General features: G+C 51.0%; 194 protein-coding genes, 1 other RNA gene and 5 pseudogenes. 79 read left to right on the forward strand and 121 right to left on the reverse strand.

Going from position 1 to position 230,686, the window contains the following annotated elements; translation table 11 throughout:
- Positions 1-674 (reverse strand): IS1 family transposase (locus FJM74_RS02130; RefSeq protein WP_187260919.1); only part of this gene is annotated, 674 nt, incomplete at its 3' end.
- A 173-nt stretch (positions 675-847) separates the two neighbouring features.
- Here FJM74_RS02130 and FJM74_RS02135 point away from each other — a divergent pair.
- From FJM74_RS02135 to FJM74_RS02155, 5 genes are all read left to right on the forward strand, one after another.
- On the forward strand, positions 848-1,453 hold the full coding sequence (locus FJM74_RS02135) for a WbqC family protein (protein ID WP_317175524.1): 606 nt from the start codon (positions 848-850) through the stop codon (positions 1,451-1,453).
- 115 nt (positions 1,454-1,568) lie between these two features.
- On the forward strand, positions 1,569-4,157 hold the full coding sequence (locus tag FJM74_RS02140) for an ATP-dependent Clp protease ATP-binding subunit (protein WP_187260920.1): 2,589 nt from the start codon (positions 1,569-1,571) through the stop codon (positions 4,155-4,157).
- A gap of 324 nt (positions 4,158-4,481) precedes the next feature.
- Positions 4,482-6,041 carry an acyl-CoA carboxylase subunit beta gene (locus FJM74_RS02145; protein ID WP_187260921.1) on the forward strand — a complete coding sequence of 520 codons (1,560 nt, stop codon included), beginning with the start codon at positions 4,482-4,484 and terminating at the stop codon, positions 6,039-6,041.
- 108 nt (positions 6,042-6,149) lie between these two features.
- Positions 6,150-7,220, forward strand: coding sequence for a M42 family metallopeptidase (locus FJM74_RS02150; RefSeq protein WP_187260922.1), 1,071 nt, complete (start codon positions 6,150-6,152; stop codon positions 7,218-7,220).
- Positions 7,221-7,708: 488 nt separating this feature from the next.
- Entirely contained in the window at positions 7,709-8,518 is an 810-nt protein-coding gene (locus FJM74_RS02155) for an ABC transporter substrate-binding protein (RefSeq protein ID WP_241738909.1), read from the forward strand.
- Here FJM74_RS02155 and FJM74_RS02160 read toward each other — a convergent pair.
- The 4 genes from FJM74_RS02160 to FJM74_RS02175 all read right to left on the reverse strand — a co-directional run bounded on the left by FJM74_RS02160 (position 8,507) and on the right by FJM74_RS02175 (position 13,083).
- The gene (locus tag FJM74_RS02160; RefSeq protein WP_187260923.1) at positions 8,507-9,037 is read right to left on the reverse strand and encodes a hypothetical protein; all 531 of its coding nucleotides are present in this window, start codon (positions 9,035-9,037) and stop codon (positions 8,507-8,509) included. The genes FJM74_RS02155 and FJM74_RS02160 overlap by 12 nt on opposite strands.
- 257 nt (positions 9,038-9,294) lie before the next feature.
- Entirely contained in the window at positions 9,295-10,524 is a 1,230-nt protein-coding gene (locus FJM74_RS02165) for a 3-phosphoshikimate 1-carboxyvinyltransferase (RefSeq protein ID WP_187260924.1), read from the reverse strand.
- Positions 10,521-11,558 carry a 3-dehydroquinate synthase gene (gene aroB, locus FJM74_RS02170; RefSeq protein WP_187260925.1) on the reverse strand — a complete coding sequence of 346 codons (1,038 nt, stop codon included), beginning with the start codon at positions 11,556-11,558 and terminating at the stop codon, positions 10,521-10,523. The genes FJM74_RS02165 and aroB overlap by 4 nt, the downstream gene beginning before the upstream one ends.
- Positions 11,559-11,997: 439 nt before the next feature.
- Positions 11,998-13,083 (reverse strand): AI-2E family transporter, encoded by a 1,086-nt coding sequence (locus FJM74_RS02175; protein WP_187260926.1) that lies wholly within the window; start codon positions 13,081-13,083, stop codon positions 11,998-12,000.
- A 109-nt stretch (positions 13,084-13,192) separates the two neighbouring features.
- On the opposite strand from FJM74_RS02175, the gene FJM74_RS02180 reads away from it, so the two are divergent.
- Both FJM74_RS02180 and FJM74_RS02185 read left to right on the forward strand, forming a co-directional pair.
- Positions 13,193-14,509, forward strand: a complete 1,317-nt coding sequence (locus tag FJM74_RS02180) for a M20/M25/M40 family metallo-hydrolase (protein ID WP_187260927.1) — start codon at positions 13,193-13,195, stop codon at positions 14,507-14,509.
- A gap of 741 nt (positions 14,510-15,250) precedes the next feature.
- Entirely contained in the window at positions 15,251-16,711 is a 1,461-nt protein-coding gene (locus tag FJM74_RS02185) for a hypothetical protein (protein WP_187260928.1), read from the forward strand.
- A 149-nt stretch (positions 16,712-16,860) separates the two neighbouring features.
- Here the strand turns inward: FJM74_RS02185 and FJM74_RS02190 are convergent, their stop codons facing one another.
- The 9 genes from FJM74_RS02190 to FJM74_RS02230 form a co-directional block, all read right to left on the reverse strand.
- Complete coding sequence (locus FJM74_RS02190) at positions 16,861-17,583, reverse strand: DUF6503 family protein (RefSeq protein ID WP_187260929.1); 723 nt, start codon at positions 17,581-17,583, stop codon at positions 16,861-16,863.
- Positions 17,584-17,906: 323 nt separating this feature from the next.
- Positions 17,907-18,566, reverse strand: coding sequence for a YceI family protein (locus FJM74_RS02195; protein WP_187260930.1), 660 nt, complete (start codon positions 18,564-18,566; stop codon positions 17,907-17,909).
- Positions 18,567-18,787: 221 nt separating this feature from the next.
- Positions 18,788-19,459, reverse strand: a complete 672-nt coding sequence (locus FJM74_RS02200) for a YceI family protein (protein WP_187260931.1) — start codon at positions 19,457-19,459, stop codon at positions 18,788-18,790.
- Between the two features lie 37 nt (positions 19,460-19,496).
- A complete protein-coding gene (locus FJM74_RS02205) occupies positions 19,497-19,946 on the reverse strand; it encodes a MarR family winged helix-turn-helix transcriptional regulator (protein WP_187260932.1) in 450 nt (149 codons plus the stop codon).
- A gap of 233 nt (positions 19,947-20,179) precedes the next feature.
- The gene (locus tag FJM74_RS02210; protein WP_187260933.1) at positions 20,180-20,836 is read right to left on the reverse strand and encodes a YceI family protein; all 657 of its coding nucleotides are present in this window, start codon (positions 20,834-20,836) and stop codon (positions 20,180-20,182) included.
- A gap of 28 nt (positions 20,837-20,864) precedes the next feature.
- On the reverse strand, positions 20,865-21,314 hold the full coding sequence (locus FJM74_RS02215; RefSeq protein ID WP_187260934.1) for a MarR family winged helix-turn-helix transcriptional regulator: 450 nt from the start codon (positions 21,312-21,314) through the stop codon (positions 20,865-20,867).
- A gap of 215 nt (positions 21,315-21,529) precedes the next feature.
- Entirely contained in the window at positions 21,530-22,519 is a 990-nt protein-coding gene (locus FJM74_RS02220; protein ID WP_187260935.1) for a dipeptide epimerase, read from the reverse strand.
- 141 nt (positions 22,520-22,660) lie between these two features.
- Complete coding sequence (locus tag FJM74_RS02225) at positions 22,661-23,686, reverse strand: T9SS type A sorting domain-containing protein (RefSeq protein ID WP_187260936.1); 1,026 nt, start codon at positions 23,684-23,686, stop codon at positions 22,661-22,663.
- 602 nt (positions 23,687-24,288) lie between these two features.
- Positions 24,289-25,446 (reverse strand): trans-sulfuration enzyme family protein, encoded by a 1,158-nt coding sequence (locus FJM74_RS02230; protein WP_187260937.1) that lies wholly within the window; start codon positions 25,444-25,446, stop codon positions 24,289-24,291.
- Between the two features lie 241 nt (positions 25,447-25,687).
- Between FJM74_RS02230 and FJM74_RS02235 the strand changes: the two genes are divergently transcribed.
- Complete coding sequence (locus FJM74_RS02235; protein ID WP_187260938.1) at positions 25,688-26,716, forward strand: hypothetical protein; 1,029 nt, start codon at positions 25,688-25,690, stop codon at positions 26,714-26,716.
- A gap of 351 nt (positions 26,717-27,067) precedes the next feature.
- Here the strand turns inward: FJM74_RS02235 and FJM74_RS02240 are convergent, their stop codons facing one another.
- Together FJM74_RS02240 and FJM74_RS02245 are read right to left on the reverse strand one after the other, a co-directional pair.
- Positions 27,068-27,568 (reverse strand): hypothetical protein, encoded by a 501-nt coding sequence (locus tag FJM74_RS02240; RefSeq protein ID WP_187260939.1) that lies wholly within the window; start codon positions 27,566-27,568, stop codon positions 27,068-27,070.
- 23 nt (positions 27,569-27,591) lie between these two features.
- Entirely contained in the window at positions 27,592-28,068 is a 477-nt protein-coding gene (locus FJM74_RS02245) for a hypothetical protein (protein WP_187260940.1), read from the reverse strand.
- 273 nt (positions 28,069-28,341) lie between these two features.
- On the opposite strand from FJM74_RS02245, the gene FJM74_RS02250 reads away from it, so the two are divergent.
- Together FJM74_RS02250 and FJM74_RS02255 are read left to right on the forward strand one after the other, a co-directional pair.
- Positions 28,342-30,297 (forward strand): peptidylprolyl isomerase, encoded by a 1,956-nt coding sequence (locus tag FJM74_RS02250; protein WP_187260941.1) that lies wholly within the window; start codon positions 28,342-28,344, stop codon positions 30,295-30,297.
- 441 nt (positions 30,298-30,738) lie between these two features.
- The gene (locus FJM74_RS02255) at positions 30,739-31,704 is read left to right on the forward strand and encodes an NAD-dependent epimerase/dehydratase family protein (RefSeq protein WP_187260942.1); all 966 of its coding nucleotides are present in this window, start codon (positions 30,739-30,741) and stop codon (positions 31,702-31,704) included.
- Between the two features lie 98 nt (positions 31,705-31,802).
- Here FJM74_RS02255 and FJM74_RS02260 read toward each other — a convergent pair whose 3' ends face one another.
- Together FJM74_RS02260 and FJM74_RS02265 are read right to left on the reverse strand one after the other, a co-directional pair.
- Entirely contained in the window at positions 31,803-32,267 is a 465-nt protein-coding gene (locus FJM74_RS02260) for a COG2426 family protein (protein WP_187260943.1), read from the reverse strand.
- Between the two features lie 275 nt (positions 32,268-32,542).
- Positions 32,543-33,580, reverse strand: coding sequence for an AraC family transcriptional regulator (locus FJM74_RS02265; protein ID WP_187260944.1), 1,038 nt, complete (start codon positions 33,578-33,580; stop codon positions 32,543-32,545).
- 226 nt (positions 33,581-33,806) lie between these two features.
- Here FJM74_RS02265 and FJM74_RS02270 point away from each other — a divergent pair, with 226 nt between their 5' ends.
- The 3 genes from FJM74_RS02270 (at position 33,807) to lysS (ending at position 36,795) form a co-directional block, all read left to right on the forward strand.
- The gene (locus FJM74_RS02270) at positions 33,807-34,193 is read left to right on the forward strand and encodes a DUF6334 family protein (RefSeq protein ID WP_187260945.1); all 387 of its coding nucleotides are present in this window, start codon (positions 33,807-33,809) and stop codon (positions 34,191-34,193) included.
- A gap of 297 nt (positions 34,194-34,490) precedes the next feature.
- Complete coding sequence (locus FJM74_RS02275; RefSeq protein WP_187260946.1) at positions 34,491-35,054, forward strand: DUF6252 family protein; 564 nt, start codon at positions 34,491-34,493, stop codon at positions 35,052-35,054.
- Positions 35,055-35,268: 214 nt separating this feature from the next.
- The gene (gene lysS, locus FJM74_RS02280; RefSeq protein WP_187260947.1) at positions 35,269-36,795 is read left to right on the forward strand and encodes a lysine--tRNA ligase; all 1,527 of its coding nucleotides are present in this window, start codon (positions 35,269-35,271) and stop codon (positions 36,793-36,795) included.
- Between the two features lie 73 nt (positions 36,796-36,868).
- Here lysS and FJM74_RS02285 read toward each other — a convergent pair whose 3' ends face one another.
- The 3 genes from FJM74_RS02285 to FJM74_RS22625 form a co-directional block, all read right to left on the reverse strand.
- Positions 36,869-37,318, reverse strand: coding sequence for a YtxH domain-containing protein (locus FJM74_RS02285; protein ID WP_187260948.1), 450 nt, complete (start codon positions 37,316-37,318; stop codon positions 36,869-36,871).
- Between the two features lie 227 nt (positions 37,319-37,545).
- Positions 37,546-37,956 carry a YtxH domain-containing protein gene (locus tag FJM74_RS02290; RefSeq protein ID WP_187260949.1) on the reverse strand — a complete coding sequence of 137 codons (411 nt, stop codon included), beginning with the start codon at positions 37,954-37,956 and terminating at the stop codon, positions 37,546-37,548.
- Positions 37,957-38,124: 168 nt separating this feature from the next.
- Positions 38,125-38,514 carry a CsbD family protein gene (locus FJM74_RS22625; RefSeq protein WP_187260950.1) on the reverse strand — a complete coding sequence of 130 codons (390 nt, stop codon included), beginning with the start codon at positions 38,512-38,514 and terminating at the stop codon, positions 38,125-38,127.
- A gap of 240 nt (positions 38,515-38,754) precedes the next feature.
- Between FJM74_RS22625 and FJM74_RS02300 the strand changes: the two genes are divergently transcribed.
- A complete protein-coding gene (locus FJM74_RS02300) occupies positions 38,755-38,979 on the forward strand; it encodes a Kazal-type serine protease inhibitor domain-containing protein (protein WP_187260951.1) in 225 nt (74 codons plus the stop codon).
- Between the two features lie 482 nt (positions 38,980-39,461).
- On the opposite strand, the gene FJM74_RS02305 is transcribed toward FJM74_RS02300, so the two are convergent.
- From FJM74_RS02305 to FJM74_RS02340, 8 genes and pseudogenes are all read right to left on the reverse strand, one after another.
- Positions 39,462-40,274 (reverse strand): enoyl-ACP reductase FabI, encoded by an 813-nt coding sequence (locus FJM74_RS02305; RefSeq protein ID WP_187260952.1) that lies wholly within the window; start codon positions 40,272-40,274, stop codon positions 39,462-39,464.
- Positions 40,275-40,355: 81 nt separating this feature from the next.
- On the reverse strand, positions 40,356-42,035 hold the full coding sequence (gene recN / locus FJM74_RS02310) for a DNA repair protein RecN (protein WP_187260953.1): 1,680 nt from the start codon (positions 42,033-42,035) through the stop codon (positions 40,356-40,358).
- 3 nt (positions 42,036-42,038) lie between these two features.
- Positions 42,039-42,269: a hypothetical protein gene (locus tag FJM74_RS02315; protein ID WP_187260954.1), complete on the reverse strand. Its 231-nt coding sequence runs from the start codon at positions 42,267-42,269 to the stop codon at positions 42,039-42,041.
- A gap of 72 nt (positions 42,270-42,341) precedes the next feature.
- Positions 42,342-43,247, reverse strand: a complete 906-nt coding sequence (gene porD, locus FJM74_RS02320; protein ID WP_187260955.1) for a type IX secretion system protein PorD — start codon at positions 43,245-43,247, stop codon at positions 42,342-42,344.
- Positions 43,240-44,443: pseudogene (gene coaBC / locus FJM74_RS22720) on the reverse strand (bifunctional phosphopantothenoylcysteine decarboxylase/phosphopantothenate--cysteine ligase CoaBC). The gene porD and the pseudogene coaBC overlap by 8 nt, the downstream one beginning before the upstream one ends.
- 9 nt (positions 44,444-44,452) lie before the next feature.
- On the reverse strand, positions 44,453-44,779 hold the full coding sequence (locus FJM74_RS02330; protein ID WP_187260956.1) for a DNA-directed RNA polymerase subunit omega: 327 nt from the start codon (positions 44,777-44,779) through the stop codon (positions 44,453-44,455).
- A gap of 12 nt (positions 44,780-44,791) precedes the next feature.
- The gene (locus tag FJM74_RS02335; protein WP_187260957.1) at positions 44,792-45,622 is read right to left on the reverse strand and encodes an outer membrane protein assembly factor BamD; all 831 of its coding nucleotides are present in this window, start codon (positions 45,620-45,622) and stop codon (positions 44,792-44,794) included.
- Between the two features lie 247 nt (positions 45,623-45,869).
- Entirely contained in the window at positions 45,870-47,483 is a 1,614-nt protein-coding gene (locus FJM74_RS02340; protein ID WP_187260958.1) for an OstA-like protein, read from the reverse strand.
- A gap of 219 nt (positions 47,484-47,702) precedes the next feature.
- Between FJM74_RS02340 and tilS the strand changes: the two genes are divergently transcribed.
- Positions 47,703-49,028: a tRNA lysidine(34) synthetase TilS gene (gene tilS / locus FJM74_RS02345; RefSeq protein WP_187260959.1), complete on the forward strand. Its 1,326-nt coding sequence runs from the start codon at positions 47,703-47,705 to the stop codon at positions 49,026-49,028.
- A 560-nt stretch (positions 49,029-49,588) separates the two neighbouring features.
- Complete coding sequence (gene mdh / locus FJM74_RS02350) at positions 49,589-50,530, forward strand: malate dehydrogenase (RefSeq protein WP_187260960.1); 942 nt, start codon at positions 49,589-49,591, stop codon at positions 50,528-50,530.
- Positions 50,531-50,729: 199 nt separating this feature from the next.
- Here the strand turns inward: mdh and FJM74_RS02355 are convergent, their stop codons facing one another.
- From FJM74_RS02355 to mutL, 5 genes are all read right to left on the reverse strand, one after another.
- Positions 50,730-52,241: a malate:quinone oxidoreductase gene (locus tag FJM74_RS02355; RefSeq protein ID WP_187260961.1), complete on the reverse strand. Its 1,512-nt coding sequence runs from the start codon at positions 52,239-52,241 to the stop codon at positions 50,730-50,732.
- A 437-nt stretch (positions 52,242-52,678) separates the two neighbouring features.
- Entirely contained in the window at positions 52,679-53,173 is a 495-nt protein-coding gene (locus FJM74_RS02360) for a barstar family protein (protein WP_187260962.1), read from the reverse strand.
- A 171-nt stretch (positions 53,174-53,344) separates the two neighbouring features.
- Positions 53,345-54,253: a rhomboid family protein gene (locus FJM74_RS02365; protein WP_187260963.1), complete on the reverse strand. Its 909-nt coding sequence runs from the start codon at positions 54,251-54,253 to the stop codon at positions 53,345-53,347.
- A gap of 23 nt (positions 54,254-54,276) precedes the next feature.
- Positions 54,277-55,056 (reverse strand): rhomboid family intramembrane serine protease, encoded by a 780-nt coding sequence (locus FJM74_RS02370; RefSeq protein WP_187260964.1) that lies wholly within the window; start codon positions 55,054-55,056, stop codon positions 54,277-54,279.
- Between the two features lie 26 nt (positions 55,057-55,082).
- Positions 55,083-56,903, reverse strand: coding sequence for a DNA mismatch repair endonuclease MutL (gene mutL, locus FJM74_RS02375; RefSeq protein WP_187260965.1), 1,821 nt, complete (start codon positions 56,901-56,903; stop codon positions 55,083-55,085).
- Positions 56,904-57,355: 452 nt separating this feature from the next.
- Between mutL and FJM74_RS02380 the strand changes: the two genes are divergently transcribed.
- The 4 genes from FJM74_RS02380 (at position 57,356) to FJM74_RS02395 (ending at position 65,421) form a co-directional block, all read left to right on the forward strand.
- Positions 57,356-60,262, forward strand: a complete 2,907-nt coding sequence (locus tag FJM74_RS02380; RefSeq protein ID WP_187260966.1) for a glycoside hydrolase family 3 N-terminal domain-containing protein — start codon at positions 57,356-57,358, stop codon at positions 60,260-60,262.
- Positions 60,263-60,330: 68 nt separating this feature from the next.
- The gene (gene bshA / locus FJM74_RS02385) at positions 60,331-61,467 is read left to right on the forward strand and encodes an N-acetyl-alpha-D-glucosaminyl L-malate synthase BshA (protein WP_187260967.1); all 1,137 of its coding nucleotides are present in this window, start codon (positions 60,331-60,333) and stop codon (positions 61,465-61,467) included.
- A gap of 800 nt (positions 61,468-62,267) precedes the next feature.
- Entirely contained in the window at positions 62,268-64,160 is a 1,893-nt protein-coding gene (gene serA, locus FJM74_RS02390; protein WP_187260968.1) for a phosphoglycerate dehydrogenase, read from the forward strand.
- 172 nt (positions 64,161-64,332) lie between these two features.
- On the forward strand, positions 64,333-65,421 hold the full coding sequence (locus FJM74_RS02395) for an aminotransferase class V-fold PLP-dependent enzyme (protein ID WP_187260969.1): 1,089 nt from the start codon (positions 64,333-64,335) through the stop codon (positions 65,419-65,421).
- Positions 65,422-65,585: 164 nt separating this feature from the next.
- Here the strand turns inward: FJM74_RS02395 and FJM74_RS02400 are convergent, their stop codons facing one another.
- Positions 65,586-65,873, reverse strand: a complete 288-nt coding sequence (locus FJM74_RS02400; RefSeq protein ID WP_187260970.1) for a hypothetical protein — start codon at positions 65,871-65,873, stop codon at positions 65,586-65,588.
- A 151-nt stretch (positions 65,874-66,024) separates the two neighbouring features.
- A complete protein-coding gene (locus FJM74_RS02405) occupies positions 66,025-66,552 on the reverse strand; it encodes a DUF7935 family protein (protein WP_187260971.1) in 528 nt (175 codons plus the stop codon).
- Positions 66,553-66,734: 182 nt separating this feature from the next.
- On the opposite strand from FJM74_RS02405, the gene FJM74_RS02410 reads away from it, so the two are divergent.
- Positions 66,735-67,082 (forward strand): HesB/IscA family protein, encoded by a 348-nt coding sequence (locus tag FJM74_RS02410; RefSeq protein WP_187260972.1) that lies wholly within the window; start codon positions 66,735-66,737, stop codon positions 67,080-67,082.
- A gap of 196 nt (positions 67,083-67,278) precedes the next feature.
- Here FJM74_RS02410 and FJM74_RS02415 read toward each other — a convergent pair whose 3' ends face one another.
- Positions 67,279-68,166 (reverse strand): ChaN family lipoprotein, encoded by an 888-nt coding sequence (locus FJM74_RS02415; protein ID WP_241738910.1) that lies wholly within the window; start codon positions 68,164-68,166, stop codon positions 67,279-67,281.
- Between the two features lie 308 nt (positions 68,167-68,474).
- Positions 68,475-71,183, reverse strand: a complete 2,709-nt coding sequence (locus tag FJM74_RS02420; RefSeq protein ID WP_187260973.1) for a hypothetical protein — start codon at positions 71,181-71,183, stop codon at positions 68,475-68,477.
- Between the two features lie 592 nt (positions 71,184-71,775).
- Between FJM74_RS02420 and FJM74_RS02425 the strand changes: the two genes are divergently transcribed.
- Positions 71,776-72,660 (forward strand): universal stress protein, encoded by an 885-nt coding sequence (locus tag FJM74_RS02425; protein ID WP_187260974.1) that lies wholly within the window; start codon positions 71,776-71,778, stop codon positions 72,658-72,660.
- Positions 72,661-72,672: 12 nt separating this feature from the next.
- Here FJM74_RS02425 and FJM74_RS02430 read toward each other — a convergent pair whose 3' ends face one another.
- Positions 72,673-73,557, reverse strand: a complete 885-nt coding sequence (locus FJM74_RS02430) for an ATP-grasp domain-containing protein (protein ID WP_241738911.1) — start codon at positions 73,555-73,557, stop codon at positions 72,673-72,675.
- Between the two features lie 158 nt (positions 73,558-73,715).
- Between FJM74_RS02430 and FJM74_RS02435 the strand changes: the two genes are divergently transcribed.
- The 4 genes from FJM74_RS02435 to FJM74_RS02450 all read left to right on the forward strand — a co-directional run bounded on the left by FJM74_RS02435 (position 73,716) and on the right by FJM74_RS02450 (position 76,932).
- Positions 73,716-74,360, forward strand: a complete 645-nt coding sequence (locus FJM74_RS02435; RefSeq protein ID WP_187260975.1) for a hypothetical protein — start codon at positions 73,716-73,718, stop codon at positions 74,358-74,360.
- Between the two features lie 790 nt (positions 74,361-75,150).
- Positions 75,151-75,603 carry a D-aminoacyl-tRNA deacylase gene (gene dtd, locus FJM74_RS02440; RefSeq protein WP_187260976.1) on the forward strand — a complete coding sequence of 151 codons (453 nt, stop codon included), beginning with the start codon at positions 75,151-75,153 and terminating at the stop codon, positions 75,601-75,603.
- Between the two features lie 69 nt (positions 75,604-75,672).
- Positions 75,673-76,587, forward strand: a complete 915-nt coding sequence (locus FJM74_RS02445; protein ID WP_187260977.1) for a hypothetical protein — start codon at positions 75,673-75,675, stop codon at positions 76,585-76,587.
- A 12-nt stretch (positions 76,588-76,599) separates the two neighbouring features.
- A complete protein-coding gene (locus tag FJM74_RS02450) occupies positions 76,600-76,932 on the forward strand; it encodes a nucleotide pyrophosphohydrolase (protein WP_187260978.1) in 333 nt (110 codons plus the stop codon).
- A 336-nt stretch (positions 76,933-77,268) separates the two neighbouring features.
- Here the strand turns inward: FJM74_RS02450 and FJM74_RS02455 are convergent, their stop codons facing one another.
- The 3 genes from FJM74_RS02455 to FJM74_RS02465 form a co-directional block, all read right to left on the reverse strand.
- Positions 77,269-77,994 carry a 2-phosphosulfolactate phosphatase gene (locus FJM74_RS02455; RefSeq protein ID WP_187260979.1) on the reverse strand — a complete coding sequence of 242 codons (726 nt, stop codon included), beginning with the start codon at positions 77,992-77,994 and terminating at the stop codon, positions 77,269-77,271.
- An 82-nt stretch (positions 77,995-78,076) separates the two neighbouring features.
- Entirely contained in the window at positions 78,077-79,165 is a 1,089-nt protein-coding gene (gcvT, locus tag FJM74_RS02460) for a glycine cleavage system aminomethyltransferase GcvT (protein ID WP_187260980.1), read from the reverse strand.
- Positions 79,166-79,405: 240 nt separating this feature from the next.
- Positions 79,406-79,594 (reverse strand): hypothetical protein, encoded by a 189-nt coding sequence (locus FJM74_RS02465; protein WP_187260981.1) that lies wholly within the window; start codon positions 79,592-79,594, stop codon positions 79,406-79,408.
- Positions 79,595-79,615: 21 nt separating this feature from the next.
- Here FJM74_RS02465 and FJM74_RS02470 point away from each other — a divergent pair, with 21 nt between their 5' ends.
- Positions 79,616-81,085 carry a sensor histidine kinase gene (locus FJM74_RS02470; protein ID WP_187260982.1) on the forward strand — a complete coding sequence of 490 codons (1,470 nt, stop codon included), beginning with the start codon at positions 79,616-79,618 and terminating at the stop codon, positions 81,083-81,085.
- Between the two features lie 45 nt (positions 81,086-81,130).
- Positions 81,131-81,568 carry a response regulator gene (locus FJM74_RS02475; RefSeq protein ID WP_187260983.1) on the forward strand — a complete coding sequence of 146 codons (438 nt, stop codon included), beginning with the start codon at positions 81,131-81,133 and terminating at the stop codon, positions 81,566-81,568.
- Positions 81,569-81,594: 26 nt separating this feature from the next.
- On the opposite strand, the gene FJM74_RS02480 is transcribed toward FJM74_RS02475, so the two are convergent.
- Both FJM74_RS02480 and FJM74_RS02485 read right to left on the reverse strand, forming a co-directional pair.
- Complete coding sequence (locus FJM74_RS02480) at positions 81,595-82,182, reverse strand: ribonuclease HII (RefSeq protein ID WP_187260984.1); 588 nt, start codon at positions 82,180-82,182, stop codon at positions 81,595-81,597.
- A 301-nt stretch (positions 82,183-82,483) separates the two neighbouring features.
- Positions 82,484-82,759, reverse strand: a pseudogene (locus FJM74_RS02485) (peptide chain release factor-like protein); the annotation flags it as partial.
- Positions 82,760-82,939: 180 nt separating this feature from the next.
- On the opposite strand from FJM74_RS02485, the gene FJM74_RS02490 reads away from it, so the two are divergent.
- Together FJM74_RS02490 and FJM74_RS02495 are read left to right on the forward strand one after the other, a co-directional pair.
- The gene (locus FJM74_RS02490) at positions 82,940-83,506 is read left to right on the forward strand and encodes a hypothetical protein (protein ID WP_187260985.1); all 567 of its coding nucleotides are present in this window, start codon (positions 82,940-82,942) and stop codon (positions 83,504-83,506) included.
- Between the two features lie 10 nt (positions 83,507-83,516).
- Positions 83,517-83,960 (forward strand): hypothetical protein, encoded by a 444-nt coding sequence (locus tag FJM74_RS02495; protein ID WP_187260986.1) that lies wholly within the window; start codon positions 83,517-83,519, stop codon positions 83,958-83,960.
- Positions 83,961-84,020: 60 nt separating this feature from the next.
- Here FJM74_RS02495 and prfB read toward each other — a convergent pair.
- From prfB to FJM74_RS02600, 21 genes are all read right to left on the reverse strand, one after another.
- Positions 84,021-85,098, reverse strand: a protein-coding gene (prfB, locus tag FJM74_RS02500) for a peptide chain release factor 2 (protein WP_187260987.1) whose coding sequence is annotated in 2 segments (ribosomal slippage) — positions 84,021-85,037 and positions 85,039-85,098 — 1,077 coding nt in all. Because the reading frame shifts where the segments join, the coding sequence is not laid out codon by codon here.
- 93 nt (positions 85,099-85,191) lie between these two features.
- Positions 85,192-86,265: a branched-chain amino acid aminotransferase gene (locus FJM74_RS02505; RefSeq protein WP_187260988.1), complete on the reverse strand. Its 1,074-nt coding sequence runs from the start codon at positions 86,263-86,265 to the stop codon at positions 85,192-85,194.
- Positions 86,266-86,820: 555 nt separating this feature from the next.
- The gene (locus FJM74_RS02510; RefSeq protein WP_187260989.1) at positions 86,821-87,369 is read right to left on the reverse strand and encodes a cob(I)yrinic acid a,c-diamide adenosyltransferase; all 549 of its coding nucleotides are present in this window, start codon (positions 87,367-87,369) and stop codon (positions 86,821-86,823) included.
- Between the two features lie 3 nt (positions 87,370-87,372).
- Positions 87,373-88,095 (reverse strand): ABC transporter ATP-binding protein, encoded by a 723-nt coding sequence (locus FJM74_RS02515; RefSeq protein WP_194349937.1) that lies wholly within the window; start codon positions 88,093-88,095, stop codon positions 87,373-87,375.
- 10 nt (positions 88,096-88,105) lie between these two features.
- Positions 88,106-91,150 carry a tetratricopeptide repeat protein gene (locus FJM74_RS02520; protein ID WP_187260990.1) on the reverse strand — a complete coding sequence of 1,015 codons (3,045 nt, stop codon included), beginning with the start codon at positions 91,148-91,150 and terminating at the stop codon, positions 88,106-88,108.
- 14 nt (positions 91,151-91,164) lie between these two features.
- On the reverse strand, positions 91,165-91,452 hold the full coding sequence (gene gatC / locus FJM74_RS02525; RefSeq protein WP_187260991.1) for an Asp-tRNA(Asn)/Glu-tRNA(Gln) amidotransferase subunit GatC: 288 nt from the start codon (positions 91,450-91,452) through the stop codon (positions 91,165-91,167).
- The gene (locus FJM74_RS02530; protein ID WP_241738912.1) at positions 91,394-92,197 is read right to left on the reverse strand and encodes a lysophospholipid acyltransferase family protein; all 804 of its coding nucleotides are present in this window, start codon (positions 92,195-92,197) and stop codon (positions 91,394-91,396) included. Before FJM74_RS02530 ends, gatC begins: the two co-directional genes overlap by 59 nt.
- Before the next feature lie 221 nt (positions 92,198-92,418).
- Positions 92,419-92,976, reverse strand: coding sequence for an NUDIX domain-containing protein (locus tag FJM74_RS02535; RefSeq protein WP_187260992.1), 558 nt, complete (start codon positions 92,974-92,976; stop codon positions 92,419-92,421).
- A 355-nt stretch (positions 92,977-93,331) separates the two neighbouring features.
- Positions 93,332-94,036 (reverse strand): 3'-5' exonuclease, encoded by a 705-nt coding sequence (locus FJM74_RS02540; RefSeq protein ID WP_241738913.1) that lies wholly within the window; start codon positions 94,034-94,036, stop codon positions 93,332-93,334.
- Entirely contained in the window at positions 94,033-95,976 is a 1,944-nt protein-coding gene (locus tag FJM74_RS02545; RefSeq protein ID WP_187260993.1) for a DUF294 nucleotidyltransferase-like domain-containing protein, read from the reverse strand. Before FJM74_RS02545 ends, FJM74_RS02540 begins: the two co-directional genes overlap by 4 nt.
- A 25-nt stretch (positions 95,977-96,001) precedes the next feature.
- Positions 96,002-96,157 (reverse strand): hypothetical protein, encoded by a 156-nt coding sequence (locus FJM74_RS02550; protein WP_187260994.1) that lies wholly within the window; start codon positions 96,155-96,157, stop codon positions 96,002-96,004.
- Between the two features lie 324 nt (positions 96,158-96,481).
- The gene (locus FJM74_RS02555; protein WP_187260995.1) at positions 96,482-96,814 is read right to left on the reverse strand and encodes a hypothetical protein; all 333 of its coding nucleotides are present in this window, start codon (positions 96,812-96,814) and stop codon (positions 96,482-96,484) included.
- Between the two features lie 427 nt (positions 96,815-97,241).
- Positions 97,242-99,140, reverse strand: a complete 1,899-nt coding sequence (acs, locus tag FJM74_RS02560) for an acetate--CoA ligase (protein WP_187260996.1) — start codon at positions 99,138-99,140, stop codon at positions 97,242-97,244.
- Between the two features lie 91 nt (positions 99,141-99,231).
- Positions 99,232-99,624 (reverse strand): response regulator transcription factor, encoded by a 393-nt coding sequence (locus FJM74_RS02565; RefSeq protein WP_187260997.1) that lies wholly within the window; start codon positions 99,622-99,624, stop codon positions 99,232-99,234.
- A 171-nt stretch (positions 99,625-99,795) separates the two neighbouring features.
- Positions 99,796-102,558 carry a sensor histidine kinase gene (locus tag FJM74_RS02570; protein WP_187260998.1) on the reverse strand — a complete coding sequence of 921 codons (2,763 nt, stop codon included), beginning with the start codon at positions 102,556-102,558 and terminating at the stop codon, positions 99,796-99,798.
- Between the two features lie 3 nt (positions 102,559-102,561).
- Entirely contained in the window at positions 102,562-102,780 is a 219-nt protein-coding gene (locus FJM74_RS02575; RefSeq protein ID WP_187260999.1) for a hypothetical protein, read from the reverse strand.
- A 390-nt stretch (positions 102,781-103,170) separates the two neighbouring features.
- Positions 103,171-104,862 (reverse strand): sodium:solute symporter family protein, encoded by a 1,692-nt coding sequence (locus tag FJM74_RS02580; protein WP_187261000.1) that lies wholly within the window; start codon positions 104,860-104,862, stop codon positions 103,171-103,173.
- Between the two features lie 32 nt (positions 104,863-104,894).
- Positions 104,895-105,158, reverse strand: coding sequence for a DUF4212 domain-containing protein (locus FJM74_RS02585; protein WP_187261001.1), 264 nt, complete (start codon positions 105,156-105,158; stop codon positions 104,895-104,897).
- Positions 105,159-105,408: 250 nt separating this feature from the next.
- Positions 105,409-105,828: an IS1/IS1595 family N-terminal zinc-binding domain-containing protein gene (locus FJM74_RS02590; RefSeq protein WP_187261002.1), complete on the reverse strand. Its 420-nt coding sequence runs from the start codon at positions 105,826-105,828 to the stop codon at positions 105,409-105,411.
- A 243-nt stretch (positions 105,829-106,071) separates the two neighbouring features.
- Positions 106,072-106,800: an SDR family NAD(P)-dependent oxidoreductase gene (locus FJM74_RS02595; protein ID WP_187261003.1), complete on the reverse strand. Its 729-nt coding sequence runs from the start codon at positions 106,798-106,800 to the stop codon at positions 106,072-106,074.
- A gap of 184 nt (positions 106,801-106,984) precedes the next feature.
- Positions 106,985-107,227, reverse strand: a complete 243-nt coding sequence (locus FJM74_RS02600; protein WP_187261004.1) for a hypothetical protein — start codon at positions 107,225-107,227, stop codon at positions 106,985-106,987.
- Between the two features lie 227 nt (positions 107,228-107,454).
- Between FJM74_RS02600 and FJM74_RS02605 the strand changes: the two genes are divergently transcribed.
- Complete coding sequence (locus FJM74_RS02605) at positions 107,455-107,610, forward strand: hypothetical protein (RefSeq protein ID WP_187261005.1); 156 nt, start codon at positions 107,455-107,457, stop codon at positions 107,608-107,610.
- Positions 107,611-107,612: 2 nt separating this feature from the next.
- Here the strand turns inward: FJM74_RS02605 and hslU are convergent, their stop codons facing one another.
- The 3 genes from hslU to lon all read right to left on the reverse strand — a co-directional run bounded on the left by hslU (position 107,613) and on the right by lon (position 113,244).
- Entirely contained in the window at positions 107,613-109,010 is a 1,398-nt protein-coding gene (gene hslU, locus FJM74_RS02610; protein WP_187261006.1) for an ATP-dependent protease ATPase subunit HslU, read from the reverse strand.
- Between the two features lie 190 nt (positions 109,011-109,200).
- The gene (gene porQ / locus FJM74_RS02615) at positions 109,201-110,247 is read right to left on the reverse strand and encodes a type IX secretion system protein PorQ (RefSeq protein ID WP_187261007.1); all 1,047 of its coding nucleotides are present in this window, start codon (positions 110,245-110,247) and stop codon (positions 109,201-109,203) included.
- Positions 110,248-110,757: 510 nt separating this feature from the next.
- Complete coding sequence (gene lon, locus FJM74_RS02620; protein ID WP_187261008.1) at positions 110,758-113,244, reverse strand: endopeptidase La; 2,487 nt, start codon at positions 113,242-113,244, stop codon at positions 110,758-110,760.
- A gap of 419 nt (positions 113,245-113,663) precedes the next feature.
- Here lon and FJM74_RS02625 point away from each other — a divergent pair, with 419 nt between their 5' ends.
- Positions 113,664-115,445, forward strand: coding sequence for an OmpA family protein (locus FJM74_RS02625; protein WP_241738914.1), 1,782 nt, complete (start codon positions 113,664-113,666; stop codon positions 115,443-115,445).
- 567 nt (positions 115,446-116,012) lie between these two features.
- Here FJM74_RS02625 and surE read toward each other — a convergent pair.
- The gene (surE, locus tag FJM74_RS02630) at positions 116,013-116,741 is read right to left on the reverse strand and encodes a 5'/3'-nucleotidase SurE (protein WP_187261010.1); all 729 of its coding nucleotides are present in this window, start codon (positions 116,739-116,741) and stop codon (positions 116,013-116,015) included.
- Between the two features lie 96 nt (positions 116,742-116,837).
- Here surE and FJM74_RS02635 point away from each other — a divergent pair, with 96 nt between their 5' ends.
- Positions 116,838-117,728 (forward strand): diacylglycerol/lipid kinase family protein, encoded by an 891-nt coding sequence (locus FJM74_RS02635; protein ID WP_187261011.1) that lies wholly within the window; start codon positions 116,838-116,840, stop codon positions 117,726-117,728.
- A gap of 120 nt (positions 117,729-117,848) precedes the next feature.
- On the opposite strand, the gene FJM74_RS02640 is transcribed toward FJM74_RS02635, so the two are convergent.
- The 6 genes from FJM74_RS02640 to FJM74_RS02665 form a co-directional block, all read right to left on the reverse strand.
- Complete coding sequence (locus FJM74_RS02640; protein WP_241738915.1) at positions 117,849-118,346, reverse strand: DUF6702 family protein; 498 nt, start codon at positions 118,344-118,346, stop codon at positions 117,849-117,851.
- A 2-nt stretch (positions 118,347-118,348) separates the two neighbouring features.
- The gene (locus FJM74_RS02645; protein WP_187261012.1) at positions 118,349-119,458 is read right to left on the reverse strand and encodes a LysM peptidoglycan-binding domain-containing protein; all 1,110 of its coding nucleotides are present in this window, start codon (positions 119,456-119,458) and stop codon (positions 118,349-118,351) included.
- 13 nt (positions 119,459-119,471) lie between these two features.
- Positions 119,472-120,785, reverse strand: a complete 1,314-nt coding sequence (gene rseP, locus FJM74_RS02650) for an RIP metalloprotease RseP (protein WP_187261013.1) — start codon at positions 120,783-120,785, stop codon at positions 119,472-119,474.
- Between the two features lie 69 nt (positions 120,786-120,854).
- Positions 120,855-122,012 (reverse strand): 1-deoxy-D-xylulose-5-phosphate reductoisomerase, encoded by a 1,158-nt coding sequence (locus tag FJM74_RS02655; protein WP_194349938.1) that lies wholly within the window; start codon positions 122,010-122,012, stop codon positions 120,855-120,857.
- 357 nt (positions 122,013-122,369) lie between these two features.
- Positions 122,370-122,519 carry a hypothetical protein gene (locus FJM74_RS02660; protein WP_187261014.1) on the reverse strand — a complete coding sequence of 50 codons (150 nt, stop codon included), beginning with the start codon at positions 122,517-122,519 and terminating at the stop codon, positions 122,370-122,372.
- 78 nt (positions 122,520-122,597) lie between these two features.
- Positions 122,598-124,094 (reverse strand): GH3 auxin-responsive promoter family protein, encoded by a 1,497-nt coding sequence (locus FJM74_RS02665; protein ID WP_187261015.1) that lies wholly within the window; start codon positions 124,092-124,094, stop codon positions 122,598-122,600.
- A gap of 166 nt (positions 124,095-124,260) precedes the next feature.
- Here FJM74_RS02665 and FJM74_RS02670 point away from each other — a divergent pair, with 166 nt between their 5' ends.
- Together FJM74_RS02670 and FJM74_RS02675 are read left to right on the forward strand one after the other, a co-directional pair.
- The gene (locus tag FJM74_RS02670; RefSeq protein ID WP_187261016.1) at positions 124,261-124,695 is read left to right on the forward strand and encodes an OsmC family peroxiredoxin; all 435 of its coding nucleotides are present in this window, start codon (positions 124,261-124,263) and stop codon (positions 124,693-124,695) included.
- A gap of 60 nt (positions 124,696-124,755) precedes the next feature.
- Positions 124,756-125,262 (forward strand): hypothetical protein, encoded by a 507-nt coding sequence (locus FJM74_RS02675; RefSeq protein ID WP_187261017.1) that lies wholly within the window; start codon positions 124,756-124,758, stop codon positions 125,260-125,262.
- 504 nt (positions 125,263-125,766) lie between these two features.
- On the opposite strand, the gene dnaA is transcribed toward FJM74_RS02675, so the two are convergent.
- From dnaA to FJM74_RS02690, 3 genes are all read right to left on the reverse strand, one after another.
- Positions 125,767-127,191, reverse strand: coding sequence for a chromosomal replication initiator protein DnaA (gene dnaA, locus FJM74_RS02680; protein ID WP_187261018.1), 1,425 nt, complete (start codon positions 127,189-127,191; stop codon positions 125,767-125,769).
- Between the two features lie 107 nt (positions 127,192-127,298).
- Positions 127,299-128,234 carry a bifunctional metallophosphatase/5'-nucleotidase gene (locus FJM74_RS02685; protein WP_187261019.1) on the reverse strand — a complete coding sequence of 312 codons (936 nt, stop codon included), beginning with the start codon at positions 128,232-128,234 and terminating at the stop codon, positions 127,299-127,301.
- Positions 128,235-128,237: 3 nt separating this feature from the next.
- Entirely contained in the window at positions 128,238-129,002 is a 765-nt protein-coding gene (locus tag FJM74_RS02690; RefSeq protein WP_187261020.1) for a 5'-nucleotidase C-terminal domain-containing protein, read from the reverse strand.
- A gap of 155 nt (positions 129,003-129,157) precedes the next feature.
- Here FJM74_RS02690 and FJM74_RS02695 point away from each other — a divergent pair, with 155 nt between their 5' ends.
- The 7 genes from FJM74_RS02695 to FJM74_RS02725 all read left to right on the forward strand — a co-directional run bounded on the left by FJM74_RS02695 (position 129,158) and on the right by FJM74_RS02725 (position 137,941).
- Entirely contained in the window at positions 129,158-130,561 is a 1,404-nt protein-coding gene (locus FJM74_RS02695) for a T9SS type A sorting domain-containing protein (protein WP_187261021.1), read from the forward strand.
- A gap of 475 nt (positions 130,562-131,036) precedes the next feature.
- Positions 131,037-132,827 (forward strand): methylmalonyl-CoA mutase family protein, encoded by a 1,791-nt coding sequence (locus FJM74_RS02700; protein ID WP_241738916.1) that lies wholly within the window; start codon positions 131,037-131,039, stop codon positions 132,825-132,827.
- 57 nt (positions 132,828-132,884) lie between these two features.
- The gene (locus FJM74_RS02705) at positions 132,885-133,265 is read left to right on the forward strand and encodes a YybH family protein (protein ID WP_187261023.1); all 381 of its coding nucleotides are present in this window, start codon (positions 132,885-132,887) and stop codon (positions 133,263-133,265) included.
- Positions 133,266-133,308: 43 nt separating this feature from the next.
- Positions 133,309-135,444 (forward strand): methylmalonyl-CoA mutase, encoded by a 2,136-nt coding sequence (scpA, locus tag FJM74_RS02710; RefSeq protein ID WP_187261024.1) that lies wholly within the window; start codon positions 133,309-133,311, stop codon positions 135,442-135,444.
- Between the two features lie 333 nt (positions 135,445-135,777).
- The gene (locus FJM74_RS02715) at positions 135,778-137,010 is read left to right on the forward strand and encodes an NUMOD4 domain-containing protein (protein ID WP_187261025.1); all 1,233 of its coding nucleotides are present in this window, start codon (positions 135,778-135,780) and stop codon (positions 137,008-137,010) included.
- Between the two features lie 46 nt (positions 137,011-137,056).
- Positions 137,057-137,461: a hypothetical protein gene (locus tag FJM74_RS02720; protein ID WP_187261026.1), complete on the forward strand. Its 405-nt coding sequence runs from the start codon at positions 137,057-137,059 to the stop codon at positions 137,459-137,461.
- Positions 137,462-137,683: 222 nt separating this feature from the next.
- Positions 137,684-137,941, forward strand: a complete 258-nt coding sequence (locus FJM74_RS02725) for a hypothetical protein (RefSeq protein WP_187261027.1) — start codon at positions 137,684-137,686, stop codon at positions 137,939-137,941.
- Positions 137,942-138,090: 149 nt separating this feature from the next.
- Here the strand turns inward: FJM74_RS02725 and FJM74_RS02730 are convergent, their stop codons facing one another.
- The gene (locus FJM74_RS02730) at positions 138,091-139,485 is read right to left on the reverse strand and encodes a DUF5723 family protein (protein ID WP_187261028.1); all 1,395 of its coding nucleotides are present in this window, start codon (positions 139,483-139,485) and stop codon (positions 138,091-138,093) included.
- Positions 139,486-139,750: 265 nt separating this feature from the next.
- Between FJM74_RS02730 and FJM74_RS02735 the strand changes: the two genes are divergently transcribed.
- Positions 139,751-140,179 (forward strand): hypothetical protein, encoded by a 429-nt coding sequence (locus FJM74_RS02735; protein ID WP_187261029.1) that lies wholly within the window; start codon positions 139,751-139,753, stop codon positions 140,177-140,179.
- A gap of 373 nt (positions 140,180-140,552) precedes the next feature.
- Here the strand turns inward: FJM74_RS02735 and FJM74_RS02740 are convergent, their stop codons facing one another.
- A complete protein-coding gene (locus FJM74_RS02740; protein ID WP_187261030.1) occupies positions 140,553-142,406 on the reverse strand; it encodes a glycoside hydrolase family 10 protein in 1,854 nt (617 codons plus the stop codon).
- 516 nt (positions 142,407-142,922) lie between these two features.
- Between FJM74_RS02740 and meaB the strand changes: the two genes are divergently transcribed.
- Entirely contained in the window at positions 142,923-143,903 is a 981-nt protein-coding gene (meaB, locus tag FJM74_RS02745; protein ID WP_187261031.1) for a methylmalonyl Co-A mutase-associated GTPase MeaB, read from the forward strand.
- 396 nt (positions 143,904-144,299) lie between these two features.
- Here the strand turns inward: meaB and FJM74_RS02750 are convergent, their stop codons facing one another.
- The 7 genes from FJM74_RS02750 to FJM74_RS02780 all read right to left on the reverse strand — a co-directional run bounded on the left by FJM74_RS02750 (position 144,300) and on the right by FJM74_RS02780 (position 150,096).
- Positions 144,300-144,725 (reverse strand): DUF1801 domain-containing protein, encoded by a 426-nt coding sequence (locus FJM74_RS02750; RefSeq protein ID WP_187261032.1) that lies wholly within the window; start codon positions 144,723-144,725, stop codon positions 144,300-144,302.
- 80 nt (positions 144,726-144,805) lie between these two features.
- Positions 144,806-145,987, reverse strand: a complete 1,182-nt coding sequence (locus tag FJM74_RS02755) for a PQQ-dependent sugar dehydrogenase (protein ID WP_241738917.1) — start codon at positions 145,985-145,987, stop codon at positions 144,806-144,808.
- A gap of 390 nt (positions 145,988-146,377) precedes the next feature.
- Positions 146,378-147,196, reverse strand: a complete 819-nt coding sequence (locus FJM74_RS02760; RefSeq protein ID WP_187261033.1) for an alpha/beta fold hydrolase — start codon at positions 147,194-147,196, stop codon at positions 146,378-146,380.
- Between the two features lie 480 nt (positions 147,197-147,676).
- Entirely contained in the window at positions 147,677-148,219 is a 543-nt protein-coding gene (locus FJM74_RS02765) for a DUF502 domain-containing protein (protein ID WP_187261034.1), read from the reverse strand.
- A gap of 99 nt (positions 148,220-148,318) precedes the next feature.
- Positions 148,319-149,209, reverse strand: coding sequence for a 4-hydroxy-3-methylbut-2-enyl diphosphate reductase (locus FJM74_RS02770; protein WP_187261035.1), 891 nt, complete (start codon positions 149,207-149,209; stop codon positions 148,319-148,321).
- A gap of 18 nt (positions 149,210-149,227) precedes the next feature.
- The gene (gene cmk, locus FJM74_RS02775) at positions 149,228-149,923 is read right to left on the reverse strand and encodes a (d)CMP kinase (protein ID WP_187261036.1); all 696 of its coding nucleotides are present in this window, start codon (positions 149,921-149,923) and stop codon (positions 149,228-149,230) included.
- Positions 149,924-149,940: 17 nt separating this feature from the next.
- Positions 149,941-150,096 (reverse strand): hypothetical protein, encoded by a 156-nt coding sequence (locus FJM74_RS02780; protein WP_187261037.1) that lies wholly within the window; start codon positions 150,094-150,096, stop codon positions 149,941-149,943.
- Between the two features lie 89 nt (positions 150,097-150,185).
- Here FJM74_RS02780 and ade point away from each other — a divergent pair, with 89 nt between their 5' ends.
- Entirely contained in the window at positions 150,186-151,820 is a 1,635-nt protein-coding gene (gene ade, locus FJM74_RS02785) for an adenine deaminase (protein WP_187261038.1), read from the forward strand.
- A gap of 226 nt (positions 151,821-152,046) precedes the next feature.
- Entirely contained in the window at positions 152,047-152,892 is an 846-nt protein-coding gene (locus FJM74_RS02790; RefSeq protein ID WP_187261039.1) for a sulfite exporter TauE/SafE family protein, read from the forward strand.
- 117 nt (positions 152,893-153,009) lie between these two features.
- Here FJM74_RS02790 and FJM74_RS02795 read toward each other — a convergent pair whose 3' ends face one another.
- From FJM74_RS02795 to FJM74_RS02800, 3 genes and pseudogenes are all read right to left on the reverse strand, one after another.
- The gene (locus FJM74_RS02795; RefSeq protein WP_187261040.1) at positions 153,010-153,447 is read right to left on the reverse strand and encodes a response regulator; all 438 of its coding nucleotides are present in this window, start codon (positions 153,445-153,447) and stop codon (positions 153,010-153,012) included.
- A 42-nt stretch (positions 153,448-153,489) separates the two neighbouring features.
- Positions 153,490-153,630 (reverse strand): annotated as a pseudogene (locus FJM74_RS22725) (histidine kinase); the annotation flags it as partial.
- A 670-nt stretch (positions 153,631-154,300) separates the two neighbouring features.
- Positions 154,301-155,281: pseudogene (locus FJM74_RS02800) on the reverse strand (PLP-dependent cysteine synthase family protein); the annotation flags it as partial.
- Between the two features lie 411 nt (positions 155,282-155,692).
- Between FJM74_RS02800 and sucD the strand changes: the two are divergent.
- Entirely contained in the window at positions 155,693-156,583 is an 891-nt protein-coding gene (sucD, locus tag FJM74_RS02805; protein WP_187261042.1) for a succinate--CoA ligase subunit alpha, read from the forward strand.
- Between the two features lie 316 nt (positions 156,584-156,899).
- On the opposite strand, the gene FJM74_RS02810 is transcribed toward sucD, so the two are convergent.
- On the reverse strand, positions 156,900-157,838 hold the full coding sequence (locus FJM74_RS02810; protein WP_187261043.1) for a T9SS type A sorting domain-containing protein: 939 nt from the start codon (positions 157,836-157,838) through the stop codon (positions 156,900-156,902).
- A gap of 812 nt (positions 157,839-158,650) precedes the next feature.
- Between FJM74_RS02810 and FJM74_RS02815 the strand changes: the two genes are divergently transcribed.
- A complete protein-coding gene (locus tag FJM74_RS02815; protein WP_317175532.1) occupies positions 158,651-159,067 on the forward strand; it encodes a BrxA/BrxB family bacilliredoxin in 417 nt (138 codons plus the stop codon).
- Between the two features lie 153 nt (positions 159,068-159,220).
- Here the strand turns inward: FJM74_RS02815 and purD are convergent, their stop codons facing one another.
- Both purD and recQ read right to left on the reverse strand, forming a co-directional pair.
- Positions 159,221-160,516 (reverse strand): phosphoribosylamine--glycine ligase, encoded by a 1,296-nt coding sequence (gene purD, locus FJM74_RS02820; protein ID WP_187261045.1) that lies wholly within the window; start codon positions 160,514-160,516, stop codon positions 159,221-159,223.
- A 178-nt stretch (positions 160,517-160,694) separates the two neighbouring features.
- Positions 160,695-162,875 (reverse strand): DNA helicase RecQ, encoded by a 2,181-nt coding sequence (gene recQ / locus FJM74_RS02825; protein WP_187261046.1) that lies wholly within the window; start codon positions 162,873-162,875, stop codon positions 160,695-160,697.
- Positions 162,876-162,938: 63 nt separating this feature from the next.
- Here recQ and FJM74_RS02830 point away from each other — a divergent pair, with 63 nt between their 5' ends.
- Both FJM74_RS02830 and FJM74_RS02835 read left to right on the forward strand, forming a co-directional pair.
- On the forward strand, positions 162,939-163,910 hold the full coding sequence (locus FJM74_RS02830; RefSeq protein ID WP_187261047.1) for a KpsF/GutQ family sugar-phosphate isomerase: 972 nt from the start codon (positions 162,939-162,941) through the stop codon (positions 163,908-163,910).
- A gap of 2 nt (positions 163,911-163,912) precedes the next feature.
- Entirely contained in the window at positions 163,913-164,989 is a 1,077-nt protein-coding gene (locus tag FJM74_RS02835) for a mannose-1-phosphate guanylyltransferase (RefSeq protein ID WP_187261048.1), read from the forward strand.
- A gap of 327 nt (positions 164,990-165,316) precedes the next feature.
- Here the strand turns inward: FJM74_RS02835 and FJM74_RS02840 are convergent, their stop codons facing one another.
- From FJM74_RS02840 to FJM74_RS02875, 8 genes are all read right to left on the reverse strand, one after another.
- Positions 165,317-166,408, reverse strand: coding sequence for an AI-2E family transporter (locus FJM74_RS02840; protein WP_187261049.1), 1,092 nt, complete (start codon positions 166,406-166,408; stop codon positions 165,317-165,319).
- Between the two features lie 652 nt (positions 166,409-167,060).
- Positions 167,061-167,906: a 23S rRNA (guanosine(2251)-2'-O)-methyltransferase RlmB gene (gene rlmB, locus FJM74_RS02845; protein ID WP_187261050.1), complete on the reverse strand. Its 846-nt coding sequence runs from the start codon at positions 167,904-167,906 to the stop codon at positions 167,061-167,063.
- Entirely contained in the window at positions 167,876-169,135 is a 1,260-nt protein-coding gene (locus FJM74_RS02850; RefSeq protein WP_241738918.1) for a GWxTD domain-containing protein, read from the reverse strand. Before FJM74_RS02850 ends, rlmB begins: the two co-directional genes overlap by 31 nt.
- Before the next feature lie 88 nt (positions 169,136-169,223).
- Complete coding sequence (locus FJM74_RS02855) at positions 169,224-172,181, reverse strand: glycosyltransferase family 117 protein (RefSeq protein WP_187261051.1); 2,958 nt, start codon at positions 172,179-172,181, stop codon at positions 169,224-169,226.
- A 125-nt stretch (positions 172,182-172,306) separates the two neighbouring features.
- The gene (locus FJM74_RS02860) at positions 172,307-172,915 is read right to left on the reverse strand and encodes a T9SS type A sorting domain-containing protein (protein ID WP_187261052.1); all 609 of its coding nucleotides are present in this window, start codon (positions 172,913-172,915) and stop codon (positions 172,307-172,309) included.
- A 554-nt stretch (positions 172,916-173,469) separates the two neighbouring features.
- Positions 173,470-173,913, reverse strand: a complete 444-nt coding sequence (locus tag FJM74_RS02865; protein WP_187261053.1) for a hypothetical protein — start codon at positions 173,911-173,913, stop codon at positions 173,470-173,472.
- A gap of 81 nt (positions 173,914-173,994) precedes the next feature.
- Positions 173,995-174,594 carry a porin family protein gene (locus tag FJM74_RS02870; protein ID WP_187261054.1) on the reverse strand — a complete coding sequence of 200 codons (600 nt, stop codon included), beginning with the start codon at positions 174,592-174,594 and terminating at the stop codon, positions 173,995-173,997.
- Between the two features lie 126 nt (positions 174,595-174,720).
- On the reverse strand, positions 174,721-175,470 hold the full coding sequence (locus FJM74_RS02875; protein ID WP_187261055.1) for a biotin--[acetyl-CoA-carboxylase] ligase: 750 nt from the start codon (positions 175,468-175,470) through the stop codon (positions 174,721-174,723).
- Between the two features lie 49 nt (positions 175,471-175,519).
- Here FJM74_RS02875 and rsfS point away from each other — a divergent pair, with 49 nt between their 5' ends.
- The 5 genes from rsfS to FJM74_RS02900 all read left to right on the forward strand — a co-directional run bounded on the left by rsfS (position 175,520) and on the right by FJM74_RS02900 (position 180,360).
- Positions 175,520-175,894, forward strand: coding sequence for a ribosome silencing factor (rsfS, locus tag FJM74_RS02880; RefSeq protein WP_187261056.1), 375 nt, complete (start codon positions 175,520-175,522; stop codon positions 175,892-175,894).
- Positions 175,895-175,964: 70 nt separating this feature from the next.
- Positions 175,965-178,100, forward strand: coding sequence for an ATP-dependent zinc metalloprotease FtsH (gene ftsH / locus FJM74_RS02885; RefSeq protein WP_187261057.1), 2,136 nt, complete (start codon positions 175,965-175,967; stop codon positions 178,098-178,100).
- Between the two features lie 14 nt (positions 178,101-178,114).
- Positions 178,115-178,768 (forward strand): LutC/YkgG family protein, encoded by a 654-nt coding sequence (locus tag FJM74_RS02890; RefSeq protein ID WP_187261058.1) that lies wholly within the window; start codon positions 178,115-178,117, stop codon positions 178,766-178,768.
- Complete coding sequence (locus FJM74_RS02895; protein ID WP_187261059.1) at positions 178,752-179,522, forward strand: UDP-2,3-diacylglucosamine diphosphatase; 771 nt, start codon at positions 178,752-178,754, stop codon at positions 179,520-179,522. The genes FJM74_RS02890 and FJM74_RS02895 overlap by 17 nt, the downstream gene beginning before the upstream one ends.
- Positions 179,512-180,360 (forward strand): hypothetical protein, encoded by an 849-nt coding sequence (locus FJM74_RS02900; protein ID WP_241738919.1) that lies wholly within the window; start codon positions 179,512-179,514, stop codon positions 180,358-180,360. The genes FJM74_RS02895 and FJM74_RS02900 overlap by 11 nt, the downstream gene beginning before the upstream one ends.
- 61 nt (positions 180,361-180,421) lie before the next feature.
- Here FJM74_RS02900 and FJM74_RS02905 read toward each other — a convergent pair whose 3' ends face one another.
- Positions 180,422-180,751, reverse strand: coding sequence for a DMT family transporter (locus FJM74_RS02905; RefSeq protein ID WP_187261060.1), 330 nt, complete (start codon positions 180,749-180,751; stop codon positions 180,422-180,424).
- Between the two features lie 349 nt (positions 180,752-181,100).
- Between FJM74_RS02905 and FJM74_RS02910 the strand changes: the two genes are divergently transcribed.
- The gene (locus tag FJM74_RS02910) at positions 181,101-182,261 is read left to right on the forward strand and encodes a zinc-dependent alcohol dehydrogenase (protein ID WP_187261061.1); all 1,161 of its coding nucleotides are present in this window, start codon (positions 181,101-181,103) and stop codon (positions 182,259-182,261) included.
- 104 nt (positions 182,262-182,365) lie between these two features.
- Here FJM74_RS02910 and FJM74_RS02915 read toward each other — a convergent pair whose 3' ends face one another.
- On the reverse strand, positions 182,366-182,938 hold the full coding sequence (locus FJM74_RS02915) for a carboxylesterase family protein (protein WP_187261062.1): 573 nt from the start codon (positions 182,936-182,938) through the stop codon (positions 182,366-182,368).
- A gap of 572 nt (positions 182,939-183,510) precedes the next feature.
- On the opposite strand from FJM74_RS02915, the pseudogene FJM74_RS22730 reads away from it, so the two are divergent.
- The 4 genes and pseudogenes from FJM74_RS22730 (at position 183,511) to FJM74_RS22165 (ending at position 186,460) form a co-directional block, all read left to right on the forward strand.
- Positions 183,511-184,152: pseudogene (locus tag FJM74_RS22730) on the forward strand (sulfatase/phosphatase domain-containing protein).
- Positions 184,153-184,200: 48 nt separating this feature from the next.
- Entirely contained in the window at positions 184,201-185,340 is a 1,140-nt protein-coding gene (locus FJM74_RS02925) for a formylglycine-generating enzyme family protein (RefSeq protein ID WP_241738920.1), read from the forward strand.
- A gap of 465 nt (positions 185,341-185,805) precedes the next feature.
- Entirely contained in the window at positions 185,806-186,249 is a 444-nt protein-coding gene (locus tag FJM74_RS22160) for an exonuclease/endonuclease/phosphatase family protein (RefSeq protein WP_206683991.1), read from the forward strand.
- On the forward strand, positions 186,218-186,460 hold the full coding sequence (locus FJM74_RS22165) for an endonuclease/exonuclease/phosphatase family protein (RefSeq protein ID WP_206683992.1): 243 nt from the start codon (positions 186,218-186,220) through the stop codon (positions 186,458-186,460). The genes FJM74_RS22160 and FJM74_RS22165 overlap by 32 nt, the downstream gene beginning before the upstream one ends.
- 448 nt (positions 186,461-186,908) lie before the next feature.
- Here FJM74_RS22165 and FJM74_RS02935 read toward each other — a convergent pair whose 3' ends face one another.
- From FJM74_RS02935 to FJM74_RS02995, 13 genes are all read right to left on the reverse strand, one after another.
- Positions 186,909-187,778, reverse strand: coding sequence for a sugar phosphate isomerase/epimerase family protein (locus tag FJM74_RS02935; protein WP_187261063.1), 870 nt, complete (start codon positions 187,776-187,778; stop codon positions 186,909-186,911).
- Positions 187,779-187,872: 94 nt separating this feature from the next.
- Positions 187,873-188,730, reverse strand: a complete 858-nt coding sequence (locus tag FJM74_RS02940) for a hydroxypyruvate isomerase family protein (protein ID WP_241738921.1) — start codon at positions 188,728-188,730, stop codon at positions 187,873-187,875.
- A gap of 193 nt (positions 188,731-188,923) precedes the next feature.
- Entirely contained in the window at positions 188,924-190,177 is a 1,254-nt protein-coding gene (locus tag FJM74_RS02945) for a nucleoside permease (RefSeq protein ID WP_187261065.1), read from the reverse strand.
- Positions 190,178-190,223: 46 nt separating this feature from the next.
- On the reverse strand, positions 190,224-190,970 hold the full coding sequence (locus FJM74_RS02950) for a 3-keto-disaccharide hydrolase (protein WP_187261066.1): 747 nt from the start codon (positions 190,968-190,970) through the stop codon (positions 190,224-190,226).
- Between the two features lie 17 nt (positions 190,971-190,987).
- The gene (locus tag FJM74_RS02955) at positions 190,988-191,464 is read right to left on the reverse strand and encodes a c-type cytochrome (RefSeq protein WP_187261067.1); all 477 of its coding nucleotides are present in this window, start codon (positions 191,462-191,464) and stop codon (positions 190,988-190,990) included.
- Between the two features lie 263 nt (positions 191,465-191,727).
- Entirely contained in the window at positions 191,728-192,291 is a 564-nt protein-coding gene (locus tag FJM74_RS02960) for a gluconate 2-dehydrogenase subunit 3 family protein (protein WP_187261068.1), read from the reverse strand.
- Positions 192,292-192,314: 23 nt separating this feature from the next.
- Positions 192,315-193,994 carry a GMC oxidoreductase gene (locus FJM74_RS02965; RefSeq protein ID WP_187261069.1) on the reverse strand — a complete coding sequence of 560 codons (1,680 nt, stop codon included), beginning with the start codon at positions 193,992-193,994 and terminating at the stop codon, positions 192,315-192,317.
- A 416-nt stretch (positions 193,995-194,410) separates the two neighbouring features.
- Positions 194,411-196,753 carry a beta-glucosidase BglX gene (gene bglX / locus FJM74_RS02970; RefSeq protein ID WP_187261070.1) on the reverse strand — a complete coding sequence of 781 codons (2,343 nt, stop codon included), beginning with the start codon at positions 196,751-196,753 and terminating at the stop codon, positions 194,411-194,413.
- A gap of 4 nt (positions 196,754-196,757) precedes the next feature.
- Positions 196,758-197,441, reverse strand: coding sequence for a GDSL-type esterase/lipase family protein (locus tag FJM74_RS02975; protein ID WP_187261071.1), 684 nt, complete (start codon positions 197,439-197,441; stop codon positions 196,758-196,760).
- A 309-nt stretch (positions 197,442-197,750) separates the two neighbouring features.
- A complete protein-coding gene (locus FJM74_RS22170; RefSeq protein WP_206683993.1) occupies positions 197,751-198,182 on the reverse strand; it encodes a discoidin domain-containing protein in 432 nt (143 codons plus the stop codon).
- A 1,362-nt stretch (positions 198,183-199,544) separates the two neighbouring features.
- Complete coding sequence (locus FJM74_RS02985; protein WP_187261072.1) at positions 199,545-199,928, reverse strand: hypothetical protein; 384 nt, start codon at positions 199,926-199,928, stop codon at positions 199,545-199,547.
- Between the two features lie 720 nt (positions 199,929-200,648).
- On the reverse strand, positions 200,649-201,863 hold the full coding sequence (locus tag FJM74_RS02990; RefSeq protein ID WP_187261073.1) for an FISUMP domain-containing protein: 1,215 nt from the start codon (positions 201,861-201,863) through the stop codon (positions 200,649-200,651).
- Between the two features lie 931 nt (positions 201,864-202,794).
- The gene (locus tag FJM74_RS02995; RefSeq protein ID WP_187261074.1) at positions 202,795-203,556 is read right to left on the reverse strand and encodes an SDR family NAD(P)-dependent oxidoreductase; all 762 of its coding nucleotides are present in this window, start codon (positions 203,554-203,556) and stop codon (positions 202,795-202,797) included.
- Positions 203,557-204,246: 690 nt separating this feature from the next.
- Here FJM74_RS02995 and FJM74_RS03000 point away from each other — a divergent pair.
- Positions 204,247-205,038: an SDR family NAD(P)-dependent oxidoreductase gene (locus FJM74_RS03000; RefSeq protein ID WP_187261075.1), complete on the forward strand. Its 792-nt coding sequence runs from the start codon at positions 204,247-204,249 to the stop codon at positions 205,036-205,038.
- Between the two features lie 252 nt (positions 205,039-205,290).
- Here the strand turns inward: FJM74_RS03000 and ssrA are convergent.
- Positions 205,291-205,660, reverse strand: a transfer-messenger RNA (tmRNA) gene (ssrA, locus tag FJM74_RS03005).
- A gap of 291 nt (positions 205,661-205,951) precedes the next feature.
- On the opposite strand from ssrA, the gene FJM74_RS03010 reads away from it, so the two are divergent.
- The 10 genes from FJM74_RS03010 to FJM74_RS22640 all read left to right on the forward strand — a co-directional run bounded on the left by FJM74_RS03010 (position 205,952) and on the right by FJM74_RS22640 (position 217,547).
- Positions 205,952-207,307 (forward strand): GDSL-type esterase/lipase family protein, encoded by a 1,356-nt coding sequence (locus FJM74_RS03010; protein ID WP_187261076.1) that lies wholly within the window; start codon positions 205,952-205,954, stop codon positions 207,305-207,307.
- A 298-nt stretch (positions 207,308-207,605) separates the two neighbouring features.
- The gene (locus FJM74_RS03015) at positions 207,606-208,652 is read left to right on the forward strand and encodes an SGNH/GDSL hydrolase family protein (protein WP_187261077.1); all 1,047 of its coding nucleotides are present in this window, start codon (positions 207,606-207,608) and stop codon (positions 208,650-208,652) included.
- Positions 208,653-208,923: 271 nt separating this feature from the next.
- On the forward strand, positions 208,924-209,604 hold the full coding sequence (locus tag FJM74_RS03020) for a hypothetical protein (protein ID WP_187261078.1): 681 nt from the start codon (positions 208,924-208,926) through the stop codon (positions 209,602-209,604).
- A 254-nt stretch (positions 209,605-209,858) separates the two neighbouring features.
- Positions 209,859-210,542, forward strand: coding sequence for a deoxyribonuclease V (gene nfi / locus FJM74_RS03025; RefSeq protein WP_187261079.1), 684 nt, complete (start codon positions 209,859-209,861; stop codon positions 210,540-210,542).
- A gap of 563 nt (positions 210,543-211,105) precedes the next feature.
- Positions 211,106-211,699, forward strand: coding sequence for a YceI family protein (locus tag FJM74_RS03030; RefSeq protein WP_187261080.1), 594 nt, complete (start codon positions 211,106-211,108; stop codon positions 211,697-211,699).
- 46 nt (positions 211,700-211,745) lie between these two features.
- Complete coding sequence (locus tag FJM74_RS03035; protein ID WP_187261081.1) at positions 211,746-213,089, forward strand: hypothetical protein; 1,344 nt, start codon at positions 211,746-211,748, stop codon at positions 213,087-213,089.
- 11 nt (positions 213,090-213,100) lie between these two features.
- Positions 213,101-213,691, forward strand: a complete 591-nt coding sequence (locus FJM74_RS03040) for a hypothetical protein (RefSeq protein ID WP_187261082.1) — start codon at positions 213,101-213,103, stop codon at positions 213,689-213,691.
- A 420-nt stretch (positions 213,692-214,111) separates the two neighbouring features.
- A complete protein-coding gene (clpB, locus tag FJM74_RS03045) occupies positions 214,112-216,733 on the forward strand; it encodes an ATP-dependent chaperone ClpB (protein ID WP_187261083.1) in 2,622 nt (873 codons plus the stop codon).
- A gap of 266 nt (positions 216,734-216,999) precedes the next feature.
- The gene (locus tag FJM74_RS03050; protein ID WP_317175528.1) at positions 217,000-217,410 is read left to right on the forward strand and encodes a transposase; all 411 of its coding nucleotides are present in this window, start codon (positions 217,000-217,002) and stop codon (positions 217,408-217,410) included.
- Positions 217,407-217,547, forward strand: coding sequence for a hypothetical protein (locus tag FJM74_RS22640; RefSeq protein ID WP_317175529.1), 141 nt, complete (start codon positions 217,407-217,409; stop codon positions 217,545-217,547). Before FJM74_RS03050 ends, FJM74_RS22640 begins: the two co-directional genes overlap by 4 nt.
- Positions 217,548-217,702: 155 nt before the next feature.
- Here FJM74_RS22640 and FJM74_RS22300 read toward each other — a convergent pair whose 3' ends face one another.
- From FJM74_RS22300 to FJM74_RS03060, 3 genes are read right to left on the reverse strand one after another with little or no spacing between them, the layout of a single operon-like run.
- Positions 217,703-217,912, reverse strand: a complete 210-nt coding sequence (locus FJM74_RS22300; protein ID WP_317175530.1) for a SpoIIAA family protein — start codon at positions 217,910-217,912, stop codon at positions 217,703-217,705.
- Positions 217,913-217,915: 3 nt separating this feature from the next.
- The gene (locus FJM74_RS22305; protein WP_241738922.1) at positions 217,916-218,065 is read right to left on the reverse strand and encodes a hypothetical protein; all 150 of its coding nucleotides are present in this window, start codon (positions 218,063-218,065) and stop codon (positions 217,916-217,918) included.
- Positions 218,066-218,101: 36 nt separating this feature from the next.
- On the reverse strand, positions 218,102-219,331 hold the full coding sequence (locus FJM74_RS03060; RefSeq protein ID WP_187261084.1) for a lactonase family protein: 1,230 nt from the start codon (positions 219,329-219,331) through the stop codon (positions 218,102-218,104).
- 440 nt (positions 219,332-219,771) lie between these two features.
- Between FJM74_RS03060 and FJM74_RS03065 the strand changes: the two genes are divergently transcribed.
- The 3 genes from FJM74_RS03065 to FJM74_RS03075 all read left to right on the forward strand — a co-directional run bounded on the left by FJM74_RS03065 (position 219,772) and on the right by FJM74_RS03075 (position 224,411).
- Entirely contained in the window at positions 219,772-220,365 is a 594-nt protein-coding gene (locus FJM74_RS03065) for a HupE/UreJ family protein (RefSeq protein ID WP_187261085.1), read from the forward strand.
- A gap of 54 nt (positions 220,366-220,419) precedes the next feature.
- The gene (locus FJM74_RS03070) at positions 220,420-222,750 is read left to right on the forward strand and encodes a M1 family metallopeptidase (protein WP_187261086.1); all 2,331 of its coding nucleotides are present in this window, start codon (positions 220,420-220,422) and stop codon (positions 222,748-222,750) included.
- A gap of 683 nt (positions 222,751-223,433) precedes the next feature.
- A complete protein-coding gene (locus FJM74_RS03075) occupies positions 223,434-224,411 on the forward strand; it encodes an IS30 family transposase (RefSeq protein WP_187261207.1) in 978 nt (325 codons plus the stop codon).
- A gap of 24 nt (positions 224,412-224,435) precedes the next feature.
- On the opposite strand, the gene FJM74_RS03080 is transcribed toward FJM74_RS03075, so the two are convergent.
- Complete coding sequence (locus FJM74_RS03080) at positions 224,436-225,110, reverse strand: carboxypeptidase-like regulatory domain-containing protein (RefSeq protein WP_241738923.1); 675 nt, start codon at positions 225,108-225,110, stop codon at positions 224,436-224,438.
- Positions 225,111-225,235: 125 nt separating this feature from the next.
- Between FJM74_RS03080 and FJM74_RS03085 the strand changes: the two genes are divergently transcribed.
- The 5 genes from FJM74_RS03085 to FJM74_RS03105 all read left to right on the forward strand — a co-directional run bounded on the left by FJM74_RS03085 (position 225,236) and on the right by FJM74_RS03105 (position 230,641).
- Entirely contained in the window at positions 225,236-225,622 is a 387-nt protein-coding gene (locus tag FJM74_RS03085) for an ArsR/SmtB family transcription factor (protein WP_187261087.1), read from the forward strand.
- Between the two features lie 155 nt (positions 225,623-225,777).
- Positions 225,778-226,473, forward strand: coding sequence for a YjjG family noncanonical pyrimidine nucleotidase (locus FJM74_RS03090; RefSeq protein ID WP_187261088.1), 696 nt, complete (start codon positions 225,778-225,780; stop codon positions 226,471-226,473).
- A 170-nt stretch (positions 226,474-226,643) separates the two neighbouring features.
- Positions 226,644-228,278 (forward strand): L-glutamate gamma-semialdehyde dehydrogenase, encoded by a 1,635-nt coding sequence (gene pruA / locus FJM74_RS03095; protein WP_187261089.1) that lies wholly within the window; start codon positions 226,644-226,646, stop codon positions 228,276-228,278.
- 282 nt (positions 228,279-228,560) lie between these two features.
- Positions 228,561-229,976 carry a T9SS type A sorting domain-containing protein gene (locus tag FJM74_RS03100; RefSeq protein WP_187261090.1) on the forward strand — a complete coding sequence of 472 codons (1,416 nt, stop codon included), beginning with the start codon at positions 228,561-228,563 and terminating at the stop codon, positions 229,974-229,976.
- Positions 229,977-230,266: 290 nt separating this feature from the next.
- Positions 230,267-230,641 carry an NADH-quinone oxidoreductase subunit A gene (locus FJM74_RS03105; protein ID WP_187261091.1) on the forward strand — a complete coding sequence of 125 codons (375 nt, stop codon included), beginning with the start codon at positions 230,267-230,269 and terminating at the stop codon, positions 230,639-230,641.
- Positions 230,642-230,686 lie beyond the last annotated feature (45 nt).

Consider the following 230,686-nt stretch of genomic DNA (forward strand, 5'->3'; position numbering starts at 1 on the left):
AAATACCGGATTGCCAGACGGTGATTTTCCCAGGACCTGGAGAAGGATAAAGTCTTTCTCACCAGCCGTGCGCACCTTTGGCGCAGGGTGTTGTTTAGCCGCTCCATCCTGGTGGTCTCTTTCTTGCCTTCCGGCTGGTGCTGCCCCTTTTCGAAGACAGCGCCATAGGCTTCCAGCCCGTCCGTGAAAACCAGCGCCTTCTCCCGGATAGCAGGTGGGATGCTCAGCCACAAACCTTTAGCTCCTTCCGTGTTGCGCTCTCCCAGGTGGAAACCCACCACCAGCCCTGTAGCCCTTTCTACTGCCAGCCACAGCCACACAGGGCAGTCTTTGGCACCAACAAAGCTCCATTGCTCATCTGCCTCCACACAAAGCAGCTCCACCTCTGTATCTGCCAGATTCCCCAGTGGTAGCTGCTCAGCTACTTGCTGCCAGAGCGCCTTGACGCGCGGCACCAGCCAGCCCAGGCCCACCTTGAGGATGCGGGCTATGGCTCGTAGAGAGAGCCGCTCCAACAGCAACTCCTTTAACAACTCATCACGGCCATAGAGCTTCTCCGGCTCACGTGCTACTGCTTGTCTTCGGCAGTGGCGGCACTTATAGTTCTGCTTGCCGTAGTAGCTTTTACCGTTTTTGACTATATTTAAACTATGGCAGTGAGGACAGGTGGTCATATAAAATAAAGGTTTGGCGATCTCTATTTTATAACACCTGCCTCTCATTGCTAATTCCGAAAAATACCCATCCTTACTTTTAATATAGTACCGAAAAAGCCTCCGGAGGACCTTTTTCATTCAAATAATTCAAGAAACCGCAACTTTTAACTTTTAACTCTTAACTAAAAAGCGTGATTCTCCTGACCGAACTACACTACCACCCTCCCATCGAATATTTCCGGCAGGTGCTGCTTGCCGACAGCATACTGGTGGAGCAGCACGAGAACTATAGCAAGCAAAGCTACCGCAACCGCTGCCACGTGCTCACCGCGCATGGCGTGCAGCCCCTGACCGTGCCCGTGCTCCGGGGCAACAGCAAAGACAAAACCCGCATCACCGACATAGAGATAGATTACAGCCAGAAATGGCAGCAGGTGCACTGGCGCACCCTGCAGTCGGCCTACGGCAAAGCCCCCTATTTTGAGTTTTACCACGATGCCCTGGCAGAGGTGTACGCCGAGCAACCGCGAAAATTATTCACTTTAAATATTAATTTGTTGCGGCTTTACTTAAAATTTCTTAAAATTAGTAAACCACTGGAGCTCACTCATTCGTACTTGTCTGTAGTGCCCGATAACGTGCTGGATCTGCGAAACCGGATTCATCCCAAAATCAATCCTGACAATTTGCGCGTAAAACCTTATTACCAGGTTTTTGGCAACAATTTTGCACCAGAGCTTAGTATAATTGATTTGTTGTTTACACAAGGGCCGGCAGCCGCAGCTTACCTGCAATAAGACAGAACCGCAGGTGAACAATTCATCTGCACCGCTTGTTTCATCAGTAAGGCAACAGTTAGCGCCTCAAATTCAGTTATAATTTTGACTTTTTAGAATAATTTTTAGAGTATACATGGAAGCTAAATTCTCAAACAGAGTGAAAGAGGTAATATCACTCAGCCGTGAGGAAGCTATTCGTCTTGGACATGACTACATCGGAACGGAGCATTTGGTGTTGGGCATGATTCGGGAAGGAGAAGGTACCGCTATATCCCTGCTGAAAAAGCTAGGTGTTTCGATAGATGAATTAAAGTATGCCCTGGAACAGGCTACCCGCAATACAGCTACTCAGAACAGTAACATAACCGGCAGTATCCCGCTTACGAAGCAGACTGAGAAGGTCCTGAAAATAACCTACCTGGAGGCAAAAATCTTCAAAAGCGATGTTATCGGCACCGAACACCTCTTATTATCCATCCTCCGGGATGAGGACAATATTTCTTCACAAATTTTATCGAAATTTAACGTGAACTACGAAGCAATAAGAGATTCTCTGGATTATCACAGCAATAATCCGCTTGCATCGTCAGATACTGACGATTCGGATGATTCCGACAAATTATTTGGCAGCTCTTCCCGCTCTGGCAGCAGCACGAGTAAGAAAGCCGGCGAAAAATCGCGTACGCCCGTGCTCGATAACTTTGGCCGCGACTTAACCAAGCTGGCCGAAGACGACAAGCTCGACCCGATCGTAGGTCGTGAAAAAGAAATTGAGCGTGTGGCCCAGGTGCTGAGCCGCCGTAAAAAGAACAACCCGATCCTGATCGGTGAGCCTGGCGTGGGTAAAACCGCCATCGCTGAGGGCCTTGCCCTGCGCATTGTGCAGAAAAAGGTGAGCCGTGTGCTGTTCAACAAGCGCGTGGTTACCCTCGACCTTGCCTCGCTGGTGGCCGGCACCAAGTACCGTGGCCAGTTCGAAGAGCGGATGAAAGCCGTGATGAACGAGCTCGAGAAGTCTCCGGACGTGATCCTGTTCATTGACGAGCTGCACACGATTGTGGGTGCTGGCGGTGCCTCCGGCTCGCTGGATGCCTCCAACATGTTCAAGCCGGCCCTGGCCCGTGGCGAAATACAATGCATCGGCGCTACCACGCTCGATGAGTATCGTCAGTATATCGAGAAAGATGGTGCCCTGGCCCGTCGTTTCCAGATTGTGATGGTAGACCCTACCACGCCTGAGGAGACCATGGAGATCCTGCACAACATCAAGGACAAGTACCAGGACCACCACCACGTAAACTACACCGACAAAGCCATTGAGGCCTGCGTGAAGTTGAGTGACCGCTACATGAGCGACCGTTTCCTGCCAGACAAAGCCATTGATATTCTGGATGAGGCAGGCGCGCGTGTGCACATCAACAACATCATTGTACCGGAAGATATCCTGAAGCTCGAAGAGCAGATCGAGAATATTAAGGTAGAGAAGAACCGCGTGGTGAAGAGCCAGAAATACGAAGAGGCTGCCCAGTTGCGCGACAAGGAGAAAAAACTGATCGACCAGCTCGAACAGGCCAAAAAGAACTGGGAAGAAGAGACGAAAAAGAAACGCTATACCGTAAAAGAGGAAAATGTGGCAGAGGTTATTGCCATGATGACAGGTATTCCGGTAAAACGTATCGCTCAGAACGAAGGCGTGAAACTCCTGAACATGGGCGAAGAGCTCAAAGGCAAAGTAATCGGCCAGGACAAAGCCATCGGTCAGTTAGTAAAAGCTATCCAGCGGACACGCGTTGGCCTGAAAGATCCGAAAAAGCCCATTGGCTCCTTCGTGTTCCTCGGCCCGACCGGTGTAGGTAAAACAGAGCTTGCCAAAGTGCTGTCTACGTACCTCTTCGACAAAGAAGATTCGCTGGTGCGCATCGACATGAGTGAGTACATGGAGAAATTCAGTGTATCTCGCTTGGTGGGAGCGCCTCCGGGATACGTGGGTTACGAAGAAGGTGGCCAGTTGACAGAGAAAATCCGCCGCAAGCCATATTCTGTGGTGCTGCTCGACGAGATCGAGAAAGCGCACCCCGATGTGTACAACCTGTTGCTGCAGGTGCTCGACGATGGTATCCTGACAGACGGTTTAGGCCGCAAGGTTGACTTCCGCAACACGATTATCATCATGACATCGAACATCGGAGCCCGCGACCTGCAGGACTTTGGTGCCGGTATCGGTTTTATGTCCAAGACAAAACAGGAGAACGTGGATGATATCATGAAAGGCACGATTGCCAGTGCCCTGCGTAAAACCTTCTCGCCGGAGTTCCTGAACCGCCTGGACGACGTGATCGTGTTTAACTCGCTGAACCGGGAGCACATGCACAAGATCATCGAAATCTCGCTTAGCAAGCTGTTCAAGCGTGTGGAGACACTTGGGTACACCATCCAGCTCACCAACGAAGCCAAAGACTTTGTGGCTGAGAAGGGATACGATCCTAAATACGGTGCCCGTCCGCTAAACCGAGCTATTCAGAAATATATTGAAGATCCGATAGCAGAGGAAATTCTGAGAGCCGAAATAAGCCATGGCGACACGATTGTGGTGGAGTATAAAGAAGGCGAAGAAAAATTAACCTTCTCCTCTAAGAAGTCTGACGGCAAAGGTCCTCAGAGTGCCTCTGATGAAGCTCCAGAGCCATCTAAATCTTCCGGTTCAGATAAGGCAAACGAGTAACACATAATTGGATTATTTAAAAAAAGGCTGCCCACTGAGGCAGCCTTTTTTTGTCCGTAAAAATCTCATTTTAGCAAGAAGTATACTCTTTGAGTGCATTATATTGTAATTTTGTTAAATTGAAACCTGGAAAACCATTTTGGAAGTTAACAGCTACGCTTTTTTAGCAGAAAGGCCTAGTTTTACCAAAGCCTGATGTTAGCTGGCAGCAAGCTATAACCGTTGGCTGCCGGCAATACGCAAAACAAAGCAACTGCCCCCTAATCGGGAAAGCAACATCCAGAACAGGCATTTGCCTATACAAATTACTGTAAATCATATTACATGGCCCAAAAAACCAGACAAAGCCAGACAGAAACGCTGGAGCGCAAAAACGCAGAGGCGCTGCTCGGCGGTGGAGAAGACAGAATTAAAGCACAGCACGCCAAGGGCAAGTTAACGGCACGCGAACGCCTGCACCTGCTCATGGATGAAGACAGTTTTGAGGAGATAGGCAAATTTGTGATGCACCGCTCCAAGGACTTTGGCCTCGACAAGCAGTATTTTCTGGGCGATGGCGTGGTTACCGGCTATGGCACCATTAATGGCCGCCTGGTGTATGTTTTCTCACAGGATTTTACAGTACTGGGAGGGTCACTCTCTGAAACGCACGCCGAGAAGATTGTGAAGATCATGGAACTGGCCATGAAAAACGGAGCGCCCGTGATCGGCCTCAACGATTCCGGCGGTGCGCGCATCCAGGAAGGCGTAGTGTCGCTGGGCGGCTATGCCGATATTTTTTACCGCAACACGCTGGCCTCTGGGGTCATTCCGCAAATATCGGCCATCATGGGCCCTTGTGCCGGTGGCGCCGTGTACTCCCCTGCCATTACCGACTTTGTGATGATGGTAGAGAACACCTCCTACATGTTTGTGACAGGCCCTAACGTGGTGAAGACGGTTACCCATGAGAACGTGACCTCTGAAGAGTTGGGCGGTGCCAGCACCCACAGCACCAAGAGCGGCGTTACCCATTTCTCCTGCGCCAATGAGGTGGAGTGCATCAACTACATCAAGAAACTGCTCAGCTATATTCCCCAGAACTGCGAGGAACTCCCGCCAGCCGTGCCCTACACCAGCAGTGGCAACGAGAGCCGCGAAGTGCTCAACACCATTATACCGGAAAACCCAAACCAGCCTTACGATATACGGGAGGTGATTGAGGGCATTATAGATACCGATACCTTTTTTGAGGTCCACAAAAACTTTGGCGACAATATTGTGGTAGGCTTTGCACGCCTGGCCGGCCGCAGCATTGGCATTGTGGGCAACCAACCTGCCGTGCTGGCTGGCGTGCTCGACATAAACGCCAGCACCAAGGCCGCCCGGTTTGTCCGCTTCTGCGACTGCTTCAACATTCCGCTGCTGGTGCTCGAAGATGTGCCGGGCTTTCTGCCGGGTACTGACCAGGAGTGGCGCGGCATTATTACCAACGGTGCCAAGTTGCTGTTTGCCTTCTGCGAGGCCACAGTGCCGCGCATCACGGTTATCACGCGCAAAGCGTACGGAGGTGCCTACGATGTAATGAACTCCAAGCACATCGGGGCCGACATGAACTTTGCCTGGCCCACAGCCGAGATTGCAGTAATGGGTGCCCAGGGCGCGGCCGAAATCATCTTTAAGCGCGAAATAGCCGAGGCCGACGATCCGGAGATAAAGCTGGCGGAGAAGGTAGAGGAGTACAAAAATAAATTTGCTACGCCGTACCGGGCAGCACACCGTGGTTTTATAGATGAGGTCATCACGCCCTCAGAGACAAGGTCAAAACTCATCAAGGCATTTAAGATGCTCGAAAATAAAGCGGTGCAGTTACCCAGAAAAAAACACGGCAATATTCCTTTGTAATAAATAACACGTTTTTCTCTATTAGAATTTAGAAATCTAACGTATGTATGTACCTGAATCGATTTCTACCATCTTTCTGACAATCCCCAATTATAATTTAGCATAAGCATGCGACAAGAATCTTTTGATTTTCTACAGAAATACCTGAACAACGCTTCTCCTACCGGCTTCGAAGCAGAAGGCCAGAAACTTTGGCTTGAATACATTAAACCATACATAGACGAATATTTTGTAGACACCTATGGCACCGTAGTAGGTGTCATAAACCCGGAAGCCGCATACAAGGTGGTCATCGAGGCGCATGCCGATGAAATTTCCTGGTTTGTGAACTACATCACCAACGAAGGCTATATTTATTTGCGGCGCAACGGAGGCTCCGATGCTGTTATCGCTCCTTCCAAACGCGTAAATATCCACACCAGCAAAGGCACCGTAAAAGCGATCTTCGGATGGCCTGCCATACACGTGCGCAAGCTCGAAAACGAAAAAGCACCAACCGTAGAAACTGTGTTCCTGGACTGTGGCGCCAGCAACAAAGAAGAAGTAGAGGCCATGGGCATACACGTAGGCTCTGTGGTGACGTTTGAAGACGAGTTTACGATGATGAACGAGAAGTTCTATGTAGGCCGGGCCCTCGACAACCGCATTGGCGGCTTCATGATTGCAGAGGTGGCGCGTATGCTGAAAGAAAACAATCAAAAGCTTCCGTTTGGCCTTTACATTGTGAATGCGGTGCAGGAGGAAATCGGTTTACGTGGGGCTGAGATGATTGCCCACCGCATAAAGCCGGATGTGGCCATTATCACAGACGTGACGCACGACACGCAGTCGCCAATGTACGAAAAGAAAACCAGCGGCGACATACACTGCGGCAAAGGCCCGGTGATAGCCTATGGCCCTGCCGTGCAGAACAACGTGCGCGACCTGATCATTACCACAGCGCAGCAAAAAGAGATTCCGTTCCAAAGAGCAGCCGTTTCACGTGCCACCGGCACCGACACCGATGCCTTTGCTTATTCTAATGCAGGCGTGGCCTCGGCCCTTATCTCGCTCCCCCTCAAGTACATGCACACCACCGTAGAAACCGTGCACAAAGACGACGTGGATAACGTGACAAAGCTGATTTACGAAACACTGCTGAAAATAGAGGATAAGCAGGATTTCCGTTACCTGAAATAGGCTTGTCTTTACGAAATCAAAAGCTCACAGCGCCAGCCAGTGCTGTGAGCTTTTGATTTTAGGACCTATGGAAAGATAATGCTAAACTACAGTAAGGCTCGCCAGCTTATCTGAATGCAGCATAATTTACTAATATGTCTCACTCCCGCGAGCTTTCAGCTCGTGGGTATAAGACTATAAACATGGCTTCTCCACTATTTCGGAAAAACTAGATTATTCTTTTTCACTTATAGAAAATTATAAAGCCTTATTATCTGATTTTTAATTTGGAGCAGTGGTCCTCGCGAGTTGAAAACTCGCTACATTTAAAACCACGAGCTGAAAGCCCGCGGCAAAAATAGTATTTTTCAAATAAGCTAATAAATAATAGACAATCCTGTCAAGATGTTAAACGCTCCAATTATTTGAATGAAAAAACCCCTCCCGAGGCTCTGCTGCTGCTTCCGCTACTGCTGTTCCTGAATAAAAGACACTGATTGCTACCGCCTATGAACTACCCCTGCACTTTCACCGACCAAATGGGTCACCAGATCACGCTGCCGCACCTGCCGCGACGCATCATCTCGCTGGTGCCGTCGCAAACGGAGCTGCTCTTTGATCTGGGGCTCGACGATCGCATTGTCGGCATCACGAAATTTTGTATTCACCCAACAGACCAGGTAAAGCAAAAGCCCATTGTTGGCGGCACTAAAAACTTCCACTTCGAGACCATAGCCCAGCTCCGGCCCGACCTGATCATTGGCAACAAAGAGGAAAACTACAAGGAAGGGATAGAGCAACTGCAGCAGGACTACCCAGTCTGGATGAGCGATATCTATCAACTGGAAGAGGCGCTGCAGATGATGCAGCAACTAGGGGAGCTCACATCAACGGAGCCAAAAGCGGCCGAACTGGTCAGCACCATAAAGAACCGTTTTGCAGACTTTACACCCGCTACACCCGGCATCTCTACTGCTTACTTTATCTGGCGCAAGCCTTATATGGCTGTAGGGGAGAATAATATTATAGACCATATGTTGCAGCGCTGCGGCTTCTCCAACTGCTTTGCCCACCTGGCCCGCTACCCTGAAATAACTACGGACCAGCTACGACAGGCTAACCCACTGTTAATTTTGCTCTCCTCAGAGCCCTACCCTTTCCGGGAGAAGCATATAACCGAGTTTCAGGAGTTGTGCCCGCAGGCGCTGGTAAAGGTAGTGGATGGGGAAATGTTCAGCTGGTATGGGAGCAGGTTGCTGCAGGCGCCGGCCTACCTGGAGCAGGTGATAAAAGAAGTGCAGCAGGAGTTAAGCCGATAATTTCTCAAACAGCACAGCGGCCCTGGCTGCCACCTGCCTGAAATAAGCCGCATCCTCCTGCACTTCTTCCCTGCTCTTCCCTACAACCGGGCGCAGGTTTAGTAGGTCTGTTAACTTGGTGAGTGCTATGATTTGCAGCAACCTCTCTCTTTCATTTTTCGAAGGCAGCTTTTCCTGCAGTTCTTGTTCCAGTTTCTGGAGAAGCATGTCCCGGAACTCTTTGTGCTCCACTTCCTCCTCATTCAGCAGGCGCACCACGGCAGCCACCGCTTCATCCGGTTGCACCGAGTGCATGGCAATAGAGATCAACTCGTCTGTGGCAGGCGGCGGGAGCTTTATCAGCAGCAGGTACGCGCCACCCTGTGCACCTGCCACCGCATAATATTTCATCCAGAAACGGCCGGTGGCAGCATCCCGATAAATACTGGCCCAGCCTCCTTCAGATGTTTCGACGAGCTCCAGCTTTTTCAGGAACACCTCTATAAGCCCGGCATCACCAAAAAGTTTTCGCTCATTCATTAATTCTATTGTTAGGTTCTACTGCTTCGCCACCCTGATGCTTCGTCAAATTAAAGATAAGAAATTAGAAATTATGATGGCACCAACGACCCCTCGTAACTCTTAATCCTTGGGCTTTGCCCGGTTTGAAGCTCTTTTGCAGGGAGCACATAATTCAAAAGATATATTGGAAGAGCATTAAGTACTTAGAAATTCCCTCTCCTGAATAAAAGTACAAGCATGCACGTACCTCAATTTTTAATTCCTAATTATACCAATCACTCCTCAAACTTCAGCTCAAACCCTACTTTCTCCAGGTCTTCCCAGAAACGTGGGTACGACTTGCGCACCACACGGGGCTCCTGTATGGTAGTGGGCCGCAGCAAAGCCAGGGGGGCAAAAGCCATGGCCATGCGGTGGTCTTCGTAGGTGCGGAAGGTAAAGCTCTCGTTCTCGATAAGCCCCAGCTCCAGCCGGAATACGCCCTCGGTCACTTCCTGCAGCGAGCAGCCAAAGCTCAGCACCTCTAGTTGCAGCGCCTGTATGCGGTCGGTTTCTTTGATCCGCAGGCTCTCCAGCCCTGTTAGCTCCAGCGATATGCCTTTGGCCGCACACAAGGCCACAATGGTCTGAGCCAGATCCGGGCAGTCAGAAAAATCGAAGGAGAAGTGATGCTCGTGCTGGCGTTTAATTAGCTTTACGCCCTGCTCTGTAAACTCGGTATAAACTCCCAGGTGCTCCATAATGCCGACAATGGCACTGTCGCCCTGGAAGGAGTGTTTGCGCAGGCCCGGCAGTTCAATCTCCGCCTCCTGTGCCAGCGCCACCAGGCTGTACCAGTAGCTCGCCGCCGACCAGTCGGGCTCTATGCTGTAGCTGGCAGCCTTGTAGGGCTGGTGCGGCACTGTAATGGTATTGCCTGTAAAATTTGCCTCCACACCAAAGTGGCGCATCAGCGAGAGTGTCATCTCGATATAAGGCCGTGAGCCGATTTTTCCTTCCAGCTCTAGCACCAGCCCCTCCGGCAGCATAGGGCCAACCATCAGCAACGAAGAAATGTACTGGCTGCTGATGTCGCTGCGTACCTTCAGTTTGTTGTTGCCGTTGCCTTTAAACGCATCGATCTTCATAGGCGGATAACCTTCCTCGCCCAGGTACTCTATACTGGCTCCCAACTCACGCAGGGCATCTACCAAAACTTTAATAGGTCGCTGGCACATGCGCGGGGTGCCCGTCATCACTTTCTGCTGCCCCGTTACGGCGTAATAACCTGTCAGGAAGCGCATCACAGTGCCGGCATCTTCGGCATTTATTTCTACTGCATCGCTTTTGAGCAGGCGCTGCAGCAGTTGGGTATCGTTGGCTTCTGAAAGGTTGTCGAGTTCAGAAGCTTCTCCGGACAAGGCGGCAATAATCAGGGCGCGGTTTGCCTCGCTCTTGGAGGCGGGCAGTTTTATGGCTCCTTTCAGGATGCCTGAAGGATGCGTGAGGGTAACAGATTTGGTCATAGCAATTGGTAGTAACGTAACGACTCCTGGATTTCGGCAAGCGTAATTGGTTGGTCGTATACAGCCTCCCCTATCTTTTTAAGCAAGGTGCAGTTTATGGTTGATTTTGAATTCTTTTTATCCTGAAGCGCCAGCGCAGCGATGTCCGTCAGATCATCATTATGCAGCTTCACCTTCTCATACACCGTCATCAGAAAAGTCTCTATCTGCTCCAGCTCCTTTTGCGAGAGCAGCCCTTTCTTTACAGAAAGCCAGGTTTCGCACAGCATGCCTACAGCTATGGCTTCTCCATGGAGCAACTCCCGGCCGGGCTTTTCCATCAGGTAGCTTTCCACGGCGTGGCCCACGGTATGGCCAAAGTTGAGCACTTTGCGGTAGCCGCCCTCCAGCGGATCGGCTGCCACTACTTTTGCCTTTATAGCCACCGAGTGCGGAATCAGTGTCTCCCAATCGGCTGAGAACAGGCCTATGTTACGCTGCTCCTCAAACTTGTCGCCATCCTCTATCAGCCAGTGCTTCACAATTTCGGCATAGCCTGATTTTACCTGGCGGTCGGGCAGGGTCTGCAGAAAAGCAGGGTTTATGAAAACGGCGCGGGGTTCTTTAAACACGCCGATATGGTTTTTCAGGCCATGGAAATCGATGCCCAGTTTTCCGCCCACGCTGGCATCTACCTGCGAGAGCAAGGTGGTGGGAACTTGTACAAAGTAAATGCCGCGCTTGTACACGGCCGCACAAAAACCACCCATATCACCGATTACGCCGCCGCCCAGGTTCACGAGCACCGCCCACCGATCGAGGTTGAAACTGGTCATCTGTTGCCAGATGTGCTCGCATGTTTGCAGGGTTTTGTTTTCCTCACCGCTTTTTATCTGGATCAGTTGGTGCTCCGGCAGGTGCTTATTCAGCTCCGGATAGCAATGGAGCAGGGTGTTTTCATCTACCAGCACCACCACTTTAGAGAAAGCACGGTTCTGCAGCAGCACCTCCAACTGCTGCAGGGCATCTTGCCCAATATGGATATTTTCTGTCACGCTCAGGCTACATTAAGGCATTAAAATGGCAAGCTACTCAAAAAGCTGACAAATCTGAAAGTATTCTCGCGCCAAAATAGCAATCCTTAAATTTTTCACCCTTTTTGCTGCCTTTCCATTAATAAGAAATTTTGACGGAGTGAATGACAGGATGAGGGAATAAATAAATTTAGCTCTTCAATTTTAAACTTATAGACTTCGACTTTACTTTCCGGAATCGTAAGTTGCATCACCTTGAGAAAAACGACACACGTATTACGTATCATGATACACGACATTTTATTATATGCATAAAAGGTAAAACAAATTCTGATAAGTGGTGTCGCAGTCTATATAAAGTAGGGCATGTGTCTTACGTCCTGTGTCTTGTGTCCTTCCTAAGGGCAGCAGAAGCGGCAAAGGCTCCGGAGGGCCATTTTGATTGAAATAATTAGTTGGCTCAGGGGGTATCCTGATGGGCTCGTTTTTCAGGCTTCTTGTTTTTGGTTACACCGGTTCCGAGGAGCAGCGACACAGGTTTCATGCCCTCATATTTGTCGGCTATCAGTTTTAAGATTGCCAGGAAGGGCACGAACAGGATCATGCCTGAGGCCCCCCACAAAATACCGCCCGCTACAATGGCCAGCAGCGTAAACAGCATGTTTACCTGCAGCCGGTAACTCACAGCCCACGGAAAAATAAGGTTGGCCTCCAGGTACTGCACCGCCGCAAACACAATCACCACCCCTGCCGGGTACCACACCGAGTCGTAGGTAATCCAGGCTACGGTCATGGGCAGTATGGCTCCAATGGAAATACCCACATACGGGATAAAGGTGAGCACAGAAGCCACCACGCCAAAAAAGATGGCATGCGGAATACCCAGCAGGAACAACCCCAGGCTGTTGAGCACCCCCACGATCAGGTACACGAGGGCCATGCCTTTTATAAAATCATAATAAGTGGTGATGGTTTCGCGCAGAATGGTTCGAATATTCTGATGAGAATCTTTTGGAAATAGCGAGTAAAGCGCTTCTGCCAGTTGCTCCCGGTAATACAGCAGCAGGGCCACATAGATCGGGATTAGCAGCAGCAGCACCACCGACACCACCGAGGTATACAGCACATTCTGAAGCAGGTTAAACACGGTGGTTCCCGCATCAGACAACATGCTTTCCAGCCATTGCGTTTGCCGGGGGGCATCTATATCGAGCTGGTGCTCCAGGTACGCGCTCAGCTTATGCCAGGTCTTTTGCAGCTTTTCGTACAGCATCGGCCACTCTTTCCCAAAACGCACCACCTGGCGGATCAGCACCCAGGTAAGCCCGCCCATGAGCACCAGCAGGCTCAGCAAACAAACCGCAATGGCTCCCCACCGGGGCAGGCCGCGCAGTTCCAGCCACTTACAAACCGGGTACAGCAGAAAACTGATCAGCAGGGCAAAGCTGAAGGGCACAAACAAAGAGCGGCCAAAATAGAGCAACACGGCCAGCAGCACCGTATAGTTGAGCAACTTTAGCCAGTTAACCGTAATGCCTCTATCCATAATATGAGTATATTGAGGGATGATTGCCTACTATTGCTAACGCACACCAAGGGCCTGGCAGCCAATTAAAAGTATAAAATATATCAAAAAGGAAATAACCCATAAACAGATGATCCAAAGGAATCTCCTGGCGCTCGCTCTCCTGCTCTGCACCTGCGTTTCGCTGCTGGCTCAGAAAATGCCGGCTATCAGCCAGGAAGAGACAACCCGTCTCATCAGAACGCTGAGTGCCGACGAGATGCGGGGCCGTGCCTCCTTTACGCCAGGCATAGACAAGGCAGCAGATTTTATTCAGCAGGAATTCCGGCGCATCGGCCTGAAGCCTATGGCGAGCGGCCTCCCAGGCGAAAGCTCAAACTTTAAGCAGACCTTTCAGCTGTATCGCCTCACGCCCGGCACGCCACAAGGGCAGGCAGATGGCACAGTGCTTAACGCCGAAGACATGTTTATCAATACCAGCCACCAGCACCTCAACTGGACCACCGACACGCAGCGGCTGGTACTAACCATTGGCGACAACCAGGAATTCAGGGAAACTTTCTCAAAAATAAACAGTCTTACCAACGATGTGCTGGTACTGGTAAACCCTGTACATGAAGAGACGTTCAGGGCATACCAGCACCACTTCCGGGCGGTTGGGGCCAGGCAGGAACTGGACAAGGGCAGCAGCAAAGTTTTTGTTTTATCAGACAAAACCGACTTTGCAGGCTATGCCGTCTCGGTTACCAACCAGGTGGAGCAGTTGCCACTGGCTAACGTGGCAGGCATGCTGGAAGGAAAACGCAAAAACGAGATCGTGGTCTTCTCCGGCCATTACGACCACATCGGCATGGTGGCACCGGTTGCCGGCGACAGCATCGCCAACGGAGCCGACGACAACGCATCGGGTACCGCCGCCATGATCATGCTGGCCAGCTATTTCGCAAAACAGCCCCAACCGGAGCGTACGCTTATTTTTGTAGCCTTTACGGCAGAAGAAATAGGCGGCTTTGGCTCCAGGCACTTTTCGGAGCAGCTCAACCCCGACCAGATCGTGGCCATGCTGAACATCGAAATGGTAGGCAAGCCCTCTAAGTTTGGTCCGAATACAGCCTACCTGACCGGGTTCGATAAATCGGACCTGGGCGTTCTGCTTCAGAAGCGGCTCAAGGGCACTCCCTACCGTATCTTTCCGGACCCTTACCCGGAGCAGAACCTGTTCTACCGCTCCGACAACGCCACCCTGGCCCGCCTCGGCGTGCCCGCCCATACCATTTCTTCGGTGCAGATAGACAAGGACGACACTTACCACACTGTGCACGACGAGTTTGAGCTGCTGCACATGGAGCACCTGACCAGCATGATCAAGGCCATTGCACTGGCAGCCCGAGGCATAGTAAACGGCCAAAACACGCCCACCCGCATAGAAAAGGACCTACTACGATAATCAACAGCCACAGACGCAGCAAAACGCAAGATTTTCAGTGAAAAACATGGTCCCGGAAATCATACAGACATGTTTGTCTCTTCCGAATGAGCAACAGGCTAATTAATGTGCTTATTAATGTGCTGATGTGCTAATTATTCCATTTGAAGATGAATGAATAGAGCAGGCATTAAACACTCATAATTCTTGACTTATGAAAGAGCCCTGTGTCTTAGGTCCTTATTAAAGAGCAGCAGAAAAGGCTCCGGAGGGCCATTTTCATTAGAATAATTGGAGTGCCTTGCATATTAAGGAGTATCTATACAGCCATTACCAGTTCCACTGACCATTGTGCTGCATCAGCCTTGGCTATCGAGCAAATCTCAGTCCCTGGCTTGAGGCGCCGGGGAAGGGACTCGCTATTTAAGAAGCCCGGTGTCACGTTAGCGGCAGCCAGAGCGAGAGCGAGTCAGAATGGGGGCCCCTGCGCGAACACAGCGTAAGGGCATCGGATAAACCGGCAGCGAAGACAGATGGAACCAATAGGTATCAGAATATCGATACCCCAATCTATGTTACACACTCCAATAACTCGGGCAAGATGCTGCGCGGCCTGGAACCCTGAAGGCAAAGCTTATCTCAGCCCCGCTCCAGTTGTAACTGCATAACTTTTTTTCTCAACCAAAAAGAATGGCCTGCGTTTTGTGTCCTTTTACTTTTCAAGCCGTAGTACCATATACAAAAAATATATTGCCACCCGCTATGACACGATTAACCCTTTCCCTGTTCTTACTCTTCCTGGCCATAGTCCCGGTTGCCTTTGCGCAGGAGCCTGTATTTACCTGGGGCACTGCCATAGATCGGGAGCCGCGTGAGCTTCAGAACATGCATGTGGTGGGCATAAGCCAGGATAGCGGCTTTTTTGCCACTTACACCGAGGAAGAAAAAACAACGCTGGAGCGCTACAACAGGCACCATCAGCGGATCTGGGCCACCGTACTGCTACCCAGGACACCCGAAAACCAGGCCGCAGTTTACCATGATGCCATTGTGCTGCAACACAGAGTTTACATGATCTCGACCAGCCTGAAAAAAGGAACCACTACCGTATTTGCCCAGGAAATAACGGCCAATGGCAATTATGTTCCTCAGATACAACCCCTCCTGCAGGTAAAACATGCAGGCAGCCTGCACCTGGCTACCACCCGGCTAAACGATCTGCTGCTGGCCACCCTCTCCGACCAGGAAAAAAAAACAACCACCGTTGCCTTGCTGGAGGCTAACCTGAAGCCTCGCTGGGAAAGGTCCTTTTCTACCAGGGCTGTCGCCGTACAGACGCACCTGCTTGATAATGGCACTGCCTATGTGCTGGCAAAGTCGCCTCCTGCCGAAGCTGCCGCCAAAAGCTACCTGCTGTACCGCCTCAAAGACGGCTCTAAACCTGACGAAACCGCCATTGGGCAGGAAAAGCAGCGGCCACTGCAGGCCAAAATCACCACCACGGCCTCCCAGCAGGTAGTTGTAGCCGGTTACTACAGTTCTGCATCCGAACCAACAACAGAAAACCCCGTGCTTGCCGGCACTTTTTACTACAGGTTTAACCAGGAGCAGCCCCGGAAAAAGGTGACACGCTTTACCCCTTTCAGTGCAGAGGAACTGATGAAGCACAACCGCTACAGACAAGACCCAGACAGCACTAAGTGGCTCCGCCACCTGCAACTGCAGCAACTCTTGCCGGTGCCGTATGGCGGCGTACTTGTTTTAGGAGAAGTAACGTACACGGCAGCTACTCCTGCCTCTTTGGTGCAGCACCAGGAAGATATACTGGCCGTGATGCTGGAGGAAGACGGCAGCCCCTACTACACAACAAGCATTTACAAGAAACAAGTCAGCCCGAACAACAACGAGAATGTTGGCTCTTTTATGGCCACTACCTCCGGCAATTACCTGCAGTTGCTTTACCTCGACTTCGAGTACAACTTTACCGAAAACGACAAACTGGTGATTGCAGGAGAGAATGCCAGCAACAAGGAGCCCGTGCTGATTACTATTTTATCGAATGGGGAGCAGCAGGTAAAACCGTTGCACCGTAGCCAGACAGGGCGTGAACAGCCGCATTTCTACCTGCGCCCGTCATCTGCTTACCGTATTTCAGAGAAGGAGTTTATTATACTCGGCATCGGGCCTGGCTATTACAAATATGGCCGGGTAAGATTTCAGTAGCACGATGGCTCACCTGCCGAAGTGCCCTGCCTGGGGATAAACTGTGAGGGAGCTGCGCACGGTAGTACAAAGCCGGGCAACCAGAGGAGAGATTAAATTATTTAAATGAATCTGGGCCTCCGGAGGTTAATTGGCTGCTGCTGCCGGCATTACAACGATGGCAGGTCGCTTGCCTTTACTTCCTCCAGGGTTATTTCCTGCGGCTCGTTAAACCGGCCGAGCTCAAAGGTATTATCCAGCCGCTCCAGGGAAATACGGTGTGTGGTGGCGTATATATTATAATCCTGAAAGCGGATTCCGCCCACCATTCTGGGGTTTTTGGCCTCCCAAAACTGCACCGCACCTTCCTTTTCGGGCGCATAGGCTATATAATCAAGCATGTGGGTCCGCTCATGAAACCAGCCTACCAGTTCCATTTCTTCGCCTGCTCCGTTTTTCTCGGGAGGCATCCGGAACCTGATTTTATGGTACATCTCGCCCTTCAGCTCTGTATTTCCTTCATAATCTATTTCTGAGGCATTGTTGAGGTTAAAAGGCAGTAGCGCCAGAAAAATCTCTTTCGATACAGAAGAGGCGACTTCCTCCGTCATTTCCTGGCTCATCTTCACCTCCTGATCGTTTACCGTACGGGTGAAGCCACTGTTCTGCACCACGTCGTGCACCCGCTGCCCCGAGTGGCCCTTAAAAGTGCGGCCGTACACAAAAGCGTCTTCATGGCGCAGCACCCGATACTGCACCCCACCAGTCCGGAAGGAAATGACACCCTGCTGGTAGCCGGCATGCCCGTGCGCTTTCAGGGCGTTCTCCACCACCTGCTTCGGGTCAGGCTCGGTAGGGTCGCAGGAGAATAAAAACAGCAGCGCTGATAACATCAGCCTGGAACCGGAATTTAAGCACTTCTGAACAACTGACATATTTGAAGAATCTCTATAAGATACCAAAGATACAAAGAACCTTACAAAGAACAGGCACCCTGCAGTAGCAACTTACGAATTGCCTGGCCCTGGTGTTGGGCGCCGTGCACACATGATTTGCCCGGTTATCAGCCTTTCCAGAAGCTACTGCCCAGGCTAAAATAGAGATGGCTGCACCTGGCTTGCAGCCATAAGCCGGAGCAACAGCCCCAAACGCAAACCGCACCGGCCCCTTAGGAAGAGCCGGTGCGGTGAAGGAAGCGTGTCGTTATAAAAGTTGCCTACTTTATAGCGGCAATAGCAAGCGACAATGTAAAGTTATCGTCGATGGCCTTGTCTCCCAGGTTATCGAAGAAGCTTTTGGAGCCATAACGGATGTCGTATTTGGCACGGTTTACCACTATATCGGCTTTGGCAGAGGCAGCTCCGTTTTTCACGGTGATAGTAGCCGGGAACTCGATCGGGTGGGTGATGCCTTTAATGGTGAGGTCGCCTTTTACGGTATAATTTGGCTTACCGGCTGCCGCATTCTTGGCAGGCGTAAGGCTGGTAATTTTAAACGTGGAGGTCGGGAACTTGTCTACGCTGAAGAAGTCGTCGTTTTTGAGGTGGCCGATCAGTTTGCCATTATACTCTTTGTCGGCAATGTCGGAGCAGGTAATAGAGTTCATATCGATTACAAAAGAACCTCCGGTTGGCTTGTTGCCACTTACAAGTATTTGCCCTTCTTTCAGCTTAATGGCGCCCATATGCTCACCAGTTACTTTTTTGGCATGCCATTTCACTTCGCTTTTTGCTGCTTCTACTTTATAAGCAACAGCTTTAGCGGGCGCTGCAGTAGTGGCTGTGGCAGCAGCGTTAGTAGTAATAGCAGTAGTGCCTGTAAATGCCGAGAACATAAACATGGCGGCAAATGACGCTAGGATTGCTGTCTTTTTCATTTTTGGATTTGTTGATGACTATACTTAAAGTCTATTATTTTTGATTACGCTACAAATATATGTACATACATTTAATGTACATATATTTTATTAAAATTTATTTTCAGCTCCACCCTACTCCCACCTGCCTGGAGCCTTCGGCGCATTGCATTGGCGGGCACAAAAAACCCTGGCTCCAGTTCAGGAGCCAGGGCAACAAAAGAATAAAGGTATTATGCGTATTATTTGCTGGCAGTAACATCCAGCGACACCGTAAATTCATCGGAGATAGCCTTGTCGCCGAGGTTATCGAAGAAGCTGTTAGAGCCGTAGCGCACATCGTATTGGGCACGGTCTACTTTCACGTCGGCTTTTGCCTTGGCCACCCCATTGTCAACCGAAATGGTAGCAGGGAAAGAAACCTGGTTTGTTTTCTCTTTTATAGTCAGGTCGCCTTCTACGTTGTAGTTGGGCTGTCCGGCAGTTGCATTGGCAATCGGTGAAATGTTTCTGATCTCAAAAGTAGCTGTAGGATAAGTCTCTACGCCAAAGAAGTCATCTGACTTCAGGTGGCCCACCAGTTTGCCATTATCTTCGGCAGCCGTAATATCCGTGTTTTTGATGGAGGCCATGTCGATCACAAACTTTCCGCCTGTTACCTGGTTATCGGCTACGTTCAGTTCGCCATCTTTGATATCTATAGTGCCAAAATGCTCTCCGGCCACTTTAGTTCCGTGCCACTTGGCCTCGCTCTCCTCGGCAACTACCTTATAGGTTTCGCCTTCAGCGGTAGCAGCTGCCAGTTCGGTGGTGGTTCCCTGCGTTTCGGTGGTAGCTGTGGTGCTGGAAGTGTCGTTACAGGCGGTAAGTGCCAGTACGGCAGCAAAAGAGGCTAAAATTGCGGTTTTCTTCATTGTTAAAATTTAATTGTTGGTTAATGTTTAATGTTTATTATGATCTTATTTTATCTAAAATTCGGTTCAGTTCGCGGGCTTCCGTCTCGGTCAAGTTGGCGATGCCAGTTCCTTTGCCACCTTCGCACCCGTCCATGGCCTTCAAAAGTTTCAGGGCCTTCTCCGTTATCAGCACATCAACCGTCCGGCGGTCTTCAGAGCATTGCTTCCTGGTAACCAGTTTCTTCGCCTCCAGCCTGTCTACGATCCGGGAGGCGTTGGATGTCTTGTCCATCATCCGCTCTATCAGCAAAGTGATGGTGGCAGGCTTAGGGTGCTGACCGCGCAGGATGCGCAGAATATTGAACTGAGGCAGTGTAAGTCCGTATGGCTTAAACAAAGCTGCCTGCTTCACCTGTAGCCGCGAAGAAGTAAATACCAGGTTTATGTAGGCCTTCTGATATTCGTCAATAAACTGCTCTTGTTTTATCTCGTCCTCTATTCTCACAATCACCTATTTTCAAATGGCGTCACAAATATATGTATATACATTTAATGTACAAACAAATAACTACAATAGTTTCAAAATGAGAAAAGTAAGGCTGGGAATGGCGAGAAATTATAATGCAAGGTAAGGTTATTGCTGCTCCCGGCAGGCAAATTCACCAGAGCCTGGGCATAAAAAGCCCGTTCTGCACCTGGCTCAGGCACAGAACGGCGTTTGCGGTAATTACCCGAGGTTTAGATAGCCGCTTTCTGGGCGACCACATCCAGCGAGACAATGAACTCATCGTTAATTGCCTTGTTGCCCAGGTCCTCAAAAAAGTTGCTGGAGCGGTACTTAATATCAAATTTGGTTCGGTCTATCACTACATCGGCTTTGGTTGTAACCACCCCTTCTCTCACAGCAATTATGGCCGGAAACGTGATGGCGTTCGTTATACCTTTTATAGTCATGTTGCCAGTTACGTTATAGTTGAGTTGGCCGGCTACCGCATTCGCCAGCGGTTTTACACTGGTAATTTTAAAGGTGGCAGTCGGGTATTTGGGTACATCAAAAAAGTCGTCGTTGAGCAGGTGCGCTCCTACCTTGGCATTGTCGGTGCACACCAGGCTGGTCATGTCGATAACAAAAGTGCCGGCTGTTACTTTGCTTTTATCGGCAGTAAGCTCGCCACTTTTTAGCCGAAGTGTACCGTAATGCTCTCCCACTACCTTTGCGGCTTTCCACTTCAATTCACTTTTATCCAGTATAACCTGGTAGGTTTTGCCTTTGGCCGGGGGTACCACTTCCGTTGTATCAGCAGCTGCCATATTGCCCGTTTCGGATGGCATGGTTTTAAAGGACGCGAAAATAGCTATTGCAGCAACGGCAGCAAAAAGTGTGTTCTTTTTCATGGGAAAGGCTGTTGATGGTTCGTTAATATCAGTCTCTGATTTTGTCGAGCAGGCGATTCAGTTCACGGGCTTCGTCTTCGGAGAGGCTCCGGAAACCCGGTTTCCCACTTACCTCCAGGCCATCCATTTCTTTGAGCAGCGCAAGCCCTTTGTCGGTAATCAGCACATCTACGGTGCGGCGGTCGTGTTCACACTGGCTGCGGGTCACCAGTTGTTTGGCTTCCAGCTTATCCACAATGCGCGAGGCATTGGAGGTCTTATCCAGCATCCGCTCTATCAGCAGGCTGACAGTAGCCGGCTTTGGGTGCTGCCCCCGGAGTATGCGCAAAATATTGTACTGAGGAAGCGTGAGCCCGTAGCCTTTAAACACGCTGCTTTGCGCCAGCTGTAACCACCCAGCAGTGTACACCAGGTTGATATAGGCTTTATGATACTCATCCTGAAAAGTGTGTTGCTTGATCTCTTCCTCTATCCTCATACCAGATTAACTTGTTGGGGGCGAAATTTTGATGGCAGCCATCTCACTCTTGCCCCACCTCTAATATATAAAAATCTATATTACTGCAAATAACTGAAAACGAATGTAATATTGCAGCAGCCTGCCTCTATTAAATTTCCATGGTCTGGCATGCACCTGATGCAACTGGTCGTAAATTCAGCCCCGGCCTGTTTGCGCCTCTGTACCAGCCCTTCTTACTTTAGATACAACAGCCCGTCTTTCTCGTTTATAAGCCCAAAGGGCTCCTCCTCCAGAATCAGGTAGCCGTCCAGGTCGGCAAAATCGAAGGAGCCACTCATTTGCATGGCCGACCAAATGCCGAGCGTGGTTTCTACCATACAGCCGATCATGGTCATCAGACCGTGCCGGCGGGCCTCCTTCAGCAGCCGCACCGCATTCAGGTAGCCGCCAGCCTTCATCAGCTTAATGTTAATGCCATGAAACTGGCTCCTGATCAGCTCCATCTCCACCTGGTCTGTTACGGACTCATCTGCCACAATCGGCAGCGGGCTTCGGTCTTTTATGTGCGCATAGGCCGCCACATGCGAGGCCGGCATGGGCTGTTCCACGAACAGCACACGGCGGGTATCCAGCTGCTCCAGAAAAAGCATCAACCCATCGGGATCGTGCCAGCCTTCGTTGGCGTCTATCACCAGGGGGCGCTCCACCACGCGCAGCACCTCCTGCACCAGGTCGAGGCCTTGCTCCCGGTTCACTTTCAGCTTAAGGCTCTGGAAACGGTGCAGCTGGTTCTTCTGCACGAACTCCGCTACCTCGCCCACCTCCATAATAGGCAGCGAAAAGCAGGTAGCCTGCCGGTGCGGCGCCTCCTGCCCCAGCAGCACATGTACGGCAATGCCTTTGTGCTGACAGAAATAGTGCAGGTACGCCGACTCCACGGCAAAGCGCAGCGAGTTAACCGGCGTATGCTCGGTAAGCAGCTCCAGCAGCTCCTCCATAGACCGCACCTTGCTCAGCCCTGCCATGAGCAGCACCTGGTACTGCTTGAGCAGCAGTTCCGGTGTTTCGCCATACCGGATATTAGGCGCCGCCTCTCCAAAGCCGCTGAAAGTGCCGTCAGACACCTGCACCAGGAAATTGGTTTTCTCGTTACTGGCATTTCGGGATATCTTCCAGGTATACTTCAGTTTGAGGTGAAGGGCTTCGATGCGCCAGTTTAGCATAAGTGTGAGCTATTATAAGCAGTTCAGGTGCTCAAGTTGCGTTAAAATAATTTAATTACCTATAGGTTCTCCCTGCCTTACAGGCTGGTTTTCAGATGAAATTGTTTGTAGCAGGCAGTGCTGCTGTTGCGGCTTACCCCCTTACTGCTTCACGATTTTAGCCTGGTACGTAGTGTGGCCAGCTACCATCTTCACGATAAAGACACCGGCAGGCAAATCAGCAACTCCAGCCCTTAGCGATTGCTGCACCGCCTCCTGGCTTCCTGCCACACCAAGCAGCTGCTTTCCGTTTACAGACCAAACCGACAGCATTACCTTATCCAGCGCGGCCACCTGCGCCGGCAGCTCTATCGTAAGCGGTTGTTCCTTTAGGGGGTTAGGATAAACCCGGAAGCTTTGCTTTGCAGCAGTGCCGGGGCTACTGGTTGCAACTGCTGCTGGGGTAACGGAGGCCCAGGTGGTGCCTACTCTTATCTCATCCAAGTAGGCTTTCGGGGAGTTGGTGCTGTTGCGGAGGCTTATAAGTGTGACTGAGGCTGGCCTGGTGGTGCCGCTGCTGTTGCTTACACCTTCTTCCGACTCCTCGCCTCCTAACTCCAGAGGGCTTACCCATAATGTGGCCACGGCATTGCCCGCAGCACGCATATCGTACTTCACCACCACCAGGTACGTTGTTTCATAAGCCAGGTCCAGCGGAAACTCCGTCTGGCTTGTGCTTCCGCCCGGAGCATTTTGTATGGCCAGCCTGAAGTTGTTCCTGGAGTTTACGCCTTTAATTCCGAGGCGCGCCAGGTGGGTGGTGGCGCTGCTGCCCAGGTGCAAAAAATAATCGAAGGCGGCGGTGCTGAGCTGCGTCCGGTCCAGCACCTGCAGCAAAGCTGAGTAATAGATAACGGAGGTGCCTGCCGGGAAAGCCAAGGGTGCGCTCACATCACGTGGCACATTGGCATTATCGCCGGGGAGCAGCACCTTATTACCTGCAGGGGCCTGCAGGCCAGTATAACTCAGACTACCTTCTACTATCGGAATAACGCCTGCCTTGGTATTGCTGTGGCTCGTCCAGCCATTATTGGTGGTGCCTGCAGCTTCAGTAGCACCGCCTATGTCTCCTGCTCCTTCAAACGGGTCGTAAAAAACCTGGGCGCTTGCCTGCCCGGTCATTAACATGAAACAATAAACAAGTAAGGTAGAAGTTAACTTTTGCCAGCACTGCTCCATGTTTTTTGCTTTTGAAGGTTTTCAGTTCATTTCAGTAAGTTTTGCAGCACTTGTGGCTGCTTGTAGTTTTTTTGAGAATAGCCCCTCTGTTCAACTCGAACTATTGGAGTACATAACATATGTTGGGGGATGCATATTCTGATACATCTTGGTTCCACCTGTCTTAGCCGGTGCTTGACCCAGTGCCCTTATACTATCTTGTTGCATAGTGGAAGTCTTAGCGCTCACGGCTGGGGAAGGGGCCCTCTATAAGCGGGGCCTCGTCCCTGGCCATCGGCGCTGTGTTCGCTCCTGCCAGGGGTGCAGGTGCCCCTTTTAGACTCGCTCCCGCTCAGGCTGCCTGCGGCACCGGACCTCTCAAATAGAGGGGCCCTTCCCCCGGTGCCTCAAGCCAGGGACTGGGATCTGTGAGGTAGCCAGAGCATTTTTATAATTAGCAATAGCTATATAGATACCCCAAAATATGTTATGCATCCAAGTTATTAACACATTGGCCCATTAAACAAATTATTCCAATCAAAAAGCCCCTCCGGAGGATATTCCTGCTGCTCTTATATCTTCTCCAGCGCCTGCTCTATGTCCCGGATCAGGTATTCAGCATCTTCCAGGCCAATGTAGAAGCGCACCAGGTTAAAGGGCAATTTGGGCTTTAGCTTACCTGGCGCATAAGAGGCCGCCAACGGGAAAATGAGCGACTCATGGCCTCCCCACGAAGCAGCCATCAGGAAATGCTGCAGGCTGTTGCAGAAGAGCTCCACTTTACCGATATCATCTGTTTTGAGCAGAATCGAGAACTGCCCGGTGTTATTGCGGAGCTGTTTTTTTGCCAGTTCGTACTGCGGGTGCGAAGGCAGGAAAGGGAACAGCACCTGCTCCACCTTTGGCTGCCCTTCCAGCCAGGCCACCACCTGCCGGGTTGTTTCGGCTACACGGGCCATGCGCACAGGCAGGGTGCGCAGCCCCCGCAGGAGCAGCCAGGCATCGTGCGGCGAGAGCACGGCCCCAAGGGGCATAAACTCCGACACAAAAATCTTGTTCACTACCTCTCTGCGGCCACACACTATGCCACCCATGGTGTCGGAGTGGCCGCCAATGTACTTGGTAGCCGAATGCACCACTATATCAACTCCCATCGCAATCGGGTTCTGGTTAATGGGGCTGGCAAAGCTGTTGTCTATAATGGTTACCAGGCCGTGCTCCTTGGCTATAGCCACCACCGCCTCAATATCCTGAAGCTCGAAGGTGTAGGAATTGGGGCTCTCCAAGTACAGTATTTTGGTGTTGGGCCTAATGGCATTGCGGTAGTTGGCGGCAGCAGTGCCATCGACCATGGTTACGTCTACTCCAAAGCGCGGCAGAAACTTCTGCATCAGCGCATTGGTCCAGGAGTAGGGTTTCTGCACACTCACCACATGGTCCCCAGCCCCGAGCTGCGAAAGCACTGCTGCCGATACTGCTGCCATGCCGCTCCCAAAAGCAATGGCATGCTCGGCTCCCTCCAGCGCAGCTATTTTCATTTCGAGCATGGTCACGGTAGGGTTATTACCCCGTGTATAGAGCGTTGCCTCCGGCTCCTGCAGCATCTTTTGCCGCAGGTCCTCTACCGTGCGGCTGGCAAAGTTGCTGGTCTGTATGATAGGCGGCGCCACAGCATTAAAATAGTGCTCCCGCTCCTCCCCCAATTCATTAATGATGTACGAAATATCCATGCCTTATCTTGAAAAGTGCCATATCCTCCTACATACTTTCCTAGTCGGTTGCAGGTTTTGCGGATCGTGATATTCTTATGAAATCCTACCTGATAAAAAAGCAGAACAACTTACTTATAATACTAAAAATATTAGCAAAATGAGTGATAAACAGGTTGATTAACAGGTTTTTATTTGTATATTACTGCTAATTTTATTAGTTTTATTGCAACTAACGCACACTCTTTTTTGTTTTAATTTTATGAAAGAGACAGAAGAAAACAACATCATTTCCTTATTTCCGGAAGAGCAGAAACAGCTGGATAAGGAGTGGCAGAAATCTATTCCGGCGCAGGTGTTTCTCAACTACTTCTTCGCCATAAACTACCACATAAAGAATTTTGATGCCGGAGGGCTTGAGCAGCTTCCCTTTTTCAGGGAAGTGCCTGCTCCGCTTGCCGAACAGGATATAGAAGCGATTAAACACCTGCTCCTGAAGAGCTGGAACACGGAGTATGCCCTGCGGGCCACCGCTGAGCTAGGAGACGAAGCCTATATCAGAAACGCCCTGCACTGGACCTTTCCGCAGGCTTACTATGCTGTGTTTGCCGGCTTGCAGGCCTTTCTGTATACCCGTCAGGTAAAGTCGGGCAACGAAGGGCTCGTAATGCGCGAGGCGGGACGGCTGGTCGTAAAAAATGCTTACCCGAGGGCCATCGGCTTTTATGCGGCCGGCCATTACAACGACTTCAGCGTACGCAGGCTGCCGCTCGCGCACTACAAGCCGGGCCTGCACATGGCTGGCAGGGAGCTGGAAGCGCAGGCGCAGATAGGGCAGTTTTTGCGCACCACCCGCCGCATAAAAGCCAAAGTGGTGAGGCAGCAGGTACAGGCAAGCCCGGCCATGGCCATCAGGAGCAGCCGGACAGGCGAGGTTCTGCAGAAATTTGGCCCACAGCACTGGCAGCAGCTCACCTGGCGCATGGGCTACACCACTATTTTTGACCTGCTGTCGCGGTTGCGGATATCTTCTTCGCACCGGGAGATTGAGCGGTTCGTACAGTCGGGTATCGATTTTAAGCTGTTCCATGAGTCGCTGCTGGAAATTGTGAGTTACCTGAACGGTATTCATGAGTGCTATGTGGCGCAGGCAATGGGGCTGCAGCAGTATGAGGCCTTTGTGGCGCAGCTTCCGCTCTACCTGCAACACTCTTTTGTGACTGCCAGGCTTCAGGAAAAGGTACGGCCGCTTTTGCAGAACAGCAGCGCCGGCCTGAACATAGCAGCATAAAATTTGCGAAGGCTTTCTTATTGCCCTTGCTGGTTTTGCCGGCAAGGGCTTTTTTAGGCTATGTAAAGCATTAGCCTGAGGAGCGGGTTTATTACGGGTACTCTATACCTGACTAAGGATTCCTCACTTCTCAATTGTAAAATCCAAATATTTTGAATGAAACAGCCCCTCCAGAGGCGCATTATGCTGCTCAGAGCCGTTTGCCTCCTGTTTTACAGAAGAAATAAATGTTATGGCAACGAACAGGAAGGAAAAAGAAGAAGAAAACCTGGCTGGCCTAGTCTGAGAATTATTGATGCTGGAGCCTAAACATTGGCTACAACTGGTCACACTTGGGAGTTTGTAAAATTGTCAGGAAGGGGATGAAACAGCAAATTGGCCCATAGGCACACCATTTACGGTAATTCTTTTCTCCATGGCTGCCAACCGTATACTGGCTTGTATATGGTGCGCCACCTCCGCAGACTGAATTGCACCTGTACGCATGCTGAGCAGTTTCCCGTTTTTCATACAAAAAGCAACCCGATGGCGGGCAATCTGTACACTTGCCACCTCATCCCACCTTACGCATTGCTCACTCCCAAAAACAGAGAGCCGGTAGCGCATTTGTTCAGGGTTCATGGAGAAGTAGGCGTCGTTCAGCTTGATTTTATCTAATCCGGTACAGAGGCAGACACTACCGGCTATGATGAGAGCAGCCGCGGCCATAGTCCATTCAAACCTGACCTCCTCCCGTAGCCACACCTCATTAAAGAGGGCAAATGAGCCTCCGCCAATAAAAAAAAGTCCTAATTTGGTAAAGAACACCTTCGTACTGCGAAGCTGTTTGTGGGGATACAGGTTTATGTACATATAAAATACAGTGAAGCGACTAGCTAAACCACGACCAGAATATCTTTTTTCCGCGCAATTTTCTTTATCTTTCTCGTGGCCTGCTGTAAGACAGTCGGGTTCTGAATTTTGTCAAGCCTCACTTCATGGCGCTCATCATTTTTCAGCACAAACAGCAGCCTGTCCTGCTCAAAATGGATCGAGTCTACCTCTTCCCACTCAAATTCCTCTTCCTTTTGCAAATGCACCGTCCGGTAGCGTACGCCACCCGATGTTAGCGTAAAATGCAGCCGGTACTGTGGCCGGTACTGGTACCACAGGTAACGGCAAAAGTAAGCTGCAAAAAACAGGTTCGACAGAAAAATCAGAAATCCTACTAAAAAGCCATTGGTATAGGCAAGGTAAAGCAACAGAATCAGGTTAACGGCTATAGCAGCATAAATGGCACTGCTCAGCCGTTGCTGCGCTTTCGGCTCCAGGGTGTAGGTATTCTCAAACAACTTTAAGCTAAAGTTCGGCATACCTTATAGGGTTATGTAGAATTAAACTTACGTAGAAAAAAACAATTCTCAAAACGAACGTCTATACAATTTTAAGCGGCCATACCTGATTCTGCTTCCACAATTCCGCGTCCATTTATGCAAGATCAGCAGATTTAAAGCCGTTTACAGACGTTTACAGCTATCCGCACATCCTGCCTTGGCTCCTTAATGCCGTCTAAAAAAAACAAAAACTCACCAGCAAACCAGATCATTCCCTGTTTTTCATATATTGATGCTCTATAAGGCACGCTCATGAAATTTAGAAACTACTATATTATAATTATAGCAGGAGTATTTTTACTGGCCTCCTGCCGGCAACAGCCACAACAAGGCGACAGCCTGGCACCTGCCCTAAACAAATTTCATGATGCCAGCTTAGTAACTATTTATACGTTGCAGGATGAACGAAAGACGACCGATCTGCTGCCTTACCTGAGCCACCCAAAGCCGCAGTTCAGGAAGGAAGCCGCCCTGGCCTTTGCCTCTGTCCAGGACACGCTGGCGCTGCCACCCCTGCTGTTGATGCTCTCCGATACCGCCACGGCTGTACGCGAGGCCGCTGCTTTTGCCATTGGCCAGATAGGGCACCAGAAGGCGGAGGACGGGCTAATCCAGCACCTAACGCAGGAAACCCAGCCGGCTGTGCAGGCTGCGCTCCTGGAGGCCCTGGGCAAGCTGGCTACCATGGCCGGAGCAGACTACCTGGCCACTTATAATGCTACAAACGCGACGGCTAAGGCCGGGCAGGCATGGGGGCTCTACCGCACGGGGTTGCGGAAGCTCTCCAGCATTAAGGCAACAGAACTAGCCGTGCAGCTACTGGCACAGCAGCACCAACCGGAGGTCAGGCTCGCAGCGGCTCATTACCTGGCCCGCACGCCCAGGATCGATCTTACCCAGTTCCGGCAGCCAATCCTGAACGCCGCCACCTCCGACGAGGCTCCTGAAGTAAGAATGGCGCTGGCCCAGGCCCTTGCCAAGATCCGAACCCGCGACAAGGCTCCTATTTTAGCAGGCATAGCCCAAAGCGACCCCGATTACCGGGTGCGGATAAATGCCATTCGCGCCATGGCGGGCATAGAAGATTTTAAGGAGATAGAACAAGCCGTGCTGGCAGCGCTGCAGGACAAAAACAGACAGGTAGCCGTGGCCACTGCTGAGTTTCTGGAGGCCAATGCGCGTTTTGTAGATGCTGGTGCTTTGCAAAAACCGCTCAGCCAGCTAAAAGACGAACGCGTAAAAGCAGGCCTGATGTGGGTTACCCTGCGCAACAGCGTGGTTAAAAGCAGGCTCAGCAACCAATACAGGCAACTCTACAGCAGCACACAAAACCCCTACGCCAGGGCGCACCTGCTAAAAGCCCTCTCCGCCGACTACAGCAACTACCAGTTTATTGCCACAGAGACCTTTGCCGCACCGCAACCTGTGGTAGCCACTTATGGCATAGAGGCGCTTGCCGCCATGCGCCAGCAGCCGGACTTTCCGCAGGCGCTGGAGCAGGAATTCGCCGCCCTGTTCAAAAAGGCAGTTTCTTCCGGCGATGTGGCACTCACAGGCATTGCCGCAGGCGTGATCCGCGAACCAAAACTGAATTTCAGAGGAGTGTACCAGGACATCAGTTTTCTGAAACAGGCGCAGCAAAAGCTGCAGCTGCCCCGCGACATGGAGACAAACATGGAGCTGCAGAAAACGATCGATTTCCTGAACGGCAAAACTACATCGCAGCCACCTCAGAACCCCTACACACACCCCGTTAACTGGAAACTGGTAAAAAACATTCCTACAGACCAGCTGGTTACCATCAGAACCGGCAAAGGAGATATTCAACTGCAGCTTCTGGTGGAGGATGCCCCCGGCACGGTCGCCAACTTTGTGGAGCTGACACAGCAAGGCTTTTTCAACGGGCTCAGCTTCCATCGGGTGGTGCCGAACTTTGTAGTGCAGGGCGGCGATAAGCGCGGCGACGGCTGGGGCAGCTCCGACTACGCTATTCGCTCGGAGTTTACCCTGCTCAGGTTCCGTGAAGGCTCTGTAGGCATGGCTTCGGCAGGCAAAGACACCGAGAGCAACCAGTGGTTTATCACGCACTCCCCCACTCCGCACCTCGACGGCCGCTACACCATCTTCGCCAAAGTAGTGCAGGGCATGGAGGTAGTGCACCAGCTGGAAGTCGGCGATGCGATTCTGGGTGTGGAGCTGGCCGAATAGCGAAATGGCTGCCTCAAAGTCTGGCCCTCCGCCACCGGACATGCCCCAATTCAAAAAATCAGCAGCAGAGGCAAGGGCTCCGGAGGGGCATTTTCATTGAAATAATTGTTGATTGTTGGTTGCTGATAGTTATAAGCCTGGTTTTTTGATTTGAAGATGTGGAGATTGGGAGATCCTGATATGAGTGGCAAGGATAGACTGACAAAAGTGATCAACTCTTCACTCAGAACTCTTCATTGAATAAAGCCCGGTGTGCTGCATCGTGAATCGTGATCCTAAAGTCTTGCGTCTTGTGTCCTTTTCGGCAGAAGCAGCAGAAACCTCCGGAGGTGCTTATCAATTAGAATAATTTGCGCGATAAGTCAAGCTGTTTGCGGCATCTGTCATTAACGAAATGACCTCTGTACCAGATCTTTGTATTTTAACAAAAAGACGAAGCTCATGGCGCATGGCAAAAATCATTACCTCGTATTAGGCGGCACAGGCAGCATCGGGTACGCCTTTACCCGGGAGTTACTGGCGCATCAGGAGCACACCACGCTGCTGGCCCGAAACACGCGGAAGGCCCAGAAGCTGTTCGGCGGCCACCCTTGCCTGACAATTGCAGAAGGAGACGCCAACAGCCCCGAACTCCTGAAAAAGCTGGCCGCTGGCGCCTCCCACATTTTCCATGGCATCAACTACCCCTACCCCGAATGGGAAGGAAATATGGAGCGCATAACACAGTATATCATAGAGGCTGCCACTCCTAACAAGGCCACGATCCTGTTTCCGGGAAATATTTACAACTACGGCCTCACGCAGCACATAACGGAGACCAGCCCCGAAGCACCCTGCTCCCGGAAAGGCCGGATCAGGGTGCACCTGGAGCAGCTTCTGAAAGATGCCGCTGCTGCCGGCAAATGCCATGTGGTTAACCTCCGGCTGCCCGACTTCTGGGGACCTAACGTCTTGAACGAAGGCATCGCCCCCATTTTCTGCGGGGCGCTGGCGGGCAAGGCCATGCCCTGGCTCATCCGCAACGACATTCCGCACCAGCTCGTGTACACACCCGATGCCGCCAAAGCCTTTTATCAGCTCTCCCAATTGCAGCCAGAGCTACCGCCGTATGCCCTGTATAATTTTGCCGGTGAGGTGGTGCCCTCCATTAGGGCATGGCAGCAGCAGATTGCGCAGCTGGCGGGCACCAGCCCCAGGCACAAAGTCTACAGCAAAGGCCTGGTAAGTTTTCTGAGTCTGTTTATGCCCCTGATGAGAGAGATAAAAGAGATGGCCTACCTGTGGGGCAACACCCTCCTGCTCCACGACGACAAATTACGCCACACATTGCCCCAACTAACTCCTACGCCTATGCCAGAAGCCATACAACAAACGCTTGCGTGGTTTCGGCAGCAGAGAGCGGGATAAGGAGTTCTTGCCGATCAAAAGAAATGCCCGTACCCGGAAAGCTTATCGCTTTTACAGGTACGGGCACCAAGACGTGGCCCGGCCAGGTTACAGAACCCTTACAGAAGTTCCAGCCCCTGAGCACCTAAGTACATGCCTGCCGCCATTATGACACAGGAACTTATTACTCCTAAGCTGATGGCCAGGAAAGCTCTCTTTCGTTCTATTTTAAAGACATTGGCGGCGATAGTGCCCATATAGGCCCCGGTTCCCGGCAGCGGAACCATTACAAAAATCATCAAACCCCAGAATCCATACTTCTGGTTGCTAGCTCCCACGCCGTTTTTGGCCCGCTTCGATAGCTTCACCACACTTTTACGATAAAGGCGGTTGGGCCATAATTTCTTATTAAACGAATCAATCAGCCAGATAAACAGCGGGTATATCAACAGATTACCGATTAATCCTATTAAAAATGCCCAGCCAATATGCACATCGTTTAAGATGGCATACGGAATTCCTGCACGAGCTTCACCCAAAGGCGATATACTGAGCAGGAAGGCAATTATGAGTACTTCAAACATGGATTCTTAAAAAGAAAAGCAAAGTTCAGCATTTTCGCTTACAAACTTCGTGCTAAATTGAAAATATTAACGAAAACGACCATCAGAAAGTTTATTTCTGCGGCAACAGCAGCTGCCCACTGTTTAAAAGGCACAAGGCTATGGCAGAACATACTCTGAAACAGGTAAGGTTCAATTATGTTCAGGTCATTTTAGCAGTTAAAACAAAGGCACGTTGACAATCTGCCGAAAGCTACGGGCAGAGTAATGAGAAGGCACTTCCGGCGTCTGAAAATTTATTCGGCAAAGGTGGCAGGCCAGGCCAAGCGCTGCCGGTACTGTGCAGGAGCAAGTCCGGTCCATTTTTTAAAGGAGCGGGAGAAGACGCTGGGCTCGGCAAAACCCAGCAGGTAGGCAATATCGGAGATGGTATTCTGGTTGTCGTGCAGGTGTTTCAGGGCAATTTCTTTCCGTACCTCATCCAGCAGGGTTTGGTAGGTTACGCCTTCTTCTTTGAGTTTGCTTTGCAGGCTGCGCACGCTCATGGCCATGTTCCGCGCCACGGTGTTAATGCCAGGTTCCTCCCCCTTCAGCAATTGGGTGATTTCGCGCTGCACCCACTCGCGAACGTTTTTTGGCTCCTTCAGCTTTTGCAGGTACTCCTGCGCATATTTCTCAAACATGAGGTTCAGCTCCTGGTTTGCCGTCACCACAGGCCAGGGCAGGCAGGCTGCATCGAGCACAAAACCGCTATGAGGCGCGCCAAACACCAGGGTAGCCGGCGCAAACAGGCGCTCGTGTGCTGCAATATTGTCTGGCCGGGGGTACACAAACAGCACCTGCTGCAGAGGCACCTGCTGCCCCACCAAAGCTTCAAAGGCGTTTTTGTAGATCACCAGTTCGCAGTCGAGGGCATGGCGCGGATTCTGCAGAAAAGAACTGATGACCTGCAACTTAACGTGCGCCTCCGGCCCCAGCACCTCCAGGCTCGTCCGGATGGCCTCGCAAACAATGTCCTGGTACTGGCAAAGCTTCAGAAGCGATTCATGCAGCGTGGCAGCGTTCATCATCACATAGGCAATAATGCCGGCTGATGTCGGATTTACTGCCTCCCCCACATGCAGCGCCAGGTCAGGGTCTTGTGTGGCAGCAATGGCAGCAAGCCAAAGCGCCTGCATGTTCTCTACCGGCACCCGGCCATTAACATCCTGCAGCTTTGCCGGCTCCAGACCGGCCTGCCGGCAAAGCGCTTCCGTGTCCTGCCCTTGCTGGCGAAGCACGTGTAGGAGCAGGTTTACAGCGGGAGCGCTGAGGGTATGGGTTTCTTCGGGCATAGCGATTTCAATACTGCCAAGATAATAAAAATGCGTGAGGCAGGCGCAGGAATAGGTTAGCCGACGATATCTTTATAATTTGGCCCATCGAGCGTGCAGCCTTTCGGGTAGTAGCAGCCGTGCCGACTTCCGGAGGGCCATTTTCATTAGAATAATTTGCCACAACAGGTCGATTATTCACGAGGCTCCCTATAATAGACTATTTATTCTTTCAATAAATCCTCCAATGGCATTAGAAGCAGACCTCGACGAACTTACCGGCAAAGAAGTAGCAAAAGCCTATGCGCTGCTCGACCCGGAAACAAACTGGATCGTCAGCACCGTTTTTCAGGTGGAAAACCTTTTTCTGCTGCTGAGCCTAGAACCAGACGAAGATGAAGTAAAGGTTGCCGTACTTTCGGCAGATGCGCTGGCCGCCGCCATTACGCACGAGCACTATGTTCAGAAGCCGATCGCCAACCAGAAAAAGAGCATCGCCTACATCTGGCGGCTCATCAACCAGCGCGGTTACCAGGATGGCGTACAAATTGAGTTCGACGACTTTCACCGGCTGAATGTGCAGGTCATGGCCGAGGGGTCGAGGCTGCTGCTCACCGTCTTTAACCGGATGTAAGAGCGTGTCTCAACAGAGACTCAACACAGAATTTAGAATAAGGAGTAATGACGGCACATTTACGCTTCTCTGACGTGAGCGTCATTAAAGTCAATTATTCTAATCAAAAAGCCCTTCCAGTACTCTGACTACTGTCATTTCTGTTGCTCATGTGCAGTAGGGGCAATTTTGATTCTCTTTCTTACCTGCCATTGTTCTGTCATTATATCATAGATAACACATAAATATTATCTATCTTCGATAGTAATTTTTTGTTTTATTCCAATTTTCCATAGGCTATTTCAATTGTAGGTAATTTTGAAGCAATTTTTTCATAAACTTATCCCACTATTCTTTCTACTACAATTATTTTCCTGTAAAGAGAATAGCATAACTTCCAAAGAAGATCAAGTAGTTTTTGAATGCCTTGTAAATGGAAAAACTTACCAAGCGAAAGGCAATCCATCCCTTAGCCTATATCCAAGATTAGTAGGTCAACAAGGATATTATGCCTACTACCAAAGGTGGCAACAACGAGACAACTTTGGTCTGGTGGCCTATGATTTAACAGCACAGCCTACAACCTCCATTGGTATTTTTACAAACAACTTAATGCTGGAAGTAGGCAAAACCTATGACTTGGTTCCCGGAAACACAGATGGCTCCGCAACCGCTGATTATATGGCAGGTAAAGAAGACAAGTACACTATAATTTCTTCTCTGAGAGGTGAACTTACCATTACAAACCTGGACGAGCAAGAAAAGACTGTAGGCGGTACCTTCTGGTACGATGCTGTTAACGCAGAAGGTAGTAAGGTAGAAATCAGGGAAGGCCGCTTCAATGTGTCCTATTTAGAAAGAATCTGGTTCAATAGGTGGTAGCAGAGTAGCGCTAATGCAGGCTCTGGAAGTTAAATGTCCTTGTAACTTACCTGTTACATTTCAAATGTATTTCACCTCCCAGCATACCCTCCTCACCACATTTTGGTTGCCTGCTGCTATCTGCGTCAAACAATAAGCAATTAAGAGTTTAAAAGCTCCCGAATATTTATCAATTTTACAGCTTGATTATTAAACCACCATTAGCAGATATAGCATGCAACTGAGCGAACAGGAACTACGCAGACGCCATGAGCGCGAAGAGCTGGAGAAAATGGGCATCAACCCGTATCCGTCTGAGCTTTTTGAAGTTACTGCCACAGCCAAAGAAATAAAGGAAAATTTCAATAAGGAGCAGAACAACTACCAGGAAGTAAGTCTGGCCGGCCGCCTGATGAGCCGCCGCATTATGGGCAAAGCCTCTTTTGCAGAACTCATGGACAGCTCCGGCCGAATCCAGATCTACGTGTCGCGCGACGATATTGCCCCCGGCGAAAACAAGGACCTGTACAACACGGTGTTCAAGAAGATGCTCGACATCGGCGATTTTATCGGGATAAAAGGATATGCCTTCGTAACACAGGTGGGCGAGATCTCGGTGCACGTAACAGAGCTGCAACTGCTTACCAAGTCGCTGAAGCCGCTCCCGATCGTAAAACGCGAAATAGACGAGCACGGCAACGAGATTGTGCACGACGGTTTCACAGACCCGGAACTGCGCTACCGCCAGCGGTATGTAGACCTGATCGTGAACCCGCAGGTACGCGAAACCTTCCGGAAACGGACGCAGCTGGTAAACACCATGCGCAATTTCCTGAACGAAAAAGGCTACCTGGAGGTAGAAACGCCTATCCTGCAGCCGCTCTACGGCGGCGCGGCGGCCCGTCCGTTCAAGACGCACCACAACACTCTGGACATGACGCTGTACCTGCGCATAGCCAACGAGCTGTACCTGAAGCGCCTGATCGTAGGTGGCTTCGACGGGGTGTATGAGTTTGCCAAAGACTTCCGCAACGAGGGCATGAGCCGCTTCCACAACCCGGAGTTTACGCAGGTAGAGCTGTATGTGGCCTACAAAGACTATAATTGGATGATGAACCTGGTGGAGGAAATGGTAGAGCAGGTGGCGCTGGCCCTGCACGGCAAAACGCAGGTGCAGGTGGGCGACAACACCATCGACTTTAAGCGCCCCTGGAAACGCTTCACCATGTTCGAGGCCATTGAACACTTCACTAAAATAGATATTTCGGAGATGGAAGAGCCCGAGTTGCGCGCCACCGCCGAAAAACTGGGCATTAAAGTAGATCCGAAGCTGGGCAAAGGCAAGATCATCGACGAGATCTTTGGCGAGACCTGCGAGCCTTTCCTCATTCAACCGACATTTATTACTGATTACCCGGTAGAGATGAGCCCGCTGGCCAAGAAGCACCGCAGCAAGCCCGGCCTGGTAGAGCGCTTCGAAGCGATCTGCAACGGCAAGGAGATCTGCAACGCCTTCTCTGAGCTGAACGACCCGATCGACCAGCGTGCCCGCTTTGAGGAGCAGCTGGAGCTTGGCAAGCGTGGCGACACCGAGGCCATGGTGCTGGACGAAGACTTCCTGCGCGCGCTGGAGTATGGCATGCCGCCTACGGCTGGCCTGGGCATCGGCATCGACCGCCTGTCTATGATCATGACCAATTCACACTCCATCCAGGATGTGCTGTTTTTCCCGCAGATGAAGCCGGAGAAAACAGAAGAATAAATCACTTATCCTGCCAAACAAACAAAGGGCTTGCTGGTGTTCAGCAAGCCCTTTGTTTGTTTGGCAGGATATGCTATTTCAGCATACCCGGCAAACCAGTACTGTCTCCTTCACCATCTCTGATGGATTGATCTTTTACCATCGAATCCAGAGGAGTGCCGCTGGGCTTGTTCAGGTCGTTGTAAGGGCTTTGGCTGACCCTGGTTTTGTCTTGCCTGGCAGCGGTCCAGCTGTTGAGTTTGTCTTTGGTAGAGTTAAAGGAGCTGCTCATCTGCGATCCAAGCTTAGAGGCCGACTCAGCGACTTTCTTACGGGCGTCTTTTCCTTTTTCAGGTGCCAGGAGCATGCCGGCCAGCACGCCAACGCCCGCCCCGGCCAGCAGGCCAACTGCCAGTTTAGTGGTACTGCTACTGTCTTGTGCCGTATGGCTTGAGGTTTCGCGCTGCTTCATCTGCCGTACCGACGAATTGGTGAAGTTCCCTTTAGACTCTCCTAGTGATCTGCTTTCCATATGTGTCTTCATTTTATTAGTTTTGGTTTACGTTTTGTCTGCTTTAACTCTTAATAAACGATATCCCAAAACTAAAGTTGAAGCAATTGCGATAGTCCTGTAAACAAAAAGGTTCCTGCTCATAAACTGAGCAGGAACCCTCTATAACAAGTTTTTTTCACAGCCTTAGCAGATCGCAGCGGTAACTGAGAAACACTGGCAGTAAATTATCTGCTTGTACTTACCACCAGGTACGGCTATTAAATAGCGCCACCTGGTCTTGATCCGGCACCGCCCGTAGAACCCGTAGATCCTGTAGAAGAGCCAGTAGTTCCTGTGGAAGAACCTGTAGATCCTGTAGTCGACCCTGTAGAACCAGAGGCAGATCCGGTAGTAGATCCTGTTGAGGAGGCACCGGTATCAGCCGATGAGCCGTTCATGGCAGAAGCTTTTTTATTAAGCGTATCCATAACCCCGCTGCTCATATTTTTGATTTCGTCCAGGCCTGTCTGCAGGTTTTTCTCAAGATCACTGCTCAGTTTGTTGGCCCACTTTTTCACGCTGGTCCTGGTGGCCTCTCCTGTATCAGGAGCCATCAGTAAGCCTGCCACAACACCTGCGCTGGCGCCTGCCAACATAGCTAATATGATCTTTCCGCTATTGTCTTTCATAGTAATTAAAAATTAAAGTTGGTTATGAGTTTATTAAATCTTTAGGTCTCTGTTCCCTCTAACGATCAAATATAGTAATATGTTGTAGCTATATACAAAATATTAGACATATAATATATACTACCGGAAAGTGTGATTTTCAGAACGTTCAGACCTACTTTCCGGTAATTACAAGTCAGAGATGAGCCTTACAATGTCATCTTTAGTCTTTCCGAGCTTGCGCTGAAGGCGTCCGAACAACTCGTCTTCCTTGCCCTCTATATACGTCAGGTCATCATCTGTCAGGTCGGCGTAATTCTGCTTCAACTGGCCCTTTACGTCGTCCCAGGAGCCGCGCATGGTCAGGCTGCTGCCCGCGCCCGTCACCTTATTTCTCTCCAGGCTGTCCATCCAGCGTTTCACAGTTCGCTCAATGTCATCACCTGCTTTTGTAAGCGTGCGTTTCAGGCTACCGCGTGTCGTCTGTCCATTATCCGGGGCCATCAGAATTCCGGTCACAATGCCAAGCCCTAAGCCAGCGGCAGTTGCCAGCAAGATTTTTCCTTTGTCGTCGTTCATATTAATTAAATTTGAGTTAATGTTGCGTTTTGCGCCTAGAGCGCACACGGTGCAGTAAAGCCGAAAAAGCTGTTTATGGAAGAGCTTTGCCACTAATTGCACGTCTTTAAGTTTCCATACGGTGGCAGCACTAGTTGGTTAAATAATTACTGCTTATTAAAAGCTTTACTTTTAATGCTTTAGCAGCAAAAAGGCTGAGTATTAACCACTTTGTATATCAAAACCCAAATTTATAATCCTATGAGAAAAATCTGTTTTGTTTTCTTTTTTGTACTTGGCGGCTCCATGTTCTCTTGCAAAAGCGCCGAAGCCCCCTGCCTCGACCTCACCAAAGCCAACCCTGACCTGGCCTGCACCATGCAATACGATCCGGTGTGCGGCTGCGACGGGAAAACTTATGGCAATGCCTGCGAAGCCGACAGGTCAGGTGTAACTTCTTATAAACCAGGAGAGTGCCCTGATTAATGTGTTGATTTTTTAATGTGCTGATGTGCTAATTATTGTTGAGTTGAATGGTTGATTTGGAGATGTGGTGATTTGGAAATGATTTACCTTCACAGGGCGTAGTTTCCGACTACGCCCTTTTGTCTCCGACTTCCATTGCTTCATAGAAACAATCTACACGCAGTGCTGAATCTCCAGGATTATTTCTGCTAATACAGCTTTTTCGCTGCTTCAGGCAGCGAGGTTAGTCACAGACTAACCTATATATAAAGGCGTAGTAGGAAACTACGCCTAGTGAAGCAGCACCAGGAGCAGCAAAAGCCTCCTGAGGGGCATTTTCATTCAAATAATTAGCCATGGCATTGGCCGGTGGCAAGGCCCTGACATAAAAAAGGGAAGAGCTTCTGATCTGCACCAGAAGCTCTTCCCTTTTTTATTCCTAGTACCTGTTTTAATTCATGAACGAATTAATTAAAACATCAGCACATTAAACAATCAGCACATTACTTACTGATCATATCCACGATATCCTCCGAGATCCCCATGCTGGAGAAGCCGCCATCGTGCATCAGGTTTTGCATCGTTACCATTCTGGTAAGATCAGAGAAAAGCGTGATGCAGTAGTCGGCACAGGTTTCTGCTGATGCATTGCCCAGTGGCGACATCTTATCAGAGTATTCGTAGAACGCGTCGAAACCGCCCACCCCTGTACCTGCCGTTGTTTTGGTAGGAGACTGAGAGACGGTGTTTACACGCACTTTCTTCTGCCTGCCCAGGCGGTAGCCATAGTTACGCGCTATCGACTCCAGCACCGCCTTCGCCTGCGACATATCGGTATAATCCGGGAACACGCGTTGTGCCGCTATGTACGAAAGCGCTACAATAGAGCCCCATTCATTCATGGCATCCTGCTTCTCAGCCACATGCATCACCTTATGGAAAGAAAGCGCCGAAATATCCAGCGTCTTCAGGAACCACTCGTAGTTCAGGTCGCCGTAGTCTTTTCCCTTCCGGATGTTGGGGCTCATGCCAATGGAGTGCAGCACAAAGTCAATTTTGCCGCCCAGGATCTCCTGCGCTTTGGTAAACAGGTTTTCCAGATCTTCCACAGAGGTGGCGTCAGCCGGAATAATTTCTGCGTTACACTCTTCCGCCAGCCTCTTAATCTCACCCATACGCATGGCAAGTGGGGCATTTGAGAGCACAAACTCAGCACCTTCTTCCTTCGCCCGCTTCGCTACTTTCCAGGCGATAGACTTTTCGTCTAATGCGCCAAAAATGATTCCTTTTTTCCCTTTGAGTATATTATAGGACATATCTGATAGTATATTTTTTTAGTTGCTGTTGTGAAAAAACCGGGTGCGTCGGAAACCGGGAGGCAATTTAGCAATAACTCTTCAGAGTGAAAGCAATTCCTTGGCACTTTGGTAGGCATTTGTACTCGGGTTGGCTCCCGCAATCATGTGTGCAATCTCGTTTACCCGCTCCTCATCGCTCAGCTTCTTAATACGGCTTACGGTGCGGTCTTCGCGGTCGTGCTTGTATACAAAGTAATGATAATCGCCTTGCGCCGCAATTTGAGGTAAGTGTGAAATGGCTATGATCTGGTGCTTCTGCGCCATCTGCTGCATCATCCTGCCCACTTTCACGGCCACTTCTCCGGATATCCCGGTGTCTATCTCATCAAAAACGATGGTTGGCAGAGCGGTTTTATCGGCCAGCATGTATTTAATGCTCAGCATGAGGCGCGAGAACTCACCACCAGAGGCTGCCTTCACCAGGCTTTGCGGGGCCGCTCCCTTGTTGGCGCTGAACAGAATACTGATTTCGTCGGTGCCGGTAGCAGAAGGAGCCGTTACCTTGTGCTGAATTACGATGCGCGCATTGGGCATGCCCAGCTCTGCCAGTAAGGTGTACAACTCGCCCTCAAACTTACCGAACACCGACTTACGTCGCTCTGAAAGAATTTCCGCTTTTTGCATGAGTTCTTTCTCGGCCGCTGCCATTGCCTTTTTGGTTTCCAGTATCACGGCGTCCAGGTTCAGCACGCTTTTTACTTTCTGCTGCAGCTCTTCCTGTATGGCCAGCAGGTCGGCTATGGTTTTGGCCTGGTGCTTGCGCTGCAGGGTGTAGATCAGGTTCAGGCGCTCCTGCACTTCTGTGGCTCGCTCAGGGTCTGCTTCTGTCTTGCGCTCGGCATCTTCCAGCTCGCCGGCTATGTCCTGCAGCTCTATCATGCAGCTCTCGGTGCGGCTGCGCAACTCCTCGTAACTGGCCGAGAACTGCGCCAGTTGCCCAAGCAGGTAAGCAGTGTCTTTCAGGGCAGAGGTAATGTTAAACTCCGACTCAGACAGGTACTGCACCGCCTGCGACAGCTTCAGCTTTATATCTTCGGCATTCTCCAATTGCTTCAGCTCCGCCTCCAGGCTTTCCTGCTCTGCTGCCTCCAGCCGCGCCTCGTCCAGCTCGTTGAGCAGGAAGGTGTGGTAATCGAGCTCCTTCTGCGACTGCGCCAGCTGGCTTTCCAGCCTGTTGTGGTCCGACTCCAGCTTTTTGAAGTGGCGGTAGGCGGTGTGGTAATCTTTGAGGTAAGAAGAGTTTCCGGCGTAGATGTCGAGGGAGGTGTTGCCAGCGTACACGTCCAGGATGTCGAGCTGGTAGCTAGTGTCGCCGAGCTGCAGCGTGTCGTGCTGCGAATGGATATCCATCAGGTTGTCACCGATGGTCCGGATCACATCCAGCGTTACAGGCGTGTCGTTTACGAAAGCACGGGATTTGCCGCTGGGGCTGATCTCGCGCCGCAAAATGCACTGATTGTCGAAGTCGAGATCTTCGGCGACAAAAATTTCCTGCAGGTTATAAGACGAAATATCGAACACGCCTTCTATTACGCACTTCTCGCCCTGGTTAAAGAGCAGTTTGCTGTCGGCGCGGTTGCCCATCAGCAGGCCAATGGCACCCAGCATAATAGATTTACCGGCCCCAGTCTCACCTGTAATAATATTCAGCACCGGCGATGGCGACATCTCCAGCTGCTCTATCAGGGCGTAATTCTTTATTTTAAGATCTATCAGCATAAGCTAAAAAGCCGCTTCTTTATCGTAGATGATTTCTTTAATCTGCTGTAGGGGCAGCACGCGCCGCTCGAAGGTCCTGTCCCACAGCTCCGCATTTATCGGATCTATAGTGCGCAGCCTGCCTTGTATCACCACATTGGTATGCAGCACCACCTGTACCACAGGCTGCAGCAGCAGTTCCGGCACCTGCGCGAGAATGTCTTTGTTATAAACCCGGATTTGTCTTTTCCCCATAAAAGATGCTTCTGCTCAGCCACATGGCCTGGCTTGCGTGAAGATACGCGCTTTATGGGAAATTAGGAAGGGTCAGCGCTGCAGCAGCACCTGGTATTTGTTGCTGTTGGGCGCATCGACCTGGTTCAGGATGGCAAAGGCAGCCTGTTTATCAGCAGGAGGAGCCGACTTGAAAATATTGGCCAGCTCATCGGCCTTAGCATCAAAGAAAGACCGGATAATGGCTGCTCCCGGCTTCAGCTTGGAAAGGGCCTGAATATCCTGCAGCACGACCAGCACCGATTTACGTGCTTTTTCGGGGTTTTCGGCCATCAGGTCGAGGCCCTGGCGGTGCATGGTGTAGAGCCCCTCACGGAAAGACACGAACTGCGGGTCCTGGAGGTTGTCGAGAATCCAGTAGCGGTTCCGATTTCCTTCAAAAGGTTTCCAGCCTGGGTAAGAACCACCCTGAGAGGTAGCCATATTTAAAATGTTACGGGCTTTGTCGTAAGCACCGGAGCCACCCATTTTGCTGAAGCTGTCGCCATCTACCCCGATGATCATGTAGGCGTAAAAAGCCAGCATCGAAGACAAGTTGGAGGTATAGCTGTTCTCGGCATAGTCGAGCGGTTGGGCAGCAGTGAACTGAAAAGTCCAATCTTTGTCGATCACCGAAAGAAGAATGCTTTCGTAGCCGGTGCCGTATGCCGGCCTTACTGACACTACCTGCACGTTGGCCTTAAACACGCCGATTTCCGGCATCTCGACCAGGTTTATCAGCATCCGACATTTTATGCGTTCTTCGGCCCGGTAGGGCTGGTCGGTCCAGCGGCGGTTGTTCATGAACTCGAAAATGCGGGTCTGCATTTCTGTGAACAGCTGCCGGTCGGTGTACTGCACCTGCTCGCTGTTCACCACCACATCGCACTGCAGCTCCTGCGCCTCAGCGCGCAATGCCACCACCCATACACACAGCAAAACAAGTATTTTCTTAAGCATGTAACCGCTCCCAAATTAAGTTTACAATATCCTGTGCCACCTCCTGCTTTGGCTTCAGTTCGAAGGCAGTGGTCGTGTCACGTTCAATAATCGTGATTTTATTTGTATCGTGCCGGAATCCTGCTCCCGGATCGTTGAGTGAGTTCAGCACGATCATGTCGAGATTCTTCTTTTCGAGCTTATTCCGGGCGTTCAGGTCTTCGTCGTTTGTTTCGAGGGCAAAGCCCACCGCATACTGGCCTTCACGCTTCTGTTTCCCGAAAGCCGCTGCTATATCAACGTTCTTAACAAGTTCTATTGTTAATTCGCTCCCGTCTTTCTTTATTTTTTTGTCGGACACCACTTTAGGCTTATAATCGGCCACGGCAGCAGCAAACACTACAATATCGGCAGCAGGAGCAAACTGCTGCACCGCCTGGTGCATTTCGTCGGCTGTGGTTACGGGGGTAATCTGAATGGCGGTGTGTACAGGCTTTAACGCGGTAGGTCCTGCCACCAGGCGCACCTTTGCCCCGTGCTGTGCAAAACATTCGGCCAGGGCATAGCCCATTTTGCCGGTAGAGTGGTTGCCGATAAAGCGCACCGGGTCTATAGGCTCGTAGGTTGGTCCTGCTGTGAGCAGCACCTGTTTTCCGTCAAACGATTTTTCCACTTCCTGAAAAGTATTGCTGAAGTACCTGCACAATTTCCTCGGGCTCCGCCATGCGTCCCTGCCCTACGAGGCCGCTTGCCAGCTCGCCAATACCAGCCTCAATCAGGTGGTTTCCGTAGGCCTGCAGCTTCCGGAAATTATCCTGCACCGCGGGGTGCTGGTACATGTCCAGGTCCATGGCAGGCGCCACAAATACGGGGCAGCGCGCCGACAGATACACGGCACTGAGCAGATTATCGCATAAGCCGTTGGCAAACCTGGCCACCGTGTTGGCACTGGCCGGAGCCACTACCAGGGCATCGGCCCAAAGGCCTAGCTCCACGTGGTTGTTCCACATGCCTTGCCTGCCCTGCACAAACTCGGTGAGTACCGGCCGCTTAGAGAGCGTGGCCAGGGTGAGGGGGGTAATAAAAGCAGAAGCAGAAGTAGTCAGGATTACCTGCACTTCTGCTTCTGCTTTTACCAGTAAGCGAACCAGTATGGCCGCTTTGTAAGCTGCTATACTGCCGCAAACGCCCAGTATAATTTTCTTATTCCGGAGCATCCGGTTTTATTAGAAAGATGTCTGCTCTGTTTCGTCGTCAGGCGTGCGCACGTACACTTTACCTTCCAGAAACTCTTCTACAGCCAGGTTGGTAGGTTTAGGCAAACGCTCGTAATACTTCGAAATCTCAATCTGCTCCCTGTTTTCGAACACCTCTTCGAGGTTATCTACTGTAGTGGCAAACTCAGCAAGTTTCGAGTTCAATTCTTCTTTCAGCTTTACAGAGATCTGGTTGGCTCTTTTAGAGATAACCGACACTGATTTGTAAACATTGCCTGTTTGCTTTGCAAAGTCGGCCATGTTTCTGGTAACGATAGATGCTGGTACTATTGCCATATATATAATGTGTTAATTACCTTGTGATACTTGTGTTGGTTTTTTAAGCTTATCCAATTCGGCTAAGGTGTTTTCGTATACCTTTTCGGCATCGCGCAGGTACTTGCCTTGAGGGTGCAGGTCTATAAACGACAGGTAAAACTCCACTGCCTCGTTAAAGCGCTCCTGCTGCTTGTTTTGCACGCTTTCGAGCGCAAAACGGTACTGGGCGTCTAACCTCAGAAATGAGGCTTCCTCGCTGTAAGGTGAGCCGGCATGCTCGTTAATGAAGTTCGTGAGCGCCACTACCGCCGACTTGTAGTACCGCAGCTGGTAGTAAAGCCGAGCACTGTCGAAGGCTTTCCGGTCGAGCTTTACGTTCAGTTCGTTGATCATGTTGTTGGTTTCCTCCGCAAACTGGCTGTTGGGGAACCGCGACTGAAACTCGAGCAGCGACTCTAAGGCTGTCCGGGTAGTAGACTGATCCTGCTCATAGCCGGGAGAGCTCATGTACTGCGACTTGGCGTACAGAAAGATAGCCTCTTCGGCAAACTCGCTGCGCGGATAGGTTTCGTAAAAGAGTTGGAACTGGTACGCGCTGAGCAGGAACTCCCGCTGCATAAAGTGCGTGTGCGCAAACAGAAACCTGGCACGCTCTCCTTCCGGTCGCCCACCTAACATGGGCAGCACGTCGTTGAGCAGCTGATTGGCGCGGTAGTAGTCCTCTTTCTCGTAATACTTCAACGCAGCCTCGTACTTCTCATCTACGTTCGTGCTTTTTAAGAGCTTCTGGTAGTTACTACAACCAGCGGTTACCAGCAACATGCCAATAAGCACAATAATATGGGAAAAGCCTTTCTTCATGAACGGGCAAAATTATGGAATATCTGTGTGATTTACAACTATGTTTTAACCACCGAAAAGTGGCTATCAGTTTTCTGACATCATTGAGGAACCCTATCGCGAAGAAGGTTCTGATTAAAACTGCCGCAGCTACAGCATCAGCAGCGCAAAAACCCCTCCGGAGGTACCTTTTGATTGGAATAATTGCCTGCCTACGGAAAATTGCTACTGTTCTGGCCCAGCTCTATCAGCTAGTACCTAGTATCTATCACTCCTGCCTGGCTGCTTTTTTGGCTTTTACTGGTGGCGCTTCCGGATTTTTCTGCAGGGCAGCGGGTTGTACAGGCTCCGGCTGCACCACCGGCACGCGCTGCAGAAAGATATCTTTCCGCTCCGGACGCTGCTCTTCCAGCCATTCAAAACCTTCCAGGGTCCTGTCAGGCTCTTTCAGTTCGTGGGGCGGAATGAAGCTGGCATCCGGACTTACCAGAAACGAGATGGTGTTCAATTTATTCTCTTCTGAGAACTTAAGCACCATGTTGCTGCAGATGGCTTTGTTGAGGCCGGAAAGCAGTGTATCGCCCTCCAGCACGAAATAAAGGCTCTCCCCGTTGCCCTCCACATTTACCCGCCTGATCTTGCCTTCCTGAAAGAAAGCGACCATGTCACGGCCTTTCACCTGGTTAAAGTTCTGAATGGAGTCTTCGGAAGAGATAAAAGCGTTGCTGAACATGTACATCCTGTCGATGGTCTTGTTGCGGAGGTGGATGTGAATGGTGTCGGACACGATCTGGCTGTTGTCGCTCCAGAGTACCGGCTTCCGGTTCATGTGCATAATAGAGTCGGTGCGGTTGTAGCTCAGGGAGTCGCATTTGCCCTGCAGGTCGGCTTTATAGATTTTTACACCGTGGTAGGCATACAGCATGCTGGGCATGTCCGGGGTTTTCGATTCTCTGGAGATCAGGGTGTCGGCTGCCAGGAAAAGCGTGTCGCCTTCCATCAGGGTCTCCATTCTGGGGCTGCCGTACACTTTGGCTACGCCGGTATCGCGCCAGTAGCGGCCCACCTGCCCGCGTATGGTCACATCGTCTTTGAGGGAGCGCATGGTTACGTTGCGCTGGGCATAGCCGTAGCCCCTGCCCTCGTCGTAGAACAGCTTTTCGCCGCCCAGCCTGTATTCCGGTGTCAGGATGTAGGCATTTTTTCCAAAGTCAGAAATCCTGCGGATGGTATCGTAGGTGCCCTCCTCGGCATACAGGTCGCCCTGCTTGCCTTTAATAAAGGTGGGCCCCTGGAAGTACACAATCTTGGTTTCGCTGTTGTAGCGCATATTTTCGGCCGTGATGTCGTAATCCTGCGAAAAGACTTTTACATCGCGCTGAAAGGTAAACATCTTGGTGTTGGTGTCGTAGGTGCCCCGGCGGCTCTGCAGGCGGTTTTCGGGGTCCACGATGGTGCCTCCTTCGGTGTACACCGCCGTGCGGGTAGTCAGGTCGTAGTCGAGGCTGGGGGTGGTCAGGGTCATGCGCGGGTCCTTCATCACCACGTCGCCGGTCATGCGGGCGGTGCGTTTGTCGCCGTCGTAGGTGGCGCGGTGGCCGGTCATGGTTACGGTATCGGCCTGGTTGATGCGTACATTGCCAAAGGCTTCCAACATCTCAGTCCCATCGTATTTGTATACCGAGTCGGCAAACAGGAACGTGTCCTGCTGCTTAAAGCGCACGTTCCCGAGCAGTTTCGTTATCCGCTGCCCGTTAAATATGCCTCCCTTCAGACTGTCGGCCCCCTGCAGTTCTACTCTGTCCTGTTTTGCCTGCTGCCCCAAAACGGCAAAAGACATCAGCGTAAAGACAAGAGAAAACAGTATTTTTGTGAACTTCATTCTTTTTAGATGCTAGATATCAGATACTAGATGTTAGATTTTTTGAGTGAGTCAAAAAGGTATCTCAGAAGTAAGTGCCCAAATTTGCTGATCACCTGGCTGAATTGTATTGACCAGGAAACAAATTTTTGCATGACACATTTCAAGTCTAGAATCTAACATCTAGTATCTAACATCTTATTCAATTCAAAATTAGAAAAAATTTACCACCTGCTGCTTATGCTCCAGAAAGTTTTAGGTTTCATACAATCACATGCCCTATGCCAGCCCGACAGCCGCCTGCTGGCCACCGTGAGTGGCGGCATCGACTCGGTGGTGCTCTGCGAAGTGCTGCACCAGCTAAAGTTCGACTTCGCCATTGCCCACTGCAACTTCGGCCTGCGTGCCGAAGACTCGGAGGCCGACCAAGTGTTCGTCAAAAAACTGGCCAAAAAGTACAACGTGCCGTTCTTTACCGAAAACTTCAGCACCACGGCCTTTGCCGAGCAGGAGCATATCTCGACCCAGATGGCGGCGCGCGCCCTGCGCTACGCCTGGTTTGAGCAGGTGCGCCAGCAGGAAGGCTACGACTACATCGCCACCGCCCACCATAGCAACGACACGACCGAAACCATATTGCTGCACCTGACCAAAGGCACTGGTATTGCCGGGCTGCACGGCATTCCGCCAAAAAACGGCCGCATTATCCGGCCCATGCTCCCGCTCACCAAAGACGACATCTACGACTTTGTAACCACCAACCATATTATCTGGCGCGAAGACAGCTCCAACCTGAGCACCAAGTACCAGCGCAACAAAATCAGGCACGATGTAATTCCGGCCCTGAAGGAGATTAACCCCAACCTGGAGGAAACGCTGCAGCAGACCGCCGAACGCGTGAGCCACGCTGAGGCCATTGTGGCAGCCTATATCGCCAACTTGGAGCAGCAGGCGGTGCGGCAGGAGGAGAAGGCCGTTTTCATTGATTTAATTCCGTTACAGGAGGCAACCGGCCTGCCGGTGGTGCTGCACGAGCTGCTGAAACCTTACAACTTTAGCTACACCATGGTGCTGGAACTGACGCGGGCACTCGATGGCCTCTCCGGCAAGCAGTTCGACTCCCCAACCCACACCCTCGTGAAGGACCGGGAGCAGCTGGTGGTCACGCCCCGCAACCTGAGCAGCTTTGGCAGCATACAGATAGCCGAAGGGCAGCAGGAGGTGCAGGAGCCACATGTCCGCCTCACGCTCACCGAGTTTGAGGCCGGTAGCTACAAACTCAATACCAAGCCGCACGTGGCCGCCCTCGATGCCGACCTGCTTAAATTCCCGCTCAAGCTGCGCCCCTGGCAGGAAGGCGACTGGTTTGTGCCGCTCGGCATGAACGGCAAGAAAAAGATCAGCGATTTTCTGGTAGACAGGAAAGTGCCGGCCAACCTGAAGCAGCAGGTACTGGTGCTCACCTCCGAGCAATCTATTGTGTGGGTAGTTGGCCAACGGCTCGATAACCGCTTTAAGGTGACGGAGAAGACGCAGCGGGTACTGGAGATCAGGTTGGTGAAGTAATTTTGAATTTTGAGTGAGTGGAGCGGTGAAGGAGTGGATGAGTAATTATTTGAATGGTTTTGGCCCTTCGGAGGCTTCTGTTGCTGCTGGTGCTGCTGGTGCTGTTTTAGATGCTAGATGTTAGATATTAGACTTTTTGGTCTGAATGTGTATATCGCTCCCCTTCCTCAAGGATTTACAGGATAAGAGGATAATTTTCTTCCCCCGCTGTGCGTGCTTTCCCACTACGCACAGCGGGGGAATTTCATTTCCAAATCTTCGAATTCCTAAACCAACCAATTAACTATGAAGCAATTATCAATCAACCAATTATTCTAATCAAAATGGCCTCCCGGAGGCTTTTGCTCCTACAGATGCTGCTGCTCAACAGATCAGACCTTTATCAGGCGATGTCATCCGGAGCTAGGCACCACTATAGATTCCTGAACTATTGTTAGTTTTTCAGACTAGAATAAAAATCTCCCGGAAAGAATATATATTTATTTGCCTCTAATGAGAATACTTTTTATATTTTTACCCTAGTTAACTGAATCTCAAACCCAAATAAAGTATACCCTGCAATGAAAGTAACTGTAGTTGGAGCCGGAAACGTTGGAGCAACATGCGCCGATGTGTTGGCTTACCGCGAAATAGCGAACGAAGTAGTTTTATTGGATATTAGAGAAGGTTTTGCCGAGGGCAAGGCACTTGATATCTGGCAAAAGTCGCCTATTAACCTGTACGACACCCGCACCGTGGGCGTAACAAACGATTATAGCCGCACAGCTGATTCTGATGTAGTGGTGATCACCTCCGGGCTGCCGCGCAAACCCGGCATGACCCGCGATGACCTTATCTCTACAAACGCCGGCATTGTGCAGTCCGTGACCGAGAACGTGGTGAAGCATTCTCCCAATGCCATCATCATTGTGGTGTCTAACCCGCTCGATGTGATGACCTATGCGGCGCACATCACTTCTAAATTCCCGCGTAACCGCATTATTGGTATGGCCGGCATCCTGGACACAGCCCGCTACAGAGCCTTCCTGGCCGAGGAACTGAACGTTTCGCCAAAAGACATACAGGCCGTGCTGATGGGCGGACATGGCGACACCATGGTGCCGCTACCTCGCTACACCACCGTAGGCGGCATTCCTGTAACTGAACTGATCTCTGAAGATAAACTGACTGCTATTGTAGAACGCACCAAAAACGGTGGCGGCGAACTGGTGAAACTGATGGGCACTTCGGCCTGGTATGCACCAGGTGCAGCAGCGGCGCAGATGGTAGAAGCCATTGTGCGTGACCAGCGCCGTGTGTTCCCGGTTTGCATTAAGCTGGAAGGCGAGTACGGCATAGATGGCGTGTATCTGGGCGTGCCTGTAATTCTAGGCAAGAACGGTGTCGAGAAAGTGATAGAGCTGCAACTCAACGACGAGGAGAAGCAGCTGCTGGAAACTTCCCGCGGCCATGTAAAAGAAGTAATGGACGCACTGGACAAAATGACGGCTGCCAAAGCTTAATTCCTGAAAGCGGCCATACCTATAACCAAAAGCGGCGCTTCCTGCATGGAAGCGCCGCTTTTGGTTTATCTTTTATTTTATTAATAGTGTCTTAACAAGGACCCGACACAGAAAGCGAAAACTCACAAATGCAAATATAAAACCTCTGCTTCATATAAGCCCTTTGCCTTATGTCCTGCGTCTTGTGTCCTGTTAACTTTTACCTTACCGGCTCCGGGCTCGTCAGTTCCAGCACCTCGCTGGTCATAGTGCGAACTTTGTAGAGCAGCTCCGGATCATTAGCCAGCGACTGCCCAAACGAAGGAATCATCTGCCTGATCTTTTCCTGCCACTCCGGCGAATTAAATTTTTCGGGGAAGCAACGCTCCATCAGACTCAGCATAATGGCAACAGCCGTAGACGCTCCCGGCGAGGCACCCAGCAAAGCAGCTATGGTACCATCAGCAGAGCTTACCACCTCCGTGCCAAACTCCAGCACACCCCCCAGCTTCGGGTCTTTTTTGATCACCTGCACCCGCTGCCCGGCGTATTCCAGGTCCCAGTCCTCCTGGCGGGCGTTCGGTAAATAGTCTTTCAGGGCCAGCAAACGGTCTTCAGGCGACTGACGCACCTGGTTGATCAGGTATTTGGTAAGCGGCATGTTCTTGATGCCTGCCACCAGCATGGGTCGCAGGTTGCCTGTTTTAATAGAAAGCGGTAAATCGAACATAGACCCTTTCTTCAGGAACTTGGTAGTGAACCCGGCATAGGGCCCAAATAACAACTCCCGCTTGCCATTGATCACGCGCGTATCGAGGTGCGGCACCGACATAGGGGGAGAACCAACGGCTGCCTTGCCATAAACTTTCGCCTCGTGCTGCTCAATAATGGCCGGGTTATTACACTTGAGCCACTGCCCGCTTACTGGAAAACCGCCAAAGCCTTTCCCTTCCGGAATCCCGGATTTTATCAGCAGTGGCAGCGAGCCACCTCCGGCGCCTATAAACACGAACTTCGCCATTATTTTGCGCTTGTTGCCGGTGTTCAGGTCTTTCACCTTCACACGCCATCTTCCGTCTGCCTCCTGCTGCAGCTTTTTCACCTCAAGTCCGAAATGCAGGTTCACTCCCTCCATTTTGTGTAATTGGCTGAACGAGTCGCGGGTCAGGGCACCAAAGTTTACGTCTGTTCCGATTTCCATGCGGGTTGCGGCCACTTTCTCCGTTTTCTTACGGCCCGCCATTACAAGCGGCATCCACTCGGCGAGCTGGTCAAAGTCGTCGGAGTACTGCATACCCTGGAAGAGCACCGACTTCTGCATGGCAGCATACCGCTTCCGGAGAAACTCTACATTGGTTTGCCCCCATACGAAGCTCATGTGCGGTACACTTTTGATAAAGTTTGGTTTAATAAAGTTGCGCTGCACCAGGTAGGACCAGAACTGCCTCGATAGCTCGAAAGACTCGGCAATGTTAACAGCCTTGGACGTGTCTATGGAGCCATCGGCTCGTGGTGGGGTGTAATTCAGTTCGCAGAAGGCGGCATGTCCGGTGCCGGCGTTGTTCCAGGCATCGGAGCTTTCGGCTGCTGCAACATCGAGCCTTTCAAAAACTTCGATTTTCAAATCAGGCTGCAGTTCTTTTAGCATCATGCCCAGGGTGGCGCTCATAATACCGGCACCAATCAGAACTACATCAGGGTTTTCTTCAAATGATCTATCGCTTTTAATCATAACTGTAATCGTAGATCACAAAGTTACGTCGAAAATTGAAAATAGTCTTGCCACAAAGCGGATTTAAACATCTTTTATTGCATTATTAATAGCTGATAAGTTATAATTTTGATCCTCGCAACCTGCAATACCCTAATCTACAGACAATTGCAATAAAAGATACTAACAATTGATAGGACTTTACGCATATTACCTCCCAAACGACTATAGACTGTGACTTAGCTTACCGGAACCAGAAGTTGCATCACCCTGAGAAAAGCGACACACGCATCACGACAGTTTATTATTGGTAAAAAAGGTGAAACAGATTCTGGTATGTGGTATCGCTGACAATAGTTGTTGGTTGCCAGGAAGAGATAAATCAGCTTAAAACAAATAACAGCCAGCAACCAAATTATTCTAATCAAAAAGCCCCTCCGGAGCATCTGCCGCTGAGACTACATGCCTAAGCCCGACTCTATAGGATTCCAGCTTACTGCACTTTTGCCGGCTGCTGTGTAGGGTGATTTGCGGGAGGCTACCTGCACCAGGGTAATAATTCGTTCGCCCCGCAGCATGTGCAGGCGGGAGTTGTCGGCGAACACATCCAAAAGCGACTGCCCGAGTTGCTGCGGCACCTTGCCGAACTGGTGCAGCACCACCACCAGGCCTGTTCCTGCCACATCGTGTTCAGAAAGGCTATCGCGGAGAGAAGGCAGGGTATGGGCGTAGGTATCGGAAAAACGGAATTTTATTTTGAGGTCGGCATGCACGGCCGCTTCGTCTGACCAGTGGCTGCAATCCAAATCCAGCACCCGGTAGCGCTGGCCCCTGAACCAGAAAGTATCGGCTATCAGAATTTCTTTCGCCATGTAGAGACTAACCCAACCGTTCTGAAAAAGAATCCAGTCCAGCCTTTGCCACTCCTCCGGCACATTTCTGAAAACAGCCATAGCTCAGTTACTACAGAATTTGGTGCTTGTTGCTCAAAAGACCTTTTGAAAGCTGTGAATATAAATTTAGCCATTCCTGCATCATAAACCGACGCAAAACGCTGCAATTAAAGTTCTGAAAGCAGATTTGCCATTATTTATAATTTTGAATTTCTAATTTGACAAAGTCTCTCAGTCCTTTTGGCTGGCCATAAACAGCTTCTGCTTCTCTTCCTTTGATAGGCTTTCGTAGCCGGAGCTGGATATTTTGTCGAGAATCAGGTCGATCTCCGTTTGGCTTGGTTTGCCGGCAGCGTTTGCCTTCACGCCCCTGGCACCGTTCGCCACAGCTACTTTACTGCGCCGGTGTGTTACCTTTAGGTGTGGCCTGCGCGTGAAAAGGTTTGTAATAAAGTCGAGGAAAGCGTGAAGCGGCCGCCCCAGATCGCGGCCAGCCTGCAGTTGTTTTACAAAAATCCAGCCGAGCACGGCACCGCCCAGGTGCGCTATATTACCGCCCGCATTGTCTCCTACCGCCCCCGAAATCGAGAGTATTACCAGGAACAGGGCAATATACTTTATCCGAACCGGGCCAATCAGGATCAGGTTAAAGGTAAAGTTAGGCAGCAGTGTAGCCGCACCTACCACTATTGCCAGCACACTGGCCGAGGCTCCGATCATCACAGAGTCGAATGCCCGGGCAGCGAAAAAAGGAATCAGGTTATAGCTCAGCAGGTAAAGCAGTCCGCCGGCAATGCCGCCATACACATACAGGCTCAGCAGTTTCTTGTCGCCCAGGTACTCCCGTATCAGTTGGCCAAACCAGTACAGGTTCAGCATGTTGAAGATGATGTGCAGAAAACCTTCATGCGTAAAGAAGTACGTGATCAGCGTCCACGGGCGCGTAAGGAAGGTCATCGGGCTGGAGTGCAGCGCAACAAAACTCATCAGCGTATTATAGATCCCGGCATTGCTGCCCAGTACCAGAATCGTTCTGAGCACAATAAGCACCACAAAAACGATAATGTTAATCAGGATAAGCTGCTTCAGCGTGTTATTGGGCTGACGAAAGGCTTGTTTTATATCTTCAAGGATGTTCATTGTATATTAGATTTGTCGCGTTTTCAGAAGTTGCCGCGGTAATCGTTCCTCTGCCACATTTTTAAGAGTATATACGCAAAGAGCATTCCTCCCAGATGCGCAAAATGCGCCACATTATCGCCCGGCACCCGGTTAAAGCCTGAATATAACTCAAAAGCGCCGTAGAGCAGCACAAAATATTTCGCCTTTATCGGAAACGGAAAGAATAGCAGGAAGAGCTCCATATTCGGAAAGAGCATACCAAAGGCCATCAGAATCCCGAAAACAGCACCTGATGCCCCTACCAGCGGGGTGTTGAACATCCTGGTATAAACCTCACGCACCAGTTCTTTGGTTTTCTCAACATAACTGGGGTTATCCTCATTCCGGGCATAGGCAACCGCCAGGTTCTGGCCAGCGCCTTCTCCCAAGTGCTCCGTCATGTACTGATTAAAGCCGACAGGAGACGGAGCTTCCAGGTAGCGCACCGTATCGGCATGCAGCTCGTTCAGCTCGTAGGCTCTTACGCCTGAATACAGCAAACTGGCTCCCAGGCCGGTAATCAGGTAAAAAGCCAGGAAGCGCTGTGGCCCCCAGAACCGCTCCAGCAAGGGCCCGAATATAAACAAACTGAACATGTTGCTGAACAGGTGGCCCCAGCTGCCATGCATAAACATGTGCGTAAGCAGCTGCACCGGCTGAAAATAACTGGAACCGAAATGGTATAAGGCAAGCTGCCCTGTTGCAAACAGCCTGTCCTGCAAAATAAAAACGACCACATTAATGATCAGAATATTTCTGACCATTGGGGTTATGTTAAACATGCTTTATATGCTTCAAAGGTAAAAAATCAGCCTTTCAGAAAAAGATCATGCAGCTGGCCAAGCTCCATAATCACCAACGTTTTTTGCCCGCCCGGCGTGTAGTTTGGCACCTGGCAGGCAAAAAGCTTATCTACGAGCGAATTCATTTCCAGGTCCGACATCCGGAACGGCAGCCTCGAGGCCAGGCGTTTGGCCATGGCGCGTGCCAGATTCTCGCTTCGGTCTAGCTTCATGGAGGTTGCGTTGTTTTTATACTGTTCAATCAGCTCCTCCAGCAGTTGCTTCTCGTCGGCGGCCTGCACATCGGCCGGTATGCCGTTCAGGATAATGGTGTTGCCGCCAAACTCCTCAAACTGGAAGCCCATGTCCTTAAACTCAGCGGCGAGCTCTTTTATCAGCACGGCATCGCCCGGCGAGAGATCCACTGTCTGCGGGAAAAGCAGGGCCTGCGAGGCGCCCGTCTTTTTCTGCATGGAGCCAATGTATTTCTCGTACAGTATCCGCTCCTGAGCTGCCTGCTGGTCTATGATCATCACGCCCGACTTTACCTGCACCAGCAGGTACTTCTGATGAATCTGCAAAGCCTTGTTGGTAGCGGCAGGAATATGCGCGAAGGCATCGTCGAGCAAGCCAGTGGTTTCAGCCATGTCGGGTTGCTGCCCCTCTGCCCCTGGCTGCACCCGGGCCACCTCATACAAGGACTCCCATCCCTCTGATTTCATCCGTTTAGGGGAAGAAGGCGGGCTAAAGCCCGGGAAGCCGGAATCTTTCTCGAACTCATTCAGGCCGGGCTGCATCCGGATAGGCTGCAGTGGCGCAAAGTTAACGTCTCCTTCAAAATCGAGCGAAGGGGCAATGTTATGCGTTCCCAGGGCCTTTCTCACGGCGGCATGCACAATGGCATACACTGTTTTCTCGTCTTCGAACTTGATCTCGGTTTTGGTAGGGTGTACGTTTATATCGATCTTCTCCGGCTCAATATCAATAAAGAGCACATAAAACGGGTGGCTCTCTTTTGACAGCAGCCCTTCAAAGGCCGTCATCACAGCATGGTTCAGGTAGCCACTCTTTATAAAGCGGTTATTTACAAAGAAAAATTGCTCTCCCCTTGTTTTTTTGGCAAATTCAGGCTTTCCGATGTAGCCACGCACATTCAGAAACGAGGTATCTTCCTCGCAATAGGCCATCTGCTCTTTGTAGTTGTTGCCAAACAGGCCCACAATACGCTGGCTGAGCTTGGTGGCAGGCAGGTTAAACACCTCCAGGTCGTTATGAAACAACGACATGCTCACCTGCGGAAAGGCCAGCGCCACCCGCTGAAACTCATCGAGAATATGACGCATCTCCACTGCGTTTGTTTTCAGGAAGTTGCGGCGGGCCGGCACGTTATAGAACAGGTTTTTAACGGCTACAGAGGTTCCTTCCGGCACGGCGGCAGGTTCCTGGCTAACGAGCGCAGAGCCTTCTACGAGCAGGCGGGTGCCTGTTTCGGTACTGTGTGGCCTGGATTTAAGTTCTACCTGCGCCACGGCCGCTATCGAGGCCATCGCCTCTCCCCTGAAACCCATGGTCCGGATCCGGAACAGGTCTTCGGTAGAACTGATCTTGGAGGTGGCGTGGCGCTCCAGGCACATGCGGGCATCTGTCTCCGACATGCCGGATCCATTGTCCACCACCTGCACCAGTTGCTTGCCGGCATCTTTTACAATTAATTGAATGCTGGTGGCCCTGGCGTCTATCGCATTTTCGAGCAGTTCTTTCACCACCGATGCCGGCCGCTGCACCACCTCTCCGGCAGCAATCTGGTTGGCAAGGTAGTCAGGCAATAAATTTATTATGTCGGGCATCCGGTTTATCTGCTTCTCTCTGAAATCGTTCTGGTATCTAAATACGCCCTTTTTATAACGGCCAGGTTTTTGTGTATACTATTTTATCTAAAACAGAACTTATTCAGAATTAATTTTATTATTAAATTACAGACTGATTCAGAATAAGAAAGATAATCCTGTAGTTATTCCCGGTGCTATTACCTTTTGAAATAAGCAGCAAAAACCGTATTTTTTCTGTTGCAAAAAGACTTTTGCAACAGTTGCGGCACCTGAACACAGGTCTGCGTCACATCAGTCAGGATTTTAACTTTTTTCATAGATCAGTTCGTGCGGAGCAGCATTTTTCCGTTCTTTAAATGCTGCCTTCTGCAAAAATAGACTTAATTTCGACTTGTTCCAATAGTATAAATAGCAGTAGTAGGATGTTGAAGAGTTTCAGTTTAGGATTGTTGATACTTGCGTTCTTCGGAATGAGCTCCCTGACGGCCCTGAAGCCATCGGAAGATATTGTGGTGAGTTCGGAAGAGAAAAACTGGGTCGACAGCGTCTTTAACTCTCTTACCCCTGACCAGCGGCTGGGCCAGTTGTTTATGGTGGCCGCCTACTCTAACAAGGACGAAAAGCATTACCGCGAGTTGGATACTCTGGTGAGCCGCTGGGGCATTGGCGGACTTATGTTTCTGCAGGGCGGCCCTGTGCGGCAGGCCAAGCTTACCAACCGTTACCAATCGCAGGCAAAGCTGCCCCTGCTTATTGCCATGGATGCCGAGTGGGGCCTGAGCATGCGCCTCGACAGCAGCATGAACTTTGCCAAGCAAATGACCTTGGGAGCACTCGACGATGAAAAATACGTGTACCTGATGGGCCGCGAAATCGCCCTGAAGATGAAACGCATGGGCGTGAACGTGAGCTTCTCGCCTGTAATGGACGTGAACGTGAACCCGGCCAACCCGGTTATCGGCAACCGCTCTTTCGGGGAGTCTAAAGAAGAAGTTACCCGGCGGGGCATTGCCTACATAAAGGGCCTGCAGGACCATGGCATCATTGCCGTTGCCAAGCACTTCCCAGGCCACGGCGACACCGACACCGATTCGCACCTGGCCCTGCCTATAGTGCCGCACGACCTGCAGCGGCTCACGGAGGTAGAACTGTACCCCTTCAAAAAATCGTTTGATGCCGGCGTTATGGGCGTAATGGTAGCCCACTTATATCTGCCTCAGATAGACTCCACTAAAAACCTGGCCAGCACCCTCTCCTACCCACTGGTGACTACGCTCCTGAAAGAGAAGATGAAGTACAAAGGTCTTGTATTTACCGATGCCCTGAATATGAAAGGCGTGAGCAAATACTACAAACCAGGCGAGGTGGATGTAAAGGCACTTTTAGCAGGAAATGACATTCTGCTTTTCTCGGAGGACGTGCCAACTGCCACCAAGGAAATAAAGCAGGCACTTGCCAAAGGCCAGCTCAGCGAAGATGAGGTGTATCAGCGCGTGCGAAAAATCCTGCATGCCAAATACTGGGTAGGCCTGAACAGGTACAAGCCCGTACAGCTCGCCAACCTGCAGGAAGAAATTGACCGCCCGATGAGCAAAGTGGTGCAGGAACAGCTCTACGAGCATTCTATAACGGTAGTAAGAAACAAAGATTCGTTCCTGCCTTTCCGCAACCTCGACACACTGAGCATCGCTTCTGTGGCTGTAGGCGCTCCGGCTGGCAATGTTTTCCAGAAAACGCTAGGCAACTACGCTCCCATCACCAATTTTGTCATTCCCAACCGGATGGCCCCGGACTCGGCCTTCTACAAGATTATTCCCGAACTGCGCGACCATGATGTGGTGGTGGTGAGCATCCATAACATGAACTTTACGGCCTCCAATAATTTTGGCATCGGCGTAGGCACGCGCGCCTTCATAAAATTCCTGCAGGAGCGCACCGACAAGAAAGTGGTGGTGGCCGTAATGGGCAATGCGTATAGCCTTAAATTCTTTGAAGGCAGCGACTGGCTTCTGTGCGGCTACGAAGACAATACTGTGTCGCAGTTGTTTGTGCCACAGGTGTTGTTCGGGGCGCGTAGCGCCAGTGGCAAGCTTCCTGTTACCGCTTCTGCCAATTTTAAGGCAGGCACCGGTATCACAACCCCCATCATCGACCGCCTGAAGTATGGTGTGCCCGAAAGCGTAGGAATGGACTCCAGAAAACTACAGCAGATAGACAATATAGCCCTTGAAGCCATTGCCTATGCTGCCACACCAGGTTGCCAGGTACTGGTGGTAAAAGATGGCACTGTGGTTTTTAACAAGTCTTACGGCCATTACACCTACGAGAAGGAAACGCCTGTAACAAACAACACGGTTTACGACATCGCTTCCATTACCAAAGTAGGCGCTACGCTGCAGGCGGTCATGTTCCTGAAGGATCAGGACAAAATCAAGCTCAACGAAAAGATATCCACTTACCTGCCTGAGCTAAAAGGTACCAACAAGGAAGGGCTTATTATACGTGACCTCCTGACGCATCATGCAGGCCTGCAGTCTACGCTGGCACACTGGCAAAAAACACTCGACTCTAAAAAATTGCTGAACCAGACCTTCTATGCCAGCACCCAGACCGATGTTTTCCCGAACGAGGTAATTCCGGGAGTGTACTCTATTAAATCGATGGAGGACTCGCTGTGGGCCTGGACGGTTCGGTCGCCTTTGCTGCCGAAAAAGAAAGGAGCCAAAACCTTTGAGTACAAATACAGCGACCTGGGCTTTTATATTCTGAAACGCATGTCGGAGCGCCTGCTCAACCAGCCGATCAATGAGTTTCTGGATCAGAACTTTTATGCACCGCTTGGCCTGAGCACCATGGGATATACGCCCCTGCTCCAGCACCCGCGCGAGATGATCGCCCCAACCGAAGATGACAGCTACTTCCGTAAGAACCTGATCTGGGGAACCGTGCACGATCAGGGAGCCGCCATGATGGGAGGCGTAGGTGGCCATGCCGGCCTGTTCTCTAATGCCAACGACCTGGCCATACTCATGCAGATGAACCTGCAGAACGGCTCTTACGGCGGGCACAAATACTTTAAAACGAACGTTGTGCCGGAATTTTCTAAAAAGCAATTAGCAGATAGCCGCCGCGGCCTGGGCTGGGACAAACCGGAGCCGGATGGCAACGGCCCGACATCCGACATGGCCCCGCTGAGCACCTTTGGGCATACCGGTTTTACCGGCACCTGTGCCTGGGTCGATCCTGAAAACAAGCTGATTTATATCTTCCTGTCTAACAGGGTTTATCCTGATGCTGGCAACACCAAGCTCGTAAAATACAATATCCGTACACGCATACACGATGTGGTGTACAGATCCATTGTTCCTAAAACATAATCGTTTAAACTTCTGACAAAGCGCTGCATTTAAATGCTGCGCTTTTGTTATTTCTAGCCAACAAATCTATGAGAATCGGCATTGTCTGTTATCCTACCTTCGGAGGAAGCGGTGTGGTAGCCACAGAACTCGGTAAAGCCCTGGCACTAAAGGGGCACCAGGTACACTTTATAACATATAGTCAGCCGGCCCGGCTCGACTTTTTTAACCAGAATCTTTTTTATCACGAGGTGTTTGTGCCTACGTACCCACTGTTTCAGTACGCACCTTACGAGTTGGCGCTGTCGAGTAAGATGGTAGATATCGTAAAGTTCGAGAAGCTCGATGTGCTGCACGTGCACTATGCCATCCCGCATGCCTCTGCAGCTTATATGGCCAAGCAGATCCTGAAAACACACGGTGTGAATATTCCGGTTATCACGACATTGCACGGTACCGACATTACGCTGGTAGGCAAAGACCCCTCTTTTGAGCCGGTAGTAACCTTCAGTATTAACCAGTCGGATGGTGTAACGGCGGTTTCCAGCAGCCTTCGCGACGAAACCTATGCCTACTTCCAGATTGAAAAAGACATTAAGGTTATTCCCAACTTTATAAACCTGGAAAAATTTAAGCGCCAGAAGAAAGAGCATTTTCGCATGGCTATCAGTCCCAACGAAGAGAAGCTGCTCGTCCACACTTCTAATTTCCGGTCGGTAAAGCGTGTGGAGGATGTGATCAGGATATTTGCAGCCGTGCGCCGGCAAATCCCCTCCAAGCTCTTGCTTGTTGGCGATGGCCCCGACCGGCCCCGCATGGAGAAACTGTGCCGGGAATTGAAAATCTGCCACGATGTTCGCTTTCTGGGTAAAATGGAGGCCGTGGAGGAAGTGCTCTCCATTGCGGACCTCTTCCTGATGCCATCCGAGAAAGAAAGCTTCGGTCTGGCAGCCCTGGAGGCCATGGCCTGCGAGGTTCCTGTTGTTTCTTCTAACGCCGGTGGCATACCCGAGTTAAACATACACGGGGTTACAGGTTTCACCAGCGCCGTGGGCGATGTGGAGGACATGGTAAAAAACGCCCTCATCATCCTGAAAGATGAGAACCTGGCCACCTTCAAGGCAAATGCCCTGGCCAGGGCACACGAGTTTGATGTGGACAAGATCCTGCCTCAGTACGAAGCCTATTACCAGAGCGTGATAAACGAACAACTCGCCCTGCTATAAGCATCTGCAGGAGCGAAAGAACCTCCGGAGGGGCCTTTTGATTGGAATAATTTGTTTAAGGTGCTGATTAGGCAATTGCTGGATGGTTAAATTGCTTAATTGTTAAATGGTTGATTTTATCAATTTGAAGAATTGGAGATGAATGAACAGAGCAGGCTTTAAATATATCAGCTCCTAACTCTTTCCATTTAATGGCATGAGATCCGGACTCAAACAAGAACATCTAACAACTAACATCTGAGAAGAGCAGCAGGAGCAGCAGAACCTCCGGAGGGGCTTTTTGATTGGAATAATTCAAAGCATTTCACGATCTTTAACCTCCGGCACTTCCGGTTTTAACGTTTGAAACCAAAATCTGCAGGCTGCCATAACATGCTCCCCTGTTTTGTGCCGGATAGCGACAGCGACACAACTTGCCGGAATTTGCTTCACCTTTTCTACAAAGAATAAAAAGTCATGTATCGTGATACGTGTGCTGTTTTTCTTAAGGTGATGCAGTTTCTGATTCCGGTAAGTTGTGTCGCTATCTATGCATTTCGGGGTAGTTACCTAAAAAAACACATCATGGCCTGGCGCTGACATGTAGTCTGGCTGAGAAATTCAAAACTTACATTAAAAATCCGGCACATTATTCGTAGCCGGTTTTTTTATCTGCTATCTTTACTGGCTAATAGCCCTCGCGGGCAACCAGTAACGCTTGCTCAAACCGGCACCCATACTCCTGCAACCTTCGGGGGTACTCAAATCTGGTGAAGGCAGCTTGTATCACCCTTAAAATAATAGGAAACGGCCTAATTTTTATGAGTAAAGACAAATACTTCATCATCGACTTCGACAGCACCTTTACACAGGTTGAAGCGCTGGATGAGTTAGGAGAAATTACACTGCAGGATGATGAGAATAAAAATCAGATCCTGACAGAGATTAAAAACATCACCAACAGTGCTATGGATGGCAACAGCTCCTTCACCGAGGGCCTGTCCAGACGTTTGTCGTTGCTCCAGGCAAATCAGAAGCACCTGAACCCGCTTATTGCCCGCTTAAAAAACAGAGTATCCAACTCCATCAGCCGAAACAAGCAGTTCTTCGAAGAATTTGCCGACAATATCTATATTGTATCCAGCGGCTTCAAGGAGTTTATCACGCCTATTGTAACGGAGTATGGCATTAAAGAAGAGAATATCTATGCCAACACCTTCCTTTACGATGAGCAGGGAAACATTATCGGCTTTGATAAAGAAAATGTACTTAGTCTGGACAAAGGCAAAATAAAGCTTCTGGAAACCCTGGCCCTGGAAGGCGATGTGTATGTACTGGGCGATGGCTACACCGACTACGAGATAAAAGAAGCCGGCCTGGCAAACAAGTTTTATGCTTTCACCGAGAACATCAGCCGCGACAATGTAGTGGCCAAGGCGGAGCATATTGCACCAAGCCTTGATGAGTTCCTTTACCAGAATAAATTACCTATGGCCATCTCCTATCCTAAAAACCGCATCAGTGTGCTGCTGCTCGAAAACATCCACCCGAAAGCAGTGGAGCTGTTCAAGCACGAAGGTTACCAGGTAGAAATTATGGCTGGTGCCCTGAGCGAAGATGAGCTTTGTGAGCGCATCAAAAATGTGTCGATACTGGGTATCCGGTCTAAAACGCATGTTACCAAGCGTGTGCTGGAGCATGCCAATAAACTGATGTGCGTGGGCGCCTTCTGCATCGGCACCAACCAGATAGACCTGCCTGCCTGCACCGATGCCGGCGTAGCTGTGTTCAACGCCCCGTACAGCAACACCCGCAGTGTGGTAGAGCTTGCCATCGGCCAGATTATCATGCTGAACCGCAACATCACCGAGAAGAGCATAAAGATGCACCGGGGCGAGTGGGACAAATCGGCTCACGGCAGCTTTGAAGTGCGCGACAAAAAACTGGGTATTGTAGGCTATGGCAACATTGGCTCCCAACTCTCTGTGCTGGCCGAAGCCATGGGCATGGAGGTGTACTACTACGACATTGTGGAGAAGCTGCAGCTGGGCAATGCCCGCAAATGCGCCACGCTGAAGCAGCTGCTCGAAATCTGCGACATTGTGAGCTTGCACGTAGATGGCCGTCCGTACAACAAGAACATGTTCGGCGAAGATGAATTTGCAGCCATGAAAGATGGCTCTATTTTCCTGAACCTGAGCCGCGGGCATGTGGTAGATATCGATGCGCTGGTAGCAGCCCTTAAATCAGGGAAAGTAAAAGGTGCCGCCGTGGATGTGTTCCCGGAAGAGCCTGCCACCAACAAAGAAGAATTTGTAAGCGAGCTGAGAGGCCTGCCAAACGTGATCCTGACTCCGCATATTGGCGGTAGCACCAGCGAGGCGCAGGAGAACATTGCCAACTTCGTTCCCAACCGCATCATGGACTATATCAACTCTGGCAATACCTACCAGAGCGTGAACTTCCCGAACATTCAGCTGCCTGAACTCAACAATGCGCACCGCCTCATACACCTGCACGCCAACGTGCCGGGCGTACTGGCCAGCATCAACAGCGTACTGGCCAGCAACCATGTAAACATTCTGGGGCAGTACCTGAAAACCAACGAGCAGATCGGCTATGTGATCACAGACATCGACAAGGCCTACGATAAGGAACTGATCAACGAGCTGAAGAGCATCGCGGCCACCATTAAGTTCAGAATCCTCTACTAATTAATTGTTGGTTGTTAATTGTTGATTGCTGCTTTAGGTGATTGTTAAATAATTTTTCTCCTTAAGTGCACAAATTTTTATAGGCACTAAGTTGAAATAATATTCATTTGATGATTTTACCTTACAGCAATCAACAATTCAGCAATTAACAATCAACAACCATTAAACCAAAATGACGAACAAAGTCTTTTTTACGCCCGGTCCGTCTGAGCTTTATCCTACGGTGCCGCAGCACATGGCGGCGGCCATGGCCAATAAGATTGGCAGCATCTCGCACCGTAGCCAGCAGTTTAAGGATATTTATGCGCATGCTGTAACCGGTTTGCGCGAATTGCTGCAACTGCCAGACAATTTCGAGATTTTGCTGCTCTCATCGGCCAACGAAATCTGGGAGCGCGCTATTCAGAACACCGTGGAGCAGGAGAGCTTCCATTTGGTGAACGGTTCTTTTTCGAAGCGTTTTTATGAGATCTCTAAGGAGCTGGGACGGAACGCGACCAAGCACGAGGTTGCTTTTGGCGAAGGCTTTGAAGTAGACCAGATCGAGGTGCCTGCCACAGCCGAACTGGTAGCCTTGGTGCAGAACGAGACCAGCTCAGGCGCTTCGCTGCCAGTTGCTGCCATTAACGCCCTGCGTGAAAAAGTTGGGCCGGAGCCGCTGTTCTTTGTTGATGCCGTATCGTCTATGCCACACCCGGCTTTTGATTACAGCAAAATAGACTCGGTTTATTTTTCGGTGCAGAAGTGTTTTGGCCTGCCTGCTGGCCTGGGTGTTTGGATTCTGAATGAGCGTTGTATTGCCAAAGCAGAGGCTTTGCAAGCGAAAGGTTTGTCGGTAGGCTCATACCACAGCATTCCGTCGCTGCTGCCAAAAGCAAAAGCATATCAGACCCCGGAAACACCGAACGTGCTCAACATTTACCTGCTGGGCCATGTGGTGGAAGAGATGAACAAGAAGGGCGTAGACACCATTCGCCAGGAAACAGAAGCCAAGGCCAAACTGATCTACGAGTATATAGCCAGCAGCGGGAACTTTGACATAGCTGTGCAAAATGAGGTGCATCGCTCTGTAACCACTATCATTGCCAATACCAAGGTACCCGCCTCGGATGTGATCAAGCGTCTTGCCCCTTTCGATATGGCGGTGGGCAGCGGCTACGGCAGCTACAAAGAAAGCCAGATCCGGATCGCCAACTTCCCGGCACACTCGCTTAGCCAGGTGCAGGCGCTGGTGTATAAGCTGAAGGAACTAGTAGGTTAGAAAGTTAGAGAAGTTAATTTAGAAAATTTTGAGAGGCAGAGAGGTGGCGGCTATGGTTGCTGGCTTTCTGCCTCTTTAGTTTTCTACCGCCACCACTGCCTTCTAACCCTGACAAAAAAATGGCTTAACGGCTTTGGAAGGCCATTTTTATTCGAATAATTCCCCTAGGCCTGTTCAGCATCGTTAGCAGCTAAAAGCTCCTGATACATTTTCTCCTGCTTCTTATAAGACCACAGTCCGTACCACACACCACTGGCACCTGACATAAGAGTTTGCGTTACAAACTTGGCAACTTCTATGTTAGCCAGCTTAAATTCTATTGCCCAGAAGTATCCAGGAATTATTACTGCTAGTCCTACCCCACCGCACAAAGTTACATATTGCCACTTCCGCTGTCGCCACTTGTTCCAGAATTTCATGAACTTCTGATTTCTTTCTTCTAGCCGGTTCATAGCTGTAACTGCTGGTGCTTACATCAAATTATTCGAATGAAAAAGGCCTTCCGAATCGATTTATACCGGTTCTGTTGCTGTCGCCCCTCCAGACGCTCGCAGGAGCTGCGCACGCTGCGAGGTCTTCCTTACACCACAGCAACTTTCTAACTTAAAAAACCTCCCGCATCTCCTGCTTCACGGCCTGAATGGCAGCGGCGGTGGGGTCTGCCTCAGAGACCAGGATAGACTCCAGAATGCGTTTGGCCAGATCGGCTCCGCGTGCGCCTTCAGGCAGTTCGTGGTAGGTTCTGTTTATCAGGTTCACCACTTCCTCGCGGGTCTGCCTTACCTGCTGCCACACCGCATCGCTCATATACACCTGCTGCGACATGTTGTGGTTAAACTCGTTTCGGATCTCGGAGAGCAGCACCTGGTGGTACTCCGAGGCTGTTTGCCCCACACTGCTTACGCGCAGCAGCATGTTGGCAGGCGTTATGCGCTCCAGCAACAGTACCACCCGCTCGTAGGCATGCAGCCGCACCGGCAGGGTAATGGCATCTTTATGCAGCCGCACCCCCAGCATCCGGATCTGGCGCATGTTCTTCAGGTGTTTCTCCAGCATGACCAGAAACCAAACCAGAACGGCGATTACAAGTAAAACAGGAATAATATAAGTGAAGATTAAGAAGGAATTCATCAGGCTGTCTGTTTTCAGAGGTTCACACAAACGGTAACGGGGATAAATATCGTAAAAATTTAATTAACAGGCAGGAATCATTTCAGGGCCGGATCTGTTGCCTTAACGGAAGGGCAGCCTTTTAAGAACAGAAATAATTTAGTATATTTCTATAAATTTGCACTTCAGAAAAATAAGAGAACATGACAACAGATACAAAAACAGCACCCATCATGCTTACAGAGAAAGCTTTGGCTGAGGTTAGAAATATAATGAAGGACAAAAACGTACCGGCAGAATATGGCTTGCGCGTTGGGGTGCAGGGCGGCGGCTGCTCCGGCATGTCGTATCTTTTAGGTTTCGACAAAGCAAAAGACTCTGACGAGATTTATGCCGTGGAAGACATTAAGCTGATCATGGATAAAAAACACGCCATGTACGTATTGGGCATGCAGGTCGATTTCCAGGATGGCTTAAATGCCCGTGGATTTACCTTCAGCAACCCGCAGGCTAAAAGCACTTGTGGTTGCGGCACTTCTTTCTCTGCCTAAAAATACCTTTCTTCAAAAGCAAGTAGGCCCGGCTGCAAAGCCGGGCCTACTTGCTTTTGAAATGTCTGAATCAGAATTTCAGATGGAGCAGCCTGCAGCTTCACAATTATTCTAATAAAAAACGCCCTCCTGATGTTAGCTGTTCTGCTGATGCTGCTGGCTTCATATTCCATTCAAAAAGTTTTGTGCCTAAAGTTTAAAAGGTTCTGGTCATGCTGGCCGGTACTACCAGAATGAAATCGGCCTTCTGCTTATGCTCTGCCTGCAGCTTGTCCAGGTTGTCTTGCAGCACAGTGGTGATGGTGAGTACGCTTGTATTTGGCTGTGCCTGCTGCAGGTACCAGCCTATTCCTTCAAAATTATCGGAGTGGTAGGCGCCGTTGAGGTGCAGTAGCCTGTGCCCCGCCTGCACCTGCCGCAGGATAAAGTGGGCCATCGTGGCATCTTTCAGCGCCTGTGCCTGCACCACGTTTTCGGCTTTGGCATGGCCATGGGGGCCGCTCCCGAACATAGAGAGCATGTTTTTGTACCCGGACAGGTTCATTTCTACTGAAACAGGCAGAGGCGCCATGTAGGCTTTTGCTGCTTCCGACACGCCTTCCAGGGCAGCCAGGCCCCCACCCGATACCATGGCCGCATACCGGCGGGGCACGTTGGTGGCCACCACGGGCACCTTATTGTCTTTAGCGAAGCGAACCACAGGCTTGTAGTCTGTTTTGTAATTGGGCCAGGGCCTGGCCTCCTGCTCAAAATTAGTTTCCGGCACCTGCCCCGCCAGGTACTCGTTCAGCACCAGTTGCACGTCGGCCTCAAACATCTCAGCTCCGATCGCAAACCTGCCCTGATGCGCTTTATTCAAATCTTTGGCCACTTCCAGCTGCAGCCAGTGCGCAATCGGGTCGTTGTGCTGCTCTCCAAACAGTACCACCTGCGCCTCCTGCAGCCTCGACAGCATTTTGCCATAGCTTACCTCTTGGCCGGCTTTCGTAAACAGGCGGTAGGCAGGTTTGTCGTTGCTTTGGGCAGAAGCGGTAGCACTTGCAACCAGCAACAAAAGCGAGAGCAGGATTTGAAGCATTTCCATGTAGCGGTTTAATTTCAGGAACACGAAAGTATATGTTGTCAGTATTATTCAAACTTACAAGAAATGGTCCTTAAACAAATATCCCCTAAAAATTGCAGGAGAAGCGGCAAAAGCTCCGGAGGGCCATTTTTATTCGAATAATCGGATTAATGGGCACATTTTTAATGTGCTGATGTGCTAATTATGCAATCGCTGAATGGTTAAATTGTTGAATGGTTGATGAAGGAATTTGAAGAGGAACCCCAAAACACATTGCATCTTTTGACTCTTAACTGTAGAAGCGGGTCCTGCGCCCTGCATCTTAAATACTAAAGCCTGAAGCTCAACTTCTTAAGCTCCCGCCTGAAAACTTTAAACAGGGTGTACCGCTCCGTAGCCTCGTTAAAAGAGATACTGACCGGATGCTGGCTCGATAAAGCTCTGTCGCCAATCAGGTTGGCCCTGTGGTCGTAGAGGTATGTTTTCTGCGGTCCTGTTTCTGTGATGGCGTATATTTTGCGGTCTCCGCCAAACTGAAAATACTGTATGTGCTTGGGAGCTGAGGTAACAAACTGCTTTTCGAAGAGCTGCTTCAGATCCTGGTCAAAAAAGGCTACCCGCCCCTGGTCCTGCCGCCCGATCACAAACGATTTTTCGCGGTTATCGGGCACCAGCTCAAACATGGCTGTCTTAGTTGGCCGCAGCAGCTGCTCCCGGCTCCGCACCTGCCCCTGCAGGTTAAATACCACCACCTCGCCATAGCGGGTTACCACCGTTACCTCCGACTTGCGCAGGTCGCCGGCAGGTCTGGCAAAGGGCGCAGAGGTTATAGGAGCCCGCAGGCTGAACGGAAACCCAGGGTAAGGATCGCCGTTGCGGTTCAGGGCGTAGATGTAGCCGTTCTCCAGCAGAATCAGGATCACGTCGCGGCTCCCGATGCGCAGGTGCTGCGGGGTGGCTGCCAGCCTGTAATCGAGGCGGCGTGGCTGCCAGCCTTCTATGGCGTTGCCGCGCATATCGAACATATACAGGTTTCCCGTGCTATCGTCTACGAGCAAGCGGTAATTGCCGTCGGTTTCATAATCGAACACCGCCAGGTGCTGGATGCGCAACGAGTCGCCTACGTTGAAAGGAAAATGCTCCAGCTGGTTTCCCTGCCCGTTGAGCACATGGATGCGGTTGGCGGTGGCGAACACATAGTGCATCTTTCTATCCGAGCCAAACTCTATCTGCCGCACGCCTCCCCTTATGTCGCTGCCAAGCGAATCGGTCCAGCCACGGCCGCTGCTGGCCGTGATCAGGTGCAGCCTGTTCAGCGAATCCAGCACCACCACCTCACGGCTTCTGTCGCCTGCGTTCTGGATCGGGTAAGGCATCGATACCAGGCCTGTCTCGAAAGGCACCACCGCCAGCTCCTCGAAACCGGTTTCGCCCTGCTCGTTGCTTTCCATTCTCCGGAAGAGCACGTTGGTATAATACTGCTTCTCTACCTTGGCAAACTGCAGGCTTACCTGGTTAAAGCGCCGGATCAGGGAGGCCTGCTGCAGCAGGGCGTCGCGGGCATCTTCGGACACATACTTGCTCATCACGTACCAGGCGTTCACGGTGTTCATAAACAGGCTGAAGTTGGCCTCCTGCAGCGTCTCTTCCAGGAAAGCCTTCTGAGCGACAGATTTCCCCCATACATTATCTGCGGCGATATCGTCCAGAACCCCTTTAATGGAGCTCACCTCATCGGCAAACAGCAGGTAATTCTCCAGCTGCACCACATAGCTTTGCTCAAAGCCTCCGAACAATTTACCGAAGAGCTGCTCCGGCAACTCCGGTATGTTGAGCTGCTCTATGGCGTAGCTGCCATGTTTTTCGGTATGAGAGGTAAGTTTGCGGGCGGCGTTTACCTGGTCGCTTAGCTTGCGGAGCAGCGCCAGCGTAAGGGCGGGGTTGGCAGATTGAGCAAATACCACCTTTTCGGGTTTGGCGTTGATGTTGTACGACTCCAGAAAGGTAAGGGCCAGCTCCTGCGTGAAAGTGAAGGCCAGGCTATCGAGGGAGGTGGTGTACACGGTGCCCGCCGCCCGGGGCAGCTCCCGCAGCCGCGACACCTGCCCGGCCCCAAAATGAAAGAGCACGGCCGTACGGTTCGGCAGAAATTTTCTGACCTGCAGCGGCTTGGGCACGTCCGGCTGCAGGCGGTTCTGGAAGGAGTCTTTCATGTTTTCGGGGTTGGAGAACCCGTTCAGGAAAATCTTGTTCTGCTCCAGTTTCAGCTCCAGCATGCCATTGCGGCACAGGCTGGCCAGGTAGCGCACCTGCGGCATCAGGTCCGGGCTCACAAACAGCGCCAGCAGCTCGGGCAAGGTGCGGTAATTGACCAGCACATTGGCATACACATCGGGCTGCGAGAGGTAATTAACACTTTTAAAATCAGCGGCGACGGAGGTGGGCTTGCCACGGTTTATCCTGCGCACAATCTCCTCTATCAGCACCGGCGACGGGCTCAGGATGATGTTGTTGTGATACGAGAAAAAAGTGAAGCTGCTGCCAATGGTCGTGTTCCGGATATCGGTGATCTGATAGCCCTGGTACTCACGTGACTCCTCCTGAAAAACGCTGCTCCTGTTTATATTCTCGGAGAGGGTGCGCAGAAAACGGTGCTCGCCCACGGTGTTTACTGGCACATAAAAAACGTACTGCAGCTCCGAGCGCCCCACCACGTGCACCGAGGTCAGGATCTCCTTTTTATCGAGAAAGCGGGTCAGGCGCTCTGTTCCGGGCGAGATGCTGTCGAGCCAGGCAATGTTCTCCTCGAGGCGGTGGGCCACCGGCAGCAGGGCATAGCTGTCCCAGAGCTGCGTTGCCTGCAGGTGCTCCACCAGGGCGGTGTGGTTGTTGGTTTCCAGCACAAAGGCCGCGTGGTCGGGCACCAGCGTCCACAGATCCACTTTCGACTGCACGTCTTTCCAACGATGAAAACCATAATAGGCCAACGATGCCAGCAGCACAAATCCAAAGAAATAAAATACAAATCGTTTCGCCATAAGAAAGCGGAGTCAGGCTACAGTATTGTGGAGCAAAGATAAAAACTTGAGGTTGAATAGCAGCCTTAAGAAAGATTTTAGATGAGAGACGGTAAATTTTAAACGCCAGATTTTTTTTTAATAAGACATGGGCCATGAAACACCTTTCTATTACTACAACTGCAAAAAAAGCCGCACTGCTAACGTACACCACACCACCAATAGCTATTGCCTATGCCTCTCGCCCACAAGATCCCTTCAGGATGACAGAAAGGTATGGTCCTGCTTTCTAACAATTAAACAATTTTACCATTCAGCAATTGTATAATTAGCACATCAGCACATTAAAAAATTAGTACATTAATTAGATTATTCTAATCAAAAAGCCCCTCCAGAGGTTCTGCTGCTGCTGCTGAAGAGAGCCCAAATATTTGTGTCTACGAAAAATGTGTGGGAGCCATCAGGCGTCGAAATGCACTGCTGCTGCTACTGCTGCTCTCTGAGTAAAAGTTTAAAAACCTTCAGGATTAACAATTTAACCATGCAGCCATTCAGCAATCAGCACCTAAAGAAAAGACTCTCGTATACAAAACCCACCACCAAACAGCTACCCATGTTTAAGATCCTACTCCCGATAGATTTTTCTGAGAGCACCGATAACGCCTGCCAGTACGCCCTGAAGCTGGCAGCAGCCGCACCTGAGGCACAACTGTTGCTCCTGCACTGTTTCCAGGACTACCTGGCCGATAGTGATCCTGTGCTGCCTTCTGCCACCGACCTTACGCCATCTGAGGTTATTACAGAGAAGGTACTGCACCTAAACCAGACGGAGGCACAGCAGCAACTGGAAGCGTTGTATCGCCGCATCACGGAAGAAGCACATTTGCACGGAACGAAGATAAAAACAGAGCGTTCGTTTATCAATGGGTTTCCGGAAGATGAGATTCCGGCACAGGCAAAACGCTACAAGCCATCGCTGGTGATAATGGGCACCAAAGGGCACACCGATCTTTCACGCTCCTTGTTCGGCACCATCACTACCAAAGTGCTGGGCGAACTCAACGCCCCCCTGCTTACCGTGCCGCAGGAGTACCGAGGTGGGCCGATCAGGAAAGTGCTGTATGCCACTGACTTCGATAAGGCCGATGCAGCAGCCATAGAGGCGGTGCTGCAGCTGCTGCAACCATTCCGAGCCAGCGCTTATTGCGTACATATCTCAACTGACGACCAGGAACATGACCGCGAAAAGCTGCTGGCCCTGCAGGAGAAGATTCGCGAAAACCTACCGGCAGACAACATTCAGTTTGTGCTGCTGGAAGGAGACGGGGTAGCACAAACACTCCAGGATTTTGTGCAGCAGGAAGACGTAAACCTGATCGCCATCACCAGCCGGGAGCGCAACCTGCTCGACAGCATCCTGCACCCCAGCCTGGCTAAAAAACTGGTGCTAACGGCAGAGGTGCCGCTCCTGATCTTCTATAGCGACGTCGAAAAATAACAAGAGGCGCAGCTACAGCCCCAACCGCTGCCGCAGCGCCTCATAGTACCGCTCTGTAGCCCCTGCTGCCATAGAAAGAAACAGAAACGGCTCAATCAGCTCCAGCTCCATGAGCACCAGCTGCCCGTGCTGCGCCACCCCGTCTACACGGGCGTAGAGGCAGCCGGCGGCAAAACGGTCGGAAATGCTTTGTGCAGTGGCCAGCAGGCTGGCAGGAGGCGGCGGCGTATGTACCGACCCGCCCAGGTAATGCTGCACCCTGAAATCGCCGGGCCTGGCTGTTTTGAGCACGGCATGGCTGAATTTTCCGCCCAAAAACAGAAACGACCATTCCCCCTCGGTTTCTATCTCGCTTAGGAAAGGCTGCGCCAAGAACCCTTCCTCCTGCAACAGCTCATTTATCCGGGAAGTGTGTGCCTCTGCCTCTCCCCGGGCAATGGCAAAAGTGTTTTTGGCGCCCCCACTTACGCGCGGCTTCACTATTATTTTACTGGTCTGCAGGTGTTCAAAAACAGTGTTTGGTTCAAAGTGGCTCCCCTGCTCCAGCCAGTACGAAGGCACCACCTGCACTCCCTGCCGTTCCAGGTCTTTGAAATAAATTTTATCGGCGTTCCAGCGCAGAATTTTTACAGGGTTCAGCACCGGCAGCCCCAGTTGCTCCAGCTTGTTGAGCCAGCCATAAAAAGCCGCTATTTTATCAAAGTAATCCCAGGGCGACTTGATGATAATGGCGCTAAATGCTTCCCAATCCACATTTTCGTCGTCCCATACCTGAAACGAAACCGGCAGGCCCTTCTCCTGCAGAAACTGGTGCAGCCGCTCGTCCTTGCTGTCGGCGTAGGTGGTGTAAACGCCAAGGCTCTTACAAGTTACCAGCGCTATTTGTTGTATTGCCATATTTACCTGATATTTGCTGCCACAATTTAAATGTAGCCGCCACAGAAACTAAATGTAATAAATTCCTCACAAAATCATATCAGGCCAGAACTTTTAGAGGGGCTAATCTCGTATGTACTAATGGCATTCTCTCACGCCCCATTTCCAGCAATAATAGCATGTTCCAGTTCCTTCTCAACAGCAGCCGCTGCACGTACAGGCCTTCTGCACGTCTGTTCCTGCTGTTGTTTCTGTTCAGTTCATTTTCAGGGGCATGCAGCACCGACGTGGCTGATAAGGCGAAAGTGGAATTCAGAGAGCTTCGGTCCGAAACAAAACCAGACACGCTGAAAACCCGAAAAGCTCCGGCCAAAGCAGCTATGCAGATCGATTTCCTGGGAAACCCGTTTCTGGCCGACTACAACCAGAGCCGCTCCCTCGATGCCTATTTTGCCCGCATCAACAGCGATTTTACGCTGGAGGCAGAGCCGATCCCCAATATCCACAAAGCTGATATTACCGACACGATTTATATTATCCGTTTCGGCAGTTCCATGATCGAGCTGTATGCCCCTTCACTAACCGGCGATCTGCTGCTGCAGGTGGCCGATATACAGGGCAATGGCATCGTGCTCCGCAACAACATGAAAGTAGGCATGAGCCAGCCGGAACTGATGAACAAGCTCAAAAACTTTGATGTGCGCATTCTTCAGACCAACGCCGAAATCGTGGCCACCTCTACAGAAGGGGCCCCCATCGCCATCCGCTTCGCCCTGAAAAACGGCAAGGTGAGCCGCATCAGGTACGAAGGGTATATAGATTAGCTTTTTGAACTCTGGATGAGTGAGTGAATGAGTGGGAAATCTTCAGCTCACAACATTCCTGAGCATCTGCTTTTAGACAAGTAAATCCTGTCTGGAGGAGGAGCAGCAGCAAATGCCTCCGGAGCCAATCTAGTAGGGAAAAACAAGGCTTCTATTTCCTGGATTTTGCGCTAGCGCGAGTTTGTTGATCGTACCAGCGACCAGCTTTTCACTACAAGATGAGCTCCGGAGGGCCTTTTTTATTAGAATAACTCAAGTTGTGCGGTAGCAGCCCTAAATAATGTGGTGCGGCGGGTAACTACAAGTCAGATACAGTTGCCAGGTGCAAAGAGTGACGATTTTTTGTTTGAGCGTTCAGCGAGTGGGGGTAGGGGCCCTCGACAAGCAAAATCGTCTTGATTTTTTTGGTTCTTTTTGTATCAAGACAAAAAGAACAAAGACACGGGCCATGAAACAAGCTGCTTCTACCAAAAAGTCTTAACAAGTGGCTATGCTAACTTAGCCCCAGGCCAGTGGCCATTGCCTTAGGCTCTCGCCCACAAGATCCTTTCAGGAGGACAAAGGGACAAAGTCAGAAAGGCTCTCTACCGCACAACTTGGGTTAGAATAATTGCACCTGAGCCACAACAAGAACGAGCAGCAAAAGCATGGGTATGTTATAATTTTACGCCCCTGCTGTTCAACTCCCTGATTCTAAATTTTAGCCGTACCTTTACCGCAAAATTTCAAGGGGGAATGTGAGGTCAACGTATGCACTCATTCTCTCCATCACTCATTCAAAATTCAACCAATGCGTATTGTCGTTCAGCGGGTAACACAGGCTTCTGTAGAAATTGAGAAAGAAATTAAAGGGCAGATCGGGCACGGGCTCCTGCTGCTGGCCGGCTTTACGCCCGAAGACACCGAAGAAGACCTGAAGTGGACAGCAGCCAAAGTAGCACAACTCCGCATTTTTAACGATGCCGAAGACAAAATGAACCTGAGCGTGCAGGATGTGCAGGGCGATGTGCTGGCCATCAGCCAGTTTACGCTCTTTGCCAGCACCCGGAAAGGAAACCGCCCCTCCTATACCAATGCCGCTCCGCCTGCCATTGCCATTCCGCTCTACAACAGGTTTGTGCAGCTGCTGGAGCAGGCGCTGGGCAAGCCGGTGCAGACCGGCGAGTTCGGAGCCGACATGAAAGTATCGCTGCTCAACGATGGGCCCGTGACCATCACCATCGACTCCAAAAGCAGGGAGTAGGAGAAATAGTATCCGGGATAGCAATCAGGAATAAAAATACAATATATTTACTTTTCTTTGGCTACTCCTATGATTTCTTTAACAAAACCCCGCCTTGGGCTGTTGCTCTCCGCACTGCTGTGCCTGCTCCAGCTTGGGAGTGCCCCCGCCGCCGCCCAAACCGATACCACACAACAGCAGCAGCCGGTACTGAAGCAGCGCTGGATCGTCGAAACTAAAGACGGCTCTGTTTTCCAGGGATATTACCTGGGGCAGGAGGAGGCTGGCATCAGGCTCCTGACAGAAAGTGCGGGCGAGATCATAATTCCTCATGATCAGATCAAGACCACCAAAATTATAGACGAGGCCAGGCTCAGGGATGGTGCCTACTGGTTCGAGAATCCGAACAGCACCCGCTACCTGTTTGGCCCATCCGCCTTCAACCTGAAAAAAGGCGAGGCTTACTACCAGAACACCTACCTGCTGATCAACTCCTTTAACTACGGCCTTTCCGACAGAGTAACCATTGGAGGCGGCTTCGAAACGATATCGCTGTTTTCGGGCTCTCCCATTTTTTTTATCAGCCCGAAAGCCACCTTTCCGATAAGTGAAAAAGTGCGGGCTGGCGTGGGGGCTCTTTACTTAAATGTAGCCGGCGACAATATTGATTTCTCTGGCCTGGGTGTAGGCTATGGCATTGTGAGCTACGGCTCCACCGATACCAACGGCACACTTGGCGTGGGCTATGGCTACGTAGACGGCAGTTTTGCCCGGAAACCCATACTTACACTGAGCGGCATGACCCGGATAAGCCGCCGGGTTGGGCTGGTAACGGAAAACTGGCTCATGCCGGTCGATAATTATTATGGTATTGTATCGTATGGCGTCCGGTTTATGAGCGAGAAAATTACCGTGGACCTGGCCTTCCTCAACAACCGCGACCTGATGGATCTTATCCCCATTGGTATGCCTTACGTTGATTTTGTTGTTAAATTTGGCAAATAACGCAAGCCAAACATGACACTAAACGAAGCACAGCAACTGGTAGACAACTGGATAAAGGAAAACGGCGTCAGATATTTCAACGAGCTCACCAACATGGCCATCCTGACGGAAGAGGTAGGCGAAGTGGCCCGCATCATCAGCCGCCAGTACGGGGAGCAGTCTTTTAAAGAAAGCGACAAAGGCAGGCAACTCTCCGACGAGCTGGCCGATGTCCTGTTCGTGCTCATCTGCCTGGCCAACCAAACCGGCATCGACCTTACCGAAGCCCTCCAAAAGAACCTCGAAAAGAAAACCTCCCGCGACAGTACCCGCCACAAGCAAAACGAGAAGCTGCAGGGGGAGTAGTTTTAATGTGTGAATGGGTTAATGTGCAAATTTTTCAATTTGGTGATTCTTCAATTTGGAGATCTGGAGATGAGAAAATTCAGAAATAAACCTCAAGCAAGCTTTTAATATATCAACTCATAACTCTTACCACTTTGCTGCCTGAGATCTGGATTCAAACGAAAAAAATCTAACATCTGGAAGCTGGCATCCAACATCTAACAAGTGCAGGAGCAGCAAAGCATCCGGAGGGGCAAATTCATTGGAATAATTCAGGAAATGAGGAGCGTCCTGAAACGCAAAAAGCGGCCGCCTAGCGCAGGCAGCCGCTTTTCAATTACATACAGTGGTGTTTCCCTAAGCGTAAGTTTCTGCTTTTAAATTTACCAGTCTGTCGTTTTGCCACACCGGCAGCACGTCGTATTTGTTGTGCTGCAGGCAGAAGTGAATGTCTTTTGTTATCTCCAGGCGCTGCATGCGCTGCACGTGCGAAGAAGCCTGCAGGTACTGGTACAGGTCGGCTTTGGCGTTCTCGTACAAGTGCAGGGCTCCCAGGGTGGCATCGCTGGCGGATGTAAACTGCCGCTGCAGCAGCTGCTCGGCCACCGCGCCCGCATACAGCGAGTCTTCGAGGTTAAACATGCCTTTCCAACCGGCGCACACCACCAGCACATCCAGCTGCAGCTCGGCCAGGTGGTTTACTACTGCCTCCAGGTTCAGGAACGCGCCGATAATAATTTCTTCTGCTGCCTCCGATAAGCGAATGGCGCGGGTACCATTGGTGGTGGTAATGGCTATGGTGCTGCCCTTTACCTCCGGAATCATATAGCTGAAGGGCGAGTTGCCAAAATCGAAGCCTTCGGCTTTAATGCCGTCGCGCTCCGCAGCCGTCATGCAGCCTTTCTGTCCAAAGTTTCGGCACTCCTCCAACTGAGTTACCGGTATAATGTTGGCCGCCCCATGTGCAAAGGCCGTCACCATGGTAGAAGAAGCCCGCAATATGTCTACGGCCACAACAGCTTTCCCCTTCAGGTCAAACAAATGAATCAGCTCCGGGCTGAAACAAACATCAATAGATGGCATATACTTATATTTAAACAGATAAGAGACCTCTGCCTGCAAAGCCACAGGAGCTAGCCGGGGCCTATACCTGTACGCTAAAAATTTATTTCTTTACGAAAGGCAGCTTCACGACCTGTGCCTTCATGTCTTTGTTTCGAACCCGCACATAGAGTTCGGTGCCGGGCTTGCTCATTTCCTGCTTTACATAGCCCAGGCCTATGCCCTTGCCCAGCGTGGGCGACATGGTGCCGGAAGTTACTTCGCCTATGGTGGCCCCGGTTGCGTCTACCAGTTCGTAATGCGCTCTCGGAATGGCTTTGTCGAGCATTTCGAAGCCTACCAGTTTGCGGCGCACGCCTTCTGCCTTTTGCGCCTTCAGGTTCTCGGAGTTGGTGAACTCTTTGTCGAATTTCATGATCCAGCCCAGACCTGCCTCCAGCGGCGAGGTAGCGTCGTTTATGTCGTTGCCATAGAGGCAGAAGCCCATTTCGAGGCGCAGCGTGTCGCGGGCACCCAGGCCGATGGGCTTAATGCCGAAGGCCTTGCCGGCCTCCATCATGGCGTCGAACACCTGGCGGGCATCCTCATTTTTTACATAAATCTCAAAACCGCCTGCTCCTGTATATCCCGTAGCTGAGATAAGGACGTCTTGCAGGCCGGCAAACTCACCTTTCACAAAGGTATAATACGCCATGCTGGCCAGGTCCACAGAAGTGAGCGCCTGCAGCGTTTCTGCCGCTTTGGGGCCCTGCACCGCAAACAGCGAGAGCTGGTCCGATATGTTTTCCAGTTCGGCTCCCTCGGTGTTGTGGCTGGTGAGCCATTCCCAGTCCTTATCAATATTGGAGGCATTTACCACAAGCATGTACTCCTGCTCGCTGAAGCGGTAAACCAGCAGGTCGTCCACGATGCCGCCTTCGTCGTTCGGGAAGCAGGAATATTGCACTTTACCGTCGGTTAGCTTAGAGGCGTCGTTAGAGGTGGTCCGCTGAATAAGCTCCAGTGCGCCATCTCCCCTCACCATAAACTCTCCCATATGCGACACATCAAAAATGCCGACGGCGTTTCTGACCGTGTTGTGTTCCTCTATGTCGGAGGTATAGCGCACCGGCATGTTGTAACCGGCAAAAGGCACCATCTTGGCGCCTAAGGCCACATGCACGTCGTTCAGGGCAATTTTTTTCAGCTCCATAACTAATTTTATAAGATGATTACCTGCAAAAATAACTAAATAAAACCGTATCTGAAATTTTGCTTTCCGGGCTGCGGCAACAACAGCAGCCATCTGAATTATTCTAATCAAAAAGGCCCTCCGGAGTAGCTGCTGCCGCTGCTGCTGGTTAAAGTGCTGTTTGCTTCAGGCTATCAGCACGCTTGTAGAGGCAAAAAGCAGCTAACCCTCCAGGCCAACTTTCGTATAACCCCATTCCTTTTAGCCCTTTTCCTTTTCTATGATACCACTTTTAAAGAAGTCGTCTGTGCCCGATGCTGCGCAAAACAATTTGTTTTTTCCATCTGCTTGCTTCTTACCTCCCAATGTTTTTCCTTTAAAGGAAATCAGGCATAGTTCTATTGGCTTTACATGGTCCTGAGCCCAGGCTCCATTTCCTTCTTCTGTCATGTATTGCTAAGGTATCATTAAATGAAATTATCAGTAAAGCTTTTCACCGGATTTGTATTGATCTCGGTGCTGTTTACGGCAGTGGCCATCGTCAACTTCAGGCTAACCGAAGACGTGGTGGAGAACATGGGCTGGGTATCGCGGTCGCAGGTGGCTGTGCGCAGCTCGGCATCGCTGCAACGCAACATCATCGACATGGAGGCCGGCCTGCGGGGTTACCTTCTCAACAGCAACCAGACTTTCCTGGAGCCCTACCTCAAGGCCAAAGAAAACCTTCCGGCCTTCTTTAAAGAGATTAAAAGCTACTCGGTGCACTCTCCGGAGCAGGGCGAGCGGGTAAACCACATTATTGACATGCAGCAGCGCTGGCAGAACAACTACGCCGAGCCACTTATAGAACTAAGACGTGCCGACACGGTTAATACCGAGATCAGCAGGTATGACCTGTCTGTCGACAGCCTGATACTGGCAGAAAAAATTCTGATGGACAGTATCAGGACTGTTTTCGGCGACTTCAACTCTTACGAGTATAAACTAAGGCAAACCCGGGCCGACAGGCTGAGCGCCAGTATCGAGAATACCCGCCAGGTATCGGTCATCCTGACCATCGTATCGGTCATTATGGGCCTGAGCTGGGCGTATTACATTACCCGCATCATTACCAACCGGATCGTGAAGATGGTGACCCTGGCCGACAAGATTTCACGCGGAGAGTTTAAAACGCAGATCGTGGACACCTCGCAGGATGAGCTCAGCCAGCTTTCGCGCTCCCTCAACCGCATGTCGTCTACCATCGACGAGACCTTTGGTGAGCTTGACCGCAAGAACAAGGAGCTCGACCAGTTTGCCTATGTGGTATCGCACGACCTGAAGGCCCCCCTCCGGGGCATAGAGGTAGCCTCGCGTTGGGTAGAAGAAGACATGGGCAAAGATGTGCCGCCCCATGTGCAGGAGTACCTCATGATGATGCGGGTGCGGGTGCACCGCATGGAGAACCTGATAAACGGCATACTGGCCCTGGCACGGATCGGGCGCACCTCGCAGATAGAGGAAGAGGTGGATGTAAACCAGCTGCTGGTGGAGGTGGTAGACATGGTGTCGCCGCCACAGGGCTTCAGGATAGAGGTGCAGGATAACCTGCCGGAAGTGTATACTGTACGTGTACAGTTGCAGCAGGTGTTCGCTAACCTGATCAGCAATGCCATTAAGTACCATCATAAAAAATCCGGAAATGTTAAGGTGTCGCATCACGAAGAGGCACACTTCCACGTTTTCTCAGTATCGGACGACGGTCCGGGCATAGACCCGGAATACCACGACCGTATATTTATTATTTTTCAGACACTGCAGGAACGCGATGCTGTTGAGAGCACTGGTGTGGGGCTGGCCATTGTGAAAAAGATCGTGGAGCGGCAGGGTGGCACCATCTGGGTGGACTCAAACCCCGGACAGGGCGCTACTTTTAGCTTTACTTGGCCTAAAAATATCTGAGTGTCTGATATTAATTTACTAATTTTGTAGCAAGAACAACACATTATGAGCGATAAAAAAGTCAATATCCTGTTAGTAGAAGATGACTACCTGGATATTATGAATGTTGAGCGGGAGTTAAAGAAGATAAATGTAAACCACCCGATTCATGTTGCCCGCAATGGCAAGGAGGCACTCAATATGCTGCGTGGTGGCGAGGGTGAGGCCAGAATATCGCCGGCGCCAAGTGTTATCTTACTCGATATCAACATGCCGAAAATGAACGGCCTGGAGTTTTTAGCTGAGTTGCGCCGCGAGCCTGAGTTCAGCCATATCCCCGTGTTTATCATGACGACCTCAAACGAGGAATCGGACCGCTTTGAGGCACAAAGACTGAACGTGGCCGGCTACATCGTAAAACCGCTCACCTTCGACAGCTTTAACAAAAGCCACTCCTCCCTCGACAGCTTCAGCCTTTTCCTGGATCTGGTTAAGCTTAATTAAGACTTCCCCTGCACTTTAATGTAATGCTATAGCACTGGCGGCAGTAAGGTAAACGACTGCCGGTGGTGCACACAAGCTCCATGTTCCTGTATCGCCAGCCGGTGTTTGCGGGTAGGGTATCCTGCGTTCTGTTCCCAGCCATAGCTCTTAAATTCTTCACTCAACTTCTCCATCAGCTCATCGCGGTGCGTCTTTGCCAGCACCGAAGCAGCCGCAATAGACAGATATTTGCTGTCGCCTTTTACAATGCAGGCATGCGGAATGTTGTTGTAAGGCTTAAACCGGTTTCCGTCTATCAACAAAAACTCGGGTTGCTGCTGCAGCTGCTCCACAGCCCGGTGCATGGCCAGAAAAGTGGCCTGCAAAATATTGATGGCGTCTATTTCGGCTGGCAGCGCCTCTCCTACTGCCCAGGCCACTGCATCCTGCATAATCTGTGGGCGCAGCTGGTCGCGCTGGTTTCTTTTTAGCAGCTTGGAGTCGGTGAGCAGGTTGTGTTTGTAATCCGGAGGCAAAATAACGGCAGCCGCCACTACCGGGCCAGCCAGGCAGCCACGGCCCGCTTCGTCTATGCCGGCTTCCAGAGGTAAATTGCTGTAGGTGGAGAGGAGCATGGGGTAAGGATGTGAATTTTGATTGAATGAGTGAGTGAGTGAAGAATGTGTTTAAAATGTAAACCTCTGTTTACTCTTACTAAAACCGTTTAACAATCCAACCATTTAACAATTTAACAATTGAGCCATTCAACAATCAGCAATTATTCCAATTAAAAAGGCCTCCAAAAGAAAAAAGCAGCTTTTTGAGTCAAGGGTAATGGCAAAAGTTTTGCAGTTGCTCCGGTTAAAAACGCTCGCAGGTCTGAAAGACGCTGCGAGGTTTGCTTTACTTCATTTCTAATTTTTAATTTGGCGAAGCCTACGCTTCCATCAAATAAGCCTTAATGTAATCGTCGAGGTCGCCATCGAGCACGTTTTGCACATCAGTGCGCTCTACGCCGGTTCGCACATCTTTAATCAGCTTGTACGGGTGCAGCACGTAGTTTCGGATCTGCGAACCGAAGTCGATGCGCTTTTTGGTGCTCTCCACCCGGTCACGCTCCTCGTTGCGCTTCTCTATCTCGATCTGGTAAAGCCGCGAGCGGAGCATGCGCAGAGCGTGTTCCTTGTTCATGAGCTGCGAGCGTTCAATCTGGTGTATAGAAGCAGGATGCTCTATGTGATTTAACAACCAACCGTTCAATTTTTTTACAATAAAACATAATATAGTTTGATTTAATTATTATATATTTTAATTTATTATTTCTTAGATGCAACGCTTACATACTTAGTTGGGTCTGTATAGTATACAGACACTCAAAATTAACAAACTACTATGAAGCAATTAGTCATTTTTATCGGAATAATATTGACGATGGGGTTTGGGTGCACACCCGATGAGAAAGATAGCAGCCCGGCTCCGCCTGTGGAAGCGGTGTTTAGGTTAGTAAACGAATCCGGACAGGAAACAACCTCATTCAGCGTGGGTGAGGACATACTCTTTGACTATGCGCTCGTTAACCGTACTGACGAAGGGGTCAGCTGGTACTTCAGCCGTAGTGAGTTCAACTACCCGGATTTGTTTACAGTGTTCAGGAAGGTGAGCCCCAATGCGGAGATGCTTAATGGAGGTGTTATGAAGGTAGGTACGCCTCATACTTCCAAAATGTACAGAGACTTCAGATTAGGCCGATCCATCCCGGCCAATGGCGAGATGAGCATTAGAATGACCTGGTTGGGCAATTGGGACAGAACATATATGTTTGATAATTGGATGATTGAGTACCACAACCGCGACCACTTGCCAGCAGGAAATTATTATGTAGAGTTTGAACAGGAAATTGTTTTTGCCAAGTATAAAAACCTGAACAAAACGTTCAGGATAGATTTTGAGGTTAAATAACTGAATCATTATGAAAAAAATCTACCTGCTGATTATTGGCTTATGCGCCATCCATTTTACTCACGCTCAAATAAAGATTGAGTATGTCGAAGAAGGCAAACTGATAGGAATAAACGGGAAGTATCCTTCAGCCTCTGATTACCCGGAGTTCCTGTTACCAGATTTTAATTTTAGCAAGCTAAAGGAAAGCAGCTTAAAAAGCACCCCCGAAATCCCGTTTCAGTTTGGAAAGAGTTTTGATGTAGATATAAGTCTGAAAGATGGGAAATGGTATGAGGCTGAACATGGCAAAATTTGGAAAATGAAGATTAAATCTGAAGGTGCTTTCTCCATCAATTTAATTTTCAGCAAACTGAGGTTATCTTCTGGTGCTAAGTTGTTTATTTACAATGAAACCAGGAATATGGTAATGGGACCAATTGATTATATAAACAGCAGGGGCATGCAGGTCTGAAAGACGCTGCGAGGTTTGTCCGATCCCATTTCTAATTTTTAATTTCTAATTAAGCGAAGCCTAAGCCTCCATCAGGTACGCCTTAATATAATCGTCCAGGTCGCCATCGAGTACGTTTTGCACATCAGTACGCTCTACGCCTGTGCGTACATCTTTAATCAACTTGTAAGGGTGCAGCACGTAGTTACGGATCTGCGAACCGAAATCGATGCGTTTTTTGGTGCTTTCCACCCGGTCCCGCTCCTCGTTTCGTTTCTCGATCTCGATCTGGTAGAGCCGCGAGCGGAGCATGCGGATGGCGTGCTCCTTGTTCATGAGCTGTGAGCGTTCTATCTGGCACTCAATCACGATGCCGGTAGGTTTGTGCTTCAGGCGCACCGCCGTCTCCACTTTGTTTACGTTCTGGCCACCGGCACCACCCGACCGAAACGTATCCCAGTCGATGTCGCTCATGTTGATCTCGATATTGATCGTGTCGTCTACCACCGGGTAAGCGAACACCGAGGCAAACGAGGTGTGGCGCCTGCCACCGGAGTCGAAGGGAGAGATACGCACCAGGCGGTGTACCCCGATCTCAGATTTGAGGTAGCCATAGGCGAAGTCGCCGGTAATTTCCAGCGTGGCCGATTTAATGCCAGCGCCATCGCCCGGGTGGTAGTTGAGCTGCTTCACACTAAAGTTATGCGACTCGGCCCACATAATGTACATGCGCATGAGCATTTCGGCCCAGTCCTGGCTCTCGGTGCCACCTGCGCCCGGGTTGATCTCCAACACAGCGCTCAGCTGGTCTTCTTCGCCGCTCAGCATGCGCTTAAACTCCAGCCCCTCTACCGCCTCCACGGTCTTTTTAAACTCCTCCTTTATGTCCTCCTCCGATACGTCGCCTTCTTTGTAGAAATCGAACAGCACCTCAAAATCCGAAAGGGCTTTTTCCACTTCCGCATAATGGTCTGTCCAGACTTTAATGCTTTTGATCTCTTTCAGCACCTTTTCAGCCGCCTTGGGGTCGTTCCAGAAATCAGGGGCTGTGGTCTGGTGCTCTGTTTCCTCTACCTGTTGTAACTTGTTATCGTAGTCAAAGGTACCTCCTCAAGGCCTCTACACGGCCTTTTAAATCTTTTACATGCTCTGTGGTCATGGCTTTTCTATTTGTTAAATATCGTTAAAAACGAAAGTGCTGAAGCATCAACCACATGGCTCACGCTTCAGCACTCGCTATACTAATTTTCTGTCAAAGGCTGATCTTGTGCACCCAGTTGTGCGGATCAGGAGCTTTGCCAGATCTTATCTTATCTAAGGCAGCACCAATGGTCTGCGAAATCTTGCGGCTCTCCACAGGCGGCAGCTCATACTCCTGCCCCTCGTGCGCGATTAGGGCAATCTGCGAGATAATGGCGGCCGTGCCGGTACCGAAGGCTTCCTGCAGCTTTCCGGCTTTGTGCGCTTCTATGATCTCCACAACCGATACTTTTCGCTCTTCTACCTTATAGCCCAGGTCGCGCGCAACCTGCAGCACGCTGCTGCGTGTTACGCCGTGCAGAATGCTGGTGCTCAGGCTAGGGGTAATCAGCACATCATCTACCACAAACATCACGTTCATGGTGCCGGACTCCTCAATGTATTTATGCTCTTTGGCATCTGTCCAGATAAGCTGGTGATAGCCTTTCTCCTGCATCTTTTTGGTAGGCAACAGGGCTGTAGCATAATTACCGGCCGCTTTGGCATAGCCTGCGCCACCTTCGGCAGAGCGAACGTAGGTTGGCTCCACCGCCACCTTAACCGGCATATCGTAGTAGGCACCCACAGGGCCTGTGATAATCACAAATTTGTACGTCAGCGACGGCCTAACCCCAATAAACTCATCGGTGGCGAACATAAACGGCCGGATGTACAGCGAGCTGCCCGCTTTGGCCGGAATCCAGTTCACATCCAGGCGCAGCAGTTGCTCCAGCCCCTGCATAAAGAGTTCTTCCGGAAGCTCTGCCATGCACAGGCGTTCCGCGGAGGCATTCAGGCGCTTAAAGTTGTCCAGCGGTCTGAACAACAGGATATCGCCGTTCTCATCGCGGTAGGCTTTCATGCCCTCAAAAATGGCCTGGCCATAATGCAGCGCCGAGGTAGCCGGGCTCACCGATAAATTGCCATAAGGCACAATCTGAGGGTTTTGCCACTCCCCGTCTTTGTAATCAACTACGAACATGTGGTCAGAGAAATTTTTCCCGAACACCAGGTTATCGTAGTCCAGTTCAGCCACGCGCGATTTTTCCGCTCTCTGTACTGGTATAGTTAATGAATCAACTGACATAACAACACTTTTAAGTATCCACTCAAAATTAACGAAAAAACTAATTCTTTCTGAGGCCTAATTACTTATAGCCTCCAAACCATTGCTCACAGCAAGAAAGAACAGCAAAAAAACTATTTTTTAGCAATTAACAATGCACAAGCTAATAATTAAAATGGTGCAGCTTCTTATTTTTTAAGTAAGCATAAGTTTAAGCCCATTTTTCAGCATCAGGAAGGCAACTATTACCGCGATCAGAAACAGGGCGCGCCGGCAAGCCGTCGGGCTCTCGCGGCTCGCTCTTTTGCTCGTGCCTCACAAAAGGAGCTCAGACAACCGCTCCATCCCTCACGCAGCAGGTGCAGCAGCAGCCTCTTTTCGCTCCCAAGGTCCTTTTTGATTGGAATAATTTGTTTTAGGTTGAATAACTAAATTGTTTAATGCTTGATTGGATGTAGTAAAAGTACAGGTAGGTAATAAAACCTATCATGCTTCTTCAACTATTCACATGTAACATTCCATTCAAGCAAAAACCCATTATCTCATCCATTCATTAACTCATTCACTCATTCAAAATCAAACCCGTGGCTTCCACTCCACTTCCTCTGCCTGCAACTCATACGTCATTTTGCGGCAAAGGGCGAAGAGGTAGTCTGATAGGCGATTTAAGTAAATAATCACCAGCTGCTCCACAAAGGCTTCTTCCTGCAGCCGTATCGCCAGGCGCTCGGCGCGGCGGCACACACAGCGGGCCACATGGCAAAACGAAACCGACTGGTGCCCGCCTGGCAGCACAAAGGCCCGCAGCGGCGGCACCTCGGCCATCATGGCGTCAATCTCCCGCTCCAGCAGCTGCACATCCTCCTCCAGCAGGTCCGGGGTCTTCATCTTCGACTTATCCGGGTCAGAGGCCAGCGAGGCACCCATGGTAAAAAGCCTGTCCTGTATCTCTTTCAGTACATCGGCCCGGCCAGCGTTTACCGCCTGGTCGCGCACCAGCCCGATGTAGGAGTTCAGCTCATCTACGGTGCCGTAGCACTCGATGCGCAGGTGCGACTTGGCTACACGGGTTCCTCCTATAAGTGAGGTGGTTCCTTTATCGCCTGTTTTGGTGTATATCTTCATCTGTTACAATTGCGCCCTGGCCTTGGCAAAAGACGTAATGTTATCGTTTAAGGTGTCTGACTCTACCAGTCCGTCGCGGAGGCGCACAATGCGGTGGGCGTACTTGGCAATGTCTTCTTCGTGCGTTACCATAATAATGGTGTTGCCTTTGGCATGCAGGTTCTCGAACAGCTCCATAATCTCGTAAGAAGTTTTGGTATCGAGGTTACCGGTAGGCTCATCGGCCAGGATAATGCTGGGGTCGTTTATAAGCGCCCGGGCTATGGCCACCCGCTGCCGCTGCCCCCCCGAAAGCTCGTTTGGCTTGTGCCTGCCCCGGTTGCCCAGCCCCACACTCTCCAGCACCCGCTGCGCTTTTTCTTCCCTGGCCGATTTCCCGTAGCCGGCATAGATCAGCGGCAGCGCCACATTCTCCAGCGACGACTGGCGTGGCAGCAGGTTAAAGGTCTGAAACACGAACCCGATCTCCTTGTTCCGCACCTCCGCCAGCTCGTTGTCGGTCATGTTGCTCACATCTTTGCCGTTGAGGATGTACTGCCCGCCTGTTGGCGTATCCAGGCAACCGATAATGTTCATGAGCGTGGACTTGCCAGAACCGGAAGGCCCCATAAAAGCGACATACTCGCCTCTTTCGATCGTGATGGTCACCGATTTCAGGGCATGGATGGTTTCGCTGCCCATGCGGTACATGCGGGAAATATTGTGGGTTTCGATGATGGTGCTCATACCGGTTCTCTTAAGTTGGCCATGCTTCAGCCTCAGCTTCTTTTTCCTGACGCCGCTTCTCAAATTCTTCTCTAAAAATACTGTATTCTGCGGCAGGAAGCAAGCTCTGCAAGGTACGCAGGGCCTGATCGGCATAGCTGCTCAGGCCCTGCTTCAGGCTCTCCAGGGCATATAGTTTATAAAGCCTGGCAGAGTTAGGATTATAGGTAACGCCGCTTAGCAGAATATTGTAGGCCTCCAAGTCGGCAGGATATGTGTTAGCAAAGAAGGCTGCCGCTTCTTCTACCACTTCCTCGTCGTAGAGCAGCATAGCTAAAGCCTGCCGGTATCTCTCTTCTGCCTCCCGCTGCCGGCCTCTCACCTCTGCAATTTTAGCCCTGAAATATAATTTGTAACGCTTGTGGCGCTCGTTCAGGTACAGGTTGTTCATGCGGTTCAGCAGCGCATCGTGGTTTTTGGTGTACAGCCAGAGCCTCATCTGCTGCAGATTGAGTTTAGAGCGCAACTCATCTTCTGGCCGCAGCATGGGGCCGGCTTCCTTTATGGCATCGTGCGCCAGCCGCCAGCGCCTGTGCTGCAGCAGATGGTCTATCCGGGTTACCAGGGCCACCCGGCGCAGCTCTTTCTCCTTTACTGATTTTACCAGGGCATCCACCTCCGGGAGGGTCAGCATGGGCAGGTACGCCTGCAGGTACTGCACCTTATCGGCATCAGGGGCAGCTGCTACAACAGAATCGAGTGGCTGCTCCAGCAGTGCCCGCAGGTCACGGGCAACTTTCACGGCATTTTCCTCCTCGGTAAAGGCTACTTCTTCTAAAGCGGCAAGCGCCTCGGCAGGTTGATTGGCCAGCGCTAGCGCATATCCATGTGCCAGAAATGCCTGCGCAGAAGCACCATGGTCTTTGGCCAACTTAAAGAAGCTGGCAGCTGTCCTGAAGTTTTTTTCCTCCATCATCCAGATGCCCAGCACATGATAGTAATACCCGCTTCGCGTATCTGAGAGGCCTGCCAGGTTCTCCAGTATGCTCCTGGCTTCCACGGGGCGCCCGCCGCTGTGGTGCAAGAGTCCTTTTAGAAACAGCAGGTCTTCGTGAAACAGCTGGTTAGCCGGGTTGCTCAGGTACTTATTGATGTGCCGCACAGAAGAGGTATCGGCAGTGGTGAGGTTGCTGATGGCATTGTTGTAGAAAAGCGTAAAGTCCTCTACCCGTTCCAGCGAATCAGGAGCCTCCGCCGTTTTGTTATCGGCGGGGAGGCCCAGCAGCAGCCGCAGGGCGGCCAGGTTGCTTTGCAGCGGCTTGTACTTGCCACCCCTGATCTCCGCCATCACTTCCTTCACTTTATCGGGCATGGCCTGGTTGGTATAAAAAACCAACGTGTTGCTCCTGATAAAATCGTTGTCGGAACTATGCTCCTGGGCCAGCCTGAAGTAATACTCCACGCTGTCGGTAACGCTGGTGTTGGCATAGAGCATGGCCAGGTTGTTGTACAGCTCTCCGCTTTCCGGAAAAGCCTCTACGCCCTGCAGCAGCACATACTGCTTCTCAAAAAAGTATCGTTTGCCATCATACAGGTTAGCCAGCCGCACATAAAGCCTGGGGTTTGGCCGTTTGGCAATGGCATCCTTCATCCGGATTACCTCTTTATTGCGTTGCTGGCTCTCGCGGTAAATGCCGGCCAGGCTGTAGTTGGCCTTCACGTTATGGAGGTCATACAGGTCGCTTTCTTTATAGAAGCTTTCGGCCAGCACCTCGTTGTCGGATGCCTGGTACAGGTCGCCCAGGTAGTTGTAGTAGCCGGCATAGGCATAGAAGTAAGTCCGGTACTGCGTGCGCATGACCAAAATGGCCAGTATGATGCTTCCCATGGTAAAAAGCGTATACAAGGGCAGGCGCTTCGGCTGGTATAAGACCTTGTACACCTGCAGCCTGTCCTCCAGCAGCTTGCCGAAGTTCATCATCACATACACAAAGAACATTACCCCGAAAGCCAGGTGCGTGTACACGATCAGGTCGTGGTAGAGCACCTTGAGCGAATCGTTGGCGGTGGCAAAGGCATAGCCGATGCTCAGAAACGATATGGTGGCAAACACCAGGTACAGCACAGCACCCGTTGGCCTGAACTGGAACAGATTGCCGTAAAAAGCCTCCCGCTGCCGCATGCCCCAGAAACCCGCCACCGTAGAGAGCAGGAAGATAAAGTAGGCATTTACATAAAAAAGGTCAGCTTTAATGTACCCGACATGGCGCAGGTAGAGCAGCAGCAGGTTGAGCAGGTACAGCAGGCTCACCAGCACAAACTGCCAGATGCTGAACCTTCTTTCGGGCCTGCTGGCCTGTGTGTTAACCCAGAGCAGCGCATTCACGTTTTCGTACGACACCCAGATCATAAACAACAGCGTAGCCACCAGCGTGGCCAGAGAGCTGTAATTTACGAGGTGCAGTGCAATAAGCTCAGGCGCCGCATTCGCCTCCGAAAACAGGAGCGCCCCTATAAACAGGATCACCAGCAGCAGCGTGAGGAGCCGTATGAAGAAGCGTGTATCGGGGTAAAAGGCATGAAAGATATAACTCGATATGGCCAGCAGGGCAATGCTCACCAACAGCGTGGTTTGCCCGAACCCATGTCCGAATATCTCCAGTTCATCGAGGTTAAAGGAGGCCAGCAGCAGCATCAGCAGCAGCATGCCGGCAAAGTAAGGCAGCTGCTTCATGGTACTGATGGCGGCGGTATAAAAGGCAAGGCACAACCCCAGCAGGATCAGGAACAGAAAGGCAGCCACCGTGTTAATGGCAGGCGGCGCCACATCGTACTGCTCCGAAACCAGGTAGCTGTCGGCGTAGAGGGTAAGGGGCTCGAGCAGGCGGGTAATTTCCTGCACCGGCACCGGCACCACATCCAGCTTGGGCAGCTTGTCCCAGGCAAAGGCATAGCTGTCGCCGGTAAAGTAGTGGAACACGCCCAAAAGGAGCGCCACCGCTGCCAGACCCATCAAAAAAAGATAGGGATACCGAATATCAGTATCCCAGCTTTCCCAAAATTTATAATTCTTCATAAGAGGCCAGCAGCTTACTCCAGCACTTTCGGCACCCTGAAATAATCGGAGTCTTTTTTAGGCGCATTGGCCAGGGCTTGCTCGTGGGTGATTTCGTGGTGCACCAGGTCTTCCCGCATCACGTTCACCTCTTCCGACATATGAATAAGCGGCTCCACACTGGTGGTATCCAGTTCACGCAGCTTGTCCATCCAGTCCAGGATCTGGTTCATGTCCTGGAGCATTTCGGCCTCTTTTTCTTCGTTAAACTCTAACCTCGCTAAGTGTGCTATTTTCTTGATAGTCTGAATATCCGTTGACATACGTCTTGTTATGTTTCGTTATTTCTGTTTGAATTATCTGATATACTTTTTCTTTGAGCAGCGGCAGGTCCTGCAGGGTCATGCCTGTGGTTTCTATTGGCTCGTGCAGCACAATCTTGAGCGGGTGCCACCGCACCTTCAGCCCCCCCACATCGGGCAGGAACTTGTGGTTGTAGGGCATGGTAACCGGCACCACCGGCAGCTGCTTTTCTATGGCCAGCTTAAAGGGGCCGTCTTTAAACTTCAGCAGTTCCTCACCGGCCGTTTTCGGAATAGTGCCTTCCGGGAAAATAACCAGGTTCCGGCCTTCTGCCAGCGAGCGCTGCGACTGTATGTAGCTCTTGGCGCTGCTGATGGCACTCCGCCGGTCTACGGAGATGTATAATTTCTCGTAAATTTTACCCCAGAGCGGCACTTTGCAAAGAGCGCTCTTGCCCACAAAGTTAAGAAAACCCGGGATAGTGTGCAGCAGCAGCGGGATATCGAGGTAGGAGCTGTGGTTCGGGGTAAATATATACTGCCGGGAGGAGTCGAAAGGCATATGCCACTCTACTTTAACGGGAGCCAGAAACATGCGCAAAGCGGAAATTGACCAGAACCGGTTGATGCTATGCACGTGCCTGTACCACTTCTTCTTCCGGATCAGGAAAACCTGGAGCGGGTAAGTTACCACAAACGGCATTACGAACCAGGTTACACACCAGGTCGTGTAAATACGATGCGATAAGTACTTAATGGCTTTCATAGGTTCAAATGTAATAATTTTGAGTGAGTGATTTTTGGATGAGTGAATGTTTTTGATTTTAAGTTTTAGGAGTTTCAGGAAATATTTCTTTCCGATCCTGCACATTCCATACCTGAAATAAAGTAAGAAAACCCTGAATCATTAACGTCTGGCTTTCTCACTTTAAACCTTCCTCTTTAAGTTAACGCCCCCCTTCAATCACTCAATCATTCATTCATAACTCAAAACTCATTCCGCAGCAGCAGGGCAGCTTTCAGGATGCCGGCTACGCTAATGGCATCCGTTATCTCGTTGTTCATGGCCATGCGCACAGCCTCGTTCAGCGAAACGCGCTTTATCTGAAGCTCCTCTGTCTCTTCAAATGCAGTTTCGCCGGCCTTTAGTTCCTGCGCCAGAAAAACAAATCCTTCTTCGTCGGTTACGGAGTTGGAAGTGTGCAGGCGGGCGATGTTTGTCCATTTGGCAGCCGTAAAGCCTGTCTCCTCCTGCAGCTCCCGCTTCGCCGACTCCAGAATGTCTACTTCGTTGAGGCCGCCGCCCATGGGTATTTCCCAGGAATACTCGTTAAGCGCGTAGCGGTACTGCCCGATCAGGTAGGTATAGCCTTCGTCGTCGATGGGAATAATACCGATGGCTTTGTTCTTCATGCTCACCACGCCGTAAATGCCTTTGCCGCCTTTCGGGTTCAGCACCTGGTCTTCGCGCACTTTTATCCAGGGGTTTTCATAAATCTCTTTGCTGGCAAGGGTGGTCCAGGGGTTATGGGTCTCGTCTATCATAGCTGTTGGGTTTGCTGCAAATATCGGGTATTGGCCGGAGTTTTATAATCTCTGCTTCCGAAATTGTTGATGCTGCCAGATTGTGGCTGATTCTTTCTACAGGGCCCCTACCCCAGGAATTTACAGGATATATGCATGTTGAGAGTCTTGCTTCACTACCTATGCTATGCGTAATTGCAGCCTACGCACAGCGATTTTTTTTAGACATAACTGATTATTCATTTCCACAACCCAACCTCTTCAAATTTCCAAATCTCCCCCTCTCAAAATCAGCTATTTCACAATCAGCAACAAGCAATTATTCTAATCAAAAAGCCCCTCCGGAGGTTCTGCGGCTCCTGCCCGAGCTGATTGGCTATAGCTCCTGCAGCAGGTCGCCGAGGGTTTTTACGTCTTTTTTGCGGGCAATGGCCAGCAGTTTCAGGAGCAGCACGGCGGTGGCAAAGGCGTCGCCGGAGGCGGTGTGACGGTCTTCGAGGGGCAGGTGGTAACGCTTGCCCAGCGAGTCGAGGCTGTAGTCGCTGTGGCGGTAGGGGTGGGGCGTGCGGAAGGGGTGCTCCAGCCGCAGGGCCAGCCGGCCGGTATCCACGAGTTGGTTATGCAGCCTCTCTGGCAAGTTTTGCCGTTTCAGCATCTGTTTAATCATGCCAATATCGAATCCGATATGGTGCGCCACCAGCACCGCATTGCCGATAAAGCCAAGGAACAGCGCCAGCGCCTCCTCTTCGTCCATGCCCTGCCGGATCTCCGAAGGCAGGAGGCCGTGTATTTCAGCGCTTTTGTTGCCCTGCTCCACCTGCTGCCGTATCAGGCACTCAAAGCTCTCGGCTACCAGGACCTGCCCATCCTTTACCCGCACCGCACCGATCGACACCACCCTGTCTTTGTTCTTGTCGAAACCGGTTGTTTCTGTGTCGAACACCACAAAATCTACGTCGGGCAGGGGGGTGCTGAGGCTTACGGGCTGCTTACCGGCCTGCTTGTATTGCAGCCAGTAAGCCGTTTCAGCGTACTGCTTTGGCTTATTGCCCAGAAGCTTTTGCAACCACTCCACCATCATCCGCGCAGGTAACCAAGCTGAAACCGCACCTGCAGCAGCTCTTGTATATCGGTAATAGTAACAAAGGTGTTCCGAAGCGTTTGCCGCTCTATTTTACTTAACTGCTCCGGTTTTAGGTAGCGGCCGGAGTTGTGGCTCCGGATGCCGTTGAGCGCCCGCAGGCGCATCATAATTTCGTAGGCCATGGCTGTTTCGCGGTAGAGGGGTGCATTCTGAGGCTCCAGCTCTGCCAGCTTCTCGTAGCGCTTGATGGTGTTGTTCTCGCCGGTAATCCGGTTCTCCAGGGTCAGCACACGGGCAGCATCTACCAGGGGTGTCATGGCTCTGAGCTTTATGTCGAACTGATCTTTGTGCTCACCACCGCGCTCCAGTATAAAATTTCTGAAAAAGCTGAGGGGCGTAGGGTTTTGCCTGGCTTGCCGGGCCAGGTAAGGCAGAAATATTTTCCCTCTGGAGAGCTCCTCATAAATACAGTCGGTCAGCTGGCTGCTCAGGCTGAAGTCGCCGTAAATAGGCCGGTAGTCGAAAAAGATGGAGGCATTCAGCAGCGCCTGCTCCGTGGGTTCCTGTATCCAGCTATGGTAATATTTTTTCCAGACCGACAGCGGCTGGCACCACTGCGGGTTAGTGGCCATCATGTTGGCCCGGCATTTATAGAAACCGCACTGCTCCAGAATGCCCTGCACAATGCCGGCCAGCTGCAGAAAATAGGCTTGCACTGCCTTTGTCCCGGCAGCCGGCACATCTTCAAAAATAAGCATATTGTCCTGGTCGGTGCGCAGCAGCTGCTCTGCGCGCCCCTCGCTCCCGATCGAGAGCCAGCAGTAAGGCACTGGCGGCTCGCCCAGCACCTCCTCTGCGTGCTGCAGCGCCCGCACCATAATGGCATCGTTTATTTCGGTAATGATGCCGGCTATAAATGATATCTTCACTTCCTGCTCCAGGTACTTCTGCAGCAGCTCTTCGGCCCGCTCCCTGATGGCAGGCAGGTTTTCTACGTTTGTCTGCCGGATCTCCCACACCAGCACGGCCGGGTTGTTGCCTTGCGTCAGCAGCAGGTCATGCTCGGTCAGCACCGCTTCTGCCCTGCTCTGGGGGGTCCCGTCGGCCGTTACGCAAATATGTTTTACCCGGTGCCGGATCATCCGGATCAGTGCATCGGCCATGGCTGGCTCCGGGGCAATGGTAACAACAGGGTTGGTCATGATGACGTGAACAGGCTCTTCTATGCCCACACGCCCTGTTACCACTCTTCTGCGCATGTCGGTATCGGTTACAATGCCGATAGGCCGCTGCTGTGCATCCCACACGAGCATGAAGCTGGAGTTTTTGGTGGTCATGCGCTGGGCGGCTTCCTGAATGGGCGTGTCTGGCAGGCAGGCCAGCAGGTCTTTGTCGGCCGCCACTTTCACGAGCTCCTCCAGGCGCTGCGGATACACCGAGGCAGTGCCTCTGCGCAGGCCTACGCGCGCTTTCTGGGTCTGGGTCATGGTGCGGCGCAAGGCAGAGGCACCAGCTGCAAATCCTGCCGCAAAGTAAAGTTCCACCTTGGGGTTTTCGGCCAGAATATGCTCAAAAGGTTTGCTGGGGATAGCATACAGCAGGGTTTCCTCGCCGGCAACAGCCGTAGAGGAGTAGCTCTTGCGCACAATGAGCGCCCGCACGCCAAACACGTCGCCTTCGTCGCAAACATCTAGCAAGAGGATTTGCCCCGTGCGCTCCGGGTCCTGCAATTCCAGCCGCACGGAGCCCTGCCGCACCACGTAAAAGTGCTCGTGCGCCGCTTCGCCCTGCGCGAACAGCACCTGCTCCGGCTCCAGATACATTACCTTCACCTGGCTGGCAATTTCTCTCAGTTCTTCCTCTTTTACCAGGCTAAAGGGCGGGTACTGCTTCAGGAACTCGTGTACCCGCTCCTGTATGGTATTGGTTACTTGCATGTGCGCTCCGTTTAGATGCTTGAAATTACAGCTTTGGAGGGGGCTTTGCAAGAGGGGAGTTTACGTCTGTTCTTATTTTGGCACGAGCCCTCACTTGTCCGATCTTAATTTTGCGAGCTATGGGCAGGTTGTCGCCTTCCACATTTTCTTCTTTGGCAAAATAGGTCAGGTGCAGGTTCATCTACCTGATGTCGTGATGCTCAATTTGGCCCTGTTTCAGGTCAAATAATATAAAGTATTTAAGAATGTGTTGGTTAAAAACCAGGTTACACATCTTTCATTCAGTTTCTTCGCCTGGTTAAAGAAGGTAAGTTAATGGAAAGTTATTATTCACCGGTTCATCAATTGCAGCCGGAGGGCCTTTGCTGTACTGGCTGGCGGGAGTATTTAGTTTCAGTTAAAACTTCCGCTCATTTTTTTTGTGTAACGTGCTGGTGCAGCCGATGAGCAAGGCGGAGCCGAGCATAAAGGCTGAACTTTGTTGGCAAAGGTTGTTTTTAGGTCTTTAATTACTTTCTTCTCTTCTTAATTCATCTCCTTGAAGCCTGTATCTAAACGGACTCCCTTTTTCTTCTGGATTCCAACCATCTTTTAAAGCTTGTGAGATGAAAGATGCGACGTCTTTGGGTTTTATAACCTTAAGATTCAAATTGGAAATATTGGGAAATTCCAGCCAGAGTCGGTCAATGTCTGAAGTTATAGTTACTTCAATTTTTCTTCCCCTTTTTTCTGCTTCTTCAGCGATGAACTTTATGTAATCTGTTGCGGGTGAAATCGTCCATCTAAATTTCCTGCCGTCACAGTCTATTAGTCGGGAATTCTTTTTACTTATGGCCACTTTCGTTTTTATTTAACCCTGCTGATTCATGAAATCAATTTTTGCCAACTAGCAGATAGCAGTAATACCCCTACGCTTATCTGCACTATGTATAAAGATAGCTTTCACTCGTATGGAAATTGTTTGGCAAGAGAAAAGCTACTGCCCCTAAGAAAACAAATCCCAAGTTATTCTCCTACAGATTCAATTTAAAATGCAAAATACCAAACTGCATGGAAGCTGTAAAACCAAAGCCACTTCATTAGCTACTCCCCTTCCAAGGCGAATTATTCGAATGAAAAAGGCCCTCCGGAGCTACTGCTGCTGCACACGAGTTGGCTAGAACCAAAAAGTTTCACCAGCCAGAAACCACCAAACAAGAAGCTCCTGCAGTCTATACCGCAGGAGCTTTTCATCAAAAAGATAAAATCTTGTGTCGTGCGTCTTATTACAGCGCCCCTTGCACAATTTCATCCACAATCTCCGGGTCGAGGAGGGTGGCGGTGTCGCCGAGGTTGGAGGTGTCGCCTTCGGCTACTTTACGCAGGATACGACGCATGATCTTGCCGGAGCGCGTTTTGGGCAAACCCGATACGATCTGAATTTTGTCGGGTTTGGCAATCTTACCAATCTTTTTGGCCACCGTCTCCACAATTTCGGCGCGCAGGTTGTCTACATTTCGGGGAGGCTCGTTGCAGATAACGAAGGCATAGATGCCCTGCCCTTTTACATCGTGCGGGTAGCCCACCACCGCCGACTCCACCACATGCTTGTTGTGGTTAATGGCCTCCTCGATCTCAGCGGTACCAAAGCGGTGCCCCGATACGTTGATCACATCGTCTACGCGACCAATGATGCGGTACAGGCCTTCTTTGTTGCGCTTGGCGCCATCGCCGGTAAAGTAGTAGCCTTTGTAGGTCGAGAAGTAGCTCAGGCGGCAGCGCTCGTGGTCGCCGTAGGTGGTGCGGATCATGCCGGGCCACGGGAACTTCATGCACAGGTAACCTTCTACTTCGTTGTCGGTAATCTCGTTGCCGTCGCTGTCGAGCAGCACGGGCTGCACACCGGGTAGCGGGAAGGCGGCATGGCTCGGCTTGGTGGGCGTAACGCCTGCCAGCGAGGAGATCATGATGCCACCTGTTTCGGTTTGCCACCAGGTATCTACGAGCGGGCATTCTTCTTTGCCCACGTGGATGTAGTACCAGTACCAGGCTTCTTCGTTTATCGGCTCCCCCACCGAGCCCAGCACCTTCAGCGAGTCGAGGCTGTAGGAGAGCACGTGGTCTTCGCCGGCCCCCATCAGTGAGCGGATGGCGGTAGGCGCGGTATAGAATATATTTACGCCAAACTTATCGACCACCTGCCAGAAACGGCCAGCATCGGGGTAAGTCGGGATGCCCTCAAACATCAGGGTGGTGGTACCATTCAGCAGCGGGCCGTAGAGCAGGTAGGTGTGCCCGGTAACCCAGCCGATATCGGCGGTGCACCAGAACACGTCGCTCTCTTCGGGCTGAAACACGTTGCTAAAGCTGTACTGCGCATACACCATGTAGCCGCCTACGGTGTGCACTACGCCTTTTGGCTTGCCGGTGGAGCCGGAGGTGTAGAGAATGAACAGCAGATCTTCGGCATCCATCTCTTCGGCAGGGCACTCTTTGGCGGCATTTAGAACTTCGTCGTGGTACCACACATCGCGGCCTTCTACCATGTTCACGGCCCAGCCCAGGCGCTCCACCACAATTACTTTTTCTACAGAAGGGCAGGTCTGCAGGGCCTCGTCCACTACCCGTTTTACCGGAATCTGCTTGGCACCGCGGTTCAGGCCATCGGAGGTCAGCACCATGGAGCAGTCGGCATCCTGGATGCGGTCGGCCATCGACGCAGCCGAGAAACCGGCAAACACCACCGAGTGCACGGCCCCGATGCGGGCACAGGCCAGCACGGCAATGGCCAGCTCCGGAATCATGGGCATGTAGATGCAGATGCGGTCGCCTTTTTTGGCCCCGTTGTTTTTGAGCACGTTGGCAAACTGGCACACCTTCTCGTACAGTTCCCGATAGGTGTAGCGGATAAAGCGCTCCTTCGGGTCGTTTGATTCCCAGATGAGGGCCAGTTTGTTGCCCCTGGTCTTCAGGTGGCGGTCGAGGCAGTTTTCGGTAATGTTCAGCTTACCGCCAATAAACCACTTTACGTCCGGCTTCTCAAAATCCCATTCCAGCACGGTGTTCCATTTTTTCCGCCACTTAAACGTGCCAGCTATGTCTGCCCAAAAGCCGGCAGGATCCTCAATACTAGCTTTATACGCTTCCTGATAATCCTCAAAATTTTTAATCTGGTAATTTGTCATGGTTTTGGTATGATCTTGTCATTTTAATACGTTTCGGAGATTAGATTAGTAGCAGCGCCGGGTCAGGGGTAGCGCTATATTTTCTGCACAGTCAGCTTTCTGCCTCATGGTCTACCAGCTGTTTCACCTTTTCCACCAGCACCCGGGTAGAGAAGGGCTTGGGCATGTAAGCATCGGCTCCTGCCTCATACGCTTTCCGGATATCTTCTTCTTTGGTTTTGGCACTGATCACAATAACTTTCGCCTGCCCCATCCCGGTTTTCCGGCGCAGATAGCGGCATACTTCGTAGCCATCCACATCGGGCATCATCAGGTCGAGCACCACCACCTGCGGTAGTTCCTGGTCGATACTCTCTTTGGCCTCCGTGCCATTGCGGGCGATGTACACCTGGTAGCCGCTCTTGCGCATGAGGAACTCCAGCGGCATCAGAATTCCAGGCTCATCATCCACAATCAGCACTTTTATCTCACCGTTCTCTTTCATAGAAATTTCTGCTTAGGCTCTTTACTCTTTAAGCTGTAGCAGCTATAATTTTCTCTAAAAACTCAATTCCCCTCCTTGTAGAGTTACTCCGCTGAGTTGGTGGTTTCTTTCTATTCATCGCACCACATCTGCAACTCTTCAAATTGAAAAATCAGCACATCACCAATTATTCTAATGAAAAGGGCCCTCCAAGCCTGTTTGCACCTGCTCCTGCTCCTGCTGCACCGCTGCCACGGGCAGCTCAAACACAAAAGTTGCTCCCTGCCCTGGCTCGCTCTCTACCCACAGCCGCCCCTGGTGCGATTCTATAATCTTCTTACTGATCGTAAGGCCAAGTCCGGTACCTTCAGGTTTGCGGGTGGTCTGGTGGCGGGCCTGGTAAAACTTGTCGAATATCTGTTGCTGGTCGGCCAGGGCAATGCCTTTGCCGTTGTCGGCCACGCTTAGCTGTATGGTTCCCGCTCTCAGCACACCCGAAACCACGATCTTACCTGAGCCGCTGCTGCAGAACTTTAGCGCATTCGAGATCAGGTTTACCAGCACCTGCACCAGCCGGTCGTAGTTGGCAGGAACGGGAGGCAGTGCGGGCGGCATGTTTACCACCAGCGCCACCTGCTTTTCGTGGGCCAGCTGCTGCAGCGCCGCCACGGCCTCGGCTACTACTTCGGGCAGGTGCACCGGCTGCAGCTGCAGCCCCTGCCTGCCCAGGTCGAACCGCTCCAGGTCCAACACCTGTGCGATCAGCCGCCCCAGCCGCTCGGTTTCTGTTACAATGGTCTTCAGGAAGGCCTGCTGCTCTTCCCGCTCCAGCTCCGGGTTATCGTACAGTATCTCCGACAAAGCCCTGATGGAAGTGAGCGGTGTGCGCAGCTCGTGCGTCACGGTGGTCAGGAACTCGTCTTTCAGTTCATCGGCCTCCTGTAGCCGCTGGTTGCTGGCCTGCAGTTGCGCGGTGGCCTGCTGCAGCTCCAGCGAAGTTTGCCGCAGTTCCTTGTTCATCGAGATCAGCTGCTGCGACTCCTTCAGAATATCCAGTACTTCGTCCAGGCTTATTTCCTCCGCCTTGGCCACAGATCCTAGCAGAATATGCGCCGAGGAAGAACCGATAACACCAGCCAGCAGGGTTTCGGCGTAAGTCACTAAACGAGGGTCTGCTCTGCCATCGGCACTGGCGGCTCCGGGGTATTGCTCATAAAACGCTTCTAAGGCTTCCTGTGCCCGCTGCTCCCCCAGAAAGTTGCTGAGCAAAGACCTGATATCAGGAAGGTAAGCCGTGCCTTTCCAGACGATAGAGGATTCCACAGCAGCAGAATATTTAAAGATATCCACAAATACCTCCGCCTGGTTCCGCTCCTTAGAGGTTTGCTGCCCCAGCAGCGACAGCCCCACGTAGAGCCCGATGTTCAGGAACATGCTCCAGAACATGGTGTGCGAGATGTAATCCATTCCTTCCAGCCCAAAGAGTGCAAACGGTTTCAGCCAGAACAGGCCAAACAGCCCCTCCTGCAGCAGGCTCTCGGGCAGCAGCTTTGCCCCCACCACCGACGGCACCAACAGCGTGTAGCACCAGACCAAGAAACCAGCCACAATGCCAGCCAAAGCTCCGTTCCGGCTGCCTTCTTTCCAGAAGATGCCGCCTATAACGGCAGGAGCAAACTGCGCCACTGCCACAAACGACACCAGCCCGATCTCTACCAGCGAATAATGCTCCGCCACCAGCTTGTAATACAGGTAAGCCAGCAGCAGCACCAGCAGAATACTCAGCCGCCGCGAATAGAGCAGCATGGTTTGGAAGTAGCTGCTGCTCCGGCGCTTTGCCGGGCCTGCCACCAGCACCGGCATCAGCAGGTTGTTGCTGATCATCACGCTCAGGGCTATGGTAGACACAATGACCATGCTGGTGGCCGCCGAAAAGCCGCCCAGGTACACCAGCACCGCCAGCAGGTCCTGGCCCTGGCTCATCGGGATGGCCAGCACATACATATCCATATCTACCTGCTGCCCTGCAAACAGCACATTGCCGCCCAGCGCCACCGGTAGCACAAAAACATTGATCACGAACAAGTACAGCGGAAACAGCCACATGGCCTTGTTGAGGTGCTGCTCGTTTACGTTCTCCACCACCGCCACCTGAAACTGCCGGGGCAGAAACAGAATGGCCAGCATGGAGAGCAGCACCAGCCAGAACCAGCTCCCGAAGCCGTTTTCACCGCTAAAGGTCATCAGCTCCTGAAAATCGGGTAGCTGCGCCGCATTTTGCAGTATATCATCGAACCCGTTGAACACGGAATACGTCACAAAGGCACCTGCCACCAGGAACACCACCAGCTTAAACACCGACTCAAAGGCAATGGCCGTTACCATGCCCTCGTGCCGCTCGGTTGCCTCCAGGTGCCGCACCCCATACACAATGGTGAAAACCGCCAGCGTAACGGCCACAAGAAAAGCTACATCGAGGTAAAAAGGCGCTGCTGTTGCCGCCACTCCGTTAGTGCCTGTTAAAATGAAGAGGCTGCCGGCTATGGCTTTGAGTTGAATGGAAATGTACGGGATGGTGCCCATGACACAGATAACCGTTACCACGCTGCCTAAAGCAATGCTCTTGCCATACCGCGCGGCGATAAAATCGGCGAGGGTAGTGATGCGCTGCACTTTGCAGATCCGGATGATCTTGCGCAGCACCAGCCACCAGAGCGGCGCCATGAGCGTTGGCCCCACATAAATTGCCAGGAACTCCAGCCCGGTTGTTGCGGCTCTGCCTACGCTGCCGTAGTAGGTCCAGGCGGTGCAGTACACGGCCATGGAGAGGGCATAGATATAGGAGTTGCTGACCAGGCTTTTGCCGGCGGCAGAACGTTTTTCGGCCCAGTAGGCCAGCCCGAAGAGCAGCGCCAGGTACAGAAACGATAGCCCTATGACCAGCCCATAGCTCATGCCTTACTCCTTTGTACTTTTCTCCTTCTCCCCCTGCCGCTCCACCACCAAACCCACGCACACAATACACGCCAGCCATGCCAGCATCATGTACGCATACAGCACCGAAACTCCGGCCACTACCCCACCCGTGTTGAAAACCGATATCACCGGAAAATTCAGCAACACCAGAAACAGCACCGCGATAAAAAACAGCTTCCGTCCTTTAGCTTTGTCAGTCATGCTTTGGTTAGTTATGAGTTGGAGGAATTCTTCTAATGAAAATGGCCCTCGGGAAGGTCTGCTGCTGTTGATGCTGCTGTTATATTCTTGTCTGAATCTTAATAGGGCCCCTACCCCAAGAATTTACAGAATTAGAGAATGTCCAGAATGTCTCACTTAGATTTGCTCTAAACTTCCTCTATAGGAGAAAAAATATTCTGTTAATTCTATAATTCTGTAAATTCTGATTCTGACAAATTATTCTAATGAAAACGGCCCTCCGGAAGTTTTGCTCCTCTTGGTGCTGCTCCTGGTAATGTTTGGGGTCATGAGCACCCGCAAGGGGTGCGGCTACGAGGTCATGATAAAATATCAACTCATAACTCTTAACTTTTAACTCTTAACTAAACATCAATGGTGCACGGCTTCTCCTGCGCCTCTTGGTATGCGGATCTCCTCTACCAGTTCCTGAATGTGCAGGGGTGGTGCTGGTGTAAACCTCGACACCAGGGTGCTCACCGCAAAGTTGAGCAGCATGCCCAGCGTCCCGATGCCTTCCGGCGAAATTCTGAAAAACCAGTTTTCGGGTGTGTTAGCGGCCGGGTTAATGAACTTGAAGTACATGATGTAACCAATGGTGAAAAGTAAACCTGTAACCATGCCCCAGATGGCCCCCTCTTTGTTCATGCGGGTAGAGAAAATACCCATAATGATGACCGGGAAGAAAGAGGCTGCGGCCAACCCAAAGGCAAAGGCCACCACTTCGGCCACAAAACCGGGCGGGTTAATGCCAAAGTAGCCGGCTATTACCACAGCTGCCGTAGCAGCCAGGCGAGCCGCCACCAGCTCCTGCTTTTCGGAAATGCCTGTCATAATGGATTTTTTGAGCAAGTCGTGGGCAATGGACGTGGAGATTACCAGCAGCAGACCAGCCGCTGTGGAGAGTGCCGCCGCCAGCCCACCGGCCGCCACCAGAGCAATAACCCAGTTCGGCAGCCGCGCGATTTCGGGGTTAGCCAGCACCATAATGTCTTTGTCGATCATCAGCTCGTTGCGCTCTGGATCTTTTACGTACTGAATTACACCGTCCGCGTTTTTATCTTCCACGCCAATCAGACCGGTTTTCTGCCAGTTCCCTACCCATTGCGGCATAGAAGAAATGGGCTGATTGCTGGTGGTGCTGAGCATGTTGTACATCCCGAAGGCACCCACGGCAGGTGCTGTGGTGTACAGGATAGCGATAAAGAGCAAGGCGAAACCAGCAGAGCGACGCGCATCTTTTACACGTGGCACGGTAAAGAAACGTACAATTACGTGCGGCAAACCAGCTGTTCCCACCATCAGGGCAGCCGTTATAAAGAACACATCAATAGTGGCTTTGCTGCCGCTGGTGTAGGTCCCAAAACCAAGCTCGGTGAGCAGTCCGTCGAGCCGGTCGAGCAGGTAACCGTTGCCATCTGCCAGCTCACTGCCAAGGCCGATCTGCGGAAACGGGTTGCCGGTGAGCATGATGGAGATGAAGATGGCCGGCACCATGTAGGCAAAGATCAGGACGCAAAACTGGGCCACCTGGGTGTAGGTGATGCCTTTCATACCGCCCAAAACGGCATAAAAAAGCACGATAATCATTCCGATGATAACGCCTGTCTCTATCTCCACTTCCAGGAAGCGGGAAAACACAATGCCCACGCCTCGCATCTGCCCGGCCACGTAGGTAAAGGAGATGAAGATGGCGCAGATGACGGCCACCAGGCGCGCCGTTTTAGAGTAGTAGCGGTCGCCAACAAAATCGGGCACAGTGAACTTGCCGAACTTGCGCAGGTACGGGGCCAGCAGCAGGGCCAGCAGCACATAGCCACCCGTCCAGCCCATCAGGTACACCGAGCCGTCGTAGCCCATAAAGGAGATGAGGCCTGCCATGGAGATAAAGGAGGCCGCCGACATCCAGTCGGCGGCTGTGGCCAGCCCGTTGGCAAGCGGCGAGACGCCACCGCCGGCCACGTAAAACTCTTTCGTAGATCCGGCTCTGGACCAGATGGCGATACCGATGTAAATAGCAAATGTAATCCCGACGATAATATAGGTCCAGGTTAAGATTCCCATGGGTCTGTTCTGTTTCTTGTAGCGTTTAACAATTAATCTTCGTGCACGTCGAATTCGCGGTCGAGCCGGTTCATGAGCCACACGTACACAAAAATGATGAGCACAAAGGCGTAAATAGAACCCTGCTGTGCAAACCAGAACCCCAGCTTAAAACCTGCAAACCGGAACTGATTCAGCTCCTCGGTGAACAAAATGCCGCAGCCAAACGACACAAAAAACCAGATGCTCAGCAACATGATCAGGATCCGGACATTGCGCCGCCAGTATTCCTTCATTCTCGCTTTTTTACTTTCCATTATTTAGGTGCTAGGTGTTAGGTGTTAGAATTTATAAGGTGACGCAGCAGTAAATCGCTATCGAAGGGGAAGCGTTTTGTTACAACTATAGCTGCTTTGCCAGAAATCTAAAGGTAAGTATAGGCAGGTTTAGAGGAAAAGGAGATTTATGAGTATACAAATGCTAATTAGCTATAGCTACTTCAGAAACGAACTGCCCGAATGAGGGAAAATGCATCTGGCAAGGTTGCTCTGCTACTAAAGCCGGCAACTACTCTTTAAAACGTTTCCACTTGATCATCATGTACTTGTCGCCAAGCTCGGTTATCATCATGCCGGCGCCTTTCAGGTTGTCGCCCGACTGCATATGTGCCACCAGCTCGCTGTGGCTCAGCACTTTGTAAGAAGGGTGGTACTCTGTCTGCTCCGGTTGCTTTACTTTGTACTTGCGCACCCAATTCATAACCGATACATGGCTCACACCCAGAATACGCTCTATTTCGCGGTAGCTTACGCCTTCTATGTATAGCTGCAGCGCTTTTGTAACATAGTAGCTATCGATGTTTTTGCCCAGTTTGCTTACGGTAAAATAATAGCTGCACTTTTTGCAGCGGTACCGCTGCCTTTCGTTTATGATGCCACTTTTTACAACGTGTTGCGCTTCACAGCGAGGGCACAAAGGGTGTTTCATGGATGATCGGGGCTTCTTATACCTAACTTACATTTGTTAGCACAAACATATAGCAATTTAGCATATATATATTATTTTAGCGAAAAATATTTTAATAGTGCCTCCTCTAGTGGCGTTACGTGGCAAGCTGGGCAATTATTCTAATGGAAATGCCCTCCGGAGGTTTTGCCAGTTGGGGGCATGAGCACCCGCAAGGGGTGCGGCTACGAGGGGGGCTGTCCTATATCATATATCACATATCTATTACATATCCCGCACCGATAGGATAACTTCGTTGTATTTATCTGTCTCGTGCAGGAATCTCGCTATTTTCTTTCCTACGGCTTCGGGGGCAGACAATTCGCCACTTGCTTTGTACTGCCTGAACTTTTCCACAGCACTGAATTGCGTTGCGTTAGATTCCCTTATCTGCTCCTGCATGCCTGTGTCTACCACACCCGGAGAGAGCGAGAACACTTTTACTTTGGCATGGCGGGCCTCCTGCTCTTTCTGCACGGTGAGCGATAGCATGTCGAGGGCGGCTTTGGAGGCGCAGTAGCTGGCCCAGCCGTCTATCGGGTACTTGCCTGCTCCGGAACTGATGTTGACAACAACTTTAGGGCAGGGCTGCTTGTGGTACACCTGCAGGAAGGTGTTTATGAAGATGGCCGGCACCACCACGTTCACATCCATCACAAACTTGAAGAGGTCGTTCGGCAGTTGCTCCCCCACATAGCCGATATCGCCCAGCACCCCGGCATTATTGACCAGCACCAGCCGCTCCGCGTCTTTTAGCGGGGAGAAAATCTTGTGCAGGTTATGCGCCACTCCTTCCAGGTCCGAAAAATCGAGTGGCTGGAACCGGTAATTCGGGTGCTCGATGCTGTTTGTCCGGGATACCCCGATCACGTAGTTCGACTTATCTTTCAGAAGTTCTTCTGCTATGGCCTTGCCTATGCCTTTGCTGGCTCCGGTTATAATGTAGTAGTTCATGCTGCTAAGGGTCTTTGCCAAATTAAAAATTCGAAATTATAATACATTTGCGTCAACAACAGCCATAAAGGCATTTCTTATAAATATGCTAATTGCTGAGTTGGTTCCGACAGCTTTGCTAGGTTAAGGTCGGCAAAGTATAGATTACGAAGGTTCGTGCCTTGCAGATGCTCCGGCTACCTCTTTAGCCTGCATCCGGGTACACCAATAATACGAAACAGATGAGCAACAGCAAAGCCAGGGCTAGTAAAAATCCGGTAATGGCCGCATCCGTCGTGTAGAGCGTAGCAAGGATTGTTGCCATCGCAGCCATATGTGCGGAAGTAATGTAGCGGCTTTGAGTTGATCTGGCGTCTTTGTTTTGAAGAGCACGGTGCGCGGCCACCTCCAGCAGCAGATAGCCGCCCGCCAGCAAAAGCAGCAGCACGAGGTCTGGTAAGGCGGTGGCAATTGTTTTTAAAAGAACACAGGTATCCGGACGCGGGGCACAGGATTTTATAGGAAGATATGAGCAACAGTTGCTGTTTGACCCTTATTTGGGTGCAAGGCAGGATTTATTTTACGGCAGCCACACAAAGTTTATTCACGAAAATAGCCAGGATTCTGTCTCCAATATACCCCTATCTTGTAAAGGGGTTGAAGATAGCAGGTAGTATGGAAGCATCTGTAAAAAGACAGATCATGGGAGAAAAATTATTTCTGCGCCAGGGATTATATAAAAACAAAACAGGAGCCCCTGCCACAGCAAAAGCTCCTGTTTTCTTAATAGGCGAAAGCAGAAATATCGACTTCCTAACTTTTCAACTTTAAGCTTACAAAATATATTGGCTCAGGTCGCGGTTGCGAACCATGTCAGACAATCTTTCGAGTACCATTTCGCGGGTAACTAGGATTTTGGCGTTGGCACCGATCTTGTCCGGCACATCGAACAGGATGTCATTTAGCAGGCGGCTCATTACGGTGTGCAGTCTTCGGGCTCCAATGTTCTCCACCTCGGCGTTTACCTCAAAGGCGATGGAGGCAATCTCGTCCAGAGCTTCGTCTGCGAAGGAAAGTTCTACTTCTTCTGCGGCCAATAAAGCTTCGTACTGCTTCGTGAGTGCGTTTTTCGGGAACTTCAGGATCTGGTAGAAGTCGTCTTTGGTGAGGCTTTGCAGTTCCACCCGGATCGGGAAGCGACCCTGCAACTCCGGGATCAGGTCGGATGGCTTGGCCACGTGGAACGCACCGGCTGCTATAAACAAAATGTGGTCGGTGTTGATGATGCCGTATTTGGTGTTCACGGCGCTGCCTTCCACAATCGGGAGCAGGTCGCGCTGCACGCCTTCGCGGCTCACATCGGGGCCACCGCCTCCACCCTTTTTGCTGGAACTGGCCACCTTGTCGATCTCATCAATAAAGATCACGCCGGCGTTTTCTGCCTTAAAAATGGCCTCTTCCTTCACCTCATCCATATCGATGAGTTTAGACGCTTCTTCTTCCAGCAATATTTTGCGGGCTTCGGCGATGGTTACTTTGCGCTTCTTGGTTTTCTTGGGCATCATGCCGCTGATCATCTCCTGGATGTTCATCATAGAGGCTTCGTCCATGCCGGGGCCCATTACGCCCATACCTGGCAGGGCGCTCTGCTGCACCCTGATCTCGATCTTACGGTCTTCCAGCTCGCCATTACGAATTTTTTCTCTGAACTTCTCGCGGGTTCGCTCATTCAGCTCGTAATCGGTGTCGGGAATGGTGTTCGGGTCGGAGCTGAAGGAAACAGGCGCCGAGCCACGGCTCTGGATGGGCGGAATCAGGGCGTCCAGGATAATGTCTTCCACGGCTTCTGCCGCCTTCTGCTTCACCTCTTCTTTTTTGGCAGCCTTCACCATATTCACCGACTGCTCTACCAGGTCGCGCACCATGCTTTCCACATCGCGGCCCACGTAGCCAACTTCTGTAAACTTAGAGGCTTCTACTTTAGTAAAGGGGGCATCGGCAATTTTGGCCAGGCGGCGGGCAATTTCAGTTTTACCCACACCGGTCGCCCCGATCATGAGGATATTGTTGGGCACAATCTCGCGCCTGATGTTCTCGTCGGCATTCATTCTGCGCCAGCGGTTGCGGAGCGCTATGGCTACATTCCGCTTGGCATCTTTCTGACCTATGATATATTTATCCAGCTCCGTTACAATCTGGGCCGGGGTTAAGTTTTCTAATGCATCTAACATTTCAATAGTTATTAATTTGAAATCTCCTTTGTTTCTTTGCAGGCGCCTAAAACAGCCTGGCAAAGCTTTTCTAAAAACTGCGGCAACTCAGGCATTAAAAGCTGAGGAGGTTGCTGCTTTATCTGTTAAAAGAACGTATCTGCAAGCATTTCTAATCTGGAATTTCTAATTTTTAATTCAGCGAAGCCCCTCAGCTGCTCTTCCGCTTCAGAAATGTACTCGTATTGGTACTTACGGTAATATAATGGCTCCCGCCGGACGGATGGAAAAAGGCCGCCCCATAATTGAGTTCAAAAGACCGGACCCGCAACATCGCACCCAGCGAAAGGCCGGCGCCACCGGAAGCCGTATCGAGCCGGAGTTCCTTGCGGCGCAGGTGGTTATATCCCGCCCTTATCTGAAAGTTCTTGCTGAACACGAACTCTGCGCCAGCCACAAAATGGCGGGCAATCTTATCGCCCAGCTTTTTTTCTTCTTTTATCTCTTCGCCGTTCGCATCCAGGGGGCCTCTTTGGTTTGGGTCGAGGTACACAATATCGAACTGGTAGAGGCGGTGCGCCGTGAGCGACAGCCGCACCGGCATGTGCTCGGGCTTGTAGCTCAGTCCCAGCTGCGCATCGAAAGGCATGGGCTGCCGCTCCCCCCCGTCAAAAGGTTTTACCTGATAGCCGATGTTCTTAAATGCCAGCCCTACGGTGAGGTCCTCCTCGGGGTGTTTAAACGTGCCGCCCACATCGGCCAGCAGGCCCACCGCTTTATCGCCGGCCATACTTGATACCGCCATTTTTAGGGTGGCTCCAATGGTAAAGGCCTCTGTTTGCCGGGCATGGCTCAGGCTAAAGGTATAATCGTTTACGCTGAACGTGCCCAGTTCCATGCCGTTGGCATCGCGGCGGATAAAGTCGCCGTAGTTGATGTAGTTCAGACCGACGGCATAGCGCCCGAACCGCTCGCTGTTGAAGGCATAGGCCAGATTGCTGTGGGTGATGTCGGCCAGGTAGCCGGTGTAGCTCAGCGAGAGTTGGTTGTCCATTTCCGACTGGAGCAAGCCCGGGTTAGAGGCCACCATGTTCACATCGTGGCTCCAGGAACTAACGTTAACGCCGCCCATCGCTGCCAGCTTTGCATTAGTAGGCAACTCCAGAAACGAAAAGCTCCGCTGCCCCCCGATCTGCGCCTCCGCCCCCAGTACAAAGCCAATGAGCATAGCTACACACGCACTTACTTTTTTTATCATGCTCTCAAGATAAGCAGCTTCTTATTAATTGTTAAATGGCTGAATGGCTAAATTGTTGATCGGAAATCGTTTAGCGCTTCAAAATTCTTTCGCCGAACGCCTTTTGCCACTGTGCCGAAAAAGCCCTGAGGGTTTGGATTCGACTCCAGAATTCAAAATGCCTGAAGCAACCATTGAACAAGCAGCAACAACCAAATTATTCTAATGAAAAAGGCCCTCCGGAGGCGTTGCTGCTGCTGCTGCTATTTCTGTCAGAATAAGGATTTACAGGATGCCCCCATCGTGCACCTCAGCTTTTCAACAATAACCTAAGCATTCAACCATTTAACACCTAACAACCAGCAACCAAATTATTCTAATGAAAATGGCCCTCCTGAGGCGCTGCTGCTGGCTCCGAAATACTTCCTTAGAAGCAATTCCAGGAATTAGCTTCGGGCACAGTGTCAGAACGTCGTAAACCGTGTTTTCTGATATTGAGTATAAAATGCCGCACAAAGCATCGGCTCCGCATTACTCTGCAGCAGCTTTCTCTTCCGTTACCGTCAGTTTGAGCGGGTGCTTTACTTTCTCTTTCAGCAAGGCCAGTTGTACCACTTCGTCCACTCTGTCTACGTAGTGTATCTTCAGGCCTTTGATGTAGTTCTCCGGAATCTCGTTTATGTCTTTGCGGTTTTTCTGGCAAAGGATTACATCAGAGATCCCGGCACGGCGTGCGGCCAGTATCTTTTCTTTTATGCCCCCAACCGGCAGCACCTTGCCCCGAAGTGTGATCTCGCCGGTCATGGCCAGGCGCGAGCGCACTTTGCGCTGCGTAAACACCGAGGCGATAGACGTAAAGATGGCAATACCCGCCGACGGCCCGTCTTTCGGAACGGCACCCTCCGGAAAGTGAATGTGCAGGTCGTACTGGTCGAACAGGCGGTAATCGATCTCCAGCAGGTCGGCGTGCGCCTTCAGGTAAGAAATGGCCGTCATCGCCGATTCTTTCATCACATCGCCCAGTTGCCCCGACAGCGTCAGTTTTCCTTTGCCTTTGCTCAGGATAGATTCGATAAACAGGATGTCGCCGCCCACTGAGGTCCAGGCCAGGCCTGTCACAACACCGGCTGTATCAATATCCTGGTAAATCTCTTTGTCGAAAATCTCTGACCCCATGATCTTCACCACATCCTCGGGCTTTATAGAAGGCGTGAATTCTTCTTCCATGGCCTTGAGCTTGGCGGTGTTCCGGATCAGCTGGCCCAGCTTTCGCTCCAGGTTCCGCACGCCAGACTCACGGGTATAGTCTTCAATCACTTTCTGGATAGTGGCCTTCGACAGTTTCACATCTTCTTCCAGCAGCCCGTGCTCCTTTATCTGTTTGGGCACCAGGTGGCGTTTGGCAATCTCTGTTTTCTCTTCCAGCGTGTAGCCCGTAAGCTCGATTATCTCCATCCGGTCGCGCAGGGCGGGCTGAATGGTATCGAGGGAGTTGGCGGTGGCAATAAAGAGCACTTTGGAGAGGTCGTACTCCACATCCAGGTAATTGTCCAGGAAGGTATGGTTCTGCTCCGGGTCCAGCACCTCGAGCAGGGCCGAAGAGGGGTCGCCACGGAAATCAGAAGCCAGTTTATCGATTTCATCCAGGATGATGACAGGGTTGGAAGAGCCGATTTTTTTGATCTGGTTGATGATCTTACCCGGCATGGCACCCACATAAGTGCGGCGGTGCCCCCGGATCTCAGCCTCATCGCGCACGCCTCCCAATGACATCCTGACATACTCACGCCCCAGGGCCTTGGCCACCGATCGCCCCAGCGAGGTTTTACCCACGCCCGGAGGTCCGTAGAGGCACAGGATCGGGGCTTTCATGTCCTGCTTCAGCTTCAGCACGGCCAGGTATTCTATAATCCGGTCCTTCACCTTCTCGAGGCCGTAGTGGTCGGCGTCCAGAATTTTTTTGGTGCGCTTCAGGTTAAAGTTGTCTTTGGTGTATTCGTTCCAGGGCAGGTCCAGCAGGAACTCCAGGTAATTTACCGCCACCGGATACTCGGCCGCCTGCGGGTTTACGCGCGCCAGCCGCTCTATCTCTTTGCTGAAGTGCTTGGCTACTGGCTCGGGCCATTTCTTTTTGGCGGCCCGCTCCCGGAAGCGGGCAATCTCTTGGTCGGGGCCCTCCTGCCCCAGTTCATCCTGCAGCACCTTTATCTGCTGGCGCAGAAAATAGTCGCGCTGCTGTTGGTCTATGTCGGTGTGTACTTTGGTGTGGATCTCCTGTTTGAGCTCCAGCAACTGTATTTCGCGCAGCATCAGCTCCAGCAGGTGGGTGCCCCGCTCTGCGCCATCGTTCACCTCCAGCAGCTGCTGCTTCTGGGCCACCTCCACGTTCAGGTTCGAGGAGAGGAAGTGCGTCAGAAAACTGGGGCTGTCGATGTTGTCGAGGGCTACCTGCGCCTCCTGCGGAATTTCAGGGCTGAGTTTCAGCATTTTAGCGGCCGCGTCTTTGAGCGACTGCACCAGCGCCTTAATCTCTTTGCTTTTTTTGTTCGGGAATGTTTCGGTGCAATAGCTGATGCGGGCCTGCAGAAAAGGGTCTTCCTGCGTGATCTCCTCTACTTTAAAGCGGCTCTGCCCCTGTATAATAATAGTGGTGTTGCCATCGGGCAGCACCAGCATTTTAAGTATTTTGGCCACCGTGCCCACCTCAAAGAGATCTTCGGGAGAGGGCTCGTCGCTGGTCATGTTCTTTTGGGCCACAACACCAATGGTCTTGTCACCTTTGTGGGCCTTGCGCACCAGCCGTACCGATTTTTTGCGGCTCACTGTAATAGGCAGCACCACCCCAGGAAACAGCACGGTATTCCGGACGGCCAGGATTGGCAGCTCATCAGGCAGATCGTCGGTAGACATGTTTTCGTCCGGATCCAGGGTGATAATCGGAATCATGTCATCATTATCGTCTACATTGATCTCGCTCATCAAAAGCTGGTGTAAAAAGTTGTTTGCGTTATAGGTCATAAGTCTGATTAGTGCCAATTTGACAGAAATGAAGCAGCAGGAAGCTTTATTTCTTAGTAGTACGTGTATAGTCAAGAGCTGTGCCAGGCACACCATCTCTTTCTTTTTGTCTTGAAAAGCTGCTATCAGCCAGCCGTTATGCAAAAATAAAAAGCTCCCGACCGTCTTTTGTTTCTGAATTTATTGCTTAAAACAATATCTTTGAGCTGATAGCAAATTTACTCGGGTTAATGAGGTTCAACTCCCTTTTTGGGCTCTTTTTGTGTTTTTTTCTGTTGCCATTTCTCAGCACCGGCCAGTACAAGCATGTCCCGTTAGATTCAGCCCGGATAAAAACCCAGCGAAATGCGCCCGCTGCCAGCTTCCAGCTGCAATTTCCCAATATTAATGTAATCCCGTACTACAGCGACCGTAAATTATTGTCGACCATTCAGAAGCTGGAGAGGCGAAAGCAGTATGATCAGGTGCTCCCTCTGCTCGAAAAGTACGTCGGCAATTTCGGCATCGAGAATTTTTACAAAGACACGAACCTGCTCTGGCGGCTGGGCCAGCTCTACGAACGCCAGCAACAGCAGGAAAAGGCCATTTCGCTGTACCGGCTGGTGCTGAAGCACCACCGCTCCGACGCCCGGCGTGTGCAGTCTTACTACGACTCGCTGGAACAGAACACCAGGGACTACTACGTGCCGCTTAATTATTACTACGAGCTGGTGGAGTACCGCAAAAAGATAACTACGTTTAAGCCGCCAAAAGGTGTTTACCTGAACATGGGCAACGCCATCAACTCGCCTTACGAAGATTACGGGCCTGCCCTTAGCCGCGACAAGGAGCTGCTGATTTTCACCTCTAAGCGCAAATTTAAGGGAATTAACAGTAAGCCAAACGAAGATTTGTTTTATTCTAACCAGGTAAACGGCTACTGGCAGGAGGCAAAGGCATTTGGGAAACCCATCAACAGCATTTACAACGAGGGCTCTGCCTGCATCAGCCGCGACGGCAAAACCATGTACTTTGCCCGCTGCGAAGCCCCCGACGGCTACGGCAACTGCGACCTCTACTCGGCCCAGCTGCAACCCGACGGCACCTGGGGCCAGATCAAAAACCTTGGCCCGCAGGTGAACAGCTACGCCTGGGACTCGCAGCCCAGCCTATCGCCTACCGAAGACACCCTGTACTTTGCCTCCGACAGGCTGGGCGGTTTTGGCCTTTCTGATATTTACTTTACGCACAAGCGCAAAAACGGCGACTGGGCTCCGGCCAAAAACATGGGTCCTGTCATTAACACCCGCGAGAGTGAGGTCAGCCCTTTTTTCCACCCGCTTTACCAGGTACTGTATTTCAGCTCGCGCGGCCAGCTATTTAATTTTGGCGACTTCGATATTTACAAAACCTATAAAGTGAACGGCAGATGGCAGGAGCCGCTTAACATTGGTCCGCTGGTAAATGGCAAAGGCAGCGAGTACTATTTCACCATCGATACCGACTCTAAAAACCTCTACTACGCCCGCTCCGAAGCCGACGACATCGAGAACCTGGACCTGTTCTCGTTTCCGCTGCCCATGGAGGCGCACCCGCTTGCCGTTACCAAAGTAGAAGGCACGCTGGTAGACTCTGTTACCCAGAAACCGCTTTCGGGCGTTATCTCCATCATCGACCTGGACAACGGCATCGAGATATCATCTAAATACATCCGGCCTGACGGCTCGTTTGAGTTCAGCCTGATCGACAACTCTCGCTATATGCTCATCATCCAGAGCTCCGACTTTTTCACTATCGAGCGGGAACTGTCGCTGCAGAACGACACCTCGCTGCAGGTTATGACCACGCTGATAGACTACAACATCCCGATGGTTTTTGAGAACATCGAGTTCGACCCGATGGAGTCGGACATCAAACCGGAGATGGAGCCTATCCTGGATGAAGTGGCATATTTCCTGATAGACCACCCCACCTACCTCCTCGAAATATCCGGGCACACCGATAGTGCCGGCAACCCTGATTTTAACCAGGAGCTTTCGCAGGACAGGGCCAACGCCATCCGGCGGTACATTGAGCAGAAGGTGAACCTGGACGAGGGCCGCGTGATTGCCATAGGGTACGGCAGCAGCAAACCGCTGCGCGAAGAGAAAACAGAGGAAGACAAACGGATAAACCGCCGCGTGGAGTTCCGTGTAGAAAAACCAGACACGCCAAAGAAATAAAACTTTTTGTGGAAACAGTTTTCGCTATACTCTTACAACTGCTCACGCGGCCATTAATCTGCCTTTCCTGAAGCTCAGCCCTCTTGCGCTCCACCACCGGCACATAGATGGGGAGCAATTATTCTAACCCAAGTTGTGCGGTAGATAGCCTTTCTGACTATGTCCCCTTGTCCTCCTGAAAGGATCTTGTGGGCGAGAGCCTAAGGCAATGGCCACTGGCCTGGGGTTAAGTTAGCATAGCCACTTGTTAAGACTTGATAGCAGAAGCAGCTTGTTTCATGGCCCGTGTCTTTGTTCTTTTTGTCTTGATACAAAAAGAACAAAAAAAATCAAGACGATTTTGTTTGTCGGGGGCCCCTACCCCCACTCGCTGAACGCTCAAACAAAAAATCGTCATTAGGTGCACCTGGCAACAGTATCTGACTCGTAGTTACCAGCCGCACCACATTATTTAGGGCTGCTACCGCACAACTTGGATTATTCAAATAAAAAAGGCCCTCCAGAGGCCTTTTTTACTGCTGATGCTGATGCTGCTCCTGCTGCAGGCATCTGCTATATATATTATAGTTATTTATTGCGCTTCATAGCTTTTTCGAGCTCCTCGTAGTTGGTCAGGTCCAGGCGCAGCGGGGTAATAGACACATAGCCGTGCTCCATGGCATGCCGGTCGGTGCCTTCTTCGGTACCCTCTACCGGAATTACGGTAAACCAGAAATGCTCGCGGCCCATGGGGTCGGTGCCCGGCACCACCTTGCCGTCGTAGTGCCTGAGCGACTGGCGCGTCCATTGCAAACCCTTGGCGTGGATGGGGATGTTCACGTTGAGCAGGGTCAGGTCGTTCTGGGGCAGCAGCAGTTCCAGGCTCTCCCGCACAAAGGGCTTTATCAGTTCAAAATCAGGCTCGTCGCGCGTGACAGGCGTGCTGAAAGCGATGCCCCTGGTGCCGAACAGGGCCGCCTGCTTGGCCGCTGCCAGTGTGCCCGAATGCCAGGCCGAGTTCCCCAGGTTGGTGCCCAGGTTAATGCCCGACAGCACGATATCTACCTGCTGCTCCCAATGGAAAAGCCCCATGGCCACACAGTCGGCCGGTGTGCCGTTTACACGGTAGGCCTCAAAATTACCGATGGGCGTTGGCTTGTAAGAGAGTGGCCGCGTGGCCGTAATGGCGTGCCCCATAGAAGATTGCTCCACATCGGGTGCCACGATACGCACATCGCCAAACTCAACTGCGACTTCGGCCAGCGCCAGTATGCCCGGGCTGTAAATGCCGTCGTCGTTTGCAATTAATATTCGCATAATTCTTTCTTTTAATTAAAAAGTTGTTTTCAGATAACTTCCCTCTTCGCTTGTTCGTTATGTGTGAGCGAGTTAATCCTTAATAGATACTGCTGTATGCCTGTACGTGTTACCTTATTGCATAATCCCGAAGCCGGATTTGAGCAGTATACCCCCGAAGAGCTGATAAAAGAGCTGAAGAAAAAAGGCTACGACGTAAACTACGCCTCCATCAAAGAAGACGATTACGAAGATTATCTCCACGACCCGGGCGATCTGCTGGTAGTGGCAGGCGGAGATGGAACCGTGCAGAAGATAGCCACCCTCCTGACAGGCCGTAAAGTCCCCATCGGGTTGCTGCCCTTGGGCACCGCCAACAACATTGCCGCCACCTTAGGCATTAAGGGCGAGCCTGCAGAAATTATAGCCAGCTGGAATCTGAACATAAAAAAGCCTTTTGATGTAGGTGTTTTAGAGACATCGAAAGGCAAAAAGCAGTTTATTGAGGCAGTAGGGCTGGGCATTTTTCCGGAGCTTATTAAGAAACGGGAAAATGACGAGGAAGAGTTTAATAGCCGCGAAGAGGAACTGCAGGATGCCCTGGAGCACCAGCAGGAGATCCTAAAGAAAGCAACTCCGTTCAGAGCCACCATTCAGCTGGATGAGCAGCAACTGGAAGGCGACTACCTGCTGGTAGAGATCATGAACATAAAGTATACCGGCCCCAACATGGACCTGGCCCCCAAGGCCGACCCGGGAGATGGCTGGCTGGATGTGGTGCTGGTAAAAGAGCAGGAGCGAAAAAAATTCTCCTCTTACCTGAAAGCCTGCCTCCGTGGCGACAAAAACCTGGACCAGTTCGAAGTCTATCGTGCCAAACAGATCGAAATAACCAGCGACTGCAAGCGCTTCCACATAGATGATGATACCCAGAAGAATAATAAGGAAACGAAACTGAAGCTCGGGCTGGTGCCGCAGGGGCTGGAGTTTTTGTTAATGCAGGAGTAGGCGGCAGCTGGAGATAAGGCGAATTATTCCAATCAAAACAGCCCTCCCGAAGCATTTCTACTGCTGCTGCCAGAGCAGACAGCACAACCTTCCGGACAGCCACCTGCGCAGCAGCATGCGCTACAGATCCACCTTCTTCTCCCGGTCGTATTGCTGGAAGAGCAGGCTGTTGGTTTTGCCTTTGGAATTGATGTTGACAATGTTCATCTGGTCATCAAACAACTCCATCAGCACGGTGTTGTGCACAAGCAGGGGGCGTCTGGCATCTGGCACCGGCACCTCCACATAGGCCCACACCGCATCGGTTTCTGCTTCGGAACCTAAAAAATGCTGCTGCAGCGGTTTTCCTTTTTCCTGCTCAAACACCAGGTGCCGCCGCAGATAGGCCTGCAGGAGCTGCTGTACCTGCTCCGAATTGCTGTACACAACTTTGGCTTTCGATTTTCGGGAGAGAGCCTCCTCCAGGTCATCCATAAATACCTTTATGGCTACTTCCAGGCGCTGCGTTTTGGGGTTGTACCGGATGTCGGTAATGCTGGCATGGTAGTCGTGCGCCACTCCCTCAATACTCAGCAGGAACAGGCCGCACAGAAAAAGCAGCGGGGCAAAACGCTTCATACTTATTTATCGCCGGGGGGCAGGTCTGCCATCACGCGCCGGGCCATGCCGGGCATGGTGTCGCTCACGATGCGCTGCACATCGTTTATGTTAGATTCGTAAGGCACATTTACCTTATTGCCTGAAATTAGCTTTCCGGTACTGTCGTAAATCGAATAGTGCACCAGAAAATCGCGCTGGTAGTTTTGCGCCGCCCTGTCGAGGCAGTTCTCGTAAATTGTTTTTACCTCAAACTGATTGATGAACACATAATAGTCGATGTCGTACTGGCTGTTGTAGCGATCGAAAAAGGATGGGTCCTTTACGGCAACACCATAGTGCTTATTCGGATTCTTGGCTACGGGCACGGGCCCGGCATCCTTGTTGGTAATCTTCTCCTTCTGCCGCTTCAGCCAGTCCGTAGCCGACCCCTTCTCATTTGCCTGCACCACCGGCTGCCGGTTGTACTTCGACTGTTTATTATCCTGGTAGCTATAGTGGAAAGATTTGTAGATGCTGCTCAACTCGTTTACACTGTCGCGGTACACATCACCCAGCAGGTGAATGGTTTCGTACTCACGGCTGGCCAGCATGGCATCGAGGCGGTTCCGGAACGCATACCGGATGTTGGGGCGCGGAATACGAGAGTGCTGGGCAATCTCATCGTCGGCATCTGAAAAATACAGGTAGGGATCAAAGGGAATGACCATGATCCGGCTCTTTGTTTTGTTGGCTGCCGGGGCCGGAGAGGCCGAGGCGGTGGTGCTGCCGGCTCCGGTAGTATACTGCCCCGTGGTGCGGCCGCTTGCCACTGGTGCTGCTGCCGGTTGTGCGGCGGCTGCGCCGGTTGCAGCCTTTTTATGCGAGGCAGCTCCGGTAGAAGTCAGGTAGAGCGTCTGCCCGATCTGCAGTTTATGGTCGTTCCATTGCTGGAGCGAGTCCAATGGTACGTTAAACCGCCTGGAGAGGCTGTAGTAGGTATCGCCCTGCTGCACAATGTATACACTGTCTGATACGGCAGCTTGTGGAGGCACTTTTTCAGAGGGCCGGGCTGCGGGGGCAGCTTCGGAACCGGTAGATACAAAAACTAAAAAAGAAAAGAAAAACAGGGCAAAAACGGCAATAGCTCTCATCAGGAATCTTTTATTAGAAGATCATCTTAAACACATCATTAAAGATAGCAAAAGCCATTAAGCCGAGCAAGAGGACCATGCCCACCTTCTGGGCATTCTCCAAAAAGTTATCGGAAGGCTTACGTCCTGAAATGATTTCGTAGGTCAGGAAGGCAACGTGCCCGCCATCAAGCGCCGGTATCGGCAGGAAGTTCATAAAGGCGAGTACCATAGAGAGCATGCCTACGATAGACCAGAATTTGTACCAGTTAAACGTATCGCCGAAGATCTGTGCAATGCCGATCGGGCCGCTCAGCGATTTAGAGGCCGATACCTCTCCTCTGAATATTTTGCCAAAGCCTTTCAGGTTGGCCGTGATCACGCCAAATGCCTGGTTGGTACCGGCCGGAATGGCTTCGCCGAGGCTATAGTCGCGGGTGGCGTATTCCAGCAGCGGCTTATGGTAAAAACCGAGTGTGCCGTCTTCGTTTACCTGGGCGGTCAGGGGCTGCAGTTTGCCTTCGCGCTCCACCTCTATCGGTACTTTCTTGCCAGCATTTTTCTTCAGCGCCTCCTGCAGTTCGTTAAAGAAGGTTACTGGCTCGCCTGCCACTTTCCTGAACACATCGCCTTTCTGGAGACCAGCCTTAGACGCAGCACTGTTTGCGATCACCTCGCCTACCTCAAAAGGCACCCGCGGCTGCACAAACAGCATGCGCTCTTTGTTGTCGGCTACACGGTCCATCAGGTCGGCCGGCACTTTCAGGTCTATCTGCTGCCCGTTGCGGTCTACGGTGTAGTAGGCATCGCGGCCCAGGAGCATGTCCATCGAGTACACGTCCTCGAACTTCTCGAGTTCTTTCCCGTTCACGGCCACAATCTTATCGCCGGTCTGGAATCCAATTTCCTGTCCGATCTCGTTGGCTACCACACCGTATTTAGCCTGCGAGGCGGGCAGGTAGCTCTCGCCGTAGTTGTAGGTGAGGGCAATGTAGATAACAATACCAGTAATAACGTTCACGATTATGCCGCCCATCATCACGATCAGGCGCTGCCAGGCCGGCTTGGCCCGGAACTCCCAGGGCTGCGGCTCCTGCTTCAGCGTCTCGGTGTCCAAAGACTCATCCACCATGCCCGATATTTTCACGAAGCCGCCCAGGGGGATCAGCCCGAGCATGTACTCTGTCTCGCCTATTTTCTTGCTTAAGACTTTTGGGGGGAAACCGATGGCATATTTCTCAACGCGCATTCCGAACCATTTAGCAGTCAGCATGTGGCCCAACTCGTGCAGACCAACCAGAATTGTCAAGCCCAAGATGAGCTGGCCTGCCATTATTAAAATATCCATTGATTGAATTTAAAAATTATGCTTTTTTTGATGCTACAGCAGAAATCCTGCCTAATTCTGTTTTTATTTTTACGCTTTGCCCACCTGTTCCAGCGAACGCGCACGGGCTTCCTGGTCGGTCAGGACGTAATCCTCCAGAGATGGATTCGCAATATACGCAACTTTTGCCATACAGCTTTCTATGATATCAGACATCTCCAGAAACCCGACTTCGTCGTGCAGAAAAGCGTTTACAGCCACTTCGTTGGCGGCGTTAAGGATGCAGGGCATGTTGCCGCCCTGTTCCATGGCTTTGTAAGCCAGCTGCAGGTTGCGGAAGCTGCCAAGGTCGGGCTGCTCGAAGGTGAGCTGGGGGTAGTTCAGGAAATTGAAACGCGGGAAGTCCGATTTTAGTCTCTGCGGATAAGCGAGCGCGTAGAGGATGGGCAGTTTCATGTCGGGCAGACCAAGCTGGGCTTTGATCGAGCCATCCTGGAACTGCACCAGCGAATGCACGATAGACTGCGGATGTACCACCACCTCTATCTGATCGTGGCGGAGCCCGAAAAGCCATTTGGCCTCTATCACCTCCAGCCCTTTGTTCATGAGCGAAGCCGAGTCGATGGTGATCTTGGCGCCCATGTCCCAGTTCGGATGCTTCAGGGCTTGGGCCTTGGTCACGGTTTTTAGGTAGGTCGCATCTTTTCCACGGAAAGGCCCACCGGAGGCTGTCAGAATGATCTTCTCGATGGGGTTATGGAATTCGCCGGCCAGGCACTGAAAAATAGCGCTGTGCTCCGAATCGACGGGGTAAATGTTCACGCCCTTCTGCCGCGCCAGGTCCGTGATCAGCTGCCCGGCCACCACCAGCGTCTCTTTGTTGGCCAGCGCGATCTCCTTGCCTGCCTGTATGGCCCTGATGGTAGGCTGCAAACCGGCATAGCCCACCATGGCGGTAAGCACCATGTCTACGGTGCCCATTTCCACCACCGAGTTCAGGGCGTTGGCGCCGGCATACACTTTTACGTCCTCCTGCTTCAGCGCCTCGCGCACCTTCTCGTAATGGGCTTCGTTGGCAATTACAAGGGCGTTTGGTTTAAAGGCCAGGGCTTGCGCTATCAGCAGGTCGGCGTTGTTGTGGGCCGTAATCACTTCCAGCTCGAAGCTGTCGGGGTTTGCCGCTATCACCTCCAGCGCCTGCGTGCCGATGGAGCCGGTAGAACCCAGAATAGCTATTCTTTTTCTCAAAATGTGTTTCTCAAATAGTGTAATACTGTCAGAACCTTAATTGGAAGGATTGACTTGATTTACTTGATTTTTTGCGTCACTTACTTCTCTTCTTACCCTCGCCACCGGACACGCCATTACAAATTATTCGAATGAAAAAGGCCTTCCGGAGGCTAAAAAAGACACAGGACACTGGATGTAAGACCCAAGGCTCCTTTATAGTGAAAAGTCGATTGGTGTTTCCCAGTTCAGCCTCAATCTTCCAGATTAACCATTAAACTATAAAGCAACTCAGCAATCAACAACTAACTAACAAACAACAACCAGCAATTATTCGAATGAAAATGGCCCTCCGGAGGCCTTGCTGCCGTTGCGTATCTACTTCTCCACATGCTCTATACTTTCCCGCTTCTTCGCCACACGATCAGCCTTCAGCAGGTAGTTTCCTACAGTAGAGGCCACAGCTACCAGAATATAGATGATGACGAACCACTTAAACGTTTTCTTCCGGTTAACTTTATTTTTCAAGAAAGGATAGAAAAGAAAGTAAAGCACCGCTCCCCCCACAAATACCAAGCTTATGACCTTCAGCATACCCTTATCGCTTTATCTGTAAACTGCCAGCAATCCATCGGCCAATGCCCTGTCGTTGCTGAGGCGGGGCACTTTGTTCTGTCCGCCCAGTTTGCCCTGCGAGCGCATGTAATCGCGAAAGGCGCCGGTAGGCAAAGAGGTAACCTTCAGATCGGCTAAAATGTTTCCGGTTATCAGGTCGTCGTAATACGTATTGAGCCGCTGCATCTGCCTGTTCAGCTCCTGCTCGAAACCTTTCAGGTCGTGCGGCGGGCGGGCAAACTCCACCAGCCACTCGTGGTACGACTCGCCCTCGTTCTGGCTCACATAGGGTGCCACCGTAAACTCGAACAGCTCTACTTCTTTGTACTTGCCGATGGTGAGCTGCATGGCTTTTTCTACTTCCTCACCGATTACGTGCTCGCCGAACGCCGAAATAAAGTGCTTGATGCGGCCACTCACAATGACCTTGTAAGGCTTCAGGGAAGTGAACTTTACGGTGTCGCCAATGGAGTAGCCCCACAAACCGGCGTTGCTGCTCACGACCAACGCATAGTTCACGCCCAGTTCCACCTCGCCAATGGTGAGGCGCGTGGGGTTCTCGCTGAAGTACTCGTCTGTGGGGATAAATTCGTAGAAAATGCCGCTGTTGAGCAGCAGCAGCAGCCCTTTGTCGTGCTGCTCGTTCTGGAAAGCGAAAAAGCCTTCGGATGCCGGAAACAGCTCAATAGAATCTACCTGCTTGCCGATCGACTCCATCAGCTTGGGCCGGTAGGGCTCAAAGTTTACGCCGCCGTACACAAAAAGGGAGAAATCCGGGAAGATGTCCTTTATCTGCTTGCCAGTGCGCTTCATCAGCTTGTCGAAATACATCTGCACCCAGGGCGGAATGCCCGAGATGAGCGTCATGCGCTGGTCGATGGTTTCGTCTATGATTTTGTCGAGCTTGGTTTCCCAATCTTCGATGCAGTTGGTGTCGTAGCTCGGCATCTGGTTGGTGCGCAGGTAGCCGGGCACGTGGTGGTTCGATATGCCCGACAAGCGGCCGGTTTTGATGCCGCCCACCTCTTCCAGCACCGGGCTCCCCGACAAAAACATCATCTTCCCGTTCAGGAACTCCGATTTACCGGTTTCGTGGATGTAGGCCAGCAAAGCGTCGCGGGCGCCGTTGATGTGGTTGGAGATGGAATCGTGGGTGATCGGGATGTATTTAGTGCCGGAGGTGGTGCCGGAGGTTTTGGCCAGGTACAGTGGCTTTCCGGGCCAAAGCACGTCCTTCTCCCCTTCCTTTACGCGGTTGAAGTAGCTTTTCAGGCCCTCATAATCCCGCACAGGCACGGCTTTTACATAATCGGCGTGCGACTTTATGCCAGCAAACCCATGCTCGCGGCCAAAGGCGGTGGACTGGGCTTTGGCCAGAATATGATCAAATACAGCTTTCTGGGCCTCAGCCGGGTTTTGAATCCATTGCTGATGCTTTTTGTGTATGTACGCTGCGAAAGCCTTACTTAACCATGCTTTTACACCCATATAGATTATGTTAGTCCTGATGTAAAGATAGGTAGTTAAAGCCTAATGGCATAAAAGGCCGGAAAGAAATTCGGGAAAGTACACCTTTTCTTTCTATTCCGGATTAAATTTCATAACCTTTACTTTTAAACAAAGTTATACAGTTTATAAAAACCAATCTAAAATTATGAAAGCACACAAAGCATCGGCCAAATGGAACAAAGGCCTGAAAGATGGCAATGGCCAGGTAAAAACAGGCAACGGCACCGTAGAGGCTAACTATTCGTTTAACACCCGCTTCGGCGACAGCACCGATGGCACCACTCCCGAGGAGCTTATCGGGGCGGCCCATGCCGGCTGCTTCTCCATGTTCCTGAGCGCGCTGGCAGGTAACAAAGGCCTGAGCCCGGAGTATGTCAGCACCGACGCCAAGGTTTTTCTGGGCGAGAAAGACGGCGGCCCGCACATCATGAAGATTGAGCTGACCACGGAGGCGAGCATTCCGGGCATTTCAGAAGAAGATTTTCAGCAGCTTGCTGAGGAGGCCAAACAGAACTGCCCTATTTCTAAAGTGCTGGCTTCTGTGCCCGAGATGACGCTGCAGGCTACTTTAAAAGCGTAAAATTGCTATATTGCGTCGAAAACAGCGACCTTCGCTGATGTTCCACCTTATCGCTCTTATATGTCGCCAACCAGCAGTAATGCCAGATCATCCTTAATCGTGCAGCTAAGCCCAACCCGGAATGCCTTGCTTTCCTTTATGGTTCAGTTTACACTCGCACTTTCCTGGTTGGGTTGGGCTGTATACATACTGGCTCAGAAAGATCCTTTTAGTGAGCAAACGCTGCTGTATTACATCTTTTTATTTGCGGCACTTTCGTTTCTGGTGTATGTCGTGCTTCAGAACACATCGGTGTTCGGTGTGCAGTCTTATATCGAGGTTACGCCCGAGTACATCGTGCACAAAGAGGGGGTTTTCCGTAAAAAAGAGATGGCGATCATTCCGGAAATCAAGGCGGTACAGATTGCCCGCCGCTCTATGCTGATACAGGAACGCAACGGCTCCGAACTGCTCCTGAACCTGCGGCAGGTCCGTAAAAAGCGGGATGTTATCCGTTTAAAAGACAAAATACAGGAGTTGGCCGCGCAACACAATTTTGAGATGAGCACCCTGGATACCACGAAGTAGGCGCGAGTGCTTTGTCAAATTAGAAATTATTGCAGCCTCTGACTCTCCCAGGAATCAGAGGCTGTTTTTTTTTGCCTGAATCAGGATTTGCAGGATGTTCCGGAAATTATTCTAATGAAAATAACCTTTCAGAGGTATTTGCTGGATGTTTTGTCTGAATCAGAATTTACAGCATGTAAGAATGTAAAGCATAATTCTTCTTGCATAAAGTAAGTTAAGCACAAAATTAAGTTCTGGCATTCTGAACATTCTCTGATTCTGATTCAGACAAAAAGCTGGAACCTTGAAGAAGTGCTTTTTTACTTCTCCGAAGCAAGGATAGTCAGAGACCACCTGAAATAAAAAGTGCGTAGTCAGAAACTACGCACAGCGGCTTTTAAATCAAATGTTCCACAAACAGCAACTAACAATCAACAATTATTCTAATGGAAATGGACCTCCGAAAGGTTCTGCTGCTGCTGCCCCTCATCCATTTCTAATTTTGAATTTGGCGCAGCGCGCCTTCTACCCCGCTTTCGATTTGAACTTCTTCTGAAGTTCCTGTATACTGGCTTTGAATTTTTTATCGGTGTCGATCATATCCGACACTGTTTGCACGGAGTGGATAACGGTGCTGTGATCGCGGCCGCCGAAGTGGTAACCGATGGATTTGAGCGAATGGCTGGTGAACTCTTTGGCAAAGTACATGGCTACCTGCCGCGCCGTCACGATTTCCTTTTTACGGGTTTTGGCCTTCAGCGAGTCAAGACTTACCTGGAAGTACTCGGCCACGGTTTTCTGGATAAAGTCGAGGTTTACTTCTGTCTCAACGTCTTCAATAATATGCTTCAGGGCCTGCTTGGCAAGCTCCAGGTCTATTTCCTTGCGGTTCAGCGAAGATTGGGCGATCAGGGAGATCAGCACGCCTTCCAGTTCCCGCACGTTGGTGTCTACGCTGTAGGCCAGGTATTCCACCACATTGTCCGGAATGTCGATGCCGTCGCTCTGCATCTTTTTCTGGATAATAGCCATGCGCGTCTCAAAGTCAGGGCTTTGCAGGTCGGCGGTGAGGCCCCACTTAAAGCGCGACAGCAGGCGCTCCTCCAGCCCCTTCAGGTCGCGTGGCGGACAGTCAGAAGTCATCACGATTTGCTTGCCGGACTGGTGCAGGTGGTTAAAGATGTGGAAAAACATTTCCTGCGTCTTCTCCTTGCCGCTCAGGAACTGCACATCGTCTATAATCAGGATGTCTACGAGCAGGTAAAAGTTGGCGAAGTCCTGCACGTTGTTTGTCTTCAGAGACTCGATGAACTGGTTCACGAACTTCTCCGACGACACATAGAGCACAAACTTATCGGGGTTGCTGTTCTTGATCTGGTTGCCGATGGCCTGCACCAGGTGCGTTTTGCCGAGCCCCACGCCGCCGTACACCATCAGCGGGTTAAAGGAGGTGGTGCCGGGTTTGTTGGCTACGGCATAACCGGCCGAGCGGGCCAGTCGGTTACAGTCTCCCTCAATATAATTCTCGAAGGTATACGATCCGTTGAGTTGCGAATTCAGGAAGTTCCTGTCGATGGTTTTCGACTCGAACGGGCTTTTGATGAAGTTCTGCTCCGGCCGGTAGGAGTTCACCACCGCCTGTGGAATTTTCTTAGTCGGGATGTTGACCGTTTGCGGCTTGTTGGAGTCGTTGCCTCGATCCACGATAATAGAATATTCCAATCTGCCTTCGCTGCCGAGTTCATGGTAGATGACTTTCTTCAACAGACTGACATAGTGCTCCTCCAGCCATTCATAAAAGAACTGGCTGGGCACTTGTATAGTAAGCACACTGTCGCGCAGCGATATGGGCTTTATTGGCTCAAACCAGGTTTTAAAGCTCTGGTCGCCAATATTTTCCTTAATCACCTGCAGGCAGTTACTCCACACAGTTGTACAGTCTTTAATCATCCAATTTTCCAAAACTCACAAGATTCGTTTGGTGAAACAAACCTCTCCTATACCGGCAAGGGGGGTTACAAATTTGCTCAATTATTTCTAAACAAAAAATTATTTGTTTACGAAGTTAATACAGGGTTATCCACAGCCAGAACGGCAGTGTGTACGCCCACTTTTCGTTTTGATTTTTTCTGGAAGGCAAAGTCGATCCGGCCTAAAAAAAGCCCTGACCAGCCCACTTGGTTTATCATAGTCTCGTGCCCGCTGTCGTGTCGGATAACTTCGGGCACTTCCATAAACGTGTGGGTATGCCCGCCCAGCAGGAGGTCTATCCCGCTTACGCGCTGCGCCAGTTTCCGGTCGTCTATTTTTTCGCCCACATAGCTGTAGCCCAGGTGCGAGAGGCAGATCACAAAGTGGCATTTCTCCTGCTGGCGCAGCACCTGCACCATTTCCTGCGCTTTTTGCACCGGGTCTAGGTACACGGTCTGGCCGTAATGCATTTTGCCCACCAGCCCCTTCAGCTGAATGCCCAGGCCGAACACCCCGACGCGCAGCCCCTGTTTTTCAAATACCTTGTAAGGCTTGAACGCATCTTTGAGAATGGTTTCGGAAAAATCGTAGTTGGCGCTCAGGAAGGGGAAACCGGCATGGGGCAGTTGCCGCTGCAGCCCCTCCAGGCCGTTGTCGAAGTCGTGGTTGCCCAGTGTGGCGGCATCGTACTGCATCTGGGTCATGAGTTTGAATTCGAGCTCTCCCTCAAAAAAATTAAAGTAAGGTGTCCCCTGCCAGATGTCGCCGGAGTCGAAGAGCAGCACGTTGGCTTCCTGCTTCCGTATTTCGGAGATAAGCGAGGCGCGCCGGGCCATGCCGCCCATGCCACCGTAGGCACGACCATCGTCCGGAAACGGATCGATGCGGGAGTGCTGGTCGTTGGTATGCAGTATGGTCAGCTTGATGGTTTTATCAGCCGCCTCCGTGGCAAACGGTATGCCCAGCAAGCTGATGCCTGCCGCCCCCGCCGCCGTTGTTCTCAAAAAATCTCTTCTTTTCATGTGTTAGGGTTGGGGATGAAAGGTAACGCGGGGTGCCGTATCGGGCTTAATAGGTTTCCCGCTGGCGGTGAGCTCCCTGATGTGCCGGACAATGGCATCGCGCATCAGCATACCCACTTTCTCTGTCTTAAGCGCTTTGCTGAACATGGTCATGTGGTCGCCGCCGTTTGCCAGGTAATCGGAAGTGAGCACGGTGTAGTGCCTTGCCGGGTCGAAGGCTTTGCCATTTATCGTGATGTTGCTTGCTTTTCCATCCAGGGCAGTGTAGGTGGCATTGGCCATGGGCGCGATCCTGGTGCTGGCCGCAAAATCAAAAAGCTCCTGCACGGTTGGTCCATCCAGGGTGAGCACCACCAGCTCATTCTCGAACGGCATGAGTTCAAAGGCGTTACCCATAGTTACCTTCCCTTCCGGTATCGGGGAGCGGAAACCGCCGTTGGTCGCCACTGCCATATCGATGGGTTGCCCGTACAGCTCCCGCGACTCTTCCAGCAGCAGGTCTACTACAAAATTGCCCAGCGGCGACTGGTATTCGCCCTTGGTCAGCTCTGCTTCGGAGTAGCCAATTACTTCCGACATCTGAGCAGTTACCCGTTCCCGGTAGGGTGCAATCGTAGTCTCGACCTGCGGGTGGTCTTTCAGGGCATGATCTACGGGCACATCTGTTGCTGCAGCAGCTGTTGTAGCCTGCCACACACGCGGCTGACAGCCAACCAGCGGCAGCAGGAGCAGCAAGAGATTTAAACTGGTCCGGAGGGGCTTTTTCATTAGAATAATTTAGGAGTCGAACGCAAAGTGCAAAAATACACAGATAGTTCCAGCAGAACAACCAGCATGGCAGAAGAGTATTTTTCGCGTGCGAGCCTTGGTTTCTATGCTTATATTTCTAATTTTATAACAATAAATCCAAAGCCGTCCTTCCTATGAAAATAAGCCATACCCTACGCCTGCTGCTAACGATCTGTTTTAGCTGCTTCTTTCTTTTACCGACGGAGGCTACGCACCTCCGGGGTGGCTACATCACCTACACCATGAGCGACCAGAACCCGCGTAGCTTCCATTTTGAAATGGTGATTTTCAGGGATGTGCACGGTGTTGGCACCGAAAGCGAGCCTACCGTTAATACAGGATTAGGCTCAGAAACAGTACTGGCTGCACCTGTTTCCCGGACGCTTATAGGCGACCAAACCGAAAAGATCATTTACAGCTGGACGTATACCTACCCGGCTGATGGCACCTACACCGTGTCGTGGTCGGGCATTAACCGCAACAATAACATTATAAATGTGGCACAGCCATCGGAACAGCACAGTATGGTGCTGCAGACTACGCTTACCGTTAGCTCCTTAAACCCAGACAGAAATGGTATAAAGTACCTGACCCCTTCTTCGACCGACGCCTATGTGGGCGTGCCTTTTAAATACAACCTGCAGGCTTTCGATGCGGACGGCGATAGCCTCACCTACACCCTTGTCAGCCCCTACAGACTCAGTTCAACCGGTAGCATCATACCACTGCCAGGCTATTCCATTCCGCAGGGCCTGGCTATTAACCCGTTTGGGGAAATTAGCTGGCCGGAACCTACCCAAAAGGGAGAATACACTTTAGCGGTTCAGGTGAAGGCCTACCGCAACGAGCGGCTTGTTAGCTCCAGCATAAACGATTTGCAGATTCTGGTGCGGGAGGTACCGGAGTCGCCGGAGATCACGCTTACGAACAGCAACGGCCTTATTGTATCCAGTGCAGGCTATATTCTGGCCCGGCCAGGCCTGCCGCTTAAGCTGAGCTTGTTTGTCAGGAATCCTTCCGAGAAAGTACTGCAGGTGTTAGCCTCTGTAACCGAACTGCAGGAGCCGCATCTGGCCGACCAAAGTTCCCTGCAGGTAACCGAACGCGATTCAGCGGGCGGCATTGTGAAAGAAATTATTTTTACGCCAGACAATTCGCTCCGGAGGGGCTGGCCCTACGCCCTGAGCCTCAGGGGTGAACTACAGACGCTAGAGAATGGCGTAACGGCCTACAAACGGGAATTTGTATACCTGCTCGTGGCCGATCAACTCTCGAACTCGCTGCCCGACCTGCTGCCCGAACTGGCGCACCTGCTCTACCCGAACCCCGCCGGAAGCCATTTCATGCTGGAGGCTCCGGCTGCCTCCGGTGCTGTTTTCAGGTTGTATGCGCTCGATGGCCGGCTGGTGCAGGAGCTGGCGCTGCAGCCCGGCAGGAACCGTGTGGCAAGGCCTTCTGGTCTCAGCACCGGCCTTTACATCTATAGCATCAGCAGCGAGGGTTACCGAAGCAGAACGGGTAAGCTGTTGCTGGAGTAGCATTTAACACCTAATGTGAAGGAGCCCACAGCATCAGGAGCAGCAAAATGCTCTGGAAGGGAGTTTTCATTAGAATAATTCGGCCACAGCGTTTGGTATCAGGCACAGAAACGGACCTGCCCTGCACGTATTTCAGCTAAGTTCCGATAGTAGTCCTCACAGTACAGCACGCAAATTATTCTAATGAAAATGCCCTTCCGGAAGCCTCCAGGCCTTGTTGCAGCTATTGCAGCTTTGATAGAAGTTTGAAAACAAACATCTGCCCGAAACAAAACGAGTGATATTGTTTCCTCTTCACCTTATTTTTCCATCCCCAAATTTACAAATCTCCCAATCCTCAAAGCCTGTTAAAGCGATTAATTCAAGGTTTCTGCTGACGGCTGCGTTTTTCTATCGTAAAGGATAAAACTTATCTTTACATGAAATTAGACCGAACCAGATGATGGACGAAAGCTCTCGCCCTAAAAAGCTATTCATGGAATTTAGCCCAGCCCCGGTGGCTGCCTGGGCCGAAAAAGCACAAAAGGACCTTCGCGACACCCCGCTGGAGAGCCTGACCTGGCACACGCCTGAGGGTATCAGCATCAAACCATACTTCACCGGCGAAGACATCAGTCAGCTGCCCTTCACGGCACAACGTCCCGGCGATTTCCCGTTCCTGCGCGGCCGCAAAACCGACAAAAACAGCTGGCTCACCATGCAGCAGATAAAAGCGGCTGGCAAAGGCACAGCAGCCATCGACAAGGCCGCAGACGCACTCAACCGAGGAGCCGATGGTATTCATTTCGTGATCCGCGACTACAAAGCGTTTGATGTGCCCTACCTGGTCCGGACGATCGACCTGTGCAAACACACCATATCGTATACCTTGCCAGACTCACCGCACCTCTTTCTGGAGCGGTTGTATGCCCACCTGAGCCAACATAGCATCTCGCACCGCAACCTGCAGGGCTTCATCAACTACGACCCACTCACGCTGAGCGGCACCCTCGGAAAGGAAGCATCAGCATCCATGGCTAAAGTCCTGGACCTGACCAAAGACAGCAGCGACTTGTACGGCATTTCGGTAAACGGCACCAGTTTCAGCAGCATCGGCGCCTCTACGGTGCAGGAAATTGCCTATACCCTGAGTGCCGCTGTGGAGTATATCGATGAACTGACAAAAGCCGGCCAAACCCTGGAATCGGTGTTGCGCAACATGCAGTTCCACCTGGCCTCGGGCACCAATTACTTTTTTGAGGTGGTGAAGCTGCGCGTAGTGCGGTTGCTGTGGGCGGCAATAGTAGAGGCTTACCAGGCCGAGCCTGCCCTGGCAGCCAAATTACAGATACACGCCTCCAGCTCCAGCTGGTATCAGACCACCCTCGACCCCTACACCAATGTATTGCGTGCCACCACCGAAGCCATGGCAGCCGTATTGGCGGGCTGTGACTCGCTTACCGTGCTGCCCTTCGACAGCACGTTCCGCCAGCCAGACGAATTTTCGGAACGCATTGCCCGCAACGTGTCCCTTATCCTGAAAGAGGAAGCTTACCTGCACCAGGCCATAGATCCTGCCGCCGGCTCCTATTACCTGGAGTCGCTTACTCGCGATCTGGCTACCAAAGCATGGGACTTGTTTCAGGAGGTGGAGGCACTGGGCGGTTATCAGGATGCTGCAGAACGAGGCTTTATCTTTAAATCAATAGCTGAGGTAAGCCGCAAAAAATTCAGCGCCCTTGCTACTGGCAAACAGGTACTGGTAGGCACGAATAAATACGGAAATCCAAAAGAAAAAATTGACTTCGACCCGGAACAGCTGATACAGAGCGCCGACTTCGACACTACCCGGGCTGCTTACCCTACCGAGGTGATGCGTATGGCCACTGAACTGCACCTGCGCAAGCGCAAACGGCGCCCCAAGGCTATTGTGGCTGTCATCGGGGAGTCGGTACAGCGCCGTTCGCATGCCACCTTCGCGCAGGAGTTCCTGAAATGTGCCGGCTTTGAAACTGTGCTACAGCCATACCAGACCGTTGAGGCAGCCTCAGAGCAGTTGTTGCAGGCCGAGGCAGAGGTCGTGGTGGTATCGTGCGCGGAGACAGCCTATGCCCGCGAGTTTGGACCAAGACTAAAAACACACAAGGCCAAACCCACCATTATTATGGCCGACGACCCTGAAAACATGAAAGACGAGCTGATAGCAAACGGCTTCGATGAGTTCCTGTTCGAAGACTGCGACACCGCCTCCCTGCTGGACCTACTGCACAAACGGCTTGTCTCTTAATTATGAATCAGTGCATGCGTAAATGGTATGTCTGAACCGAAATTCAAAACTCCTGAAATGACAACAAACAAAAACCCCTTAACAGAGGTACAAGAGGCGCTAGAGGGGCAGATAAACGCCTGGAATAAGGGTGACCTTGAAAAGGCAATGACCTACTACTGGAACTCAGAAGAGATGCTCTGGATCAGCAAGACCGGTATTGAAAAAGGTTACCAAGAGGTCCTGAATGGTTTCCTGAACGACTTTGAAGACAGAAGCCAAATGGGGGTTTACTCGTACCAACCTTTACACATGGAAGAGCTGACACCAGAAGTAGTCTATTTCGTATTCAGCTGGAAAATAGAACAGGCGGGTAAAAAACTGATGGGCTGCATCTCCTCGCAGCTCTGGAAAAAACTGAACGGAACCTGGGTGATCACCGCTGAGCATGCAAGCTAGCGCTGGCACCCGCACTACGCATCCTCTCAACCAAGATTAAAACATGAAACCAGACTTTTCTACTATAGATATAAAAAAAGTGGCTGCTGCCACGCATAGGCCGAAGGCTCCTCTGCCTGCCGCTACCTGGCAGACGGCAGAGCAACTGGAGCTGAAGAGTTTTTATACACAGGAGGATGTGCAGGAACTGGAGCACCTTGATTTTGGTGCAGGTATGCCGCCATACCTGCGTGGCCCTTACAGCACTATGTATGTGCAAAAGCCCTGGACCATCCGGCAATACGCCGGCTTCTCTACGGCCGAAGAATCGAATGCTTTTTACCGGCGCAACCTGGCAGGCGGGCAAAAGGGACTTTCGGTAGCCTTCGACCTGGCCACGCACCGTGGCTACGACTCCGATCACCCGCGCGTGGTAGGCGACGTAGGCAAAGCCGGCGTGGCCATCGACTCAGTGGAGGACATGAAAATTCTCTTCGACAAGATTCCGCTGGACCAGATGTCCGTTTCGATGACGATGAACGGGGCTGTGCTGCCGGTTATGGCTTTTTACATTGTAGCAGCCGAAGAGCAGGGTGTAAAACCGGAACAACTCAGCGGCACCATCCAGAACGACATCCTGAAGGAATTTATGGTACGCAACACCTACATTTACCCACCGGAGCCGAGCATGAAGATTATTGCTGATATTTTTGAGTTCACTTCCAGAAATATGCCGCGCTTTAACTCCATCTCCATTTCGGGCTACCACATGCAGGAGGCTGGTGCCACCGCCGACCTGGAGCTGGCCTACACCCTTGCCGATGGGTTGGAGTATGTGCGCACCGGCCTGAAGGCAGGCATGAACATCGATGATTTTGCGCCCCGCCTCTCCTTTTTCTGGGCCATCGGCATGAACCACTTTATGGAGATTGCCAAGCTGCGCGCCGCCCGTATGCTCTGGGCAAAGCTCATGCAGCAGTTCAAGCCTAAGAACCCGAAGTCGCTGGCCCTGCGCACCCACTGCCAGACCTCTGGCTGGAGCCTGACGGAGCAGGACCCGTTTAACAACATTACCCGCACCTGTGTGGAGGCGCTCGCTGCTGCCCTTGGCGGTACGCAGAGCCTGCACACCAATGCCCTGGATGAAGCCATTGCCCTGCCTACCGATTTTTCGGCCCGCATTGCCCGCAACACGCAGCTGTACCTGCAGGAAGAAACCAACATCACCAAAGTGGTAGACCCCTGGGGCGGCTCTTATTATGTGGAATCGCTTACGCATGAGCTGGCGCACAAAGCCTGGGCACTGGTAGAGGAAGTAGAGGAACTCGGCGGCATGGCCAAAGCCATTGAAACAGGCTTGCCCAAAATGCGCATTGAAGAAGCCGCCGCCCGGAAGCAGGCCCGCATCGATTCGGGAAAGGACGTGATTGTGGGTGTGAACAAGTATCGCCCCGAAACAGTACAGGAAATTGATATTCTGGACATCGACAACACAGCTGTGCGGGAATCGCAGTTGCAGCGCCTGGCACAGGTAAAAGGGAGCCGAAACCAGGAGGCGGTGCAAAAAGCGCTGGCGGAGTTAACAGCCGCAGCGCAGGCAGGCACCGGCAATTTACTGGCACTGGCCGTGGAAGCGGCCCGCCACCGCGCCACGCTGGGCGAGATATCGGATGCCCTGGAAAAAGTATATGGAAGACATAAAGCCGTGACACGATCTATATCAGGAGTTTACGCAGCAGAGCTCTCAGATGATGAGCACTTTGCACGCGCCAAAGCGCTGGCCGACCAGTTTGATGCGCAGGAAGGTCGCCGTCCGCGTATGATGGTGGCCAAGATGGGGCAGGATGGGCACGACCGCGGCTCCAAAATAATCGCCACCTCCTTTGCCGACCTCGGCTTCGATGTGGACATTGGCCCGCTGTTCCAGACACCGGCCGAAGTAGCCATGCAAGCCGCCGAAAATGATGTGCACGTGGTGGGGGTATCGTCGTTGGCAGCGGGGCACAAAACGCTGGTGCCGCAGCTGATCGAAGAACTTCGCAAACTGGGCCGCGACGACATTATGGTGATCGTAGGCGGCGTGATCCCGGCCCAGGATTACCAGTTTCTCTACGATGCCGGCGTGGCTGGCGTGTTCGGGCCCGGCACTGTAATCTCGGTGGCCGCGCAGGATATTCTGGAAAAATTACTGAAGGGGTGATCCTTAGTTAATCAGGCTAAACGAAATAATATTTTTCGAATCACCCTGGCTTATCTTATTAAGGTTTAATGAATACAATTGTTTTTTTGTTTATTTAGTAAACGACATAACTTACCGGAAATGGAAATATAAAATATCTTAAACAAAGTGCTTCAGAACCAAAAAAAATCAGCAAAGCGCCTACTGAATATTTCCAGTACTTAATCCCGAGAAGTTGCGATGTCATGTATAAATAGATTCCAAAGACGATTAAAAAATTACTTTCTTAATAGAATAAATTAATGATTAGACCTTATTATGGCTATTTTAATTATTTAAATTGAAAAGCTATATATGCCTCGCAAATTAATCTCTACTATAGAAGAGTTTCAAGAGCATTATATTCATTTTACATCTAATGGTTATCATCTACTTGATACGGTAATGTGCCCCTTAGATGAAGGAATTTATAATGCGCTTTTTATTAATGGAGTTTTTGCTACAGATTCAATAAGAAATGACAATGACCATGTTATTAGGTATACCATAGAGTGTCTTATTGATGATGAAATTATTCGTGTCACAGTTACCAAAGAGACCGCTTCTTTAGCTTTCGATGCTGTTGAAATGAATCAACAGATGAGATATTACGACATAAATGTTCTAGTTATCAAATTAGGACGCTTTAATTGTGCTTTTTTAAACCCTTTCGATTTCGAATATTTCCAACCAAAAGAAAGATTTAGATTATTTAAAGAGCTGCTTTATCCAAATAAGAATGAATACCTTGTTTCTCCGAAAAATGGCGATATTATAAAGTATAAGAATGGTAGATTTGTCTATATTATTGAAAACCTATCTTACTTATCTAATGAAATTAATTTTGCTCTAAGAAGTACAACTGGTGAAATTTATAAGATGAAAATAATGTTGTATGAAAAGGCAGTTGATAACTCTAAATCATCTAATAACCTCGATAAATCCGAGATAGATGTAGAACGTATCAATTTAGACTCATATAGATTAGATCGAAGTTTAGTAGATTTAAGAGGATTAGTAAAAGTAAATATTAGAAGCGAAGACTTTGAATGTTTGCCTAAAGATCCTAAATGTTATCCTATACCCTTAACACCTATAAAAGTTAACAAAGCAACCAGTCTTCCATATGAAGAATGGTATGAGATTCCAGAATTTGAAACCCTTTACTCAGTTAGCAATTTCGGCAGGATAAAAAGCTATAATTATGCAGGATATTTATATAATGAAGGGATATTGGCAAGTGAAGAAATTAAGTTGTGCAAAGATCTGAATAAAGATTTTTTTAAAAGAGCAGAGATATTAACCTTTGCAAAGCAAAGCTTTTCTTCACATGTTAAAGCATTAGGCGATTCAAAACAGAAAGCAATACTCTCAGACAAGAGTGTTGAAATAAAATACAAAGAAGGCCTTTGGTATTTTGGAATTTCAATCAAGGATTTAAGTATCTATACATCTTGTTACTTTTTAGAATATAGTATCGCTATAGAAGGATTTATTGTATTAATAAATCATTTAGAAGAGGAAGACATTCCATATAATTTAGATTAATAGAAATATAATTCTACAATAATTCACAATAAGTTGAGGATACAATTTGAAACTTAAATACATCTTATTACTTATCGCCGCAGCCCTCATCATCTGGTTTATTTTCGATTCCTTCTCGCAGCCCGGCCCGCAGGATTTGGAGGGCGATTTTAAGGAAGTGGCCATGTACCGCAACGAGAACAACACCGGTCCCATTGTGCGGGTGTATGCCGTAACGGTAACAGACACCTTGTGGCAGGAGATGCAGCAGTATGGCGACTTTATGCCACATACCAAGTATGGCAACACCAAAGTCTACTTTTTCAGGCAGGGCGGCCCGACTCCCGAAGAGGTAAGTCCCGGCGAGGCCAACATCCCGCAAGCTTACCAGGAGCACTGCCTGGCCCGCTATGAGAAAGATGCCATGGGGCAGGTATCGTTTGTAAAACATCCTTTCCGGGCAAGGCAGTAAGCGCTTTAATTTACGGAGCAGCAGCAGCAGAACAGAGGACCTCAGAAAGGGCAATTTCATTGGAAAAATTCAGATTTTCTGCTGGCTAACCAGGGCTTAAAGCGGTTCAGCAAACTCCCGCCTTTACTGAACCTATCGTATGGTTTGCGTATAATAGACCCTGAAGCTGTGGTAAGGCATGATACAGGCAACCGCAGCAGTGTAAATTTAAGCTTGATAACTATGAAAAGTAAACTGAAACTAATCATGATGGCCTTGTTCTTCGGTTCCTCCCTCAGCCTGGCATCTTGTGGGGGTAGTGGCGTAGAGACCGGAGAGAACGCCAGCATGCCACCAGAATCGTTAGAGGGCAATACCCGTGAAACAGGCGTCGATGGCACTGGCGATATGCCTGGCACCGGCACCTCCGACACGCTCAGCACCAATGCCACCGGCACTGGCACCGATAGCGCTGGCCTGGGCACTACCACCGGCAACTAACATACCCTCCACAAAACAGGGGCGGGAGGCAACATAATAGTTACCTCCCGCCCCTGTTTTGTTTGGGCTATTTTTGAATAGAGCCATTTTCAGATTATGCTAATGAAAACGCCCCTCCAAAGGCTCTGCTGCTGCTGCTGCTGCTGCTGTTACGGCATAGTTGGCTTCCCGATCTTGAACCGCAGAAAGCCCATGGCTACAGAGGCACCCGGGTTGTTATCTGCGAGGGGCCCGGTGATATCGCGGGTGGCAATGCCAAACTCGTATGCCCGCGTAACCACCGAAAAACCAAAGGGCAGGTTAAACTTGTCGCCGGCACCCGTAGAGATGCCGGAACTTAAGCGAATAAACCGAACCGGCATATAATCTATGCCCAACCCGATAAAGCTGGCCGACAGATTGCCGGGCGCCTTGTTGAGCGGAGCTACATAATCCAGGCCTACCTGCACTTTTTCGCCAAGGCGCATACCTACGCCGGCCCGGAGGCGTGTTGGCAGGCTGGTGCGTATCTGATCGACGGGCGTAAAGGTGAAGGCGCTGTCTATTACATGCTCGGCAAGATCCAGTATGGCATCCCAGTCGTCGTTGTTTTTCTCATCCCAGGGCGGGAGCCTGAAGCCGTTGTCTTCCGCCTGCAGCAGGTTCTCATTCCAGGTCATTTTGCCGATATCGGTCACAGAGAGAGCGGCGGTTATGGTCTGTTTGATCACGGCCGAGACTCCCAGGTCGAAGCCGTGGCCCTGGCCAACCGGACTCAGCAACCCGCCTGACCCTCGGTAATTGAAATTGGAGTTGCTGATGTACTCGCTGTAGTCGATATCGAGCAGAGGAGAAGCGGCATTGTAGGCCTTCACGTCGCCGTTCAGGGCGCTGAACTCATAAATGGCCATTCCCTGCAGGTATTTATAGCCTACACCGGCATATAAGTCGAGCAGGGGCAGCGCCAGCAGTTTGCGGCCATAGGCCAGGTTCCATTCATTTAGCCACGAACCCTTTATGGACGTGCCATCAAACACATCCGACACATACACCACATCGCCAGCTCTAACCTCGTCGTAGATGGGCGCGTCCTGGGCCAGAAAAGCCAGCTCTGCAAAATTTTTGTTAAAGGCCACATTCCCCAGCATGCGCTGCCGGTTACTAAAGGCAAAGGCCCCCAAGTGCCCCAGGTTTGCCGAAATGGCAAAAGTGTTGAGATCCGCGGCGAAATTCAGCACATTGTCGCTTGTAAAGGCCTTGGCGAAGTGTTGCCTGTCGGCAGCAGAAATGGTCTGCGCATCCGAGATATCCAGAAACTGCCTTAAGGTCTGTTTGGTGAAGGTCTGCGAACTAACGCCAACGCCACCTTCCAACAGCGTGAAAGCCACCTTGGAAGTACCTCTGGCAAGGTTCGAGGGGTTTACGCCAATGGCCTGATAGTCCACCACAAAGGTATTCATAACACCGCCACGCCCGGTTGCAGAGAAACTGTTGAGTTCCACCTGCGCCAGCACGCGTGCCTGGCTCAGAAGCAGGAAAATAAAGAATAGTAGAAGTTTATTCATTTTTATTGGTTTTGATTGTAACGGGTAAAGAATGTAGCCGGGATCTACAATGGCAGTTCCTGAATTGCTCTGGTCAGTTGAACGGGTGCGTTGTGTGTAGCCATGCTTTATATTGCAAAAGTATAATATCGAAGCGTATTTTTCTAAAATTACCTACAAGCTGCGCCAAAAAGAATGGCACCGGTGTTAGCGCTTGTCCTGTATACGTTCCCACCTAAACGGCTTTGTTAATTTCTTCTTTAATTTTGCAAACAAACCAAACCCTATGGCACGAGACAAACAAACTATACAGCAGCTTTACGACAAAGTGCTTCCAGTACTGGCTGAGCACCTGCACCAAAACCTGGCAGACATTGTTCCGATGTTTCATGATTTCCAGCTGGAGCGCGTGGCCGATACCTGGGCCAGAGGCGCAGAGGAAATCAGCCTGGAAAAGGGCAACGTGCAGCAACTGGGGCTGCGGCTGCGGCTGGAGGGTTTCCAACGGGCAGGCGCACCAGCCTTCGACCTGGCCAAGGACCTGCTCTTCAGGCTGCACATCGATTATTACGAAGTAGGCCCCGACAAAACTAAAACCTGGCTCGAGAAACAGTATCTGGAAGCCTGGGATAAAAGCGAGTACGAGGAAATTGCCAACCGCTGGACGGACGAGCTCATAGAAACCCTCACCGAAAAGCTGCAAAGCATGGGGTAACAAGAGAAAGGTACAGGCCTGGGGGTGCCAGCGCAGAAAGCCTCCGGAAGGCAGTTTTGATTAGAATAATTGCTGGTTGTTAATTGCTGGTTGTTAAATGGTTTAATGGTTGATGAGGGAATTTGAAGAGGAACCACAAAACACATAACAACTCATAACTTTTAACTCTTAACTCTTAACTTTAGAAGAGTCTGGTGTCTTACGTCTTGTGTCCTGTGTCTAAAAAAGTCTCCGGAAGGCAGTTTCATTTGAAAACGATGTTACAGGCATGTACTCTGCACTGTGCCTGGTTATAAATTAGGAAGGACCGATACGTGCCGTTCTTGCTTCTATTATTCGTTTGATCTGGTCTGGAGATCAAAGCAGGAGCCTGCTAATTCAGCATCACACGTTTAATGGACTGCTTGTTGTTTATGGTCAGGATAAGCAGGTTCTCGCCGGCATCGAGCTTAGTTCTGTCGATGCTGAGGGTGTAGACGCCGGTCTTGAATTTTCGCATGAGCGCCTCCGTCCGGACAGTGCCATCCAACGACATCAGCATAACTTTTACCTCTGCCTTCTTCTTCAGTTTTACATTCAGGTAATAAGGCGTGGAAACGGTGCTCACCATACGTTTTTCCGCATCCAGTACAGAATGTTGGGCAGCTTTGTTTTTTATATGCTCTATGGTTCTGGCATCCAGCGGCTCCACCCAATCGGGAGCGGGTAGCTGCGCAATAGCGCCCCCCATATCAAGCATCACAAAATTGCTCAACTCGCTTTCCACGTTACCCGGACTCAGTTCTGTTACGGCCCAATAGCTTGTTTGCGCAGGCACCTGTGAGGCCGGTATGGTAAACGACTCCGAAACCGGGATGGCACACAAAGCTCCGTCCGGCAGATCAGCCACCTGAGTAACCGGCGTGAAAGAACGGTACAGCATGTAGCGCTTGAACACATGCTTGTTTTTGCTAGGGCGCTTCCAGCTGACATGGTAATCGCCGGTTTTCTCGTCTTTTACCATGGCAAAGCCGGTGGGGGCAGCAGGTTTGGCTCCGGGCTTCCACTGCATGGCCGGTGGAGCAGCCGGTGCCTGAAAAGTATTTCCTTTCAGCGCATTATGGCTCTGCAGGGTGTTGCTCGTTAAATTCGATGCCCTGAAAATAACAGCTCCTAAGGCGTTGCGGTGCTGGTTAGCCCGTGTTATGTCGATCTGGTTGGGCAGTTCGGCCTCTGTGGCTCCCTTTGCCAGCAGGCTGTGCCCGGCATATAAATGGCGCGACGCACTGTGGGTTTTATCAGACCACCACTCAAGCAGCTTCCGGTAATCCTGCATGCCGCCAATAACCCAGTAGAGCTGTGGCGAGAGGTAATCTACGTATTGTTTTTCGAGCCAGGTAAGTGGGTCAGCATAAATGGCATGGTAGGCGTCCATTCCTTTAATGCCTGCCGGCACGTTTGTTTTCCAGATGCCGAAAGGGCTCACCCCGAACCTGGCCTCCGGCCTGGCCGCTTTCAGGGCCAGCTGCACCAGCCGCATGGTCTCGTTTACGTTGTCGCGCCGCCAGTCTCCCACATCCTTAAACTTCTTGCCATATTTTGCGAAAGTGGCTGCGTCTTCTGAGGAAATGCCTTTAAAAGTACCTTCGGGATAAGGGTAAAAGTAATCGTCGAAATGCACCCCGTCGATGTCGTAGTTCTGCGCCACTTCGCGCACTACGCTGGCCACATACTCGCGCACCTCCGGCAGCCCGGGGTTCAGTATCTTTTTGCCGTTAGAAAAGCTCAGGAGCCAGTCTGGTTTTGTTTTGGAGATGTGGTTGGCAGCAAAGGGCACGTTGGCAGCCGGTGAGGAGTTAACGCGGTACGGATTAAACCAGGCATGCAGCTCCAGGCCTCGCTTGTGCGCTTCCTCGATGGCAAAAGCAAGCGGATCGTACTCCGGGGCCTTGCCCTGCGTGCCGGTCAGGTACCTGGACCAGGGCTCCCGACTCGATTTGTAAAAGGCGTCGCACTCGGTGCGCACCTGGAAGAACACCACGTTCAGGTTGGCATCTTTTATTTTATCGAACATGCGCTGCAGCGCCAGCTTCTGCGCTGCAGCAGAATCGCCTGGTTTGGGCCAGTCGAGGTTGGCTACGGTAGCCACCCACACGCCCCTGAACTCCCGGTTTGGCTGCTCCTGTGCAAACGTGGTTATAGTCATAAAAAAACCTGCAAGCAGGCAAAGCAAAAACTTGAAATTCATGGAATTGGTGTTAGAAACGATTCTGAACGAAGCTGACCAAAGGCGTTATCTAAGATCCTGAAACATAGCGATTCCAATATGTTTTAGGCGCTTTTTTCAACAGCCTCGCCTATCAAAATTACTCCGGCAATTCTTATCTGGCAATGGTTGTTGAGAAATAAATCGAGGTTTCTTTTTCCGGCAGTCATACTTGAGCGGTAATCGGAGACAGAGCAGGTCTGGAGGGGCTTTTTGATTGGAAAAATTTGATTGTTAATTGTTAGTTGTTGATAGGGAGATGTATAATTGAATGACGGCACAGGCTTGAAAAGCAAGCAATGCTTCTCTCTTAGTTAAACCGTCAGATGTTTCTCGCGCTCGTCTCCAAACACGTTTTCTTTATGCTGAATAATCGAATTTCGGATTGCAAGGTCAGTTATTTCTAAATTTTAATCTACTGAGGCGTCTTAAGAAATCAGAAAGGTTAAATTTGCTTCTACTGAATTGCAAAATGGAGAGAACTTAACTTTAGCAGCTTTGGCGAAACGATTTAGTGCCGATACTTATGTGGCAGGCATCCTGGCCAGCGACCGTGTGATGCTCAGTCGGGCCATTACGCTGGTAGAGAGCAGGCTGCCCTCTGATCAGGAACTGGCGCAGCAGGTTATCAGCCAGATACTGCCGCACACCGGCAACTCGATCCGGATTGGCATTACAGGCGTGCCGGGAGTCGGGAAAAGCACCTTTATCGAAGCCTTCGGGAGTTACCTGATCCGGCAGCAAGGCAAAAAACTGGCGGTGCTGGCCATAGACCCTACCAGCCAGCGCACCGGCGGCAGCATACTCGGCGATAAAACCCGCATGGAGTCGCTCTCGCACCATCCTCAGGCGTTTATCAGGCCTTCTCCCGCCGGCAAGTCGCTGGGAGGCGTTACCCGGAGCACCCGCGAGGCCATGCTGCTCTGTGAGGCCGCCAGCTTCGACACCATTTTTGTGGAGACAGTAGGCGTGGGTCAGTCCGAAACCGCGGTGCACGGTATGGTTGATTTTTTCCTTCTGCTGATGCTGGCAGGGGCCGGCGATGAGTTGCAAGGCATAAAGCGCGGCATTATGGAGATGGCTGACGCCATTGCCATTACCAAGGCCGACGGCACTAACCAACAGAAGGCCAAAACTGCCAGAGCAGAATACCGGAATGCCCTGCACCTGTACCCGCCCCCGGCCTCCGGCTGGCTGCCCCGCGTTTCGGTCTGCTCTGCCCTGGAGCAAAGCGGCCTGGAGACCATCTGGCAAACCATAAGCGATTACCTGGCTCACACGCAACAGAATGGCTATTATGAGCAAAAACGGCGTGAACAAAACCTGCAGTGGCTCCACGAAACCATCCGGCAGGCGCTGGAGGAAAAGTTCTATGCCCAGCGGGCAGTGCAGGAAAAGCTCCCGGAGATTACCCGGCAAGTGAAAGAGGGAGAGAAATCAGCTTTTGCTGCCGCCGCTGAACTGCTGGGGCTGAGCTAGAGGCTCCAGAGGCTGATCTTATTACTGATGCTGCGTTATGTATATTTCTGCCGCGAGCTTTCAGCCCGTGGTCTTACATGGAGCGAGTTTTCAACTCGCTCCATGTAAGACCACGGGCTGAAATTAAAAATCAGAAGTTAAGGCAAGTGCGGGTGGCTATGATTTAGCAGAAGTAATTCTATTTCATGAAGAATACTGAAGAAATAAAGGCAGCATGCTTCCGCGAGTTGAAAACTCGCCATCAAGAATAACCACGAGCTGAAAGCTCGCGGCAGCGGGATCTGCTGGATGTTCAGTATAGATTTAACAACCCAACAATCACCAATCAACAAATTATTCTAATGAAAATGCCCTTCCGGAGGCTACTGCTGCTGCTGCTGATGGGACCTCACTTCTCTAACTTTCCTGCGGATACCTTGCCTTTAGCGTTTCTGCTGCATGCCGGATCAGTTTTTCGAGCACCGGAAGGCTCACGTCCTCTAGTTTATTGATGTAGAGGCAGCCTTTGCCGGTTTTGTGCTTGCCCAGTTCCTGCAGCAGCGTTTCCTGGCCTTCGAAACCTGGCATCAGGTAAAGGGAAATGTTCTGTTTGCGTGGAGAGAAACCCACCAAAGGAGCATCGCCTTCGTGCCCGCTCGCGTATTTGTAGTGGTAACTCCCGAAGCCGACAATGCTCGGCCCCCACATTTTCGGCCCGGAGCCGGTTATCTTTTCCATCAGCTCCAAAAGCACGTAACTGTCTTTACGCTTTGTTTCATCTACCACCAGGTCCAGAAATGCCGGCACCTGCTCCTTTGTTGGTTTGGTTTTTTGTTCCTTCATAAATGTTCATAAATGGAATGAGAGTGGTTTTAGATGAGCTGGCAACAAAACTCCGGACAAATCATTTGATTACAACATTTTTACTTTGTGTAAGTAATCCGGTACACGGCGTTGTTCTTGTCGTCTGACACCAGCAGGGCGCCGTCTGGCATCACGAGTACATCTACAGGGCGACCCCAGTCGTCGGTGCCGTTTTGCAGCCAGCCTTCGGCGAAGGGTTTGTAGGCGGTTACTTTTCCGTTGCCATCGAGCGAGGCCAGCATCAGGCGGTAGCCGATCTTGTCGGAACGGTTCCAGGAGCCGTGCTCGGCAATAAAAATCTGGTTGCGGTACTCTTCCGGAAACATGCTGCCAGTGTAGAACTTCATGCCCAGGGCAGCGCCATGCGGGCTTAGGTTCTGAGCAGGTTTGATAAAGTCGAGGCAGTTGCGCTCGCTGCCGAAATCCGGGTCGGAGATGGTGCCGGCGTGGCAGTAGGGGTAGCCGAAATGCATGCCTTTTTCAGGGGCACGGTTCAACTCATCCGGCGGCAGGTTGTCGCCCATCATATCGCGGCCATTGTCGGTAAACCACAGCTCTTTGGTAGCAGGATGCCAGTCGAAGCCCACTGAATTGCGCACTCCTTCGGCAAAGATCTCCAGCCCCGACCCATCGGGGTTTACGCGGGTGATGGAGGCATAAATCGGTTCGGATTTACAGATGTTGCAGGGCGCCCCTACAGGCACATACAGCTTGCCATCAGGGCCAAAGGCAATGTACTTCCAGCCATGGTGCTGATCGGTTGGGTACTCATCGGTTACGACCTCAAACTTCGGCTTGTTCCGGAAGGTCTTTTCAATGTTCGGGAAGCGCAGGATGCGCCCCACCTCTGCCACAAACAGCGCCCCATCCCGGAAAGCCACCCCGTTGGGCGTGTCGAGGCCGGTGGCTACTTCCACCACCTCTTCTGCCACGCCATCTCCTTCGCGGTCTACCAGGGCATATACTTTGTCGTTGCTGCGCGTGCCCACAAACACGATACCGGAAGGGCTAATCGCCATGGAACGGGCATCCGTCACGTTGCGGGCGTAATATTCTATATGGAAGCCTTCGGGCAGAGTTAACCGTTGCAGGTCTTCGCTCTGGAAAGTGGCTGCCCTGCTTCCCTTAGCAGCCGGGCGCTCTGCCTGTGTTGTTTCGTCTGGCTTGCGATCAGAAGAACAGCCTGTGCTGAAGGCCATCACGGTAAAAGCAAAAAGAAGTGACCGGATTGAGGTACGCATAAGATGTTGCTTAACGATTAGAAGGTAAAGAAACGGAATTTCACCTTGATATGCCATAGCTGGCGAAGAGCAAGGTCCTGACCAGGTTACCGGGAGAAAGTATTCAAACATAGCGCTTTCCTAATTTCTTCTTTAAACGAGGAGTAGACTAAAAACGGTGCCGGTTATTCTAAGGCAGAAGGCGCTCCGGAGGGCTGATTTGATTGAAATAATTGGAGTGAAGCCTGGAATTGAGTCCCGTGTTCGTTTTGCTACAGAGATGCTCACCCTCCAGACGCTCGCAGGAGCTGCGCACGCTGCGAGGTCTTTGCTGCTAGTACTCTTTTTGGGAATTATTCTAATGGAAAATGCCTTCCATTAGCTTTTGCTGCTGCTGCTGCTGCTGCCTGTCTATTCCTCAGGTATCAGCCCCTGCCGCCGTTGCTGCAGCAGTTTGGCTACCTCCTGTAGCAGGTGCGTGTGGCCGGTCGGCAGCATTTCCAGTTTGCCCTGGTCGAGGGCCTGCACAAAGGTCTCGAAGCGCTTTGGCGCAATAATCCGGTCGAACTGCCCCAGGTAGAGCGTAACGGGCACCTGCCGCTCGTTGAGCGTATCTATGATTTTCCGGATGTCGAAGCGCAGGTGTTTGAAGCCGATCCAGCTGCGGTACACGCGCAGGCGCCTTTGGCGGGTGTCCATCTGGTAGCGGGCAAAGCGCAGCAGCCCCTTGCTCACCAGTTTCAGGCGGTGCATGAAACCCAGGAACCGGAAAAATGGAGCTGGCTTGAGCACCGTGCGTTTAAAGAGTTGCTGCATCCAGCCGGGGTAAGTAGCCATGTTGTACCAGAAACTGGTCTGGATGCCGTCGGGGGCAATCAGGTGAAGCTCCTTTACACGCGCTGGCATTTGCTCCACGAGCGACAGGGCAAATTTTCCGCCCATGCTGTAGCCCATTAGCGAAAAGCGCTGTATGTTTTCCTGCTCCAGCAGTTGGCTGATCATATCGGTCAGGTGCACTTTGGAAAGGGGCGTTTTGTTCTTCTGCAGGCTGCTCTTGCCATGGAAAAAAAGGTCGAAGGCGTAGATGGTGTACTCCTCCCCCAGCGCCTGCTCCATAGGCAGAAAATAAGCGCTCGTTTGCCCGTACCCATGAAAGGCCAGCATGGCTTTGCTGCCCCGGCCCAAAACCCGGTAATGCAGGCGCGAATGGTGATGGTGCAGAAATGGCATGACCTAGGAATTATTTGAATGAAAACTGCCTTCCGGAGGCTTTTGTAGATGCTCGATACTAGATTTCAGATGCTAGACATCAGTATCACGGCACACATACTACGCGTGGTAAGGAACTAAGCGTTAAACCTGTGCTTCAAAACTCATTTTTAAACCTCCTATGCTGGTGCGAGCTTGCAGCTCGTACGAACCTTATCCAGCCCGTCTTGCTGCATTTTCATATATTTCAGGTAATACCAGCAACTTTTCCATGCAACTTAAAATGCTCTAGGCGCATGGAAGTACGAGCTACAAGCTCGCACCAGCGAAAGGCCTTGAAGGCTAAGTCGCTGCATAGATACTGGCAGTAACTTTTTACGAGGTGGCATGAGCTTTAAATCCACTACTTAACAATTGGCAATTAACAATCAACAACAAACAACCAGCAACCAAATTATTCGAATGAAAACTGCCTTCCGGAGGCTTTCTGCTGCTGAGGGCCTAGAGTTTAGACACCCCACCAGAGACGACGAACTTCATGACATCGCTGCTGGGCAGGTCGAGGTACACCACGTTCTTCTTCGGCACGATAAACAGCTCGCCTGAAAAATTGTAGGAGTGCGGGAAGTATACGGCCACCCGGTCTTCCAGGCTAATGGTGTTGAACTCCTCCTGCGTTACAAAGCCCATCTTAAAATTGTCGGAGGCTTCGGTCATCTTCACCATCACCGGCTTGTTAAACTTCTGGTTGTCGCCCACGAAGGCATCGAAGAGGTCTTTGATGCTGGAGTAAATAATGCTTACCAGCGGCACTTTGGTTAACAGCCGCTCCCCTACCACAAACAGCGGCTTCACAAAAAAGAAGGACCCGATAAAACCCACAAAGGTGAGCAAACACACCATCAGCAGAATTCCCAGACCAGGCACGCCGAGGTCTATCATGCTGTCGAGCCAGTCTATGATGGCCACCACAATCCAGATGGTGATGGTGAGCGGCGCTGTTATGAGAAGTCCATTAAGGAAGTAACGAAATATGCGTGCCATGTGGAATGTAGAAAAGAACAAAGGCTTTGCGGTTGCAAAGCCTAAAGGTACTAAAATATAGGTATTGTTCTGGTGCCGTTGCCAGCGCCTGTTCTATCTTTAAACCACCTCTCTGCTCAAGGCATAGATACCATCCGATACCTGCTGCATGAGCCACATAGGCGTGGAGGTGGCACCGCATATGCCTACGCTTTCGGCGGCGGCAAACCATTCCCTTTCCAGCTCTTTCTCGTTCTCCACAAAGTAGCTATTGGGGTTATGCTGCTTGCACACGCTGTACAGGGCTTTCCCGTTGGAGCTCTTTTTGCCGCTCACAAACACAATTACGTCGTGCTCGGTAGCGAAGCGGGCCAGCTGCGGCTCTCTGTTCGATACCTGCCGGCAAATGCTGTCGTTGGCATCGAAGGCAGGTTGTGTGCTGTCCTGGCTGGCCTGCCGTATGCGCTCTTCTATCAGCGCTTTTATGTGGTAGAAGCCTTTGGTGCTTTTGGTTGTCTGGCTAAAGAGGGTAACGGGGCGTGTAAAGTCTATTTTGGCCAGGTCTTCTTCTGTGGTCACAATTATCGCCTGGTCGCCGGTCTGGCCGGTCAGGCCTATTACCTCGGCATGGCCCAGCTGCCCGTAGATCACGATCTGGCCATTGTCTTTTTTAATGGAATCGAAGGCGTGCTTTACGCGGTTCTGCAGCTTCAGCACCACCGGGCAGGAGGCATCTATGAGCTCGATGTTGTTTTCGAGCGCCACCTGGTAGGTTTCGGGTGGCTCACCGTGCGCCCGGATGAGCACCTTGCAATCGTGCAGTTCCTTTAGCTGGTCTCTGTCTATAATCCGGAGCCCTTTGGCGTAGAGGCGCTGCACCTCCATACCGTTATGTACAATGTCGCCCAGGCAGTACAGCTCCGGCACGTTTTCCATCTCGTCTTCTGCCATTTGTATGGCAAATTCCACCCCAAAACAATAGCCGGAATTTTTATCGATTGTTACAGTCATGTTTACAGCTTCACTCTTTTACTCAGAAAAATCATTTACCAGCACCTTAGAGGCCACCTTGTTCAGCACAAACTCCACCTGCTCATCGATCATCATATACGAGGTATCGAGCAGGTAAGCGTCTTCGGCGCGGCGCAGGGGGCTCTCGGTGCGGGTAGAGTCTATCAGGTCGCGTTTTTCCAGGTTTGCTTTTATTTCATCCAGGTTCACCAGTTGCTTTTTATCCAGCAGCTCCTGCTGCCGCCTTCTGGCGCGGGTGTCCACATCGGCCGTCATAAATATCTTCACCTCGGCATCCGGAAAAACAGCGGTGCCAATGTCGCGGCCATCCATTACCACACCGCGCTTGCGGCCCATTTTCTGCTGCTGGGCCACCATGGCCCGGCGCACCTCCACCAGCACGCTCACCTCGCTCACCTGGTTGGAAATGTACATTTTCCGGATCTCGTCTTCTACGTTCAGGCCATTGAGGTAAACCTCGTTGCGGCCTGCCTTGGGGTTGTAATGGAAAGAAATGTCGATGCTGTCGAGGGCTTTGTGTATCTCCTTCGGGTTGGTGAACGAGACGTGGTTCTGCAGAAAATAGAGGGTAACGGCCCGGTACATAGCGCCCGTATCGATATAGGCATACCCTAGCTCGGCGGCCACTCTTTTGGCGGTAGTACTCTTACCGCAGGAGGAATAGCCATCGATCGCAATCACAATTTTTTTCATAAAGTGCAGCGTAGAAATTAGTTAGAGTCACAAGGGCAAGGCATGTTGCCACGCTTGCTCTTCTTCTGGTAAGCAGCCGTCTTTTTCTGCTGAGGGGTTTTTGTAGAACAGCCTGCCAGCGGACCCGTAGCCAGAAATGCGGCCAGCACCACATAGGAAATTATCTTTCTCAAAACGACTAATTTTAATGCAAATATAGACTAAATTACGGTTTTAAGCCCAACATCAAGGCGTTTTATCAAAACACCCCCTGTTCCTAACCATGCAAACAGACTTTTCTATCAGCGGACGCATCATAGACCTGCACCAGCAGGAAATCTATGAAGGCACGGTTCATGTTGCTAACGGCCTTATCAAAAAAATAGTTCGTGAGGCCACTGCTGCCACACATTATATACTCCCTGGCTTTGTAGATGCCCACGTGCATGTGGAGAGCTCTATGCTGGTACCCGCTGAGTTTGCCCGGCTGGCGGTGGTGCATGGCACGGTTGCCACGGTGTCGGACCCGCACGAGATCGGTAATGTATTAGGTGTTAGGGGCGTAGAGTATATGATCGAGAACGGAAAAAAGGTGCCGTTTAAGTTCTATTTCGGGGCTCCCTCCTGCGTGCCGGCCACGCCTTTTGAGACGGCCGGTGCCGAAATTACAGCTGCCGACATAGAAACACTTTTTCAGCGCGATGAGATAAAATACCTGGCCGAGATGATGAACTGGCCTGGCGTGCTCCACCGCGACGCCTCCGTGATGGAGAAAATAGCGCTGGCCCACCAGTACGGGAAAGCCGTGGACGGCCATGCTCCCGGCCTGCGCGGAGAGCAGGCCCGGCAATATGCCGACGCTGGCATCAGCACCGACCACGAGTGCTTCACCGCCGAGGAAGCGCTGGATAAACTGGCGGCCGGCATGAAGATACTGATACGAGAAGGAAGCGCCGCCAAAAACTTTGAAGCCCTGATCCCGCTGCTCGCCGATTACCCCGACCGCATCATGTTCTGCTCCGACGACAAGCACCCCGACAATCTGGTGGAAGGGCACCTGAACCTGCTCGTGAAACGCGCGCTGGCCAAAGGGCACCATTTGTTCCACGTGCTACACGCGGCCTGTCTGAACCCCGTGCAGCACTACCAACTGGAAGTGGGCCTGCTCCGCGAGCAAGACCCGGCAGACTTTATCGTAGTGGAGAACCTGGACAATTTCAACGTGACAGCTACTTACATAAACGGGCAACTGGTGGCCGAACAGGGGCAAACAAAAATCCAGGTGAGCCAAAGCGAAGTGATCAACAATTTCAACACCAAGCCCAAAACCCCTGCTCAGTTTGCCATAGCTGCTGCAGATGCCACCCGCACACGGGTAATCGAAGCCTTCGACGGGCAGCTGGTCACGAAAGAAAGTTGGGCCAAACCCAAGATCGAAAACGGGAATATGGTGCCGGACACAGCGCAGGACGTGCTGAAGCTAACCGTAGTAAACCGCTACCAGAACACGTCGCCTGCCGTAGCCTTCATCAAAAACACGGGCCTGAAACGCGGCGCGCTGGCCTCCTCCGTGGGCCACGACTCGCACAACATTATAGCAGTGGGTGTAGACGATGAAAGCATTTGCCGGGCCGTGAACCTGGTAATTCAAGCCAAAGGCGGCGTGGCAGCTGTGGATGGCGACCTTGAGCAGCTCCTGCCCCTGCCGGTGGCAGGCATTATGTCGGCAGCCGATGGCTATGCAGTGGCAGCCGCCTATTCCGCCATAGACCGCATGAGCAAAGACATGGGAAGCCAACTAGCCTCTCCGTTTATGACCTTATCGTTTATGGCGCTGCTGGTAATTCCTTCGCTTAAACTAAGCGACAAAGGCCTTTTTGATGGAGAAAGGTTTGCGTTTGTACCAGTTTTTGAATGAGTAAGTGAGTGACCTGTTCATGTATTGGATTGCTGGCAAAGACAAGATGTAGTGTCGTAACCAGGCTAAGCAGCGGCGGCAGTAAAACACGCTCCCGAGGTCCTTTTTGATTAGAATAATTCGGTGTTATGCCTGTTAGTTTGCCCTGAAAGCTCAGATAAAGCTACAGCCGTTAGAATCGCTCCTTCACTCATCCACAATTAAAAAGACCCTGGCACCAAAGCAGATGGAAGTTTTCTTTATTTTCTTTATTGGGATCGTAGTGAGCGCGTTTGGCACCATTATCGGATTTGGGGGCGGGGTTTTTATGGTACCGGTGCTGATCATCTTTTTCGGCTACAACATAGAAATTGCCATCGGCTCCACCATGTCGGCCCTGGTGCCGGCCTCGCTTATTGCCTCGGTGTTTAACCTGCGCGACAAAAGCATCGACTACCTGGTGGGCACGCTTATTCAGCTGCCGGCTGTGGTGGGCACGGTGTTAGGAGCTTTTCTGGTGGCTTCGCTCCCGGTGGCACGGCTGCAGTTTATCTTCTCGGTGTTTGTTACGCTAATCGGGGTCTATTTTCTTTTTAACAGACAGGCGAAAGCCCCGCCTAAACACTCGGGGCTTATGTACCAGATGCGAGGTGTGCCTACTTCCTTTATCCGCATAAACAAAGTAAAAAAGTTGGCTTACCGCCTGAATGTGGGGCTGGTGGCAATTTTCGGGTTTATGACAGGCATTGTAGCAGGGCTTTTCGGTATTGGCGGCGGGTTTCTGCAAACGCCCATTATGACAAAGCTCTTCCGGATGCCCTACCAGGTGGCTACCTCCACCTCGCTGTTTATCCTGGTTATCACGAGCTTCACGGGTTTTGTGAGCCACTACCTGATCGGGAATGTTTTCTGGAGCCGCAGCCTGCCTGTTATGGCCGGATTTATGGTAGGCGCTGTTGGCGGCAACATCATCAAGCAAAAATGGCCACCCAAAAACCATATCGATGAGTTGATCGCCTTGGGCCTTTTACTGGCGGGCCTGGGGGTTCTGCTCCACCTGGCCGTGAAGTCGAGCTTTGGGTTCTCGTTCTAAGCTACAAGTTGGATATCGGCGCTGCAGGCTTCAGCCGCTGAATTGCCAGACAGGTTTTGCACAAAAAAAGAGTACAGCTCCGGGCAGTACTCTTTAGCTGGCATTGCTGCTGCTTTGTTACCTGATGGTAAGGCGATTTTTAAAGTACTTGCTTAGCAGCATATTCACTTTATCTGCCGTGAGGGGCTTTGTCAGGTATTCGGCTGCGTATTTGGTAGAGTTGGCTGTGTCGTGCGGGTGTGTGGAGGTGGTGAGCACGGTCATCACAATTTTATCACGGAACTCCTCATCCAGGCGCTCATACAGCTCCAGCATCTCAAAGCCGTCCATCACAGGCATGTTGATGTCCAGGAAAATAAGCTCCGGCTCAAAGTAATCGGCATTGGTGGCCTCGTAGTTATGATTGCTCACATTGTATAAATAATCGAATGCCTGCTTGCCGTTCACAAACGTTCGAATATGATCCGTCACCTGCATTCTCTCTAACAGACGCTGGTTCAAATAGTTAGTAGTATCATCGTCATCGATAAGCAGGATGCCTGATAATTTTTTCATAGTAAAGGTTATAATCCAGCTCGGTTTTGCACATGGAAACCGAAGCGTAAACGTTGTTCCAGTCCCGACTTCTGAAGCTACGTTTATACTACAGCTGTAGTTTTCAATAATTTGTTTAACGATTGTACAACCTGCCCCGCTTCCTTCTACGTGGTCGTGCCATCGCTTAAAAAGGCTGAACATTTCCTGTTGGGCTCGGTGGCGTTACACACCTATGCCACTGTCAGCCACAGACAAAACTAAATAATCTTCTTCAACTTTTGTACTAAAATTAATAATTGGTGGCCAGCCCGGGAATCTGTATTTAATAGCATTCGTCAACGGTTTGCAGGAAATGCTTATCAAGTTTTACGTTGATTGGTCGTAGCAGGGTATGCCAGAAAGTCGGTTGCAAATAGCGCTCCACCAATTCGCTACCCGACACTTTGACGGCGTCCGGTACTTCTGCAAGAGATATCCGCCGGCACTGCCGCTCCCGGCCGGAGCGGGTATCTCCTCTACCAGAACACCTAACAGCCCTCAATGTTTAAAATAGGGGCCTTCAGGTTGTGCGGGGAGCGGTAAGGTCAGTTTCTACAATATTAGAAAAATATCTTTCAGCATCAGAGGCCGCCGCCAGGAGACGCTACCGCTGCAGCAGGATCTTTTTTCCTGAAAGGAATCTCAAAACAGTGCAGGCTAAACGAAAAAAGCCTGAAACATAAGTTTCAGGCTTTCAGATAAGGAAAATGAAGGTTTCAGGCCGGCACATGATGGCCCGATGGTTATCGGGGCAATTATTCAAATCAAAATGCCCCTCCGGAGCTTATTCCTGCTGCTGCGTGTATGCAACAGATGTGCCTGCGTGCACTTAATCTATATATCCTTTCGAGCGCATCCACTCGTCGTTGTAAATTTTGGCCAGGTAGCGGGTGCCGTGGTCTGGCAGGAGCACCACCATCAGGTCGTTTTCGGTCAGGTGCTCGCGGGCATAGGCCAGCGCCCCGTATACCGCCGACCCCGAAGACCAGCCCACGAAAAGGCCTTCTTCGCGGGCAAGGCGGCGCGTCATTACGGCACCGTCTTTATCCGATACTTTTATAAATGTGTCGATGAGGTCGAAATCCACGTTCTTAGGCAGGATATCTTCTCCAATGCCCTCAGTGGCGTAGGGGTAAATCTCTTTTTCGTCGAAAATGCCTGTTTCCTTGTATTTCTTGAAAACAGAGCCGTAGGTATCGATACCAACAGTTACAAGCCGCGGATTTCTCTCTTTCAGGTACTTGGAGATGCCCGACACGGTCCCCCCTGTTCCCACGCCGGTAGCGAAGTGCGTGGTCCTGCCATCGGTCTGGTCCCAGATCTCGGGCCCGGTGGTGGCGTAGTGTGCGGCCGTGTTAGACAGGTTGTCGTACTGGTTTGGGTAAAAGGAGTTCGGGATCTCCTTGTTCAGGCGCTTGGCCACCGAATAGTAAGATGCCGGATCGTCTGGCGTCACATCGGTCGGGCACACAATCACGTCGGCGCCCATGGCTTTCAGGATGTCGATCTTTTCCTGCCCCTGCTTATCAGAAAGCGTAAAGATGCATTTGTAGCCTTTGGCAACGGCGGCCAGCGCCAGGCCCATGCCGGTGTTGCCGGAGGTGCCTTCTATAATAGTGCCCCCTGGCTTCAGAATACCGGCTCTCTCGGCATCTTCTATCATTCTGACAGCCATGCGGTCTTTTACAGAGTTGCCCGGGTTCATGTACTCTACTTTGGCAAGTATAGTGGCTTTTATGCCTGTCGTCACCTTGTTCAGCTTTACTAAAGGAGTGTTGCCTATTGCCTCGGTTATATGATTCAGATACTTCATGTAAGGTATATGTGTGATTTAATGTAAAGGTAATAGTTTGATTTTTAATTGTTGCCGGAAATGCCCTTATTCCTGCCAGCAGGAGCGGCAGCCGAGGCAGCGAGCTTCCCAAAAGACCGTTTTCATTTGAATAATTTACGTCGGGTGCACCACGGCCCCGCACCGGAGCAACAAATTATGCCAATGAAAAAGCCCCTCCGGAGGCCGCACAGCTCCTGCTGCTCCGCAGTCCTGCCCCACTCCCCGGATCCGGCTCAGCCCGACTCCTGAGAACGGTCCTTTGCTGCAGGGAGTTCCGGTGCCTGACAGGATTTAGGGACAACTATTTTTTGCATGGCCCATAAAAAAGGCTATTTTTGCACATCGCTTATTAGTCAGATCGTCTATACATCAATTAATTAAGATACACACATGAGTGTTTTAGTAAATAAAGGTTCCAAAGTGATTGTGCAGGGCTTTACTGGTTCCGAAGGTTCGTTCCATGCGCAGCAAATGATAGAGTATGGCACTAACGTGGTTGGTGGCGTAACCCCCGGAAAAGGCGGTTCCACGCACCTCGAGCGCCCTGTGTTCAACACGGTAGCTGATGCTGTAAAGCAGACAGGTGCGAACGTATCCATCATTTTTGTGCCACCGGCTTTTGCTGCCGATGCTATTATGGAAGCTGCTGACGCTGGCATAGCGGTAATTGTTGCCATTACAGAAGGTATTCCGGTAAAAGACATGGTAGCTGCCAAAAACTACCTGAAAAACAGAGATGTTACCCTTATCGGGCCAAACTGCCCGGGCGTGATTACGCCAGGCGAGGCAAAAGTAGGCATTATGCCAGGTTTCGTGTTCAAGCCGGGCCGTATCGGCATCGTGTCTAAGTCCGGCACGCTAACTTACGAGGCTGCTGACCAGATCGTGAAAGCCGGCCTTGGCATTTCTACTGCCATCGGCATTGGCGGCGACCCGATCATCGGAACGCCAACTAAAAACGCGGTGCAGCTGCTCATGGAAGACCCTGAGACGGACGCCATCGTGATGATCGGTGAGATTGGTGGTAACTACGAGGCCATGGCATCGCAGTACATCAAAGAAACCGGCAACAAGAAACCGGTAGTAGGCTTTATTGCCGGGCAAACGGCTCCTGCCGGCCGTCGTATGGGCCACGCCGGTGCTATTGTAGGTGGTGCTGATGATACAGCTGCCGCTAAAATGAAGATCATGCGCGAGTGTGGCATCAACGTGGTAGAGTCTCCTGCCGAGATCGGCGAGGCCATGGTGAAAGCGTTACAGGAAGCTGGCATCAACGCTTAACACTAAATTAGATCTTCCTTACCTGTGTAGAGAAGATAACGATACGGAAAGGCTGCCACTTAAAGGCGGCCTTTTTTGTTTGATAACTTTTGCTTGCGGGATTTTCCTCGGTAGCCGGTAGCACCAGAGCGGCAACAATACTGCTATACAAGCCGAAAGCCTCTGGAGGGCCATTTTCATTTAAATAATTGCTCTTTCAGCCAGTAAAGCTTAGTTGCGTGTGCTTCTTTAGCTTTACTTAGTGTGCAGAACAGTAATAAGCTCAGATACGTTTATAGCCAGGATTTTTCGTAGTACACTTTGCCCCTATCTTTTTTCATTTCTTGATTATTTTTCCGGAGGCAATTTGTCTGTTGTTCAGGCGGAGCCTGTAAAAGTAAACTCCGGAAGGCTCCGTCTGGAGCCGCAGCTGAAATTCAGAGCCGCTTCCTGACAGGCGTTGTACGGGGCGGGAAAGCACATCCAGGAGCACCAGCTCTACCCGCTCCTGCCTGGAGTTGTTAAAAGTTACCCTCACATCATCAGCAGCCGGATTAGGATACACTTCAACAGCTGTTGCCTTAGCATCATCAGTAATCGATGTTTGTGTTATATAACACGCTCCTCCACTTTTTTCACCGGTATATACCCTCTCGCCATCTTTAAAATGGCACAAAACATATGAATTGATTATGCCCTGAAAAAAGTTCTGATAGTGGAAAAAGCCAGTATTGGGTCCAATACCTTCAATAAACTCAAGGGGAACATCAAGACCAGCACATATTACGATCCAGGCATCTTGCTGCATGAAACGGATGTGCTTTAGATTATTTTCATAATACACCTCGCTAACTATGGCCTCTACAGGCGTAAGATCCCACTGGTAAAGCATAAATTTGTCTCCGGGTTCAAGGGTCATATCCATAAGCAGTAGTTCAGTGTTGCTACGCTCGTCGTACGCCCAAACCCGGCCTGTGCTGGTGTCCTCCCGCAGAAAATCCTCATTTCTGGAGCTGAAGGGATTTTCAGAATTTCCAGACACTACTACATACTCCTTATCGTTTATTACAGTAGTGTCGCTGGTTTCTAAGGTCATGGTGCCAACTGCATCACAATAGCCAGACATCACATTCCACTCAGTAGATTTCTCCCCAAAGATGGACTGGTAGGGCCGTGGCTGCTCCTGGGCCTGCACCCTGTTTATGTTAATACAGAGGTAAAGGAGCAGAAGCAGAAGAGACTTGTTGCGTGAAATACTAGGTAAACCTTGCTTCATGAGATAAAGGGTATATTTGGAACATAAACGTATTCAATTCTGATATGCTTACTTCTCTATGGCTTGCATCTGCAGGCAGATAACTGCCAACTGAGGGAGAGGGACCAGATCATTGACTAAACCATGAATGACTAAAGCTAATGCATTGGAAATATAGTACAAATAATATATAATTTCAAGTCTTAAAAGTGCAAAAGCAGAAACTTACCTATTGCTGTTCTGCAAGGTTATGGCAGCTAAGTACAATCAGCTGATTTCTGGTGTATGAAGGACCAGGGGACAGGGGTTAAAAGACGCCGGAGGGCCTTTTTCATTAGAATAATTAAGTACCTACTCAAAATTAAATATAATTTTTTTCCATCTTTCAGCCTAAGCTATCTCTAGCAAAAAACTGCTAAATAAGGCTTTTCGCTTCATTTGGCCCGATTTGCCTGCTGGTGAAAACACGCAGCAAGGGCAACGTAATTTGTAATTATTTTTGATCGACCATTTACGCTTCTGTCCGACAAAGTTTACTTGGATGTACTTAGAGTTTCTTAAAGCCTTCTGCTGTTACACATTTGCATAGCGTGCTATGCGTTACATCTGAGCTGTGTAACAAGTTTATTATACCTTTGCTATATGTTTCTGTTCGTCCGGAATTTTTATGATTATTTAGCTGTTCAGAGGTTGCAGTATAACCTGCTACAGCTAAAGGCCTTATAAATAAAAGTCAGCTTTAGCGCAGGAAACTGCGCAAGCATTATAACAGATAATTTGCTACTTTTGTAGCGACAAATATTTAATACTATTAAAATCTAGAATTTATGGCAATGTATCCTGAATATATGGTGGCTCCTATCCGTGAGGATCTTACTTCGGCTGGTTTTGAACAACTAATGACTGCCGAAGAAGTAGAGCAGGTTTTAGGCGCTGATAGTGGCACTGTACTTGTTGCCGTTAACTCCGTATGTGGTTGTGCGGCTGCAAAGGCTCGTCCGGCTCTTAAAATGGCTGTAGCTGCCAGCGAGAAGCGCCCGGAGAAATTGGTAACTGTATTTGCCGGCATGGAGCAGGACGCGGTGGCCAAAGCCCGGGAGCACATGCTGCCTTACCCTCCGTCATCCCCCTCTATCGCCCTGTTCAAAAACGGCGAACTGGTGCACATGATCGAGCGCTACCACATCGAGGGCAATGAACTGCACCGCATCGTAGACAACCTGAAAGGTGCCTTCGACGCGTACTGCTAAGGCTTCGCCCAATTAAAAATTACAAATTCAAAATTAGAAATGACCGGTAAAATATAATAGCCTTATTTCTGAACACGAATTGATTTATCAAAAACGACAGAGGCCGGTGCTAGCACCGGCCTCTGTCGTTTTTGACACAAATTGCTTTTAAAGTTACCTGGCTACACTGCTTGTCCTCAGGTCGAAGCCGATGTCGTGGCGGTAGTAGCGGTCCTGCCAGGTTATTTTTTCTGCGGCGGCATTGGCTTTTGCCAGGGCTTCATCCATGGTGTCGGCCAGGGCTGTAACGGCTATTACACGGCCCCCGTTATTGGTCAGTTTGTCGCCTACTTTTTTGGTGCCTGCATGAAATACCATCACCTCATCGCCCACGTTCTCAATGCCGCTGATTTCCTTGCCTTTCTCAAAACCTTCCGGATACCCGCCTGAAACCAGGAACACAGTGGCGGCCGTGCGCGGATCTACTTCCAGCTGAAAGCTGCCGAGTCGGTGCTCGTGCAGGGCGCAGAACATGTCGAACAGGTCGGATTTGATGCGTGGCAGGATAGCTTCTGTCTCAGGGTCGCCCAGGCGCACATTGTACTCAATTACGTAAGGCTCGCCGTTTACACTTATCAAGCCTATAAACAGGAAACCGGTGTACGGAATGTTCTCTTTCTGCAGCCCCTCCAGCGTAGGTTTTATAACACGGTCTTTCACTTTCTGCATAAACACATCGTCTGCAAATGGCACCGGCGAAATAGCGCCCATGCCACCTGTGTTTAGGCCAGTGTCGCCCTCACCTATGCGCTTATAGTCTTTTGCCTCCGGCAGCAGCACATACTCTTTGCCATCGGTAAGAATAAACACCGACACTTCTATGCCTGTCAGAAACTCTTCTATCACCACTTTGCTGCTGGCATTGCCGAAGCGCTTGTTACGCAACAAAGACTCCAGGGCATCCAGGGCCTCATCAAAATTCTGGGCAATAATAACGCCTTTGCCAGCTGCCAGCCCATCGGCCTTAATCACCACCGGGTACGCGTGGTTGCGCACATACTCCACGGCCTCGCGGTAGGTATCTTCTGTAAAAGCCTTATACCTGGCCGTGGGCACGTTATATTTCTCCAGGAACATTTTGCAGAAGTCTTTGCTTCCTTCGAGCATGGCACCCGCTTTGCGAGGCCCGATGATCAGGATGTGCTTCAGGTACTCGGTGCTCTGGAAATAGTCGTGGATACCTTCTACAAGTGCATTTTCGTGGCCCACCACAATCATCATGATATTGAAATCGGTGGCAAACTTGGCAACTTCCTCAAAGTTGTGCGTATCTACACAGGCGGTGGTGCCAAACTCTTCCGTACCGGCATTTCCGGGCGCCACAAACACTTTCTCACAATACTGGCTTTGACTCAGCTTCCAGGCAATGGCGTGCTCACGGGCACCAGATCCAATAATTAATACATTCATTCTGTACTTAATTGTTAAATTGTTGAATTGCTTACTTGTTAAATGACCTACTTGTTAATTAATTGAGCTGATAGCTTTAAAATTAGTTGGCTGTTTAAAGGTATAGATATGTATTAAAAGTCTATCTAACTCAGCAACTCAACCCATAAACAATTTAACCATTCAGCAGTTAAACAATTTAATTAGCATATTCAGAGAGGAACTTAATGCGCATCAGGCGCAGGTCCTCTTCGGTATAATCGTCGGTGCCCAGTTCTTTGAGGGCAGCGTTTATGTTGTCGGTTTTGGCTTGCAGAAAATAATCGTACACCTCCTCCTGCCGCTCATCGTCTAGCAGGTTGTTGATGTAGTAATTCAGGTTCAGCTTGGTGCCGGAGTAGCAGATGTGCTCGATCTCCTCTATCAGCTCCTGCATGGTCAGGTCTTTAGAGCTGGCTATTTCCTCCAGGTCCACTTTCTTATCGATCTGTTGAATGATGTAGATCTTGATCTTCGACTTGTTTACGGTAGTTTTCACCACCACGTCAGAGGCCGTCACAATATCGTTCTCCTCTACGTATTTGCTGATCAGGTCCAGGAAGGGCTTGCCGAACTTCTGCACCTTGCCCATGCCCACACCACCGATCTGCGCCAGCTCCTCTTTGTTCGTAGGATAAGTGGTGGCCATCTCTTTCAGCGACGGGTCCTGGAACAGCACGTACGGCGGCAGGTCCTTCTCCTTGGCCAGCTTTTTGCGCAGGTTCTTCAGCAGGTCGAACAGCACCTCGTCGTGTCCGGCCGCCGCCTGCGTTTCCTCTTTCTCTTCGTCCTCTTTCACTTCCTGCTCGTAGTTATGATCTTTTGTAAGTTGAATCGGATGTGGGTTCTGAATAAAGTCGTGTCCTTTCTGTGTCATCTTCACTACACCGAAATTTTCAATATCCTTCTCTAAATACTCTGACAACAGGACCTGGCGCAGCACTGAGCTCCAGAACTGGGCGTCCTGCTCTCTGCCTTTGCCAAACACCTCCAGCTTATCGTGGTCGTAGCTAGCTACATACTGATTGCGCAAGCCTGTCAGCACGGCGGTGATATGGTCTATCCCGAAGCGCTCTCCGGTCAGGTGTACGGCTTTCAGGGCCAGCTGCACTTCATCCTGCGCCTCAAAGCGTGGTTTCGGGTGCAGGCAGTTATCGCAGAAGCCGCAGTCTTTCTCATAGGCCTCTCCAAAATAGTGCAGCAGTTGCTTGCGCCGGCACACGGCAGAGTCGGCATAGGCAGCCATTTCCTGCAGCAGCAACTTGGAGTTGTCGCGCTCCGTTACGGGTTTGTCTTTGTTAAACTTCTCAAGCTTTATAATATCGTCGTAGCTGTAGAACATCAGGCAGTTGCCTTCCATTCCGTCGCGGCCGGCGCGCCCGGTTTCCTGGTAATACCCCTCAATTGACTTTGGGGTGTCGTAATGGATCACAAACCGCACATCCGGCTTGTCGATGCCCATGCCGAAGGCAATGGTAGCCACAATCACATCAGCTTCCTCGTTCAGGAATGCATCCTGGTTTGCCATCCGGATATTAGAGTCGAGGCCGGCATGGTAAGGCAGCGCTTTCACATCGTTTACGCGGAGCAGTTCCGCGATTTCTTCTACCTTTTTACGGCTTAAGCAATATACGATGCCGCTTTTTCCCTTGTTTCTCTTAACATACTGTATCAGCTGCTTTTTGGTATTGTGCTTGGGCCGTACTTCGTAGTAGAGGTTGGTGCGGTTAAAAGAGGATTTAAACACAGAAGCCTCATCCATCTGCAGGTTGCGCTGTATATCGAGCTGCACTTTAGGTGTGGCGGTGGCAGTGAGGGCAATTACGGGCAGGTCACCGATCTGGTCGATAATGCCCCGGATGCGGCGGTACTCCGGCCGGAAATCGTGGCCCCACTCCGAGATGCAGTGCGCCTCGTCGATGGCAACAAACGTAATATGGGCACTGCGCAGAAACTCGATGGTGTCTTCTTTGGTAAGCGACTCAGGCGCCACATACAGCAGCTTCACCTCTCCGGTAAGTGTCTCCTTTTTTACCCTGTTGATCTCCGACTTGGAGAGCGTAGAGTTAAGGAAGTGGGCGTTTACCCCAAAAGCGTTCAGTTGGTCCACCTGATTTTTCATCAGGGCAATAAGGGGAGAAATGACGATGGCAGTTCCCGGAAGCGACAAAGCAGGAAGCTGATAACACAACGACTTGCCCGCACCTGTTGGCATAATCACAAAGGTATTCTTGCGGTTGATAATATTATTTATTATCAACTCCTGATTACCCCTGAATTGATTATACCCAAAAACTTCCTTTAATTTGTTTTTGAGATTTACCTCTTGTTTAATTGACATTACCCTGGCGAAAAATGAATATTTACAACGCCTCCTTACCGGAGACCTTAACACAAATTTAATTTGAATCTCAATAATAACATCATTTTATCTGCAAAAAAAGTCTTGCAGGCAGAAGCCGGTGCAATCGCCAAACTGGCCGATTTTATCGACGAAGAGTTTGTAAGATGCGTCGAAGCCATTCTGCAGATAAAAGGCCGTGTGGTGGTGACGGGCATCGGCAAAAGCGCCCACATCGCCACCAAAATTGTGGCCACCCTGAACTCCACCGGCACCCCTGCCCTTTTTATGCACGCCGCCGATGCCATTCATGGCGACCTGGGCATGATCCAGTCGGAAGATTTTGTGATCTGCATCTCCAAAAGCGGCAATACCCCCGAAATAAAAGTACTGGTGCCACTCCTCAAGCGCAAAGGCTCCCAACTGGCCGCACTGGTTTCGGACACAGGCTCTTACCTGGCCCTGAACGCTAACTTTATTTTAAAAGCGCACGTAGAGCGGGAGGCCTGCCCGTTTAACCTGGCGCCTACCACCAGCACCACCGCGGCGCTGGCCCTGGGCGATGCCCTGGCCGTATGCCTGCTGGAGGCCCGCGGGTTCAGCAGCGCCGATTTCGCCACTTTGCACCCAGGCGGCTCCCTCGGCAAAAGGCTCTATCTTAAAGTTGGTGATATTTATGTTCATAATCAAGCGCCGCAGGTGCACGAGCGGGCGTCGCTGAAAGAAATCATCATCGAGATATCCTCTAAACGCCTGGGAGCTACGGCAGTAGTGGCTGCCGGCACCAACAAACTGGTTGGCATTATAACGGATGGCGATTTGCGCCGTATGCTCAATAAATTTGATTCCTTAGAAGGTATACTCGCCACCGACATCATGACGCCCTCTCCCCGCACGATCGAGCCCGAGCAGTATGCGGCAGAGGCCATGGCCATTATGCAGGATAAGAATATAACACAATTAGTAGTTACTATTGAAGATAAATTCGTAGGTTTCGTCCACCTACACGATCTCTTAAAAGAAGGACTTGTATAGCTATGGATAAAAACACCTTTGTAGTCATTATGGCTGGTGGCATCGGGAGCCGGTTCTGGCCGTTCAGCAGAACAAACTACCCTAAACAGTTTCATGATGTGCTGGGAACAGGCGAGAGCATGCTCCAGATGACGGCAAGGCGCTTTCAGAATGTCTGCCCACCCGAGAACATCTTTGTGGTTACGAATAAAGACTACGAGGCGCTGGTAAAAGAGCAGCTGCCGCAACTAACCGACAACCAGATTCTGCTGGAGCCGATAGGCCGTAACACAGCGCCCTGCATTGCCTATGCTTCTCATAAAATCGCGCTGTTAAACCCGGAGGCCAACCTGGTGGTTACGCCCTCAGACCACGTTATCCTGAAGGAGGAGGTGTTTACCAGCGTTGTAAAGGAAGGGCTGGCCGCAGCGGCAAAAGACGATGTGCTGATTACCCTTGGCATTGAGCCCAGCCGCCCCGACACTGGCTACGGCTACATCCAATACATAGACAACGACGGCAGCGACATAAAAAAGGTAAAGACCTTTACCGAAAAGCCAAACCTGGAACTGGCGCAAATGTTTTTCGACAGTGGCGACTTTGTCTGGAATGCCGGCATTTTTATCTGGAGCGCCAAAAGCATTCTGAATGCCTTCAGGCAGCACCTGTCTGAGATTTCGGAGGTGTTTGAGGAAGGAAACACGTTTTTGAACACAGCCCAAGAAAGCAACTTTATCGCCAAAGCCTACTCCCAGTGCCGCAACATCTCGATAGACTATGGCATTATGGAGAAAGTGGACAATGTATACGTGCTGCTGGCCGACATTGGCTGGTCTGACCTCGGCACTTGGAACTCGCTCTACACCATCGGTGAGAAAGAGAAAGACGGCAACGTAGTAGATGGCGACGTGCTCCTCTACGACACGAAAGACTGCATTATTAAAACCCCCAAAGAGCGACTGGTAGTGGTGCAGGGGCTAGAGAACTACATTATTGCCGAGTACGATAATGTGCTCATGATCTGCTCCAAAGACGAAGAGCAGAAGGTAAAAGAGTTTATGGCCGACGCCAAAGCCAAACGAGGCCCCAACTATATTTAAAGTTTACTTCTTCCACGGAAAAGCCTCTGCAGATTTAATTTTTGCAGGGGCTTTTTATTGAGACGCCACACACAGGATACAAGTACTGAGGTTTTTGTGTCCCGAATTAGGTATAACGTATCACGATTTAGGCCCCAGGATTTTTAATTAGCTGAGAGCTGAATGATGTTTTACGGTTCATCTTCGCATCTCCCAATCAACAATTTAGCCATTCAACAATTTAACAATCAGCAACTAACAACCAAATTATTCCAATCAAAAAGCCCCTCCGGAGGCGCTGCTGCTGCGGGCCATGCCTTGCCACCCAATATTTATCAGGTCAGCACTTTAGCTTTTGCGCCTGCTCCTTCTGCTCCAGTCCATGGTGATTAGCCGGACCGGGATCTCATCGCCCAGCAGCTTGCCCCAGGGTTTCAGGCCTTCGATGCGATCGAAGATGATCTTGAGCACGGCCACAAACGGGATAGACAGGAACATGCCCGAGACGCCCCAGAGCGAACCGCCAAGCAAAACGGCCAGAATCGAAATAAGGGCATTGATCTGCACCTGAGAAGACACGACACGCGGCACAATGATGTTGTTGTCTACAAACTGAATAACACTATAGGCCGCCACGATGGCCAGTTGTGTGGTATACCCATCTTTGGTAATGGTTGCCATGATGACAGGCAGCAGGATGGCCACAATGCCTCCAATATAGGGAATCAGGTTCAGGATGGCGCCCAGCACCCCGAGCAGGATGGCATACTCCACCCCCAACAGCAGCAGGGCGGCCGAATTCAGGACGGCCACAATAAAAGTCTCTATCAGCAGGCCCACAATATAGCTCTGTATCGCGGCTTTTGTGCCCTGCAGTATACCTGCCACACTCTCTGAGCTTTCTTTAGAGAACACTTCGTAAATAAAATTCAGGAGGAGTGTTTTGTAGAACAGGAGCAGGAAAATATATACCGGAATAAGAAAAACCACGCTAAACAAGCCGAGTGCGCCGCTAAGGGTACGGCCTAACAGCTCTTTGTTGCTGCTGGCCGCCTCGTTGAGGTACTGCGCCTGCTTATCCAGCGTAATGCCGAAGGTTCGGGCAATCCAGGTCTCCAGGTCGGTCAGTATCTGCCCGAACTTTTCCTTCATAACAGGCAGCATCTCGCCAAACTGAATAATCTGCGAAGACAGGAAATACAGAATACCGCCCAGCACCAGAACCGCCAGCAGCAGGGTTAGCAATATGGAGATGACCTTCGGAATTCTCAGCTTCAGGAACCTGCCATACAGGGGGTTCAGGAGCACGGCAAATAGCCCGGAGAAAGCAAGGGGCACAAGGAAATCAGCCAGTATGTAAAGCACATACACAAAGAGGATAAGGCCGAATAAAATGGTAGTGGTCTTTTTATAAAAAGGCTCCTGCGTTTCGGTGTTCATAAGATTGAGCTGAAGGTTTGGCTTTGAAACGTGTATGGCAGAAAAAGGAACATGTTTAAGCCGCAGATCGCTGGTAATACTTAGTAAAAAAGGTGCCACCAGCACAGGATCAGGAAAACTGCTGTTAATCGCGATTTATGAATTGGATTTTCAGGAGTCTGCCTATGCTGCCATCTGTAGCTGTTATCTGCGGTAATACCTAAAGAAAGCAGGGTTGACTTGATATTGTTTACCTTTTTAAAATCAGGATGATCAAAGGTTGGCATCTGGTATGTAGCAAGTAGCCAATTACTTGAATGAAAAAGCCCCTCCAGAGGTTTCTGTTGCTGCTGCTGCTGTTTTTTGTCTGAATCAGGATTATCAGGATTTAAGGATGAGGTGGATGTATTTATACCACTTTTAGCTGATTCCGTCTTATTACGCCTCCCTGCGCTGTCCGGGGACAGCGCACTTTCCTAAAGCAGAAATGGCTTTCTGTTCTGCAAACGGAGGTTCTGTCCGGGGACAGAACCGGGGAGTAAAATCAGCAGACCTTTTTGAGGAATGGATTATTTGAATGAAAAAGCCCCTCCGGAGCTGCTGCTACTGCTGCTGCTCCGGAGGGGCTTTAAACTTTTTAACTTTAACCTCTCTAACTTTCTAACTCAAAAAATCACCTTGGCTCAAAAGTGTTCAGGTTGGAGTAGCCGGTTTCGCGGAGGCGCTGGCTCAGGGCTTCGTACAAAATAATGCCCGTTGCTACCGATACGTTGAGGGAACCAATCTGGCCAAGCAGCGGAATGCGGAGCTTGGCATCGGCTCGCTTCAGGTACTCCGGCGATATGCCGTCTTCCTCACTGCCCATGATAATGGCGGTAGGCACCGTAAAGTCTACCTGGCTGTCGGGCAGCATCAGGTCTGTTTTTTCGGTACAGGCTACTATTTGTATGCCTGAGTTCTTCAGGTACTCGATGGCGTCTTTCAGGTTGGGCTCGCGGCAGATAGGCACCAGGTGCAAAGCGCCCGCCGATGTTTTAATGGCGTCGGCATTTGCCTGCGCTCCGCCACGACTTGGGATTACGATGGCATCTACGCCCATACATTCGGCGTTCCGGGCAATGGAGCCGAAATTTCGCACGTCCGTAATACGGTCCAGGATGAGCAGGAGCGGGTTCTTGCCTTTTTCATACAAGGAAGTCACGATTTCGGCCAAAGGCAGATACGTGATGGCAGAAATATAGGCAACCGCACCCTGGTGGTTTTTGCGGGTAAGCTTGTTGAGCTTCTCGATAGGCACCATGGCTACCGGCACATCCGCTTTTTTGGCCAGTTCCAGCATTTCATCCGTCATCGGGTTTCTGGCGCTTTTCTGAAGAAAGATCTTCTCCATTACTTTACCCGCAAGCATGGCCTCGATGATCGGCCTCAGGCCAAAGATCATTTCCATTTTGTCTTCCTTCGGTGCTCTGGGGCTACCGTACCGGGGGTTTACATATTCTCTGTTATTCCTGCTCTCCATTTTGAAACTGTGCTGTACCAGTTCTCCTCGTATTCGCGGCGCCGTATCAGCTCGTAGTAATTGTTGGTAAAGTTATTCTCTTTTTTGTTAAAAACGAACTTAATATAAGGCATAGAGGCCGACTCCCGGTAAATCCAGGCTTCGGTGGTGCCCACCCGGCTCACGTTGCTTGGCCTGCCATAGATAATATAAACCATGCCACGGTCGCTGGCCCAGCCCTCTTTATGGGAGGTAAAGCGTCTGTTCGCCTCTTCTACCCGCGTATAAAACGTCCGGATCAGTTGGCGGGCATTCTCCTTGTCGCGTGCCACCTTCAGCCAGAAATCGTCGATGGCGGCCTTCGGATCTTTCGATTTCATGATCACTTCCCGCTCTTCCGAGGTGGTGAGGTAAATAAGCGGGGGCAGCATCTCTTTGGCCATGGTTATCTGCGGAAAGGTACCCTGCCGCACCAGCAGCCCCACAGAGGCGCCTCCTCTACCCGAGATCAGGTAAAGGCCGGGGTTCTGGAACCGTATGGTGTCGCCAACACTGTAGGCAGTTGTATCGACAGGCTGTATAGCGCTAATCGGTGGTGGTTGCCGGGTAGACATGGGCGGCAAAGCCGGCATAAGGGCATTGCTATACGATTGCACCTGCAAAGTGCTGTCGGAGCCGTAGTAACTTGCCAGCACCGCCTCCCCTGTTTTTACATAAGATCGGAACAAAGGCGCGCCGGTTTCTTTTTCCAGCAGCATAAAATCTTTGTGCAGCAGGTCGGGCTGCAAAGGCAAAGTATAAAAAGACGAGACATGTCCCTGCGAACCTGCCTTCTGCCAGAGGCGCATCTGCAGTATGTTGGGGGCAGTTACCAGTTGGCGGGGCACTTTAAGCCGGAGCAGCAGGCTGCCATCCGGGTTCGCTCGCTGCTGCCCCGTAACCTGTACCGAATCGCGGAGCAGCACGGCATCCCGTTCGGTAGCGCCAGGCCTTACCGTGTACTCAAACCGGGTGGCGATGCGCTGCACATTCAGCACCTGGTGGGCATCATTAAACTTTACATACAGGTAGAGTGTGTCCTGGGCCGTATAGTGATCGTATTGCATGGCCACATGCGGAGCCACGTTTCTGGTAGCCGACGATGCCCGCATAGGCGCGCTGTTTCCCGACATCTGCCCCATGGGTATGTTAGACCCGCACGAAGCCAGCAGCAAGCAAGTCAGAAAGGAAAGTAAGGTTCCTATTTTCATCAAAACCAAGTTATAAATACAACCCTTAAAATCAAAGAGCCAGCTATTAGATAGTCTGGCTCTTTTACTCTTTTATGCACTACTTTGTTTAACGGCGCATGCGCTGCAGGTATTGCATAAAGGTTTCCTGCAGCTGCATAGCCCTGTCCTGCATTCCCATTTCCTGCGCGGCCGCTATGGTTTGCTGCATCATGAGCATATTGGTCTGGATTTCCATCTCAAACAAAGACCCTTTCTCAAAATAATAATCCAGGTTCTCCTGCGATGATTTCACAATTCCTTCCATTAAGGCTGTGGCACGTTCCTCCTCGCCAAGCTCGGCCAGCAACGGAATAAAGTTTGGCGTATAATAGTCGTATGGCACGGTTTCGAACGGAAGCACGGTAAAGCAGTGGTCTATCACTTCTTTTGCGCGCACGTTGTCTCCGTCAGCAAGATAAGCTTCGGCCAGTTTGGCAAACTTGTCGCGGGCATTGGCGGTGAACCGGTAGTAGTTGTCGTCGTAGTAGATATCTGCCCTGTCGAAGTTCCTGAAGCTGTACTTCTTCATCATGTTCTCGTACATCACCTCCTTGTGTATGTTGCTGATTTCTTCATCCTGAGAGAACCTAACCGGCACAATGCGCTGCGCCAGCCCCTCCAGCTGAAAGTACTCCGAGAGCCCCATAAAATCGGCGCTGTTTACGGTAGTGGAGAAATAAATAGGCCGCTCCCAGTTTGCATTCGCCAGCAGGTCGAGGATGATCAGGTGCTTCTTCTCGAGCAGCGACTGGCTCACCTGCCACTGCATCCGGTCGGTTATCATTTGCTGCTTTTCCTCCGGTACAAACCCTAACTGCTGTACATGGGCTTTATCCACGTTCAGGAAGAAGTTTTTGGTCGGGAACGTGAGCAGTGTGGTGCCGGAGCCATACTGCGCCTGCAGGGCAGGGTGGTTCTGTTTTACGAGGCTGATGAACTGCTTCAGGTCGATACCGGCTGCCACTTGTGGCTTCTCGGCGTAAGGGAGGTAGTCGTTGGTGCCTTGCTGGTAGTTCTCTTTTTCGAGTATCACCGGCCATGGGTCCGATTCGTAGGCCTGACGCTTCATCTGGTCTATGTACCAGTCGGTGTTCAGGTAGCTCAGTACGGCCACACGCACATCGGTTCTGTAGCCTTCCACTTCCTGCGCATACCATAGCGGGAACGTATCGTTGTCGCCGTTGGTGAACAGGATGGCATTGGGGGCACAGGAGTCGAGCAGGTTCTTGGCCGAGTCTACGGAGTGGTAGCGGTCAGAGCGGTCGTGATCGTCCCAGCCCTCAGCAGCCAGAATGACAGGTGCCGCCAGACAAACAGCTGTAGCCACACCAGCTCTGGCAGTATGGTTCCGGAGCACAGTGCGGAGTAGGTCTGCCAGCCCCAGCACGCCCAGGCCTATCCAGATGGAGAAGGCATAGAACGAACCGGCAAAGGTATAGTCCCGCTCCCTCGGCTCGAGGGGCGGCTGGTTCAGGTACAGGGCAATGGCTATGCCGGTAAAGAAGAACAGCAAGCCCACCACAAATGCATCCTGCTCTTTTTTCCGGATCTGGTAGATGAGCCCTAAAATGCCCACCAGCAGCGGAAGCATATAAAACGCGTTCCTGGCTTTGTTGTTTGCCACTTTGGCCGGCAGGTCGCCGGTATTTTTGTTAAACCAAAGCACCCCCGAATTCTGCACATCGCCCTCACGGCCTATAAAATTCCAGCCGAAGTAGCGCCAGTACATATGCCCGAGCTGGTACCGGAACAGGAAGCTCATATTCTGCCCGAAGGTTGGCATTTGCCCCTCCCGTATATTTACCCATTTCTTATACTCTTCCAGGTCCTGCTTTTTATCGCTGTAGATGCGCGGAAGAATAGTTTTGTCTTTACTGTCGTACACATAAGAGAGCTTCCGACCGGTTGTCACATATTTATCTTTGCCTTTTACGTAGCGGGGAGCCCCCTCCTCCTGGTCTACCGGCTGGGCATTGTACTGCGGGCCGTAGAGCAACGGACGGTCGCCGTACTGCTCCCGCTTCAGGTAGGCCACAAAGCTCATGATATCTTCCGGGTCATTCTCATCGATAGTGGGATCATAGCCGGACCTGATCGGGATGATCATGTAGGAAGAGTAGCCGATCAGGATAAAGGTAAAGCAAAGGATGGCGGTATTTAGCATTCTGTTGCCCTTAAGGATGGAGTAACGGATACCCCAGATGATGCCTCCTACTAGCAAAGCAACAAACACGATAATGCCGGAGCCGAAGGGCAGGCCAAGCGAATTGACAAAGAACACCTCCACGTTTCCGGCCAGCGACGGCAGCCCCGGAATAACTCCCCACAGAATGGCCACTACAATAACGGCGCTTATCAGAAAGGCTGCTACACCGCCCCAGAAAGTTGGCTTGTAAAGACGGAAATAATAAATAAAGGCAAGGGCCGGAATAGTGACCAGGTTCAGTAAGTGAGCGCCAATAGACAGGCCTACGAGGTAGGCAATCAGGATCAGCCATTTATCAGAGAGTGACTGGCCAACTTTGCTTTCCCAGCGGAGCATTGCCCAGAAAACGATGGCGGTAAAGAAAGACGACATGGCATACACCTCGGCCTCCACCGCCGAGAACCAGGCCGAATCTGTGAACGTATAGGCAAGCGCTCCTACGGCACCACTGCCCATTATCAGCAGGATGTTGCCGGTGCCTACCACAGGCTCCCCTTCTTTAAACATAATTCTGCGGGCCAGAATAGTGATAGACCAGAAGAGGAAAAGAACGGTTAAAGAGCTGCAAAGGGCTGAAAGCAGGTTTACCCACCAGGCCACCTGGCTCACATCGCTGGCAAACATCGAGAAGATCCGGCCTACCAGAAGATAAAACGGCGCCCCGGGCGGGTGCGGTACCAGTAATTTGTACGAGCAGGCAATAAACTCACCCGCATCCCAATAACTTGCTGTTGGTTCCAGCGTCAAAACATAAACTGTAGTCGCAATTAAACACACGACCCAGCCAACCAGGTTGTTTATCTTCCGATAATCCGTCATAACTAGATTTGAATTCAGCCCCGAAAATAAGAAATAAAGCTAAGCGCCCACGCACTTTTGTAAATTTATATGAAAAAAGCCGACCTTATGGGCCGGCTTTTTTTGTAACGAAACGTACAGTACGTTTATTTTTGAAGGATCAGGCGCTTTGTCTCCACCATCTTATCGTTTACCAGGAGGCTGTAAAAATACACCCCAGCCGGCAGGCTCGACATATCCACGTCCACATCGAGGGTAGAAAGTTCCTTTACAGCCACCACTTTACCTATCGTGTTCGAAATCTTGATTTTATAGTGTTGATTATCATTGCCAACCTGTGTCAGCGACAGGCGGGTAATGCCTCTTGACGGGTTCGGGTAGGCGTTGATAGAGGGCATCACCTTCTGCTCTGGACCTGCCATAAGGCTGGCCAACGTAACCGTTGCATAAAAGCTTTTGTTAGATTTGGAGGGCTCATAGGCATGAAAAGCAGAACTTACTGCCGAGGCATAGATTTTGGAGCAGGTATGGCTGTTGTCTTTAACAACGAAGGTAGGCCGTGCGTTTTGTGCCGACACGTTCAGGGCACTCTGCCTTTCTGTCACTTGTTTCCAGTCGGAGGCAGAACCTTTGTAGATGGGGGAAATACCTTCCTTATTGGCATCTCTCAGGTAGCCGCCTGCATTTACAGCAAAGCCGGCTAGCTGCGATCCCAGCACCGCCACTACAAAAAATAATTTAGTAAAAGTCTTCATCTTCATATTCAGAGCCTCATCTTTGAGCTTTTAGCCACCGTTCGATCTAATCTATCAAAGATAGCTAAAATCATGGCAATTTAAATGCTGTATTTTTAAATAGTTGCCAGCAAAAACCCAAACAATTGATAATTCCTTTTTTGTTCAGCCAAATCGCCGGCAAGAATTCAATAACAAGAATAATGCCTGTTATTATCCGGGTTCATGCATCACAAAAAAATAATATAGATTTTTAGCTATCCTATTTTTTGCCTGCTCTTCAAATAAGGCAATTATCACTACAACTCCTCTCCCCGGCATCGGACTTTGCACCGCTCTGCAGATGCCGTCCCTTTCAGGCTCTCCTGCAGTTGTTCTTTGAGCGGCAATTGTAGCTGGGGAAAAATCAAATTATTTGAATAAAAAAGGGCCTCCGGAGGCGTTACTACTGATTTAACACCGGCAGAGGAAAGATCAGATAGGATGTAGTGCTACTTGTACAGCCGAAGCCTGTTGGGTAGTAAAGGATAAGACTGCGCTTTGTAAGAGGAGTTCCTCTCTTCCTCTTACCTTCATCAATCCTTTTTAAAAATTAGCTTTTCATTGTTAGATTGCAGAATCAATTCTTTACTTTTTGTTACAGAGTATTGATTAACATTTGGCATAACTGAAAAGAATCTATTCCCCCACTCCGTGTCCTCGGCTAAAGTATATGCAAACTCCACTACCTGTATCCTATTTTCACCAAGATGTTTAAATTCACCTTTAACACCATTATTTGCAGTAGCCCCTTCAAACTTCTCAAGTTTTTCATCTTCAAATTTCATTACAATATCCTCAGATACTGGCCTATTTTTCGGCGGTTGCCCGTTCAGAAACTCCATTCTCTGCAAAATCCACCTTCCTGAGAGCTCAACAGGAATTTCTTCATCTTTAGGGTTAACTTCATCTATTTTCTTACATGACAAAGAAAATAGCATCACCAAAGAGTACAGGGTAAGAAGAATACACTTTTTCATTTTTTATTTTTGTTGTTCCAATTGCCACTAACGAATCGGCTATGGTGCATTTAAATGCGTCATGAGTTTTGTTCACAACATTTATTTTAACCTATAACCAATAGAGAATTGATAGGATTGGTTCTGGAAGCTTACCTTCTCCGTTGCTGGCGGTTGAGATTTATCGGGATTAATTACTGATGTTAAGCCATAGCTATACCTAAAGCTAATATAGACTTTTTCGCCAGCATGAAGATTGGCTCCTAAAGCATACCCCGCGTCAAACCTATTATATTGCTCCTTATTGTATTTAGCTCCACGGTTGAGTAAGTATCCAAACTCAGGTCCGAATAATAGATCCATTCTTTTGAACAACTTCAAACCTGCCATGACGGGCAAATTCAAATAGTTTAGGTGGCTGTAAACTTTGGCACCTTCAGAAGTATTATTACTAATATAGCCCTTGTTTGAAAACAAGAGTTCTGGATTAACAGAGAATCTTTCGCTCATGTTGTACTTACTGTAAAGCCCAACATGAAAGGCAGGTTTGTAGGGATAGCCCCATTTTTCGTAATACGGATCTTCTGAGTTTACATTAAGCCTTACCCAATTAAACCCACCCTTGATGCCATAGCTTGTTTGAGCAAAATTCTGATGAGCTAGCACTACGAATAGTACGAATAAAATAGCTTTTTTTATCATTTTTACAAGCTTATTGTTGGCAACTTGCAGATAATAGTAATAAACCTGCAGCAAATTATCGATTATGACAAGTAACCGCACCAACGAATTTACTAAATACAGGAAATTCAATTTAAAGCACCAGCATTAGATCACAAAACCAATCTCCTGAAACGCAAAAAACCGCAGTTCCTGCTCAATTTCCACTGCCAGCCTGCCTTCTTCGTCTACGCCTTGTATCTGCCCCGGCACCTGCTGGCCCTGCACCAGAAAAGAGTGTTTTTCCTGGTAGCGGTACAGCACCTGCAGGTAGTCGAACTTGAGCTTGGCCAGCTTGCCGGCACGCAGCTCCAGGTAGCGCTTCTCCAGGTGTTCCAGCATGCGGCACACCACACTATCCAGGTCAAGCTCACGTTGTAAGGCCGAAGCGAGCGAGGTGGCGACCGGCGAGGAGAAAGTAGTTTGATTCACATTTAAACCAATTCCGGCAATGCTATGTTGTAATATCTGACTACTTATGGTGTTTTCTATTAAAATCCCGCCTAACTTTCTATCTTCAACATACAGGTCGTTGGGCCACTTTAGCTGGGCCTGCGACAGCCCCTGCTCGCGTACCAGGTCCAGCACGGCAAGCGAAACGGCTATGTTGAGATAAAACTGCTGCCTGACCGGCAAAAAGGAAGGAAACAACACCACCGAAAGTGTCATGTTTTTTCCGGGACCTGCTTCCCAACTGTTGCCCCGCTGCCCGCGACCATTTGTTTGCCGGGAAGAGAGCACGACACAGCCCTCTGTGGCTTCATTTTTGTTGAGAAGCTTTTGGGCCTCTGTGTTAGTAGATTCACAAACCGGCAGGAAATATTGCTGCCGGCCCATAAACAGCGTATTAGGCACCATATAGTAAGCAAAATTTTATACTTTTGTATTTCAAATTTAAGTAGCACAAATGAAACAAACCAAGGTTGAGGTTAATTCAGACATATTGGCAGATATTGTCGTAAAAGGCATGCAGGAGAAGAAGGCAGCCGATATTGTCGTTATTAATCTTAAATCCCTCAAAAATGCTGTATCAGATTACTTTGTCATAGCATCCGCCAGCTCAGATACGCAACTAGATGCTATTGCAAGCTCTATAGAAGAAGTGGTATACAAGGCCACCCACCAGAACCCCTGGCAAACGGAGGGCCGCACCAACAAAGAGTGGATATTGCTGGATTATGTGGACGTGGTGGCACATGTATTCTTAAAAGACAAGCGGGAATTTTATGCACTGGAAGAACTTTGGGGCGATGCCCGCATAGAACATATTCAGCCTGCTTAGTCTATTAATGCAGCCAGCTCAAAACAATTCGATCTGGCTGATGTTTTTAATTAACTGTAATTAAACATTCATGGCAGAGAATAATAATAAAGGCAATAACAATAAAAAGAAAAAGCCGATCATTCCGAACACCCCGCCCCGGCCAACTATGCAGCTGTGGATGCTGGCCGTGCTGATTCTGCTTATTTTCGGGCTTACGTACCTCAACAAGAGCAGCGCCTCCAGAGAATCATCACAACAAGCCTTTGAGGAAATGCTGCTCAGCAACGATGTCCGCAAAGTAGATATCGTGAACAACAACCTGGTGGAGGTGTACCTGAAGGAGGAGGCGCTGAGCAACGACAAGTACAAATCAGAGCTGGATGGGCGTGGCAACTTTGCCATGGGGCAGCAGGGGCCGCACTACCACTTCAACATTATTTCGCCGGAAATATTTAAGGAGGACCTGGACAAGCTACAGGCAAACATGCCCAAAGAGCAGCAAATACCCTATAACGTGGTTTCCAGAACCGGTTTTATGGACTTTTTTGCCACCTGGGGCTTCTTCATACTCTTGCTGTTCGGTTTCTGGTTCCTGATGCGCCGCGTAACAGCCGGTGGCGCAGGAGGTCAGATCTTCAATATCGGCAAATCCAAGGCAGCTCTCTTTGATGCAGAGAACAAGGTAAAGATTACGTTTAAGGATGTGGCTGGCCTCGAAGAAGCAAAAGAAGAAATACAGGAGATCGTGGAGTTCCTCAAGAACCCGTCCAAGTTTACGATTCTGGGTGGAAAGATACCCAAAGGCGCCTTGTTAGTTGGCCCTCCGGGAACAGGTAAAACCCTGCTTGCCAAAGCAGTAGCCGGCGAGGCCGACGTGCCGTTTTTCTCGCTGTCCGGTTCCGACTTTGTGGAGATGTTTGTGGGCGTGGGTGCCGCACGGGTGCGCGACCTGTTTAAGCAGGCAAAAGCCAAAGCCCCTTGTATTATCTTTATTGATGAGATTGATGCCATTGGCCGCCACCGTAGCCGCGGACAGCAGCCAGGAGGCAACGACGAGCGCGAAAACACCCTGAACTCACTTTTAGTGGAGATGGATGGTTTTGCCACCGATTCGGGCGTTATTATACTGGCAGCCACAAACCGCCCTGACACGCTCGACTCTGCCCTGCTTCGTCCGGGTCGTTTCGACCGCCAGATCAGCATCGATAAGCCGGATATTAATGGCCGTACCGAGATCTTCGCGGTTCACTTAAAGCCGATTACGCTGGCAGCAGACGTAGATGCCAGAAACCTGGCCGCTCAAACGCCTGGTTTTGCCGGTGCTGAGATCGCCAACGTGTGTAACGAAGCAGCTCTTATTGCTGCCCGCCGCAACAAAAAAGCGGTAGACCAGCAGGACTTTAACGATGCCATCGACCGGGTGATTGGAGGCCTCGAGAAAAAGAACAAGATCATTTCTCCGGGCGAGAAAAAGATTGTGGCCTACCATGAGGCTGGCCACGCGGTGGCTGGCTGGTTCCTGGAGCACGCCGATCCATTGGTAAAGGTAAGTATCGTACCACGAGGTGTCGCCGCCCTGGGTTATGCGCAGTACCTGCCCAAAGAGCAGTTCCTGTACACCACCGAGCAGCTGATAGACGAAATGTGCATGGCCCTGGGTGGACGTGCCGCAGAAGAGATCGTGTTTGGCAAGATTTCTACCGGCGCTCTGAGCGACCTGGAGCGAATTACCAAAATGGCCTACAGCATTGTAACCATGTATGGCATGAACACTAAAATAGGGAATGTCTCCTTCTACGACTCCAAGCAAAGCTCTGATTATTCTTTTAATAAGCCTTATTCAGAAGCAACTGCCGAAACAATAGATAACGAGGTACGTGCCATTATAGGAACCGCTTACGAGCGCACTATTAAGCTACTGACCGATAAGCGTAAAGAGTTGGAAATCATAGCGCAGGAGTTGCTGCAGAAAGAGATCCTGTTCCAGAGCGACCTGGAGCGGCTGGTGGGAAAGCGTCCGTTTGAGGAGCTGACTACGTACCAGGCGCACACAGCCGGCACCGACCGTAGCAAAACCAAAAGCGAGGTAGACCAGGAGCATCCGCAGGAGCGCGGCCTTACCGAGCATCCGGAGCAGGAAGAAGGTATAGTGCCAGGCACTCCCTTAACAGGAAATGGCTCCTCTACCGATCAGAGCACTTCTGCCAACTCCCGCATTGCATAACAGAAACAATTTGCATGTACGAAGCAAAATCAAAAGAAATAGTTTTAAGAAGAGTAAGAGAGGCGCTGGCTAAATCAGCGCCTTTTCTGCCTCCTACGCCTGATTTTACCTCTCCCCTGCACTCCGCTCCGTCGGAAGAGCTGTCGGTGGAGTTTGCGCAGTTGTTTATTGCCAACAGTGGCCTCTTTATTTACTGCGAATCGGAAGAAGACTTTTTTGACCAGCTGTACGCCTTTAAGCGCGAGCATAACATTCAGAACCTGTTTGTGTGGGAGCCTAACCTGAAACATATCCTTTATCATGCTGGCATTGAGCACAACGAGGGCGAGGAGAACTTCATCGCCGACCCCGAATCAGCGGGCCTCACAACCTGCGAGGCCCTGATTGCCCGCACCGGCAGCATCTTGGTAAGTTCGGCCAATGCTGGCGGCAGGCGCCTGGGCATATACCCTGCCACACACATGGTGGTGGCACGCGCCAGCCAGCTGGTACCCGACATTAAGGACGGGCTGCAAATCCTGAAAGAGAGGCACCAGGAGAGCTACCCATCTATGGTTTCGCTGGTGAGCGGGCCGAGCCGCACCGCCGATATTGAAAAAACATTGGTGCTGGGAGCCCACGGCCCCAAGCACCTGGTACTTTTCCTGATTGATGACCTTGCACAGTAGAAAGCTGGAACCAGGTAAGAAAGTATACTTTGCTTCCGATTTTCATCTGGGAGCCCCCTCTGCCGAACAGAGCAGCGCCCGCGAAAAAAAGATCGTGCGCTGGCTGGACCAGATAAAGCAGGATGCGCAGTGCATCTACCTGGTAGGCGACATTTTCGACTTCTGGTTCGAGTACCGGCATGCCATCCCGAAAGGTTTTATCCGGCTGCAGGGCAAGCTGGCCGAGCTTACGGACGCAGGCATTCCGATTTACCTCTTCACCGGCAACCACGACATGTGGATGTTCGATTACTTCCCCAGAGAACTGAACATCCCCATTATCAGGGAGCCCATTTCTACTAAAATTGGCGATAAAACTTTTTATATTGGGCACGGCGATGGGTTAGGCCCCGGCGACCATACCTACAAGCTACTGAAGCAGGTGTTTAACAACAAAGCCTGCCAGTGGCTTTTTGCGCGTGTGCACCCCAACCTGGGCATCGGGGTGGCCAATATGTGGTCGCAAAGGAGTCGCATCAACAACACAAAAAAAGATGAGGCCTTTCTGGGTGAAGATGAGTGGCTGGTGCACTACTGCAAAGAGGTGGAGGCACGGCAGCATCACGATTTCTATGTGTTCGGGCACCGCCACCTGCCCCTCGACTTACCGATAGGTGATAAAAGCCGCTATATCAACCTAGGAGAATGGGTCAATTTTTGCTCTTACGCTGTGTATGACGGAGAATCGATTACCCTCGAACATTTTGAAGCCTGACAGGCTGCTGGCGCTGCTGCTCTGCCTGCCCCTGCTGTGCGCCATGCCCGTATTGGCGCAAGACCAGCAGGAGGAACAGGTGCGGGTACCCCAGTTGCAGTATAGCCATAGCCTTGCCATCAGCTCGCCTACGGTTGCCTCAATAGACCGGAACAACAGCATTTACCTCCTCGACAAGAACCGGAACCTGACCAAACTCGACTCGCTGGGCCAGGTGCAGGTGGTCTTCTCGCCCCCATTTAAGGGCAGGCCCGCCAGCGTAGAAGCCTGGAACCCCCTGAAGGTACTCCTGTTCTACCAGGACAGGCAGGAAATCATGCTTCTCGACCGCTTCATGCGCCCTATTTCCCAAACCTCGCTTGCCGACTATGGCTATACCGGCACCATCAGAGCCGCCACCCTTTCCTCCGACGACAGCTTCTGGCTCTACAACGAGTCCGATTTTACGCTGAGCAAGCTCGACCAGCGTTTCCGCAAAGCTACCATAGAAACCTCGCTGGGACTGATCCTTGAAAAGGAGCGACTGGACGTGCGCCTGCTGCGGGAGTACCAGAACATGCTGTACATGCTTGATGCGAACGGAGGCATCTTCCTATTCGATAACCTCGGCAACTACAAGTCAAAGCTGCCCTTTACCGGCCTTACCACCTTCGGCTTCAGAGAGAACGAGCTGTATTACCTGCAAGAAGGCAAACTCCACTTTTACGACCTGTTCAAGCAGCAGATACGCAGCATCAATTTGCCAGCCGGCAAAAAATACCTCAACGCTCTGGCCGGCAAACGGCACCTCTACCTCTTCACCGATAAGGAAGTTGAGATCTACACGCTCGTGCCGTAGCTCGTCTTACCAGGAAAAACCAAATTATTCCAATCAAAAAGCCCCTCCGGAGCCTCTGCTGCTACTGCTGCTCCGAAAAGAACTTAAGCCCCACCACGCCTGCTACAATCATGAGCAGGCAGAGAATACGCATGATGTCTTTGGGCTCGCCCAGAAAAAACATGCCCAGAATAGCAGTGCCGGCCGCACCTATGCCCGTCCAGATAGCGTAGGCCGTGCCCAGCGGCAGCGTTTTCATGGCCTGGGCAAGCAATATAAAGCTGACGATCATTACAGCCACTGTTACCACACTTATCACCGGCTTTGTAAAACCTTCGCTGTATTTGAGCCCAAATGCCCAGCCTATCTCACAGATGCCAGCCAGAATCAGGTATAACCACGCTACGTTCATTGTTAGAAGTTAAATGTTAGAGTTCAGGAAGGAGGCCTGCCAAACAAAAGCGCAGCCTCCTGCGCCAGCCTTCAGACAGGCGTACCAGCCGCTAAAGTTACGAAATTAGTAAATAAGGCTTCCTGCTCACCGCCAATTACCTGAACCGGCCTACATTGCCTGCTGAACAATTATTCCAATAAAACAGGCCCTCCCGAGCTTCTGCTTCTGCTGCTCCGGTAAGTATAGCTGTCGCCTACAAACACCTCGCATCTTCAAATCTCCAAATCAGCCACATTTTCCAATCAACAACTACATCTTCTCACTTCCCGTTTACACATAGTATCATTATTCAAACAAAATATAAACTATGAAAGCAGTTGTTTTTCACAAACCCAAAGACATACGGGTAGAAACAGTAGAAGATCCGCGTATCGAAGAGTCGCGCGACGCTATTCTCCGGGTAACCTCCACCGCCATCTGCGGCTCCGACCTTCATATCTATAACGGTATGATTCCGCAGCCCACCAGCATGGTTATCGGCCATGAGTTTATGGGGATTGTAGAGGAAGTGGGCCCGGGCGTAAAAAACCTGAAAAGAGGCGACAAGGTAGTGGTGCCTTTCCCGATCTCCTGTGGTACCTGCCACTTCTGCAACATGCAGTTGCCAACGCACTGCGAAAACTCCAACCACAAAACCTATGGCCCGGAGGGGGATATCATAAAAGGCAAGGGCGCCGGAGCCGCGCTTTTTGGCTACACCGACCTGTATGGTGGCTACAGTGGCGGCCAGGCAGAACTGGTGCGCGTGCCCTATGCCGACTACGGCCCACGCATTGTTCCCGAAGGGTTCACGGATGAGCAAGTGCTTTTTCTGACAGATATATTCCCGACTGGTTGGGCTGCCATAGACTGGGCCGAGCTGAAAGGCGGTGAAACGGTGGTAGTATGGGGTTGCGGACCTGTAGGTGTGATGGCCATGAAATCGGCCTGGCTGCAGGGAGCGGGACGCGTGATCGGGGTGGATATACAGCCATACCGCCTGAACATAGCCCGCGACAGTGCCAATGCGGAAGTAATAAACGCTGCTGATGTAGACGCTGTAGAAGTGATCCGCCAGATGACGGGGGGCTATGGTGCTGATGTCTGTGTAGATGCCGTGGGCATGGAAGCCGACCGCAGCGTACTGGACAAGGCCCTGAACGTAATCCAGATGGAGAAAGGCTCTATAGATGCCCTGGAAAGCTGCCTGAGCGCCGTGCGCCGTGGTGGTACCGTAACCGTGGTGGGCGTATATGGCTCACCTTACAAGTTCCCGGTGTACAAGTGGTTCGACAAAGGCATTAAACTGATGGGCGGCCAGGCCTGGGTGCACCGCTACATCGATAACCTGATAGCACTGGTGCGGGATGGCAAAGTAGTCCTCGACGATATCATCACGCACAATGTGCCGCTCAGCGAAGCCTCCCGCATGTACGACATCTTCAACAAAAAAGAAGACAACTGCATGAAAGTGGTGCTGAAGCCGTAAAACCTATGCCTGTTTTAATAGAACAATCCTGCCGGAAGTAACTCTTGCACTTGGCTGAAGAGCTGCTCTCGGCAGGATTTTTTATGCTTTGAAAGACCGGTTATTCATAAAATTCCTAAGAAGCCTTTTTTCTTGTGCGAAAACAGCCAGGACAGCAAATCCGGTTCCTTAAAAGCATAATCCCAGCTGTTATGGTTTACGCCTGGGTACACGGTAAACTTCACATTGCCGCCAGCAGCCCGAATGGCATCTACCATTACCTGCGACTTCTCTACCGGCACAATACCATCTACTTCGCCATGAAACACCCAGAGCGGCACTTTGTTAGCATACGCTTTGGTCCCGGCCGGGTGCCCGCCGCCGCAGATCGGGAAAGCGGCTGCAAACGTCCTCGGCTCGCGGCGCAGCAGTTCAAACGTGCCCATGCCTCCCATAGATAGGCCACCCAGGAACATGCGCTTTTTATCTATCGATCCCGATTTCTCCAGATCCTGAACCAGCGCAAGCAGCGCACGCATGGCCTTGGTCGGTTCTTCTTTCTCCTCCCTGAAATTGAAAGCACGCTTGCCTTTCTCGTCGGTCACGATATTTACGTTAGACCAGTAAGAGTCCTTCGGGCACTGCGGGAACACCACAATGGCCGGGAATTGCTGACGGTACTCCGGGTTCAGGAACATTCTGGTCCTGTGCCTGCGGCGTAGGCAACCACAGCAGGGAGAGCATTGCCAACACGGTTAAAATCTTCCAAAACATTTTTACGGGTTATTACCGATGTTACTTAATACAAATTATTTGGTGGGGCCTTTACAAACCAGCAGTACCTCCTCCTGCCTGAGCAAAGCCCGCCATCCGGAAATTATTCTAATATTTTTGCCCCTCCGGAGGTCTTTGCTGCTCTTCAACGTATTTTCTAATTTCGAATGCCACCAGTTATGGACCAGGTCCTGGCGGTTGCCCTGGCAGTCGAGACCTGTACGAAGATGGCATCAGGGGGAGGTCCAAAAACTGTTTTTTTCTTATGGTTAATGATGGCTGAAGCAACTTCTCCTCTTACATACACCTGCCTGAACCCAGCTGCAAAAGCCTGTGCTCGTTTATATTACTCCTGGTTTTCCGATCAGCTATGTGAATATATGAAACTAAATTGCTCCTGCTTTTTTACAGGACACAAAATGAACGCTTGTGCGTAGTTGTAATACTACACAAGTAGGCTGATGAGGTTTTGTAGGGGTACTTCCTAGAGACGCTGCTGCGTGTGGACGAAAGCATAGGAAGGGGGCTCGCCTACCTTAAGAACGAAGGCCTCGACAAGAACACAATTGTGATCTACATGGGCGACAACGGCTTTATATTTGGCGAGCACGGCCTGATAGACAAACGCAGCGCCTATGAGCCGTCGATGCGGGTGCCGCTGCTGGTGCGTGGACCTGTTGTGGTTAAGCCAGGCATTAAAGTGCCGCAGATGGTGATGAACATCGATATTGCGCCAACCATTATGGAGATGGCCGGCATGACGACCCCGGAAAATATGCAGGGGCGCACCTTTTTCCCACTGCTGAAAGGGGAAAAGGTATCGTCCTGGCGCGGCAGGATATTTTATGAGTACTACTGAGAGTGGGCCTTTCCGCAAACGCCAACTGTTTTTGCTATCCGTACCGACCAATATAAGTATATTTACAACCGTGGCGTGTGGGACATTAACGAGCTGTACGATATCAAAGCTGATCCGGAAGAAATGAACAACCTCATTCGCAGCCCGGAGCACCAGGAGGTGGCGGGCAGGTTGAAGAAGGAGTTGTGGGATTGGCTGGAACAGACCGGAGGACTGCAGATACCTCTCAAGCCTGTACCGCACCGCCGCATCGACCTGCCGTTTAAAGGCACTTATTGAAAAAATGCCGGCGTTAGGAAGCTAATGTCCCAACCAACTTTAAAGAAAATGCCTACTCCCAGAATCGCTTATTTTTTTGCTGGTGTCGCCTTGTTTTGCTTTCCGTCCTGTCATTACGCAGGAGAAGGCACCATGGCGGCAGCAGACCGGACAACAGTTGCTGACACGACCAACCATGCCTCCTGTGCCAGCAACCTCCCCACCCGCTTTGCCACGGCTCAGGACTCAGCCGTTCTTCCTTCTAAAGAGGTGTCGCATGAGGGTATGGTCTGGATTGAGGGAGGCACATTTGGCATGGGCGCTACCGACTTGGAGGGTCGCCCGGACGAGTATCCGCAGCACCAGGTAAAGGTGAGCGGCTTCTGGATGGATGCCACAGAAGTAACCAACGCGCAGTTTGCAGCCTTTGTGGAGGCAACCGGGTATGTAACCACCGCCGAACGTGCCCCTGACTGGGAAGAGTTGAAGCTGCAGCTTCCACCGGCCACGCCCAAACCGCACGACAGTGTGCTGGTGGCCGCCTCGCTGGTATTTTCGGCTCCGGTGCAGCAGGTATCGCTACATAACCCCAGCCAGTGGTGGCGCTGGCAAAAAGGTGCCAACTGGCGACAACCCCAGGGGCCTGGCAGCAGCATAAAAGGCAAAGATAACTACCCAGTAGTACAGGTCTCCTGGGATGATGCCGTGGCTTACGCCAGATGGGCCGGAAAACGGCTGCCTACCGAAGCCGAATGGGAATATGCTGCCCGTGGTGCTGTAGCAGACAATGTGTACCCTTGGGGGAACGAAGACGTGGAGCAAGGCAAGCCCAAAGCCAATACCTGGCAAGGCACTTTCCCGGCAAAGAACTCCGGCTGGGACCAATATACAGGCCTGGCACCCGTAAAAAGTTTTGCTCCGAACAAGCATGGCCTCTACGACATGGCCGGCAATGTATGGGAATGGTGCGCCGACTGGTACGATGCCAACTATTATGAAACAGTAGAAGCAGGCGTATCAGAAAACCCCAAAGGCCCCGCCCGCAGCTACGACCCACGGGAGCCAGACAGCCCGAAGCGCGTAGTGCGCGGCGGTTCTTTTATGTGCCACAGCAGCTACTGCAAAGGTTACCGGGTTACGTCCCGCATGAGTTCAACATCAGACACCAGCCTGGAAAACACGGGCTTCCGATGTGTGGTTTCCAGGTAAATCCAGATGTTAGATATGGAGGTTATAGACAGGAGCATCAGCTACAGCAGAGCTTCCGGAGGGGCTTTTTCATTAGAAAAATTTGATTAATGTACTGGTTTTCGATTTATAGCATCTCGTAAAAAGGAGGCCCCCTATGGCTTCGGTTAAATTAGATAATACTTATAAGAGGCTACAGGGCAGATGAGGCTGTCAGGTACACCGATTCAGACAAAAAAGCCAGTAGCCATTGCCTTAGGTGCCCGTCCACAAGATCCCTGTGGGATGACAGAAAAGAATGAGCATGGTGAAAGTATGGAAGCAACTAAATACGGTTTTGCATAACATCTCTCCAAAATCTAACATCTTCAACTTATGATATTCAAAAAGCTGCTACTCGCTATCTCCCTGCTTTTGTGCTGATCAGCGCAACTCCAGGCCCAGACTACCCTAAAGGTCGCCACCTACAATATCCGCTACGATGAGGTGCGCGATACCGCCAATGCCTGGAACAAGCGCCTGCCCCACCTTACCGGCCTCGTAAAGCTCAACGACTTCGATCTTTTCGGGACGCAGGAGGGGCTGCTGCACCAGTTGCAAGACATGAACGGCCAACTCCCCGGCTACACCTATATAGGCGGAGGCCGGGACGATGGCCAGCAGACAGGCGAGTTCTCAGCAATCTTCTATAAACCAGACAAATTAAAACTGCTCAAAAACGGGGATTTCTGGCTATCCGAAACACCCGCCAAACCGGGCAAAGGCTGGGATGCCGATTACCCCCGCATTTGCACCTGGGGCCAGTTCAGAGACAATGCCAGCGGCTTTACCTTCTACCTCTTCAATGTGCATTTCGACCATCGGGGGCCAAAGGCCCTTAAAGGAGAGCGCCAAACTGATGCTGAGCAAATTAAAAGAGATCGCTGGTAAAGCACCTGTCATTTTTACAGGCGACTTTAATTTTGACCAGAACAGCCCACTCTACACCATCATCTCTTCTGCTGGTCTTGTAAAGGATGCTTATGAGCTGGCAGCGCTGAAATATGCGCCAAGCGGCACGTTCAATGGTTTTGACGCCAGGCAACTGACCAGCAACCGCATCGACTATATCTTCCTGACTTTCCACTTCAAAGTGAAGTGATACGGCATCCTGACCCACACATACGCTCAAGGCAAATTTCCTTCAGACTTTTTTCCGGTGATGGTGGACGTATTTTATAAGAAATAAACAGGAAGGCGCAGCAGTTCCGGCACCCGCACATCTCCGAAGGTAAGGCACATTAGGTAGCCTAGCAAGTTAATAGAAGTGGCGTAATTTTATTGGTATTGATGATTAAACCGGGAAGCCGCATAGTATAACCATGGCCGATCAAACCCCGGCATCCGATTTCAGGGTGGGTAAAACGCTTTTTTCATGAATCTATTGGCCCGACAAAGGCAACCACTTCACAACTTTACCTATTTGAGACAATAGGAAGAGCGTTAAATATATTATGCCTGATGCTGTTGCAAAAAAGGCCTGCAGTATTGCGATTCAGGTATAAAACGCAATACTGCGGGCCTTTTTTGTATCAGAAATTCTAAACCGGCTAGAGCAGGTTTTTCTTCACATACCCAAAGCTCTGGTTTATGCTCTTGAAAGGGTCCATGGCAAAGTTTTCCTGCTCCACAAAAATATGCTTCACCCCGGATAGGCTGGCCTGGCTGAAGATTTTTTTAAAATTTACAGTGCCGCTGCCCACTTCTGTGTTTAGCTTCGGATTGGCTTTGTCCATGTCTTTTACATGCCACATCACAAACCGGCCGGGATTTGCCTTAAACATATCTACCGGCTCCAAGCCTGCCCTTACCACCCAATAAAGGTCGAGCTCAAACTGCACCAGGTCCTTGTCTGTTTCTTTGAGCAGAATATCGTAGCCGGTGGTGTTGCCGTGTTTGGCAAACTCGAAGTCGTGGTTGTGGTAAGCCAGCACAAGTCCGGCCTTTTTACATGCCTCAGCCGCTGTGTTTAATCTTTGGGCAATGCGTTGATAATCGGAGGCGCTCTGCCGCAGCTTATCGCCCAGGTAAGGCACTACGATGTATTTCATATCGATAGCCTTGGCGGCCTCTATATAGGTTTTCAAGTCATCGTCTTTGCCCGCTCCTATGTAGTCATCAAACCCGAAATGGCCGCTGGGCGCTGTCAGTTTGTTTGCCTTCAGTAATTGATAGAAAGCCTTCGGCTCAAGACCCCAGAATTTGTTTTGCAAGGAATAGCCATAGGTTTCTACCTCAGCATAGCCTGCTTTGGCTACTTTGTCAATCACGCCCTTCACATCTTTGCTTATCTGATCGCGCAGCGTGTAAAGCTGAATGCCTACTTTCTGGGTTGGCTTAGCTAACAGCTCGCTTGGCAAAACCAATGCACCAGCAGTAAGAAGTGCAGCCTGTTGTAAAAATGTTCGTCGGGTAGTCATGTGCCTTTTTCAGTTAAGAATTAAGTTGAAAGAAATAATATATGCTGCTGGCCTTCCACCACTTCTAATTATCAATTTCTGATCAGGACAGATCTTACACATCGCAGATCTGAACTGCTTTCCGGAGCGACGCCAGCTTATCGGGTTGCTTCGGAATAAACTCCTGTGCCACATAACCTTTAAAGCCGGTTTCATGGATGGCTTTCATGATGGCCGGATAATACAGCTCCTGCGACTCGTCTATCTCGTTACGGCCCGGCACACCGGCCGTGTGGTAATGGGCAATGTACTGGTGGTTGTCCCGGATGGTTCGGATCACATCGCCTTCGTCTATCTGCATATGATAGATGTCGTAGAGGAGCTTAAAGTTCTCAGAGGCCAGCCGCTTCGCCAACTCCACGCCCCAGGGAGTACTATCGCATTGGTAATCTTTGTGGTCTACCTTGCTGTTGAGCAGTTCCATCACTAGGATTACGTTGTGCTTCTCGGCCAGCGGCAGAATCTTTTTCAGGCCCTCGATGCAGTTTTTCAGGCCGGTTTCGTCGTCCATGCCACGGCGGTTGCCACTAAAGCAGATCAGGTTCTTGTAGCCTGCTTTTGCCACCTGCGGAATCATGTCGGTGTAATTTTTAAGCAGGGTGGCGTGGTTTTTTGGTTCGTTCCAGCCATCTACCAGGCTAATCTCGGCTCCGTTGCACATGGTAGATTCCAGCCCATGCTTTTTCAGCACCGGCCAGTCTTTGGGGCCTACCAGGTCGATGCCCTTTATGCCCATTCCCTTTGCCGCCACACACAACTCCTCCACCGACAGGTTATTAAAACACCAGCGGCAGACGGCGTGGTTAATGTTGCCTTTGGCGCGGAAAGGAGCTTCGGCGTGTTCGGCAGAAGCAGCATGAGGTAGCAGGCCAGAAGCCGTAATAGCCGCCGCTCCGGCAAGGATTCCTTTCATGGACATTCGGCGTTTAGGATCAAAAGACATATGGTAAGGTTTAACTTTCTTCTTTGGTTTGTTAAAGCTGCCTTCAACATCAAATTATTCTAATAAAAAGTGCCCTCCGGCGGTTCTGCTCCTGCTGCTGCTGCCCGAATACTTGTTCTGGCAAGTGGACTGAAGCCACAGGCCATGCAAGGCAGGTTACAGGTTAGGTATTCAGAACTTTTTTCAGCTCCGGAGAGTGAGTTGTATCTGCTCCCGGCCGTGCAGCAGGCTTGTTCTTAAAAAGAACCAGGAACAACAGCAATACAACGGCAGCTATTCCGGCTGGTATCAGCCAGATGTTTTGCCAGGCGTGGCTACCGTCTGGTAAGGCATAGCTATCCACTATCATGCCAGACAGCAGGGAGCCTATCAGCATGCCCACGCCATAGGTCGCCAGGGTGATCATACCCTGGGCGGCACTCTTAAAGCGGTCTCCAGCCAGTTTATCGGTGTAGATCTGGCCCGTTACAAAGAAGAAATCGTAGCAGATACCGTGCAGCACAATTCCCCCGATCAGCATCCAGTAGTTGGCATCGGCGTTGCCGTAGGCAAAGAGCACGTAGCGCAGCACCCACGCAAACATGCCGATGGCCAGCATTTTTTTCACGCCCAGGCGCACAAAGAAGAAAGGCATGAGCAGCATAAACAGCAACTCCGACATCTGCCCCATCGACTGCTTACCCGCTGCCGACTCCATGCCCAGTTCGTTAAGGAACGGGTTGGTAAAGTTATAATAAAACGCCAGCGGGATACAGATGGCCACAGAGGCCAGGAAGAAAGTCAGGTAAGAGCGGTTCTTCAGCAGCCCGATCGCTTCCAGCCCCAGAATGTCGCCAACTGAGGTGGAACCGCCTGCTTTTACAGGTGGTGTGTTCGGCAAGCTGAAACTAAAAATGCCCAGTATGGCAGAGGCAATGGCCGCCATCCGGAACGTCATGACCAGGTTGCCGCTCTGCTCCCAGTTCAGCCAGCCAATGGTTAAGCCTGCCACAATCCAGCCAAGCGTACCCAACACCCTGATTGGCGGAAACTCCTTGCTCGGGTCCTGCATTTGCCGGAAAGACACCGAGTTTACCAGCGCCAGCGTGGGCATGTACAAAATCATATACACCAGAATAACAGGATAAAACCCGTCGAAGCTCTCGGCCAGAGAGGCAAACCAGAGCAAGGCGGCCCCTGCCAGGTGCAGTATGGCCAGGATGCGCTGCGCCGGAAAAAAGCGGTCCGCAATCAGGCCAATAATAAAGGGCGCTACAATAGCTCCTATCGATTGAGTAAGAAAGGCCACGCCCACCTGCGTGGCAGAAGTATCGAGACTCGAGAATAAATAAGTTCCTAACGTTACGAACCAGGCTCCCCAGATAAAAAACTCCAGGAACATCATGGTCGATAATTTAAAGCGTGTTGCAGCAGTCATGTTTAATGTAGTTACTTTCTTAAATTTCTGGCAGTTAGTTAGCGCCTTAAAGTCTTTTGATCATAATGTTCCGGAACCAGACATTATCGCCGTGATCCTGCAGAGAGATTTTCCCTGATTTAAAAGTGCCCCAACCGGGCATACTGGCAAACTTGCTGCCTGCCACTAGGTTTTTCCAGCTGTCGTTCCAGAGGGTGGTGACAAGTACTCTTTCGCCGTTTTGGTAAAACTCCAGTTTGCCTTTGTCGCTGATGATCTCGACCTGGTTCCACTCCCCGGCAGGTTTCACGTTTTCGGGGCTACTGGCAATCAGGTCGTAGAGGTCGCCGGCGCGGTGCTTGTGTATTTTGGCATCGGGGTGGCCGTCGTTGTCGAGCACCTGCATCTCCAGGCCGGTGCTCCAGGTGTACTCATATTTTCCGGGGTCTTCCTGCACATAAAAAATGATGCCGCTGTTCCCGTTCTCAGCAATTTTCCAGTCCAGCTTCAGGTGAAAGTTATCGAATTCCTGATCCGTTACAATGTCGCCGCCATCGCTGGTCTGCCAGTCTTTTTTGTTCGCGGCATCCAGGTGCAGGGTGCCATCCACAACCTTCCAGGCATTGCCCACTGTTTGTTTCCCGTAGGTGTGCCAGCCATCGGTGGTTTCGCCATCAAAAAGCGGCTCCCACTCTCCTGCTTCGGCTGCTGTTGTAGGTTCTTCTGGGCTGTTGTTCATGGTCGTTTCTGTTTCAGGCGACTGGCAGCTGATCAGGGCTGCCAGCAACATGACACGCAGGCTGTTTTTTATCATTGATTATACTCCTGTTTTTACCTCAGCGATAAAATATAGCGGGCCATCTCTTTGGCGTCTTCTTCTTTCAGGTCGGGGTGTGGCGTCATGGGTATTTCGCCCCAAACGCCTTTGCCGCCGGTTATTATTTTGCCAGCCAGGTAATCTACATTTTTATCGTTGAAGTCGTACTTTTTAGCCACTTCGGTATAGGAAGGCCCTACCACTTTGGTCTTTTCCTGGTGACAGGCCAGGCAGTCGGATTGCGAAATGAGCTTAGCGCCTTGTTTGTAGTTATCAGCAGGCGCTGCACCTCCGGCACTGCGGTCTATGCCTATGTTGGCCAGGTTGGTGTCTACTTCCGATTGCCGGACAGCAGCATTTACCCTTGCTCCTGCCGTGGAATCCTCCTGTCCGTTGCGGCTATAATACTCGTCACTGTCGGAGGATTTATTTTCCCCGCCACAAGCCAGCAAGAAGGCAAGGGAGCTTAAGAGCAATAAGTTATTTTTCATGTTCGTGTTCTTGTTAGATTTTAGATGCTAGATTGTAGATTTTAGATCTGGTACAGCAGAAGGCTTAACTCCTCAGAAAGGAGCTAGGAGGCATCAGCCATGTAACATAGAAATTATTCTAATGAAAAGGGCCCTCCAGAGGCTCTGTTGCTTCTGCTGCTGCACCCGGCTCTCACAGGACCTGCTCACGGTGCGAGGTCTATGGCAATATCTATGTCCTACATCCCTAATTTTAAATTTCTAATTTTGAATTTGGCGAAGCCCTAAGTTGCCCAGGCCCTATCGCCTTTTTTGTACGGGATGCAGGCATCGTACCGGCCGGGAATAGGCACATAGCGGAGCGCCTTGGTGGCCCCTAGCTCCGAGGTAAAGTAGCCGAACAGGGTCAGTTCCTTCATCATCCGGAAGTAATGGTTCGGATCTTCGGGGGCTTTTTCGCGCATGTACTTTTTCTGCTCCGCATCCAGCGCGGTCAGCAGGGTGGTGCGTTGTTGTGGGGTAAGCTCTAAGAACTTGCTGCCGAACTCATCCTTACTGGCCTTGTCCAATTCGGTTATGCCGTTCATAAACACATCCTGGTCTTCGGCAGGGTAGCAGTCCTGTACCATTACGGCCATCAGTTGCCCAACACCGGCTTCTTTTGCGCCTGGAGTACTGGTGGCTGGCAGTATGGTATCGGCTACCTCGTTCAGGAAAGCCACCTGGTCCTGGTCGAACAGGTCGTTCACCTTTGGGGACCTGGACGTGCAGGACATAAGCAGGTCGCCACCAATCATGGCGCCCCCCATCAGCAAGCCAACCGCTTTTAATGCTTCTCTTCTATCCATGTTATCTGTTTCTAAAGAGAGTTTTAAAGATTGAGTTTTTTCATCTCGCCTACGGCATGGTCTACGGCTCTTGCCGTAAGGGCCATGTAAGTAAGCGAAGGATTCTGGCAGCCACCCGAGGTCATGCAGGCTCCGTCGGTCACGTACACGTTGGGGGCATCCCATACCTGGTTATGCTGGTTCAGCACAGAGGTTTTGGGGTCGCGGCCCATGCGTGCGGTGCCCATTTCGTGTATGCCCATGCCCATGGCATAGCCGCTGTCGTGGCTTTTCACATTTTTAAGCCCTGCTATTTCCAGCATCTCCCTGGCGTCTTCCATCATATCTTTGCGCATCTTCTTCTCGTTCTCTTTTATCTCGCTGTCAATGGCCAGCACCGGAAGGCCCCATTTGTCTTTCTTGCTTTTGTCCAAGGTTACTTTATTCTCGTGGTAAGGCAAAATCTCCCCGAAGCCTGTCAGGCCCAGGGTCCACTGGCCCGGTTCGCACAGCGCGTCTTTAAAGTCGCCGCCAATGCTTAACTCGGCTATTTCGCGGCTCCAGCCTTCGCGGCCGGCATTGCCCTGGTAGCCAAAGCCCCGGATGTAGTCGCGTTTCTCGCCACCCACGTTTCTGAACCGTGGTATATAAACCCCGTTCGGACGGCGGCCATAGAAGTACTTGTCTTCATACCCCTCTGCTACACCGGAGGCTCCTGCCCGGAAGTGGTGGTCCATGAGGTTGTGGCCCAGTTCGCCGCTGCTGCTGCCCAGGCCGCCTTCCCACACATCGGTGGCCGAGTTCATCAGCACCCAGGTGGAGTTAAGGGCAGAGGCATTCAGAAAAACTACTTTGGCAAAATACTCATAGGTCTGGTTGGTTTCTGCATCAAGCACCTCCACACCTGTCGCCTTCTTAGTGTCTTTGTCGTAGAGGATTTTGGTAACGATGGAGAAGGGGCGCAGTGTCAGGTTGCCGGTGGCCATGGCAGCCGGCAGCGTGGCCGATTGCGTGCTGAAGTACCCGCCGAACTGGCAGCCCAGCCAGCACTTGTTGCGGTACTGGCAGTTGGTGCGGTTGTGGTGCGGCTGTGTAATATTTGCCACACGGCCAATGATCATACGGCGGTTGCCTTTGTAGTGCTCTTTTATGCGGGCGGCCACATCTTTCTCCACGCAGTTCAGCTCCATGGCCGGCATAAACTCTCCATCCGGCAGGTGCGGTATATTTTCTGTAGAGCCGCTCACGCCTACAAATTTCTCTACATAGCTATACCAGGGCGCAATGTCTTTGTACCGGATGGGCCAGTCGATGGCTATACCGTCTTTGGCATTGGCCTCAAAGTCCAGTTCGCTCAGGCGGTAGCTCTGCCGGCCCCAGGTCAGGGAGCGGCCGCCCACATGGTAGCCCCGGAACCAGTCGAATCGTTTTACTTCTGTGTAAGGGCTTTCTTTTTCGTTTACCCAGTAGTCCAGGTTAGTTTCGTTGAGAGGGTAGTCGCGCTTGAGCACGGGGTAATCTTCGACCATCTGCTGGGTGCGGCGGCCACGGTGATCGAACTCCCAGGGGTGCTTGTTGGCATTTACATAATCTTTTACATGTTCTATGTTGCGACCGCGCTCCAGCATAATGGTTTTCAGGCCTTTTTCGGTTAGCTCCTTTGCCGCCCATCCGCCTGAAATGCCGGAACCTATTACAATCGCATCATACCTGTTATCAGCCATAAGAGTGGTGTTAATTTATTGCAGGCTAATTATAAAGAATTCCAATTGTTCAAACAAACATTTGTAAGCATTAGTACATAAATTGTTAAAATAGTATGCATCCGATATTTGTTTTAGAGCTCCTTAAAAATATCCGGGTGCCTGGGCAGGAGGTAACCCAATAGTGCTTCGCCAAATCAGAAATTGAAAATTAAAAATTATGACGGCTAAGCCTCCCTGGGAGGTTTTTAGAAATGCCTCTTACTTAGGAAAAGAAGCATTTTAATTTAAAAGTTATGCTATGTCATCTCTCCTGAGGTCGTGATGACATAACACTCCAGGAAATAAATAGGCGAAGCACTAGCAGGTGCCCAGGAGTTTCATCAGGCCTATAAATACCGATTTACTTTAACCACAAATGTTGATTCAGTAAAGTGTTACTGTACGCTGAACCCTGCTTCCTGCACATCTCTGGAGTTGGTGCCTACAAATACCTTAAAGTCGCCGGGCTCCAGCACGTACTGCAGCTCATAGTTATAGAACCTTAAATCGTCGGGAGAGATGGTGAAGGTCACCGTTCGGGATTCTCCTTTCTTCAGGAATATTTTCTGAAAACCTTTGAGCTCTTTTACCGGCCTGGTGATAGACCCTACCAGATCCTGTATGTAGAGCTGCACCACTTCCTCGCCATCGTAGTTGCCGGTGTTGCGCACCTCTACCCGCACCTGCAGCGTTTCGTCGCGGCGCATAGTGGTTTTATCGAGCTGTGGCTGTGAATAGGTAAAGGTGGTATAGCTGAGGCCAAACCCGAATGGGTACAGCGGCTCGTTCGTAACATCGAGGTAGCGCGATTTGTACTTGTCGAGCAGTTCGCCCCCGAAAGGGCGCCCTGTGTTTTTGTGGTTGTAGAAAAGCGGCACCTGCCCCACTACCTGCGGAAAGGTGGTGGTAAGCTTGCCGGAGGGGTTGTAAAGCCCGAACAGTACATCAGCTATGGCATTGCCGCCCTGGGTGCCGGCAAACCAGGTTTCCAGAATAGCATGGGCGTTTTCTTCTTCCCATTTCAGGGCGAGCGGGCGACCATTCATCAGTACGATCACCAGGGGTTTGCCTGTTTTTTTCAGTGCCTTGAGCAGCTCGAGCTGCTGGCCTGGCAAGGTAATGTCGGCACGGCTGGCGGCCTCACCTGTCATTCCCTGCGATTCGCCTACCGCAGCCACAATCACATCGGAGTTACGGGCCACGCGCACGGCCTCCTGAATCATCGCCTCCGAGGAACGGCTGTCTATCTCCAGGTTACCACCGTGGGCGTTCAATCTTTTCAGCATCTGCTCATCGTCGGCAATATTGGCTCCTTTGGCGTAGTTGATCTTTACTTTATTGCCCACCACGTTCCGGATGCCCTGCTCCAGCGACACCGCTTGTTTCCAGTCGCCGGCGGCGCTCCAGTTGCCGATCATCTCGCGCTGTTGGTTTGCCAGCGGACCGATCAGGGCGATGGAGCCACGTTGCTTCAGGGGCAGTGCATTGTTCGTGTTTTTGAGGAGCACCATGCTTCTGCGGGCAATATCGCGGGAGGCCTCTATAAATTCCGGCTTCATGATGGTAACGGCGGGGCGGCTGTCGTCGGTGTAGCGGTAGGGGTCTTCGAACAGGCCCAGCTTGTATTTGGCTTCCAGGATGCGGCGGCAGGCAAGGTCCACTTCTGCTTCTGACACCTTACCGTCTTTCACCGACTGGCCCAGGTGCTTCAGGAACACCTCTCCTACCATGTCCATGTCTGTTCCTGCCTTAAGGGCCAGTTCGCCAGCTTCTGCCTCTGTGCCCACACCATGCGCCACCATTTCGTTTATGGCGGTATAGTCTGTTACCACAAAGCCATCGAAACCCCAGGTATCGCGGAGCAGCTCCGTCATGAGCCATTTATTGCCAGTGGCCGGTATGCCGTTTATCTCGTTAAAGGAGGTCATGACGCTGCCTACACCGGCCTCTATAGCTGCTTTGTAAGGCGGCATGTACTCGTTGTACATGCGCTGCAGGCTCATGTCGGTGGTGCCATAGTCGCGGCCGGCCTCGGCAGCTCCGTACAGGGCAAAGTGCTTCAGGCAGGCCATTACGGTATTAGGAAGCGACAGGTCATCGCCCTGGTAGCCCCGTACCATGGCTTTGGCGATCTCCGATCCGAGGTAAGGGTCTTCGCCGGCTCCTTCTGAGACTCGTCCCCAGCGGGCATCGCGGGCAAGGTCCACCATCGGCGAAAAAACCCAGTTGAGCCCATCTGCCGAGGCCTCCTCGGCAGCAATGCGAGCGCTTTGCTCTATCAGGTCCATGTCCCAACTGGTAGATAAGCCGAGCGGAATCGGGAAGATGGTGCGGTGCCCGTGAATAACGTCGTAGCCGAACAGCAGCGGGATTTTGAGGCGGGTGTTGTTGACGGCAAACTCCTGCAGTTTACGGGCAGCCACTGGCGTAAAGGTGTTGAAAACCCCTCCTACATTGCCTTTTCGAATATTTTCGTCCACGTTTTTGCTAACGACCGGCCCAGTTACATCGAAGCCAACGGCTGCCAGGTTAAGCTGCCCTATTTTCTCTTCCAGCGTCATCTGCGCCATCAGGTCCGAAATAAACCGATCCATCTCCGGGTCTTTGGATTGCCATGCCGCCTGCGCACCGGTGGCAGGGGCGGAGGTTGTTTTGGTAGTACTCTGCTCCTGCCGGTTTACATTTTGCGAGCAGCTAACAGCCAGTAAGAGCATCAGCGCCGTGCTAAGTTTTTTCATCAGCTTATGGTTTAGATTTTGCTAAATGTGGTTTAAGAGCCTTTACCCAAATGGCATAGCCCTTCTCGTTCATGTGCAGGTTGTCCTGTATAAAGATATCGGGGCGGGGTCTGCCGTTTTTCTGCAGCATGGGCTTGTACACATCTGCATAACTTGTGCCTGGCTTGTCTTTCAGGAAATGTTTTATGAGTTCGTTGGATGCTTGCATAACAGGCATATAGCGCTCACGGTCGGGACTTGGCTTTATGGATACATAGACGACAGGCACGTCGGGCAGTTCTGCCCTGATCGCCCAGAAAACATCGTCGAAACGCTCCAGCACCTCCTGCGCCCCTACCGTACCGGAGGCTATGTCGTTTTCGCCGGAGTAGATCACGATTTGCTTTGGCTTGTAGGGGAACACAATGTCTTGGAGGTAGCGCTTCAGGTCGAGCAGGTTGGAGCCCCCAAAGCCACGGTTAATGACGGTGTACTCCGGCAGCATCTGCTGCATGTTGTGCCACATCCTGAAAGAAGAACTTCCCACAAAAAGGATCGCCTGTTTCGGGGGCATCTGCACACTGTCCTGCTGCTTAAACTCCTGAATTTCGTTCCAGAAGGGGGCTTGCTGCTGTGCTTTGGCTGCAGAAAAACAGGAAAGACAAAGGGCCAGCAGGAACAGAGGCTTTAGTAGGTGTTTTGGCTTCATATTTTTTATTTTTCTGATTATTCTGCCTGAATCGACTCATGTTTTAAATTATTCCAATGAAAATGCCCCTCCTGAGCAATCTCTTTTGCTGCTGCTTGGTGTTTATCGGGCTACTTTACAAGTTTTGGTTCATTAAAAGAATCATTGTTCTTATACTTTAAAGAGATCATTGTTTTTCTTATGGCTCCACACCGGCGTCTTTCAAAACAAGACAACCGAAAGTTAAATGCAATGCAGGGATGGCGCGCTACTCAACTTTCACCGGCTTCGTTCTACCAGACGCACCGTCTGCGGCACCCCAAGTTCCACTTAGTCGTTGGGCACATCTTTGTAGTCGTTTGATTTATCTACCAGGGTTGTCCAGTTGTTACCGTCGGCAGAGCCCTCAATCAGATAGCGGTGGTAAAGGCCGCCATGTTTGCCGAAATGATTTGATTTGTAGTCGTGGAAGTTCACCTGCAGGGCATGCACCTTGCCGGGCTTCTGCAGGTCGATCTGCACCCACTGCTGGTCGCTGTTGTTTTCGGCCACCCAGAAAGTTTTCACATTCTCGTCGGTGACATGTTCCGGTTTAAACGCACCCTGAGCCGACGATGCCTTGACCGGCTTCTTGCAGGAAAGCAGCATCCAGCCCGTAAACGTTGCCTCTTTACCAGCCACTGCCGGGGCAAAGTGAGGGTAATCCCCGAAGGAAGTAGTCGAGTACATCAACCCATCTTTGTCGAAATAGGTCGGGAACATGGCCAAACGCCTTTCCCAGCCACTTCTCCGGGGCTATAAAAGTTCAGTTGTGCAGGTCGGTGGAGTGCCAGTAGCCCATGGAGCGGGTCAAGAACATATAGTACTCGCCCCGAAACTCCACCACAGCCGGGTCGGTAAGAGATATCGCGATGGGCATCGTAGATCATGAAAGTGTAATCCAGGTTGATGGGATTGCAGTACGAGCTCATCTGCGTAGTTTGTGCCTGCAGGCTTGCCGAGGCGCCCCAAAAGAGGAACCCGCAAATAGCCAGGAGGGTAGTTGCTCTTCTCATCGTTTTATATCCTTTATAGTTTAGAAAAACCTTACTCTTCTTCTGTTGCTGGAAATCCAGGATTTGTATCGAACACGCTGATGATGCCATACAAATTGATTGCAGGCCCCGCAATAGCTGAAGTAAGCCAAAGGATGAACCCGCTTTTATAGCTGCTTGCTTACTCCTGATGATGTATGGCAATTTCCACAACTTAAGCTAAGCACCAAAATCTGGCTCCCCTACATTACTACGTCACGTTTAAGACAGTTCAAAATATAAAAACAAGGCACAAACTAACTAATATTGGTATGCAGACAGGGTATAATACTGTTATCCGACAGATTCAGTTCTTAGAAATATAGCAGCTGCAGCAAGGGGCCGATGAGAGGTAATGATGTGGTGAAAAAGTGCTTTTTGAACCTGTACTGAGAGGTAAAGGGAGCCCGGAAGCTGGTTAACTATAAAAATAACCGCTTTCTGATGTATAACAGGAGAGGCTACCTGTTTTGTGAAGATGTAGTGGAGGAGGCAAAGAATGCCAGGTAACAGCAGGCGAAAAACTGCAAACTCCTGATACTATAGAATTCCTTCTGATTAAATGGAAAGGCGGCCCTGCATTTACTAAAACTCCCGGCTTGCCGTAAAGGAATTAGGCACAGCTGCCTGCCATGGCCGGGAGCCATACAAGATAAGGTTCTGCCTGAGGACAGCCCCGTAGGATTAAACTAATTTTTGCATGCAAAAGACACGCGACAAGGCTGCATGCCTGCACCAGAAGACCACTAACTTTTTTCCTTTAAGATCGGCGGCAGTAGAGGAACGTCATGTTTAAACCAGCGGAGAGCGGGCACCGGTGCCCGCTCTCCGCTGGTTTAAGAAAACACTTTCTTACTGATGTTACGCACTTTGAGCAACAGCTTTCTTCAGGCAATTATTTGAATGAAAGAGGCCCTCGGGAGGCTTCTGTTGCTGTTCTACCCTGTAACGTCGTTGGTAGCCATCTGTTCTTTCAAATGATTGGATACACACGCAAACTCCAACAGCTTATGCTACAGCAGGGCTTTTTGAAGATTGGCGCTAACAGCAGTTACTTATTGAGTGGAGCGCCAACCGGAATGGCACAGTCGTGGCCGGGCTGCCCATGAGGAGGGTTAGTGCCCGGAGCTACTGCGCCCTGGCCTTGTGGCTGCGGCTTAAACTGCGGTGCAGCTGCTTTTAAATTCGGCTGCATCGGGGCGTTCAGGGGTGCTCCTTCGGGTATGTCGCAACGGTGGTTGGGCTGCCCGTGCGGCGGATTTATGGCTACCGCTGTGCCTGAGGCTGCAGCCGGATTTGGTGCACTCAGGGGCGTGGCCTGCTGTGTAGCTGCGGCAGGGGAAGCTGCTTTGCCATACTTGGTGTTTTCATTTTCAGAACAGCCTGCAAGAAACAGCACTGAGGCGAATAGAATAAGTTTCGGGAATATTGTCATGTTAAGTGGGAAAGTTAAACGCCAACTACAATTTGCTGAGCTCTTTGATGTAACCAGAAGCCAGCGGCGGCAGTAGTGGCAGAACGTCTGCAGGGGCTTTTTAATTCAAATAATTTACCGAAACACGTTCCTTCCGTTGCAAAGATACAGCACAGCAGGAGCATGATCTTAGTACCTGAGTTCACTGGCAAGCCCTGCAAGAGCAAAACCGACTCACCGTAGTACGTCATGTGCTGCACCTACCAGAAGTTAAAATTATGACAATTTCAGCAGAATGCCAAATAAGGAAGTTTGCTGGCCTCAGCCTTTCCTGGCTGGCTCCAGACCACAGCCATTTTACGTGTGTAAGATCGGATTGAAGTGCTGAGCGCCAACCACTCTACTATTCTACAGGCAAAACCCACCATAAGAGCCTCCTGCTAAAAATCCTCTCCCAGGTGTTTGCAGGATTTCAGGATTCTCGCAGCATAAGAGGTGCCCCCTCCTTAATTTCTAATTCTTAATTTGGCTTAGCCCCGGCACACCCACTTGTGTCTTAAAAAACCTCCGGATGTCCCTTTTCATTCAAATAATCTGGTTATAGCTGCTCCTGTACAGGCCCCCATCTAGCTCTTTACCCGCAGGCTCCCCGCCGGGTGGCGCAGGTGCTGCAGGCAGTAAAGAAACTCCCTGGCCGACTACCGCTCTCTGCCTTCGTTCAGGCCTGCCGGGAGCCGGCATTTATTTTTGCCGTACAAACCTTACCGGCAGGTGCGGCGGGTTAAAACCCGTTATATAGGGCCCAAAAGAGGCATAGGTATCACTGGGCAGCTGAATTATCTTAAATGCCACCGGATTTTCCTCCGCATCTGAGTTGGCGGTCCAGAGTAGGCAGTTGGCCCCTTCGCCCTGCGGGTTGCCATTAGATACCCGCAAGTTAGCCGGCACCGCGTTAAAGCCAGACTTGTTGCTGGCATAGCCGTCCAGCTTGAGCCAGCCCGTGGTAGCCATCAGCTGCCCCAAGAGCTTCTTAGACTGCAGATCCGAGCCGTCAGTTGTCTCCCATACTTCATCAAAAGCTATCCCCTGCGACTGCAGCAGGTTAAGATAATCCTGTTTAGTCGGCATGCGCCAGCCTTCAGGAATCTGGATGTCCTTCAGGTCCGCATATTTGTAGTAGGTTCCGTACTGCGGCTTTCCAGCATCTTTGATGCCGCCGGCACCTGCATAGTTCGCCGACATCCACTCCAGGTTACCGATACGCACGGTTGGATAATACTGGCTGCCAATCTGCACATAGGTTCCAGTAGCCGGGGGAGCCGCGTAGGGATCTGCCGTGCCGCCTCCCGGTGTGCCTGTGCCCCCACCCACCTTCCTGTACTTCACCGTCAGCTGCATAGTGCCATCCAGCAGCTTTGCGTTCAGGTAATTGGTGGAAGAAGAAAAGGTGGTCGCCTCCGGATTAAGCAAAACGGTGGTATAGGCCATGATGTCTTTTTTTACGATATCTGACTCCTGATAGCCTGCGTACTTGTTGCTGAAAACCCTCATCTTACCGGATTGCGCATGAAAGGTAATGGAGGCGGGGTTGCTCTTGTATTCCAGCGTGCCGGTAAGTTTGTAGAAGCGTTTCTTTTCCTCATCGCCTACATTAGAAATCTCCGTGGTATACTCTATGGCGTTTTTCCCGTTTTTGGTGAAGACCAGGGTCCTGAACTCACGGAACCCCTGCTCCCCCTGAAATGCCCCCTGCTCCCAGTTGTCAGACAAGGGGCCATCGTTATGGTCGGCAAACCAGGTGCCGACAAACTCTTCGGGAATTTCTGTGTGAGGCGAATCGGCAACTTCATCATCAACTACTTTTGGAGGATTGTCTTCTACTTCGCAGCTGCAAATACAGAAGGCGAGAAGTGCGCTGAACAACAGATTCGGGTACTGGATACTGAGCTTTTTCATTTTTCATTTGGTTTTATTTTGTTAGATAGATTTTGGAACCGGCTCCAGGCAACCTTACCTGGCCGCCCGAATATTCGACACTGTACATTATTATTACTATACACGATATCATTATTTGCAGCTCTCCAATTTATGTGCCATACAGAAAACCTTAATACCGTGCAGCCAGAGCACTAGCAGGAGGTGCGCATGTTCAGAAATGAACAGCGATGTTCGGATATGGCCAGAGAGGAGAGCACCGTGCAGGAGCCACAGCAGTGCGTACGAAGGCTGACATGGGGCTGGAAGTTGGTTCAGACAGCCTCGTTGCATCCCTGAAACAGGCTGACCTAAAACCGGCTGATTTGTAAAAACCGGCTACATTATACCACTATCATTCGGGTTCTGCGCTTTAAGTTTCCGTGCGCCGCCCCTTGATGACAGCGCACTTCGGGTGAGTCAGCAATTGGTCTGGTTGCTGCCAGGAAGGGTTAGGGGACAGACCCGGCAATAAAGGCAAACAAGTGAAGCAATAGTGGTATTAATTACCACTCTGAAAACATAAAAAGCCTGCAAAACATTAATTCGCAGGCTTTTAGCTGGCATGACACTAATTTTTGTGGCGATAATGGTTTTTGTTTAAACGTTATTCGAACGACCTTCTTCAACTGCTCTCATCTTAGCAGGTGTAGCCGCAAATAAATAAGCTATGATTCCTTAAGGCTGCTCGAAAGCCTTGCCATGAAGACCTGTCGGGATAAAATGCATATCTCATTCAGATAAAATATATGGCTGCTGGAATAACAGAAGTATCCTATTTATATCATGCTTTTCCTGTCAGCAGCATCATCAACGTCTTACAGGGCAGCAAGCCCGCCTTAAGCTATCCATTCACAACCGACCAACCAGGAAGACCCGGCGGCAGACAGAAATAGAATATTGGAGGCAATTCTTACTGCACGCTTAGTCCGCCATCAATTACCTGGGTTGTGCCGGTTATAAAACGGCTCTCGTCGCTGGCCAGAAACAAGATCAGTTGCGCGATTTCCTCAGGCTCGGCATACCTGCCCAGCGGAATGGTCTTCTCCAGCTCTGCCTTAGCTGCTTCGGCATGACCAGGCGCAAAACCCTCCTCCAGGGAACGCATCATCCGGTTATCCACCGGGGAAGGGTGCACTGAGTTCACCCTGATCTTTCGGGGGGCGGCCTCCACGGCCACGGCGCGCATAATGCCCACCACGGCGTGCTTGCTGGTGATGTAGGCACTTACATTGGGGCTGCCGTTGATCCCCGACACAGAAGAAGTGTTGATGATACTGCCGCCATCGTTCATTTGGGGCAATACGTACTTAATTCCCAGCCAGGCCCCTTTTACATTGACGGCAATCACCTTGTCAAACATCTCTTCAGGATATTCGGTTATCGGTTTCACCACCCCTTCGATGCCGGCATTGTTGAAGAACACATCGATCTTGCCGAATGCCTTGACAGTGTCCTCCACATAGCGCTTCACATTCTCTGATTTTGTCACATCAGCGGCGCTGTACTGCACATTATTACTGCCCAGCTCATCAACAGCCTTTTGCAGGGCATCTTCTTTCAGATCGACCAGCATCACCTTGGCCCCTTCCTCCAGAAACAGCCTTGCTGTAGTTACTCCGATACTGCCCGCACCACCTGTGATGATGGTTACTTTGTCTTGTAGCTTTTTCATAGCCTCTTCTATCTTATGTGAGAAATATGTTACCGAAAAACCATATACATCATATTGAATATCAACTCCTTAAACTTATTAAATACCTACCTGTACAGCGTTGAACTTTAGTACGATAATCAGTTGAATAAGGTCAGCCATAAACATCAAGATCATGCAGCGCAACCCTCTGCAGACCTTGTGCCTGTGTTTTTGGGGAGAACATGCAGATAGCGGCCATGGGTGGGTGGCGATCAATCAGTGGAAAAGCGACAGCATTTCGCTGGCAGGGTGGAAGTGAACCGGCGTGGCAGAGAAGCTGCCGGATGCGGCAAAATTTGATGGCGTATTTCTACCCAAGCTCACTGATGCTTTCTTTAGATGGTTTATGCTTCATCTCCGTCGACTTTGTGGCCGCTTGTGGCAGAACCAGGGTAATTAATATTATAAGGGAATACAAAAGACGAAAACCATCCGCATACCTGTATACCTTACTAGCCGTATACCTTACCAGTGACACAGGTGGGCTGCTTGTTTGTGCAGGACATGTTCAGTACGGGAGCCGTAATTTCGGACGAATAATTTTCCGGGATCAGAACCTATCGGGAGGATTGGAATAATAAGATATAAGACAATGGCCGCCTGCCTCCCCCTGCGTCCTGATACAGGGAGCTACATAGCTTAGGCAACGAGCCGATAAAAAAAAACAAGATGGACTTACAGTTAAAAGGCAAAACAGCACTGGTTACCGGCTCTACAGGCGGAATAGGCTATGCGATTGCGCTGGGCTTATTAAAAGAAGGCGCAAAAGTGTACATCAACGGTCGCACAGAAGAGCGGATACACCAGGCTATTCAGCGCCTGAAAAGCCTGGTTCCTGATGCGGAGGTAAAAGGCATCGCAGCAGATTTCTCTAAGGTAGAAGAAGTAGAAGCCCTGATAGCGGAATTGCCGGCAGTTGATATTCTGGTAAACAATGTAGGAATCTATGGTGACCGCCCCTTTGAGTCGACAGATGACCGGCAATGGTTTTTTGACTTCGAGGTAAACGTGATGAGCGGTGTCCGGCTTTCGCGCCATTATGTGGCGGCCATGAAAAAGAAAAACTGGGGTCGGATCATTTTCATTTCGAGCGAATCGGCCATCAACATCCCCGAGGATATGATCACGTACGGCGTCACCAAAACAGCCTACCTGGGCTTGAGCAGGGGGTTGGCTAAATACCTGAAGGGGACCAACATCACCGTGAACGCCGTACTCCCAGGGCCCACTGTTGCCGAAGGAGGAGGAATGTTCGGGGAAATAGCCAGGAAAAAGGGCATAACCGTGGAAGAAGCCCAACTAGCTTTCCTAAAGGAGAAGCGTAATTCCTCTATCATTCGGCGTTTTGCTGAGGCCGAGGAAGTGGCCAACCTGGTGGTGTACGTAGCTAGCCCGCTTTCCTCTGCCACCACAGGAGCCGCCCTGCGTGCCGACGGTGGCGTAGTCGATGCTGCCTTCTAACGCTTCATGTATCGCAGAAATTTAGGATTACCGGCCTGACCCGAATTGATAGAAGCATGGCGGTACCGGCGCCATCGAATCACGTTAAATAAGAATCGGATGACAAAGTTAGCGGCAGGACAGGTGGAAGTTTCGGTTACCCGAAAGGAGGTCTCCAGTTAAGGGTAGCAAGTCCAGATTCCGGTGGGGCTGAAAACAAAAACGCCCTTAAACCTGCGATTTAAGGGCGTTTTTGCTGATTGATAAATTACTAAGTGGAGATGCAGGGATTCGAACCCTGGTCCAGACAAGGAAACCGACGGGCTTTCTACATGCTTAGACTTATTCGGATTGTAGGGAGCTTGCAAGTATAAGTCAGACTCATGCGCACTCCTTAGGTACTTTATTTCGCCCGTGCACCGCACCTTTACACAGACTAGTCAATCGGATCGAAGCCTCTGATGTGCAAGCAGATTCACGAAACCTGCACGAGACTATGGCTAGTGCTTAATACCTAGATTAAGCAGCCATGGCGTAGTTATATTCGCCAGTTATTGTTCGAACGGATTTTTAACAGGTGGTACGTTCATCACCCGACATGCTTACACGCAATCTGCACAAGCTGTCAATTCCAGTCATCCCCAAATGTTAAAGAACGTTTTCCTGAATAGTTAATCTCAAGAAACATGCCACAAACATACAACCTTTTACGTTCATATGCTTCTGTTTGCTGCCATAATAACACGTACCCAGGCTTAAAAAGTTCAAGTGCTGCAAAAGCCTGGCAGCTGTTTTAATATCACCCACAGCGCTGCACCTATTCCAGCCCCTCAGTCCCTTAAATACCATTTTTTCAAGGATAGCAGCAGCTGCACTGAAACAAAGTATGATTTTTTACATATAAAAGAACAGTGCCCTGCTTAGCTTACCTTATATGACACTTACTTACCTACGCTTAGGCCTTCTGCTGCTGCTTTCCACCGGAATAGTACCCCGTGTTCCTGCGCAAATCAGGATTATGCCCCTTGGAAATTCTATTACGCAGGGAAATACCTCTTTCCATACTACTCCTGAATACCCAAGCTACCGGTTTGAGCTTTGGAAACAGCTGATAGATGCCGGCATTGACTTTGAATACGTAGGCTCCCATGATGTGAACCGGGATAACCGTACACCTGATGTAAAAGGAACGGTATACAAAGGCAAAACCTACACCAATGTAAATGAAGGACATTGGGGCTGGAGAGCAGATGAGATTTTAAAAGAACTACCCGTATGGCTGCAAGGTTACACCCCTGATGTGGTACTGATGCACCTGGGAACAAATGATATTTTCCAAAAGGGACCTGAACCAATTGAGCAAACCATTGAAACTACGCTTAGCGATATAAGCCAGATCATCGGATTAATTAAGCAAAAGAACCCGGATGTAAAGATTTTACTTGCCCAACTTATCCCCATCTATCCTACAGATTCTGATGTGAACGGCTACATCACACAGTTCAATGCTGAGATTCCTGCATTCGCAGGAAATCTGAATATCCGTCATGCTGCGGAGTATGTATATGTGGTTGATCAAAACACGGGCTTTGACCCAACCCATAGCGACAGTAGGCCTGAACTTACTAAAGACACGTATGACAAAATCCACCCCAACACCTCCGGCGAGCTGAATATGGCCACCAAATGGCACGAAGCCATCCAAAACGCACTCTCTACACTACCTGTTACAATTTCAGGTTTCAGCGCAGCGGTGACAGCGGCAGGTAAAGTGCAGCTCCACTGGATCACCGCCATGGAAAGAGACAACGATTATTTTGTTGTGGAAAGATCGGTGGATGGGATTGCCTACGAGGCGGTGGGGCGTGTGGCCGGCAGCGGGAACACCAACACCAGCATCTCTTATGCCTTTCTGGACACAACAGCACCAGCCGGAGCAGTCTACTACAGGCTGCGCCAGATCGACTTAGACGGCGCCGAATCGTTATCGGCTGTTATTGTGGCAAGGGCGCGGGCCGGCAACCAGGCGGAGATGTCTGTTTACCCCACCAAAAGCAAAGGGCAGCCTGTTATGCTTCAGCTGCGGTCTTTACGGCCTGACGAGCTGGTAAATATAGCCGTATATACCGCCACCGGGCGACTGCTGAAGCAATATGCCTCCCGGGCAGATGCCCACGGGAATATAAGTATGACGATGGAGGTTTTTGCGCAGCAGGTGCCCGGCTTATATGTGGTAAAAACCCAGTTGCAGGACAAAACCTTTTCCGGTAAGGTGCTGGTCGAAAAATAAGCACCATTTCCTGTAGCTCCTCCATAAAAGGCCATGGCAACCCAGCAGGTAATTATGCAAATGATTTTACCCCTCCGGAGCAGCTTCTCCTTTTGCTGCTGCTGCTGATGCGCTCTGCACACATCCAAATTACAATTCCGCAGTAAATGATTTATAAACTATTAAAGCCCTTCCACGTTTTATAAACACTTTTGGCAGATTGCAAGTACAGGAGTGGAAGCTGCACTGGCTGGCCTCTGCAAGTGTTGGCAGTAAATTGCCCAACCTGGCTGTAAAAAACTTTGAACCTATAGTTGATATGACAAAAATATATCTGCATAAAATTGTACTGCTTTTGCTTTGCCTGGCTCTGCCATTCGGGCTAGTGGCCCAGGCGCTTAAAATAATGCCGCTCGGAAACTCCCTGACGCAGGCAGACAAAGACCACCTGAGCTACAGATACCATCTCTGGAAAAAGCTGCTCGATGCAGGAGCGGAAATAGACTTCATCGGCTCGCAGCAGGACAATTACTCCGGCAACCCCACCTGGCCTGCCTACAAAGGAAAAAACTTCGACCGGAACCACGAAGGCCACTGGGGCTGGACCACGCAGCACATACTACATGGAACAAGCAACGGGGAAGAGACGGGCAACTTAACCGAGTGGCTCAGCAAGCACAAACCCGACATCGTGCTGATGCACCTGGGCTCTAACGATATGTTTAAGAACGCAGGCATACCCGAAACAACAGATCGCCTCCAGGAAATAGTGGGCAAGCTTCGCCAGGCCAATCCGGATGTAGTGATATTGATGGCACAATTGTTCCCGGCCCACCCCGACGCGGCAGGCCAGCAGGAATCCCGGAACATTCCGCTTCTGAATGCCGAGATAAGCAAGCTGGCCAAAGAACTGCACACAGGCAAATCGCCGGTGGTGCTGGTAGACCAACACTTCGGCATAGACCCTGAAAAAGACAAGCATACCTACGATGGCATTCATCCGAACGAGGTAGGAGAAGAGAAAATGGCGCAACGCTGGTTCGATGCCTTACAACCCTTCCTGAACGGTAACCCCTTATCGTCAGGAGCGGAACAGCTGCCCCCGGCCCTGTCGGTTTACCCGACCCTTACGCATGGGCGGCCCATTACCATTAAAATGGATTCGCTTACGCCCGGTGAGCAAGTGAACCTGGAGGTGCTGACCCGGGAAGGAAAACTGATCTGGCAACTTCTGACGGCAGCCGACGCAAAAGGCAGTCTGACCTACACCCTCACGCCATCCAGCGCCCATGCCTCCGGCCTCTATATTATAAGGGCAAGCCGGAATAAAAAGATAGATACAGCCAGATTTATGGTGGCGCATTAGCATTTAAGGCTCAAGCAGCAGCAACCCACACACCTCGGGAGGGGCAAAACCATTCAGATAATTGCTATTCTCTAAATTATTCGAATCAAAATGCCCCTCCCGAGGTGCTGTTGCTGCAGCCACTCATCTTAATAAAAGCAAAAGCGTATCAGTAAAGAAATCCGTGCTACACGCAGGAACTCTGATGTACAGCGCATGAGCTCCTCAGGCTATTTGTATGGCTTCGGCCTTTTGCCACTAAAATTTTAGCAAACCCTGTTTCTGAAATAAGATGTCCTTACGCCCGCACTACATACTCCTTTGCCTGCCGCTTGCCTGGCTGCTGAGCTGCAACAGCAGAGAAGCTTCCTCTAAAGGAGCAGGCGCCCTGCTGACCACAGCAGACTCGCTGGAGGCGCTGCAGGAAGAGCATCAGCTCAAAAGCAACACGCCCGGCCCCGACACCATGAGCTTTGTAACTGCTTTCTCTCATTTCTACGATGCTCTGCAGGCCTCCGACACCCTAAAGCTGCAACAGCACCTCGACCCCGAAAAAGGCCTCTGGATAATAGAGCAGCCGGGCGCCATGCCAAAAATGACCTATGTGCAGGACCTGACCCGCTTCCGGCGCGATTTTCAGCAACGCTCCTTCTTCAGCATAAAAAACGAACTCACCACCTGCGAGCTGGAACTGGAGCCTTTCCCGGCGTTCGACTGCGGCGCCATGGACCAGGGCAGCAGCGGTTATGCCAAAGATGGCTGCTTTGCCTCCGATGCCTCCGCCCTACGGCAATCAGGCATCTGGGACCACGCCAGCCTCTCCGAGGCGGAACTCCGGCAGGTACAGGCCATGCTCCCGCTCCTGCAGCACTCAGTCTTGCACACAGCCAGCTCCTACCGTTTCCATTTCGGCTTCGACAAAGGCAGGTGGTATGTTTATTTTATCGACCTGCGCATACCCTGCAGTGCTTAGGGTTCTGAAGGAATTTTGAATGAGTGATTGAATGAATTTTGAGTGAGTGAAGGAGTGAATTTGGAAGGAGGGAGTTTGGAGTGAGTGAGTGAATTATTTGAATAGTTTTGGCCGTCCACGGTTTTTTGCTGCTGCTGCTGCACTTTAAACCCCGTTTCATAGACCTTTGAGTGTTAAGAACCCAAACCAGGCAACTGTGTGCTCAGCTTTATAAACTAACCATTAAGCAATTTAACAATTCAACAATTAACCAAATGTACTACCGCAGACACGGCGCTCCGCCCCCAGACCCGGCTTTGGTGCGGGAACTGACACAGCAGCAGGAAGAAATGAAACAACAGGTCATGATCCAAAAACCTGACTTCGACCTGAAGCTGATTGCCGGATGCGACTCTTCTTTTATCGGCGAAGACACTATTCTGTCGGTGTTTGTGCTCCTTACCTACCCTGGGCTGGAACTGGTGGAGAAGGTGTGGCACCATGGGCCGGTCACGCTGCCCTACATCCCGGGCCTGCTCTCCTTCCGCGAAGCCCCGAACCTGCTCAGGACCTACGAACTGCTGCAGCAAAAGCCCGACTTGATCATGGTAGATGGCCACGGCATATCGCACCCGCGCCACCTGGGCATTGCCACACACCTGGGCCTGCACCTGCAAAAGCCTACCATGGGCGTAGCCAAAAAGGTACTGGTAGGCAAGTACACAGAACCTGCCGCTGAAAAAGGGGCTGTGTCGCCGCTGCTATATAAAGGAGAGCAGATCGCTGCGGTGCTCCGCACAAAAGACAAGGTAAAGCCGGTATTCGTATCGCCGGGGCACCTCATCGATCTGGAGACTGCCACCGCAGTAGCAATAGCCTGCACCCTGAAACACAAATTGCCGGAGCCAACCCGCCTGGCCGATCATTACGCGGCGGTGCTCAAGAAGGAGGTGTACTAAGCGCAGGATAAAACAGCCCTTTATACGGTAGCGCAACACCTGCCTCGTCCTTAAAGTGCCCCACCAGCTGATTCCAGCACAGCCACTACAGAGAGGGCCCTGACGCAGAAAGTAAAGCAAGTTTTCTGAACAGCAAAAACAAGGGGGTCCCTGTGAGCGCTATGGCTCACAGGGACCCTCTTGTTTTTGTCTGGCCCTCTAAACCTATCATTGGCGCGCCAGCCAGTTCTTATGCTGATCCAAAGTTATTATTCCGGCCACAGTACTGCGCCTGCCTGTTACTAGCGGCCCGGTGGCTTTTGCTGAGGCTTTTTTAAAACCGAACATAAATTTTCTCTTTAATGATGAATTAAACTGAACACACAGCTTCTCTCTGCACTTCTTTTTAACCTAAAAAACGCATTAACAACCTCATTTACAATACTTTATATAATAGAAGAGGCAAACATCTGCAGAAACTAACAAACATCACTTCTTCCAGTGACCACGGTCATACTTCTCCGGGCCGCTTCGCTATACCTTTGATACATCAAGAACAACAAAACCGACTAAACTATACAGTTATGAACACCTCAAAAGCACTTAAACTCATCAGCTTCTTCAGCCTTTTCCTGGGCTTAAGCTTTGCTAACCTCCTCTATGCGCAGGCCCCATACAAATTGGCCGGCAAGCCAGAAATTAAAGTAATGGGCGGCTCTACGCTGCACGACTGGGAAATGGTTTCTGCACAGTCGCAGGGCAAGGCCGAGATGACGGTAGAAGGATCTGCCATTACAGGCGTAAGCGCTGCGCAGGTATCCTTAAAAGCGGAGTCGTTGAAGAGCGGGAAAGACAAGATGGACGGCATTGCCTACGAAACGCTTAAAACCAAGAAGCACCCGAACATCCAGTTCACCCTGACTTCTTATAAAAACCTGGACGGCAAAAAAGGGCTTGCAACGGGCAACCTGACCATAGCAGGCACTACCAAACCAGTAACGTTAGCAGTAAACTCAGTGGTGAAAAATGGCGTGGTTTCCCTCACAGGCGAAGCACCTATCAAGTTCTCGGACTTTAACATGGCCGCTCCAACAGCAGTGTTCGGCACCATCAAAACCACGAACGACCTCAAGATTCAATTTAAAGTAAATTTCCAACAAGTGAATTCTTCTATCTAATCTCACTCTTCAAAACATTAACCAAAAGCATTAAACAACCAATATCATGAAAAAACTTGCACTTTCTTTAGGATTGCTCTTTGGCCTCAACATGGGCGCCATGGCACAACTTACGCTTTCCGATATGCAGTATTGGAGACCTTACGACAAACGAGGACTGAACGTATTTGAGACTGGTAAAGCTGACACAACTGCCTACGAAGGCATAAAAGTAAGATTAGGCGGCGGATTTGCACAGCAGTTCCAGGGCTTGCAGCACCGCAACACGGCCACTGCCATTATGCAGGGCGAAAACAACCTGAACCAACTGATGCCCATCGAAAATGGCTTTAACCTGGCCACTGCCAACCTGAACCTCGATGTGCAACTGGCCGATGGTATCAGACTGAACCTGATCACCTACCTTTCTTCCAGACACCACCCGGAGGCCTGGGTAAAAGGCGGTTACATTCAGATAGACAAGGCTGAGTTCCTGAACAGCAACTTTGTGAACAGCGTGTTTCAGAACCTGACCGTGCGTGTGGGCCACATGGAAATTAACTACGGCGATGCCCACTTCAGAAGAACAGACAACGCCCACGCACTGCAAAACCCATTCGTAGGAAACTACATTATGGATGCCTTTACAACTGAGATCGGTGCCGAAGCCGTATACCAATACAAAGGCTTCCTGGCGATGGGCTCCGTAACAGGTGGCGAGATTCAGGGCGGTATCACAAACCCTGGTCAGCGTAAACCATCTTTCATCGGTAAAATCGGGTACGACAACCAACTGGCCGAAGACCTGCGGGTAAGATTAACGGGCTCTGTGTATACTACTGCCGGCTCTGCTAGAAACACCCTGTATGGTGGCGACCGCGCCGGTTCACGCTACTACCTGGTAATGGATCCTGCCAGAATTGCCAATGGCACCGCGGTAACTGCAACAACTCACTTTACCTCTGGCCACATAAACCCGGGTCTGACTAACAACATTACGGCTCTTGTGGTAAACCCGTTTGTGAAATACAAAGGACTTGAGTTCTTCGGTAACTTCGAGCAGGCCAAAGGAAAAGGCAGACTAGGTGCAAACGACGAGCCCGCTGACCGTACCTGGAGACAACTCGGAACCGACCTGGTGTACAGATTAGGTGCTAACGAGAACTTCTATGTGGCAGGTCGCTACAACGTGGTAAACGGCCGTCTGGCCCCAAGCGCTGCAACCCCAAACGTGCTTAACAACGAGGTAACACTTACCAGAGTACAAATAGGCGGTGGCTGGTTTGTAACCAAAAACATCCTGGCCAAAGCAGAATACGTGAAACAACAATACAAAGACTTCGCTCCAACTGATATCCGCCACGGAGGTCAATTCGACGGATTCATGATCGAGGGAGCCATTTCCTTCTAAACTTTAAAACCATGTTGCTCATAAATATCTTACTCGCTGTTGTAGTTATGGTAAACGCAGCTTTACCGCCCAAAGGAGAGTTTGTAGTTGTTAAAGGAAGTAAAATAACAGTACAGGCAGCTACCTCGCTCGGCAACATAAACTGCAGCTATAGCTGCAACAGCCAGAAAGATACCTTATTGCTCAACACAGCCCTCTTAAAAAAAGACAGACTGGTAGTAACCGTTCCGGTAAATGAGTTCGGGTGCGGCAACCCACTTCTGAACAGGGATTTTCAGCAGACATTAAATGCGAAAGAGTACCCAAATATCAGAATTGAGGTTTTAAGCCTGAAACAAACCGGCAAAAATTACAAAGGAGCCCTGAAATTTGAAGTTGGCGGAAAAACAGTTATGATGGATGATGTTGTCTTCCACTTATTTGCTGCCCAGGGTGCCACCTTCATGAAAAGTAATATTTGCCTGAACTTTACCGAAATAGGCCTGAAAGCCCCCAAAAAATTAGGAGGACTTTTTAAAGTAGACGAGGAACTGCAGATAACCGTAGAGTTGCAGGTAAGCAACAGGCAGCCATCGCAGTTCTTAACCGGCTCAGCAATTTAGTCTTTAACGAGCAACAACCACAGGCCCCGGAATTATTTTCCGGGGCCTGTTTGGTTTTAGGCGGCTCCGGCTCCAACCTTCAGCAGCAGGAGCAGCAGAACCTCCTGAGGGGCAAATTCATTAGAATAATCGATTGGCAGAAAAAGTCAGGCACTAGCCGCAGATCAGTCCGTTTCAAAATTTCCGGATTCCATGACTCGCTCACCTCCTTTTCCTCGTATTTCTACTGTTAAGCCAGGCAGTTTTCCGGCACCTAAAAAAGAGCAGAACCCTCATAAAATACCTGTCACTTTGGCTTAAATTCAGGTAAAATTGATTTTTTAACATGACATAATTACATGAAAATCAACTAAAATACAATTGGAGCAGAAATTGTTTGTATGGCTATAGCAGTAAAACCAACGAAAACAGGAAACGGAAATGAACTTTAATAACTATACCATCAAAGCACAGGAGGCTATCCAGAAGGCCTCCGAGATAGCGGGCGGCAACCAGCAGCAGGCTATCGAAACCGGGCATATCCTGAAAGCAATTCTGGAAACAGACGAAAACGTAACCAACTTCCTGCTGCAGAAGCTCAACATAAACGGGCGCATCCTGCACAGCAAGTTAGATGAAATTGTAGCCGGTTACCCTAAAGTAACGGGCGCAGGCGGCCCTTACCTGGCCAACGACACGGCAACAGCCTTGCAAAAGGCAACTTCTTACCTAAAGGAGTTTGGCGATGAGTACGTAGCCATAGAGCACATGCTGCTCGGCCTGCTGGCTGGTCGCGATAAGGTGGCCGGGCTGATGAAAGACGTTGGCTTCAACGAAAAAGACCTGAAAAAAGCCATCAAAGAACTACGAGGCGGCGCTAAAGTGACCGACCAAAACGCAGAGGCCAAGTACAACTCCCTGAAGCGCTACGCTAAAGACCTGAACGAGCTGGCCCGCTCCGGCAAAATAGACCCGGTAATCGGTCGCGACGAGGAGATCCGCAGAGTGCTTCAGATTCTGAGCCGCCGTACCAAAAACAACCCGGTGCTGCTGGGTGAGCCAGGCGTAGGTAAAACCGCCATCGTAGAAGGCCTGGCCCAGCGCATCGTGTCCGGCGACGTGCCCGAAAACCTGAAATCCAAAACGCTCATGAGCCTGGACATGGGCCTGCTCGTGGCCGGTGCCAAGTATAAAGGTGAGTTTGAGGAACGCCTGAAAGCAGTGATCAAAGAAGTGATAGACGCTGAAGGCGAGATCGTGCTCTTCATAGACGAGATCCACACCCTGATAGGTGCTGGTGCAGGCGGCGAAAGCGCCATGGACGCAGCCAACCTGCTTAAGCCGGCGCTGGCCCGTGGTGAGTTGCATGCCATTGGTGCTACCACGCTCAAAGAATATCAGAAATACATAGAAAAGGATAAAGCGCTGGAACGTCGTTTCCAGGCCGTGATGGTAGATGAGCCAAGCGTGCCCGATGCTATTTCGATTCTGCGCGGTATCAAAGATAAATATGAGCTACACCACGGTGTTCGTATTAAAGATGATGCCATTATCGCGGCCGTAGAGCTTTCAAGCCGCTACATCTCCGATCGCTTCTTGCCAGACAAAGCCATCGACCTGATGGACGAGGCCGCAGCCAAACTGCGCATCGAAATCGACTCGCTACCGGTGGAACTCGACGAGATTCAGCGCCGCATTATGCAGCTGGAAATTGAGCGCGAAGCCATCCGCCGCGAAAACGACAAAGACAAAGAATCGGTGCTCTCCAAAGAGATTGCCGACCTGAGCGGCAAGCGCGACGACTTGAAAGCTAAATGGCAGAACGAAAAGCAGATTATAGAGGGGTTGCAGAAAGAGAAGGAGAATATTGAGCAGTACAAACTGGAGGCTGAGCAGGCAGAGCGTGCCGGCGACTATGGCCGTGTGGCGGAGCTGCGTTACGGTAAAATTCAGGAGGCGGAAGCACATGTGAAGCAACTGCAGGAGCAGGTACGCGAAATGCAGGGCGAAAACCCGATGCTGAAGGAAGAAGTAAACGCCGAAGACATAGCCGAGATTGTAGCCAAATGGACCGGCATACCTGTAAGCAAAATGCTGCAGAGCGACCGCGAAAAGCTGCTGAACCTGGAGCAGGAGCTTGGCAAGCGCGTAGCTGGTCAGGAAGAAGCCATTGAGGCCATTTCGGATGCCGTGCGCCGCAGCCGTGCCGGTATGCAGGACCCTAAACGCCCGATCGGCTCTTTTATCTTTTTGGGCACCACCGGCGTAGGTAAAACAGAGCTGGCCAAAGCCCTGGCCGATTACCTCTTCAACGACGAAAACGCCATGGTCCGAATCGACATGAGCGAGTACCAGGAGCGCCATGCCGTGAGCCGCCTGATTGGTGCGCCTCCCGGATACATCGGCTACGATGAAGGCGGCCAGCTAACGGAGGCTATCCGCCGCAAGCCGTACTCCGTGGTGCTGCTCGACGAGATCGAGAAAGCGCACCCCGATGTGTTCAACATCCTGCTGCAGGTGCTCGACGATGGCCGCCTGACCGACAGCAAAGGCCGCGTGGTGAACTTCAAGAACACCATCATCATCATGACATCCAACATTGGTTCCCATATTATTCAATCTAATTTCGAAAATATGGAAGAGTACAACAAAGAGGAAGTGATTGAGCGTACCAAAGATGAGGTGTTCGACCTGCTGAAGAAATCGGTAAGGCCGGAGTTCCTGAACCGTATCGACGAGTTGGTGATGTTCCGTCCGCTGAGCCGTGGCGACATCCGCAAGATTGTGGATATACAATTTCACCATATTCAGCAGCGATTGGAAGAAGCTGGCATAGAACTTGTGGCTACCAACGAAGTGCTGGACTACCTGGGCGAACAAGGCTTCGACCCGCAGTTTGGAGCCCGCCCACTGAAGCGTGTGCTGCAGCGCCAGATCCTGAACGAGCTCTCGAAGGAGGTTCTCTCTGGCAGAATCAGCAAAGACTCTGTAGTAGAGGCTGTGCTCCAGAATGGCAAGATCCAGTTCCTGAACGTAGACATCGAATTGCCAACCGATAGATAATTGTTTGTGAGTTAAAGTTTAGTTGAGCAAGCCCCGTTATTCCGTTGGAGTAGCGGGGTTTTGTTTTTTAATCTAAGACTACTACCGCGAGCTTCCAGCTCGCGGTTAAACATGGTGCGAGCTTTCAGCTCACGTTTTACACTATCACTATTTAAGACTCACGCGAGCTGAAAGCTCGCACCATTATTCCTACGAGCTGAAAGCTCGCGGTAGTAATTTTTAATTCTTACTGCAACCAAACTTTTGCTGCTACAGTTAGCAACTGCATGAGCCGTAACTATAAATTCCGGGATCAGGAAAAGCTTTATTTTGTTTCTTTTGCTGTCGTAAACTGGATCGATGTGTTTGTGCGGCGAGAGTATAAAGAGATAGTTGTAGATAGCCTGAAATACTGCATAAATAACAAAGGACTCGAAGTGTATGCCTGGTGCCTTATGAGCAGCCATGTACATTTAATTGTGGGCAGTACCAACGAACCCATAGATGGCATACTGCGGGACATGAAACGGCATACTGCCAAAAGTATCCTAAAAACCATAGAGCAGCACAACCAGGAGAGTCGCAAAGAATGGATGCTCTGGATGTTTAGAAGAGCTGGTGCTTATAATCCAAAAAACGAAACATACCAATTCTGGCAACACCATAACCACCCAATTGAGCTTTCCGACAATTTATGATGCAGCAGAAGCTAGACTATCTGCACCGGAATCCTGTTGAAGCGGGTTTTGTGGAAGAGCCCTGGGAATATTTGTATAGCAGCGCCAGAGATTATGCCGGTCAGAAAGGCTTGTTAGATGTCATGCTGGTAGGGTAAACTTCATAACAGCCATCACTACCGCGAGCTTTCAGCTCGTAGTTAAACATAATGTGAGCTTTCAGCTCACGTTTTACACGGTATATGAGTTACGCGAGCTGAAAGCTCGCACCATAATTCCCACGAGCTGAAAGCTCGCGGTAGAGGCAATACTACTACTCCCTCTCCCGCACCCATTTCATTGCCTGCTCCTTCTCAGCCAGATCGAAATAACGCACGCCTTTCTTCTTTACCGGGCTTATCAGTTTTGCCGCCCATTCCTGCCACTTCTTCTCCCCTACCATCGCTACGCGGCCATAATCCAGCCCGTGTATAACATCGAACAAGCCGTTCTCAATGGCGGCTACTGGCTGCACCCAGTCCACATCCTACATTTCGTAGTACAGGTGCGCTTCGGTGTATTGCTGCATCATGTCGCAGAGCAGGTTGCGGTATTGGTCAAAGTCGGCTATAGTCAGCTCTTTGCTCACCCGTACGGCCAGCAGGTCATCTTTTGTTTCAGCGAGAATCTCTATCATATCCACAAACTTACAACACACAGCCTCCACAATGACTTAGTCAAACGCCGGCACCACCACCGGGCACATTGGCCCTTGCACCTGCACCTGATGGCCACTTGGGGTAAGCTTACCGGTGGCCTTATCGATCTTAAAAGTTACCACGTTGTGAGAGCGCTCATTGGCCACCAGCAAAATGTTGCCTGTCAGGTCTATGGTGAAATCGCGGGGCCAGTCGCCGCCAACGCTCATGAGTTGTACCTGCGTTAGTCTGCCAGTGGCTTCGTCTATGGCGTACACCACAATGCTGTTGTGCCCGCGATTCGCGCCGTACAGGAACCTGCCGTCGGCCGATACTTTCACAGCGGAGCATTGGTTGTTTTCTTTGAAACTGGCTGGTATGGTGGTGATCGTCTGTATTTCTGTAAATGTACCTTTCCCGGCATCGTAGGCAAGCGCAGCCATGGTAGAGTTGAGCTCATGAATTACGAAAGCGTAGCGCCCGCTCGGGTGGAATGCCATGTGCCGGGGCCCCGAACCTGGCTGACAGGCATACGCTACGGCTGGCTCGTTAGGCACTAATTTATTATCCCGATACCGGTAACCCAGCACCTCATCAGTACCCAGGTCAACAGCAAACACAAACTTGTTGGCTGGATCGGGGGTGATGTAATGGGCATGCGGACCTTCCTGCCGGTCTTTGTTTGGGCCAGAGCCCTGGTGCTGGCCTACGCCTGTGGCTGCTGCCAGAGTGCCATCCGGCTGCAGGGGCAAAGCGGCCACGTTGCCGCCGCCGTAATTCGCCACCAGCACCATGCCGTTCTGCTCATCCACCGATACATGGCAGGGCCCCGTTCCCTTAGAAGCTACCTGGTTCAGGGAGGTGAGCTGACCGGTTTGCTGGTCTACCGAAAAAGCTCTGACGGCTCCGCTTTTTCCGCCGTCAAAATCGCCCTTCTCGTTTACGGCGTACAGAAAGCGGCGGTCTTCGCTGAAGGCCAGGTAAGTAGGCCTTGCCCCTCCTTTTGCTGCCCCACGCTGCGTAAGCTCTCCGGTTTCGGCGTTGAGGTTATAGATAAAAATGCTCTCTGCATCTGCTGCTCCGTTTGTGCCTAAGTATACCATATATGCTCCTTCCGTTTTAGTTTGGGTTTCTGCTTCGGCCTGTTCTCCTGCAACTCTACCTGAGTCAGAAGCGGTGGAACTGCAGGCCGACAGCGCAAGGGCCAGGCCGAATATTGTTACTTTTACAAAGCTGTGGCGCATATGGTTATACATTTTTCTCATTAGTAATAGAAACCGTTAAAAGTGGACAATAGCATTGGTTGACTGATTCAGGAGCCGAAAAAGCACCGGAGGGCTGTTTTTATTAGAATAATTGGGAAGGTGCTTTTCTTTGCTGAGGAAGATCTCCTAAAAGTCAGCGGCGTAAGATCGCAAAAGGGAATTGCCTCGTCTCCAGATTCCCGAATCTTCAAACCAAAGAATCTGCACCTTGCCTCATCAGCAAATTAACCAGATTATTCTAATCAATTTTGCCCTGCAACAGCAAAACAGCTGCTGCTCCTACTGCTCCCCAAATTCCCGTTTCCCTCCTCAACTTACTTAAAATTCCTGAATTTGCCATGACTATCTCTGTTTCCAAAACAAGGCAGCCACTTTAGTTACGTTTGCAATACTTCTGCCTATGCCCTAATTTGCAGCTTGGCAACGCTTAAACAGATACTGTGTCCTCTACATTCCAGACCTACCTCCAACTCGGATTCCACCATATTTACGATTTCAGGGCTTACGACCACATGCTGTTTTTGCTGGCGCTGAGTGCCATTTATACCCTCAGCGACTGGCGAAAAGTTATCGTGCTGGTTACGGGCTTCACGATCGGCCACTCCATTACGCTGGCCCTGTCTACATTCCATATCATTAAATTCGATACGGCGCTGATAGAATTTCTGATTCCGGTCACGATCCTGTTCACCTGCATCACTAACCTGTTCAAGCTGAAGGGCGCCGCCACCAACCAGCACCCGATCTGGTCGTTCCACAATTTGCTGGCCGTTGTGTTCGGGCTGATACATGGCATGGGCTTTTCGAATTTTCTGCGGTCGCTGCTGGGCCGCAACAGCAAGGTGTGGGAGCAGTTGCTGGCTTTTAACATCGGTATTGAACTCGGGCAGCTCCTGATTGTGGCGATCATACTGCTGGCTGGTTTTATAGCCATGAACCTGCTCCGCCTGAAACGCCGCGACTGGATAATGGCACTTTCCTGTGCCGCAGCAGGCATAGCTTTGGTTTTAATAATGGAAAATAATATCTTTTAGCTTTAGAATAAACGCACCTTTATAAACTCAACTACAACTACACACTCAACCTGAATGAGAAACCTATTGAAGGGGATTGCCCTTTTGTGCTTCCTGGCATGCCCACTGGCGGCACAGGCCCAAGACACAAAATTCGGGCAGCTGGGCCAGGAACTGCCAACTCCGAACACCTACCGCACCGCCTCCGGCGCACCGGGGCACCAGTACTGGCAGCAGCGCGCCGATTACACCATAAAAGTGGAGTTGAACGACGAGAACCAGTCGGTTACCGGCTCCGAAACCATTACCTACACCAACAACTCGCCCGATGTGCTCACCTACCTGTGGCTGCAGCTGGACCAGAACATCTACGAGCCCAACTCCATGAGCAGCCTCACCAGAACCGGCAGCCTGGAGGAGAGAATGCCCATACAGGCGATGGAGCGGCTGGCACGCGAGAACTTTGATGGCGGCTTTAAAATAAGAGCGGTGAAAGACCGGAACGGCAAAACGCTGGCCCATACCATCAACAATACCATGATGCGCGTAGACCTGCCCTCGCCTCTGAAACCAAGGCAGAGCTTTACCTTCAGTGTAGACTGGCATTACAACATCAACAACCAACTCACCATGGGAGGCCGCACCGGCTACGAGTATTTCCCCGGCGATGGCAACTACCTCTACGAGATGGCGCAATGGTTCCCGCGCATGGCCGTGTACGACGACGTGAATGGCTGGCAGCACAAGCAGTTCCTGGGCAGTGGTGAGTTTGCGCTTCCGTTCGGAGACTACAAAGTTAGCATTACCGTGCCCGCCGACCATGTTGTGGCCGCCACCGGCGAGCTGCAGAACGCCAGTCAGGTGCTGAGCGCCACACAACAGAAACGCTTTGCCCAAGCCGCCAAAAGCGACAAGCCCGTGCTTATCGTAACGCAGGAGGAGGCCACGCAAGCCGAAAAATCAAAAGCAACGGCTAAAAAAACCTGGACCTACACGGCCACCAACGTGCGCGACTTTGCCTGGGCGAGCTCCCGCAAGTTTATCTGGGACGCCATGAACGTGCGCGTGGCCGGCAAAAACATACTGGCTATGTCGTACTACCCCAAAGAAGGAAACCCGCTCTGGGGCCAGTACTCCACAGCGGCCGTGGCCCACACGCTGCAGGTCTACTCCAGGCACACCATCGATTACCCCTACCCGGTGGCTATATCGGTGCATGGCCCGATAGGCGGCATGGAGTACCCGATGCTCTCGTTTAACGGCTACCGCCCCGAGCCGGACGGCACCTACTCCGACCGCACCAAGTATGGTCTGATCACAGTCATCATTCACGAAGTAGGGCACAACTTCTTCCCGATGATCATCAACTCCGATGAGCGCCAGTGGACCTGGATGGATGAGGGCCTGAACACGTTTATGCAGTACATTACAGAGCAGGAGTGGGAACGCAACTACCCTTCGCGCCGTGGCGAGCCGCAAAACATTGTGGAGTACATGAAAGGCGACAAAAGCACTATGGTGCCCATCATGACCAACTCGGAGTCGATTTTGCAGATGGGGAATAACGCCTATGGCAAGCCAGCCACGGCGCTCAACATACTGCGCGAAACTGTGATGGGCCGCGAGCTGTTCGACTACGCCTTTAAGGAGTACGCCAACCGGTGGGCCTTCAAGCACCCGATGCCAGCCGACTTTTTCCGGACCATGGAGGATGCCTCCGGCGTGGACCTCGACTGGTTCTGGAGAGGCTGGTTCTACACCACCGACCACACCGACATCTCGATTGAAGGGGTGAAATGGTACACCATCGATTCGCAAGACCCGGAGTTTGTAAACGCGCAAAAGCGGGAGCAGCAGAACAAGGCACCACAAACCCTTTCGCAGCAGCGCAACCTGCAGCACATTCCGCGCACTCTCGTGGAGGCCAACCCGGAACTCAGCGATTTCTACAACTCCTACGATCCGCTTGCTCCCACTGCAGCCGACCAGCGACGTTATCAGTCGTTCCTGAGTGGCCTTACTCCGGAGCAGAAGAAGGTGCTCGACTCCGGGCTGAATTTCTACGAAGTGGGCTTCAAGAACCTCGGCGGCCTGGTGATGCCCCTGATCGTGCGGATGGAATTTGAAGACGGAACCGAGGAAGTAGTGAACATACCGGCCGAGATCTGGCGCCACAACAACAACGACATTACCAAAGTGTTTGTAACCAAAAAGCCGGTAGCCGGCTTCACCCTCGACCCTTTCCTGCAGACAGCCGACACAGATTTATCGAACAATACCTTTCCGCGCCGCCTGGCCCCGTCGCGCTTCGACATATTTAAGCAGCAGAGCCAGCAGCCCCAAAACCCGATGCAACGCCAGAACTCGAGCAGCCGCTCTAACCAGGGCAACAGCACCGGGCAGTAATCGACCTTACTTTTAGCCGATAGAAAATCCCTCGTGCTCCCGGCGCGGGGGATTTTTTTGTTACCCCCGCTTCTTCATTTCTCGTGTCCTCATTACAATTCTCTGTCATCTCGACGCAAGGAGAGATCTGAGTTCATTAACAAAGCTGTAAAGGAAAATTTCAGCATCTATCTTTTTAGTAAAACCAGATCGCTCTTTAGGTCGAGATGAAAGGAGTAGCAGGAGCAGCAGCAGAAGCCTCGGGAGGGCCTTTTTGATTAGAATAATTTTGACTAATGTGCTGATGTGCGAATCAGGCAATTGCTGAGTTGTTTATTCGTTAATTTAAAAGTTTGGAAGTTTGAGGATGTGAAAATGAAAACACGCTCCTATTGTTGTCATGCAGAGAAGGATGTTGTGGGTGAGAGTTATCCGAAGGAAGCTGCGAAAATATTCTGCTTATCCTAAAAGCCTGAAAATCCTTGAGACAGGGCCCTATATAAAGATCCTGACAAACAAAAAAACCCACAGGTCCGGCAGACGCTGTGAGCTTTTTTTACTTGGATTCAAGTGACAAATGCAACTTTTGTAGAGGCGGTATGTAGAGGAGATGTTTTTTTTCAGCAAGAGAGAGAACACCAGGCTCTCCCTCTTGTCTGAAAGGGATAAGATCTCTTAATTGCCTCCTCGACCAAAATTCGCCAATCATGAGTCACTTAACCGTAGGGCAAAGATACGAAATCCAGACACTTTATAAACTGGGCCACAGCCAAACAGAGATCGCCCGCCACCTGGGCAGGGACAAGTCGGTGATCAGCCGCGAGCTCAGGCGCAACTGCGATGAGCGCAGCGGGGAGTACCGGGCAGAGCTGGCCCAGCGCAAGTATGGGGCGCGGCTGGGGCAAAAGCCCAGGCAGCTGCGCTTCACAGACGCGGTCCGGGCCTATGTGGAAGAGCAGCTGGCCAGGGACTACAGCCCCGAGCAGATAGTGGGCCGGGCCAAGCTGGAGGGGGTGGCCTGTGTCTCGCACGAGCGCATCTACCAGCACCTCTGGCAGGAGAAGAGGCAGGGTGGGGAGCTTCACCTGCGCCTGCGCACCCAGGGCAAGCGCTACCGCAAGCGGGGCAGCGCCAGGGACAGCAGGGGCATCATAGCCGGGCGTGTGGGCATCGAGCAGCGGCCGCCTGTCGTGGAGCTCAAGGAGCGTGTGGGGGACCTGGAGGTGGACCTGGTGATAGGTGCCGGGCACCGGGGGGCGCTGGTGACCATCAACGACAGGGCCAGCGGACTGGTCAAGATCAGGAAAGTGGAAAGCAAGGAGGCCTCCGTGGTGCAGCAGGCCATTGTCCAGGCGCTTGAGGAGTGGAAGCCGTGGTTGCATACCATCACCTCAGACAACGGAAAGGAGTTCGCCCGCCACCAGATCGTCAGCCAGGAGCTGGAGGTGGCCTACTACTTTGCCAGGCCCTACCACAGCTGGGAGCGGGGAGCCAATGAGAACCTCAACGGCCTCATCCGCCAGTACTTCCCAAAGAAGATGCGCTTTGAAGAGATAACACAGCAGCAGGTGGTGCAAGTGGAGCATGCCCTCAACGCGCGCCCAAGGAAGCGATTCGACTTTCGATCGCCAAATGAACAGTTTCAAACTTTAAACAACACAAAAGTTGCATTTGTCACTTGAATCCAAGTTATAAAAACAGGCCGTTTACTTTTTATTCTTAAACTCGCCTTTCTTGATCATATCTATCAGCTTCAGCACTGCAAACGGGCTGACAGTGGGCACCATGTTCTGCTGCTCGATACCCCGCACATTCTGCTGGTTCCAGACGTTGAAGTTGGCACCGGCATCCATGGGCGTAATCCGGAACAGTTCTGCCAGCAACTCCGGGTCCAGGTTTTTGGCGGCATTGGACCGGCCCTGGTCGGGGAGTTTCACAGCCAGCACTGCCTGCCTGAAATCGCGCTCGGTAGGCCACGGAAACACCTCTACTGTAGGCAGCTCGGTGGCCTCTTCCTGCATTTGCATAATAATGGAGTAACTCTGGCTGCTATAGGTCTTCGGGATTTTGAGGTACTGCTTTTTGTAGCCCAGCCCGCTGAACACAATGCTGTCGCCGGCCAGCACCGGCAGCGAGAAGAAGCCGTACTCGTTGGTGAAGGTACCCCGGTTGGTGCCCGGCACATACACACTCACGGCCGCCACGCCATACAAACTATCGCCAAGGGCTACAAAGCCGGAGAGCTGCACGACGCGTCCGCCCCCCTGGGCCTTTGCTTCCTGCGGGGTACTCAGCAATAAGAAAAAGACTGCCAGCAGGGGTGCAAGCAGCCATTTATTTTTTTTCAGAAAACCCATATCGGGTACTTGGGTAAGCTTCATGAGGTTCAATTTACTTCATAATAATTTATTATAGCAGCTTTTTGCTAAATTTGTTTAGACCATGTTTAAATTCTGGCCCTGCCATTTGCAGGATAAATTCCAACCAAGGTCTGATACGACTAACTATGACACTCAAACATTTTAGCCTCCTGTTTGGGGAGCAGGTATTTAAAGCGCTGGCCGATGAGTCACGCCTCCGGATACTGCACCTGATCCTCCGCAACAAAGAAATGTGCACCTCCGACCTGGAACATGTGCTCGACTACACCCAGACCAAAACCTCCCGGCACCTGGGCTACCTGCGCAGCGCCGGCCTGGTAAACACCCGCAAAATAGACCAATGGGTATACTACTCTCTTAAAGAAGACACAACCGAAATACTGCAGCAGCTCTATGCCTACATGGCCCAGGACCCCGTGTTGATAAAAGACCAGGAGATTTACCAGATCCTGTACTCTAACCGCGAGCTGGCCGTAAACAAGCTGCAAACCCGCCGCTGGACCGCCTCCTGACCAGATCGCTCCTGTGCCTCAACTGCCTGTTCCTGCAATTATTGCACCATATCTCCAGTTAAGCTGTTGTTATTTTCAAATATCGTCTACGCTCACGGCGTGCCCGCAACATCCAACCACCCCCATCGTTTTAACTACCTGACAGTATCGCTTTCATGAAAACCTACACGCATATTTTATTCGACCTGGACCATACGCTCTGGGACTTTGAGAAAAACTCAGCAGAAACCCTTTCTACTTTATACGAGCAGTTTGAGCTGGCAGCACACGGAAAGTTCGACAAGGACTCATTTTACAGGAAGTACAAGTTCGTGAACCACCGCCTCTGGGACCTGTACAACAAGGGCAAAATAACACAGGAAGAACTGCGCAACCAGCGTTTTATCAGAACCCTTACGGGGCTGGGGCTGGAGCCGCACGAGGTACCCGAAGGCCTGTCTAAGGCCTACACCGACCTCTGCCCTACTAAAACGGCCGTTTTTCCTTTTACCTACGACCTGCTGCAGTACCTTCAGCCAAAGTATGGCCTGCACATTGTTACCAATGGCTTTAAGGATACGCAGTACATAAAGCTGAACTCCTCCAGGCTGCATGGCTATTTTAAGGAGATTGTGACCTCCGAGTGCTGTGGCTACAAAAAGCCAGACAAGCGCATATTTGAGCATACCCTGGATCGCATTCAGGTAAGGGCACAGGACTGCCTGATGGTGGGCGACAACCTGGAGTGCGACATAGAGGGAGCCAGGGCGGCAGGCATAGACCAGGTGTTCTTTAACCCCGAAAACTACAGCCACCGCAGCAAGCCTACCCACGAGATCCAGTGCCTCAGCCAGCTCCGGCAAATTCTCTGATAATGGAGCGCCTGCCGGCACTGTCAGCACACCCTAAGCAATTTCTACATCTTCTGCTTTTTTCTTTCGTTCTATATAGAAGTACCTTTGCGGCCTGCACCTGTTCAGGGAACTGAGCCGAGGCAGACCAGCTACTATAATCAATTTTACATCTAAGGAAAAACACATCTATGGGAATCGGATTCTTTAAAGTACCAACCCCTGTAAACGAACCTGTTAAAAATTATGCGCCAGGTTCTCCGGAAAGGGAAGAGCTGCAACGCACCTACAAGGAGCTGAAGTCGAAGGAGGTGGATGTGCCCATGTACATCGGCGGCGACCAGATCCGCACCGACAGGAAGCAACCGCTCCTGCAGCCGCACGACCACAAGCACATTCTGGGCTACTTCCATGAGGGCGAGGCGGAGCATGTGGAACAGGCGATCAATGCGGCCCTGGCGGCACGCGACATGTGGGCCAACATGAGCTGGGAGCACCGCGCCAGCATTTTCCTGAAAGCGGCCGACCTGCTGGCCGGCCCCTGGAGAGCCCGTATGAACGCGGCCACCATGCTGGGCCAGTCTAAGAACGCCTACCAGGCCGAGATAGACGCTGCCTGCGAGCTGATAGACTTTCTGCGTTTTAATGCCCAGTACGCCACCGAAATATACCAGATGCAGCCGGAATCGTCGCCGGGCGTCTGGAACCGCATGGAGCACCGCCCGCTCGAAGGCTTTGTGTTTGCCCTTACGCCATTCAACTTTACGGCCATTGCCGGCAACCTGCCTGCCTCTGCCGCTCTTATGGGCAATGTGGTGGTCTGGAAACCAGCCCACACCCAAATCTATGCCGCCCATATGATAATGGAGCTGCTGCTGGAGGCCGGATTGCCCGAGGGCGTTATCAACCTGATCTATGTGGACGGTCCAACTGCCGGCGACATCATTTTCAGCCATCCTGATTTTGCAGGCATCCACTTTACAGGCAGCACTTCGGTGTTCCAGCAAATCTGGAAAACCATTGGCAACAACATCCACAAATACAAAACCTACCCCCGCATAGTAGGCGAAACAGGTGGCAAAGACTTTATTCTGGCCCACCCCTCTGCCGATGCCAAAGGAGTGGCCACGGCCATTTCGAGGGGAGCTTTTGAGTACCAGGGCCAGAAGTGCTCTGCCGCCTCACGGGCCTATATTCCTACCAACCTCTGGGAAGAAGTAAAAGGCTATGTGCTGGAAGATGTGAAGTCGTTTAAAATGGGGCCTCCCGAGGATTTCTCCAACTTCATCAACGCGGTGATCGACGAAAAATCGTTCGACAAGATTGCCCGCTACATCGACAATGCCAAAAACAGCCCGGAAGCAGACATAATAGCAGGTGGCAACTACGACAAATCGAAAGGCTACTTTATAGAACCCACCGTGCTGCTATCGCACATCCCGCAGTACGTGACCATGTGTGAGGAGATTTTCGGGCCGGTGATCACGATTTACGTGTACGACGAGAACAACTTTGAGGACACGCTGCAGCTGGTTAACGAAACATCGCCCTATGCGCTCACCGGCGCCATCTTCAGCCGCGACCGCTACGCCATAGAAGTGGCATCGAAAGCTCTGAGCCATGCGGCCGGCAACTTCTACATCAACGACAAGCCTACCGGCGCCGTGGTGGGGCAGCAGCCATTCGGCGGCTCCCGCGCCTCCGGCACCAACGACAAGGCCGGCTCTATGCTGAACCTGCTCCGCTGGGTATCGGCCCGCTCTATTAAAGAAACCTTTGTATCGGCAACAGATTACCGGTACCCGTTTTTGGGGGAGGACAAGTAAGCAGTTTGAGATTTTAAACTGAAAGCAAAGCCCTGTCGCTCATTTTTAGCGGCAGGGCTTTTTGATACCCGGCAACTCCAAATTATTCTAATGAAAAAGGCCCTCCAGAGGCAATGCTGCTGATTAGAAGGGTAAGGTAGAGCCCTCTGCCAGGCTTATCAAGGCGTTAACCACAAATAGATAATATTATAGACAAACCACGCAAAATACCAACTTCCAGGTATTGTGCAGCCCGCCGTTTGCACCTTTCTTTGTAGCTATACAAAACCTAACAACTTCATTATGAGAAACTTTTACCCGTTCCGTGTCCTCAGCAGAACATTCTTAACGACCGTCCTGACAAGCTTCCTGGTTATTGGCTCAACAGATGCTGCAACGGCACAGCAACATCGCCCTATTTCCCTGAAGAGCAACCGATCGCTGCACAGCCCGGCCCCAGCTACAGGAAACAAGCTAGTAGCCGGCTCTTTAGCAGGCAGCCTGACAAAACAAGCTGCAGCAGCCACTATCGCACAACCGCTTACCAGCCAGCACTATGCGGCAGACGGCGCAACCTGGCGGCACGAAACCACCAACACCTATGCCTATGATGAGGCGGGGCGCATAACCAGCGTAGTAGAAAAGCATCCTGATGGGTCTAATCTTCGCAGAGAAACATGGACGTATGACCAGTATGGCAATGAAACAGAAAACTTACACGAGCAATGGAATGGAAGCGCGTGGGAACTGAATGGAGGCTGGAAATCAGACCATACGTATAATGCCAACGGTAAAATTACTGAAACCATAGAAAGGAACTGGCGCAACAATGCCTGGGAACTATATTACAGATACGTGTACTCCTACAACGGAAATAATCAGCTACTGACCATTACAGAGTACGATGTAGATGCTTCTGAATGGCTGTTGGAGGGCAGCTATACCCTGGCTTACGCAAATGCTACCGGTGGCCCCACCTCCCTGACCTATATGGAGCCGAACCGCGATGGTGTTATGGTAAACTCTGAACGGGTTATTGACATTGCCTGGCACAGCTTTTCAAACAGCCGGCCTGGGTATGAGTTATTCGACCAACCGATAAAAAGTTACGTTAGCCAGGTGTGGGAAGACGGACAGTGGGTAAACGATGAAAAGTATGATGCCACGTTTGGTGCGAACGGCAGCTATGTGGGCACCTACCAGGAATGGGAAAATGGCACCTGGGTAAACGACTACCGGGAAACCGTTACCTATGACGAACGTGGGAACCTGGTCTTGTCTGAAGACGAGAGACGGATTGCAGGTGCCTGGGTAAAAGATTACGGCTTTAAATACACCTACACGTACAACACCGCCGGCAACCTGGCAGAATCAGTTCAGCAAAACTATAACACCGGAACAAGAGCCTACGAAAACACCTACCGCATCGTCTACTCCAACTTCCAGGTCATCACCTCTGCGCCACTGGCAGCCGCCGAACTTTCAACAGAAATCTACCCCAACCCCACCGCCGACAAAATCACGCTCAGCTATAAGCAGCCAGGCAGTCAGGCTACCCTGCAGATCACAGACATAGCCGGACGCATTGTTTTTGAGAAGCAGCTGCCCTACGCTGTGCAGCAGCAGGAACTGGATTTATCCAATTTCCCGGCCGGGCTCTACATGCTCCGCCTACGTGCAGGAAATGCTGTATCAACCACAAAAATAATGAAACTCTGAAACGGAGCTTGCAGGGCCGCCAGGCAATTATTTAAATGAAAATGCCCCTCAGGAGCCACTCCTGCTCCTGCTGCCGCTGACCAACAGCCGGCCTGCAGCGCTACTTTACCGGCAGCCTAGCTACCCTTTAAGAGCCACGCCCAACCGCGTGGCTCTTTTTATGCCTGAAAACTCAGAGAAATAAGCAGAATTTGCCCTTTGCTAATGGCAGTTGGCCTGTATTTTACCTTTTGATTCTTGGGTATTTATCCCTAATTTTGACATCAAATCCAAAAAAGCACTTTAACAATATGGAAACATCTGTGGATCAGTACGTACCATCGGATTATTTACCAATTCTGATACAGTTCGCAGCTGCTCTCGGCTTCGTGCTGTTTGCCCTTGGCCTGACGCACCTGTTGGGCCCCAAGCGAAAAAGCGATGTAAAAAACGCCGCCTGGGAAAGCGGTATCGAATCGGTGGGGGATGCCCGCTCGCCCATCTCTTATAAATATTTCATGACAGCCATCTTGTTTGTGCTTTTCGATGTGGAGATCATCTTCATGTACCCCTGGGCCGTCAACTTCAGAGAATTCGGTATGACCTACTTCCTCCCGATGCTTCTTTTCCTGGGCGTGTTGCTGGCTGGCTTCTACTACGAGCTGAAAAAAGGCATCCTGAAGTAGCGGTTACGATTTAAACTTTTGCGAACTGACAGTTGTTCTAACCCA

The sequence above is a fragment of the Pontibacter beigongshangensis genome (assembly GCF_014332515.1).
Taxonomy (GTDB): Bacteria; Bacteroidota; Bacteroidia; order Cytophagales; family Hymenobacteraceae; genus Pontibacter; species Pontibacter beigongshangensis.

Coding starts and splice junctions, on each gene's coding strand:
- FJM74_RS02140 (WP_187260920.1), top strand. CDS start 1,569: ATGGAAGCTAAATTCTCAAACAGAGTGAAAGAGGTAATATCACTCAGC.
- FJM74_RS02145 (WP_187260921.1), top strand. CDS start 4,482: ATGGCCCAAAAAACCAGACAAAGCCAGACAGAAACGCTGGAGCGCAAA.
- FJM74_RS02150 (WP_187260922.1), top strand. CDS start 6,150: ATGCGACAAGAATCTTTTGATTTTCTACAGAAATACCTGAACAACGCT.
- FJM74_RS02155 (WP_241738909.1), top strand. CDS start 7,709: ATGAACTACCCCTGCACTTTCACCGACCAAATGGGTCACCAGATCACG.
- FJM74_RS02160 (WP_187260923.1), bottom strand. CDS start 9,037: ATGAATGAGCGAAAACTTTTTGGTGATGCCGGGCTTATAGAGGTGTTC.
- FJM74_RS02165 (WP_187260924.1), bottom strand. CDS start 10,524: ATGACCAAATCTGTTACCCTCACGCATCCTTCAGGCATCCTGAAAGGA.
- FJM74_RS02175 (WP_187260926.1), bottom strand. CDS start 13,083: ATGGATAGAGGCATTACGGTTAACTGGCTAAAGTTGCTCAACTATACG.
- FJM74_RS02180 (WP_187260927.1), top strand. CDS start 13,193: ATGATCCAAAGGAATCTCCTGGCGCTCGCTCTCCTGCTCTGCACCTGC.
- FJM74_RS02185 (WP_187260928.1), top strand. CDS start 15,251: ATGACACGATTAACCCTTTCCCTGTTCTTACTCTTCCTGGCCATAGTC.
- FJM74_RS02190 (WP_187260929.1), bottom strand. CDS start 17,583: ATGTTATCAGCGCTGCTGTTTTTATTCTCCTGCGACCCTACCGAGCCT.
- FJM74_RS02195 (WP_187260930.1), bottom strand. CDS start 18,566: ATGAAAAAGACAGCAATCCTAGCGTCATTTGCCGCCATGTTTATGTTC.
- FJM74_RS02200 (WP_187260931.1), bottom strand. CDS start 19,459: ATGAAGAAAACCGCAATTTTAGCCTCTTTTGCTGCCGTACTGGCACTT.
- FJM74_RS02210 (WP_187260933.1), bottom strand. CDS start 20,836: ATGAAAAAGAACACACTTTTTGCTGCCGTTGCTGCAATAGCTATTTTC.
- FJM74_RS02215 (WP_187260934.1), bottom strand. CDS start 21,314: ATGAGGATAGAGGAAGAGATCAAGCAACACACTTTTCAGGATGAGTAT.
- FJM74_RS02220 (WP_187260935.1), bottom strand. CDS start 22,519: ATGCTAAACTGGCGCATCGAAGCCCTTCACCTCAAACTGAAGTATACC.
- FJM74_RS02225 (WP_187260936.1), bottom strand. CDS start 23,686: ATGTTAATGACCGGGCAGGCAAGCGCCCAGGTTTTTTACGACCCGTTT.
- FJM74_RS02230 (WP_187260937.1), bottom strand. CDS start 25,446: ATGGATATTTCGTACATCATTAATGAATTGGGGGAGGAGCGGGAGCAC.
- FJM74_RS02235 (WP_187260938.1), top strand. CDS start 25,688: ATGAAAGAGACAGAAGAAAACAACATCATTTCCTTATTTCCGGAAGAG.
- FJM74_RS02240 (WP_187260939.1), bottom strand. CDS start 27,568: ATGTACATAAACCTGTATCCCCACAAACAGCTTCGCAGTACGAAGGTG.
- FJM74_RS02245 (WP_187260940.1), bottom strand. CDS start 28,068: ATGCCGAACTTTAGCTTAAAGTTGTTTGAGAATACCTACACCCTGGAG.
- FJM74_RS02250 (WP_187260941.1), top strand. CDS start 28,342: ATGAAATTTAGAAACTACTATATTATAATTATAGCAGGAGTATTTTTA.
- FJM74_RS02255 (WP_187260942.1), top strand. CDS start 30,739: ATGGCGCATGGCAAAAATCATTACCTCGTATTAGGCGGCACAGGCAGC.
- FJM74_RS02260 (WP_187260943.1), bottom strand. CDS start 32,267: ATGTTTGAAGTACTCATAATTGCCTTCCTGCTCAGTATATCGCCTTTG.
- FJM74_RS02265 (WP_187260944.1), bottom strand. CDS start 33,580: ATGCCCGAAGAAACCCATACCCTCAGCGCTCCCGCTGTAAACCTGCTC.
- FJM74_RS02270 (WP_187260945.1), top strand. CDS start 33,807: ATGGCATTAGAAGCAGACCTCGACGAACTTACCGGCAAAGAAGTAGCA.
- lysS (WP_187260947.1), top strand. CDS start 35,269: ATGCAACTGAGCGAACAGGAACTACGCAGACGCCATGAGCGCGAAGAG.
- FJM74_RS02285 (WP_187260948.1), bottom strand. CDS start 37,318: ATGAAGACACATATGGAAAGCAGATCACTAGGAGAGTCTAAAGGGAAC.
- FJM74_RS02290 (WP_187260949.1), bottom strand. CDS start 37,956: ATGAAAGACAATAGCGGAAAGATCATATTAGCTATGTTGGCAGGCGCC.
- FJM74_RS22625 (WP_187260950.1), bottom strand. CDS start 38,514: ATGAACGACGACAAAGGAAAAATCTTGCTGGCAACTGCCGCTGGCTTA.
- FJM74_RS02300 (WP_187260951.1), top strand. CDS start 38,755: ATGAGAAAAATCTGTTTTGTTTTCTTTTTTGTACTTGGCGGCTCCATG.
- FJM74_RS02305 (WP_187260952.1), bottom strand. CDS start 40,274: ATGTCCTATAATATACTCAAAGGGAAAAAAGGAATCATTTTTGGCGCA.
- recN (WP_187260953.1), bottom strand. CDS start 42,035: ATGCTGATAGATCTTAAAATAAAGAATTACGCCCTGATAGAGCAGCTG.
- FJM74_RS02315 (WP_187260954.1), bottom strand. CDS start 42,269: ATGGGGAAAAGACAAATCCGGGTTTATAACAAAGACATTCTCGCGCAG.
- porD (WP_187260955.1), bottom strand. CDS start 43,247: ATGCTTAAGAAAATACTTGTTTTGCTGTGTGTATGGGTGGTGGCATTG.
- FJM74_RS02330 (WP_187260956.1), bottom strand. CDS start 44,779: ATGGCAATAGTACCAGCATCTATCGTTACCAGAAACATGGCCGACTTT.
- FJM74_RS02335 (WP_187260957.1), bottom strand. CDS start 45,622: ATGAAGAAAGGCTTTTCCCATATTATTGTGCTTATTGGCATGTTGCTG.
- FJM74_RS02340 (WP_187260958.1), bottom strand. CDS start 47,483: ATGAAGTTCACAAAAATACTGTTTTCTCTTGTCTTTACGCTGATGTCT.
- tilS (WP_187260959.1), top strand. CDS start 47,703: ATGCTCCAGAAAGTTTTAGGTTTCATACAATCACATGCCCTATGCCAG.
- mdh (WP_187260960.1), top strand. CDS start 49,589: ATGAAAGTAACTGTAGTTGGAGCCGGAAACGTTGGAGCAACATGCGCC.
- FJM74_RS02355 (WP_187260961.1), bottom strand. CDS start 52,241: ATGATTAAAAGCGATAGATCATTTGAAGAAAACCCTGATGTAGTTCTG.
- FJM74_RS02360 (WP_187260962.1), bottom strand. CDS start 53,173: ATGGCTGTTTTCAGAAATGTGCCGGAGGAGTGGCAAAGGCTGGACTGG.
- FJM74_RS02365 (WP_187260963.1), bottom strand. CDS start 54,253: ATGAACATCCTTGAAGATATAAAACAAGCCTTTCGTCAGCCCAATAAC.
- FJM74_RS02370 (WP_187260964.1), bottom strand. CDS start 55,056: ATGTTTAACATAACCCCAATGGTCAGAAATATTCTGATCATTAATGTG.
- mutL (WP_187260965.1), bottom strand. CDS start 56,903: ATGCCCGACATAATAAATTTATTGCCTGACTACCTTGCCAACCAGATT.
- FJM74_RS02380 (WP_187260966.1), top strand. CDS start 57,356: ATGAGCTCCCTGACGGCCCTGAAGCCATCGGAAGATATTGTGGTGAGT.
- bshA (WP_187260967.1), top strand. CDS start 60,331: ATGAGAATCGGCATTGTCTGTTATCCTACCTTCGGAGGAAGCGGTGTG.
- serA (WP_187260968.1), top strand. CDS start 62,268: ATGAGTAAAGACAAATACTTCATCATCGACTTCGACAGCACCTTTACA.
- FJM74_RS02395 (WP_187260969.1), top strand. CDS start 64,333: ATGACGAACAAAGTCTTTTTTACGCCCGGTCCGTCTGAGCTTTATCCT.
- FJM74_RS02400 (WP_187260970.1), bottom strand. CDS start 65,873: ATGAACCGGCTAGAAGAAAGAAATCAGAAGTTCATGAAATTCTGGAAC.
- FJM74_RS02405 (WP_187260971.1), bottom strand. CDS start 66,552: ATGAATTCCTTCTTAATCTTCACTTATATTATTCCTGTTTTACTTGTA.
- FJM74_RS02410 (WP_187260972.1), top strand. CDS start 66,735: ATGACAACAGATACAAAAACAGCACCCATCATGCTTACAGAGAAAGCT.
- FJM74_RS02415 (WP_241738910.1), bottom strand. CDS start 68,166: ATGGAAATGCTTCAAATCCTGCTCTCGCTTTTGTTGCTGGTTGCAAGT.
- FJM74_RS02420 (WP_187260973.1), bottom strand. CDS start 71,183: ATGGCGAAACGATTTGTATTTTATTTCTTTGGATTTGTGCTGCTGGCA.
- FJM74_RS02425 (WP_187260974.1), top strand. CDS start 71,776: ATGTTTAAGATCCTACTCCCGATAGATTTTTCTGAGAGCACCGATAAC.
- FJM74_RS02430 (WP_241738911.1), bottom strand. CDS start 73,557: ATGGCAATACAACAAATAGCGCTGGTAACTTGTAAGAGCCTTGGCGTT.
- FJM74_RS02435 (WP_187260975.1), top strand. CDS start 73,716: ATGTTCCAGTTCCTTCTCAACAGCAGCCGCTGCACGTACAGGCCTTCT.
- dtd (WP_187260976.1), top strand. CDS start 75,151: ATGCGTATTGTCGTTCAGCGGGTAACACAGGCTTCTGTAGAAATTGAG.
- FJM74_RS02445 (WP_187260977.1), top strand. CDS start 75,673: ATGATTTCTTTAACAAAACCCCGCCTTGGGCTGTTGCTCTCCGCACTG.
- FJM74_RS02450 (WP_187260978.1), top strand. CDS start 76,600: ATGACACTAAACGAAGCACAGCAACTGGTAGACAACTGGATAAAGGAA.
- FJM74_RS02455 (WP_187260979.1), bottom strand. CDS start 77,994: ATGCCATCTATTGATGTTTGTTTCAGCCCGGAGCTGATTCATTTGTTT.
- gcvT (WP_187260980.1), bottom strand. CDS start 79,165: ATGGAGCTGAAAAAAATTGCCCTGAACGACGTGCATGTGGCCTTAGGC.
- FJM74_RS02465 (WP_187260981.1), bottom strand. CDS start 79,594: ATGACAGAAGAAGGAAATGGAGCCTGGGCTCAGGACCATGTAAAGCCA.
- FJM74_RS02470 (WP_187260982.1), top strand. CDS start 79,616: ATGAAATTATCAGTAAAGCTTTTCACCGGATTTGTATTGATCTCGGTG.
- FJM74_RS02475 (WP_187260983.1), top strand. CDS start 81,131: ATGAGCGATAAAAAAGTCAATATCCTGTTAGTAGAAGATGACTACCTG.
- FJM74_RS02480 (WP_187260984.1), bottom strand. CDS start 82,182: ATGCTCCTCTCCACCTACAGCAATTTACCTCTGGAAGCCGGCATAGAC.
- FJM74_RS02490 (WP_187260985.1), top strand. CDS start 82,940: ATGAAGCAATTAGTCATTTTTATCGGAATAATATTGACGATGGGGTTT.
- FJM74_RS02495 (WP_187260986.1), top strand. CDS start 83,517: ATGAAAAAAATCTACCTGCTGATTATTGGCTTATGCGCCATCCATTTT.
- FJM74_RS02505 (WP_187260988.1), bottom strand. CDS start 86,265: ATGTCAGTTGATTCATTAACTATACCAGTACAGAGAGCGGAAAAATCG.
- FJM74_RS02510 (WP_187260989.1), bottom strand. CDS start 87,369: ATGAAGATATACACCAAAACAGGCGATAAAGGAACCACCTCACTTATA.
- FJM74_RS02515 (WP_194349937.1), bottom strand. CDS start 88,095: ATGAGCACCATCATCGAAACCCACAATATTTCCCGCATGTACCGCATG.
- FJM74_RS02520 (WP_187260990.1), bottom strand. CDS start 91,150: ATGAAGAATTATAAATTTTGGGAAAGCTGGGATACTGATATTCGGTAT.
- gatC (WP_187260991.1), bottom strand. CDS start 91,452: ATGTCAACGGATATTCAGACTATCAAGAAAATAGCACACTTAGCGAGG.
- FJM74_RS02530 (WP_241738912.1), bottom strand. CDS start 92,197: ATGAAAGCCATTAAGTACTTATCGCATCGTATTTACACGACCTGGTGT.
- FJM74_RS02535 (WP_187260992.1), bottom strand. CDS start 92,976: ATGATAGACGAGACCCATAACCCCTGGACCACCCTTGCCAGCAAAGAG.
- FJM74_RS02540 (WP_241738913.1), bottom strand. CDS start 94,036: ATGATGGTGGAGTGGTTGCAAAAGCTTCTGGGCAATAAGCCAAAGCAG.
- FJM74_RS02545 (WP_187260993.1), bottom strand. CDS start 95,976: ATGCAAGTAACCAATACCATACAGGAGCGGGTACACGAGTTCCTGAAG.
- FJM74_RS02550 (WP_187260994.1), bottom strand. CDS start 96,157: ATGAACCTGCACCTGACCTATTTTGCCAAAGAAGAAAATGTGGAAGGC.
- acs (WP_187260996.1), bottom strand. CDS start 99,140: ATGACAAATTACCAGATTAAAAATTTTGAGGATTATCAGGAAGCGTAT.
- FJM74_RS02565 (WP_187260997.1), bottom strand. CDS start 99,624: ATGAAAGAGAACGGTGAGATAAAAGTGCTGATTGTGGATGATGAGCCT.
- FJM74_RS02570 (WP_187260998.1), bottom strand. CDS start 102,558: ATGAGCTATGGGCTGGTCATAGGGCTATCGTTTCTGTACCTGGCGCTG.
- FJM74_RS02575 (WP_187260999.1), bottom strand. CDS start 102,780: ATGACTGACAAAGCTAAAGGACGGAAGCTGTTTTTTATCGCGGTGCTG.
- FJM74_RS02580 (WP_187261000.1), bottom strand. CDS start 104,862: ATGGGAATCTTAACCTGGACCTATATTATCGTCGGGATTACATTTGCT.
- FJM74_RS02585 (WP_187261001.1), bottom strand. CDS start 105,158: ATGGAAAGTAAAAAAGCGAGAATGAAGGAATACTGGCGGCGCAATGTC.
- FJM74_RS02590 (WP_187261002.1), bottom strand. CDS start 105,828: ATGAAACACCCTTTGTGCCCTCGCTGTGAAGCGCAACACGTTGTAAAA.
- FJM74_RS02595 (WP_187261003.1), bottom strand. CDS start 106,800: ATGAACTACTACATTATAACCGGAGCCAGCAAAGGCATAGGCAAGGCC.
- FJM74_RS02605 (WP_187261005.1), top strand. CDS start 107,455: ATGGAAGCATCTGTAAAAAGACAGATCATGGGAGAAAAATTATTTCTG.
- hslU (WP_187261006.1), bottom strand. CDS start 109,010: ATGTTAGATGCATTAGAAAACTTAACCCCGGCCCAGATTGTAACGGAG.
- porQ (WP_187261007.1), bottom strand. CDS start 110,247: ATGATAAAAAAAGTAAGTGCGTGTGTAGCTATGCTCATTGGCTTTGTA.
- lon (WP_187261008.1), bottom strand. CDS start 113,244: ATGACCTATAACGCAAACAACTTTTTACACCAGCTTTTGATGAGCGAG.
- surE (WP_187261010.1), bottom strand. CDS start 116,741: ATGCGAATATTAATTGCAAACGACGACGGCATTTACAGCCCGGGCATA.
- FJM74_RS02635 (WP_187261011.1), top strand. CDS start 116,838: ATGCCTGTACGTGTTACCTTATTGCATAATCCCGAAGCCGGATTTGAG.
- FJM74_RS02640 (WP_241738915.1), bottom strand. CDS start 118,346: ATGAAGCGTTTTGCCCCGCTGCTTTTTCTGTGCGGCCTGTTCCTGCTG.
- FJM74_RS02645 (WP_187261012.1), bottom strand. CDS start 119,458: ATGAGAGCTATTGCCGTTTTTGCCCTGTTTTTCTTTTCTTTTTTAGTT.
- rseP (WP_187261013.1), bottom strand. CDS start 120,785: ATGGATATTTTAATAATGGCAGGCCAGCTCATCTTGGGCTTGACAATT.
- FJM74_RS02665 (WP_187261015.1), bottom strand. CDS start 124,094: ATGGGTGTAAAAGCATGGTTAAGTAAGGCTTTCGCAGCGTACATACAC.
- FJM74_RS02670 (WP_187261016.1), top strand. CDS start 124,261: ATGAAAGCACACAAAGCATCGGCCAAATGGAACAAAGGCCTGAAAGAT.
- FJM74_RS02675 (WP_187261017.1), top strand. CDS start 124,756: ATGTCGCCAACCAGCAGTAATGCCAGATCATCCTTAATCGTGCAGCTA.
- dnaA (WP_187261018.1), bottom strand. CDS start 127,191: ATGATTAAAGACTGTACAACTGTGTGGAGTAACTGCCTGCAGGTGATT.
- FJM74_RS02685 (WP_187261019.1), bottom strand. CDS start 128,234: ATGAAAAGAAGAGATTTTTTGAGAACAACGGCGGCGGGGGCGGCAGGC.
- FJM74_RS02690 (WP_187261020.1), bottom strand. CDS start 129,002: ATGAAAAAGCCCCTCCGGACCAGTTTAAATCTCTTGCTGCTCCTGCTG.
- FJM74_RS02695 (WP_187261021.1), top strand. CDS start 129,158: ATGAAAATAAGCCATACCCTACGCCTGCTGCTAACGATCTGTTTTAGC.
- FJM74_RS02700 (WP_241738916.1), top strand. CDS start 131,037: ATGGAATTTAGCCCAGCCCCGGTGGCTGCCTGGGCCGAAAAAGCACAA.
- FJM74_RS02705 (WP_187261023.1), top strand. CDS start 132,885: ATGACAACAAACAAAAACCCCTTAACAGAGGTACAAGAGGCGCTAGAG.
- scpA (WP_187261024.1), top strand. CDS start 133,309: ATGAAACCAGACTTTTCTACTATAGATATAAAAAAAGTGGCTGCTGCC.
- FJM74_RS02715 (WP_187261025.1), top strand. CDS start 135,778: ATGCCTCGCAAATTAATCTCTACTATAGAAGAGTTTCAAGAGCATTAT.
- FJM74_RS02725 (WP_187261027.1), top strand. CDS start 137,684: ATGAAAAGTAAACTGAAACTAATCATGATGGCCTTGTTCTTCGGTTCC.
- FJM74_RS02730 (WP_187261028.1), bottom strand. CDS start 139,485: ATGAATAAACTTCTACTATTCTTTATTTTCCTGCTTCTGAGCCAGGCA.
- FJM74_RS02735 (WP_187261029.1), top strand. CDS start 139,751: ATGGCACGAGACAAACAAACTATACAGCAGCTTTACGACAAAGTGCTT.
- FJM74_RS02740 (WP_187261030.1), bottom strand. CDS start 142,406: ATGAATTTCAAGTTTTTGCTTTGCCTGCTTGCAGGTTTTTTTATGACT.
- FJM74_RS02750 (WP_187261032.1), bottom strand. CDS start 144,725: ATGAAGGAACAAAAAACCAAACCAACAAAGGAGCAGGTGCCGGCATTT.
- FJM74_RS02755 (WP_241738917.1), bottom strand. CDS start 145,987: ATGCGTACCTCAATCCGGTCACTTCTTTTTGCTTTTACCGTGATGGCC.
- FJM74_RS02760 (WP_187261033.1), bottom strand. CDS start 147,196: ATGCCATTTCTGCACCATCACCATTCGCGCCTGCATTACCGGGTTTTG.
- FJM74_RS02765 (WP_187261034.1), bottom strand. CDS start 148,219: ATGGCACGCATATTTCGTTACTTCCTTAATGGACTTCTCATAACAGCG.
- FJM74_RS02770 (WP_187261035.1), bottom strand. CDS start 149,209: ATGACTGTAACAATCGATAAAAATTCCGGCTATTGTTTTGGGGTGGAA.
- cmk (WP_187261036.1), bottom strand. CDS start 149,923: ATGAAAAAAATTGTGATTGCGATCGATGGCTATTCCTCCTGCGGTAAG.
- ade (WP_187261038.1), top strand. CDS start 150,186: ATGCAAACAGACTTTTCTATCAGCGGACGCATCATAGACCTGCACCAG.
- FJM74_RS02790 (WP_187261039.1), top strand. CDS start 152,047: ATGGAAGTTTTCTTTATTTTCTTTATTGGGATCGTAGTGAGCGCGTTT.
- FJM74_RS02795 (WP_187261040.1), bottom strand. CDS start 153,447: ATGAAAAAATTATCAGGCATCCTGCTTATCGATGACGATGATACTACT.
- sucD (WP_187261042.1), top strand. CDS start 155,693: ATGAGTGTTTTAGTAAATAAAGGTTCCAAAGTGATTGTGCAGGGCTTT.
- FJM74_RS02810 (WP_187261043.1), bottom strand. CDS start 157,838: ATGAAGCAAGGTTTACCTAGTATTTCACGCAACAAGTCTCTTCTGCTT.
- FJM74_RS02815 (WP_317175532.1), top strand. CDS start 158,651: ATGTATCCTGAATATATGGTGGCTCCTATCCGTGAGGATCTTACTTCG.
- purD (WP_187261045.1), bottom strand. CDS start 160,516: ATGAATGTATTAATTATTGGATCTGGTGCCCGTGAGCACGCCATTGCC.
- recQ (WP_187261046.1), bottom strand. CDS start 162,875: ATGTCAATTAAACAAGAGGTAAATCTCAAAAACAAATTAAAGGAAGTT.
- FJM74_RS02835 (WP_187261048.1), top strand. CDS start 163,913: ATGGATAAAAACACCTTTGTAGTCATTATGGCTGGTGGCATCGGGAGC.
- FJM74_RS02840 (WP_187261049.1), bottom strand. CDS start 166,408: ATGAACACCGAAACGCAGGAGCCTTTTTATAAAAAGACCACTACCATT.
- rlmB (WP_187261050.1), bottom strand. CDS start 167,906: ATGGAGAGCAGGAATAACAGAGAATATGTAAACCCCCGGTACGGTAGC.
- FJM74_RS02850 (WP_241738918.1), bottom strand. CDS start 169,135: ATGAAAATAGGAACCTTACTTTCCTTTCTGACTTGCTTGCTGCTGGCT.
- FJM74_RS02855 (WP_187261051.1), bottom strand. CDS start 172,181: ATGACGGATTATCGGAAGATAAACAACCTGGTTGGCTGGGTCGTGTGT.
- FJM74_RS02860 (WP_187261052.1), bottom strand. CDS start 172,915: ATGAAGACTTTTACTAAATTATTTTTTGTAGTGGCGGTGCTGGGATCG.
- FJM74_RS02865 (WP_187261053.1), bottom strand. CDS start 173,913: ATGAAAAAGTGTATTCTTCTTACCCTGTACTCTTTGGTGATGCTATTT.
- FJM74_RS02870 (WP_187261054.1), bottom strand. CDS start 174,594: ATGATAAAAAAAGCTATTTTATTCGTACTATTCGTAGTGCTAGCTCAT.
- FJM74_RS02875 (WP_187261055.1), bottom strand. CDS start 175,470: ATGGTGCCTAATACGCTGTTTATGGGCCGGCAGCAATATTTCCTGCCG.
- rsfS (WP_187261056.1), top strand. CDS start 175,520: ATGAAACAAACCAAGGTTGAGGTTAATTCAGACATATTGGCAGATATT.
- ftsH (WP_187261057.1), top strand. CDS start 175,965: ATGGCAGAGAATAATAATAAAGGCAATAACAATAAAAAGAAAAAGCCG.
- FJM74_RS02890 (WP_187261058.1), top strand. CDS start 178,115: ATGTACGAAGCAAAATCAAAAGAAATAGTTTTAAGAAGAGTAAGAGAG.
- FJM74_RS02895 (WP_187261059.1), top strand. CDS start 178,752: ATGACCTTGCACAGTAGAAAGCTGGAACCAGGTAAGAAAGTATACTTT.
- FJM74_RS02905 (WP_187261060.1), bottom strand. CDS start 180,751: ATGAACGTAGCGTGGTTATACCTGATTCTGGCTGGCATCTGTGAGATA.
- FJM74_RS02910 (WP_187261061.1), top strand. CDS start 181,101: ATGAAAGCAGTTGTTTTTCACAAACCCAAAGACATACGGGTAGAAACA.
- FJM74_RS02915 (WP_187261062.1), bottom strand. CDS start 182,938: ATGTTCCTGAACCCGGAGTACCGTCAGCAATTCCCGGCCATTGTGGTG.
- FJM74_RS02925 (WP_241738920.1), top strand. CDS start 184,201: ATGCCTACTCCCAGAATCGCTTATTTTTTTGCTGGTGTCGCCTTGTTT.
- FJM74_RS22165 (WP_206683992.1), top strand. CDS start 186,218: ATGCTGAGCAAATTAAAAGAGATCGCTGGTAAAGCACCTGTCATTTTT.
- FJM74_RS02935 (WP_187261063.1), bottom strand. CDS start 187,778: ATGACTACCCGACGAACATTTTTACAACAGGCTGCACTTCTTACTGCT.
- FJM74_RS02940 (WP_241738921.1), bottom strand. CDS start 188,730: ATGAAAGGAATCCTTGCCGGAGCGGCGGCTATTACGGCTTCTGGCCTG.
- FJM74_RS02945 (WP_187261065.1), bottom strand. CDS start 190,177: ATGACTGCTGCAACACGCTTTAAATTATCGACCATGATGTTCCTGGAG.
- FJM74_RS02950 (WP_187261066.1), bottom strand. CDS start 190,970: ATGATAAAAAACAGCCTGCGTGTCATGTTGCTGGCAGCCCTGATCAGC.
- FJM74_RS02955 (WP_187261067.1), bottom strand. CDS start 191,464: ATGAAAAATAACTTATTGCTCTTAAGCTCCCTTGCCTTCTTGCTGGCT.
- FJM74_RS02960 (WP_187261068.1), bottom strand. CDS start 192,291: ATGGATAGAAGAGAAGCATTAAAAGCGGTTGGCTTGCTGATGGGGGGC.
- FJM74_RS02965 (WP_187261069.1), bottom strand. CDS start 193,994: ATGGCTGATAACAGGTATGATGCGATTGTAATAGGTTCCGGCATTTCA.
- bglX (WP_187261070.1), bottom strand. CDS start 196,753: ATGAAAAAACTTAGCACGGCGCTGATGCTCTTACTGGCTGTTAGCTGC.
- FJM74_RS02975 (WP_187261071.1), bottom strand. CDS start 197,441: ATGAAGCCAAAACACCTACTAAAGCCTCTGTTCCTGCTGGCCCTTTGT.
- FJM74_RS22170 (WP_206683993.1), bottom strand. CDS start 198,182: ATGTTCCCGACCTATTTCGACAAAGATGGGTTGATGTACTCGACTACT.
- FJM74_RS02985 (WP_187261072.1), bottom strand. CDS start 199,928: ATGACAATATTCCCGAAACTTATTCTATTCGCCTCAGTGCTGTTTCTT.
- FJM74_RS02990 (WP_187261073.1), bottom strand. CDS start 201,863: ATGAAAAAGCTCAGTATCCAGTACCCGAATCTGTTGTTCAGCGCACTT.
- FJM74_RS02995 (WP_187261074.1), bottom strand. CDS start 203,556: ATGAAAAAGCTACAAGACAAAGTAACCATCATCACAGGTGGTGCGGGC.
- FJM74_RS03000 (WP_187261075.1), top strand. CDS start 204,247: ATGGACTTACAGTTAAAAGGCAAAACAGCACTGGTTACCGGCTCTACA.
- FJM74_RS03010 (WP_187261076.1), top strand. CDS start 205,952: ATGACACTTACTTACCTACGCTTAGGCCTTCTGCTGCTGCTTTCCACC.
- FJM74_RS03015 (WP_187261077.1), top strand. CDS start 207,606: ATGACAAAAATATATCTGCATAAAATTGTACTGCTTTTGCTTTGCCTG.
- FJM74_RS03020 (WP_187261078.1), top strand. CDS start 208,924: ATGTCCTTACGCCCGCACTACATACTCCTTTGCCTGCCGCTTGCCTGG.
- nfi (WP_187261079.1), top strand. CDS start 209,859: ATGTACTACCGCAGACACGGCGCTCCGCCCCCAGACCCGGCTTTGGTG.
- FJM74_RS03030 (WP_187261080.1), top strand. CDS start 211,106: ATGAACACCTCAAAAGCACTTAAACTCATCAGCTTCTTCAGCCTTTTC.
- FJM74_RS03035 (WP_187261081.1), top strand. CDS start 211,746: ATGAAAAAACTTGCACTTTCTTTAGGATTGCTCTTTGGCCTCAACATG.
- FJM74_RS03040 (WP_187261082.1), top strand. CDS start 213,101: ATGTTGCTCATAAATATCTTACTCGCTGTTGTAGTTATGGTAAACGCA.
- clpB (WP_187261083.1), top strand. CDS start 214,112: ATGAACTTTAATAACTATACCATCAAAGCACAGGAGGCTATCCAGAAG.
- FJM74_RS03050 (WP_317175528.1), top strand. CDS start 217,000: ATGAGCCGTAACTATAAATTCCGGGATCAGGAAAAGCTTTATTTTGTT.
- FJM74_RS22640 (WP_317175529.1), top strand. CDS start 217,407: ATGATGCAGCAGAAGCTAGACTATCTGCACCGGAATCCTGTTGAAGCG.
- FJM74_RS22305 (WP_241738922.1), bottom strand. CDS start 218,065: ATGATAGAGATTCTCGCTGAAACAAAAGATGACCTGCTGGCCGTACGG.
- FJM74_RS03060 (WP_187261084.1), bottom strand. CDS start 219,331: ATGAGAAAAATGTATAACCATATGCGCCACAGCTTTGTAAAAGTAACA.
- FJM74_RS03070 (WP_187261086.1), top strand. CDS start 220,420: ATGAGAAACCTATTGAAGGGGATTGCCCTTTTGTGCTTCCTGGCATGC.
- FJM74_RS03080 (WP_241738923.1), bottom strand. CDS start 225,110: ATGAAGCTTACCCAAGTACCCGATATGGGTTTTCTGAAAAAAAATAAA.
- FJM74_RS03085 (WP_187261087.1), top strand. CDS start 225,236: ATGACACTCAAACATTTTAGCCTCCTGTTTGGGGAGCAGGTATTTAAA.
- FJM74_RS03090 (WP_187261088.1), top strand. CDS start 225,778: ATGAAAACCTACACGCATATTTTATTCGACCTGGACCATACGCTCTGG.
- pruA (WP_187261089.1), top strand. CDS start 226,644: ATGGGAATCGGATTCTTTAAAGTACCAACCCCTGTAAACGAACCTGTT.
- FJM74_RS03100 (WP_187261090.1), top strand. CDS start 228,561: ATGAGAAACTTTTACCCGTTCCGTGTCCTCAGCAGAACATTCTTAACG.
- FJM74_RS03105 (WP_187261091.1), top strand. CDS start 230,267: ATGGAAACATCTGTGGATCAGTACGTACCATCGGATTATTTACCAATT.